Annotated in this window: 209 protein-coding genes, 2 tRNA genes and 4 pseudogenes (2 of these 215 only partly in view); 90 read left to right on the top strand and 125 right to left on the bottom strand. The window is 65.5% G+C overall.

Annotation, left to right across the window (positions count from 1 at the left end; all coding sequences use genetic code 11):
- Window positions 1–784: the 3' end of a molybdopterin-containing oxidoreductase family protein gene (locus tag H9K76_RS02190; protein ID WP_187597968.1), read on the top strand. The gene continues 1352 nt to the left of window position 1, outside the view; 784 of the gene's 2136 nt are visible here — the last part of the coding sequence; its start codon lies off the left edge, out of view; its stop codon occupies window positions 782–784.
- On the opposite strand, the gene H9K76_RS02185 is transcribed toward H9K76_RS02190, so the two are convergent.
- From H9K76_RS02185 to H9K76_RS02175, 3 genes are all read right to left on the bottom strand, one after another.
- Window positions 756–1739 (bottom strand): Bug family tripartite tricarboxylate transporter substrate binding protein, encoded by a 984-nt coding sequence (locus tag H9K76_RS02185; protein WP_187597967.1) that lies wholly within the window; start codon window positions 1737–1739, stop codon window positions 756–758. The two genes, H9K76_RS02190 and H9K76_RS02185, sit on opposite strands and share 29 nt — an antisense overlap.
- Window positions 1740–1842: 103 nt before the next feature.
- Entirely contained in the window at window positions 1843–2919 is a 1077-nt protein-coding gene (locus H9K76_RS02180) for a TraB/GumN family protein (protein WP_187597966.1), read from the bottom strand.
- 64 nt (window positions 2920–2983) lie between these two features.
- Window positions 2984–3973 (bottom strand): fumarylacetoacetate hydrolase family protein, encoded by a 990-nt coding sequence (locus H9K76_RS02175; RefSeq protein WP_187597965.1) that lies wholly within the window; start codon window positions 3971–3973, stop codon window positions 2984–2986.
- A gap of 100 nt (window positions 3974–4073) precedes the next feature.
- Here H9K76_RS02175 and H9K76_RS02170 point away from each other — a divergent pair, with 100 nt between their 5' ends.
- From H9K76_RS02170 to H9K76_RS02155, 4 genes are all read left to right on the top strand, one after another.
- A complete protein-coding gene (locus H9K76_RS02170; protein ID WP_187600413.1) occupies window positions 4074–4895 on the top strand; it encodes an IclR family transcriptional regulator in 822 nt (273 codons plus the stop codon).
- Window positions 4896–4923: 28 nt separating this feature from the next.
- Window positions 4924–6105 (top strand): DUF3108 domain-containing protein, encoded by a 1182-nt coding sequence (locus tag H9K76_RS02165; protein WP_187597964.1) that lies wholly within the window; start codon window positions 4924–4926, stop codon window positions 6103–6105.
- 174 nt (window positions 6106–6279) lie between these two features.
- Window positions 6280–6537 (top strand): BTH_I0359 family protein, encoded by a 258-nt coding sequence (locus H9K76_RS02160; RefSeq protein ID WP_187597963.1) that lies wholly within the window; start codon window positions 6280–6282, stop codon window positions 6535–6537.
- 425 nt (window positions 6538–6962) lie between these two features.
- Window positions 6963–7256 (top strand): BTH_I0359 family protein, encoded by a 294-nt coding sequence (locus H9K76_RS02155; protein WP_187597962.1) that lies wholly within the window; start codon window positions 6963–6965, stop codon window positions 7254–7256.
- A 146-nt stretch (window positions 7257–7402) separates the two neighbouring features.
- On the opposite strand, the gene H9K76_RS02150 is transcribed toward H9K76_RS02155, so the two are convergent.
- The gene (locus H9K76_RS02150; RefSeq protein WP_246475251.1) at window positions 7403–7993 is read right to left on the bottom strand and encodes a helix-turn-helix domain-containing protein; all 591 of its coding nucleotides are present in this window, start codon (window positions 7991–7993) and stop codon (window positions 7403–7405) included.
- A 128-nt stretch (window positions 7994–8121) separates the two neighbouring features.
- Here H9K76_RS02150 and H9K76_RS02145 point away from each other — a divergent pair, with 128 nt between their 5' ends.
- Both H9K76_RS02145 and H9K76_RS02140 read left to right on the top strand, forming a co-directional pair.
- Window positions 8122–9099, top strand: a complete 978-nt coding sequence (locus tag H9K76_RS02145; RefSeq protein WP_187597960.1) for a Bug family tripartite tricarboxylate transporter substrate binding protein — start codon at window positions 8122–8124, stop codon at window positions 9097–9099.
- Window positions 9100–9173: 74 nt separating this feature from the next.
- Window positions 9174–10052 carry a TauD/TfdA dioxygenase family protein gene (locus H9K76_RS02140; protein ID WP_187597959.1) on the top strand — a complete coding sequence of 293 codons (879 nt, stop codon included), beginning with the start codon at window positions 9174–9176 and terminating at the stop codon, window positions 10050–10052.
- Between the two features lie 19 nt (window positions 10053–10071).
- On the opposite strand, the gene H9K76_RS02135 is transcribed toward H9K76_RS02140, so the two are convergent.
- Window positions 10072–10617 carry a hemerythrin domain-containing protein gene (locus H9K76_RS02135; protein ID WP_187597958.1) on the bottom strand — a complete coding sequence of 182 codons (546 nt, stop codon included), beginning with the start codon at window positions 10615–10617 and terminating at the stop codon, window positions 10072–10074.
- Window positions 10618–10697: 80 nt separating this feature from the next.
- Entirely contained in the window at window positions 10698–13160 is a 2463-nt protein-coding gene (locus H9K76_RS02130; RefSeq protein ID WP_187597957.1) for an adenosylcobalamin-dependent ribonucleoside-diphosphate reductase, read from the bottom strand.
- Window positions 13161–13473: 313 nt separating this feature from the next.
- On the opposite strand from H9K76_RS02130, the gene H9K76_RS02125 reads away from it, so the two are divergent.
- From H9K76_RS02125 to H9K76_RS02100, 6 genes are all read left to right on the top strand, one after another.
- Entirely contained in the window at window positions 13474–14373 is a 900-nt protein-coding gene (locus tag H9K76_RS02125) for a ChaN family lipoprotein (RefSeq protein WP_187597956.1), read from the top strand.
- Between the two features lie 87 nt (window positions 14374–14460).
- Window positions 14461–15315: a formyltetrahydrofolate deformylase gene (gene purU / locus H9K76_RS02120; protein ID WP_187597955.1), complete on the top strand. Its 855-nt coding sequence runs from the start codon at window positions 14461–14463 to the stop codon at window positions 15313–15315.
- A 31-nt stretch (window positions 15316–15346) separates the two neighbouring features.
- On the top strand, window positions 15347–16267 hold the full coding sequence (locus H9K76_RS02115; protein WP_425489659.1) for a LysR substrate-binding domain-containing protein: 921 nt from the start codon (window positions 15347–15349) through the stop codon (window positions 16265–16267).
- Window positions 16268–16406: 139 nt separating this feature from the next.
- Complete coding sequence (locus H9K76_RS02110) at window positions 16407–17918, top strand: FAD-linked oxidase C-terminal domain-containing protein (protein WP_187597954.1); 1512 nt, start codon at window positions 16407–16409, stop codon at window positions 17916–17918.
- Between the two features lie 173 nt (window positions 17919–18091).
- Window positions 18092–18502: a hypothetical protein gene (locus tag H9K76_RS02105; RefSeq protein ID WP_187597953.1), complete on the top strand. Its 411-nt coding sequence runs from the start codon at window positions 18092–18094 to the stop codon at window positions 18500–18502.
- Between the two features lie 26 nt (window positions 18503–18528).
- Window positions 18529–19017, top strand: a complete 489-nt coding sequence (locus tag H9K76_RS02100; protein ID WP_246475250.1) for a hypothetical protein — start codon at window positions 18529–18531, stop codon at window positions 19015–19017.
- A gap of 56 nt (window positions 19018–19073) precedes the next feature.
- On the opposite strand, the gene H9K76_RS02095 is transcribed toward H9K76_RS02100, so the two are convergent.
- The 4 genes from H9K76_RS02095 to H9K76_RS02080 all read right to left on the bottom strand — a co-directional run bounded on the left by H9K76_RS02095 (window position 19074) and on the right by H9K76_RS02080 (window position 23006).
- Window positions 19074–20414 carry a DUF445 domain-containing protein gene (locus tag H9K76_RS02095; protein WP_425489657.1) on the bottom strand — a complete coding sequence of 447 codons (1341 nt, stop codon included), beginning with the start codon at window positions 20412–20414 and terminating at the stop codon, window positions 19074–19076.
- Between the two features lie 134 nt (window positions 20415–20548).
- The gene (locus H9K76_RS02090; protein WP_187597952.1) at window positions 20549–20959 is read right to left on the bottom strand and encodes an FKBP-type peptidyl-prolyl cis-trans isomerase; all 411 of its coding nucleotides are present in this window, start codon (window positions 20957–20959) and stop codon (window positions 20549–20551) included.
- Window positions 20960–21023: 64 nt separating this feature from the next.
- The gene (locus H9K76_RS02085) at window positions 21024–22169 is read right to left on the bottom strand and encodes an aminotransferase class V-fold PLP-dependent enzyme (RefSeq protein WP_187597951.1); all 1146 of its coding nucleotides are present in this window, start codon (window positions 22167–22169) and stop codon (window positions 21024–21026) included.
- A gap of 114 nt (window positions 22170–22283) precedes the next feature.
- Window positions 22284–23006 carry a YggS family pyridoxal phosphate-dependent enzyme gene (locus tag H9K76_RS02080; protein ID WP_187597950.1) on the bottom strand — a complete coding sequence of 241 codons (723 nt, stop codon included), beginning with the start codon at window positions 23004–23006 and terminating at the stop codon, window positions 22284–22286.
- A gap of 148 nt (window positions 23007–23154) precedes the next feature.
- On the opposite strand from H9K76_RS02080, the gene H9K76_RS02075 reads away from it, so the two are divergent.
- From H9K76_RS02075 to H9K76_RS02060, 4 genes are all read left to right on the top strand, one after another.
- Window positions 23155–24198: a type IV pilus twitching motility protein PilT gene (locus H9K76_RS02075; protein ID WP_187597949.1), complete on the top strand. Its 1044-nt coding sequence runs from the start codon at window positions 23155–23157 to the stop codon at window positions 24196–24198.
- A 75-nt stretch (window positions 24199–24273) separates the two neighbouring features.
- Complete coding sequence (locus H9K76_RS02070) at window positions 24274–24906, top strand: cyclic nucleotide-binding domain-containing protein (RefSeq protein ID WP_187597948.1); 633 nt, start codon at window positions 24274–24276, stop codon at window positions 24904–24906.
- Between the two features lie 107 nt (window positions 24907–25013).
- The gene (locus H9K76_RS02065) at window positions 25014–26150 is read left to right on the top strand and encodes a PilT/PilU family type 4a pilus ATPase (protein ID WP_187597947.1); all 1137 of its coding nucleotides are present in this window, start codon (window positions 25014–25016) and stop codon (window positions 26148–26150) included.
- Between the two features lie 124 nt (window positions 26151–26274).
- Window positions 26275–27192: an NAD(P)-dependent oxidoreductase gene (locus H9K76_RS02060; RefSeq protein ID WP_187597946.1), complete on the top strand. Its 918-nt coding sequence runs from the start codon at window positions 26275–26277 to the stop codon at window positions 27190–27192.
- A 298-nt stretch (window positions 27193–27490) separates the two neighbouring features.
- On the opposite strand, the pseudogene H9K76_RS02055 reads toward H9K76_RS02060, so the two are convergent.
- The 3 genes and pseudogenes from H9K76_RS02055 to H9K76_RS02045 form a co-directional block, all read right to left on the bottom strand.
- A pseudogene (locus tag H9K76_RS02055) lies at window positions 27491–28132 on the bottom strand (BON domain-containing protein); the annotation flags it as partial.
- Entirely contained in the window at window positions 28132–28725 is a 594-nt protein-coding gene (locus H9K76_RS02050; RefSeq protein ID WP_187597944.1) for an SIS domain-containing protein, read from the bottom strand. The pseudogene H9K76_RS02055 and the gene H9K76_RS02050, both read right to left, overlap by 1 nt.
- Before the next feature lie 124 nt (window positions 28726–28849).
- Window positions 28850–29185, bottom strand: a complete 336-nt coding sequence (locus tag H9K76_RS02045) for a YraN family protein (RefSeq protein WP_246475248.1) — start codon at window positions 29183–29185, stop codon at window positions 28850–28852.
- 89 nt (window positions 29186–29274) lie between these two features.
- Here H9K76_RS02045 and rsmI point away from each other — a divergent pair, with 89 nt between their 5' ends.
- Entirely contained in the window at window positions 29275–30204 is a 930-nt protein-coding gene (gene rsmI / locus H9K76_RS02040) for a 16S rRNA (cytidine(1402)-2'-O)-methyltransferase (protein WP_187597942.1), read from the top strand.
- Here the strand turns inward: rsmI and H9K76_RS02035 are convergent.
- Entirely contained in the window at window positions 30201–30602 is a 402-nt protein-coding gene (locus H9K76_RS02035; protein WP_187597941.1) for an acetate and sugar kinases/Hsc70/actin family protein, read from the bottom strand. The genes rsmI and H9K76_RS02035 overlap by 4 nt on opposite strands.
- A 420-nt stretch (window positions 30603–31022) precedes the next feature.
- Here H9K76_RS02035 and H9K76_RS02030 point away from each other — a divergent pair, with 420 nt between their 5' ends.
- Together H9K76_RS02030 and H9K76_RS02025 are read left to right on the top strand one after the other, a co-directional pair.
- Complete coding sequence (locus tag H9K76_RS02030) at window positions 31023–31688, top strand: glutathione S-transferase family protein (protein ID WP_187597940.1); 666 nt, start codon at window positions 31023–31025, stop codon at window positions 31686–31688.
- A 32-nt stretch (window positions 31689–31720) separates the two neighbouring features.
- Window positions 31721–33346, top strand: coding sequence for an AMP-binding protein (locus H9K76_RS02025; RefSeq protein ID WP_187597939.1), 1626 nt, complete (start codon window positions 31721–31723; stop codon window positions 33344–33346).
- Window positions 33347–33378: 32 nt separating this feature from the next.
- Here the strand turns inward: H9K76_RS02025 and H9K76_RS02020 are convergent, their stop codons facing one another.
- The 6 genes from H9K76_RS02020 to H9K76_RS01995 form a co-directional block, all read right to left on the bottom strand.
- The gene (locus tag H9K76_RS02020; protein ID WP_187597938.1) at window positions 33379–35007 is read right to left on the bottom strand and encodes a GMC family oxidoreductase; all 1629 of its coding nucleotides are present in this window, start codon (window positions 35005–35007) and stop codon (window positions 33379–33381) included.
- On the bottom strand, window positions 35004–35747 hold the full coding sequence (locus tag H9K76_RS02015) for an ABC transporter ATP-binding protein (protein ID WP_187597937.1): 744 nt from the start codon (window positions 35745–35747) through the stop codon (window positions 35004–35006). The genes H9K76_RS02020 and H9K76_RS02015 overlap by 4 nt, the downstream gene beginning before the upstream one ends.
- Complete coding sequence (locus H9K76_RS02010; RefSeq protein WP_187600410.1) at window positions 35740–37602, bottom strand: branched-chain amino acid ABC transporter ATP-binding protein/permease; 1863 nt, start codon at window positions 37600–37602, stop codon at window positions 35740–35742. The genes H9K76_RS02015 and H9K76_RS02010 overlap by 8 nt, the downstream gene beginning before the upstream one ends.
- A gap of 2 nt (window positions 37603–37604) precedes the next feature.
- Window positions 37605–38525, bottom strand: coding sequence for a branched-chain amino acid ABC transporter permease (locus H9K76_RS02005; RefSeq protein ID WP_187597936.1), 921 nt, complete (start codon window positions 38523–38525; stop codon window positions 37605–37607).
- Between the two features lie 94 nt (window positions 38526–38619).
- Entirely contained in the window at window positions 38620–39807 is a 1188-nt protein-coding gene (locus H9K76_RS02000) for an ABC transporter substrate-binding protein (RefSeq protein WP_187597935.1), read from the bottom strand.
- 270 nt (window positions 39808–40077) lie between these two features.
- Window positions 40078–41334 carry an Hsp70 family protein gene (locus tag H9K76_RS01995; RefSeq protein WP_187597934.1) on the bottom strand — a complete coding sequence of 419 codons (1257 nt, stop codon included), beginning with the start codon at window positions 41332–41334 and terminating at the stop codon, window positions 40078–40080.
- Here H9K76_RS01995 and H9K76_RS01990 point away from each other — a divergent pair.
- Entirely contained in the window at window positions 41333–41476 is a 144-nt protein-coding gene (locus H9K76_RS01990) for a hypothetical protein (RefSeq protein WP_187597933.1), read from the top strand. The two genes, H9K76_RS01995 and H9K76_RS01990, sit on opposite strands and share 2 nt — an antisense overlap.
- Window positions 41477–41482: 6 nt before the next feature.
- On the opposite strand, the gene H9K76_RS01985 is transcribed toward H9K76_RS01990, so the two are convergent.
- From H9K76_RS01985 to H9K76_RS01855, 27 genes are all read right to left on the bottom strand, one after another.
- A tRNA-Met gene (locus H9K76_RS01985) sits at window positions 41483–41559 on the bottom strand.
- Between the two features lie 89 nt (window positions 41560–41648).
- On the bottom strand, window positions 41649–43358 hold the full coding sequence (locus tag H9K76_RS01980) for a hypothetical protein (RefSeq protein WP_187597932.1): 1710 nt from the start codon (window positions 43356–43358) through the stop codon (window positions 41649–41651).
- A gap of 151 nt (window positions 43359–43509) precedes the next feature.
- Window positions 43510–43586: transfer RNA gene (locus H9K76_RS01975), tRNA-Met, on the bottom strand.
- Between the two features lie 32 nt (window positions 43587–43618).
- Complete coding sequence (gene rplQ / locus H9K76_RS01970; protein ID WP_187597931.1) at window positions 43619–44011, bottom strand: 50S ribosomal protein L17; 393 nt, start codon at window positions 44009–44011, stop codon at window positions 43619–43621.
- A 119-nt stretch (window positions 44012–44130) separates the two neighbouring features.
- The gene (locus H9K76_RS01965; RefSeq protein WP_187597930.1) at window positions 44131–45123 is read right to left on the bottom strand and encodes a DNA-directed RNA polymerase subunit alpha; all 993 of its coding nucleotides are present in this window, start codon (window positions 45121–45123) and stop codon (window positions 44131–44133) included.
- 115 nt (window positions 45124–45238) lie between these two features.
- Window positions 45239–45862, bottom strand: a complete 624-nt coding sequence (gene rpsD / locus H9K76_RS01960) for a 30S ribosomal protein S4 (protein ID WP_187597929.1) — start codon at window positions 45860–45862, stop codon at window positions 45239–45241.
- 91 nt (window positions 45863–45953) lie between these two features.
- The gene (gene rpsK, locus H9K76_RS01955) at window positions 45954–46358 is read right to left on the bottom strand and encodes a 30S ribosomal protein S11 (protein ID WP_011793799.1); all 405 of its coding nucleotides are present in this window, start codon (window positions 46356–46358) and stop codon (window positions 45954–45956) included.
- 17 nt (window positions 46359–46375) lie between these two features.
- Complete coding sequence (gene rpsM, locus H9K76_RS01950) at window positions 46376–46741, bottom strand: 30S ribosomal protein S13 (protein ID WP_187597928.1); 366 nt, start codon at window positions 46739–46741, stop codon at window positions 46376–46378.
- Window positions 46742–46762: 21 nt separating this feature from the next.
- Entirely contained in the window at window positions 46763–46876 is a 114-nt protein-coding gene (gene rpmJ / locus H9K76_RS01945) for a 50S ribosomal protein L36 (protein WP_019576345.1), read from the bottom strand.
- Between the two features lie 162 nt (window positions 46877–47038).
- The gene (gene secY / locus H9K76_RS01940; RefSeq protein ID WP_187597927.1) at window positions 47039–48352 is read right to left on the bottom strand and encodes a preprotein translocase subunit SecY; all 1314 of its coding nucleotides are present in this window, start codon (window positions 48350–48352) and stop codon (window positions 47039–47041) included.
- A gap of 23 nt (window positions 48353–48375) precedes the next feature.
- Window positions 48376–48807, bottom strand: coding sequence for a 50S ribosomal protein L15 (gene rplO / locus H9K76_RS01935; protein ID WP_187597926.1), 432 nt, complete (start codon window positions 48805–48807; stop codon window positions 48376–48378).
- Between the two features lie 11 nt (window positions 48808–48818).
- A complete protein-coding gene (gene rpmD / locus H9K76_RS01930; RefSeq protein ID WP_187597925.1) occupies window positions 48819–49001 on the bottom strand; it encodes a 50S ribosomal protein L30 in 183 nt (60 codons plus the stop codon).
- A gap of 14 nt (window positions 49002–49015) precedes the next feature.
- Window positions 49016–49537, bottom strand: coding sequence for a 30S ribosomal protein S5 (gene rpsE, locus H9K76_RS01925; protein WP_187597924.1), 522 nt, complete (start codon window positions 49535–49537; stop codon window positions 49016–49018).
- A gap of 15 nt (window positions 49538–49552) precedes the next feature.
- Window positions 49553–49918 (bottom strand): 50S ribosomal protein L18, encoded by a 366-nt coding sequence (gene rplR, locus H9K76_RS01920; RefSeq protein WP_187597923.1) that lies wholly within the window; start codon window positions 49916–49918, stop codon window positions 49553–49555.
- A gap of 11 nt (window positions 49919–49929) precedes the next feature.
- Window positions 49930–50463: a 50S ribosomal protein L6 gene (gene rplF, locus H9K76_RS01915; RefSeq protein ID WP_187597922.1), complete on the bottom strand. Its 534-nt coding sequence runs from the start codon at window positions 50461–50463 to the stop codon at window positions 49930–49932.
- A gap of 26 nt (window positions 50464–50489) precedes the next feature.
- Window positions 50490–50885 (bottom strand): 30S ribosomal protein S8, encoded by a 396-nt coding sequence (gene rpsH, locus H9K76_RS01910; RefSeq protein ID WP_187597921.1) that lies wholly within the window; start codon window positions 50883–50885, stop codon window positions 50490–50492.
- A 20-nt stretch (window positions 50886–50905) separates the two neighbouring features.
- The gene (rpsN, locus tag H9K76_RS01905; protein WP_166067736.1) at window positions 50906–51211 is read right to left on the bottom strand and encodes a 30S ribosomal protein S14; all 306 of its coding nucleotides are present in this window, start codon (window positions 51209–51211) and stop codon (window positions 50906–50908) included.
- 9 nt (window positions 51212–51220) lie between these two features.
- Window positions 51221–51760, bottom strand: coding sequence for a 50S ribosomal protein L5 (gene rplE / locus H9K76_RS01900; protein WP_187597920.1), 540 nt, complete (start codon window positions 51758–51760; stop codon window positions 51221–51223).
- A gap of 9 nt (window positions 51761–51769) precedes the next feature.
- The gene (rplX, locus tag H9K76_RS01895) at window positions 51770–52090 is read right to left on the bottom strand and encodes a 50S ribosomal protein L24 (protein ID WP_187597919.1); all 321 of its coding nucleotides are present in this window, start codon (window positions 52088–52090) and stop codon (window positions 51770–51772) included.
- A gap of 11 nt (window positions 52091–52101) precedes the next feature.
- Window positions 52102–52470, bottom strand: coding sequence for a 50S ribosomal protein L14 (rplN, locus tag H9K76_RS01890; protein WP_187597918.1), 369 nt, complete (start codon window positions 52468–52470; stop codon window positions 52102–52104).
- A gap of 215 nt (window positions 52471–52685) precedes the next feature.
- Entirely contained in the window at window positions 52686–54290 is a 1605-nt protein-coding gene (locus tag H9K76_RS01885; protein WP_187597917.1) for a glycerol-3-phosphate dehydrogenase/oxidase, read from the bottom strand.
- 125 nt (window positions 54291–54415) lie between these two features.
- Window positions 54416–56149: an ABC transporter substrate-binding protein gene (locus H9K76_RS01880; protein WP_187597916.1), complete on the bottom strand. Its 1734-nt coding sequence runs from the start codon at window positions 56147–56149 to the stop codon at window positions 54416–54418.
- A gap of 115 nt (window positions 56150–56264) precedes the next feature.
- Window positions 56265–56573, bottom strand: coding sequence for a DUF2160 domain-containing protein (locus H9K76_RS01875; protein WP_187597915.1), 309 nt, complete (start codon window positions 56571–56573; stop codon window positions 56265–56267).
- Window positions 56574–56586: 13 nt separating this feature from the next.
- Entirely contained in the window at window positions 56587–57399 is an 813-nt protein-coding gene (locus H9K76_RS01870; protein WP_187597914.1) for a carbohydrate ABC transporter permease, read from the bottom strand.
- The gene (locus H9K76_RS01865) at window positions 57392–58300 is read right to left on the bottom strand and encodes a carbohydrate ABC transporter permease (protein WP_187597913.1); all 909 of its coding nucleotides are present in this window, start codon (window positions 58298–58300) and stop codon (window positions 57392–57394) included. Before H9K76_RS01865 ends, H9K76_RS01870 begins: the two co-directional genes overlap by 8 nt.
- Window positions 58297–59370 carry an ABC transporter ATP-binding protein gene (locus H9K76_RS01860; RefSeq protein WP_187597912.1) on the bottom strand — a complete coding sequence of 358 codons (1074 nt, stop codon included), beginning with the start codon at window positions 59368–59370 and terminating at the stop codon, window positions 58297–58299. Before H9K76_RS01860 ends, H9K76_RS01865 begins: the two co-directional genes overlap by 4 nt.
- A 3-nt stretch (window positions 59371–59373) precedes the next feature.
- The gene (locus H9K76_RS01855; protein WP_187597911.1) at window positions 59374–60444 is read right to left on the bottom strand and encodes an ABC transporter ATP-binding protein; all 1071 of its coding nucleotides are present in this window, start codon (window positions 60442–60444) and stop codon (window positions 59374–59376) included.
- 224 nt (window positions 60445–60668) lie between these two features.
- On the opposite strand from H9K76_RS01855, the gene H9K76_RS01850 reads away from it, so the two are divergent.
- Both H9K76_RS01850 and glpK read left to right on the top strand, forming a co-directional pair.
- A complete protein-coding gene (locus H9K76_RS01850) occupies window positions 60669–61439 on the top strand; it encodes a DeoR/GlpR family DNA-binding transcription regulator (protein ID WP_187597910.1) in 771 nt (256 codons plus the stop codon).
- Between the two features lie 32 nt (window positions 61440–61471).
- Window positions 61472–62965, top strand: coding sequence for a glycerol kinase GlpK (gene glpK / locus H9K76_RS01845; protein ID WP_187597909.1), 1494 nt, complete (start codon window positions 61472–61474; stop codon window positions 62963–62965).
- A 74-nt stretch (window positions 62966–63039) separates the two neighbouring features.
- Here the strand turns inward: glpK and aqpZ are convergent, their stop codons facing one another.
- On the bottom strand, window positions 63040–63741 hold the full coding sequence (gene aqpZ / locus H9K76_RS01840; protein WP_187597908.1) for an aquaporin Z: 702 nt from the start codon (window positions 63739–63741) through the stop codon (window positions 63040–63042).
- A 212-nt stretch (window positions 63742–63953) separates the two neighbouring features.
- On the opposite strand from aqpZ, the gene H9K76_RS01835 reads away from it, so the two are divergent.
- The 3 genes from H9K76_RS01835 to H9K76_RS01825 all read left to right on the top strand — a co-directional run bounded on the left by H9K76_RS01835 (window position 63954) and on the right by H9K76_RS01825 (window position 67369).
- The gene (locus tag H9K76_RS01835; RefSeq protein ID WP_187597907.1) at window positions 63954–65138 is read left to right on the top strand and encodes an esterase-like activity of phytase family protein; all 1185 of its coding nucleotides are present in this window, start codon (window positions 63954–63956) and stop codon (window positions 65136–65138) included.
- Window positions 65139–65219: 81 nt separating this feature from the next.
- Window positions 65220–66053, top strand: coding sequence for a pyrroline-5-carboxylate reductase (gene proC / locus H9K76_RS01830; protein ID WP_187597906.1), 834 nt, complete (start codon window positions 65220–65222; stop codon window positions 66051–66053).
- Between the two features lie 92 nt (window positions 66054–66145).
- Window positions 66146–67369: a tetratricopeptide repeat protein gene (locus H9K76_RS01825; protein WP_187597905.1), complete on the top strand. Its 1224-nt coding sequence runs from the start codon at window positions 66146–66148 to the stop codon at window positions 67367–67369.
- 62 nt (window positions 67370–67431) lie between these two features.
- Here the strand turns inward: H9K76_RS01825 and ygiD are convergent, their stop codons facing one another.
- The 4 genes from ygiD to recG form a co-directional block, all read right to left on the bottom strand.
- Window positions 67432–68310: a 4,5-DOPA-extradiol-dioxygenase gene (ygiD, locus tag H9K76_RS01820; protein ID WP_187597904.1), complete on the bottom strand. Its 879-nt coding sequence runs from the start codon at window positions 68308–68310 to the stop codon at window positions 67432–67434.
- Between the two features lie 23 nt (window positions 68311–68333).
- Window positions 68334–69206 carry a 4-hydroxybenzoate octaprenyltransferase gene (gene ubiA, locus H9K76_RS01815; protein WP_187597903.1) on the bottom strand — a complete coding sequence of 291 codons (873 nt, stop codon included), beginning with the start codon at window positions 69204–69206 and terminating at the stop codon, window positions 68334–68336.
- Window positions 69207–69479: 273 nt separating this feature from the next.
- Complete coding sequence (locus tag H9K76_RS01810; RefSeq protein ID WP_187597902.1) at window positions 69480–70445, bottom strand: LysR substrate-binding domain-containing protein; 966 nt, start codon at window positions 70443–70445, stop codon at window positions 69480–69482.
- Between the two features lie 245 nt (window positions 70446–70690).
- Window positions 70691–72802, bottom strand: a complete 2112-nt coding sequence (gene recG, locus H9K76_RS01805) for an ATP-dependent DNA helicase RecG (protein WP_187597901.1) — start codon at window positions 72800–72802, stop codon at window positions 70691–70693.
- A 399-nt stretch (window positions 72803–73201) separates the two neighbouring features.
- On the opposite strand from recG, the gene queA reads away from it, so the two are divergent.
- Window positions 73202–74320, top strand: coding sequence for a tRNA preQ1(34) S-adenosylmethionine ribosyltransferase-isomerase QueA (gene queA, locus H9K76_RS01800; RefSeq protein ID WP_187597900.1), 1119 nt, complete (start codon window positions 73202–73204; stop codon window positions 74318–74320).
- Here the strand turns inward: queA and H9K76_RS01795 are convergent.
- Entirely contained in the window at window positions 74274–74855 is a 582-nt protein-coding gene (locus H9K76_RS01795) for a P-loop NTPase family protein (RefSeq protein ID WP_187597899.1), read from the bottom strand. The genes queA and H9K76_RS01795 overlap by 47 nt on opposite strands.
- A gap of 194 nt (window positions 74856–75049) precedes the next feature.
- Between H9K76_RS01795 and H9K76_RS01790 the strand changes: the two genes are divergently transcribed.
- Window positions 75050–75934: a DMT family transporter gene (locus tag H9K76_RS01790; RefSeq protein ID WP_187600409.1), complete on the top strand. Its 885-nt coding sequence runs from the start codon at window positions 75050–75052 to the stop codon at window positions 75932–75934.
- Window positions 75935–75995: 61 nt separating this feature from the next.
- On the opposite strand, the gene H9K76_RS01785 is transcribed toward H9K76_RS01790, so the two are convergent.
- The 3 genes from H9K76_RS01785 to H9K76_RS01775 form a co-directional block, all read right to left on the bottom strand.
- Window positions 75996–76577 (bottom strand): HdeD family acid-resistance protein, encoded by a 582-nt coding sequence (locus tag H9K76_RS01785; RefSeq protein WP_187597898.1) that lies wholly within the window; start codon window positions 76575–76577, stop codon window positions 75996–75998.
- A 120-nt stretch (window positions 76578–76697) separates the two neighbouring features.
- Window positions 76698–78302: a gamma-glutamyltransferase family protein gene (locus H9K76_RS01780; protein WP_187597897.1), complete on the bottom strand. Its 1605-nt coding sequence runs from the start codon at window positions 78300–78302 to the stop codon at window positions 76698–76700.
- 16 nt (window positions 78303–78318) lie between these two features.
- Window positions 78319–79290 (bottom strand): Bug family tripartite tricarboxylate transporter substrate binding protein, encoded by a 972-nt coding sequence (locus tag H9K76_RS01775; RefSeq protein ID WP_187600408.1) that lies wholly within the window; start codon window positions 79288–79290, stop codon window positions 78319–78321.
- 225 nt (window positions 79291–79515) lie between these two features.
- Here H9K76_RS01775 and H9K76_RS01770 point away from each other — a divergent pair, with 225 nt between their 5' ends.
- Complete coding sequence (locus H9K76_RS01770; RefSeq protein WP_187597896.1) at window positions 79516–80427, top strand: LysR family transcriptional regulator; 912 nt, start codon at window positions 79516–79518, stop codon at window positions 80425–80427.
- 16 nt (window positions 80428–80443) lie between these two features.
- Here the strand turns inward: H9K76_RS01770 and H9K76_RS01765 are convergent, their stop codons facing one another.
- The 8 genes from H9K76_RS01765 to trpE all read right to left on the bottom strand — a co-directional run bounded on the left by H9K76_RS01765 (window position 80444) and on the right by trpE (window position 88227).
- Window positions 80444–81196, bottom strand: a complete 753-nt coding sequence (locus tag H9K76_RS01765; RefSeq protein WP_187597895.1) for a uracil-DNA glycosylase — start codon at window positions 81194–81196, stop codon at window positions 80444–80446.
- A gap of 86 nt (window positions 81197–81282) precedes the next feature.
- On the bottom strand, window positions 81283–82785 hold the full coding sequence (locus H9K76_RS01760) for a fibronectin type III domain-containing protein (RefSeq protein WP_187597894.1): 1503 nt from the start codon (window positions 82783–82785) through the stop codon (window positions 81283–81285).
- 29 nt (window positions 82786–82814) lie between these two features.
- Complete coding sequence (locus tag H9K76_RS01755; RefSeq protein ID WP_223196274.1) at window positions 82815–83579, bottom strand: right-handed parallel beta-helix repeat-containing protein; 765 nt, start codon at window positions 83577–83579, stop codon at window positions 82815–82817.
- 179 nt (window positions 83580–83758) lie between these two features.
- The gene (gene trpC, locus H9K76_RS01750) at window positions 83759–84559 is read right to left on the bottom strand and encodes an indole-3-glycerol phosphate synthase TrpC (protein ID WP_187597893.1); all 801 of its coding nucleotides are present in this window, start codon (window positions 84557–84559) and stop codon (window positions 83759–83761) included.
- Window positions 84560–84584: 25 nt separating this feature from the next.
- Window positions 84585–85616 carry an anthranilate phosphoribosyltransferase gene (gene trpD, locus H9K76_RS01745; RefSeq protein ID WP_187597892.1) on the bottom strand — a complete coding sequence of 344 codons (1032 nt, stop codon included), beginning with the start codon at window positions 85614–85616 and terminating at the stop codon, window positions 84585–84587.
- 165 nt (window positions 85617–85781) lie between these two features.
- On the bottom strand, window positions 85782–86363 hold the full coding sequence (locus tag H9K76_RS01740; protein WP_187600406.1) for an anthranilate synthase component II: 582 nt from the start codon (window positions 86361–86363) through the stop codon (window positions 85782–85784).
- 8 nt (window positions 86364–86371) lie between these two features.
- Complete coding sequence (locus tag H9K76_RS01735) at window positions 86372–86725, bottom strand: chorismate mutase (RefSeq protein WP_187597891.1); 354 nt, start codon at window positions 86723–86725, stop codon at window positions 86372–86374.
- A 2-nt stretch (window positions 86726–86727) separates the two neighbouring features.
- Window positions 86728–88227: an anthranilate synthase component I gene (gene trpE, locus H9K76_RS01730; protein WP_187597890.1), complete on the bottom strand. Its 1500-nt coding sequence runs from the start codon at window positions 88225–88227 to the stop codon at window positions 86728–86730.
- A gap of 430 nt (window positions 88228–88657) precedes the next feature.
- On the opposite strand from trpE, the gene H9K76_RS01725 reads away from it, so the two are divergent.
- The 3 genes from H9K76_RS01725 (at window position 88658) to H9K76_RS01715 (ending at window position 91813) form a co-directional block, all read left to right on the top strand.
- Window positions 88658–89230, top strand: a complete 573-nt coding sequence (locus H9K76_RS01725) for a chalcone isomerase family protein (protein WP_246475600.1) — start codon at window positions 88658–88660, stop codon at window positions 89228–89230.
- Window positions 89231–89504: 274 nt separating this feature from the next.
- Entirely contained in the window at window positions 89505–91259 is a 1755-nt protein-coding gene (locus H9K76_RS01720) for a methyl-accepting chemotaxis protein (RefSeq protein WP_187597888.1), read from the top strand.
- Between the two features lie 38 nt (window positions 91260–91297).
- Window positions 91298–91813, top strand: a complete 516-nt coding sequence (locus H9K76_RS01715; protein ID WP_187597887.1) for a YegJ family protein — start codon at window positions 91298–91300, stop codon at window positions 91811–91813.
- A gap of 18 nt (window positions 91814–91831) precedes the next feature.
- Here the strand turns inward: H9K76_RS01715 and H9K76_RS01710 are convergent, their stop codons facing one another.
- Entirely contained in the window at window positions 91832–92533 is a 702-nt protein-coding gene (locus H9K76_RS01710; RefSeq protein WP_187597886.1) for a phosphoglycolate phosphatase, read from the bottom strand.
- A 209-nt stretch (window positions 92534–92742) separates the two neighbouring features.
- On the opposite strand from H9K76_RS01710, the gene H9K76_RS01705 reads away from it, so the two are divergent.
- Window positions 92743–93105: a hypothetical protein gene (locus H9K76_RS01705; RefSeq protein WP_187597885.1), complete on the top strand. Its 363-nt coding sequence runs from the start codon at window positions 92743–92745 to the stop codon at window positions 93103–93105.
- An 86-nt stretch (window positions 93106–93191) separates the two neighbouring features.
- Here H9K76_RS01705 and rpe read toward each other — a convergent pair whose 3' ends face one another.
- Window positions 93192–93872 (bottom strand): ribulose-phosphate 3-epimerase, encoded by a 681-nt coding sequence (gene rpe / locus H9K76_RS01700; protein ID WP_187597884.1) that lies wholly within the window; start codon window positions 93870–93872, stop codon window positions 93192–93194.
- A 97-nt stretch (window positions 93873–93969) separates the two neighbouring features.
- On the opposite strand from rpe, the gene apaG reads away from it, so the two are divergent.
- The 8 genes from apaG to H9K76_RS01660 all read left to right on the top strand — a co-directional run bounded on the left by apaG (window position 93970) and on the right by H9K76_RS01660 (window position 102973).
- Complete coding sequence (gene apaG / locus H9K76_RS01695) at window positions 93970–94377, top strand: Co2+/Mg2+ efflux protein ApaG (protein WP_187597883.1); 408 nt, start codon at window positions 93970–93972, stop codon at window positions 94375–94377.
- Window positions 94374–96365, top strand: a complete 1992-nt coding sequence (locus tag H9K76_RS01690; protein ID WP_187597882.1) for a site-specific recombinase — start codon at window positions 94374–94376, stop codon at window positions 96363–96365. The genes apaG and H9K76_RS01690 overlap by 4 nt, the downstream gene beginning before the upstream one ends.
- A 230-nt stretch (window positions 96366–96595) precedes the next feature.
- Window positions 96596–97855: a cation:proton antiporter gene (locus tag H9K76_RS01685; protein ID WP_187597881.1), complete on the top strand. Its 1260-nt coding sequence runs from the start codon at window positions 96596–96598 to the stop codon at window positions 97853–97855.
- Window positions 97845–98963: a YbdK family carboxylate-amine ligase gene (locus H9K76_RS01680; protein ID WP_187597880.1), complete on the top strand. Its 1119-nt coding sequence runs from the start codon at window positions 97845–97847 to the stop codon at window positions 98961–98963. The genes H9K76_RS01685 and H9K76_RS01680 overlap by 11 nt, the downstream gene beginning before the upstream one ends.
- 91 nt (window positions 98964–99054) lie before the next feature.
- The gene (thiL, locus tag H9K76_RS01675; RefSeq protein ID WP_187597879.1) at window positions 99055–100020 is read left to right on the top strand and encodes a thiamine-phosphate kinase; all 966 of its coding nucleotides are present in this window, start codon (window positions 99055–99057) and stop codon (window positions 100018–100020) included.
- Window positions 100021–100128: 108 nt separating this feature from the next.
- Window positions 100129–101817, top strand: a complete 1689-nt coding sequence (locus H9K76_RS01670; protein WP_246475246.1) for a DUF4139 domain-containing protein — start codon at window positions 100129–100131, stop codon at window positions 101815–101817.
- 80 nt (window positions 101818–101897) lie between these two features.
- Entirely contained in the window at window positions 101898–102428 is a 531-nt protein-coding gene (locus tag H9K76_RS01665; protein WP_187600404.1) for a phosphatidylglycerophosphatase A family protein, read from the top strand.
- A gap of 125 nt (window positions 102429–102553) precedes the next feature.
- Complete coding sequence (locus H9K76_RS01660; RefSeq protein WP_246475598.1) at window positions 102554–102973, top strand: CinA family protein; 420 nt, start codon at window positions 102554–102556, stop codon at window positions 102971–102973.
- A 12-nt stretch (window positions 102974–102985) separates the two neighbouring features.
- On the opposite strand, the gene rbsD is transcribed toward H9K76_RS01660, so the two are convergent.
- From rbsD to H9K76_RS01630, 6 genes are read right to left on the bottom strand one after another with little or no spacing between them, the layout of a single operon-like run.
- Window positions 102986–103384, bottom strand: coding sequence for a D-ribose pyranase (gene rbsD, locus H9K76_RS01655; protein ID WP_187597877.1), 399 nt, complete (start codon window positions 103382–103384; stop codon window positions 102986–102988).
- Window positions 103381–104352 carry a ribokinase gene (gene rbsK / locus H9K76_RS01650; protein WP_187597876.1) on the bottom strand — a complete coding sequence of 324 codons (972 nt, stop codon included), beginning with the start codon at window positions 104350–104352 and terminating at the stop codon, window positions 103381–103383. Before rbsK ends, rbsD begins: the two co-directional genes overlap by 4 nt.
- A gap of 8 nt (window positions 104353–104360) precedes the next feature.
- Entirely contained in the window at window positions 104361–105413 is a 1053-nt protein-coding gene (locus H9K76_RS01645; protein ID WP_187597875.1) for a LacI family DNA-binding transcriptional regulator, read from the bottom strand.
- Between the two features lie 25 nt (window positions 105414–105438).
- The gene (locus tag H9K76_RS01640) at window positions 105439–106437 is read right to left on the bottom strand and encodes an ABC transporter permease (protein WP_187597874.1); all 999 of its coding nucleotides are present in this window, start codon (window positions 106435–106437) and stop codon (window positions 105439–105441) included.
- Window positions 106434–108020: a sugar ABC transporter ATP-binding protein gene (locus H9K76_RS01635; protein ID WP_246475244.1), complete on the bottom strand. Its 1587-nt coding sequence runs from the start codon at window positions 108018–108020 to the stop codon at window positions 106434–106436. Before H9K76_RS01635 ends, H9K76_RS01640 begins: the two co-directional genes overlap by 4 nt.
- Before the next feature lie 44 nt (window positions 108021–108064).
- Complete coding sequence (locus H9K76_RS01630) at window positions 108065–109015, bottom strand: sugar ABC transporter substrate-binding protein (protein WP_187597873.1); 951 nt, start codon at window positions 109013–109015, stop codon at window positions 108065–108067.
- A gap of 297 nt (window positions 109016–109312) precedes the next feature.
- On the opposite strand from H9K76_RS01630, the gene tet reads away from it, so the two are divergent.
- Window positions 109313–110533, top strand: coding sequence for a Tet(A)/Tet(B)/Tet(C) family tetracycline efflux MFS transporter (gene tet / locus H9K76_RS01625; protein WP_187597872.1), 1221 nt, complete (start codon window positions 109313–109315; stop codon window positions 110531–110533).
- Window positions 110534–110560: 27 nt separating this feature from the next.
- On the opposite strand, the gene H9K76_RS01620 is transcribed toward tet, so the two are convergent.
- The gene (locus H9K76_RS01620; RefSeq protein ID WP_187597871.1) at window positions 110561–111412 is read right to left on the bottom strand and encodes a YecA/YgfB family protein; all 852 of its coding nucleotides are present in this window, start codon (window positions 111410–111412) and stop codon (window positions 110561–110563) included.
- Between the two features lie 286 nt (window positions 111413–111698).
- Here H9K76_RS01620 and H9K76_RS01615 point away from each other — a divergent pair, with 286 nt between their 5' ends.
- The 3 genes from H9K76_RS01615 (at window position 111699) to H9K76_RS01605 (ending at window position 115197) form a co-directional block, all read left to right on the top strand.
- Window positions 111699–113429 carry an FMN-binding glutamate synthase family protein gene (locus H9K76_RS01615; protein ID WP_187597870.1) on the top strand — a complete coding sequence of 577 codons (1731 nt, stop codon included), beginning with the start codon at window positions 111699–111701 and terminating at the stop codon, window positions 113427–113429.
- Between the two features lie 70 nt (window positions 113430–113499).
- The gene (locus tag H9K76_RS01610; RefSeq protein WP_246475242.1) at window positions 113500–114291 is read left to right on the top strand and encodes a BUD32 family EKC/KEOPS complex subunit; all 792 of its coding nucleotides are present in this window, start codon (window positions 113500–113502) and stop codon (window positions 114289–114291) included.
- A gap of 135 nt (window positions 114292–114426) precedes the next feature.
- On the top strand, window positions 114427–115197 hold the full coding sequence (locus H9K76_RS01605) for a crotonase/enoyl-CoA hydratase family protein (RefSeq protein ID WP_187597868.1): 771 nt from the start codon (window positions 114427–114429) through the stop codon (window positions 115195–115197).
- 7 nt (window positions 115198–115204) lie between these two features.
- Here H9K76_RS01605 and H9K76_RS01600 read toward each other — a convergent pair whose 3' ends face one another.
- The 5 genes from H9K76_RS01600 to H9K76_RS01580 form a co-directional block, all read right to left on the bottom strand.
- Window positions 115205–116320, bottom strand: a complete 1116-nt coding sequence (locus H9K76_RS01600; RefSeq protein ID WP_187597867.1) for a CaiB/BaiF CoA transferase family protein — start codon at window positions 116318–116320, stop codon at window positions 115205–115207.
- A 644-nt stretch (window positions 116321–116964) separates the two neighbouring features.
- Entirely contained in the window at window positions 116965–118266 is a 1302-nt protein-coding gene (locus tag H9K76_RS01595) for a UDP-N-acetylglucosamine 1-carboxyvinyltransferase (protein WP_187597866.1), read from the bottom strand.
- Between the two features lie 188 nt (window positions 118267–118454).
- On the bottom strand, window positions 118455–118775 hold the full coding sequence (gene sugE, locus H9K76_RS01590) for a quaternary ammonium compound efflux SMR transporter SugE (RefSeq protein ID WP_187597865.1): 321 nt from the start codon (window positions 118773–118775) through the stop codon (window positions 118455–118457).
- 252 nt (window positions 118776–119027) lie between these two features.
- Complete coding sequence (locus H9K76_RS01585; protein ID WP_187597864.1) at window positions 119028–119564, bottom strand: putative toxin-antitoxin system toxin component, PIN family; 537 nt, start codon at window positions 119562–119564, stop codon at window positions 119028–119030.
- On the bottom strand, window positions 119561–120841 hold the full coding sequence (locus tag H9K76_RS01580; RefSeq protein ID WP_187597863.1) for a THUMP domain-containing class I SAM-dependent RNA methyltransferase: 1281 nt from the start codon (window positions 120839–120841) through the stop codon (window positions 119561–119563). The genes H9K76_RS01585 and H9K76_RS01580 overlap by 4 nt, the downstream gene beginning before the upstream one ends.
- A 125-nt stretch (window positions 120842–120966) precedes the next feature.
- Between H9K76_RS01580 and H9K76_RS01575 the strand changes: the two genes are divergently transcribed.
- Together H9K76_RS01575 and H9K76_RS01570 are read left to right on the top strand one after the other, a co-directional pair.
- Window positions 120967–121305 carry a tRNA-binding protein gene (locus tag H9K76_RS01575; protein WP_187597862.1) on the top strand — a complete coding sequence of 113 codons (339 nt, stop codon included), beginning with the start codon at window positions 120967–120969 and terminating at the stop codon, window positions 121303–121305.
- A gap of 316 nt (window positions 121306–121621) precedes the next feature.
- On the top strand, window positions 121622–122548 hold the full coding sequence (locus H9K76_RS01570) for an aspartyl/asparaginyl beta-hydroxylase domain-containing protein (protein WP_187597861.1): 927 nt from the start codon (window positions 121622–121624) through the stop codon (window positions 122546–122548).
- A 7-nt stretch (window positions 122549–122555) separates the two neighbouring features.
- Here H9K76_RS01570 and H9K76_RS01565 read toward each other — a convergent pair whose 3' ends face one another.
- The 8 genes from H9K76_RS01565 to argS all read right to left on the bottom strand — a co-directional run bounded on the left by H9K76_RS01565 (window position 122556) and on the right by argS (window position 133695).
- On the bottom strand, window positions 122556–126113 hold the full coding sequence (locus H9K76_RS01565) for an IPTL-CTERM sorting domain-containing protein (protein WP_187600402.1): 3558 nt from the start codon (window positions 126111–126113) through the stop codon (window positions 122556–122558).
- Window positions 126114–126370: 257 nt separating this feature from the next.
- Entirely contained in the window at window positions 126371–126811 is a 441-nt protein-coding gene (locus H9K76_RS01560; protein WP_187597860.1) for an acyl-CoA thioesterase, read from the bottom strand.
- A gap of 441 nt (window positions 126812–127252) precedes the next feature.
- The gene (locus tag H9K76_RS01555) at window positions 127253–128833 is read right to left on the bottom strand and encodes an RNA polymerase factor sigma-54 (protein WP_187597859.1); all 1581 of its coding nucleotides are present in this window, start codon (window positions 128831–128833) and stop codon (window positions 127253–127255) included.
- 55 nt (window positions 128834–128888) lie between these two features.
- Window positions 128889–129650 (bottom strand): LPS export ABC transporter ATP-binding protein, encoded by a 762-nt coding sequence (lptB, locus tag H9K76_RS01550; protein WP_187597858.1) that lies wholly within the window; start codon window positions 129648–129650, stop codon window positions 128889–128891.
- A gap of 44 nt (window positions 129651–129694) precedes the next feature.
- Window positions 129695–130360 carry a lipopolysaccharide transport periplasmic protein LptA gene (lptA, locus tag H9K76_RS01545; RefSeq protein WP_187597857.1) on the bottom strand — a complete coding sequence of 222 codons (666 nt, stop codon included), beginning with the start codon at window positions 130358–130360 and terminating at the stop codon, window positions 129695–129697.
- Window positions 130361–130535: 175 nt separating this feature from the next.
- Complete coding sequence (locus H9K76_RS01540; protein WP_187597856.1) at window positions 130536–131186, bottom strand: thiol:disulfide interchange protein DsbA/DsbL; 651 nt, start codon at window positions 131184–131186, stop codon at window positions 130536–130538.
- 68 nt (window positions 131187–131254) lie between these two features.
- On the bottom strand, window positions 131255–131962 hold the full coding sequence (locus H9K76_RS01535) for an SPOR domain-containing protein (protein ID WP_187597855.1): 708 nt from the start codon (window positions 131960–131962) through the stop codon (window positions 131255–131257).
- Window positions 131963–131985: 23 nt separating this feature from the next.
- Window positions 131986–133695: an arginine--tRNA ligase gene (gene argS, locus H9K76_RS01530; RefSeq protein WP_187597854.1), complete on the bottom strand. Its 1710-nt coding sequence runs from the start codon at window positions 133693–133695 to the stop codon at window positions 131986–131988.
- 106 nt (window positions 133696–133801) lie between these two features.
- On the opposite strand from argS, the gene H9K76_RS01525 reads away from it, so the two are divergent.
- The gene (locus H9K76_RS01525; protein ID WP_187597853.1) at window positions 133802–134116 is read left to right on the top strand and encodes a PsiF family protein; all 315 of its coding nucleotides are present in this window, start codon (window positions 133802–133804) and stop codon (window positions 134114–134116) included.
- A 464-nt stretch (window positions 134117–134580) separates the two neighbouring features.
- Here the strand turns inward: H9K76_RS01525 and H9K76_RS01520 are convergent, their stop codons facing one another.
- The 4 genes from H9K76_RS01520 to H9K76_RS01505 all read right to left on the bottom strand — a co-directional run bounded on the left by H9K76_RS01520 (window position 134581) and on the right by H9K76_RS01505 (window position 137627).
- Window positions 134581–135027: a DUF2214 family protein gene (locus tag H9K76_RS01520; protein WP_187597852.1), complete on the bottom strand. Its 447-nt coding sequence runs from the start codon at window positions 135025–135027 to the stop codon at window positions 134581–134583.
- A 57-nt stretch (window positions 135028–135084) separates the two neighbouring features.
- Window positions 135085–135921: a DMP19 family protein gene (locus H9K76_RS01515; protein WP_187597851.1), complete on the bottom strand. Its 837-nt coding sequence runs from the start codon at window positions 135919–135921 to the stop codon at window positions 135085–135087.
- Window positions 135922–136029: 108 nt separating this feature from the next.
- A complete protein-coding gene (locus H9K76_RS01510; RefSeq protein ID WP_187597850.1) occupies window positions 136030–136626 on the bottom strand; it encodes a DUF3016 domain-containing protein in 597 nt (198 codons plus the stop codon).
- 68 nt (window positions 136627–136694) lie between these two features.
- Entirely contained in the window at window positions 136695–137627 is a 933-nt protein-coding gene (locus H9K76_RS01505; protein ID WP_187597849.1) for a LysR family transcriptional regulator, read from the bottom strand.
- Between the two features lie 166 nt (window positions 137628–137793).
- Between H9K76_RS01505 and H9K76_RS01500 the strand changes: the two genes are divergently transcribed.
- Window positions 137794–139032, top strand: a complete 1239-nt coding sequence (locus H9K76_RS01500) for a sensor histidine kinase (RefSeq protein WP_187597848.1) — start codon at window positions 137794–137796, stop codon at window positions 139030–139032.
- A 107-nt stretch (window positions 139033–139139) separates the two neighbouring features.
- Window positions 139140–139826, top strand: coding sequence for a response regulator transcription factor (locus H9K76_RS01495; protein ID WP_187597847.1), 687 nt, complete (start codon window positions 139140–139142; stop codon window positions 139824–139826).
- 87 nt (window positions 139827–139913) lie between these two features.
- Here H9K76_RS01495 and H9K76_RS01490 read toward each other — a convergent pair whose 3' ends face one another.
- Window positions 139914–140273 (bottom strand): hypothetical protein, encoded by a 360-nt coding sequence (locus H9K76_RS01490; protein ID WP_187597846.1) that lies wholly within the window; start codon window positions 140271–140273, stop codon window positions 139914–139916.
- Window positions 140274–140867: 594 nt separating this feature from the next.
- Between H9K76_RS01490 and H9K76_RS01485 the strand changes: the two genes are divergently transcribed.
- The 11 genes and pseudogenes from H9K76_RS01485 to H9K76_RS01435 all read left to right on the top strand — a co-directional run bounded on the left by H9K76_RS01485 (window position 140868) and on the right by H9K76_RS01435 (window position 158064).
- The gene (locus H9K76_RS01485; protein WP_187597845.1) at window positions 140868–143063 is read left to right on the top strand and encodes a malate synthase G; all 2196 of its coding nucleotides are present in this window, start codon (window positions 140868–140870) and stop codon (window positions 143061–143063) included.
- Window positions 143064–143888: 825 nt separating this feature from the next.
- Complete coding sequence (locus H9K76_RS01480; protein WP_187597844.1) at window positions 143889–146138, top strand: hypothetical protein; 2250 nt, start codon at window positions 143889–143891, stop codon at window positions 146136–146138.
- Entirely contained in the window at window positions 146135–147826 is a 1692-nt protein-coding gene (locus tag H9K76_RS01475; RefSeq protein WP_187597843.1) for a glycosyl transferase family protein, read from the top strand. The genes H9K76_RS01480 and H9K76_RS01475 overlap by 4 nt, the downstream gene beginning before the upstream one ends.
- Entirely contained in the window at window positions 147823–150582 is a 2760-nt protein-coding gene (locus H9K76_RS01470) for an NfrA family protein (RefSeq protein ID WP_187597842.1), read from the top strand. The genes H9K76_RS01475 and H9K76_RS01470 overlap by 4 nt, the downstream gene beginning before the upstream one ends.
- A 45-nt stretch (window positions 150583–150627) precedes the next feature.
- On the top strand, window positions 150628–151638 hold the full coding sequence (locus tag H9K76_RS01465) for an alginate O-acetyltransferase AlgX-related protein (RefSeq protein ID WP_187597841.1): 1011 nt from the start codon (window positions 150628–150630) through the stop codon (window positions 151636–151638).
- A gap of 8 nt (window positions 151639–151646) precedes the next feature.
- Window positions 151647–152762: an alginate O-acetyltransferase AlgX-related protein gene (locus H9K76_RS01460; RefSeq protein WP_187597840.1), complete on the top strand. Its 1116-nt coding sequence runs from the start codon at window positions 151647–151649 to the stop codon at window positions 152760–152762.
- A 7-nt stretch (window positions 152763–152769) separates the two neighbouring features.
- A complete protein-coding gene (locus H9K76_RS01455; RefSeq protein ID WP_187597839.1) occupies window positions 152770–154350 on the top strand; it encodes an MBOAT family O-acyltransferase in 1581 nt (526 codons plus the stop codon).
- Between the two features lie 83 nt (window positions 154351–154433).
- Window positions 154434–154619 carry an acyl carrier protein gene (locus H9K76_RS01450; protein ID WP_246475597.1) on the top strand — a complete coding sequence of 62 codons (186 nt, stop codon included), beginning with the start codon at window positions 154434–154436 and terminating at the stop codon, window positions 154617–154619.
- Window positions 154620–154700: 81 nt separating this feature from the next.
- Window positions 154701–156193: pseudogene (locus H9K76_RS01445) on the top strand (AMP-binding protein).
- A gap of 5 nt (window positions 156194–156198) precedes the next feature.
- Window positions 156199–156888 (top strand): alginate O-acetyltransferase AlgF, encoded by a 690-nt coding sequence (locus tag H9K76_RS01440; protein WP_187597838.1) that lies wholly within the window; start codon window positions 156199–156201, stop codon window positions 156886–156888.
- A gap of 48 nt (window positions 156889–156936) precedes the next feature.
- Complete coding sequence (locus H9K76_RS01435; protein ID WP_187597837.1) at window positions 156937–158064, top strand: acyl-CoA dehydrogenase family protein; 1128 nt, start codon at window positions 156937–156939, stop codon at window positions 158062–158064.
- Between the two features lie 6 nt (window positions 158065–158070).
- Here H9K76_RS01435 and H9K76_RS01430 read toward each other — a convergent pair whose 3' ends face one another.
- Both H9K76_RS01430 and H9K76_RS01425 read right to left on the bottom strand, forming a co-directional pair.
- Entirely contained in the window at window positions 158071–159075 is a 1005-nt protein-coding gene (locus tag H9K76_RS01430) for a DUF4434 domain-containing protein (RefSeq protein ID WP_246475241.1), read from the bottom strand.
- Between the two features lie 116 nt (window positions 159076–159191).
- Window positions 159192–160355, bottom strand: a complete 1164-nt coding sequence (locus H9K76_RS01425; RefSeq protein ID WP_187597836.1) for a metallophosphoesterase — start codon at window positions 160353–160355, stop codon at window positions 159192–159194.
- Window positions 160356–160417: 62 nt separating this feature from the next.
- Here H9K76_RS01425 and H9K76_RS01420 point away from each other — a divergent pair, with 62 nt between their 5' ends.
- The 4 genes from H9K76_RS01420 to H9K76_RS01405 all read left to right on the top strand — a co-directional run bounded on the left by H9K76_RS01420 (window position 160418) and on the right by H9K76_RS01405 (window position 163250).
- Window positions 160418–160630 (top strand): cysteine-rich CWC family protein, encoded by a 213-nt coding sequence (locus tag H9K76_RS01420; protein ID WP_187597835.1) that lies wholly within the window; start codon window positions 160418–160420, stop codon window positions 160628–160630.
- 77 nt (window positions 160631–160707) lie between these two features.
- Window positions 160708–160896 (top strand): 4-oxalocrotonate tautomerase, encoded by a 189-nt coding sequence (locus H9K76_RS01415; RefSeq protein WP_187597834.1) that lies wholly within the window; start codon window positions 160708–160710, stop codon window positions 160894–160896.
- The gene (locus tag H9K76_RS01410; protein ID WP_246475239.1) at window positions 160893–162377 is read left to right on the top strand and encodes an MFS transporter; all 1485 of its coding nucleotides are present in this window, start codon (window positions 160893–160895) and stop codon (window positions 162375–162377) included. Before H9K76_RS01415 ends, H9K76_RS01410 begins: the two co-directional genes overlap by 4 nt.
- Window positions 162378–162482: 105 nt before the next feature.
- Window positions 162483–163250 carry a class II glutamine amidotransferase gene (locus H9K76_RS01405; protein WP_187597833.1) on the top strand — a complete coding sequence of 256 codons (768 nt, stop codon included), beginning with the start codon at window positions 162483–162485 and terminating at the stop codon, window positions 163248–163250.
- Between the two features lie 3 nt (window positions 163251–163253).
- Here the strand turns inward: H9K76_RS01405 and H9K76_RS01400 are convergent, their stop codons facing one another.
- Entirely contained in the window at window positions 163254–164045 is a 792-nt protein-coding gene (locus tag H9K76_RS01400) for an SDR family NAD(P)-dependent oxidoreductase (protein WP_187597832.1), read from the bottom strand.
- A 250-nt stretch (window positions 164046–164295) separates the two neighbouring features.
- Between H9K76_RS01400 and H9K76_RS01395 the strand changes: the two genes are divergently transcribed.
- Window positions 164296–165918, top strand: a complete 1623-nt coding sequence (locus H9K76_RS01395; RefSeq protein WP_187597831.1) for a hypothetical protein — start codon at window positions 164296–164298, stop codon at window positions 165916–165918.
- Window positions 165919–165985: 67 nt separating this feature from the next.
- Here the strand turns inward: H9K76_RS01395 and H9K76_RS01390 are convergent, their stop codons facing one another.
- Both H9K76_RS01390 and H9K76_RS01385 read right to left on the bottom strand, forming a co-directional pair.
- Window positions 165986–166222 carry a hypothetical protein gene (locus H9K76_RS01390; protein ID WP_187597830.1) on the bottom strand — a complete coding sequence of 79 codons (237 nt, stop codon included), beginning with the start codon at window positions 166220–166222 and terminating at the stop codon, window positions 165986–165988.
- 237 nt (window positions 166223–166459) lie between these two features.
- On the bottom strand, window positions 166460–167056 hold the full coding sequence (locus H9K76_RS01385; RefSeq protein ID WP_223196273.1) for a lipocalin family protein: 597 nt from the start codon (window positions 167054–167056) through the stop codon (window positions 166460–166462).
- A gap of 451 nt (window positions 167057–167507) precedes the next feature.
- On the opposite strand from H9K76_RS01385, the gene H9K76_RS01380 reads away from it, so the two are divergent.
- The 3 genes from H9K76_RS01380 (at window position 167508) to H9K76_RS01370 (ending at window position 168807) form a co-directional block, all read left to right on the top strand.
- Window positions 167508–168089: a hypothetical protein gene (locus tag H9K76_RS01380; protein ID WP_187597829.1), complete on the top strand. Its 582-nt coding sequence runs from the start codon at window positions 167508–167510 to the stop codon at window positions 168087–168089.
- Between the two features lie 23 nt (window positions 168090–168112).
- The gene (locus H9K76_RS01375) at window positions 168113–168469 is read left to right on the top strand and encodes a PRC-barrel domain-containing protein (RefSeq protein WP_187597828.1); all 357 of its coding nucleotides are present in this window, start codon (window positions 168113–168115) and stop codon (window positions 168467–168469) included.
- Window positions 168470–168561: 92 nt separating this feature from the next.
- The gene (locus tag H9K76_RS01370) at window positions 168562–168807 is read left to right on the top strand and encodes an ElaB/YgaM/YqjD family protein (RefSeq protein ID WP_187597827.1); all 246 of its coding nucleotides are present in this window, start codon (window positions 168562–168564) and stop codon (window positions 168805–168807) included.
- Between the two features lie 141 nt (window positions 168808–168948).
- On the opposite strand, the gene H9K76_RS01365 is transcribed toward H9K76_RS01370, so the two are convergent.
- A complete protein-coding gene (locus tag H9K76_RS01365) occupies window positions 168949–169269 on the bottom strand; it encodes a plasmid stabilization protein (protein ID WP_187597826.1) in 321 nt (106 codons plus the stop codon).
- Between the two features lie 235 nt (window positions 169270–169504).
- Between H9K76_RS01365 and H9K76_RS01360 the strand changes: the two genes are divergently transcribed.
- The 4 genes from H9K76_RS01360 to H9K76_RS01345 all read left to right on the top strand — a co-directional run bounded on the left by H9K76_RS01360 (window position 169505) and on the right by H9K76_RS01345 (window position 174876).
- Window positions 169505–169864: a DUF2946 family protein gene (locus H9K76_RS01360; RefSeq protein ID WP_187597825.1), complete on the top strand. Its 360-nt coding sequence runs from the start codon at window positions 169505–169507 to the stop codon at window positions 169862–169864.
- 88 nt (window positions 169865–169952) lie between these two features.
- Window positions 169953–172151 (top strand): TonB-dependent receptor, encoded by a 2199-nt coding sequence (locus H9K76_RS01355; RefSeq protein ID WP_223196272.1) that lies wholly within the window; start codon window positions 169953–169955, stop codon window positions 172149–172151.
- Window positions 172152–172162: 11 nt separating this feature from the next.
- Window positions 172163–173734, top strand: a complete 1572-nt coding sequence (locus H9K76_RS01350) for a PepSY-associated TM helix domain-containing protein (protein ID WP_187597824.1) — start codon at window positions 172163–172165, stop codon at window positions 173732–173734.
- 176 nt (window positions 173735–173910) lie between these two features.
- Window positions 173911–174876 (top strand): porin, encoded by a 966-nt coding sequence (locus H9K76_RS01345; protein ID WP_187597823.1) that lies wholly within the window; start codon window positions 173911–173913, stop codon window positions 174874–174876.
- A 41-nt stretch (window positions 174877–174917) separates the two neighbouring features.
- Here the strand turns inward: H9K76_RS01345 and H9K76_RS01340 are convergent, their stop codons facing one another.
- From H9K76_RS01340 to H9K76_RS01315, 6 genes are all read right to left on the bottom strand, one after another.
- A complete protein-coding gene (locus H9K76_RS01340; RefSeq protein WP_187597822.1) occupies window positions 174918–175445 on the bottom strand; it encodes a MarR family winged helix-turn-helix transcriptional regulator in 528 nt (175 codons plus the stop codon).
- Between the two features lie 174 nt (window positions 175446–175619).
- Window positions 175620–176666 (bottom strand): ABC transporter ATP-binding protein, encoded by a 1047-nt coding sequence (locus tag H9K76_RS01335; RefSeq protein ID WP_425489717.1) that lies wholly within the window; start codon window positions 176664–176666, stop codon window positions 175620–175622.
- Window positions 176606–177484 carry an ABC transporter ATP-binding protein gene (locus H9K76_RS01330; protein ID WP_187597820.1) on the bottom strand — a complete coding sequence of 293 codons (879 nt, stop codon included), beginning with the start codon at window positions 177482–177484 and terminating at the stop codon, window positions 176606–176608. The genes H9K76_RS01335 and H9K76_RS01330 overlap by 61 nt, the downstream gene beginning before the upstream one ends.
- The gene (locus H9K76_RS01325; protein ID WP_187597819.1) at window positions 177481–178503 is read right to left on the bottom strand and encodes an ABC transporter permease; all 1023 of its coding nucleotides are present in this window, start codon (window positions 178501–178503) and stop codon (window positions 177481–177483) included. Before H9K76_RS01325 ends, H9K76_RS01330 begins: the two co-directional genes overlap by 4 nt.
- The gene (locus H9K76_RS01320; protein WP_187597818.1) at window positions 178500–179474 is read right to left on the bottom strand and encodes an ABC transporter permease; all 975 of its coding nucleotides are present in this window, start codon (window positions 179472–179474) and stop codon (window positions 178500–178502) included. The genes H9K76_RS01325 and H9K76_RS01320 overlap by 4 nt, the downstream gene beginning before the upstream one ends.
- A 3-nt stretch (window positions 179475–179477) precedes the next feature.
- Window positions 179478–181043 carry an ABC transporter substrate-binding protein gene (locus H9K76_RS01315; RefSeq protein ID WP_187597817.1) on the bottom strand — a complete coding sequence of 522 codons (1566 nt, stop codon included), beginning with the start codon at window positions 181041–181043 and terminating at the stop codon, window positions 179478–179480.
- 180 nt (window positions 181044–181223) lie between these two features.
- Between H9K76_RS01315 and H9K76_RS01310 the strand changes: the two genes are divergently transcribed.
- The 3 genes and pseudogenes from H9K76_RS01310 (at window position 181224) to hisC (ending at window position 185448) form a co-directional block, all read left to right on the top strand.
- Complete coding sequence (locus H9K76_RS01310; RefSeq protein WP_223196271.1) at window positions 181224–182891, top strand: thiamine pyrophosphate-dependent enzyme; 1668 nt, start codon at window positions 181224–181226, stop codon at window positions 182889–182891.
- Window positions 182888–184311, top strand: a pseudogene (locus H9K76_RS01305) (aldehyde dehydrogenase family protein). The gene H9K76_RS01310 and the pseudogene H9K76_RS01305 overlap by 4 nt, the downstream one beginning before the upstream one ends.
- A gap of 9 nt (window positions 184312–184320) precedes the next feature.
- Window positions 184321–185448, top strand: coding sequence for a histidinol-phosphate transaminase (gene hisC, locus H9K76_RS01300; protein ID WP_223196270.1), 1128 nt, complete (start codon window positions 184321–184323; stop codon window positions 185446–185448).
- Window positions 185449–185526: 78 nt separating this feature from the next.
- Here the strand turns inward: hisC and H9K76_RS01295 are convergent, their stop codons facing one another.
- A complete protein-coding gene (locus H9K76_RS01295; RefSeq protein ID WP_187597816.1) occupies window positions 185527–186747 on the bottom strand; it encodes an aromatic ring-hydroxylating dioxygenase subunit alpha in 1221 nt (406 codons plus the stop codon).
- A 106-nt stretch (window positions 186748–186853) separates the two neighbouring features.
- On the opposite strand from H9K76_RS01295, the gene H9K76_RS01290 reads away from it, so the two are divergent.
- Together H9K76_RS01290 and H9K76_RS01285 are read left to right on the top strand one after the other, a co-directional pair.
- Window positions 186854–187792: a LysR family transcriptional regulator gene (locus tag H9K76_RS01290; RefSeq protein WP_187597815.1), complete on the top strand. Its 939-nt coding sequence runs from the start codon at window positions 186854–186856 to the stop codon at window positions 187790–187792.
- Window positions 187793–187993: 201 nt separating this feature from the next.
- Window positions 187994–188974: a fumarylacetoacetate hydrolase family protein gene (locus H9K76_RS01285; protein WP_187597814.1), complete on the top strand. Its 981-nt coding sequence runs from the start codon at window positions 187994–187996 to the stop codon at window positions 188972–188974.
- A 411-nt stretch (window positions 188975–189385) separates the two neighbouring features.
- Here H9K76_RS01285 and H9K76_RS01280 read toward each other — a convergent pair whose 3' ends face one another.
- Entirely contained in the window at window positions 189386–190405 is a 1020-nt protein-coding gene (locus H9K76_RS01280) for a DODA-type extradiol aromatic ring-opening family dioxygenase (RefSeq protein ID WP_187597813.1), read from the bottom strand.
- A 14-nt stretch (window positions 190406–190419) separates the two neighbouring features.
- Complete coding sequence (locus H9K76_RS01275; RefSeq protein WP_187597812.1) at window positions 190420–191895, bottom strand: 4-hydroxyphenylacetate 3-hydroxylase family protein; 1476 nt, start codon at window positions 191893–191895, stop codon at window positions 190420–190422.
- Between the two features lie 141 nt (window positions 191896–192036).
- Between H9K76_RS01275 and H9K76_RS01270 the strand changes: the two genes are divergently transcribed.
- The gene (locus H9K76_RS01270; protein WP_187597811.1) at window positions 192037–192777 is read left to right on the top strand and encodes an IclR family transcriptional regulator; all 741 of its coding nucleotides are present in this window, start codon (window positions 192037–192039) and stop codon (window positions 192775–192777) included.
- Between the two features lie 205 nt (window positions 192778–192982).
- On the opposite strand, the gene H9K76_RS01265 is transcribed toward H9K76_RS01270, so the two are convergent.
- Window positions 192983–193768: an IclR family transcriptional regulator gene (locus tag H9K76_RS01265; RefSeq protein WP_187597810.1), complete on the bottom strand. Its 786-nt coding sequence runs from the start codon at window positions 193766–193768 to the stop codon at window positions 192983–192985.
- A 148-nt stretch (window positions 193769–193916) separates the two neighbouring features.
- Between H9K76_RS01265 and H9K76_RS01260 the strand changes: the two genes are divergently transcribed.
- Window positions 193917–194870 carry a fumarylacetoacetate hydrolase family protein gene (locus tag H9K76_RS01260; RefSeq protein WP_187597809.1) on the top strand — a complete coding sequence of 318 codons (954 nt, stop codon included), beginning with the start codon at window positions 193917–193919 and terminating at the stop codon, window positions 194868–194870.
- A 66-nt stretch (window positions 194871–194936) separates the two neighbouring features.
- Window positions 194937–196040 carry a flavin reductase gene (locus tag H9K76_RS01255; protein WP_187597808.1) on the top strand — a complete coding sequence of 368 codons (1104 nt, stop codon included), beginning with the start codon at window positions 194937–194939 and terminating at the stop codon, window positions 196038–196040.
- 103 nt (window positions 196041–196143) lie between these two features.
- On the opposite strand, the gene H9K76_RS01250 is transcribed toward H9K76_RS01255, so the two are convergent.
- From H9K76_RS01250 to H9K76_RS01235, 4 genes are all read right to left on the bottom strand, one after another.
- Entirely contained in the window at window positions 196144–197130 is a 987-nt protein-coding gene (locus H9K76_RS01250) for a tripartite tricarboxylate transporter substrate binding protein (protein WP_246475237.1), read from the bottom strand.
- Between the two features lie 3 nt (window positions 197131–197133).
- A complete protein-coding gene (locus tag H9K76_RS01245; RefSeq protein WP_187597807.1) occupies window positions 197134–198807 on the bottom strand; it encodes an FAD-dependent oxidoreductase in 1674 nt (557 codons plus the stop codon).
- A 142-nt stretch (window positions 198808–198949) separates the two neighbouring features.
- On the bottom strand, window positions 198950–199867 hold the full coding sequence (locus H9K76_RS01240; RefSeq protein ID WP_187597806.1) for a LysR family transcriptional regulator: 918 nt from the start codon (window positions 199865–199867) through the stop codon (window positions 198950–198952).
- A gap of 78 nt (window positions 199868–199945) precedes the next feature.
- A complete protein-coding gene (locus H9K76_RS01235; RefSeq protein ID WP_187597805.1) occupies window positions 199946–200626 on the bottom strand; it encodes a helix-turn-helix domain-containing protein in 681 nt (226 codons plus the stop codon).
- Between the two features lie 198 nt (window positions 200627–200824).
- On the opposite strand from H9K76_RS01235, the gene H9K76_RS01230 reads away from it, so the two are divergent.
- The 8 genes and pseudogenes from H9K76_RS01230 (at window position 200825) to H9K76_RS01200 (ending at window position 212093) form a co-directional block, all read left to right on the top strand.
- Window positions 200825–202345: a serine hydrolase domain-containing protein gene (locus tag H9K76_RS01230; protein WP_187597804.1), complete on the top strand. Its 1521-nt coding sequence runs from the start codon at window positions 200825–200827 to the stop codon at window positions 202343–202345.
- Window positions 202297–202557: a hypothetical protein gene (locus H9K76_RS01225; protein WP_187597803.1), complete on the top strand. Its 261-nt coding sequence runs from the start codon at window positions 202297–202299 to the stop codon at window positions 202555–202557. Before H9K76_RS01230 ends, H9K76_RS01225 begins: the two co-directional genes overlap by 49 nt.
- Before the next feature lie 427 nt (window positions 202558–202984).
- The gene (locus H9K76_RS01220; protein WP_187597802.1) at window positions 202985–205291 is read left to right on the top strand and encodes a TonB-dependent receptor; all 2307 of its coding nucleotides are present in this window, start codon (window positions 202985–202987) and stop codon (window positions 205289–205291) included.
- A gap of 8 nt (window positions 205292–205299) precedes the next feature.
- Window positions 205300–206667 carry an MFS transporter gene (locus tag H9K76_RS01215; protein WP_187597801.1) on the top strand — a complete coding sequence of 456 codons (1368 nt, stop codon included), beginning with the start codon at window positions 205300–205302 and terminating at the stop codon, window positions 206665–206667.
- 157 nt (window positions 206668–206824) lie between these two features.
- Window positions 206825–208531: a serine hydrolase domain-containing protein gene (locus H9K76_RS01210; RefSeq protein WP_187597800.1), complete on the top strand. Its 1707-nt coding sequence runs from the start codon at window positions 206825–206827 to the stop codon at window positions 208529–208531.
- Window positions 208528–209967 (top strand): annotated as a pseudogene (locus H9K76_RS23370) (M81 family metallopeptidase); the annotation flags it as partial. The gene H9K76_RS01210 and the pseudogene H9K76_RS23370, both read left to right, overlap by 4 nt.
- A gap of 36 nt (window positions 209968–210003) precedes the next feature.
- The gene (locus H9K76_RS23365; protein ID WP_343066360.1) at window positions 210004–210915 is read left to right on the top strand and encodes an alpha/beta fold hydrolase; all 912 of its coding nucleotides are present in this window, start codon (window positions 210004–210006) and stop codon (window positions 210913–210915) included.
- Window positions 210912–212093 carry an alanine racemase gene (locus H9K76_RS01200; protein WP_223196269.1) on the top strand — a complete coding sequence of 394 codons (1182 nt, stop codon included), beginning with the start codon at window positions 210912–210914 and terminating at the stop codon, window positions 212091–212093. Before H9K76_RS23365 ends, H9K76_RS01200 begins: the two co-directional genes overlap by 4 nt.
- 34 nt (window positions 212094–212127) lie before the next feature.
- Here the strand turns inward: H9K76_RS01200 and H9K76_RS01195 are convergent, their stop codons facing one another.
- The 9 genes from H9K76_RS01195 to H9K76_RS01155 all read right to left on the bottom strand — a co-directional run bounded on the left by H9K76_RS01195 (window position 212128) and on the right by H9K76_RS01155 (window position 222224).
- Window positions 212128–212787 carry a helix-turn-helix domain-containing protein gene (locus tag H9K76_RS01195; RefSeq protein WP_187597798.1) on the bottom strand — a complete coding sequence of 220 codons (660 nt, stop codon included), beginning with the start codon at window positions 212785–212787 and terminating at the stop codon, window positions 212128–212130.
- A gap of 25 nt (window positions 212788–212812) precedes the next feature.
- Complete coding sequence (locus H9K76_RS01190; protein WP_187597797.1) at window positions 212813–214288, bottom strand: M81 family metallopeptidase; 1476 nt, start codon at window positions 214286–214288, stop codon at window positions 212813–212815.
- A gap of 36 nt (window positions 214289–214324) precedes the next feature.
- On the bottom strand, window positions 214325–215485 hold the full coding sequence (locus H9K76_RS01185) for an NAD(P)/FAD-dependent oxidoreductase (RefSeq protein ID WP_187597796.1): 1161 nt from the start codon (window positions 215483–215485) through the stop codon (window positions 214325–214327).
- Between the two features lie 134 nt (window positions 215486–215619).
- A complete protein-coding gene (locus H9K76_RS23570; protein ID WP_187597795.1) occupies window positions 215620–216294 on the bottom strand; it encodes an energy transducer TonB in 675 nt (224 codons plus the stop codon).
- Window positions 216291–216728, bottom strand: coding sequence for an ExbD/TolR family protein (locus tag H9K76_RS01175; protein ID WP_246475236.1), 438 nt, complete (start codon window positions 216726–216728; stop codon window positions 216291–216293). Before H9K76_RS01175 ends, H9K76_RS23570 begins: the two co-directional genes overlap by 4 nt.
- 12 nt (window positions 216729–216740) lie before the next feature.
- A complete protein-coding gene (locus tag H9K76_RS01170; RefSeq protein ID WP_187597794.1) occupies window positions 216741–217169 on the bottom strand; it encodes an ExbD/TolR family protein in 429 nt (142 codons plus the stop codon).
- A gap of 30 nt (window positions 217170–217199) precedes the next feature.
- The gene (locus H9K76_RS01165; protein ID WP_187597793.1) at window positions 217200–218114 is read right to left on the bottom strand and encodes a MotA/TolQ/ExbB proton channel family protein; all 915 of its coding nucleotides are present in this window, start codon (window positions 218112–218114) and stop codon (window positions 217200–217202) included.
- A 40-nt stretch (window positions 218115–218154) separates the two neighbouring features.
- Window positions 218155–220548, bottom strand: a complete 2394-nt coding sequence (locus H9K76_RS23640) for an alpha/beta fold hydrolase (protein ID WP_187597792.1) — start codon at window positions 220546–220548, stop codon at window positions 218155–218157.
- On the bottom strand, window positions 220545–222224 hold the full coding sequence (locus H9K76_RS01155) for a serine hydrolase domain-containing protein (RefSeq protein ID WP_187597791.1): 1680 nt from the start codon (window positions 222222–222224) through the stop codon (window positions 220545–220547). The genes H9K76_RS23640 and H9K76_RS01155 overlap by 4 nt, the downstream gene beginning before the upstream one ends.
- 306 nt (window positions 222225–222530) lie before the next feature.
- On the opposite strand from H9K76_RS01155, the gene H9K76_RS01150 reads away from it, so the two are divergent.
- Window positions 222531–222758, top strand: coding sequence for a hypothetical protein (locus H9K76_RS01150; RefSeq protein WP_187597790.1), 228 nt, complete (start codon window positions 222531–222533; stop codon window positions 222756–222758).
- A gap of 22 nt (window positions 222759–222780) precedes the next feature.
- Here the strand turns inward: H9K76_RS01150 and H9K76_RS01145 are convergent, their stop codons facing one another.
- From H9K76_RS01145 to H9K76_RS01125, 5 genes are all read right to left on the bottom strand, one after another.
- Entirely contained in the window at window positions 222781–223437 is a 657-nt protein-coding gene (locus tag H9K76_RS01145) for a hypothetical protein (protein WP_187597789.1), read from the bottom strand.
- A gap of 430 nt (window positions 223438–223867) precedes the next feature.
- Window positions 223868–224881, bottom strand: coding sequence for a M14 family metallopeptidase (locus H9K76_RS01140; protein ID WP_187597788.1), 1014 nt, complete (start codon window positions 224879–224881; stop codon window positions 223868–223870).
- An 18-nt stretch (window positions 224882–224899) separates the two neighbouring features.
- Window positions 224900–225877, bottom strand: a complete 978-nt coding sequence (locus H9K76_RS01135) for a Bug family tripartite tricarboxylate transporter substrate binding protein (RefSeq protein ID WP_187597787.1) — start codon at window positions 225875–225877, stop codon at window positions 224900–224902.
- A 66-nt stretch (window positions 225878–225943) separates the two neighbouring features.
- The gene (gene metC, locus H9K76_RS01130) at window positions 225944–227149 is read right to left on the bottom strand and encodes a cystathionine beta-lyase (RefSeq protein WP_187597786.1); all 1206 of its coding nucleotides are present in this window, start codon (window positions 227147–227149) and stop codon (window positions 225944–225946) included.
- A 64-nt stretch (window positions 227150–227213) separates the two neighbouring features.
- Window positions 227214–227611, bottom strand: the final stretch of a protein-coding gene (locus H9K76_RS01125; protein WP_425489716.1) for a Bug family tripartite tricarboxylate transporter substrate binding protein. 556 nt of this gene lie beyond the right edge of the window; only the last 398 of its 954 coding nucleotides appear in the window; its start codon lies off the right edge, out of view — the gene reads right to left on this strand; its stop codon occupies window positions 227214–227216.

The raw sequence follows: 227611 nt of genomic DNA, 5'->3' as shown, positions 1-227611 counted from the left end.
CACCGACGTTCTGCTCAATCGCCCCGCCATCCCCCCCGAGGGCCAGGCACGCAGCAACGCGCAGATCTTCCGCGATCTCGCCGCGCACATGGCGGCGCTCGACCCCAGGTTCTCCGCGCCGTGTTTCCGCGACAGCGATGAAGAGCTGTGCCGCGCGGCCATCGCCGATACCGGCGTTGATTTCGACATGCTGCTGTCCCAGGGGTTCGCCAGCCTGCAGTTGCCCGAGGCACCGTTCGCCGAAGGCCGCTTCCCCACCCCTTCGGGCAAGTGCGAATTCATCAGTGCCTCACTTGGCAAGCTGGGGGTCGACCCGCTTCCCGACTACATCCCCAACTACGAGACGCCGGGCAGCGATGCGCGCTATCCGCTGGCGATGATCTCGCCGCCCGCGCGCAACTTCCTGAATTCCACCTTCGTGAACGTGAAAAGCCTGCGCAACAACGAGGGCGCGCCGCTCGTGGAGATGCACCCCGACGACGCGGCCGAACGCCGCATCGCGGACGGCGACACGGTGCGCGTGCACAACACCCGCGGGGAACACGTCTGCCAGGCCCGCATCAACGGCCGCGCACGCAAGGGCGTGGTCGTGGGACTGGGCGTGTGGTGGCGCAAGGATGGCGAGAACGGCACGAACGTGAACGAACTCACCCACCAGCGACTGACGGACATCGGGCGCGGCCCGTGCTTCTATGACTGCGTGGTGGACGTGGAGCGGCATGCCGCTCCAGCGCGCACCGACGCTCCGGCCTTCATCAATCCAGCTTCACACCCGTCGCCTTGATGATCGGACCCCAGCGCCGGGCCTCGGCCCGTGCCATTGCCCTGAATTGCTCGGGCGTGCCGGCCAGCGACTCCATGCCGTAGTCCTGCATGCGCTTGACCACCTCGGGCGAGGCCAGCGCCTTGTTGAGCTCGGTGTTGAGGCGCTTCGTGATGTCGGCAGGCAACCCGGCCGGCGCCAGCATCCCCTGGAAGGCGTAGACCTCGGTGTCCTGGATGCCGACCTCGGCGAGCGTCGGCACGTCGGGCAGCAGCGGCGCACGCTTGGCCGAGCCGATCGCGAGCGCCTTGACCTTGCCCGACTGGATCACCGACAGCCCGGCGGCCAGGTCGAGGAACATGCACGGCACCTGCCCGCCCATCACGTCCTGCAGCGCCGGCGCCGCGCCGCGATAGGGAATGTGCGTGAGGAAGGTCTTCGTGCGGTACTTGAACATCTCCATCGCCAGATGATGCGGCGAGCCGTTGCCGGGCGAGGCGTAGTTCACCTTGCCGGGATTGGCGCGCACATAGGCCATGAAATCCTTGAACGTCCGGCCCTCGGCAAAGCCCGGATGGACCACGAGCACCAGCGGAAAGCGCGTCAAACCGCCTACGTAGGTGAAGTCCTTTTCGGGATGGAACGGCAGCTTGGTGAACAGGTACTCGTTGTAGGCCAGTACCGCGTTGTCGGCGGAGAGCACCGTATAGCCATCGGGCTTGGACGTGGCCACGATCTGCGCACCGATGTTGGTGGAGGCCCCCGGCCGGTTGTCCACGATGATCTGCGCACCGAGTCCGCCCCGCATGGCCTCGGCCACCGCGCGCGCCAGCACGTCGGTGCCGCCGCCCGCGGGATACGGCACGACCCAGCGGATCGGCTGGTGCGGATAGTTGCCGGACTGTGCGAGCGCCCAGGGTGCGGCGGCGGCCCCGGTGAGGGCGGCGGCGTGTTGGAGCAGGCTTCTGCGTTTCATGTCATGTCTCCTGATGTGCAGTGAGTGAGGGGGTTGTAGTGGTTGTGTTGTGAGGGTGCATTGGTCATGCGGCTGTCATGCGGTGCCTGCCCCATCCCGTCTCTCAATGGGATGCAGGCATGCCGGAGGGATCGTTGCCCGGAAATTCCACGCGCGTGACGTGGAAGCCCTGCTGCTCCAGAAGTTTCGGCAAGGCATCGCGACCGGCCATGTGCAGCGCACCGACGGCGACGAACAGGTTGCGGCCGGAAGCGATCTCCCGGCCGATGGCGCGCGCCATGCCTGGATTACGGCCGACCACCATGCGCTCGTACTCCCGCTTCTCGGCGGCATCCGTCAGGCACCGGCACCATGTGGGATAGCTCTCGAGCAGGTTCATGCGCCCGTCCGCCCAGGCATGGGCCAGCAGGGACAGGGTCGTGCCCGCATCTTCGCGCTCGAGCTGGGCCAGCCCCGTGCGCACGGTTTCCTCCACCTGCTTCGGGTCGTCGGAGATCATCTGGCGAATCTGTGTCTGCACCGACTCCAGGCCGATCACGGGCTTGCGCATGCCCGTGGCCACGCCGCCCAGCGTGAGGTCGATGCCATAGGACGGGTCGAGCCCTTCGCGGCGCGCAATCAGCGTGGCAAGCGAGACGACCTGCGCATCGGGACGCAGGGCATCGATCTGCGTGCCCACGCATTCCCGCTCCTTCAAGGCCTGAAGCCGCTCCTGCAGCGGCTGCGGCAACGGCTTCGCGCCGGGCTGGGTGCGCATGGCGGAGAGCAGTTGCTCCATGACGGCAGGATCAAGCAAATTGAGTTCGAGGGCCAGCGCATCCGCGGAGCGCAGCGCATCCATCACCAAGGGACCCGGCACCATCCAGGCCTGCTCTGCGACGTGAATCGTGCCGTAGAGCCAGCTCGTGCGCCCATCCTTCTCCAGGCGCCAGAGCACGCCGCGATCACGCGCATTCCGCATCAGCGACTGCAACGTGGCCTGGTCGGGCATCTGCGCCGCCGGCGGACAGCCCGCGCCCTCCGCACGCGCTGCGCCCGGCACGATCACCAGGGAGAGCCCTGCCGAGAGCAGCGCGGGAACCACCGCCTGCCGTGCGGCGCGCGCCCAGCGGCGCAATCGCCCAGGGCCATACGCCGGGGCCGGCCGGTCACATCCCTGCAACGCTTTTCCCAAGACCATGAGCGGGCCTCCTGCGGCGCACTTTACGCGAAGCGGACCACAACGAAGAAGCAAACGAAAGGCATCAGGCCGCGTTCGGATCGGCAATGGCCTGCTCGATCGCACCGAACAGGCTCTGGCCGGCCTTGTTCTTCATCTCGATACGGATGGTGTCGCCGAACTTCATGAATTCGGTCTTGGGCTGGCCGTCCTGGATGGTCTCGATGCAGCGCTTTTCCGCGATGCAGGAATAGCCCTTGGACCAGTCCTTGTTGCTCACCGTGCCGCTGCCCACGATGCTGCCCGCGCGCACGTTGCGCGTCTTGCAGATATGCGCAATGAGCTGCCCGAAGTGGAAGGTCATTTCCGGTCCGGCATCGCACATGCCGACGCGGCGGCCGTTCCATGTGGAGGTGAGCGTGAGGTTCACGCGGCCCTTGTCCCAGGCATCGCCAAGCTCGTCGAGCGTGACCGCGACGGGGCTGAACGCCGTGGCCGGCTTGCTCTGGAAGAAGCCGAAGCCCTTGGCCAGTTCCGCGGGGATCAGGTTGCGCAGGCTCACGTCGTTGGCAAGCATCACCAGGCGGACCCCGTCCAGCGCCTGCTCGGGCGATGCGCCCATCTTCACATCGCCTGTGATCACGGCGATCTCTGCCTCGAAGTCGATGCCCATGGCCTCGCTCGGCACCACCACGTCATCGCACGGCCCCAGGAAGTCGTCGCTGCCGCCCTGGTACATCAGCGGGTCGATATAGAAGCTCTCGGGCACTTCGGCATTGCGCGCCTTGCGCACCAGTTCCACGTGGTTGATGTAGGCCGAGCCGTCAGCCCACTGGTAGGCGCGCGGCAGGGGCGCCATGCATTGCGCCGGGTCGAACGGAAAGGGATGCCGGCCGCGGCCGGCATTGAGCTGGTCGTACAGGTCCTGCAACTGGGGCGAGAGGAAATTCCAGTCGTCCAGCACCTGCTGCAGGCGGTCGGCGATGCCGGTCGCATAATGGGCTGTGCTCAGGTCACGCGAGACCACGACGAGCTGGCCGTCGCGCGAGCCGTCTTTGTAGGTGGCAAGTTTCATGGCGGGAATCTCCTGGATCACGACGCTTCATGCCCAGCATGAATTACGATTCGTGAAATTGATTTAACAAAAAAGAATTTCAAAATTCTAGTGCATGCAGATGGAAACAGAACGCGCAGGCATCCAATCCGTGGAAGTGGGCTTTGCCTTGCTCGAAGCCCTCACGCACGCTCGCGGCCCGCTGATGCTCAAGGATCTGGCCGCTGCGGCCGGCATGAGTGCGGCCAAGGCGCACCGTTATCTCGTGAGTTTCCAGCGCCTGCAGCTGGTGGTGCAGGATAGCCGCAGCAGCCGCTATGACCTGGGGCCTGCCGCGCTCAAGCTGGGCCTGGCCTCGCTCTCGCGCATCGATGCCGTGCGCCTTGCGCGCGAGCGCGTGCCGCAGATCATGGAGCAGCTTGGCCACACGGTGGCTCTGGCCGTGTGGGGCAACCGTGGCCCCACCATCGTGCATTGGGAGGAGTCCCCCATGGCCGTCACCGCCAACCTGCGGCTCGGCGACGTGATGCCGCTGCTGTCCTCGGCCACCGGGCGCTGTTTCGGCGCCTGGCTGCCCCGCGCGAAAACCGAAGCCCTGATCGCAGAGGAGCTTGACCGTGCGAAGACCCAGCGGCACGCAGGGCTTCCGGGTTCGACGGCCGAGGTGGAGGCGCTGTACGACGAGGTGCGCCGGCATGGCTGCGCGAGGGTCGCCGATACGCTGCTGCCCGGCATCCATGCGTTCTGCGCCCCGGTGTTCGACTCCAACGGGCACCTGGTGATGGGCATTACCACGCTGGGCTCCTCGGCCACGTTCGATTCCGAATGGGAGGGCGCCATCCACGCCCCGCTGCGCGCGGCCGCCGAGCGGCTGTCGGGCGAGCTGGGCTGGCGCGATCCCCTGCCGCAAGATCGCGCCCCGGCGCGGGACTCCGCCGACTGAACCAGGCCCGGCCCAGCCCATCCAAGTCATGCCCCGCCGCGCCCTTCTGCTGATCGCCCTGGTCGTCCTGGCCCTGCATTGGCTGGTGCTCGGCGGCATGCCGCTGGGTGGAACCGACGAAGACACCGCACAGCGCGCGGCATTCCATACCCGCATGATCGTGCCCCCTCCGCCGGAGCCGGCCACCGAAGAGCCTGCTGCAACGCCTCCTACAACGCCTGCTACTCCCGCACCACAGCCGACACCGCCCAAGCTCAAGCCCAAGCCACGCCCCAAGCCCGCACCTCAGCCGCCCGCAGCCCCGCCAACGGCCCCCGAGCCCCCTGCCGATGCGGGTGCAGCATCCCCGGACTCCCCGACCACAGAGTCGTCCGACACCCTCGGGCCCGACACGTCATCGACCGGCGACGCTCTGGCGGCCATCCCCTCCGCACCCGATGTCCCCGCTTCGGCCGCGAGCGCCCCGGCCCCGCAGGCTTCGGCCCCAGCTGAACGAAGCCCCGAGGATGAACTGAGCGCCGGTGTCGACATCACACCGCCGGGTGCTGCAGGCGCCAGAAGCGACGCCAGCACCGAGCCTCCGCCGATACAGTTGCCTGCGTCCACCACGCTCAAATATGCCGTGGAGGGCGAGGTCAAGAAGATGCGCTACAACGTGAACGGCGAGCTTTCGTGGAGGAACGAAGGCGGCACCTACGAGGCGCGCCAGGAGGTGAGCGCCTTCCTGCTGGGCACGCGCAGCCAGACCAGCACCGGCAGGATCACGCCGCAGGGCCTGGTGCCGACCCGCTTTGGCGACAAGGGCAAGCGCGAAGTAGCCGCGCACCTGGATTTCGACAGCAAGATCGTCACCTTCAGCGCCAATACCACCCGCACACCCATAGGCCAGGGCACCCAGGATCGCGTGAGCGTGCTCATTCAGATCGGCGCCATGATCGCCGCGGCCCCCGACCGCTATCCCCAGGGAACGCAGATCGCCCTCACGACCGTGGGGCCCCGCAATGCGGATCGCTGGATCTTCACCGTCGGGGAGACCCGCACGCTGGACCTGCCCGCCGGCCCCACGCCCGCCATCCGCCTGCAGAAGCAGCCCAGGCACGAGCGTGACCTGCAGGCGGACCTGTGGCTGGGCATCGAGCAGCACTACCTGCCCGTGCGCCTGCGCATCACCCAGTCCAATGGGGACTACGCCGAGCTGTCACTGAAATAGCAATAAAAAGCCCGAAAACAGGTCGGCCGCGGATCGAATTCACCATCTGCCAGCATGGTTCACAGTAGTTCACCAGTTCGCATGCCCCGCCGATGTCGATTCTGAATACCATGTGCCCGAAGGACGACTCCATGCCATAGCGCGTCGCCCCTGGTTATTCGGGAGGTTTTTCGAATGCACAGGCTCTACGATTCCAATTGCTTCGCCGTGACGGAAATGAATGGCGGCGAGAGCATCCATGCTTGCGCGGGATTTGAAATTCTCGACAAGCGTTCAGGCAAGGAGGTATTCCTGAATGGCCCCTGGGCCCAGGTCTTCCAGCAGCATGTAGCCCTTTGGAAGTACAGCATGCCGAGCCCCGACGAAGTGGATGGCACGCTGGACAGCTACACCACACTGGTGTCACCCCATGCTGCGCTCGTGCTGCATTGATCCAATCAAGGCCTTGCCTCATGGCCTTGACGTGGCCGTGGGAATATTCCGGCCACAACCGTTTTTCACGCGAGTTCCCGTTGATTCCCGCGTTGAATCGGGCCCCAAAGAGGTCCATCAACGCGGTTTCTTTTCCTGCACACTCGAAACGAAAATCCCGAACAGGAAATCGGCAGGGAAAATCACGCAATGGCAGCAACATGCCCAATCCATGAATATCGCAGAAATTTCCGCGACTGAAATGGAAATAATGTTTTTTTGTCTGATCCATGCAATTCCCCATGGACGGCGTCAATCCGTGGAATACTGTTCTCCAGATGTCCGCACCCAGGACGGTGGCTGGAGGACGATGCGCAAAGCCGCATGTCCCTTGAAATCCGGTCCCGGGTCGCCATCTATCCCGCAGTGAAAGGAGGAACTTGACCATGCACATGCTCTACGACTCAGATTCTTTTGTTGTCGTCCACATGCAGCCTGACGCCGATCTCAGCGGTGAGGAGAAGTCTGCTGCCCAACCCACGGTTCCTCAACTGCCGCGCCATGGATTCGAGATCGTGGACAAGCGCTCCGGCAAGGAGGTCTACCTCGACGGTTCCTGGGCAGAGATGTTCCAGATGCAGATCCTCGAGTGGCAGCGCAACACGCCCACGCAGGAGGAAGTCGAAGACACGCTGGACGGCTACGTCGGCCTGGCCCAGAACCCGGTTCTGGTGCACTGACGCGCTCGTCCCGATTTCCCGACGCCCTCACCGGCGTGCCTGACTCCCTTCGGCGAGTCCCTCACGCTGTCCACCACGGCCGCACCCGCCAGCCCGATTGAATCGGTGGCAGTGCGGCTTTTTTTCGCCGCACCGCCTCGCCTCCTTCACACGGCAGCAAGTCCCAGGATCCTCCCGACCGAATCCGCCTTGTCCTGCAAGGCACGCACGGCCTCGAGTTCCTGCGCCTCGCTCTCCAGCACGGCGGCGGTGGTGGAGATGCCGATGGACAGCTGCCGGCCCAGCACACCGCGAACAGGCACCGCCAGCGAGACCTGCTGCGTCTCGGGATAGGCGCGGCGCGCATGCTCGCCGGGGCCCAGCGGAAGGGCATCGGCCAGCGCACTGCCGGGCGGCAGGATGCTGCCGACCCGCAGGTTCATCACCACGAGGCGGCGGCGCTCCGCGGCAGTCATGGTCCTGCCGATGATGATCACACCTTCGGGGTGCGCCTCGCCCAGGTTCGAGGTGCCTGAGTACGCATCGGCCAGGGCCTGCAGCTGCTCCTGCACGGCGTCGGCCACCCCGAGTCCCTCCATGGCGGCAAAGCCCAACTCCAGCATGCGCGTGGTCAAGCGCCAGTGGCCGCCGGCATCGCGCGCCACGTAGCCCTCCTCCTCCAGCGTCAGCAGGAAACGCAGCACCGTGGGATGCGGCAACTCCACCGCACGGGACAGCTCCGCAAGCGTCGGGCTCACATTAACCCTGAAGGCGCGAAGGATTGCGAGACATCTCTGTATCGATCGATTATTCTGCATATGTTCACACAACAAACAATACGTTCATCTAGTGAACATACCGTGAATTCACAACGGAGACAAGCCCTATGAAACTCGCCCCTCTCGTCCTGGCTGCTTCGGCCGTCGTGGCATCCGCCATCGCACCGACGATCGCGCATGCAGACAGCCACTGGCCGTCGCGCCCCATCAAGTGGATTGTTCCCTATCCGCCCGGTGGCTCCACCGACATGCTGGCGCGCCTGGTCGGACAAAAGCTCGGCGAGCGGCTCGGCCAGCCCGTGCTGGTGGAGAACAAGCCCGGCGCGGGCGGCAACCTGGGCACGGATTTCGTCGCCAAGCAGCCGGGTGATGGCTACACCATCCTCATGGGCAATATCGGGCCGATCTCGATCAATCCTTCGCTCTACGGCAGCCTGCCCTACAGCCCGCTGCGCGACCTCTCGCCGGTGACGCTGCTCATGGAAGTGCCGAACCTGCTCGTGGTGAACAACGACCTTCCGGTGCACACGGTCAAGGAACTGACGGCGCTTGCGCAATCCAAGGGGCCGCTGAGCTATGCCACGCCCGGCGCGGGAACCTCGCTGCACCTCGCGGGCGAGCTGTATGCCAGCTCGGCGAAGATCAAGCTCACCCATGTTCCCTACAAGGGCAGCGCTCCGGGGCTGTCGGACACCATGGGCGGCCATGTGCCGATGATGTTCGACAACATGCCCTCCGCGCTGCCCATGGTGAAGGCCGGCAAGCTGCGCGCGCTGGCCATCACCAGCAGCAAACGGTCTCCGCAATTGCCCGACGTACCAACGATGGAGGAAGCAGGCGTTCCGAACTATGCGATCACCGGCTGGTTCGGCGTGCTCGTACCGGCATCCACGCCGCAGCCCATCGTGCAGCGTCTGAGCAAGGAATTGGTGGACATCGCCAGGTCGCCTGACATGGAAAAGAAGATCGCCGAGATGGGCGGCATGGTGTCCGCCGACGGCCCTGCCCCATTCAGGAGCTTCATCCAGTCCGAGACCCGGAAGTGGGGCGCGCTGGTGCAGAGCGCCCAGATCTCGCTGCAGTAAGGCCTCCACGTCAATCACGCCAGCCACGCATCCGGCCTGCCACTCATTCAACCCATACCTACAGGAGACCCACCATGTCCGCACAAGCCACCGCTCTCGACATCCGCCCCATCGCCGGAGCGCTGGGCGCAGAAATCCACGGCATCGACCTGTCGCAGCCTTTGTCCGACGCCGATTTCGGGCAGATCGAGCAAGCGCTGCACGATCACCTCGTGATCTTCTTCCGCGACCAGCAGCTCACTCCCGAGCAACACAAGGCATTCAGCCAGCGATTCGGCCATCTGCTCGAAGTGCCCTTCGTTCGCGCGCTGGCCGGACACCCCGAGATCCTTCCCGTCATGAAGGGAAAGACCGAGAAGACCAAGCGCAATTTCGGCGGCCTCTGGCACAGCGACATGAGCTATTCGGAAATTCCGCCGCTGGGCTCCGCGCTCTACGCGCGCGTGATCCCGCCCTATGGGGGCGACACGATGTGGACCAACATGTATGCGGCCTATGAGGGCCTGTCCGACAAGCTCAAGGAAGTGCTGACCGGCCTGCGCGCCATCCACAGCCCCGTGCGCTCCTACGGCGCGGGCGGCGCGGTCGTCAACAATGGCGATCCGGCGCACAAGATGGAGGTGCGCACGGACGAGCGTGCGAGCGCCGAAGTCTCGCACCCCGTGGTGCGCGTGCACCCCGGCACCGGCCGCAAGGCGCTGTATGTGAACAGGACCTACACCGTGCGCTTCGAAGGCATGACCGAAGAGGAAAGCGCGCCGCTGCTCGACTTCCTCTACCAGGAGTCCGTGCGGCCCGAATACACCTGCCGCTTCCGCTGGCAGGCCGGGTCCCTGGCCCTCTGGGACAACCGCTGCACCCAGCATCTTGCGATGAACGACTACAACAATTTCGACCGCGAGTTGCACCGCACGACGATCTCCGGCAGCAAGCCGATCGCGGCGACGCTCTGAGCAGGGCCTCTGCCAACACTCACCCGCGCCGTGCGGCCATTTCCCGGCCCATCCGGGCCTGCTCAGTGGCATCGACCGCAGCGCGGGCCGCGGGGTAGACGCAGCGGTCCTCGTCAGCGAGATGCCGCCGGTAGCGGGCGATGAACTGCTCGAACGCGGCCTCATCGGCCTCAGAGAAGTGGCCGATGAAGTGATCCGCGAGCCCCAGCAAAGGCTCGCGCACCCGGAGCCAGGCGCGGGTCATTTCCCTATGGTCCCGCTCGAGGCGCCGGATGATCTCCATGAGAAGCGCATCGTCCGAGCGCCGTTGCCTCAGGTGCGGGAAGATGTGCAGTTCCTCATCCTGGTGGTGCAACGGGGCGGCAATGTCGAAGTACCGCAGCACGTCGCGTGCCGCCTGGCGAGCCATGTCGTCGCTCGCATGCGTGCGCAGGTACGCGCGCAGGTCATCCAGCAGCTTGAGCGAACGCAGCACGCGCTCGTGGCAGGCGTCGAGCATCTCGAAGGGCTGCTCGAACCCGACACCGGGCGAGCGCATGCCTGGAACGGGAATCCGTGTGTTCATGCGCGGTTCTCGAATGCGGCGGACGGCATGGGAGCGTATCGACGATCCCGGGGCCGCCGTTCGCTGTCAGCGGTCAACGGTCAGCCGCAGCTGCCCAGGGCGCCGCACTGGGTGCAGTAGTCGCATCCATCCTTGCGGATCACCGCATGCGCGCCGCACTCATGGCACTTCTTGCCGGCCATCGCGGGCGGGTTGCCGCCTGCGATCTCGGTATTGGCGGACGGCGTGGGCTCCTCGAGCGGCAGCACCTGTTGCTGCGGCGCGGCACGCAGCGCGAGGATGTTCTGCACCGCATAGGCGATGGCCGCCACCTCGGAGTCATGCCACATGGGCACGCGCGTGCCGTCGTCCTTCACGTGGAAGCCCAGCCGCACCGGGCCCCGATCCCACGCCACCTTGCGCATGTCGCTGAGCGCACGCTCCAGGAAGCCGCCACGCGCCGCAAGCGAGAGCAGGCGCATGCTGGAGGTGATCCATTGCTGCGACTCGCCGCTCTGGCCCACGGGCATGAAGAATTCGATCGCACGCTCGACCGTGCCGCCATGCCCATCGGGCACGGGCAGGAACGAGACGATGAGGTACAGCGCCTTGTGGCCTTCCTGCGTCCAGTATTCGAGCTTTTCGGCCACGGCCGACAGGACGCCCTTGGGTCGGCTTTCGATCACCGCGCGCATCGGATCGTAGGCCGGAACCTGCGGCAACTGCAGTGCAGGGGCTGCGGCGGCTGCAGGCTCTTCCTTCTTGGCCGGAGTGACTTCCAGCACCGCACCCAGAATGCTGTTGGGACGGTACGTGGCCAGGCCCTTGAGGCCCGAATGCCAGGCCTGCAGATACAGGTTCTTGAAGTCGTCGTACGGGTAATCTTCCGGCACGTTGACGGTCTTGGAGATCGCGGTGTCCACGAAGGGCTGCACGGCCTCCATCATCGCCACGTGGTCCGCGGCGGCCATGTCCATGGCGTTGACGAAATAGTCCGGCAGCTGGTTCACATCGCCGCCCAGCGTGCGGTACAGGCGCCACGCATAGTCCTCGACCACGTATTCGCTCTTGCTGCCGTCGGCCTCGCGCTTGCGGCGGGTGTAGGTCCACGAGAACGGAGGCTCGATGCCGTTGGAGGCGTTGTCAGCGAAGGCCAGGCTCACCGTGCCGGTCGGCGCGATCGACAGCAGGTGGCTGTTGCGGATGCCGTGCTTGCGGATCTGCTTCTTGATGTCCTCCGGCAGGCGGCTCACGAACGTGCCGTCCTTGAGGTAGCCGTCGGCCTTGAACTTCGGGAACGCGCCCTTCTCCTTGGCCAGCTCCACCGACGCCGTGTAGGCCGCGTTGCGCATGTGCTCGGCGATCTTCACCGCCATGTCGCGGCCTTCCTTGCGGTCATAGCGCAGCTTGAGCATGGCCAGCGTATTGCCCATGCCGGTGAAGCCCACGCCGATGCGGCGCTTGGCCGCCGACTCTGCGCGCTGTTGCTCGAGCGGCCAGAACGTCAGGTCGAGCACGTTGTCGAGCGCCCGCACCTGCGTGGCAACGGAAGCCTCGAATGCGTCGAAGTCGAATTGCGCCTCGCCGTGGATGCCGAAGGGGTTGCGCACGAAGCGCGTGAGGATGATCGGCCCCAGGTCGCAGCAGCCATAGGGCGGCAGCGGCTGCTCGCCGCAGGGATTGGTGGCCTGGATCGTCTCGACGTAGTGCAGGTTGTTGTCGGTGTTGATCTGGTCGAGGAACAGGATGCCCGGCTCGGCGAAGTCGTAGGCCGACTTCATGATCGTGTCCCACAGCGCGCGGGCGCGCAGCGTGCGGTAGACCCACTGACCATCGGAGCGCTGGTGCGCGCCCTCTTTCTTGAGCTCGGCACCCGGCTCGGCGGCGTGGATCAGCTCCCACTCGCCATCGGCCTCCACGGCATCCATGAAGCCGTCGGGCACGCCCACCGACACGTTGAAATTGTTCCAGCGCCCCGGGGTGCGCTTGGCGGTGATGAAGTCGAGCACATCGGGATGGTCGATGCGCAGCACGCCCATCTGCGCGCCGCGGCGCGCGCCCGCGCTCTCCACCGTGGAGCACGACTGGTCGAACACGTTGATGTAGCTGCAAGGGCCGGACGCCATCGACGCCGTGCCCTTGACCTGGGCACCGCGCGGGCGGATGCGCGAGAAATCGTAGCCCACGCCGCCGCCGCGGCGCATGGTTTCGGCTGCCTCGCGCAGCGCCTCGTAGATGCCGGGGTAGCCCGCGTCGTCCACGCCCTGGATGCAGTCGCCCACGGGCTGCACGAAGCAGTTGATCAGCGTGGCCTGGATGTCGGTGCCGGCCGCGCTCATGATGCGCCCCGCGCCGATCGCGCCCAGGCGCAGGTTGTCGAGGAAGCGCGCCTCGAGCGACTCGCGCAGGTCCTCGCGCTCCACCGACGCGAGCGCACGGGCCACGCGGCGATACAGCTCCTGCACATCCTTCTCATCGTTCTTGAAATACTTCTCGCGCAGGACGTCGAGACTGATGGGTTGCATGGGCAAGGTAGGGGCCAGATCAGCAGATTCGCGTTTCATGGACGTGTTCACTCCGGAGACTGTGAAGAGAGGGGGACAAAAAAAGAGCAGCGCGCGCCTATCGCGGCACGCGTGAGAAAGTCAGACAGTGTTCTACACCTTTTGGCCGAAAAAAGCCTGATCCTGCGTCAAGACTCAGGTCTACGAGAATCGATTTCGATAGCACATACTTCGCACGGCAGTTCGCGCTTTTGGCAAACAAGGTGCATTCCCTGAGAAGGAATTTCTGACATTGATTTACATGATGCACGAATATCAGAAGCCCCATGAGGGATCACGGCTCTGCCACCCCCAAAGCAGCTAGTATTCGAGAATGATTCTCAATAAAACACTCAATCCATCTCCCCCGGCTCTCTCCCGCAGCCTCTCCCTCCGGCTCGCCTGCATCGCCGCCGCAGCCCTGCTTGCGGGATGCACGCTGCCCGCGGGCAAACACTCCACGGATACGCCCGAGATCCACCTCGCCGCCGCCGCATCGTTCAAGCCCTGGCATCGCGCGCTCGACTCCCTGTTGCCGGCCGACGTGCTGCTGCTGGGAGAGCAGCACGATGCCGACGAGCACCATGCCCTGGAGGCCGAGACGGTACGCGAGCTCGCGGCCCGCCGACAGCTGGCCGCCCTGGTGCTGGAGATGGCCGATGCCGGCACGTCCACCCAGGGCCTGCCTGCCGATGCCAGCGAGCCGGACGTGCAGGCGGCGCTGCGCTGGAACGACAAGGGCTGGCCCTGGGCCTCCTATGGCCCGGCGGTGATGCAGGCCGTGCGCGCCGGAGTTCCGGTACTCGGCGGCAACCTGCCGCGCTCCGCCATGCCGGGCGCCATGAAGGACCCACGTTTCGACCGGCGCCTGGACGCGGCCGCAATGCAGTTGCAGGTGGAGGCGATCCGCAAGGGTCACTGCGACCTGCTGCCGGAAACCCAGCTGCAGCCGATGGCCCGCGTCCAACTGGCCCGCGACGAAAGCATGGCCAGAACCATCGCGGAGGCCCTCCAGCCCGGCCGCACCGTGCTTCTCATCGCGGGCAATGGCCATGTGCGCCAGCGCCTGGGCGTGCCGCAGTGGCTCTCGGAGAACGTTCGCGCTCGCAAGGTGATGGCGCAGGCCGGACGGGTGGATGCTGCTATCCAATCCGAAGCAGACCTGTTCATAGTCACGCCCGCACTCGCGCCGAAGGACCACTGCGCGTCGTTGCGCGAGCAGTGGAAACGCTGATCGCCGCCTGAGCCTCGCCCCGCGGAGCACTCGGCCACTGTGCTCCTGCCCGCGCGGGTTGCGCCGTGCTGCGACAATCGGGGCCATATGACCTCGAACTCCTCTTACATCCTGACACTTTCCTGCGCAGACCGTGTCGGTCTGGTCCACGCGGTTTCCGGCTTCCTGGCCGAGCGCAGCGGCAACATCGAAGAAGCCGCACAGTACAACGACAAGGACACCGGCCTGTTCTTCATGCGGGTCCAGTTCGCCTGCGACAGCCTGGAGGGCGCGGCCCTCAAGGCCGATCTGGCCGAGTTCGCGGCCGCGTTCGACATGCGCTGGAGCCTGCACACCACGAGCGAATCCATGAAGGCGGTGATCATGGTCAGCAAGGAAGGCCACTGCCTGAACGACCTGCTGTTCCGCTGGAAGTCCGGCCTGCTGCCGGTGGACATCCGCGCCATCATCAGCAACCACCGCGATTTCTACCAGCTGGCCGCCAGCTACAACATCCCGTTCCACCACATTCCGGTGACCGCCGCGACCAAGGCGCAGGCGGAGGCAAAGCAGTTCGAGATCATCCAGGCCGAAGGCGCCGAACTCGTGGTGCTGGCGCGCTACATGCAGGTGCTGTCCGACGACCTGTGCAAGAAGCTCTCGGGCCGCGCGATCAACATCCACCACAGCTTCCTGCCCAGCTTCAAGGGCGCGAAGCCGTACTATCAGGCCCATGACCGCGGCGTGAAGCTGATCGGTGCCACCGCCCACTATGTGACGGCCGATCTCGACGAAGGCCCGATCATCGAGCAGGACGTGGCCCGCGCCAGCCATTCCGACACGGTCGAGGATCTCACCGCCCGCGGCCGCGACACGGAAAGCCAGGTGCTGGCCCGCGCCGTGAAATGGCATAGCGAGCACCGCGTGCTGATGAACGGCCACAAGACCGTGATCTTCAAGTAACCCGCAGCCGCCAGAGCACAAAGACCACGACATGAGCAGCAGCGCACACACCCCACTCCCGATGAGCGCCGATGCCAGCGCGCTGAGGCGCATTCCGCCCATCCAGTGCCTGCTCACGTTCGAGGCGCTGGCGCGGCTTCGCAGCGTGACGCTCACTGCCGAGGAACTGTGCGTCACGCCCAGCGCCGTGAGCCACCGCGTCAAGCAACTCGAGCAGATCCTGGGCACGCGCCTGTTCGGGCGGGCCGACTTCTCGCTCACCACCGACGGCAGCGCCTATCTCGCCCATGTGCGCGAGGGCCTCGGCGCGCTCCAGCGCTTTCCGGGAGCGGTCAGCGCGCCCGGAAAGCGCCGGCTGAAGCTCGCGGTCACGCCCACATTCGCGCGGTCGGTGCTGATTCCGCGCCTGCGCCAGTTCACCGAGGCCTACCCGGAAATCGACCTGGCGCTGCAGGTCTCGATCCCGCTGCTGGACGTGGTCGCCGAAGATGCGGACCTTGTCGTGCGCTTCGGCCCCGGCCACTATGCCGACATGGAGCATGTCGAGCTGGCCCGCGATATCGTCACGCCGCTGGCCTCCCCTGCCTTCGTGCGCGAGCATGGCCCGTTCGAGCGGCCCGAGGATCTGGAGGGCATTCCCCTCCTGCGCAGCCCGCTCGAGCCCTGGCGAAGCTGGTTCGATGTATGCGGCCTGGACTGGCCCGCGCCCACCGAAGGCTCGCAGTTCAACGACATCGGCCTGATGTGCGACGCCGCATCGGCCGGCATGGGCGTGGCCCTGGTGCGCCTCAAGCTCGGCCGCCCGTGGCTCGACCAGGGCACGCTGGTGCGCCTGTTCGACAACATCGTCGCGCCCAGCCCGCATGCGCACTACCTGTGCTGGAAGACCGGCACGATGGATCGCTGGGAGTGCTCGGCATTTGCCGACTGGCTGAGGAAGACCCTGGCCTGACAGCGGATGGACTGCGGATGGATACCCGGGAGCGCGTTGGCGTTGGTGCTGGAGGTCCCGGCCCGCGCCCCAAACGCGCTCACACACCCGTGCAAATTTGTTCAAGCCGCAATCCCCCGCGGTGCACTACATTCATGGGATGAGCACAGCCTCCTCATCCCCCGATACCCCGACGCCGTCGCAGAGCGAACGTGCCGTCCGCCAGAAAGCCATCGTCGATGCGCTCGGCCGGCATCTGCCCGCGCATGCGCTGCTCTGGAACTCCGAAGACACCACGCCCTATGAATGCGACGGGCTGACCGCCTATCGCCAGCGCCCGCTGGTGGTGGCCCTCCCCGAAACCGAGGAGCAGGTACAGGCCGTGCTGCGCACCTGCCACCGGCTCGACGTGCCCGTCGTCGCACGCGGCGCCGGCACGGGCCTCTCCGGCGGGGCGATGCCGCACGCGCTGGGCGTGACCCTGTCGCTGGCCAAGTTCAACCAGATCCTCAAGGTCGATCCGGTGAGCCGCACCGCGCGCGTGCAATGCGGCGTGCGCAACCTCGCGATCAGCGAGGCCGCCGCGCCGCACAACCTGTACTACGCACCCGACCCCAGCAGCCAGATCGCCTGCACCATCGGCGGCAACGTCGCCGAGAATTCGGGCGGCGTCCATTGCCTGAAATACGGCCTCACCGTGCACAACGTGCTGCGCGTGCGGGGCTTCACCATCGAGGGCGAGCCCGTCACCTTCGGCAGCGAGGCACTCGATGTGCCGGGCTACGACCTGCTGGCCGCCATGATCGGCAGCGAAGGCATGCTGGCCGTGGCGCTGGAAGTGACCGTGAAGCTCATCCCCAAGCCGCAGCTCGCGCGCTGCATCATGGCGAGCTTCGATGATGTGCGCAAGGCCGGCGATGCGGTGGCGGCGGTGATCGCCGCGGGCATCATCCCCGCGGGCCTCGAGATGATGGACAAGCCGATGACCGCGGCCGTCGAGGACTTCGTGCGCGCCGACTACGACCTCACCGCCGAGGCCATCCTCCTGTGCGAGAGCGACGGCACGCCCGAGGAGGTGGAGGAGGAAATCGGTCGAATGAGCGAGGTGCTGCGGCATGCCGGCGCCACCGCCATCACGGTGAGCAACAACGAGGAGGAACGCCTGCGCTTCTGGAGCGGCCGCAAGAACGCCTTCCCCGCCAGCGGCCGCATCAGCCCCGACTACATGTGCATGGACTCGACCATCCCGCGCAAGCGACTGGCCGACATCCTGCTGGCCATTCAGGAGATGGAGAAGAAGTACCAGCTGCGCTGCGCCAACGTGTTCCATGCGGGCGACGGCAATCTGCATCCGCTGATCCTGTTCGATGCGAATGACCCCGATGAACTGCACCGCTGCGAACTCTTCGGCGCCGACATCCTGGAGACCAGCGTCGCGATGGGCGGCACCGTGACCGGCGAGCACGGCGTGGGCGTGGAAAAGCTCAACAGCATGTGCACGCAGTTCACCACCGAGGAAAACCAGCAGATGTTCGCGCTCAAGGCCGCGTTCGACCCCAAGGGACTGCTCAACCCCGGCAAGGTGATTCCCACGCTGAACCGCTGCGCCGAGTACGGCAAGATGCTGGTGCGCGGCGGGCAGATCAAGCATCCGGAGCTGGAGCGGTTCTGACCCGTTTCTGACCGCCCCTTGCTGACTTCCATGCGTGCCGGCGAGACAAGGCAGGGCCTCTCCCTGCGCCCGACGGCACGACGGCGGACGGGCCACGCCTGCAACGGACTACACGCGCTCCGTGCGCTGCGCTCCACAATATTTCCTCTCCCGGACTTCGGAAAGGAACGACCATGTTGCGAACAAGCTCCATGCTTGCCCTGGGCACGGCGCTGACCCTGCTTGGCGTCGGCACGGTACACGCACAGGACGGCAGCATCCCGCCGATGGTGAAGACCCAGGGCGGCGTGCAGTACGCCTGCGGCGGTATTGGCTCCGATGAATCGACCGCCATGCGCGCGGCGATGAAGGACTATCCGCTGTCACTGCTGTTCTCGACCAGGGACGGTGCCTATCTGGCGAGCGTCGATGTCGAGATCGCGGGCTCCGCCGGCAGCGCGCACTTCAAGGCCCAGGGGCCGATCTGCCTGATCAAGCTGCCCGCGGGGCCATATGCGGTCAAGGCCACTGTTCCCGGCCAGGACAGCCAGAGCAGGAATGTGACAGTCGGCGGCGAAGGCAAGATGCTGGACTTCCGCTACTGAGCGGCCTGCCCGGCGACAATACCGGCATGGTCAACGATTCCACCTCCCTTTCTTCCAGCGCCCCTGCCGACGACTATCAGTCGCACCTGCAAGAGGGCAATGCGCTCGTCGCGCAGGCGCAAGGCGTCGCCACCACCGATTTTGCGCAGGCACGCGCACTCTGGCAGGAGGCCGGCAAGCAGTTCTACCTGGCCCACCGTGCCGACCGTGACGAGCCCGAGGCCGCGTTCAAGCTCGCCCAGGCCTGGATGGCGGAAGCTCACGCGCTGCAGAAGGAAGGTTCCGCCAATGCAAAGATCATGTGGGAGAACGCGGCCGCGCAGGCCGAGCTCGCATTCGACCTGACGCCCGAGAACGGCCGCATGGCCATGGCCGTGGCGACCTGCTACCACTTTTCGGGACATGCCGAGGAGGCCGAAGCCTGGCAGCAACTGGCCAGGCACCTGCTGGATGGCGATGCCAAGCTGCCGGGACATGGCGAGGACGCCGCTCCCACCGCTCCCGAAGAGGACTGAGGCACGGGCACCACCTGTTCACCACCTGTTGGGGGCCAGGCAGCACAGCCGGCAATTCAGCTTCGCGCGACCAGTCCCCAGATGATGCTCGCGTGCGATATCACGAACAGCACCAGGCCGATGAGCCCGCCCACGATGGTGCCGTTGATCCGGATGTACTGCAGGTCGCTGCCGATGTGCTGCTCCACCAGCTCGGCCATCTCCTGCGCATCCCAGCGCTGCACGGTCGCGCGGATGTGCTCCGCCACCGACTGCGCCACGTCGGGCGCCCATTGCGCGGCCCACAGTTCGAGGCGAACGTTCAGGCGATGGCGCAGCGCCGCATCGCCCGCCAGCGACATGCCCAGCCACTGGCCCATCTGCGAGACATTGCGCGCGAGGGCCGAGTGCTCGTCCTGCAGGTCCTCGCGCAGCTTGCGCCGCAGCTCCGCCCAGATGTCGTGCACATAGGAGCCCAGGGCCTCGTCGTTCTGCAGGTAGCTGCGGATCTCCTCGCCGCGCCGCTCCCAGTCCGGATCGTTCTGCATGCGCTCGATGAGCCGTGCGATCGCGGTGTCCAGCGTGTCGCGCAACTGGTGGTTCGGGTCCCTGGCCACCTCGACCAGCAGCGTCTCCACCGCATGGGAAATGGCGGACGCCCCCTTGCCGCCGAGCCAGTCGGTGGGCAGCACCTTCTGCTTGAGCGGATGCTCGCGCTTGATCCAGTTGACCAGCGTTCCGGCGATGAAATTGCGGGTGTCCGTGGACTGCAGCAGGCTGCCAAGGCGCACCAGCAGGTCGTCGAGCAGCACCTGGTGGCGCCGCTCATGCGTGAGCGCGCCGAGAGCCGCTGCCATCCCGCGCGAGATATCCAGATGCCCGATCAGCGCGCGCGCAGCCCGGTTGAGCAGCTCCTGGATCTTCTCGTCCTCGATGGTGTCCAGCGCGGTCGAGATCAGCCGCGCCACCTGCTTGCCGAGCAGGCCCGCGTTGGCCGGAGAGGTCAGCCACTGCGCCAGCAGGTCGGCCGGGTCATGCCTGCGGATCATGCCGACAAGCGAGGGCGCATCCAGGAACCGGTCGCGCACGAACACCGACAGGTTCTCGCCGATGCGGTCCTTGTTGCGCGCAATGATGTTGGTGTGCCGAGCGAGATACGGCAGGGGGATGCGCCTGAACAGCGCCGATACGGCGAACCAGTCGGCCAGCGCGCCGATCATCGCGGCCTCGGCCATCGCACGCACGCACTCGACCCAGAGATTCTGGGGAAAGGCATAGGTCAGCGCGAAGACCACCAAGACGGCGATGAACAGGCCTGTCGCCTGCCACTTGGCCCGGGCCAGATGCGCCGCGCGCGCCGCTGCTGCGGCATGCACGCCGGGCGAATCCAGGTGATCCTCCATCGGAAGCATTTGCATGTGCCCGAGAATAGCCGCTCATGGGCCCGTCACGGGCCCTTGTTCACACCTTGGGTTGTAGGAGAAGCGCGCGTCCCCGCACGCGCAGGGTAGTCATTCACCGTCGTTCACAGTCGCGCGCCCGCTCCCTTGCCTCACTTGCCGTTGACCGCCAGCAGCTCCACCTCGAAGTTCAGCGTCGCATTGGGCGGGATCACGCCGCCCGCACCGCGCGCGCCGTAGGCGATGCTGGCCGGGCAGGTCAGCTTGGCCTTGCCGCCCACCTTCATCTTCTGCACGCCTTCGGTCCAGCATGGAATGACGCCATTGAGCGGAAAGTCGATCGGCTGTCCGCGCTTGATCGAGCTGTCGAACTCCTTGCCGGAATCGGGAAACCAGCCGCGGTAGTGCACGCGCACGGTGTCCGTGGCCTTGGGCGAAGCGCCGGAGCCCTCCTTGATGCTTTCATAGACCAGTCCGCTCGGAGTGGTCACGGGATCGGCGGCATGGGCGGCCGTTGCGGTCAGGGCGGCGGAGACAGCCAGCAGGGTCAGGATGTTCTTCATGGATTCCAGGGAAATGGAGAAAAGTAGGGGTTCGGTCTGATTCAGCGGGGGCTCGCGGCGTGCCTCAGCCCTTCGCGGGCGGCACGCCGATCGCGTCGAGCGCCTTGGAGAGATAGCCCACCGTGCGGTCCACGTTGTGCCACTTCTCCAGGCCGAACAGGCCGACACGGAAGGTCTTGAAATCCGGGCCTTCGTCGCACTGCAGCGGCACGCCGGAGGCGGTCTGCAGGCCCACGGCCAGGAACGCCCTGCCCGACTGGATCTCGGGGTCGGTCGTGTAGCTCACCACCACGCCCGGCGCCTTGAAGCCGTCGGCCGCCACGCTCGGGAATCCACGCGATTCGAGCAGCTGGCGCACCTTGGCGCCCAGTTCGATCTGCTCTTCGCGCACCTTCGCAAAGCCGTAGTCGCGGGTCTCCAGCATCACGTCACGCAGCTTGACCAGGGCGTCCGTCGGCATGGTCGTGTGATAGGCATGCTGGCCCTTTTCGTAGCCCTCCGCGATCGTCATCCACTTCTTCAGGTCGCACGAGAAACTGGAGCTCTGCGTGTGTTCGATCGCCTGGCGCGCGCGCTCGGAGAGCATCACCATGGCGCAGCATGGCGTGCTGCTCCAGCCCTTCTGCGGCGCGCTGATCAGCACATCGACGCCCGTCTTCTGCATGTCCACCCACATCGCGCCGGAGGCCACGCAGTCCAGCACCATCAGCGCGCCCACTTCGTGCGCGGCGTCGGAGATGGTCTTGATGTAGTCATCGGTCAGCATGATGCCGCTGGCGGTTTCCACATGCGGCGCGAAGACGACCTTGGGACGCTCGACCCGGATGGTCTCGGCCACGTCGGCGGCCAGGGCCGGCGCCCACGGATCCTGCGCGCCCTCGCCCTGCTTGCGCGCCTTGCAGACCACGGAGCCGCCACCAAGCCCGCCCTCGTCGAAGATCTGCGTCCAGCGGTAGCTGAACCAGCCGTTGCGCACGATCAGCACCTTCTCGCGGTTGGCGAACTGGCGCGCCACGGCCTCCATGCCGAAAGTGCCGCTGCCAGGCACGAGCACCGCCGTGTGCGCGTTGTAGACCTGCTTGAGCACGCCGAGAATGTCCTGCACCACGCCCACGAATCGCCTGGACATGTGGTTGAGTGCGCGATCGGTGTAGACCACCGAGAATTCCAGCAATCCATCGGGATCGACATCAGGCAGCAAGCCGGGCATGGGGTTATCTCCAGTTATATCCCCGCGACCGGTGCTCCGATGGAGCCCTTCGCAGGTAGGTTCAGCAATGAAAAACGGTGTTCCGCTCGATAGAAACACAGCTTAGCACGCGCATCAGCGCGCGGCGGGATAGTGGCGTCGGCCGAAGATGCCGCTGCCCACGCGCACCATGGTGCTGCCCGCCTGCACGGCGGCGGCGAGATCGTCGGTCATGCCCATGGAGAGCGTATCGAAGCGCTCGAGCCCCTTGACCTGCTGCGCCGCAATATCGTCGAACAGCCGCTTTGCGCGCTGGTGCACCTGCAACTGCGACTCGAAGTCCGCCGCCGGCTCGGGAATGCTCATCAGCCCGCGCACGAGGATGCGCGGCAGGCCCGCGGCCTCGCGTGCAAGCTCCAGTGCCTCGTCGGGCGCCACACCGGACTTGTTGGCGCCGCCATCCAGGTTCACCTGGATGCAGACCTGCAGCGGCGGCAGGCTCTCGGGGCGCTGGTCGGACAGGCGCTGCGCGATCCGGAGGCGGTCCACCGTGTGCGCCCAATCGAAATGCTCGGCAACGAGACGCGTCTTGTTGCTCTGGATCGGGCCGATGCAGTGCCACTCCAGCCTGTGCGGCAACTCGAACTCCGCCACGACGGCCATCTTCTCCACGGCTTCCTGGATGTAGTTCTCGCCAAAGCTGCGCTGCCCGGCAAGCGCCGCCGCCTGCACCGCGTCGGGGCCGAAGGTCTTGGAGACGGCCAGCAAATGCACGCTGCCCGCCGGTCGCCCCGCCTGTTCGCAGGCGCCGGCTATCAGGGCGTGAACTCGTTGGAGATTGTTGGAAATCGTCGTCATAATATTCATTGAGAAATCAGTTTCGGCGCTTTTGACTGGCGATGCAGGACGAACCGCCGTAACCTGTCGAATCCGCTCGGAAACAAGGGGAACCTGACTCAGAGTCCCCAGGTTCCAAGCGTATCAAACGAACGACTTGAGGGATCCCGTGGACATTACCCAACTGCTTGCTTTCAGTGTCAAGAACAAAGCATCCGACCTGCACCTCTCGGCCGGCCTGCCGCCCATGATCCGGGTCCACGGCGACGTGCGCCGCATCAACGTGGACGCGCTCGACCACAAGACGGTGCACGCCATGGTGTACGACATCATGAGCGACTCGCAGCGCAAGACCTACGAGGAATTCCTGGAAGTCGACTTCTCCTTCGAGATCGAAGGCCTTGCGCGCTTCCGCGTGAACGCGTTCAATCAGAACCGCGGCGCGGCAGCCGTGTTCCGTACGATTCCCAGCAAGATCCTGACGCTCGAGCAGTTGAATGCGCCCAAGATCTTCGGCGACCTGGCACTCAAGCCGCGCGGCCTGGTGCTGGTGACCGGCCCGACCGGCTCGGGCAAGTCCACCACGCTCGCCGCGATGGTGAACTACCTGAACGAGACCGAGTACGGCCACATCCTGACCGTGGAAGACCCGATCGAATTCGTGCACGAGTCCAAGAAGTGCCTGATCAACCAGCGCGAGGTCGGCCCGATGACGCTGTCGTTCGCGGCGGCATTGAAATCGGCGCTGCGTGAAGACCCGGATGCGATCCTGGTGGGCGAAATGCGCGACCTGGAAACGATCCGCCTTGCGATGACCGCCGCCGAAACCGGCCACCTGGTGTTCGGCACGCTGCACACCTCGAGTGCCGCCAAGACCATCGACCGTATCATCGACGTGTTCCCCGCCGAGGAAAAGGAAATGGTCCGCGCGATGCTCTCCGAATCGCTGCAGGCCGTGATCTCGCAGACGCTGTGCAAGACCAAGGATGGCCAGGGCCGCGTTGCCGCGCATGAGATCATGCTGGGCACCAGCGCCATCCGCAACCTGATCCGCGAGGCCAAGGTGGCGCAGATGTACTCCACCATCCAGACCAGCAACAATGTCGGCATGCAGACCCTGGACCAGAACTTGACCGATCTGGTGCGCCGCAACATCATCAGCCCCGCCGAGGCCCGCGCCAAGGCGAAGATTCCGGAGAATTTCCCGGGCTGACCGGCAGCCCGACCGGTTCACCATCCGCCTCGACCATCCCGACACGCCGGTTGTGTGGGGACAGGGAGATCCAGCATGAAAAGCTTACTCGACCTGCTCAAGACCAAGGGCCCCAGGGACGCCAGGGAGGGTGCTGAATCGAACCTGTTCACGACCGCATTCGCGTCCAAGCTGGCCCAGGGCCAGTCCGCGGTGCCCTGGGAGGCGCGCGCCGTCGAGGTGGCCGCCACACGGCTGCCCAAGAGCCGGGGCACCAGGCTGCTGCAGAGCGTCTGGGCCCAGGACCCGTACATGTCGCACCTGAGCAGCGACCGCGTGGACCGCATGCAGCGCTTCTTCGCTTTCGCCACTATCTCTCCCAACCGCGACCTGATCCGCCAGGACGAATACGGCAGCTTCATGATCGTGCTGCTGTCCGGCACGATCGGCGTGGATCGGCGCCAGCCCTGGGGCGAGCACCTTCGGCTGGCCGAAACCCGGCCCGGGGACATCCTCGGCGAGATGTCGCTGCTCGACTCGGGCATCCGCTTTTCCACCTGCACCACGCTGACCGACTGCGAGGTGGCCGTGCTCAGCGCGGAGGCCATGGACGAAATGATGGAGCATGACGCGCCGCTGGCCGCCAGCCTCGTTGCGCTGCTCGCGCGAAAACTTTCGCTGCGCCTGCGTGTCGTCAGCTCCCGGCTCAGCGACAATCCCCATGGATGACGGCAAGCCATCCGCCAGCCCGCTTCCTGCCGCGCGGCTGGCCCAACCTACAACACACCGTGCCGGCCTGATCCATCCGGGCTGCCAGACCAACCGAGAGGACAACAATGGAACGCGATCAGGCCAGTAAATTCATCAACGATCTGCTTCGTCTGATGGTCAGCCGTGGCGGCAGCGACCTGTTCATCACGGCCGAGTTCCCACCCGCCATCAAGGTGGACGGCGCCGTGACCAAAGTATCGCCCCAGCCGCTGACGCCCGCGCACACGCTGGTTCTGGCCCGCTCGATCATGAGCGACAAGCAGATCGCCGACTTCGAGCGCACCAAGGAGTGCAATTTCGCGATCTCGCCCGCGGGTATCGGCCGCTTCCGGGTGAATGCCTTCGTGCAGCAGGGACGCGTCGGCATGGTGCTGCGGACCATTCCGCTCACGCTGCCCACCATCGACGGCCTGGGCGTGCCGCAGGTGCTCAAGGACGTGACGATGACCAAGCGCGGCCTGTGCATCCTGGTCGGTGCCACGGGCTCGGGCAAGTCCACCACGCTGGCCGCGATGCTCGACTGGCGCAACCTGAACTCCTTCGGGCACATCATCACCGTCGAGGACCCGGTCGAGTTCGTGCACCCCCACAAGAACTGCGTGGTCACGCAGCGCGAGGTAGGCCTCGACACCGAAAGCTGGGAAGCGGCACTCAAGAACACGCTGCGCCAGGCCCCCGACGTCATCCTGATGGGCGAAATCCGCGACCGCGAGACCATGGAGCACGCGGTCGCCTTCGCAGAAACCGGCCACCTGTGCCTGGCCACGCTGCACGCCAACAGCGCCAACCAGGCGCTGGACCGCATCATCAACTTCTTCCCCGAAGAGCGCCGGGCACAGTTGCTGATGGACCTGTCGCTGAACCTGCGCGCGCTCGTCTCGCAGCGCCTGATCCCCAAGCAGGACGGCAAGGGCCGGGCCGCCGCCGTGGAGATCATGCTGAACTCGCCACTGATCGCCGACCTGATCTTCAAGGGCGAGGTCGCCGAGATCAAGGAGATCATGAAGAAGAGCCGCAACCTCGGCATGCAGACTTTCGACCAGGCGCTGTTCGACCTGTTCGAGGCCAACGTCATCACCTATGAGGACGCCCTGCGCAACGCCGACTCGGTGAACGACCTGCGCCTGCAGATCAAGCTGAGCAGCCAGCGCGCGAAGACCACCGACCTGTCGGCTGGCACCGAGCATTTCGCGATCGTCTGATCCGTTTTCCCCTCTCCCCACCGCCAGGCGGGGGGAGGAAACAGAGAGAGAAAGAAAGAGCAAGCGCCCTGCGCCACAAGCGCACCGGCGTCTCACCACCGAACCGACACGGAGTATTTTGAGAATGAGCAGCAGCATCCATCCCCGCCCTTATGAATCCACGCCCGCGCGCAAGGTCGCGTTCCTGGGCCTGGGCGTCATGGGCTATCCGATGGCGGGGCACCTGGCCAAGGCAGGTCACCAGGTGTCGGTCTACAACCGCACGACAGCCAAGGCCGAGGCCTGGGCCCGGGAGTTCGGCGGCAGCTTCGGCGCCACGCCCAAAGAGGCGGTCAAGGATGCCGACATCGTGTTCTGCTGCGTGGGCAACGACGACGACCTGCGATCCGTGGTGCTCGGCGCGGATGGCGCGTTTGCCGGAATGAAGAAGGGCGCGATCTTCGCCGACCACACCACCGCATCGGCACAGGTGGCCCGCGAGCTGTATGCCGAGGCACGCAAGCAGGGCTTCGCATTCATCGATGCACCGGTCTCTGGCGGCCAGGCAGGCGCCCAGAACGGGCAGCTCACGGTGATGTGCGGCGGCGACCAGGCGGACTTCGATGCCGTCCTGCCCGCCGCCATGGCGTTCTCGCGCGCCTTCACCCGCATCGGCGACAGCGGCGCCGGGCAGCTCGCCAAGATGGTCAACCAGATCTGCATCGCCGGCCTGGTGCAGGGCCTGTCGGAAGCCATCGCCTTCGGCCAGCAGGCCGAGCTCGACATGAACATCGTGCTCGACGTCATCAGCAAGGGCGCGGCCCAGAGCTGGCAGATGGAGAACCGCGGCAAGACCATGGTGCAGGGCAAGTTCGACTTCGGCTTCGCTGTCGACTGGATGCGCAAGGACCTCGGGCTCGTGCTCGACGAGGCCAAGCGCAATGGCGCGCGCGTGCCGGTGACGGCCCTGGTCGACCAGTTCTACGGTGACGTGCAGCAGGCGGGCGGCAGCCGCTTCGATACCTCCAGCCTGATCACCCGCCTGCGCAAGCCAGGCGCGTGACGGCATCATCCGGTCCAACAAGAAACCCGGTCGGAACCGCATGTTCCGACCGGGTTTTTTCTGTCCTTGAGGCGTTCAAGCGCTCTCAGGGCATGTCGACTGGGTTCGTTCAGCGCACGGGAGCCGTCTGGATGGGAGGCAGCGGCGTGCCCTGGATGTCCGAGCGGGCCGGCAGCGTGGAAGAGGCCTCTGGGGCAGGTGCGTGAGTCGACGGCGCGGGTGACGCTGCGGCCGGAGCGGGGGCAGATGCGGAACCGGGTGCGGACGCGGGTGCGGCGCTCGACTTCGTGACGGAGCCGGAATCATCAGTCACGGGGGCACCCTGCTGCTTGGTGTAGTTCGCTATTTCCTCTTCGGACACCACCTCGAACACGCGCACCACCTTGCGCACATTGTCGACGCCGCGCGCGATCTCCGCCGAGCGCTTGGCCTCGCGCGGGGTGACGCGGCCCATCAGGTAGACCACATCGCGCTCGGTCACGACCTTGAAGACGTTGGACGAAAGATCCTTCGCATCCACCAGGCTGGCCTTGACCTTCCCGGTGATCAGCGTATCGCGCGAGCGCTGCTGGAAGCCCGAATTCGCCATGATGCCCAGTTCGTTCACCACGGCGCGGACGTTCTCGACCTCCAGGGCGACCTTCTCGGCCTTCTGGCTTTCCTCGGCCGTGGGCACCTCGCCGGTCAATAGCACCTGGCGGTTGTAGCTCGTGACGTTCACATGGCCGCGGCCGGCCAGCGTGTCCTTGATGCGGCCCGATGCCTTGCTCTCGATGGTTTCATCCTCCACCTGCGTGCCGGTGGTACGGCGATCCGTTGCCATCAGCGTGCCCATCACGGCACCGCCGCCCAGCACGACTGGCGCGCAGGCGGTCAGGCCCGCGACCAGAAACGAGGCCGCAAGCACGGTGCATGTGGTACGGGCATGAGGGAATTTCATCAAAGCATCTCCTGTTCACCAAGTAACTGAGTATCCACACCATCGCACAGACAGTGCAGGATGAGGGCGTGCACCTCGCGCACGCGCGCTGCGCGGTCGTGCGGCACACAGATCTGCACATCGGTCTCGCGCATCACGCCGCCCATGGCGCCCGCGTCGCGCGCGCACAGGGCGATCACCGACATGTCCCGCTCATGGGCTGCCAGCACGGCCTCGAGCAGCGCCGGCTCATCGCCGTTGACGCACAGCACCAGCAGGACATCCCCGGCCGCGCCGAGCGCCCTCACCTGGCGGGCGAACGCACCCACCTCGAACGACTGCGCGGCCGCGCCGGACCAGCCCGCATCGGCCGACAGCGCCAGCGCGGCGAGCTCGGGACGCTCCCGCTCGAACCCTGCAACGCACATCATCGCGAACTGCAGCGCCTGCGCCGACGACAGCCCCGAGCCGCAGGCCAGCACCTTGGAGCCATTGGTCACGCAGGCCAGCAAAGCCTGCACAGCCGAGTCGATGGGGTCGCTCAGCGCCTGCGCCGACTGGTACTTGACGTCGGCGCTGTCGATGAAATGTTGTTGGATACGTTGCTCAAGCATGGAGCGCCGATGATACTTTGCCGACACGGGCGGCACGTGACTGAATTTCCATTTCCGTATCGTGATATGTCTCGCCAGCTTCCTCAACGGATAGCCCGGCAGGGGGAAAAGTTCCAGCCGATGCTCAGTCCGCGGCATCGAAGGCGGCCCGAAGCCATTGCAGTTCCGGCTCGAAAAGCACCACGTCGAAGCGGCAGGGCGGCGGGCTCGCGAGCGCGGCAAGGAAATGCCGGGCCGCCAGGACAATGCGCCGACGCTTGGCCAGGCCGATGCTGGCGCCCGCACCGCCATAATCCGTTCTTCCCCGGCTGCGCACCTCGACGAACACCAGGGTTCCGTCGCGCTCGCGCATGACGAGGTCGATTTCACCGCCACCCCGCCCGGGGGTTCGATAATTGCGGGCAACGAGCCGCAGGCCGGCGTGCCGCAGATGGGCCAGCGCCCGGTCTTCGGCCTGCATGCCCCGCTCGCGCGTGGTCGCCTCGCCCCCCGGCGCCGGCGATGCGGCCCGCGTTGCCCGTTCCACTTGCAATCTCCTCAGGAAGTTCCATGAGCACATCTTTCGCCTCTGCCCTGAATGCCGCCCGCGATGCGGCCGGTGCTCAGAATTATCCGCAGGGAGCGCTGTACGTCGTAGCGACACCGATCGGTAATCTCGCAGATATCACGCTGCGGGCACTGCATGTGCTGCAGATGGCCGACAACGTCGCCTGCGAAGACACCCGCCACACCCAGCAGATGCTGCGCGCCTACGGGCTGGACAAGTCCGGCCAGCAGCTGATCGCCCTGCACCAGCACAACGAGGCGGAACGCGCCTCGCAGGTCATCGACCTGCTGCGACAAGGCAAGCGCGTTGTCTATGTGAGCGATGCCGGCACGCCGGGCGTGAGCGATCCCGGGGCGCGGCTGTGCGCCGCCGTGCAGGCCGCCGGCCTGCGCTCCATTCCGCTGCCGGGCGCGAGCAGCGTGACCACGGCGGTGAGCGTGGCGGGCATTGTCTCGCCCGATGCGCAGGGGTTCCTGTTCGCGGGTTTTCTGCCCACCAAATCCGCCGAGCGTGCCGCGGCCATCGACCAACTGGCCACCGAGCCCCGAGCCGTCGTGCTGCTGGAGGCCCCACACCGCATCGAGGAGATGGCCAAGGCGCTCGCCGTGCTGGGCGAGCGCCCGGTGACGCTCGCGCGCGAGATCAGCAAGCAGTTCGAGCAGATCACCACACATGCGGCCCAGGCACTGCCGGATTGGTTCCAGGCCGACAGCCAGCACAGCCGAGGCGAGTTCGTCGTGGTGATCCACCCCGCGCCGCGCAGTGCCGAACATGACCCTCGCGAGCAGCAGATCCTGGAGCTCCTGCTCGCCGAACTGCCCATGAAGACGGCCGTGCGGCTGGCATCGCAGATCACCGGCGGTGCGCGCAACCGGCTCTACGACCTGGCCCTGGCCCTCAGGTCGGGCAGCGATGCGCAAGCGCAAGACTAGGGCGCCTCCAGCGTGATCGGCCTGCGCATCGCCAGTTGCCGCTGTGCCGAACGCAGATCCGCATCGAGCGTGTCGCGCTCATCCTCGAGTGCATCGAGATGCGCCTGCAGCGCCACCACCTGCTTGCCGGAGATGCCCACGAGCAGCGCCTGTTCGATGTCGGCTCTCAGCACCGCATGCGCGGCGATGATCTCCACGCACCGGTCCGCCTGATGCTGCCCGGGCACATCGATGTCGGCATCGAACCCCGTATGCACGCCGGGAACGGATAGAAACTCGGCAGCGATGCGCAGATAGGCCATGCGCAACGCCTCAAGATCCCTGCAGGCCCTGCTCATGTCGTCCTGCATGCGATGGAGTTTGAGCAGATGGGATTTGGCGATCTTGTCAGGCAACATGGAAAACACTCCCTCGAGGTACAAACAACAGGCGCTGCAAATAGCTCCTGGGATAGTGAATTCCATACAGATTCCACCGGCCCCTGAGCATTGAGGCTGGGCATGGCCTCCGAAATGACGCAAATCAAATAGTCGCCGTGGCTGGCACATTTGGCGAGCTCAAACGCTCACCGAGGGCACGCATGTTGAGAAGGCTCGAGCCACGCCGACCGATCTCACCTGAAATTCACGCTCTCTCTGAAAGAACTCGCACGCAAGGCACCGAGACCTCTTCGCGCCAAGCGCACCTCCCGATCACGCCTTGAGGCCCTCTGCACGCAATGGCGGGCGGATCGAATAACATGTTCAACAATCAATGCACCGAACATGGCAGGCAATGGGTTCAGCCTCAAGGATGCAGGATCAGGAGACGGGCAAGCGATGGATTTGTATCACTGCGTTAGTGCGCGTTCGTTCCGCGTGCTATGGATGCTGGAAGAACTGGGACGGCCCTACCGGCTGCACATGCTGCCCTTTCCCCCACGCGCGCGGGCCAGGGAATTCCTCGCGCTCAACCCGCTGGGAACCGTGCCCCTGCTTCTGGACGGCGACCACCGGCTCACCGAATCGGCCGCCATCTGCCACTACCTCGCCGCACTCGCGCCAGCCACCTCCCTGGCGGTCTCGCAGGATGAAGCGGCCTACGCCAGCTATCTCAATTGGTTGCACATGTCGGACGCCACGCTCACCTTTCCGCAGACGCTGGTGCTGCGCTACACCCATTTCGAGCCCCAGGAGCGCCGCCAGCCGCAGGTGGCGGACGATTACGCCCGCTGGTTCCTCGGCCGCCTGAAATCGGTGGAGACCGCGCTCGCGGAACGTGAGTTCCTGTGCGCGGGCCGCTTCACGGCCGCCGATGTGGCCGTGGGCTACGCGCTGATGCTTGCCGACTTCCTGGGCCTCGCGCCACAGTGGGGGCCGGCCACGCAGGCCTATTGGCAACGGCTGCGCACGCGCGCGGCCTTTGTGCGCAGCGTGGAAATCGAACGGCAGGCGGCCCTCGAGCAGGGCGTCGACCCCACGCCCTCGCCGCTTCTGCGACCCTGAGCGATGCACTCCTCTTTTTCAGGCAGTTTCCGATGATCACAGTGAATGACGACACCACGATCGGCCAGGCCCTGCAGGCAGCCGTCGAGCGCTATGGCAGCCACAGCCTGATGGCGGTGCCTCCCAATCCCCAGCGCGCCTATGCGGCAGGCGGCCAGGAGCTCTCCTATGCCGAAGCCGGGCGCCGCATCGCGGAGCTGTCCGCGCTGTACCGCAGCGCCGGATATGGCCTGGGCCACCGCGTGGCCCTGTTCCTGGAGAGCCGTCCCGAGCACATGCTGCACAAGCTGGCGCTCAACGCCCTGGGCATCTGCTGCGTGCCCGTGAACCCGGATTACCGGCGGCGGGAGCTGAACTACCTGATCGACCATTCGAAGGCCGACCTGATCGTGTGCCTCCCGTCACGCCTCGCGGCGGTGCGGGAATCGCTCGAGGATACGCGGCACCAGCCGCCGGTGGCCACCGTCGATGCACAGGGCCTTGCGTCACTGCCGCCCGCGCCGCGCGCGGCACAGGCCGGCGAGGTGACATCGGACACTCCCGCCAGCATTCTCTATACCTCGGGCACCACGGGCCAGCCCAAGGGCTGCGTGCTGTCCCATGCCTACGAGCTGGCGGCGGGCAAGTGGTACGCCAGCCAGCCGGGCTTCGTGTCGATACAGGAAGGCCGCGAGCGGCTGTTCAATCCGCTGCCGCTGTTCCATGTGAACGCATCCATCCTGTCGTTCTACTGCATGCTGCTCACGGGCGGCTGCCAGGTGCAGACCGATCGCTTCCAGCCCTCGCGCTGGTGGGAGGAGGTCGCGACGAGCCGCGCCACCATCGTCCACTACCTGGGCGTGATCATTCCGCTGCTGCTCAAGCAACCGGAGTCCGCGTGGGAGAAGAAGCACAGCGTGCGCTTCGGCTACGGTGCGGGCGTCGAGCCGCAGTTGCATGCCGAGTTCGAGAAACGCTTTGGCTTTCCGCTGATCGAGCTCTGGGGCATGACCGAGATCGTGCGGACGATCTCGGACCATACCTTCGCGCGCCAGGTCGGCACGCGCTCGTTCGGGCGCGGCGAGTATGGCCTCGAGGTGCTGGTGGCCGACGAATTCGGCGAACCTGTGCCGTTCGGCGTGCCCGGAGAGATGCTGGTGCGCCATTCCGCCGAAACGCCGCGCAAGCATTTCTTCAGTGAGTACCTCGACGACCCCGAGGCCACGGAGAAGGCCTGGAAGGGCGGCTGGTTCCATACCGGAGACGTGGTTGTGCAGGACCCGGACGGCCTGCTGCATTTCATGGATCGGCGCAAGAACATCATCCGTCGCTCGGGCGAGAACATCGCGGCCGCCGAGGTCGAGGCGGTGCTGCTCACGCATCCCCAGGTGCAGGGCGTGGCGGTGATGGCCGCGCCGGATGCCATCCGCGAGGAGGAAGTGCTGGCAAGCATCGTGCTGGTGCCGGGAGTGCTGGCGAGCGACGAGCTCTGCGGCGAGCTGTTCGATTTCTGCCGCGAGGAGATGGCCTACTACAAGGTCCCGGGCTGGTGGTGGTTCACCGATCAGATCCCCACCACCGGCACGCAGAAGATCCAGAAGCACCGCATCCTGCAGGCGGGACAGGATGCGGCAACGCTGCCGGGCGTGCGCGACCTGCGGGCCCGGAAAAAGCGCTGAGAACGTGCAGAGAACGCGCCGGGAACGCCAGCTCAGCGAGCGGTGACCCGGATCAGGTCGGCCCCCTTCTCGCCGATCATCATGGTCGCTGCGCAGGTGTTCGCCGACGTGATCTCCGGCATCACCGATGCGTCGACCACGCGCAGCCCCCGGATGCCATGCACGCGCAGTTGCGCATCCACCACCGCCCCCGCATCGCCAGCGGGCCCCATGCGGGCCGTGCCGTTCAGGTGGTAGGACGACACGCCATAGCGGCTGATGAAGTCAAGGATCTCGTCATCCGACTGCACCTGCGCACCGGGCATCGACTCCGTCTCGCGGAACGGCGCCAGCGCCTTCGTGTGCAGCAGCTCTCGCGCGATGCGCACGCCGCGTATCAACGTACGGCGGTCGTCCTCGTCCTCCAGGTAGTTCGGCTGCACGACGGGGTCAACGCCGGGATCTGCCGAAGCCAGTTCCACGCTGCCCTCGCTGCGGGGTCGGTGCTGCCAGACGCCGCAGGTCATGCCTGGAAAGACATCGAGCATGCCGACATAGCCCTCGCGGTAGCTCGCGGGCGAGAAAACGCCCTGCAGGTCGGGCCGATCCAGCCCTGGACGGGACTGCCAGAACCAATGCACCACGGAAGGACTCAGCTCCAGGATGTTCGGCTTGCCGCGCAGCCAGTCGAAGGCCTGCGCCCACAGGCGCGGGACGCGAGCCATCTCGTTGATCGTGACGGCATTCCTCACCTGGGCCACCAGGCGGATCGAGAAGTGGTCCTTCAGATGCCTGCCCACGCCCGGCAGATGCATGCGCGTGGCAATGCCGAGCGCGCGCAGCTTCTCGCCATCGCCGATGCCCGATAGTTGCAGGAGCCGGGGCGTGTTGATCGCACCGGCGCACACGATCACTTCGTGCCGCGCGCGCACGACCCGCGTGGCGCCGCCCTGCGTGTATTCGACGCCCGTGGCCCTTGCGCCCTCGTCGAGCAGCACGCGCAGGGCCCGCGCATTCACCTCGATCTTCAGGTTGCCGCCCGCTGCGGCCGGGTGCAGGAATGCCTTCGAGGTGCTCATGCGCCAGCCGCGATGGATGGTGCGCTGGAAGTAGCCCACGCCCTGCTGGTGCGCGCCGTTGTAATCGGGGTTGCGCGGCATGCCAAGTTCGGCGGCCCCATCGAGAAAGGCCTCGCACACGGGATGCGGCCAGTGCGGCAACGTCACCTTGAGCGGGCCGTTGTGGCCGCGCAGCGCGGGATCGCCGCCATCGACGAAGGCTTCGGTGCGCTGGAAATACGGCAGCACCTCGTCATACGACCAGCCGGGATTGCCGAGCGCCGCCCAGCCGTCGAAATCCTCGCGCTGCCCCCGGTTGTAGACCAGGCCGTTGATCGATGTGGAGCCCCCCAGGGTCTTGCCCTGGGGCAGCGGAATGCGCCGGCCCCCCGTGCGCGCCGTGGGCTCGGAACCGAACTGCCAGGCCAGCTCCGGATTGAAGATCACCTTGATGAACCCCGCCGGCAGCTTGAGGTACGGATGGCCGTCGGCGGGCCCGGCCTCCAGCACGCACACCGAAGCCGATGCATCTTCGCTCAGGCGGGCGGCAACGATCGCACCGGCTGCGCCGCTACCGACGACCACATAGTCGAACTCGCCTGCCTGTGCCGCGCCGCCGCTCATGCGTGCGCCCCGAGATAGGCCGCGCGGATCTTCGGATCACGCCGCAGTTGCGCCGCGCCGCCCTCGAGCGTGAAGCTGCCGGTCTCCAGGACATAGGCCCGGTCGGCCACGGCCAGCGCCTGGTTGGCCATCTGCTCGACGAGCAGGATCGTCACGCCCTGCGCCTTGAGCTGCCGGATGATCGCAAAGATCTCCTTGACGATCAGCGGCGCGAGCCCGAGCGAAGGCTCGTCGAGCAGCAGCAGCTTGGGCCGCGACATCAGCGCGCGGGCAATCGCCAGCATCTGCTGCTCACCACCCGACATGGTTCCCGCCATCTGCTCGCGCCGCTCGCGCAGGCGCGGAAAGGCATGGAACTGCGCCTCGATGTCGGCGGCAATCGCCGCCGCGCCATCGCGCCGGTGGTAGGCCCCCAGCAGCAGGTTGTCGTGCACCGTCTGGTCGGCGAACACCTGGCGGCCCTCGGGCGACTGCGCGATGCCGAGTGGCACGCGCAGATGGCCCGGCATGCGTGTGATGTCCTGTCCCTCGAAGGCGATGCTGCCCGCGGCGGCGGGTTCAAGCCCCGAGATCGCCTTCATCAGCGTGCTTTTGCCCGCGCCATTGCCCCCGATGATCGTGACCACCTCGCCGGCATCGACATGCAGCGACACCCCCTTGAGCGCCTGCACCGCGCCATAGCGCACCTGCAGGGAATCCACGCGCAGCAATGCCTTCCCGGCCGTCCTGTTGTCAGACATGCTGCCCTCCCGCTGCGCCCTGGTGTTGCTGGTCGTCCCCATCGCCCCCATCATTCACGCCGTCATCCTCCTCGTCCTCGCTGCCCAGGTACGCGGCGATCACGCGCGGATTGTTCTGCACCTCGGCGGGCGTTCCCTCCGCGATCTTCTGGCCGTAGTCGAGCACGATCACGTGGTCGGACACCGCCATCACCAGGTCCATGTGGTGCTCGATCAGCAGCACCGTGATGCCGATGTCGCGGATGCGGGCGATCACCTGGATCAGCTCCTGTGTTTCCTGCGGGTTGAGACCCGCTGCGGGCTCGTCGAGCAGGAGCAGCCTGGGGTGCGTCGCGAGCGCGCGCGCCAGCTCCAGCCGCCGCTGCAGGCCATAGGGCAGGTTGCCCGCGATCTCCTGCGCCTTGTCCCGCAGGTGCAGGCGATCAAGGATCTGCAGCGCCTCGTCACGCGCCGCCAGCTCCGCGCGGCGCGCCTTGCCCACGCCGAGCAGGCTGCTGAAGAAGCCCGCGTCGATGTGCGCATGCAGGCCGACCTTCACGTTGTCGAGCACCGACATGTCGCTGAACAGCCGCAGGTTCTGGAACGTGCGCCCCAGTCCCATGCGCGCGATGCGGTTGGTCGAGACGCCGACGATATCGCGCCCGTCGAAGCGGATCGTGCCGCGCTCGGGCACCACGATGCCCGAGAGAATGTTCAGGAGCGTGGTCTTGCCCGCGCCGTTCGGTCCGATCAGCGAATGCACGTGGCCGGGACGGATCCGGATGTCCACCTCGTTGGTCGGCACCACGCCACCATAGGCCTTGTAGAGGCCGCGGCCGTCGAGCAGCGCTTCCCCGCCGGCCGGCGAGGCCTGCCCGGCAAGGCTGCGAGGCTGCCAGGGCGGCAGGTCCTGGGGCAGCACCTCTTGCGGCATCAGGCCAGGAGCGAACCTGCGGGCCAGCCGGCGCACGAAGCCCGCGAGCCCGTTGGGCATGGCGTACAGCGCGAACAGCAGCAACGCGCCGTAGGTGAAGTGCTGTACGTCGGGCCAGCGCGAGAGCAGCGAATCGAGCAGCGTGAGCACCACCGCGCCCAGCAGCGGCCCATAGACGGAATTCCCGCCGAACAGCACGATCAGCAGGAAGAAGATCGACAGGTTGAAGTTGATGAAGTCCGAATTGATGTACTGGTTCTGCTGCGCAATCAGGGCGCCCGCGATGCCGCAGGTGAATGCGCTGATCACGAATGCCAGCACCTTGAACCTGTAGACGCTCACGCCCACGCTTTCCGCAGCCACCTCCGCCGTGTTCACCGCAAGGAAGGCACGGCCGAAACGGCCGTCGAGCAGGTAACGGAACATCACGTGCAGCAGCACGCACAACGCCAGCACGAACCAGACCCAGTGGCGGGTGCCGAACATCTGCCCGCCGATGCCGAGCGGTATCACGCCGTAGATGCCCTGCTGGCCGGCAAACACGTCCTGCCATTCCGAGACGATCTTCTCGACGACGATGCCGAAGCCGATCGTCACCATGGCAAGCGCCGGCCCCTTCACGCGCAGCGCGGGCAGCGCGATCACCACGCCGAACAGCCCCGCAAGCACCCCCGCCATCGCGAATGCGGCCCATGGATTCCAGCCCCAGCGCGCGGTGAGCAGCGCCACCGCGTAGGCCCCCACGGCGAACAGGCCCGCATGGCCGAGCGACTTCTGCCCCGTGTAGTTCACCAGCACGTTCAGGCCCGACGCGGCGATATAGTTCACGCCGATCAGGAAGAGCACGCGCAGGTGGAAGTCATTGCTGGTGGCCAGCGGCACGCAGGCCACCAGCACCGTGATGACGATCAGCCAGCTGTAGTGTTTGAGCTCGCCCTTCATCATCAGACTTTCTCCACGATCTTCTGGCCCATCAGGCCCTGGGGCCGGACCACCAGTACCAGGATGATCAGCACGAAGATGCTGATCTCGCGCAGCTCCGCGTGCCACAGGCCCACCAGCGCCTCGATGATGCCGAGGATGAACCCGCCGACCATGCAGCCGCGCGGACTGGTCAGGCCGCCCAGGATCGCCGAGGAGAATGCCTTGAGCGCGAGCGACATGCCCATGAAGACGGAGGCCGTGGTGATGGGTGCGATCAGCAGCCCGGCAAGCCCCGCGAGGCTGGAGCTGATCACGAACGCCAGCACGATGATCGCCGACACGTTGATGCCCATGAGCGTCGCCGCCGCGCCGTTCTGCGCCACCGCACGCACTGCCTTGCCGATGCGCGTGCGGCGCATCACGAAGTCAAGCGCCAGCAGCACGACCACACTGGCCGCCAGCACCAGGATTTCCTGCGGGAGCACGCCCGCGCCACCCAGTCGGATCACATCGCTGCCCAGGGGCGAGGGCATCACCATCGGCGAGGGTCCCCAGATCGCGAGCGCGGTGTTCTGGATGATGATGCCGAAGCCGATCGTGCTCATCACCCAGGCCATGCCCGCGCGCCCGACGAACGGGCGCACCGCAGCGTAGTAGAGGATGACGCCCAGCACCCCGAGCATGGCCATCGTCGCAAGGAGGCTCAGCACGTAGCGCACCATGGTGACATCGCCGGGCACCAGCGAATCCGTGATGTTCTTGCCCGCCAGCAGCAGGATCACGGAGACCGCGACGAAGGCGCCGGCCACCAGGAACTCGCCCTGCCCGAAGTTCAGGGTCCTGGTGGTGTTGAAGGTGATATTGAAGCCCACGGCCACCAGCGCGTAGATGCTTCCCAAGGCCAGGCCACTGAAGACCGCCTGCAGTATGGAATCGAACATGCTCTCGCCTCATGCACAAACCTGCCGCACGTCCCGAAGGCATGCGGCCCTGAACGCGAGGCCCGCGGCGTGGGTGCCGCAGGCCCGTGCCGGCTTACTTCTTCAGATCGGCGGGCTTGATCGACTTGTAGATGTCATCCTCGAAGCGCACGACACCGCCATCCTTCCAGCGCGCGAGATAGAAGTCGCTCACGCCCAGGCCTTCATGGCTGGCCTTGGAGAACGGCTTGTCGTAGGTCTTGATGACGCCCTCGGTCTTGCCGAGGTTGTCCAGCGCCGCGGCGACCTTCTCGCCGTCGGTGCTGTTGGCCTGCTTCATCGCGGCTGCCAGCAGCATCACCGAGTCATAGGCCTGGGCCGCACAGGGGAAGGTCGTGAGCGTCGGGAAGTTCACGCGCACACGCTGGCCCAGGGCCTTGGTCTTTGCGGACGTATCCTCCGTGGTCGAGGCCGCCATGATCAGGTGCTCGGACAGCTTGGCACCCGCCATCTTCGGGAACAGCGAGCTCAGGTTGCCCCAGGTGCCGAGCGTGATCGGCAGGTAGTTGATCTTCTCCATGCTGCGCAGCACCTGTGCAGCGCCATCGGCAATGCCGTAGATGATGACGGTGTCGGCGCCCGCGGCCTTGATCTTGTTGAGCTGCGACGTCATGTCGGTGTCCTTGGGGCCGTACTTTTCCACGGCCACGGGCTTCACGCCGTGCAACGCGAGAATCTCGGTCGCGTCCTTGATGCCGCCCTGGCCGTATCCGGTCGAGTCGGCAAGAATCGCGATCTTCTTGTCCTTGGATGCCTTGACCGCGTAGGCGCCCAGCAGCGAGACCTGTTCGCGGTCCACCATGGAGATGCGGTACAGGTAGTTCTGCGACTCCTTGGCGTAGCGCGTGGTGATCTCGGTGGCCGTTCCGATCGGCACGACGACGGGCACCTTCTTCTGCTGCGGGATATGCAGCCATGCCAGCGCATTGCCGGAGTTCGCAGGGCCCACGATGCCGCTGACCTTCTCGCTGTCGATCAGTTCCTGCACCGTCTGAATGGCCTTGGGCGGCGTGCCCTGGTCGTCGCGGACCACGCCGACCACCTTGCGGCCCATGATGCCGCCCGCCTTGTTGATGTCCTCGATGGCCGCCTCGAAGCCCCACCGTCCGGCAATGCCCAGTTCGGCCACGCCGCTCGCGGACTGGTCGGCCGTGTAGCCGATCTTGATGTCCTGAGCATGAACTGCCGTCGCGCCCCATGCGCTCAGCACGCAAACTGCCAATTGGCACACTGCCTTCTTCATCGGTGACTCCTCAAACGCAATCCGTGGCTGGAAAAGCCGCGAGGGCCATGCGCAGGGAGTGCTCATGAAGCCGCTCGATGAGTCAATGTAGCGACTATCCCTGGAACGCGGTTTCGGGTTTATCCGGGTGAAACCACAGGCTGTCTCAAATGGGAACCTGGGCGGCAGGGAAAGTGTTCACCGCAGATTTACCAAAACTTTGTTCCGATATTTGAAACAACAGCCTCGGTGCGGGCCCAACGGCCGGCGTCGCCGGCAAAGCCCCGGCATTCAGGCGTAGGCCAGCCCCGTGGCGACACCGCCGAACAGGTCTCCCTCGACCTGGTCGGTATGTGGAAACTCGACGCGCAACGCATCGCGCAAGGCTGTCAGCGCGGAGGAGCCGCCCGTAAGGTAGATGGCATCCGGCTGCGCCACGCCCGCCATGCGCACGCAGTCGCGCGCACAGGCCACGACCTGGGACAGCAGCGTGGACAACTGGGCCTCGAGATCGGAGGGGGCGATCTGGGCGCTCAGCTCGCGATCCAGCCAGCCGAGCTCGATCGCCGCGGCAGCATGGTGGCTCGACGCCCCGATCTTGGCCCGCTCGACTGCGTCCGCGAGCCGGTGGCCTTCCTTTTCCTCGAGCACATGCATGAGACGCTGGTGCAGCCGCTGGTCGCTGTAGTCGGTGCGCAGGTCGCGCGCCGCGGCAATGGCCTTGGGGACATACAACCATTGGATCAGATGCCAGGTCGAGAGATCGAAGAACACGCTGCTCGGTACCTCACGGCCGCTCGGCCCGGTGTGGCGATAGCCCAGCAGCGGCATCACCTGGCTGACGTTCAGGCGATGGTCGAAATCAGTCCCGCCGATATGCACGCCGGTGGTCGCCAGGATGTCCTCCGTGCGATCGCGCTTGTGCGCAAGCTCCGGACCGAGGCGCACCACGGTGAAGTCCGACGTACCACCGCCGATGTCGACCACCAGCACCACGGTTTCGCGTGTCAGGCGCTGCTCGTAGTCGAGCGCTGCGGCGATGGGTTCGAGCTGGAAGCTCACCTCACCCAGCCCTGCGTCCCTGGCCGCCGCCGCCAGTGCGTTCTGCGCATCGCGGTCGCGCTCGGGATGCTCGTCGACGAAGTGCACGGGCCGGCCCAGCACCACGCGCTCGGGCAGCCTGCCGTCCAGCGAGGCCCGCGCCTGATGCGCCACACGGCGCAGGAACAGCGAGATGATGTCCTGGTAGCTCACAAGCTTGCCGTGCAGCGCCGTCTTCTCCTGCAGCAGGGCACTGCCGAGCAGGCTCTTCAGAGAGCGCATCAGGCGCCCCGTTTCGCCCTCCAGATACTGCTTCATCGCATCGCGCCCGAAATGCGTGCTGTGCTCCTCGAAGTTGAAGAACAGCGCGGTCGGCATGCCCGTGGCCGCATCCTCGAGTGCCAGCAACTTCGCCTGTTCTCCGGGGGCACGCCACGCGGCGGCGGAGTTGGAGGTGCCGAAGTCAATGCCCAGCGTGCCGGGAACGGTGGAGGAGAAAGCAGTCATGTCGATACAACAAAGGAGATTGGCAGGCGGACGACAGCAGGACGGCAGGCAGCTCAACAACACCCCTGAACCGCGGAGCCTACCAATGCCCGAAGCGGGCACGGAAAACAAAAAGCCCGCTTTGTTTAAAGCGGGCTTTTGATTGAATTGGTTGCGCGAGAAGGATTTGAACCTCCGACCTTTGGGTTATGAGCCCAACGAGCTACCAGACTGCTCCATCGCGCGGCAAGTCTGAAATTATAGCACTTTTATGACTCGATGCAATCGCCCAGCGCCCGGATTTATTTCAGGACAGGGTCTGGGTGCACGCCGAATCACGGTGAGGCGGGGATGGCCAATCCTGTCAAGCTCACCGCGCCCAGTCCCAGCCAATGACCGTGGGCATCGCGTGTGCGGCGAAAGAACGATGGATATCTTGATGCATTGGTGCGTGCAAAGGGGCCGATCCGTATCTCGGCACTGCCGAGCCAATTCTGCTGAAGATTGGGCGTAGGCAGCAATGCGCAGAACATGCGGTAGGCTTGGGTGCGTGGGAGGTCCTGATAGCACTGCACGGTGCCATCGGCATTCATGGCAAAACGGCCTTCGACGCGGCTCAATCGAACCCAACCAGGCCTGGTGACACCCACACCTGCACTCCAGCGAATGAAATACTCGCCGAGCATGTGCTCAATGCCATCCGAGACGGGTTCAAGCTGCAGCCGTCTCATCGACTGCGTGGATTCCCCCGGCAGGGTCAGCACACCCGTAGTGATCTCGATATTGTCTCCCCCACCCCCATAGAGATCCGTCTTCAGCGCAAAGGCCATCTGGAATTCTCCGGCATTCGCCACTTCACGCGCCGTTCGGGCAGGGCCGCCGAAGGTGCGTCCGCCCGCATAGCGCAGCAGATCCATGCTCGCCTTCGTTTCTCCATACAGCGTATCGGACGAGCGCAAGGTACTGGCCCCCATGTGAAATGCCGGCGAGCCGTCGGCCAGGTAGTCCGAGGTCTGAACGATGATGGTGTTGTCCTGGACATCCAAAAAGACACCGCGACCGGGTTTTCCGGTGGCTTCATCATCGATGATCCAGGCTCCGCTCGAAGGCAGCAGCGTGACGTGGTCATAGCCGCTGCAGGAACCCGTGATGCAATCACCGCCCAAGTTGTTGGAGTTCACGTGGACGCGAGCGCTGCGCTTGTCAGGTCCATTGCACCACTCTGCGTTGCAGCTGAAGCTGCCTTCATCCCAGCCGTTCAGCATGAGGCGTCGGGTCGCATCCCCCATGGGTTGGATTTCCCCCACGACGTCGCCGCCGACGATGCGAAACCGCAGTCGCCGCACGTCCAGCAGTTCCCTACTACCTGCCAAGGGCACGCAGTCAAACACTTGGGTGCTTGATTCGAACTGACAAGTCAGATCCTGGAAAGCCACATCCCATTGCGACCTGGAGGTGAGGTACAGCACGAGCCCGGCGTCCTCCTTCATGCGAAGCGATGCCTCCCACAGATCATGTCCACCGGCTCTTGTATTGACCACCCAATGCATTTCCTGCAGCCCCTCCTTGCCCGAAGGTGGGTTCGTGGACAGCTGAGTCCACCAAGGCTGAGTCTGCCGGTTCACCAGCAGGCGCGCGATGGGCTGCTCCGCCTCGCCCGGAAAGCGCACCGTGCCGTTGAGCCCATCCGTGAATTTCACCGTGACGTCGCCTGCCGTACCATCCGCCACGGCATCCTGCGGCGCGCCACCCATGGAACGACCACCCTTGAAACGCAAGAGAGGCACCGTCATCGAAGCAGCATCATCGAGCTGACCGACCGCGGTATGGAAAGTGGCCTCGCCCTTGTCCGTGTAGTTGAAGATCTGGAGAAATGCCGTGTTGCCCTGGACATCAAGGGAAAAGCCTCGGCCCGGCTGTCCGTTCGTTTCTGAAGGAATGCTCCACAGGCCCGCCTGGGGCGTGAATTCGCGTGCCGCTGCCGCTTGGCCCCACAGCGTGCACATGGCAACGACCCACGCGCCCATCCAGATCGCTCTTCCCATCAGGCTCCTCACAATCAATCAATAGAACAGGGCCCAGCATTGGCGAGGGAGTCCATGATGTCAAGTGTGCCCATCGTCAGACCATGCAAGAAGAAGCACTCGGAGAAAACAAAAAAGCCCGTATCTTTCGATACGGGCTTTTCCTGTAACTTGGTTGCGCGAGAAGGATTTGAACCTCCGACCTTTGGGTTATGAGCCCAACGAGCTACCAGACTGCTCCATCGCGCGGCAAGCGTTTATTCTATCCCAAAACGGCTGTATTAAGCAGCAGTTTCGTTGTTTTCAGCAGCTTCAGGTGCACGATCCACCAGCTCGACGTAGGCCATGGGAGCGTTGTCGCCCACACGGTAACCCATCTTCAGGATACGTGTGTAGCCGCCTGGACGAGCGTTGAAACGTGGGCCGAGTTCGTTGAACAGCTTGGTCACGCTGTCACGGTCGCGCAGGCGGTTGAATGCCAGGCGGCGGTTGGCAACGGTGTCCACCTTGGCCAGGGTGATCATGGGCTCGATCACGCGGCGCAGTTCCTTGGCCTTGGGAACGGTAGTCTTGATGGCCTCGTGCTCGATGAGCGAGTTCATCATGTTCTTCAGCATCGCGAGGCGGTGCGAGCTGGTGCGATTCAGTTTGCGAAGGCCGAGACCGTGGCGCATGGTAATTTCCTTTTTAAATTTAAAGCGGCTAGCCGTATCAGGTACTAGCCGCTGCGCGGTTTGCAGTGCTCTCTCGATCCATCAAAGATCGGAAGAGCCTGCGATTATAGCGTTTTGGATCAACGCTTGTCGAGACCAGCCGGCGGCCAGTTCTCGAGCTTCATGCCGAGCGTGAGGCCACGCGAGGCAAGAACTTCCTTGATTTCGTTGAGCGACTTGCGACCCAGGTTAGGCGTCTTGAGCAGCTCGTTCTCGGTGCGCTGGATAAGATCACCGATGTAGTAGATGTTCTCTGCCTTGAGGCAGTTGGCGGAACGCACGGTGAGTTCCAGCTCGTCCACGGGACGCAGCAGGATCGGATCGAACGTAGCGTTGGAACGCGAGCCGGCAGGTGCATCGAATGCAGCCAGTTCGCCGCCTTCGAGCTGAGCAAACACGGCGAGCTGTTCCACCAGGATCTTGGCGGATGCGCGCACGGCGTCTTCAGCGGTGATGGCACCATTGGTCTCGATCTCGACGACCAGCTTGTCCAGGTCGGTACGCTGCTCGACACGGGCGCTTTCCACGGTGTAGCTCACGCGCTTGACCGGGGAGAACGATGCGTCCAGCACGATGCGGCCGATGGACTTGGTCGATTCGTCGTTGTAGCGACGCAGGTTGCCTGGCACGTAGCCGCGGCCCTTTTCCACCTTGATCTGCATGTCCAGCTTGCCGCCGGCCGACAGATGGGCGATCACATGATCCGGATTGACGATTTCAACGTCGTGCGGTGTCTGGATGTCCTGTGCCGTGACAACGCCTTCGCCGTCCTTGCGCAGGCTCAGCGTGACTTCGTCGCGATTGTGGAGCTTGAACACCACGCCCTTGAGGTTCAACAGAATGTTGACCACGTCTTCCTGAACGCCATCGATGGAGGAGTACTCGTGGAGCACGCCGGCAATGGTCACTTCGGTGGCAGCGTAACCAACCATGGAGGAGAGCAGCACGCGACGGATGGCATTGCCCAATGTATGGCCATAGCCCCGCTCAAACGGCTCCAACTCGACCTTGGCACGATTGTGGCCAAGCTGCTCAACGTTAATTGCTTTGGGCTTCAGCAAATTGGTTTGCATGCGAACTTCCTCTTAATACCCCCAGCTCGTTACACCGGTAAGGCTAGTGAAGCGCCTAAACCGCGATGCCTCGCGGTTCAGGAACAGTTTCTCGAAAACTTGAGCAAGCAGCGAATTAGCGCGAGTACAACTCAACGATCAGCGATTCGTTGATGTCTGCACCGAATTCGTCGCGGTCAGGAGACTTCTTGAAGACGCCTTCGACCTTGTCAGCATTGACTTCGACCCAAGCAGGCATGCCCACTTGCTGAGCCAGTTGCAGGGCTTCGACAATACGAGCCTGCTTCTTGGACTTCTCACGCACGGCAACCACGTCACCAGCCTTCACCAGGAAGGAAGCGATGTTCACGGACTGGCCGTTCACGGTGATGGCCTTGTGGGACACCAGCTGACGTGCTTCAGCACGTGTGGAGCCGAAGCCCATGCGGTACACGACATTGTCCAGACGCGATTCGAGCACGGTCAGCAGGTTGGCGCCGGTGTTGCCCTTCTTGCGATCAGCCATTTCGAAGTAGCGACGGAATTGCTTTTCCAGCACGCCGTACATGCGCTTTACTTTTTGCTTTTCGCGCAGTTGCAGGCCGTAGTCGGAAGTACGAGCACCCGAAGTGCGGCCGTGCTGGCCTGGCTTGGTGTCGAACTTCGCCTTGTCGGCGATCGAGCGGCGTGCGCTCTTCAGGAACAGGTCGGTGCCTTCACGGCGGGAGAGTTTGGCCTTGGGGCCGAGATAACGTGCCACTTGAGCTTCCTTGTTTTGTCATCTTCCGTGCCCGGAAGGCACGGGAGCCACCAGCGCATGAAGCGATGGTGGCGGTGGGCTTACTGAAAAATCAGATACGACGACGCTTTTGAGGGCGGCAGCCGTTGTGGGGAACCGGCGTCACATCGGAGATCGAAGTGATGCGGATACCCAGTGCGCCGAGAGCGCGCACCGACGACTCGCGACCTGGGCCCGGGCCCTTGATCTCGACGTCGAGGTTCTTGATACCTTGTTCAATGGCAGCGCGACCGGCCACTTCCGAAGCCACCTGAGCAGCGAACGGAGTCGACTTGCGCGAACCCTTGAAACCCTGGCCGCCGGACGAAGCCCACGACAGGGCGTTGCCTTGGCGATCAGTGATGGTGATGATCGTGTTGTTGAACGATGCGTGCACGTGAGCGATGCCGTCCGAAACGTTCTTGCGAACCTTCTTGCGAACACGCTGTGCAGCATTGTTGGCGGGAGATTTAGCCATAGTGCTCTACCTAGTCTTTACTTCTTGAGTGCCGCTGCGCCCTTGCGCGGACCCTTGCGAGTGCGGGCGTTGGTGCGCGTACGCTGGCCACGCATTGGCAGGCCTCGGCGATGGCGGAAGCCGCGATAGCAACCGATGTCCATCAAACGCTTGATGTTCATGGTGGTTTCGCGACGCAGGTCACCTTCGATGGTGAACTGGGCGATTTCGTCGCGGATCTTTTCCAGATCAGCGTCGGTGAAGTCCTTGACCTTCTTGGCGTAGTCGATTCCGCAGGCTTCGCAGATCTTGCGAGCGCGTGTACGACCGATGCCGAAAATGGAAGTCAGGCCAATCTCCGCGTGCTTGTGCGGAGGGATGTTGATACCAGCGATACGTGCCATTTGCGTCCTCTAATGTCTCAATCAGCCTTGGCGCTGCTTGTGGCGGGCATCTGTACAGATGACACGCACAACGCCCTTGCGGCGGATGATTTTGCAGTTGCGGCAAATCTTCTTGACCGAAGCCGAAACTCTCATTGCATTCTCCTAAATTTCCAATCGTCCCGGCTGCCTGCAGCGGAACACAAAGTCTCATCAAAAGTCTTGTGCCCGCGATACATCGAAGGGCATCAATTTACCGTTGCTATCAGGCGAACCCAGCATTATGCCGTATCCGCCCGATTCTTGCTTGACTCAGCGTCAGAGCGTTGTTTTAAAGTTAGCCTTCTTCAACAACGACTCGTACTGCTGCGACATCATGTAGTTCTGAACCTGGGCCATGAAGTCCATGGTCACGACCACGATGATCATGAGTGAGGTGCCGCCGAAATAGAACGGCACGTTGTACTTCAGGATCAGGAACTCCGGCAACAGGCAGACGAATGTGATGTACACAGCGCCCACAAGTGTCAGTCGCACCAGGATCTTGTCGATATAGCGTGCTGTGTTCTCGCCAGGACGGATGCCCGGAATGAACGCACCACTCTTCTTCAAGTTGTCCGCTGTCTCACGGCTGTTGAACACCAGCGCCGTGTAGAAGAAGCAGAAGAAAATGATTGCAGCAGCGTAGAGCAGCACATAGATTGGCTGACCCGGGGTAAGCGTACCCGCGATGTCCTTCAACCAGCGCATGGACTCACCGGCACTGAACCAGTTCACCACAGTAGCAGGCAACAAGATGATGGACGAAGCGAAGATCGGAGGGATCACACCCGCCATGTTGAGCTTCAGAGGCAGATGGGAGGATTGACCGCCATACACCTTGTTGCCCACCTGTCGGCGTGCGTAATTGACCAGAATCTTGCGCTGACCGCGCTCCACGAACACGACGAAATAGGTCACCAGGGCAATGATCACGACGATCAGAATTGCCGCCAGCGGGCCCATGGCGCCGGTACGAACAAGCTCCAGCATGCCACCGACAGCACTCGGCAGGCCTGCAGCAATACCACCGAAGATCAGGATGGAAATACCATTGCCCAATCCACGCTCGGTGATCTGCTCACCCAGCCACATGAGGAACATGGTGCCAGCGGTGAGGCTGACAACGGCCGTCATGCGGAAGCCGAACCCGGGGTTCAGCACCAGGCCGGCGGAGCTCTCCAGAGCGACAGCAATACCAAGCGACTGGAAGATGGCCAGGCCAAGCGTACCGTAACGCGTGTACTGGGTGATCTTCCTGCGGCCGGCTTCGCCTTCCTTCTTCAACTGCTCAAATGTCGGGACCACATAGGTCATGAGCTGCATGATGATCGATGCCGAGATGTACGGCATGATCCCCAGTGCGAACACCGTGAAGCGCGAAAGCGCCCCACCCGAGAACATGTTGAACAGGTTCAGAATGCCACCTTGTTGGCCACTGAACAGCTGCTGGAGCTGCGCTGGGTCGATACCAGGCACCGGGATATGCGCCCCGATGCGGTAGACGACCAACGCCAGCAACAAAAACACCAGCCGGCGACGAAGATCGCCGAACTTGCCCGTTTTCGCGATTTGAGCTGCGTTAGTAGCCACGGATGCCTTTCTTGTTAGCCCAATCAGGCCACGGAGCCGCCGGCTGCTTCGATGGCAGCCTTAGCGCCTGCTGTAGCGCCAATGCCGTTCAGCTTCACAGCCTTGGTGAGTTCACCAGACTTGATCACCTTCACGACCTTGGCCAGCTGGCCCACCAGACCGGCATTCTTCAATGCAGCCACGTCCACTTCGGCCAGGCCGAGCTGGTTCAGAGCCGTCAGAGTCACTTCAGCGTTGAACTTCAGTGCTGCAGACTTGAAACCGCGCTTGGGCAGACGACGTTGCAGAGGCATCTGACCGCCTTCGAAGCCTACCTTGTGGTAGCCACCCGAACGCGACTTCTGACCCTTGTGACCGCGGCCGGCGGTCTTGCCGAGGCCGGAGCCGATACCACGGCCCACGCGACGCTTGGCGTGCTTTGCACCGTCTGCAGGCTTGATGCTATTGAGTTCCATCATCAATCCTTTCAGAGGACTTTGACCAGATAGCTGATCTTGTTGATCATGCCGCGCACTTCAGGCGTGTCCTTGAGTTCGCTCACGCTGTTGAGCTTGCGAAGACCCAGGCCACGCACGGTGGCGCGGTGCGATTCCTTGGTGCCGATAGGGCTGCGCACCAGTTGAATCTTGACTGTTTGTTGCGTTGTCATTGCTTGCCTCTCAATCAGGCTGCGAACAGGTCTTCAACGCTCTTGCCGCGCTTGGCTGCCACTTCTGCGGGAGTCGTGGAGTTAGCCAGTGCGTCGAATGTTGCACGAACCATGTTGTAGGGATTGGACGAGCCGTGGCTCTTCGCAACGATGTCGGTGATACCCATCACCTCGAACACTGCGCGCATCGGGCCGCCCGCGATGATGCCGGTACCCTTGGGGGCCGGAGCAACCATCACGTGTGCAGCGCCATGGTGGCCGTTCACGGTATGGTGCAGGGTGCCGTCCTTCAGGGACACCTTCACCATGTTGCGACGGGCTTCTTCCATAGCCTTCTGCACGGCAGCAGGCACTTCCTTGGACTTGCCCTTGCCCATGCCAACGCGGCCATCGCCGTCGCCAACCACGGTCAGTGCAGCGAAGCCGAGAATACGACCACCCTTCACAACCTTGGTGACGCGGTTCACCGCGATCATTTTTTCGCGCAGACCGTCGTCACGACCTTCGTCTTGCACCTTGGGGGAAAACTTTGCCATTTTTATCCGCTCCGCTTAGAACTGCAGACCCGCTTCGCGGGCAGCTTCAGCCAAAGCCTTCACGCGGCCGTGGTATGCGAAACCAGCGCGATCGAAAGCCACTTTTTCAACGCCAGCAGCCTTTGCCTTTTCAGCAATGCGCTTGCCGATGGCTTGTGCAGCCGAGACGTTGCCGCCCTTGCCTGCACCGCCGAGCGACTTGCGCACGTCGGCTTCTGCAGTGGAGGCCGAAGCCAGCACCTTGGAGCCGTCGCCGGAAATCAGCGTCGCGTAGATATGGAGGTTCGTACGATTGACGGTCAGGCGTGCGATGCCTTGCTGGGCAATACGAATGCGCGTCTGACGGGCACGACGAAGACGCTGCTCTTTCTTTGTCAACATGTTGCAGCTCCTTACTTCTTCTTGGTCTCTTTGATGACGACCTTCTCATCCGCATAACGGATGCCCTTGCCCTTGTAAGGCTCGGGAGGACGCACAGCGCGGATTTCTGCAGCCAGCTGGCCAACGCGCTGACGGTCTGCACCCTTCAGGATGATTTCCGTCGGCGTGGGAGTCGCCACAGTGATGCCCGCAGGCATCTCGAAGTTCACGGGGTGCGAGAAGCCCACGGCCAGGTTCAGCTTGGAACCCGAAGCAGCAGCCTTGAAGCCCACGCCGATCAGCGTCAGCTTCTTCTCGAAACCCTTGCTCACGCCCAAGACCATGTTGTTCACCAGCTGACGCATGGTGCCGCTCATGGCATTGGCTTCGCGGGACTCATTGACAGGGGCAAACGTCAGCTTGCCGTCTTCCAGAGCCACCTTCACCAGGGCGCTGGGGGTCAGGGACAGAGTGCCGCCTGCGCCCTTGACGCTGATCTGGTTGTTGTTCATCGACACGTCCACGCCTTGTGGGACGGTCACTGGGGATTTGCCTACACGGGACATTTCAGTTTTCTCCTCAATGCCAGTGATTAAGCGACGTAGCAAAGCACTTCGCCACCCACACCGGTAGCACGTGCCTTGCGGTCAGTCATCACGCCCTTGGGAGTGGTGACGATTGCCACGCCCAGACCGTTCTGCACGGTAGGAATGGAATCACGACCCTTGTAGACACGCAGGCCGGGGCGGCTCACGCGCTCGATACGCTCGATCACTGGACGACCGGCGTAGTACTTCAATGCGATTTCGAGTTCGGACTTGCCGTCTTCCGTCTTGACTTGGAAGCCGTCAATGTAACCCTCGTCCTTCAGCACTTGGGCAATGGCAACCTTCACCTTGGAAGATGGCACCGAAACGGATGCCTTGGAAACCATTTGCGCATTGCGAATGCGGGTCAGCAAGTCAGCGATGGGATCACTCATGCTCATGTTGTATCTCTCCTGCCTGCTTACCAGCTGGCCTTGGTGACACCGGGGATGTCGCCAGCAAAAGCCAGTTCACGGATCTTTGCGCGACCCAGACCGAACTGGCGGAACGTGCCACGTGGGCGGCCAGTGATTTCGCAGCGGTTGCGCTGACGGGTCGGGTTGGCGTTGCGTGGGAGCTTCTGCAGACCCAGACGGGCTGCATCACGCTCTTCATCGCTACGCTTGGCATCGCCAGCAATTGCCTTCAGTTCTGCGTACTTGGCAGCGTACTTGGCGGCCAGTTTTTCGCGCTTGAGTTCGCGCTGGATCAAAGCTACTTTAGCCATACGCTGCCTTTAGTTCTTGAACGGGAAACGGAAGCCCTGCAGAAGCGCCTTGGCTTCGTCGTCGGTCTTGGCCGTTGTGGTGATGCTGATATTGAGACCGCGCAGTGCGTCGACCTTGTCGTACTCAATTTCAGGGAAGATGATCTGTTCTTTGACGCCGATGTTGTAGTTGCCACGGCCGTCGAAAGCGCGACCGGAGATACCACGGAAGTCACGGACGCGGGGCAGAGCCACGGTCACGAAACGGTCCAGGAATTCGTACATCTGAACGCCACGCAGGGTCACCATGCAGCCAATGGCTTGGCCTTCACGGATCTTGAAACCGGCGATAGGCTTCTTGGCCTTGGTCACCACAGGCTTCTGACCAGCAATCTTGGTCAGGTCGCCCACAGCGTGGTCCATCACCTTCTTGTCAGCCACGGCTTCGCTCACACCCATGTTCAGGGTGATCTTGGTCAGACGCGGGACTTCCATAGGAGACTTGTAGCCGAACTTCTCTGTGAGTTCAGCAACAATCTTTTCGCGATAGTATTTTTGCAGTCGTGCCATGTTGACTCCTTAGGCTGCCTTGATTTCGGCGCCGTTGGACTTGAACACGCGAACGCGCGAACCGTCAGCTTGCACCTTGATACCAACGCGGTCAGCCTTGCCCGTAGCAGCATTGAAGATTGCCACGTTGGACTGGTGGATAGGCATGGCCTTTTCCACGATGCCGCCAGTCGTACCCTTCATGGGGTTCGGCTTGACGTGCTTCTTGACCAGATTGATGCCTTCCACGATTACGTGGGAGTCATCCTTGCGCAGCGACACTGTGCCGCGCTTACCCTTGTCGCGCCCTGTGAGCACGATGACTTCATCGCCCTTGCGAATCTTGTTCATGACTCGTGTCCTTAGAGAACTTCAGGCGCCAACGACACGATCTTCATGAACTTTTCAGTACGCAGTTCACGTGTCACGGGGCCAAAAATGCGGGTGCCGATAGGCTCCAGCTTGGAGTTCAGCAACACTGCTGCGTTGCCATCGAATTTGACGAGCGAACCGTCGCCACGGCGGATGCCCTTGGCTGTACGAACCACCACTGCGCTGAGGACGTCGCCTTTCTTGACGCGGCCGCGCGGTGCTGCTTCCTTGACGCTCACCTTGATGATGTCGCCGACGCTTGCATAGCGGCGCTTGGAACCACCCAGCACCTTGATGCAGAGGACGGACTTCGCGCCGGTGTTATCGGCGACGTCTAACCGAGATTCTGTCTGGATCATTTCAATATTCCCAACTTGCACCGGAAGCCCACACGAATGAGAGCTACCAGTCAGTCTTGGGCCCGTCGTCAGAGCTGCAAACCATTCACAGCTCATCCGCTGGGCAGAAACTTTCGCGCATAGATTTACGCGAAGCCTTGTATTGTCGCAAAGAAAAATCCGCCCGTCAAGCGAAGCGGATTCCTGAATGCAACAGTGCAGCCTTGAACGGGGGTTCAGGGCTGCGGAACGGTGGCGTATTGTTGCGCAATCGCCAAAAAATCGTCCAGTTGCGGGTCAATACCCAACTCTTCGCGAAGGATTTCCGCCACGCGCGGGGCGATCGAAGCCGCCAGCTTCGCATCCAGGAACAACAGGCGCACGCGGCGCGCCAGCACGTCCTCCACGGTTCGCGCGTACTCGTGGCGAGCGGCAAAGCGCACCATGGCCTCGCTGAAGCCCGGCGCCAACGCGACCTGCGCTCCTTCGAGCGAGGCGACGAATCCAGCCTCGCTGCCATAGGAGTGCAGGCCCTGCGGATCGTTCATGCCCTCGCGCATCGGCTTGCCGACCGTCGCACCGACCACGGGCAGCCTGACCGTGACGCCGCCCGGGCGGCGCGGCAGCAGGTCGGCGTCCATGCACTGCTGCAGCACGTCCTCGGCCATCGCGCGGTAGGTCGTCCACTTGCCGCCCGTCACCGTGACCAGGCCGCTCTTGCTGACCAGCACCGTGTGCTCGCGGCTGATCTTCTTGGTGTTGCCGGCGTCGTCGTCCTGGTGCTTGACCAGGGGACGCAGCCCCGCCCAGATGCTGCGCACGTCCGAGATCTTGGGCGCGCGGCGCAGGTAGCGCGCCGACTCGCCCAGGATGAAGGCCACCTCGTTCTTCATGGCCTCGGGTTCGTAGTCGAGCTGTTTCTTCGGGCTATCGGTGGTGCCCAGGATCACCTTGCCCAGCCAGGGCACGGCGAACAGCACGCGGCCGTCCGTGGTCTTGGGGACCATCAAGGCGTGGTCGGTCGGCAGGAATTCGCGGTCCACCACGATGTGCACGCCCTGGCTGGGCGCCACCATCGGCTTGACCGGCTTGCCCTGCGCCACGCCGTCCTTCTCGCGCAGCGCGTCGACCCAGACGCCAGCCGCGTTGATCACGCAGCGTGCCTTGATCTCGAAGCGCTGCTTCGACCGCACGTCCTCGCAGACCAGCCCGTTGACCTTGCCGTCGGCATAGGTGAGTTCGGTCACGGCGCAGTAGTTCACCAGCAGCGCGCCCTTGAGCGCAGCCGTGCGCGCCAGCGCGAGCGCGAGACGAGCGTCGTCGAACTGGCCGTCCCAGTACTTGACGCCCCCCTTGAGACCGTCACCCTGCACGGTCGGCAGCAGGCGCATGGTGTCCATGCGCCCGAGGAATTCTGTCGCTCCCAGGCCGGCGGAACCTGCCAGGCCGTCGTACATCTTGAGCCCCACGCCGTAGAACGGGGTTTCCCAGAGCTTGTAGGACGGCATCACAAAGGCCAGCGGGCGGGCCAGGTGCGGCGCGTTGTGAAGCAGTGTCGTGCGCTCATGCAAAGCCTCGCGCACCAGCGAGATGTTGCCCTGCGCCAGGTAGCGCACGCCGCCGTGCACCAGCTTGGTCGCACGCGAGGACGTGCCCTTGGCGAAATCGTGGGACTCGAGCAGCACCACCTTGAGGCCCCGGGCGGCGGCGTCAAGCGCCGTGCCTAGGCCGGTCGCACCTCCGCCCACCACGGCCAGATCGTATTCCTGCGGCTGGGCAAGCCGGGCCAGCAGCTCGGCCCGATCCGTCTTCTGTGGGCTGATGGAATCGTTAGTAGTCATGGCTCCGATTGTCCGCTTTTGGACAACCTCTTTCAGGGTAAACCCGATAATTCTCGATGAACCGGAGGGGGCGGAAAGGGCGAGCGCCCCGAGGAAGCGCCCGCCTTGAGGTCGCGCTAACAACCTCAGCGCACCTTTCCGTCCTTCCAAGCCTGCAGCAGCTTGTCATAGGCGATGGTCTCGCCCTTCGGCTTCTCGTTGGCCAGCTTGGCCCACGGTGCGCCCTTGTCGGACAGCCACTTGTTCGGGTCGCCCTTCTTGTTGAGCTTGGGCGCGCAATGCGCCATGCCCGCACGCTCGAGGCGCGCCATCACCTGGTCCATCTCCTCGGCCAGGTTGTCCATGGCGGACTGCGGCGTCTTCTCGCCGGTCACGGCCTGCGCCACGTTCTTCCACCAGAGCTGCGCCAGCTTCGGATAGTCGGGCACGTTGGTGCCGGTGGGTGTCCAGGCCACGCGTGCCGGGCTCTGGTAGAACTCGACCAGGCCGCCGTACTTGTTGGCGTTCTTGGTGAAGTACTCGCTGCGGATGTCCGAGTCGCGGATGAAGGTCAGGCCCTGGATCGACTTCTTCAGCGACGTGGTCTTGGCAGTCACGAACTGTGCGTACAGCCAGGCAGCGGCGGTCTTGTTGGCGTCGTGGCCCTTGAAGAAGGTCCAGCTGCCCACGTCCTGGTAGCCGTTCTGCATGCCGTCCTTCCAGTACGGGCCGTGGGGGCCGGGGGCCATGCGCCACTTCGGCGTGCCGTCGGCATTCACGACGGGCAAGCCGGCCTTGGTCATGTCGGCCGTGAACGCCGTGTACCAGAAGATCTGCTGCGCGATGTGGCCCTGCGCCGGCACCGGGCCGGACTCGCCGAAGGTCATGCCCGTGGCCTCCTTGGGCGCGTACTTCTTCATCCAGTCCACGTACTTGGTGAGCGCGTAGACGGCCGCCGGAGAATTGGTGGCGCCGCCGCGCGAGACCGAGGCGCCCACCGGCGTGCACTTGTCATCCGCCACGCGGATGCCCCATTCGTCCACAGGCATGCCGTTCGGGATGCCCTTGTCGGCGGAGCCGGCCATCGAGAGCCATGCATCGGTGAAGCGCCAGCCAAGCGACGGATCCTTCTTGCCGTAGTCCATGTGGCCGTAGATCGGCTTGCCGTCGATCTGCTTGACGTCGTTGGTGAAGAACTCGGCGATGTCCTCGTAGGCGCTCCAGTTCTGCGGCACGCCCAGGTCATAGCCATATTTGGCCTTGAACTTCTCCTGCAGGTCCTTGCGTGCGAACAGGTCGGCGCGGAACCAGTACAGGTTGGCGAACTGCTGGTCGGGCAGCTGGTACAGCTTGCCGTCCGGCGCGGTGGTGAAGCTCGTGCCGATGAAGTCCTTGAGGTCGAGCCCGGGGTTGGTCCATTCCTTGCCATCGCCCGCCATGTAGTCGGACAGATTCATGATCTTGCCGTAGCGGTAGTGCGTGCCGATCAGGTCGGAGTCGGAGATCCAGCCGTCGTAGATCGACTTGCCCGACTGCATCGAGGTCTGCAGCTTCTCGACCACGTCGCCTTCCTGGATCAGGTCATGCTTGACCTGGATGCCCGTGATCTCGCTGAAAGCCTTGGCCAGTACCTTGCTTTCGTATTCGTGCGTGGTGATCGTCTCCGACACCACGGCAATCTCCTTCACACCCTTGGCCTGCAGCTTCTTCGCGGCATCGATGAACCACTTCATCTCGGCCATCTGCTGGTCCTTGCTGAGCGTGGAAGGCTGGAACTCGCTGTCGACCCACTTCTTGGCCTCCGGCTCGCCCGCCCAGGCCCCGTGCCCCAGGCTCAAAGCCACGGCGGCGAACGCGATCGCCTTGAACTGCAACTTCATGACTCATCTCCTTGCATTGGAACTCCCCATGTTTGAAATGGGTACGGCTGCGGGGAGATGCAGTCCGTCCCTTCTACTTTCACCTCGAAAACCACCCTGCCGGCTCACGGCCTGCTCACCCCTTGCGCAGCACCAGCGCCAGCACCAGCATCGACACCACGAAGCTGATCCACACCGACGGTTCGCTCTCCAGCGAGAACCACTGCGTCATCTTCTCGCCCAGGCCCACCCAGATCAGGTTGATGAAGGCGGCGGTGAGCAAGCCGATGAACAGGCGGTCGCCGCGCGTCGTCGTGATCGGCAGAAATCCCTTGCGCATGACGGTCGGAGACTTGATCTCCCAGATCGTCATGCCGACCAGCATCAGCACGATGCAGGTGAAGAACACCGCCACGGGTGTCGTCCATGCCATCCATTCCCACATGTCGCAAGCTCCTTCAGACGCGGCCCATCGCGAAGCCCTTCGCGATGTAGTGGCGCACAAACCAGATCACGATCGCGCCCGGCACGATGGTCAGCACGCCTGCGGCGGCGAGCGTTGCCCAGTCCATGCCCGAGGCCGAGACCGTGCGCGTCATCGTCGCCACGATGGGCTTGGCGTTCACGCTGGTGAGCGTGCGCGCCAGCAGCAGTTCCACCCAGCTGAACATGAAGCAGAAGAACGCCGCCACGCCCACGCCCGCCTTGATGAGCGGAAGAAAGATCGTGAGGAAGAAGCGCGGGAACGAGTAGCCGTCGATGTAGGCCGTCTCGTCGATCTCGCGCGGAATGCCGCTCATGAAGCCTTCGAGAATCCACACCGCCAGCGGCACGTTGAACAGCAGATGCGCGAGCGCCACCGCGAGGTGCGTGTCCATCAACCCCACCGTCGTATAGAGCTGGAAGAACGGCAGCAGGAACACCGCGGGCGGCGTCATGCGGTTCGTGAGCAGCCAGAAGAAGACATGCTTGTCGCCCAGGAACTGGTAGCGCGAGAACGCATAGGCCGCGGGCAGCGCGACCAGCAGCGAGATCACCGTGTTGATGGCCACGTAGATCAGGCTGTTGATGTAGCCCGAGTACCAGGACGCGTCGGTGAAGATCGTCCTGTAGTTGTCCCAGGTGAAATGCTGCGGCCACAGCGAGAAGCTCGAGAGGATCTCCTCGTTGGTCTTGAAGCTCATGTTGACCATCCAGTAGATGGGCAGCAATGCGAACACCAGGTACAGGATCAGGAACAGCGTGCGTTTCTGAAAGCGTTGCTCACTCATGACCGGCCCCTTCCTTGTCGGCTGTACCCACTCGCTGCATCCAGTTGTAGAGGATGAAGCACAGCAGCAGGATGATGAGGAAATAGATCAGCGAGAACGCAGCGGCAGGCCCGAGGTCGAACTGTCCCACGGCCTTCTGCGTGAGGTACTGGCTGAGGAAGGTGGTGGCATTGCCGGGCCCGCCACCCGTCAGCACGAAGGGTTCGGTGTAGATCATGAAGCTGTCCATGAAGCGCAGCAGCACCGCGATCATCAGCACGCCGCGCATCTTGGGCAGCTGGATGTAGCGGAACACCGCGAACTTGCTTGCGCCGTCGATGCGCGCCGCCTGGTAGTACGCATCGGGAATCGAGCGCAGCCCCGCGTAGCACAGCAGCGCGACCAGCGGCGTCCAGTGCCATACGTCCATCGCCAGCACCGTGAGCCAGGCCTGGGTGGCATTGCCCGTGTAGCTGTAGTCAAAGCCCATCGAATCGAGCGCACGGCCCAGCAGCCCGATGTCGGGACGGCCGAAGATCTGCCAGATCGTGCCCACCACATTCCATGGGATCAGGAGCGACAGCGCCACGATCACCAGCACGGCGGAAGACTTCCAGCCCTGCGCGGGCATGGACAGCGCCAGCAGGATGCCCAGCGGGATCTCCACCAGCAGCACCGACAGCGAGAACGTGAGCTGGCGCAGCAGCGCGCTGTGCAACTCCTCGTCGCGCATCACCTGCGCGAACCATTCGGTGCCGACGAACACCCGCCGCTCGGGCGAGATGATGTCCTGCACCGAATAGTTCACCACCGTCATCAGCGGCAGGATGGCGGAAAACGCCACGCACAGGATCACCGGCAGGATCAGGAACCAGGCCTTCTGGTTGACCGGTTTGGTATTGACCGCATTCTCGGTGCTCATGGCAGCAGCTCCTCGTTCTTGTCATAGAAGCAGGTGTGGTCGCCCAGCAGCCGCAGCCAGATGGCGGAGCCGGCGCCCGGCAGGACCTGTTCGGGGGTGCAGCGCACCTTCAGCAGCTGGCCGTCGATGCGGGCCGTGAGCAGCTGGTGCGTGCCCACGTCCTGTACGCGCACGACCTCGCACGGCAGCGCGCCGGGCGCCTCGGCCGCGGCGACGGTCAGGTACTCGGGCCGCACGCCCAGCCGCAGCTCGCCTTCGGGCAGCGGACGGGGAATCGGCAGCATGTGCCCTGCCACCACCAGCGAGTCACTGAACACGCGGGCATCGAGGAAATTCATGCCCGGAGAGCCGATGAAATGCCCGACGAAGGCATGCCGCGGCTGCTCGAACAGCTCGCCCGGCGTTCCCACCTGCACGGCACGGCCGCGCGTCATCACCACGACCTTGTCGGCAAAGGTCAGCGCCTCGATCTGGTCGTGCGTCACGTAGATCAGCGTGAGCTTGAGTTCGTGGTGGATCTGCTTGAGCTTGCGCCTGAGCTGCCATTTCAGGTGCGGATCGATCACCGTGAGCGGTTCGTCGAACAGCACGGCGGCCACATCCTCGCGCACCAGGCCGCGACCGAGCGAGATCTTCTGCTTGGCATCGGCCGACAGGCCCGCCGCGCGCTGGTTGAGCTGGCCGCTCATCTCCAGCATCTCGGCGATCTGGCCCACGCGCTGGCGGATGCGATCCTCGGGCACCTTGCGGTTGCGCAGCGGAAACGCGAGGTTGTCCGCCACCGTCATGGTGTCGTAGATCACCGGGAACTGGAACACCTGTGCGATGTTGCGCTCCTGCGGCGTGGCGCGCGTGACGTCGCGGCCATCGAACAGCACCTTGCCATGCGAGGGCACGAGCAGGCCGGACATGATGTTGAGCATCGTTGTCTTGCCGCAGCCCGAGGGCCCGAGCAAGGCATAGGCGCCACCATCGTCGAAGGTCATCTTCAGCGGCAGCAGCGCATAGTCGCTGTCCTGCTGCGGATCGCTCTTGTAGGAATGTGCGAGATCCAGTTCGATGCGGGCCATCTCTCACGCACCTTTCTTGCGGACGGGCGCGGCAAGCAGCTTGCCATCGGCGCCAAAGACGAACAGATGATCGGGGCTGAAATGCAGCGTCACCCGATTGCCAATGTCGAGATGGATCACCCCGGTGATCTGCGCCACGAACGGCCCCCAGGCAGAGGTCACGTGCACGAAGGTGTCGGAGCCGGAAATCTCGGCCAGCTCCACCACGCCGGCCAGGGCCAGGTCGCCATCGCGTGCGTCGAAGCGCAGGCTGCTCGCGCGCAGCCCGAGCGTGAGCGCCTCGCCGGAAAGCGCCATGTCCTTCTCGAGCAGCGAGCCATCGGGCATGCGCAGGCCGCCCTGCACGGGCGCGGCGGCGATGAAGTTCATCGGCGGATCGCTGAAGGCACGCGCCACGTCGATGGAATTGGGTTCGTGGAACACCTCGGCCGTCGGGCCGTACTGCAGCAGCCGGCCTTCCTTGAGCACGGCCGTGTAGCCGCCCAGCAGCAGCGCCTCACCCGGCTCCGTGGTGGCGTAGACGACGGTGGAATCGCTGGCGGAGAACAGCTGCGACAGCTCCTCCCGCAGTTCCTCGCGCAACTTGTAGTCCAGATTCACGAGCGGCTCGTCGAGCAGCAGCAGCGGCGCGTTCTTGGCAAGCGCGCGCGCCAGTGCCACACGCTGCTGCTGGCCGCCCGAGAGCTCGGAAGGAAGGCGCGTCAGGAACATCTCGATGTGCAGCCGCTCGGCGAGCTCCTGCACGCGAGCGTCGATGTTCTTCTCCCCGCGCAGCCGCAGCGGCGAGGCAATGTTCTGCGCCACGGTCAGCGACGGATAATTGATGAATTGCTGATAGACCATGGCCACGTTGCGTTCGCGCACCGGCACGCCGGTCACGTCCTGGCCATCCACCAGCACGCGGCCGTGGGTCGGTGCGTCCAGCCCCGCCATGATCCGCATGAGGCTGGTCTTGCCCGCCTGCGTCGCGCCCAGCAACACGGTGACCGCGCCGCTGTGCAGTTCCATGCCCATGTCATGAAGCCACCACTGCGCTCCCATCCGCTTGCTGATCCCATCCAGAACCAACTGCATCGCAACCTTTCCTCGGGCCCCACGGGGCCAACAACGACCTGAGCACGCAGAGGCTCTCCGTGCATCATTTTTCGATTTGGTTCATTTTTGTTCTTTTTTGATCGTTTCGAATTCAGGTTTACCCTTGATGTTTTCTTTTTGCTTCGTTTTAAAGTAAAGCAACTTTCCAGGCTTCGTGCCTCTTTGGCTCCCCTTTTGACCCCCTTGACCCTCATCCGACCGTTTTGACCAACACCAACCCACGACAACTTCAACTGCTGGAACAGGTGCGGCTGCGCAAGAGCGCAAGCGTCGAGCAGCTCGCCGAGACGCTGGGCGTGACGCTGCAGACCGTGCGCCGGGACATCCAGCACCTGGCCGAACGCGGCCTCGTCAAGCGCTTCCATGGCGGCGTGCGCGTGCCCGGCACCACCACCGAGAACCTGGCGCACACCGAGCGCACGGCACTCCATGCCGAAGGCAAGGCACGCATTGCCCGCGCCGTCGCGGCACAGGTGCCCAACGACTGCTCGCTGATCCTGAACATCGGCACGACGACCGAGGCCATCGCGCGCGAGCTCATGCGCCATCGCGGCCTGCGCGTGATCACGAACAACCTGAACGTGGCGGCCATCCTCTCCAACAATGCGGATTGCGAGGTCATCGTGGCTGGCGGCGTGGTGCGCGCCCGCGATCACGGCATCGTGGGCGAGACGGCGGTGGATTTCATCCGGCAGTTCCGCGTGGACATCGGCCTGATCGGCATCTCGGGCATCGAGCAGGACGGCACCCTGCGTGACTTCGATCTGCGCGAGGTGAAGGTGGCGCAAAGCATCATCGCGCAGTCGCGCGAGGTGTGGCTCGCCGCCGATCACAGCAAATTCGACCGCAGCGCGATGATCGAGCTCGCACGGCTCGACCAGATTGATATGCTCTTCACCGACAAGACCCCGCCCCTGCCCTACGCCTCGCTGCTCGAGGACGCGGGCGTCCAGTGCGTGGTCGCGGCGCCGTGAGGGACGCGGCGCGGCAGAACCGGAATGCAACCATGACCTACATCCTCGCCCTCGACCAGGGCACCTCCAGCTCCCGCAGCATCGTCTTCGATGCGCAGGGTCAGATCGTCGCGCTGGCCCAGCGCGAACTCCCGCAGATCTACCCGCGGCCGGGCTGGGTCGAACACAGCCCTGTCGAAATCTGGAACTCCCAGCTCGCCACCGCGCAGGAAGCGCTGAAGAAGGCTGGCGTCACTGCCGGGGACATCGCAGCCATCGGCATCACCAACCAGCGCGAGACCACCGTGCTGTGGAATCGCAAGACCGGCGCGCCGGTCCACAACGCGCTCGTCTGGCAGGATCGTCGTGCCGAGCCGATCTGCGCGCAGTTGCGCGAGCAAGGGCTTGCCGACACCATCCAGCAGAAGACCGGCCTGTTGATCGATGCCTATTTTTCGGGCACCAAGCTGCAATGGCTGCTCGACAACGTGCCCGGCGCACGCGAACAGGCGGAGCGCGGCGAACTCGCGTTCGGCACGGTCGACACCTGGCTTATCTGGCAGCTCACCCAGGGCCGACGCCATGTCACCGACGTGAGCAACGCATCGCGCACCATGCTGTTCAACGTGCACACCAATGCCTGGGACGACGAACTGCTCGCGCACCTGAACATTCCGCGCTCGCTCATGCCCGAGGTGCTGCCCTCCAGTGCGGAGTTCGGCAGCACGGCCGAGGCACTGCTGGGCTCGCCCATCATGATCGGCGGCGTGGCCGGCGACCAGCAGAGCGCCCTCTTCGGACAGGCCTGCTTCAGCGCGGGCATGGCCAAGAACACCTATGGCACGGGCTGCTTCATGCTGATGCACACGGGCCACCAGTTCCAGACCTCGAAGAACGGCCTGCTCACCACGAGTGCGGCGCAGCCCCGCTCGCGCGCCGAGTTCGCCATGGAGGGCAGCGTGTTCGTCGGCGGCGCCGTGGTGCAGTGGCTGCGCGACGGCCTGCGCGCGATCGAGAACAGCGGCGAGGTGCAGTCGCTCGCCGAGAGCGTTCCAGATTCCGGCGGCGTGATGCTCGTGCCGGCCTTCACCGGCCTTGGCGCGCCCTACTGGAAGCCCGATGCGCGCGGCACCATCACCGGCCTCACGCGCGGCACCACGCTCGCGCACATCGCGCGCGCCGCGCTCGAATCGATCGCCTACCAGAGCGCCGCGCTGCTGCAGGCCATGAGCCGCGACGCGGTAGCTGCCGGCGGGGCTCCCGTCACGGAGCTGCGTGTGGACGGCGGCGCGAGCGTCAACAATCTGCTGATGCAGTTCCAGGCCGACCTGCTCGGCATTCCGGTGGTGCGTCCTGCCTGCGTGGAAACCACCGCGCTCGGTGCCGCCTACCTGGCCGGCCTGTCGTGCGGGCTGTTCAAGAGCACGGAGGAACTGTCGGCCTTGTGGAAGGCAGAGCGCCGTTTCATGCCGACAATGCACCGCTCGCGCGCCACGGAGCTGATGGCCCACTGGGAACATGCGGTGCGCCAGACCACCGCGGACTGATCAATGAAAAAAAGACGGCAGCCGTTCGGCTGCCGTCTTGTCTTTCAGCGCATAGAGCCTGTGCGTGTCCGTGATTACTCGTTGTCGTCCGCCAGCAGCGCCTTGTAGATAACGGCGCCGATGATCGCGCCGACGATCGGCATGACCCAGAAGAACCACAGCTGCGACATCGCGATCGACGGACCGAACACCGCCACCCCCGTGCTGCGTGCAGGGTTGACCGATGTGTTGGTGACGGGAATCGAGATCAGGTGGATCAGCGTGAGGCACAGGCCGATGGCGAGGCCGCCGAAGCCGCCGGCCGCACGCTTGGCGGTGGCACCGAGGATGACGATCACGAAGATGGCGGTGAGGACCACCTCGGCCACCAGGGCGGCCGTCATCGAATAACCGCCGGGCGAGTGCTCGCCGAAGCCGTTGGTCGCGAAGCCGCCAATGTCCGCGCCGGGCTTGCCCGTTGCGATCACGTACAGCACGGCACCGGCCACGATGGCGCCCAGCACCTGCGCGATGATGTAGCCGGGCAGCTCGGAGAACTTGAAGCGTCCCCCCATGGCCAGACCCACCGATACCGCAGGATTGAAGTGGCCGCCGGAGATCGGGCCGAGCGCGTAGGCACCCGTCAGCACGGTCAGGCCGAATGCGAACGAAACGCCCAGCAGGCCGATGCCCACGTTGGGAAATGCAGCCGCCAGCACGGCGCTTCCGCAACCGCCGAAGGTCAGCCAGAACGTGCCGATGAACTCAGCGGACCATTTCTTGATGTTGGATGCCATATCCGTTTCCTTTCATTGAAAAACTTCTCTTTTCCAGCCCGTACAGGCCGCACGGCATGCGTCTGAGTTCAGGCTGGATCACCCCGGCAAAATGGTACCCAGCGCACATGACGCGCGATACCGAACAATGTGAACAATTCACTGTACGCAGGACGAATGCGTTTCAAAATGGAACAGATCAGCATTTCACCGCAGCCCATGGGGCTTGCTGCATGAATCGACCGCGGCTCACGAGCACGCGCGCGCTCTCGCTGCTCGCGGCCTGCCTGCTGTGTGCGTGCTCCACTCCGGTGGTGCCCCCCGAAGGTCCCCGTGAGTGCAATGCATCCGCCATGGCCGATGTACCCCGCTTTCGGCTGCTCGGCGAGGTGCGCTGGAACGTGGATACCCCGTACGGCGGCGTGCCCGTGGGCGGCCTCTCCTCCATCGACTGGGATGCGGCGCGCGGCGAATACCTGCTGATCAGCGACGACCGTGCGGTCTTCGGCCCCGCACGCTACTACTCCGCGCGCATGGTCTATGACGACAGCGGACTGCACGATGCCTGGCTGACGGACATGCATGCATTGCGGGGCCCCGGGCAGCACCTCTATGGCGACGCCCGTACCGCGCACGCCGGCATGCCCGTTCCCGACGCCGAGGCGCTGCGCGTGATGCCGGGCAGCGGCGATCTGCTGTGGTCCAGCGAGGGGGATTTCGCGCGCGGCTTCGGACCGGAACTCCAGGTCATCGACCACGACGGCCACTGGCTCTCGACCTGGGCCCTGCCTGCCAGCCTGAGCCAGCCGGACGATGCCTATGGACCGCGTGCGAGCTTCACGATCGAGGGCCTGGGCTTCAGCGAAGATGGCGCCACACTGTGGGCCTCGATGGAAGGCGCGCTCAAGCAGGACGGCCCCATGCCGGCTCCGGGCAGCCCGGGTGCGCCGGTGCGCATCACGCAATTCGACGCCACGAGCCGCGCGCCCCTGCGGCAGATCGCCTACCAGCCCGATGCCCTGCCGGCCGGCATTTGGGCACTGCCGCAGCGCGCGGTGAATGGCGTGAGCGACATCCTGGCCGACGGTCCCGAGCACCTGCTGGTGCTCGAGCGTTCGTTCTCGGTGGACTTCGGATGGGGCGCGCGCCTGTACCGCATCGACCTGCGCTCCGCCACCGACACCCTGGACATGGCGCGCCTTGACCCCGCCCGCTTCCAGCCGGCCACCAAACGGCTGGTGCAGGACTTCGCGCAACTGGGCCTGCGCAGCGTGGACAACCTCGAAGGCATGACCTGGGGTCCGCGCCTTGCCGGCGGCGAGCGTGTGCTGCTGCTGGTGAGCGACAACAACTTCAACCCGGCGCAGGTCACGCAATTCATCGCCCTGGCGGAGCTTCCCCGCTGCAATTCCGAATAATTCACCATGGGCGCGGCGGTATAGTCGTTACATCACCCCTCTTCCTTCTTCACTCTTCAGACAGCGAGACGGTCTCCTCCCATGTCCTCCACTACACCTGCATCCTTTCCCACCATGGCCTTCATTGGCGGCGGCAATATGGCGAGCGCCATCATCGGCGGCCTGATCGCCCAGGGCGTCCCGGCTTCGCAGATCCTGGTGGTGGAACCATGGGATGAAGCCCGCGTCGCGCTCAAGCGCAACTTCGGCATCGATGCACTGGCCGCCGCCGATGCCTCGCTGGCCGCCGCCGGACTCGTGGTGTGGGCCGTGAAGCCCCAGACCTTCAAGGACGCTGCCGCAGCGGCCGCAGCCCACACCGGCCACGCCCTGCATCTGAGCGTGGCGGCCGGCATCACCTCTGACAGCATCGCCGCCTGGCTGGGCAGCGAGCGCATCGTGCGCGCCATGCCCAACACGCCCGCACTGGTCGGCAAAGGCATCACCGGCCTGTTTGCACGCCCCGCCGCGACCGCGGACGACAGGGTGCTGATCGAGCGTGTGGTCAGCACCACCGGCCAGTTCGTATGGGTCAACGAGGAATCGCAACTCGACGCCGTCACCGCGCTGTCCGGCTCGGGCCCGGCCTATGTGTTCCTGTTCCTCGAAGCCATGACGCAGGCCGGCAAGGAAATGGGCCTCTCCGCCGAGCAGGCCTACCGCCTTGGCGTGGCCACTTTCCAGGGGGCCTCCGAGCTGGCGGCACGTTCCAGCGAGCCCGCCGAGGTGCTGCGCCAGCGCGTGACCAGCAAGGGCGGAACGACCCATGCGGCCATCGTGCACATGCAGGAACAGCAGGTGCCGGAGCACTTCGTCGCCGCCATGAAGGCCGCAGAAAAGCGGGCCAGGGAGCTGGCTGCGGAATTCGGCAAATGAGTGCCATTTCGTAGGTTCTGAAGATCACCTGCATGGCACTGCGGACGCAGTGCCGGGAAACCGAACCGTTGCCACACAACCAGGAAAGACACATGCAGTCATTGATTGACCAGTTCATCGAAGCCGACAACTACGAGGATTGGGGCAGCGCGATGCAAATCGCTGAGCAGGCGGTGTTCCAGTATCCGAACGATGCCGGTGCGTGGGCCCTGCGCGCGCGGGCACACTGGCGCCTGGGAGATACGCAGGCGGCGGATGCCGACGTGTCCCGTGCGCTGTCGATCGACCCGCAATGCGGACTTGCCATTGCCACGCAGGCGGGGCGCGTGTTTGACGAGGGGGATGCGCGTACATCCGCCAGGATGCTGGACGATGCGATCAAGCGTGTTCCGCCCCACGCCAATTTGCACATCGCGCGCGGCTTCCAGCGCATGCAGACGGGCGATCACCGGGGCGCGATACAAGACTTCAAGCGCGCCATCGAGCTGGCGCCCAACTACCAGCGCAGCTATGTCAACACGGCCAGCCTGCTGACGGAGACGGGCCACGCTGACGAAGCCCTGGAGTTCTGGGACCAGGCAGCAAGGACTGCCCCCGGCAACGGCCAGCTGGCCTACAACGCGGGCACGGCACACTTTCAAGCCGAGCACTATGACCGCGCCTTGGCGCACCTGGATCGCGCGCGCCAGCTCCTGGGCGAGCGCAACGACGTGCAGATGAACCGCGCCAGTGCCCTGCAAAGGCTGGGCAGGCATCAGGAGGCCATCGACGAATGGCTCAGCCTGTACCAGCGTGAGCCTGACTGGGACTGGGTGCTGCGAGGCCTTGCCGAGAGCTACTACCGCCTGGGCGACCTGGAGAACGCGCGCCGCTACAGCACGGAACTGGATCGCGTGGATGGCCGCAGGGCCGGCGCCGTGAAGCTGGGCTGGCTCCTGTTCCATGACAAGCGCAGCGAAGAACTGATCGCGCATGTGCAGCCGCTGCTCACCACCGAGCCGATGCACCCCGAGTTCGGGCAGATGATGGGCATGTCCCTGCGCAGACTGGAGCGCCATGACGAGGCACTCGACTGGATGGAGCGCAACGTGGCGCAGAACCCGCAATACCACTATGCAAGAGGCGATCTCGCCAAGCTCCTCTCCGAAATCTACGCACGCCACGACGAGGCACTCGCCCACATACAGACCGCCATGTCGCTCGGGCCCGACAGCAGCTTCTACTCGGATGTTCACGCGGAGATCCTGGAGCGCATCAATGGCCCGAAGAAATCCGCCTCCAAGGGCGGATTCTTCAGGCGCCTGTTCGGCGGCTGAGCACCCTCGGCAGGACGGAACTGCGTTCCGCACGAACGCAGGTGCGGTGTTCGGTGGTGACGCTATGCGCCCCAGATCACCGAGCGCATCGAAATCGAGGCCATCTGGAAATCGGCGTTGAAGAAACGCGGCGTTTCACCGTCATGCACGGCCCCCGCCGCGTGCAGCAATGGCAGGAAATGATCATGCGTGGGGTGCGCCATCTGGGCCACCCGGCCCAGATCCTGAAAGCGCGCGAGCGCGCCGAGATCGCCCTGTTCGATCTGCCTGGTGACGAAATCGTCGAACTCCTGCGACCAGTCATAGGTCTGCAGCGGCGATTCGGTATTCGCCAGCGCGCGCAGGTTGTGCACGATGTTGCCGCTCCCCACGATGAGCACGCCGCGCTCGCGCAGGGTGCGCAGTTGCTGCCCGAACGCGAAATGCTCTTGCGGCGAGCGGCGGTAGACCAGGCTGAGCTGCATCACCGGAATGTCGGCGTCGGGAAACATCGGCTTGAGCACGCCCCATGTGCCGTGATCGAGCCCCCATTCGAGGGCGTCCACCAGCACCGGCCTGTCGGCCTGCGGCGCGTTGAGCCACTGCGCCAGTTCGAGCGCCGCCGCCGGTGCACCGGGTGCCGGGTATTGTTGCGCGAACAGCTCCGGCGGGAAGCCTCCGAAGTCATGGATGGTGCGTGGGAACTCCATTCCCGTGAGCTGCCAGTCGTCCCGCGTGAGCCAGTGGGCGGAAACACACAGCACGAGCTGGGGCTTGCCGTACTGGGCTATGAGCGATTGTCCGAGCTGCTGCCAGCTGCGGTGATAGGCGTTGTCCTCGATCGCGTTCATCGGACTGCCGTGGCCAAGGAACAGCACCGGCATGCGCGGCGAGGGCGCAAGCGAGGCAAGCCCTGCGGACGCGGCCAATGAATCAGCGGAGTGAAGCAATGATGTGGTCATGATCTGCTGGATATGCGGGCGGTTCAGCGCAATGCAAATCCCGACACTACGCCGGCAAAGATCGCCACGCCCATCCAATGGGCTTTGCTGAACGCGACAAAGCACCCCTCGCGCGTGCGCTGGCGGATGAGGGTGTAGTGCCACGCCATCTGTGCGGCCGCGATGCCCATGCCCAGCCAGAAAGGCCAGCCGAGTCCCCGGGGGGCGATGGCCGCCGCGGTGAGCGCCCAGCACAGCACGAAGAACAGCATGATGCCCGCCACGTCGAAACGGCCCAGCGTGATCGCCGAGGTCTTCATGCCGATCTTGAGGTCATCGTCACGATCCACCATCGCATACTCGGTGTCGTAGGCCAGCACCATGAACATGTTGGCCGTCCACAGCAGCCATGCCGTACCGGGCACCTCGCCGGTCACCGCAGCGAACGCGATCACGATGCCGAAATTGAACGCAATGCCCAGGAAGGCCTGCGGCATGGCAAAAAACCGCTTGGTGAACGGATAGAGGATGGTGAACAGCACGGCCGGCACCGACCAGGCCACCGCCTCCCAGCGCGTGGTGAGCACCAGAGCCAGCGACGCGAGCGCCAGCACCACGCCCACCATGGCGGCCTCGAACACCGAGATCTGACCGCTCGTGATCGGTCGCTGGGTGGTGCGCTTGACGTGCCGGTCGAAGTCCCGGTCGGCAATGTCGTTGATGCAGCAGCCGGCACTGCGCATCAGCACGGTGCCCAGCACAAAGACGGTCAGCAGATGCCATCCCGGAAACCCGTCGGCAGCCACCCAGAGCGCCACCAGCGTGGGCCACACCAGAACCAGCCAACCCGCCGGGCGGTTCCAGCGGATCAGGTCGAGATACAGGGACAGGCGCGAGCGCTTTGCGGGGACAGACATTCCAGGGGGCCAGACAAAGAGGAGGGACAGAGCGGAAGAAGCGAAATTGCCAGCAATGGCGTCCCTTCGTTTATACGCCATGCGGAGACGTAGTACGGATTGCGGTGCCGGCAGCGGCCCGGCGATGAAAATGGCCCCCACGCTCCCCTGCTTCGCATGGTCCGCTGCCCCCCACGGGGGCGCTTTTCATCTTGGGGCGGCCCGGCGATGAAAAAAGGCGCTGTCCGCAACGAACAGCGCCTTTGAACAGGCCCGAGATGGAGACGGTCACGCTCAGGAGAGGCGGGTCACTCCAGGCAGCTCGCATGCGAACACGGCATTGCGCAGCGCGGCGATGGCCTCGTAGCGTGTGAAGCTGCGGCGCCATGCCAGCACGACGCGGCGCATCGGTGGGCCGCTGCCGTCCTCTTCCTTGATCGGCAGGTAGCGGATGTGTGCGTCGTCGCTCTTGCGGCGGCGCGATGTGGTGATGAGCGCATCGCGGGGCACCGACAGGCGCGGAACCAGGGTCACGCCCATGCCCGCCGACACCATGTGCTTGATGGTTTCGAGCGACGAGCCTTCGAACGTGCGGCGAATGCCTTCGGAATTGCTCGCATAGCGGGCGAACTCGGGGCAGACTTCCAGCACATGGTCGCGGAAGCAATGGCCCGCGCCCAGCAGCAGCATGGTTTCGTTCTTGAGTTCGGAGGCGGACACATAGGGCTTTTCGGCCAGGGGATGGCTTGCAGGCACGGCGGCCATGAAGGGCTCGTCGTACAGCGGCGCCAAGGCCAGCCCCGTGTCGGGGAAGGGCTCTGCCATGATCGCGCAGTCGATTTCACCGGTACGCAGCATTTCCAACAGCTTGGCGGTGAAGTTTTCCTGCAGCATCAGCGGCATCTGGGGTGTGCGGGCGATCGCGTGGCGCACCAGTTCGGGAAGCAGGTAGGGACCGACGGTATAGATCACGCCGAGGGTCAGGGCACCGGCGAGCGGGTCCTTGCCACGCTTGGCGATTTCCTTGATGGCGGCGGCCTGTTCCAGCACGCTTTGCGCCTGACGGACGATCTGTTCACCCAGGGGGGTGACGGAGACATCGCCGGCGCTGCGCTCGAACAGCTTGATTTCCAGTTCGTCTTCGAGTTTCTTGACTGCGACGGACAGGGTGGGCTGGGAGACATAGCAAGCGTCGGCCGCACGACCAAAGTGCTTCTCCCGGGCGACTGCGACGATATATTTGAGTTCTGTGAGGGTCATGTGATTTCCTGCAAGGCCTTACAACATTTTGCACTGCGGCGCTGCCGACAGTATCGTGTGCGCGAATTCCATGCAAACCGCAAAAACAATTGAGTGAATACTAACAATTGAAATCAGCGGGATTTTGCATCTATCGCTGCAAAATCCACGTGCAAAGACAGCTATTTAAAAAAAGACTGGCGACGCTCCTCGAAAATATCGCTCATCCAGAAACTCCACCGCTAAAAATCTGACAGGCATGCACTCTACGCCTTCAAAAAATCAGATTTGCTCCCTAACCAGCGCGCCACGTGCTGCTTGGCCAACATCGGATATTGATCCAGCATTTTGGGCGCAACCGACCTAGCCCAGTCCAACAAATCTGAATCCAACGCTAAATCAGCAAATCGTAACAAAGAGTCACCAGATTGGCGTGCGCCCAACAGTTCGCCCGGTCCGCGTATATCCAGGTCCCGTCTCGCGATCTCGAAACCATCATTGGTTTCGGCCATCGCCTTGAGACGCTCGCGCGCAGTTTCGGCCAAACGACCGCTTTCACCTGTTGAATAAAGTAACACACACGCCGACGCAGCTGCTCCACGTCCCACGCGTCCCCTCAGTTGATGCAGTTGGGAAAGCCCGAATCGCTCCGCGTGCTCGATCACCATCAACGACGCATTGGGCACGTCCACGCCCACCTCGATCACCGTGGTGCTGACGAGCACACCCATACTACCCTCCTTGAACTGTTGCATGACAGCTTTCTTCTCTGCCGACGGCATGCGCGAGTGCAGCAGCCCCACGGTGACCCCCGGCAGGGCTTCGCTGAGATCCAGGTGGGTGGCCGTCGCATTGGAGAGGTCGAGCGCCTCGCTCTCCTCGATCAACGGACAGACCCAGTAGACCTGGCGGCCTTCGGCCACCTGTGCGGCAATGCGCTCGATCACCTGGTCCTTGCGGCTGTCGGATATCACCTTGGTGACGATCGGCGTACGGCCCGGCGGCAGCTCGTCGATGGTCGAGACATCAAGGTCAGCAAAGTAGCTCATCGCCAGCGTCCTTGGAATAGGAGTTGCACTCATCATCAGCATGTGCGGCTCCAGCCCCCGGTCCTTGAGCTTCTGCCGCAAGGCCAGCCGCTGCGCCACGCCGAACCGGTGCTGTTCGTCGATCACGGCAAGCGCCAGGTTGCGGAAGCGCACCTGCTCCTGAATGACCGCATGTGTACCAACAACCAGGGCGGCTTCGCCACTCTCGATCATTGCGAGCATCTGAGTGCGTTCTTTCTTCTTCTGCCCGCCGGCAAGCCACGCCACGCGCCTGCCGCGAGATGCCAGCAGGGGCTCGATCCAGCCGATGAGCTTGGCGAAGTGCTGCTCGGCGAGGATTTCCGTCGGCGCCATCAGCGCGCACTGCCAGCCCGCATCCATGCAGACGGCCGCAGCCATGGCCGCAACCACGGTCTTGCCCGAACCAACGTCGCCCTGGAGCAGCCTGTGCATGGGAATGCTGCGCGCCAGGTCACCAAAGATCTCGGCACAGACGCGGCGCTGTGCGGCGGTCAGGTCGAAGGGCAGCACGGCCAGCAGCTGCTCATGCAGCGCGCTCGAATCCGGCGTGGGCTTGAGTTCGGGCGAGCGCAAACGCGCGCGCTCTCTTTTGGCTTCGAGCTGCGAGATCTGCTGCGCCAGCAATTCCTCGGCCTTCAACCGCTGCCACGCCGGGTGGGTGTGGTCCTCCAGCGTGACCAGCGCCACATCGGGCGTGGGGTGATGCAGGAAGAACAGTGCATCGCGCAGGCTCCACAGCGGCTCGAAGCCCTTGCCGCCGCGCAGGGCCACTGGCGGACGATCAAGTGCCTCGCCCAGTGTCTCCGTCAGGTCCACGCGCCGCAGGGCGCTGGCCACCGCGCGGCGCAGGTAGGCCTGGGGTAGTTGCGCGACAGTGGGATAGACCGGCGTGAGCGCGGCGGGCAACTCGCCCTCGGCCTTGCGGAACACCGGGTGCAGCATCTGCCGCCCCCAGAAGCCGCCCTTCACGTCACCGCGCGCGCGTATGCGCTGCCCCACGGCCAGCGTCTTCTGGTGCGAGGGGTAGAAGCTGAAGAATCGCAGCTCGCACTCCCCGGTGCCGTCATCCAGGCGCACCACGAGCTGCCTGCGCGGGCGCATCTGGATCTCGCTCGCGACCACCGTGCCCTCGATCTGCACCGACTCGCCGTCGCGCGCGTTGCGGATCGGCGTGATGCGGGTCTCATCCTCGTAGCGATGGGGCAGGTGCAGTGCCAGGTCGATGTCACGAATGAGCCCGAGCTTGTGCATCGCCTTTTGCGGCACGCTCAATTCAGCAGTACGGGGGCCGGATCGGGGCTCTGGCATGGTCACGGTGCTGCGCAGCCGGGGCGGCGCTGGACGAGTGAGGAAGTTGGGGCGCGAAGTGAAGGCAAGTGGCGAAGGCTAGCACGTCTGCTGCATGAAAATCAAAAACAAGAGCAACACAGATAGAGATCTGCAAGCATAGGCCCGCTTCCGAGCCACGTTCTTGATGCGGGCAACTGTTTTGGCAACAGCATGTGTCGCCCGCCGCAGACCACCCGAGGCGTGTCCGCGCGCCCGTGTGGAGATCGTGAACACCCTCTAAAATAGCGGCCTTCGTTCAACCCTTCTTCCGACGTCATCCGGACACGTTGCCTGGGCCCGCCCCGCTGTACCTGTCCGGCTCCATTCAGAGGCGCCCGCATGCCCATGCCGTAGCAGCCCGGATGGCACACGCTTTCCATGCCACATATTTCCCAATCCGATCAGCCCGAAGGCGACCGCGCGTTCACGCTCAGCGACTTCGACTTCGAACTCCCCGAATCCCTGATCGCCCAGCACCCCACCGCCGTGCGCAGCGCTTCACGGCTGCTGGATGGCCGCAGCCAGCCACCGGTCGATCGCATCTTCCGCGAACTGCCCGATCTGCTCGAGCCCGGTGATCTGCTGGTGTTCAACGACACGCGCGTCCTCAGGGCGCGCATCTTCGGCGAGAAGGAAAGCGGCGGCAAGCTGGAGATTCTGGTCGAGCGTGTGCTGGAGAACAACCAGGTGGTCGCCCACATGCGCGTGAGCAAGAAGCCCCTGGTCGGCGGACGCATGCACCTGTGCGGCGGCCTGAAGAACGGCGGCTTCGATGCCGTGCTGCTGGGCCGCTGGCCCGACGAGAACGGCGCGCTGTTCCACCTCGCGTTCACCGGTCCGCAGGGAGAGACGCCGTATGAGCTGATGGAGAAGTTCGGCCATCTGCCGCTGCCGCCCTACATCGAGCGCCAGCAGAACACGGACGACGACCCCGACGAAGCCGAGGACAGCGAGCGCTACCAGACCGTGTTCGCCGCCCAGCCCGGCGCCGTTGCCGCGCCAACCGCCGCGCTGCACTTCGACGAAGAGGTGCTCGCACGCCTGGCCGCGCGCGGCATCGAGCGCGCCAGCGTCACGCTGCATGTGGGGGCGGGAACCTTCCAGCCCGTGAAGACGGAGAACCTCGCGGAGCACACCATGCACAGCGAGTGGTACAGCATTCCCCTGCAGACACTCGCCGCCCTCGAGCGCTGCCGCCAGCGCGGCGGCCGCGTCATCGCCGTGGGCACCACCACGGTTCGCACGCTCGAGTCATGGGCCAGGAGCGGCCAGCTTTCGGGCGACACCAACATCTTCATCACACCCGGCTTCAAGTACCAGGTGGTGGACCTGCTGATCACCAACTTCCACCTGCCCAAGAGCACGTTGATGATGCTGGTGAGCGCGTTTGCCGGCTACGAGCGCGTCATGTCGCTGTACCGGCATGCGATCGACAGCCAGTACCGCTTCTTCAGCTACGGCGACTCGATGCTGCTGGAGCGCGCAGGAAGTCGATAACGGACTCCACGAGCTGCGGCACCGGATCGCTGGTGCCCAGCTCCAGCACGGGGCAATGCAGTTCCTCGTCGGCCCAGCGCCTGTGCCGCTGCAGGCTGCGATGGCTGTCCGTGCCCTTCTCGTAGCCCGCGGCCCACTCGAAGAACGCCTCGCTCACCTGCCTGCGCACGGGATCGTTGACGAGCGCATCGCCGAATCGCTCGCGCTCCCGCTCTCTCAGGCGGGCCATGCGCAGCGCATCATCGAGACGCAGGAACACTGCGTGCGTGAACAGCGGGATCACATCCCGCGCCCAGGTGTAGAGCGAGCCACCACTGACGATCCAGTTCTCGTGCCCCTTCAGCGCGCGCAGCATGTTGGGGGCCCGCTCGGCCTCCGGGACTTTCTCGGTGAAGGGCTGCGGCGTAGGCTTCCAGAAGAAATCGTCCGACTCCAGCTGCAGCCATCCCAGCCGCTGCGACAGTGCCTTGCCCAGCGTGCTGGTTCCGCTGCCTGAAGCGCCAAAGATATGCAGATGAACAGGTGCAGGAAACATCGGCAAAAGTGTAGACCAGCGCGCGACTGCGCGTTATGGAAAGCTGATCGAATGCCGCACGGCGAGCGCGCACGACAGCGCACCTCTTTTTATAATCAGCGTCTCCCGACGCCAGGCCCGTCCTGGCGCGCACCTTCAAAGAGCCCTTTCTCGCCGTGCCCCAACCCACTGCCCGTGACTCCACACCCGTCGGCATCGGTGGCGCGGCCTTGCGTCCGGGCTCCGCACTGACGGGAATTCTGCTGACCGTCTGCGCCTGTGCAGCATTTTCCGTGCTGGATGCCGGCTCGAAGTACGTGGGGGCACTCGTCCCCATCTTCATGGCGCTGTGGCTGCGCTACAGCCTGCAAACCGTGATCACCATCGGCATTGGCGTAGCCCGCCACGGGACGCAGGTGTTCGGCACCCGCCACTGGCGCTTTCAGATCATGCGCGCATTCCTCTTCTGCGCAAGCAACGGCTGCGCCATGATGAGCCTGCGCTACCTGCCGCTCGCGGAATTCACCGCCATCGTGGCGATGACACCGATCGCCATGACGCTCGTCGCGGCGCTCTGGCTGCGACAGAACGTGAGCCCGTTGCGCTGGGTCCTGGTCGTCGTGGGTTTCATGGGAACGCTCATCATCATCCGTCCCGGCGGCGATACGTTCTCGTTCGGCGCGCTGCTCTGGCCCATGCTGCAACTGCTGGCCAACACCACCTACCAGATCGTGAGCAGCCAGATGGCCGGCAAGGAACGCCCGCTCACCACGCAGATCTATACCAGCCTCGTCGCACTGACCCTCACCACCGCCATCCTGCCGTGGGTCTGGACGGGACAGATGTCCACCGCGCTGTGGATCGGCGCGATCGCCATGGGCGTGGGCAGCTCCATCGGCCACCTGCTCCTGCTGCAGGCGTACGAGCACGCCAAGCCGGCAACCATCACACCCTTTCTCTACAGCCAGATTCCCTTTGCGCTCTTTGCCGGCTGGGTGCTGTACGGCCACATACCCGACCACTGGGCCGTGATCGGCATGATCACGATTGCCATCGGCGGCATGCTGAGCGTGTGGCTTTCCGTGCGCGAAAGCAGATAGCGTCGCCGACCGCAGGGTGGGCCGGCTGACGCCCTCGGGACTCAGAACAGGTGCTCTGCCTTCATGAGGCACCCAGCTTGCGTACCTTGAACGCGGCCCAGATCTGCAGCACGCCATAGATGAGTGCGCCCGCACCGATCCAGATGGCCCCGACCAGCACGCCTGCAATCGGCGCCATCATGAGCAGCACCCCCAGGACAATACCCAGCACACCGCCCAGGATCAGCATCCACTCGTTGTCGATCTCCTTGCGTACCCGGATCGCCCAGATGATGCGCATGACACCCGAGACGATGAACCATGCCCCTGTCACTGCGGCGATGCTGGCCGCCATCGACAGCGGGTTCGCCACGGCCAGCAGGCCGAAGACGATGGAGATCACCGCGTAGAGGATCATCCAGCCACGCGAGACACCGGCATTCTTCCCAAAGGCACCGATCAGTCCGGCGATGCCTTCCGCCAGCGCCAGCAGGCCGATGGCCCATGTGAGGCCCGCCCCTGCCGCCAGCGGGTTCACCAGCGCCATGATCCCGAACAGCAGCGAGAAGACACCGAAGAGCAGGATCAGCCACCAGCTGCGGCCTACCGTGTCACGAATCTGGCGCGCGGTCACGCCCGTGCCCGGTTGCTGCGGAGTATCCATGTTCGCACCCTCATTCCATCTGTTGAGATGTTGCGATTATGAAAACCCCGCTTCCATTCCCCGTGTCAGTCAATGCCGCCAGAAGCGGGCAACGGTGTCCGTACCGCCATGGGTGCAGCGTCAGAACGCGACTGCTTGACCGTCCTTGCGTGGATCCGAGCCTGCGACATAGTGATCGCCGTCGCGCAGGATCAACTGGGCACCGCCAAAGGCGAAGACGCCATTGCCTTCCTCCACGGTGATTGCATGGCCGCGTGCGCGCAGCTCCGCCAGCACCCCGGCATCGAACGCGGGCTCGACGGCCACGCCCTTGGCTCCCGTCACGCGCCAGCGCGGCGCGTCGGCCGCCGCCTGCGGGTTCTGGCCGTAGCGCAGCACGCGCACCGCCATCTGCAGGTGGCCTTGCGACTGCATGGGACCGCCCATCACGCCAAAGGCCATCTGCGGCGTGCCGTCTGCGTTCATGGCGAACGCCGGAATGATGGTGTGCGACGGGCGCTTGCGCGGTCCCACCTCGTTCGCATGACCGCTTTGCGTCGTGAAGCCGCAGCCGCGGTTCTGCAGGCTGATGCCCGTGCCGGGAACCACCACGCCCGAGCCGAAGCCCATGTAGTTGGACTGGATGAACGACACCATCATGCCGCTGGCGTCGGCCGCCGCGAGGTACACCGTACCGCCGCGCTGCGGGGCGCCATAGGTCGGATTGCCGGCGTGGCGGATGTCGATGAGCTTCGCGCGCTCGCGCAGGTAGTCCCGGCTGAGCAGTTCCTCCTGCGGCTTCACGCGCATGTGGTCCATGTCGGCGTTGTACTCGTGCAGGTCGGCCAGTGCGAGCTTCATCGCCTCGATCTGCAGGTGCACCGTGTCCGCGCTGTCGAGCGGCTGGCCTCCGATGCCCAGTTCATCAAGCATGCCCAACGCCATCAGGGCTGCGATGCCCTGGCCATTCGGCGGGATCTCGTGGATCACCGAATCGCCGAACGGCTGCGACACCGTACCGACCCAGTCGGCCTTGTGTGCCGCCAGGTCCTCGACCGTCATCGCACCGCCGTTGGCCTGCGAGTGAGCCGCCATCTTCTGCGCCAGCTCGCCCCGATAGAACGCCTCGCCCTTCGTTTGCGCAATCAGTTCGAGCGTGCGCGCGTGGGCCTCGCTTTTGAAGATCTCGCCGGCACGCATCGCGCGACCCTGCGGCATGAAGCATTCCGCAAACCCGGGCTGCGTGCCCAGCTTCTGCGCACCGAGCTCCCACAGCGTGGCGATCACCGGCGACACCGGGAAGCCATTGCGCGCAAGGTCGATCGCCGGCTGCGCCACCTGTTCGAGGGGCAGCTTGCCGAAGCGCCGCGACAGCTCCACCCAGGCGGACACCGCGCCGGGCACCGTCACCGCGTTCCAGCCCTTTTCGGGAATGCCGCCAAGCTGCTTGAAATACTCGGGCGTCCACGCGGCCGGGGAACGGCCCGACGCATTCAGGCCATGCAGTTCCTTGCCGTCCCAGAGGATGGCGAAGGCGTCGCTACCGATGCCGCAGCCCGAAGGCTCGACCACGGTGAGCGCCATGGCCGCTGCGACCGCGGCGTCCACCGCGTTGCCGCCAGCCAGCAGCATACGCAGGCCGGCCTGCGCGGCCAGAGGCTGCGACGTGCTCACCACATTGCGGCCGAGCACGGAAGAGCGATGGGAAGCGTAGGGCAGCGCCCAATCCTGGATGGTGGGAGACATGGGCTCTTCTTCCTTTTTAGTCGAGAGTGATGTTGTTGTCCTTGATGACCTTGGCCCAGCGGGCGCTGTCGGCCTTCACCATGGAATGGAACTGCGCGGGGGTCTCCGGCCTCGCGGGCTCGGCTCCCAGCTTGGCGAGCGCGGCCGCGACATCCGGGCTCTGGATTGCCTTGTTGAATGCGGCATTGACGCGCTGGACCAGCTCGGGCTTCATGCCCGCCGGGCCATAGACGCCGAACCAGGTGACCGACGAGTAGCCGGGCAGCGTCTCCGCGATCGTCGGAAGCTCGGGCGCCAGCGTGCTGCGGTGCTCGCTGGTGACCGCCAGCGCACGCAGGCGTCCGCTGGTGACATGCGGCATGCCGGTGGGAATGGAATCGAACAGGACATGCACCTGGCCCGCCACCAGATCGGTGATCGACTGTGCCGTCCCCTTGTAGGGCACGTGCGTGAGCTTGACGCCCGCACGCGCCGAGAATTCCAGCGCGTTCAGATGCACGATCGTGCCATTGCCGCTGGTCGCGTAGTTGAGCTTTCCGGGGTTGGCCTTGGCGTAGGCAATCAGCTCCTGCACGTTCTTGACGGGCAGCGAGGGGGTCACCAGCAGCACGCTGGCGGCATCCGCCACGTGGGCGATCGGCGTGAAATCCTGCTCCACCTTGTACGCAAGGCGCGGCATCAGGTGCGGGGAGATCGCGTGCGTGCTGCTGGTGGTGAACAGCAGCGTGTAGCCGTCGGCGGCCGCCTTGGCAGCCTCGGCGGCACCGATCGTGCCGCCCGCGCCGGGCTTGTTGTCGATGACGAACTGCTGGCCGAGATCCTGCGACACGCGCTGCGCGATCACGCGCGAGATCAGATCGGTGGCACCGCTCGACGGAAACGGAACGATCACCCGGACCGGTTTGCCCGGCCATGCCGCCTCTGCAGGCTGCTGCGCCCATGCGCCAGCGCCGGTCCCCATGCCTGCCGCCAGCACGCCCGCCGCCATCGAATGGATGAGCAGCGTGCGCCGATTCAGTGCAGCCACAGCGGGCACGGCGTGCGGTTTTGCGGCAGAAGATGGGTTCATGGCTCGCCCTCGATCGTGAAAAAGGAGCGTCTATCTTATGCACCGGAGCTGCTTGCAACCATCAGAAATTCAGCAAATCGGATTTGCCGGAACGGCAATGCTTCACAATCAGCGCAATCACATCCGGCAAACCATTGAAATCGCATGTCAGCCATCCACCAGTTGCAGGACACTGCCCTGCGCTACTTCCTGGAAGTGGTGCAATGCGGCTCGGTCAGCCTGGCCTCCGAACGCCTGCATGTGGCCACTTCGGCCATCAGCCGCCAGATCGCCAGCCTGGAGTCGCAACTCGATACCGCGCTCTTCGAGCGCCATGCACGCGGCATGGTGCCCACGGCCGCAGGCGAGATTCTTGCGCAGCACGCGCGGCGCATCGGCCAGGAAGCCGAGCAGGCCGTCGAAGCCATCCATGCCCTGGCCCACCTCCAGAGCGGCGCCGTACGCATCGCCACCTCCGACGCATTCGCCAACGAACTCGTACCGCATGTGTGCGCCCAGTTCCGGCAGGACTACCCCGGCGTGCGCTTCGAGGTGCTGGTCAGCGCCACCGCGCAGGTCCCCCGCAACATCCTCATGGGCGACGCCGACATCGGCCTGTGCTTCAGCCTTGCGCCAATGAAGGACATCCGCGTCGTGCATCGGCAATCGGCGCCTGTCGTGGCGATCCTGCCGCCCGGGCATCCGCTCGCCCGCAAGCGGAGCGTCACCCTGGCCGAGCTCACGCGCTATCCGCTGGCGCTGCCTCCCGCCGAGCTCGCCGTGCGCAAGGTGATCGACATGGCCTGCGCACGCCAGGAACTCGCGCTCGACCCCATGCTGGTCAGCAACCATGCCAAGACCCTGCTCAAGTTCGTGCAGTACAGCGGCGGCGTCAGCGTCTCCAGCGAGGTCAGCGTGCGCCACCTGGTGGCACGCGGCGAGCTGATCGTGAAGCCTCTGTCGGATGAAGGCATGGGCCTGCGCGATATCGAGGTGCAGACCCTCGCGGGCCGCGCGCTGCAGCCCGCGATGCGGGAGTTCCTGGAGTTGCTGATCAGCCGCCTGCAAGCCGATTGAACAGGGCGCCGATGGATTACAGCCCGTTCGCCTCGCGGAACGCGCGCGCCTGGCTGAAATGACCGTTGCCGATGAACGGCACAGGCGGGCGCAATGCGGACAGCGGCGAGGGATGGTTGCTCGTCAGCACCAGATGCCCGCGATCCTGCGGGATGAACGCGCGCTTGGACTGCGCGTGGCTGCCCCAGAGCATGAACACCACGGGCCTCTCGCCCTCCGCGATGTGGCGGATCACCGCGTCGGTCAGCAGCTCCCAGCCCTTGCCCGAATGGCTTGCGGCCTGTCCCTCTTCCACCGTGAGGCAGGTGTTGAGCAGCAGCACGCCATGCGTGGCCCACTTCACCAGGCTGCCTCCCGGCTGGGGAAACGGCGGAAACGCCACGCCCAGGTCGCGCTGCATCTCCTTGAAGATGTTCTGCAGCGAAGGCGGCAGGCGCACACCAGGGGCCACAGAAAATGCCAGGCCTTCCGCCTGCCCGCGCCCGTGGTACGGATCCTGGCCCAGGATCACGACCCGCACGTCCTCGGGCGGCGTGAGCCTCAAGGCGCGCAGGGGTTCGGGCGGGAAGATCACCGCACCGGCCTCCAGCCGCGACTGGAGGAACGCCAGCAGCGACTGCCCCCTGGGGCTCGCGAAGAATTCATCCACCAGGGGCTGCCAGCCCGCGGCGACGGGCCAGTCGGCCGGTTGGGCGCTGGTGAGCTGGGTAGATGCTGGCAAGGCGGCGGAGGCACCGCCAGCGGGAGAGAAGGTGTCAGAAGGGCTCATGCGGTCGGGTGGCTGAAGCGTTGGGCTCAGCGGTGCCCCGAGGATAACGGATGCATCGCCGATGCATCCGTTTCCCGCGTTCCGATTCAGCGCCTCACGACTGCGGCGCGGCGATTCCAGCTGAACATCGCTCCCAGCAGCGCGAGCGAAGCAAGCAGCCATCCCGCCGTGCTCCACACGGGAACCGCCGTCGCAGCCGACGATGAAGCGTTGGGAACCATGATGCCGCCGGGATCGACGATCACACCGTTCTTGAGCAGGTCGTCGTCCCCGTCTTCGCCGTCGGTGAGCGTGAGCGTCAGGCGATTTCCGGACAGGCTCGCAGACCCCGCGAACGGATACCAGTGCGCACCGGGCTTCTGCTGGGTGGGGCCATATTTCCAGTACTGTGCGTTCTGCGGGATGGCGCCCGGCAGGTCCACCTGCAACTGCACCTGCGCACCGGCAGCCACACCGCTCACGCGCACCGCGATCAACCCGAACGGGAAGGTGGCATCGCTCGTGGGCAAGGTCGGCGTGGTGGCTGCAACCGGCTCGATCACCACCGATTCGAGCACGCCTGAGGTCGCACCGCCGCCGGGCCCCGCAAGCTGCACCGCGGCGATCCCGCCGCCCGGCGTGCTCACCGCGGCGCCCGTGACAGGTTGCGTGTAGTGAACCGGCGGCGAGAACGTGCCGGTGGCCGAGCCGCTTTGAGCAGCGACCTGGCAGCTGTAGGCCACGCCCGCCGTCAGGCCGCTGAGCGCGATGCTGGTGCCGCTCGACGTCCCCGTCACCACGGCTCCGCCCCCCTGCGGCGTGCATTGGGCGACATAGCCCGTGATCGTCGTGCCTGGCGCGGGGGTCACGGGCGTCACTTCAAGCGTGGCCGTGGAGCCCTGGGCAAAGAGCTGTGTGCCGGTCGGCGCCGGCAGGGCCCCTGGCGCAACGGCAACGACACTGACTGCATCGACGCCGAAGAACAGGCTCTGGCGGTTGTCCACTTCCGCAATGCGAAGGCGCACCGTCTGTCCCGCATAGGCAGTGAGGTCAAGGGATACGTCCTGGTAGCCGCTGCTCCCCACCGGGTGGCCGGGCGCACCGGAGGCGGGCCACTGGAACACATTGGCCCGCACGCCCGAACCCACATCGTCGAGTGCAGCCGACGGCTGCATCACATCGATGCGCGCCTGCTGGTTGGGAGCCGAGCCGCTGAAATCGAGCGATGCCGGAGCGGCAGCCAGCGGCGCCGCATTCCGGACGAACACGCGCGCGTTCAGCATGACCTGCTGCTGCCCCGAGGGAATGGCGATATCCTGGTACAGCACATGGCTGCCCGGCCCGGGCTGATCGCTCATGGCCGCATAGCTGCCCTCGATGGGAGAGGGAACCGCCACCGGCGTGAGTGCGCCCTTGGTTCCTTGCTGCGCGAAGAATCCGCCTTGGGATCCAGGTTGGGAGGCACTGGTCCACCCGGTGAAGCCTTGCGAGCCCGCTCCACCGTTCTGCTCGAACCCGCCGTTGACGACCAGTTCGGCCGCACGGGCCGGGCCCAGCGATGCACATGCCAGCACGACCAACGCAGCGCTGGATGACCTGAGACTGTTCATGGCTTGTGACCCTGAGTGAGTGCTGCAGATCAGCGTTCGTAGACCACGTCGGTGGGCGTGCTCGGCTGCGAATTGCCTTCCGTGCGATTGTTGTTGAAGGAAATGATCTTGCCGCCCGACAGCGTCGTCCCGTTCGCGGACGTGCTGAACGCCTTGTAGTTGCCGAAGATCGTGGTGTTGGAGACATACACGGTGCTGGCGGCATCCAGGACCTGGATGGCCGCACCATCCGCGCCGGACGCGGGAGCGCCGCTCACATCGACCAGCGATGACCGGTCCACGAACACGGTCGCCTGTGCGCCGCTATCTACCAGGATGCCGGCATTCGAGGCCGTGCTCATGCGCACGTTCTCGATGAACACCTTGCCCGCCTTCAGGATCCTGATGCCGTTGAATCCACGCGTCGTGCCCGCCCCATTGAGCTCGATGTTGCGCAGCACCACCGTGCCGGTTCCCGCGTTGATGTTGATGCCGTTGGTGGACGAAAACACGATGCTGCCGACGGCACCTTTATTGCCATCAATGGTGATGTCCTTGGTGATCGTGACCGTACCGAACCCGCCCGGATCCAGCACGCTGATTTCTCCCCCAGCCGCTGTCTTGCTGATACTGCCTGCAAACGTCTTGCATGGTGCAGTCCGGCTGCAGGGGTTGACGTCGTCACCCACGCCCGAAACCCAGGTGCGGGTGGCCTGGGCGTGCACCGCGGTGGAGGCGAGCAGCAGGGCCGCGCACGCGAGTTGCACATGGAGCCGGACACGGGAAAGGCCGCGCGAATTCGATTGCATATGCATGTCCCCATCTCTTGTTGATTGCTATTGATGGTCGTAGTATGTTGCAAAAAGTAATGGCGCGGCGGAGCCCGTTTTAAAATTTTTAACTATCAAAACCAAAAATAAAATAGCCTGCAAACCCGCTGCGGCGGGCCCTTGCAGGCTATGGGAGTCGGGAGAAAGCAGGCCCGCGCAGTGCCTCAGCCAAACAGCTTGGCCAGCGCCTCGCCCGGCTCGTCCGCGCGCATGAAGGCCTCGCCGACGAGGAAGGCGTTCACGCCCGCATCGCGCATGGTTTTCACATCCTCCGGTGTCAGGATGCCGGACTCGGTCACCAGCAGCTTGTCGGCCGAGACGCGCTTTTGCAGGTCGAGCGTGGTCTGCAGGCTCACCTCGAATGTGCGCAGGTTGCGGTTGTTGATGCCCAGGAGCGGCGTCTTGAGTTGGAGCGCGCGGTCAAGCTCCTCGGCGTCGTGCACTTCCACCAGCACGGCCATGTCGAGCGAACGCGCGATGTTTTCCATCTCCACCATCTGCGCATCGTCGAGGCAGGCTGCGATCAGCAGGACCGCGTCCGCGCCCATCGCGCGCGACTCGTAGATCTGGTAGGGGTCGACCATGAAATCCTTGCGCAGCACGGGCAACAGGCAGCTGGCGCGCGCCTGTTTCAGGTAGTCGGGCTGGCCCTGGAAGAACTGGCGATCGGTCAGCACAGAGAGGCAGGCCGCGTTCACCTTGCCGTCCCCCTCGGCATAGCTCTGCGCGATGTCGGCGGGAATGAAGTCGGCGCGGATCACGCCCTTGCTCGGACTGGCCTTCTTCACCTCGGCGATCACCGCGGCCTGGTTCTTTGCGATCTTGGCCTTGAGCGCACCGACGAAGTCGCGTGTGAGCACGCGGCTCTCGGCGTCGCGGCGCATGTCCTCGAAGGACATGCGCTTCTTGGCCGCGGCGACCTCCTCGACCTTGACTTCGCAGATTTTTTTCAGAATGTCGGACATGAAATGAGATCCTTTGCTACCGCGTTCAGGCCGCGAATTTCTGTGTGAACGCCACCAGCTCTTCGAGCTTCCTGAGCGCCGCGCCGCTATCGAGCGCCGCCTGCGCCCGCGCGAGGCCGTCCTCGAGAGAGGAGGCCACGTTCGCCGCATACAGCGCCGCCCCGGCATTCAGGCACACGATATCGCGCGCCGGGCCTTGGTCGCCCTTGAGCACGCCCATCAGCATGGCCCTGGATTCCTCGGGCGTCTCCACGCGGAAGGCGCGGGTGCCGACCATGCGCAGGCCGAAGTCTTCGGGGTGAACCTCGTACTCACGCACCACGCCGTCCTTGAGCTCGCCCACCAACGTGCCCGCCCCAAGGCTGATCTCGTCCAGCCCGTCGCGGCCGTACACGACGATGGCATGCTCGGCGCCCAGGCGCTGCAGTGCGCGCACCTGGATGCCGACCAGGTCTTCGTGGAACACGCCCATCAGGATGTTGGGCGCGCTCGCGGGATTGGTCAGCGGGCCGAGGATGTTGAAGATGGTGCGCACACCGAGCTCCTTGCGCACCGGCGCCACGTTCTTCATCGCGGGATGGTGATTGGGGGCGAACATGAAGCCGATGCCCACATCGGCAATGCTCTGCGCGATCTGTTCGGGCTTGAGGTTGATGTTCACGCCCAGCGCCTCCATGACGTCCGCGCTGCCCGACTTGCTGCTCACGCTGCGCCCGCCGTGCTTGCTGACCTTGCCGCCGGCCGCCGCGATCACGAAGGTGGAGCAGGTGGAGATGTTGAACGTGTTCGCGCCGTCGCCACCGGTGCCGACGATGTCGACCAAATGCTTCTTGCTCGCCACGTTGACCTTGTTGGAGAACTCGCGCATCACCTCGGCCGCAGCCGAGATCTCGCCGATGGTTTCCTTCTTGACGCGCAGGCCGGTGACGATGGCCGCCGTCATGACCGGCGACATCTCGCCGCTCATGATCATGCGCATCAGATGCAGCATCTCGTCGTGGAAGATCTCGCGGTGTTCGATGGTGCGCTGCAGCGCTTCCTGCGGGGTGATGGACATGCTGGCGTCTCTTTCTATGTTCGTGTGCTTTCAGATTTCAATGGCGCAACGCCTGAACCCGGCGCGGCCCGTGCGCGGGCAGCCCCGCAGCGAGGCTGCGTCCCCCTCCCGTAGCGCGCGGCGCGAAGAGAGAGGGGGAAGGCGCGAAGCGCCTCAGGGGGTGTTTCATCTCTGTTCGAGGAAGTTGCGCAGCATGGCATGGCCGTGCTCCGTGAGGATGCTCTCCGGGTGGAATTGCACGCCCTCCACGGCCAGCGTGCGATGGCGCACGCCCTGGATCTCGCCGTCCTCGCTGGTCGCGGTGACCTCGAGCACGTCGGGGCAGGTCTTGCGGTCGATCACCAGCGAGTGATAGCGGTTCACCGTGAACTCCTTGGGCAGGTCCGCGAAGACGCCCTTCTGGTCGGTTGCGATCACGCTGGTCTTGCCATGCATCTGCTGGCCTGCGCGGATGATGTCGCCGCCGAACGCCGCGCCAATGGCCTGGTGCCCAAGGCACACGCCCAGCACCGGCAGCTTGCCCGCATAGTGCTTGATGGTCTCGACGGAAATGCCCGCCTCGTTCGGCGAGCACGGACCGGGCGAGATCACGATGCGGGTGATGCCTTCGCGCTCGACGAGCGCCTTCACCTCGTCCAGCGTGGCTTCGTCGTTGCGCACCACGTGCACCTGCGCGCCCAGTTCGGCGAGGTATTGCACGATGTTGTAGGTGAAGCTGTCGTAGTTGTCCACCATCAGAAGTTGGATCTTCGAGCTCATGATGCATTGCTCCCCGATGCGGTACGGGGCTTCAGCCCCGCGGCGCGCATGCGCGCCAGTTCCTCATGTTCGTAGTCGATGTAGCAGGTGATCATCGCGCGGTAGAGGCGCTCGATGAGGTCGGCGTTGCCGCCTTCGCGTTCGGCCTGGGGCCGCACGCGTTCGATGATGGCGTCGATGCGGTCCTGGTCATAGACGAGGTTCTCGTCGTTCTTCACCTTGGCCGCCTGCGTCATGTAGCCGCCACGCTCCACGAGCAGCGGCACCAGGATGTCGTCCAGCGCATTCACGCCGGCCCGTACCTCGGTCATCGTTTCGCAGTTCTTCACCTTGTCAATTGCGCGGGCCATGTTCACTCGAGTCCTTCTTCCACCAGCTCCGATGCACGCACGAGCGCACGCGCCTTGTGCTCGGTTTCCTTCCATTCCAATTCCGGCACCGAGTCCGCCACCACGCCGGCCGCGGCCTGCACGTAGAGCATGCCGTCCTTGACGATGGCGGTGCGGATCGCGATCGCCAGGTCCATGTCGCCCGCGTAGCTCAGGTAGCCGCAGGCGCCGCCGTAGATGCCGCGCTTCGTGGGCTCGAGCCGGTCGATGATCTCCATCGCATGCACCTTGGGCGCACCCGTGAGCGTGCCCGCGGGGAACGTGGCCTTGAGCACGTCCATGTTGGTCATGCCGTCGTTCAGGATGCCCTCGACGTTGCTCACGATGTGCATCACGTGGCTGTATCGCTCCACCGCAAAGGCCTCCGTCACCTTCACGGTGCCGGTCTTGGCGATGCGGCCGATGTCGTTGCGCGCCAGGTCGATGAGCATCACGTGCTCCGCGCGCTCCTTGGGATCGTTGATCAGTTCCTGCTCGGTGGCCTTGTCCTTCTCTGGCGTCGCGCCGCGCGGGCGTGTGCCTGCGAGCGGGCGGATCGTGACCTTGTGGCCCTCGGGCACGGCCTCGTGGCGCACGAGGATCTCGGGGCTTGCACCCACCACCTGGAAGTCGCCGAAGTTGTAGTAGTACATGTACGGCGACGGGTTCAGGGAACGCAGCGCGCGGTACAGGCTCAACGGGCTCTCGGTGTAGCGCTTGTGGATGCGCTGGCCCACCTGCACCTGCATGAAGTCGCCCGCGGCGATCAGTTCCTTGGCTTCCGCCACGGCCTTCAGGTAGTCGTCCTTGGCGAAGCTGCGTTCGGCGGGATGGTGCTCGGTGGCTCGCACGACGGGCGCGCTCACCGAATACTTCAGTTGCTCCTTCAGCTCGCGCAGGCGTTTCTTGCCCCTGGAATAGGCCTCGGGCTGCGCGGGATCCGCGTAGACGATGAGATAGAGCTTGCCCGACAGGTTGTCGATGACGGCGACCTCCTCGCACTGCAGCAGCAGGATGTCGGGGCAGCCCAGCGCATCGGGCGGGCAGCTGTTCTCCAGCTTCTTCTCGATGTAGCGCACCGCGTCATAGCCAAAGTAGCCCGCGAGGCCCCCGCAGAAGCGCGGCAGGCCTGCGCTCAGGGCCACCTTGAAGCGCTTCTGGTAGTCGGCGATGAAGTCGAGCGGGTTGCCCCCTGCCGCCTCCACCACCTTGCCGTCGGTGACGACCTCGGTCCTTGCGGCACTGCCGAAGCCGCTGGCGCGCAGCAGCGTGCGCGCGGGCAGGCCGATGAAGCTGTAGCGCCCGAAGCGCTCTCCGCCCACCACGGATTCGAGCAGAAAGCTGTTCGTGCCGTCGCCGCGTGCGTGCGACAGCTTGAGGTACAGCGAGAGAGGGGTTTCGAGATCCGCAAAGGCTTCCGCGATCAGCGGGATGCGGTTGTAGCCGTCGGCGGCCAGGCTTTTGAATTCAAGTTCTGTGATCACAGGAGAGTTCCCAGCTCTGCAACACAGGTGATCCGCGCTCTGTACATGGCGGTGTGGGGATGTGTTGCGGGTTCATTCATTTTTCCGCTTCCTCGGGGGAAGCGACGGGCGCACGCCGGGGGTGCCCCAGGTGCTGTCACGACATCGATGGCGCAGGCTTACGCCAGGGCCAAGCTCCCCGGTCTCCAGAACCTGCAATCGAAATGCGATGAATGAACATATGAGCATCAGTGTAGCAAGTCTCGATGACATTTCGTGGCGCATGCACTGAATAGGGAGGGTGGAACACGGAATCCCGGGGAAAAACGGCCTCGGACCGCGAGAAAACCCTGTGGATGCACCTCTCATTTTGTTTCACACTGTTAATACAAAAGCACGACCGTTCTTTTTCATCACGGAGACAATGATGACCTCCTCCATCCGTCGCGCCATGGTGCTGAGCCCCCTGGCCTGGTCGATTTCGCCGTGGGCCGGCGCAGCCGACTCCATTGAAGTGGCCGGCGTCAAGTTCCCGTCCACGCTGCAGGTGCAACAGACCCCACTGGAACTCAACGGCGCCGGCATCCGCTACAAGGCCGTCTTCAAGGTCTATGCGGCCGCGCTCTACCTCGAAAAGGCAGCGCACGCCCCGGCCGAGGTGTTCGCCCAATCAGGCAAGAAGCGGCTGGTGGTCCACATGCTGCGTGACATCGATTCCGCCGAGCTGGGCAAGCTGTTCTCGCGCGGCATGGAGGACAACATGGACAAGGCCGCCTTCTCCAAGCTGGTTCCCGGCGTGCTGCGCATGAGCCAGATCTTCTCCGAGCACAAGAAGCTGCTCGCGGGGGACCAGTTCATGGTGGACTGGCTGCCCGGCACCGGCACGGTGATCACCGTGCGCGACCAGAAGCAGGGCGAGCCGTTCAAGGAGCCGGAATTCTTCAACGCGCTCCTGGGCATCTGGCTGGGACCGCAGCCCGCCGACTGGAAACTGAAGGACGCCCTGCTCGGCAAACCCGCTTGACATGGCAGGACTGGCAGGCAATGACATAAATTGACAAATAATCGCCAATTGAATTGCACGATGAGCGTATTGGAGCGAATTCAGCAGTAAAACTGCGCACGGCACGTACGGCCGTCGTCGGCAGCCAGGGAGACATGCTCCGTCACGGCGGGCCATGTCTCCAAAAAGCCTCAGATTCGCACCGTCGCGCGTTTTTCAATTTGCGTTTATTGTTAGAAACTATTGCCAAATCGGGGGCTTCCCGCCCTCGACGTCTGCCCGGAGGAACTGCTTGATGAAATTTGCCAACGCCAAGGTAGGTGTGCGCCTGGGCTTTGCCTTCAGCCTGATTCTCTTGATTACGCTGGTGATTGCCGGCATGGGTGTGTGGCGACTGCAGGAGCTTGCCGACACCACGCGCCAGCTCACCACGGTGGACAACGACCGCCTTCGCGCGGCCATCAAGTGGCATGACGCCGTAGAACAGAATTGGCTGCGCACGCAAACCGCGCTGCTCGACTCGGATATCGGGAACCTTCCGAGCTGGAAGGAAGACATCCGCAAGACCGTCGAAGCCACCGACATCGCCCGCAAGACCCTGGTGGACCTGGTTTCCGGCGAAGGAGCGGAACTGCTCAAGCAGGTCGACACGGCACGTGAGGCCTATCGCAAGGTACGCGAGACACTGCTCAGCCAGCACAGCGCTGGCCAGGATGTCTCGGACCCAGTAGAGCGCGAGCTCCGGCCGCTGGCCGAGGCCTACATCGGCGCCATCGACCGCATGGAGGAAAGGCAGCTGATGCTCTACGAACGCACCCGAGACGAGGCCGAGCAGAAGGCCACGCAAGGGCGCCGGATCGTCATCGCCGCCACCATCGTGGCACTGCTGCTGGGCATTGTGCTGTCCTACCTGCTCACACGCTCCATCACCGGCCCCCTGCAGCTCGCCGCACAGCGTGCGGGACAGATTGCGGAGGGCGATCTCACGCAGCCCATTGACGCCGATGGCAAGGACGAGGCCGCGCGCCTGCTGCAGGCGCTGCAGCACATGCAGAGCAACCTCTCGCAACTGGTATCCGGTGTGCGCGCCAACGCGGAAAGCGTGGCCATCGCCAGCACGGAAATCTCGGAGGGCAACAACAACCTCTCCGTGCGCACCGAACAGCAGGCCAGCGCACTCGAGGAGACCGCGGCATCCATGGAGGAGCTCGGGTCCACGGTACGCCAGAACGCCGACAACGCGCGCCAGGCCAACCACCTCGCCATGAACGCCAGTTCCGTGGCGGTCGAAGGCGGCCAGGTCGTGGCCGAGGTCGTGGACACCATGAAGGGCATCAACGATTCGAGCCGCAAGATCGCCGACATCATCGGTGTGATCGACGGAATAGCCTTCCAGACCAACATCCTGGCGCTGAATGCCGCCGTGGAGGCCGCACGCGCGGGCGAACAGGGCCGGGGCTTCGCCGTGGTTGCCGGCGAGGTGCGAAGCCTTGCACAGCGCAGCGCGGAAGCCGCCAAGGAGATCAAGGCGCTGATCACGGCCAGCGTGGAGCGCGTCGAGCAAGGCACGCTCCTCGTGGACAAGGCCGGCGCGACGATGACCGAAGTGGTCACGGCCATCCGCCGCGTCACCGACATCATGGGCGAGATCAGCGCGGCCAGCAGCGAGCAGAGCGCCGGCGTGAGCCAGGTCGGCGAGGCCATCACGCAGATGGACCACGCGACGCAGCAGAATGCAGCGCTGGTCGAGGAAAGCGCCGCGGCAGCCGACAGCCTGAAGACCCAGGCCGCTCAGCTGGTGCAGGCTGTCGCCGTGTTCCGGATCTCGCAGGAACATGAACAGCGCTCGCAGGCGCTGCCTCTGCGCAAGCCAGCTTCGCTCGCTGCGGAGAGCCACCGAGCCCCGCCCGCAAGAACCGCCCCGGCATCGCTCACGCAGCGGAACAGCCAGGGAACTGCGGTTCCGGTGTCCCCGGTGATGGCATCCGTGCAGCGCAACAAGGACCGCAATGCTGCAGCCGACGCCCATGACCACTGGGAGAGCTTCTGAGAGCGCGAACACGCACCACCCGAGGGCAAGGAATGACAATGAAGAAGCACCCATGGATCCTGTGCGCCGCGGCAGCGCTGGCGCTCGCCGCGCCGCTCGTGCAGGCCAAGGACCTCTCCGAGAAGGCCGCGCGCGACGAGATCGTCACCATGAAGGACGAGGACCCGGCCATGCAGAAGGCCTTCGACAAGGCGCGCAAGACCCTCTCCGAATTCCTGAAGAAGGCCGCCAACCCGGCCGACGGCACGGACAACTACGCGCTCAAGGTGGGCCTGTCCGACGGGAGAAACACCGAGTACTTCTGGGTGACCGATTTCGAGCAGGAGGGCGACCGCTTCACCGCCACGCTCGGCAATACGCCCCGGCTGGTGCGCAAGTACTCGGCGGGCGATGAAGTCAGCTTCGCACGCACGCAGATCGTCGACTGGCTGTACATGGACGAGGCCAAGGGCCGGATGATGGGCAACTTCACCGCCTGCGCCCTGCTGACCAGGGAATCCGCCAGCAGCGCGGCCGCCTTCAAGAAGCAATACGGCCTGTCCTGCGACGACTGAGCATCATTCCGGGCCGACTCAGGCCAGTTCCGCAAGCGAGTCCACAAAGCCGTCCGCATCGACGCCGCGGATCGGCTCGCCGTGGTTGTAGCCGTAGGTCACCAGCACCACCTTGCAGCCCGCCGCGTGCGCTGCTCGCGCATCATTGCTGGAGTCCCCGACCATCAAGGTCTGCGCAGGCGTCGTTCCGAGCGCCTCGCAGGTCTTGAGAAGCGGCATGGGATCGGGCTTCTTGCGCTCGAACGCGTCACCGCCAAACACGCAGCTGAAATACGTCCGCAGCCCCTTGGCGGCCAGCAGCTCGATCGCGAATGCCGTCGGCTTGTTGGTCAGACACGCGAGCTTCAGCCCCCGGGCCTGCAGCGCCTCCAGCCCCTCGACCACGCCCGGATACGCACGCGAGTACTGTCCGTTGATCCGCTCGTAGTGCCTTTGGTAGCTTTCAAGCGCCTGCGGCAGGAGGGCTTCGGCCTGTGCGGCCGCGTCTTCCTGCCCTCTCTCGCCCAGCACGCAGGTGAGCACCGAGACCAGCAGATGCTCCGACCCCTTCCCCACCATGTTCTCGATGCGCGCGGCATCGATGGCCGGCAGCCTCAGATCCTGGAGCATGGCATCCACCGCCTTGGCGAAGTCGCCGATGGTGTCCACCATGGTGCCATCCAGATCGATCATGGCGGCTGTGCTTTGCTGTACCAATTGCGGCACGGAAACCAGGGTCATACCTCTTACCTTTCTGCTTGTCCGTTGTGCTTGTTCATAGGAAACGTGAATCGGGATGGGAAATCCCCTCGAACCGCCAATTGTCCGTCCTGTCCGACACGGCGAACACAATCGAGCGGACAAGATTGCGCGGATACCCGCCGTAAGCTTCGATCTCTAGAACAGATGGTCCATTGGAGATCCAATGGAATAACTTTTCAGGAGGTTCCATGATGCGTTTCACATCCCGAGTTACCAGCACCTTGCGCACGGTTCCGGCCATTCTGCTGCTGTGCGCGGCCGGCACCACGTTCGCGCAAGGCGCGGGTGACAAGTGCCCGGCCAATGGCCCCGTCGACCGCCAGGCCTGCCTGCGCGAAATGGCCGCCGCAAAACAGGCCGCCCGCTCCGGCGCCCTGACCACCGCGGACGACGCCACCCTGCAGCGCAATGCGCTCGCACGCTGCGGCGTGTTCAAGACGCCCGATGACCGCCGAGCCTGCGAGGAACGTGTGCGCGGTACGCCCGCTGCGGGCTCCGTGGAGGGTGGCGGCCTGCTGCTGCGCGCGGAGACCACCGTCACACCCAACTGAACGGGCTTGATCGCCCTCGCGGTTGAATGCAACAGGAGGCGCCCGGGGCGCCTCCTGTTGCATTCATGCGGTTTGCGCCGTCCCCGTCAGGCCAGCTGTTCGCGCATCTGCCGCACCACCGCGGCGTAGTCGCTCTTGCCGAAGATCGCGCTGCCGGCCACGAAGGTGTCGGCGCCGGCGTCGGCCACGCGGCGGATGTTGTCGACCTTCACGCCGCCATCCACTTCAAGGCGGATGTCCTTGCCGCTCGCGTCGATGCGCTTGCGCGCATCCTCGATCTTGCGCAGGGCGGAGTCGATGAAGCTCTGGCCGCCAAAGCCCGGGTTCACGCTCATGATCAGGATGAGGTCGATCTCCTCGATCATCCAGTCCAGCACGTCGAGCGATGCTGCCGGGTTGAACACCAGGCCGGCCTTCACGCCCTTGGACTTGATGGCCTGCACGCTGCGGTGCACGTGGGCCGAGGCATCCGGATGGAAGCTGATGTAGTCGGCACCGGCATCGGCAAACGCCGCCGCGAGCGCGTCGACCGGCTCGATCATCAGGTGCACATCCACCGGCACGGCCACGCCGGCAGCGGTCTTCGCATGGGGCTTGAGCGCCTGGCAGACCATGGGGCCGAACGTCAGGTTGGGCACGTAATGGTTGTCCATCACGTCGAAGTGGATCCAGTCGGCGCCGGCGGCGATCACGTCGCGCACTTCCTCGCCCAGACGGGCGAAGTCAGCGGAGAGAATGGAGGGGGCGATGCGGAATTGGGAGCTCATGCCGCCATTGTCGCAGCAGCGTCCCGACCTTGCCCCGCACCGCCGGAATCTCGGCTGTCCTACGAGGACAAAATCGTAATTTCGATACCATACCGCCATGCCCAAATACCAATTCGCGGTCGAGGTTTTCCCCGAATACCTGCCAGACCAATCCGATCCGGACAACGAAGTTTTCGGCTTCGCCTACACCATCACCGTGACCAACACGGGGGACGTGCCCGCGCAGCTGATCTCGCGCCACTGGATCATCAACGACGCACGCGGCCACACCGAGGAGGTGAAGGGGCTGGGCGTCGTCGGCCAGCAACCCCTGTTGCGCCCGGGCGAGGCCTTCCAGTACACCAGCGGCTGCCGGCTGCGCACCACGTCCGGCACCATGCACGGCAGCTATTTCTGCGTGGCCGAGGACGGCGAGCAGTTCACCTGCCCCATTCCCCTGTTCGTGCTGGAGGCCCTGCGCGGCGGCAGCACCGACACCTCACTGAACAACCGAGTGCTCCATTGAAAAACAGCACAGAGAACAAGTCCCTTTCCCAGCTCCTCGCACCGGTCGATCCCAAAGCCTCCCTCGCACAGCGCAATCTGCAGTTGATTGCGCTGCTCGACTGGGTCCGCGGTGACGGCCAATCCGTCGAGGCAGCAGCCGGCCGGGTGGCCGAACTCGTGGGCCTGGCGGAGCAGTCGCCAGTGCTGCGCGAGCGCCTGCAGGCCTGGTGGCAAGCCATCATGCAGTCGGTGGACATCACCATGCTGCTGGCCGATTTCGGCTTCGCGCAGCGCACATCGATGGTCAGCGAGCTGGCGGAGCGCCTGCGCTACAAGCTCCTGCCGACCAACCCCGACACGATCGATGCATCCGAGCTGTTCATGTCGGCCCTGCACAGCGAGTTCGACGCACGCTGGCTCAATGCGCTCGATGAAGACCTGCTCAACCGCCTGAGTGCGGTGTTCACGCCCGAGCATGAGCAGACCGAGGGCGCCACGCGCTGGCACCATGCGCTGGCCGATGCCATCACCTATTGCGCGGGCAACATCCTCGCCACGGGCTTTGCGCCCGAGCTGCGCCTGCGCATGACCGACGAGATGCGTGAGGCGCAGCCGTTCCACGAACTCCTGAGCGATGCGGAGAGCCTGCGCGTCGAGGTGCTGCATCCGCTTCGCACCAGCAATCGCCTGGACGCCACCGTGGCGCGCCTGCGCGAGCGCCTCGATGCCTGCCGCAATGCGGCCAACTCGGTCTACACCCATTTCGAGGACAACGGCATTTCCGTCGGCCTCGTGTTCCGCATCCGCCAGCTGCGCGCCCGCATCCTGCGGGTGCGTGAACTGCTCGAATGTCTGCTCTCGCCCAAGCCGGCCGTGGCCACCACGCGCCTGATGGCACGGCTGGTGGGTGTGGGCCTCGAGCGCCGCAGCCTGCGGGCGCTGCTCACGGCCAACTCCTCGCTGCTCGCCGCCAAGATGGCCGAGCGCAATGCCGAGACCGGCTCGCACTACATCACGCGCACGCCCTCGGAATACGTCTCGATGGTGAAGAAGGCGGCCGGAGGCGGCCTGGTGATGGCATTCACCACGCTCATCAAGTTCTGGCTCTACACGTTCGCGTTTTCCGCGTTCTGGGGCGGCTTCTGGGCCGGGGTGAACTACGCGGTCAGCTTCGTGCTGGTGCAGCTGCTGCACTTCACCGTGGCGACCAAGCAGCCCGCGATGACGGCGCCCGCCATGGCCGCCAAGCTCAAGAATATCGGTGACGAAGGCGGCGAGCAGGCCTTCGTCGACGAGGTGACGCATCTCGTTCGCTCGCAGGTGGCGGCGGTGCTAGGCAACGTGCTGATCGTGTTTCCCGCCGTGCTCGGCATCACGCTGCTGCTGGCCAGGATGTTCGGTCACCCGGCCATCACCGAGAAGGAAGCGCTGCATGTGATCGACACACTCAAGCCCTGGGGCGGCTCGCTGCTGTTCGCGGCGTTCACCGGCGTGCTGCTGTTCTCCTCGAGCATCTTTGCGGGCTGGGTCGAGAACTGGTTCGTGCTCCACCGCCTAGACGCTGCGATCCACTACAACCCGCGCATCACGCGTTCGATCGGCGCGCAGCGGGCGATGCGCATCGCCCGCTTCCTGCGCAACAACCTGTCGGGGCTCGCGGCCAACATCTCGCTGGGTTTCATGCTCGGCCTGGTGCCCGTGATCGCTGCGTTCTTCGGTCTCGGCCTCGATGTGCGGCACGTCACGCTGTCCTCGGGCCAGATGGCTGCGGCGGCCTCGGCTCTCGGCCCCGACGTGATGCACATGTCCGCATTCTGGTGGTCCATGGCCACGCTGCCGTTCATCGGCGCGCTCAATGTGCTCGTGAGCTTCTACCTCGCCTTCCGCCTCGCACTGCGCGCGCAGAACGTGACGGGCGTCGAGCGCTCTCGCATCTATCGCGCGCTGCGTCAACGCCTATTCCATTCGCCACTCAGTTTTTTTGCTCCGTCACGCGCCAACGTCTGATATGGTGCACGGACACGCCGCGAACACTTGCGCAACGCATGCGCGGGTTCGCTGCGGCAAATGGCTGCGGCCCTTCTCGCCTGACGTCCGAGCACGCAGGGCCGCTCTCTGTGCCATGGCAACGACACGGCGGCTTGCCCGGCAAGCCATCCGGGATGGCTTCTTCGCACCCCGCTCGACTCAGGTGCGGATAGCGCGCCCCTGAGGCAATCGACACAAGGACAGCGAACATGAATGAGCTGATGAGTTTCTGGGGACAATGGCTGCGCCCCTCGGCGGGACTGCCGACGGTGCAGTGGTCACTGCTGCTGGCCGTGGCATCCACCTGCGGCTATCTCGTGTACCGGCATACGGGGCTGCCGAAGGTGGTGGGTTATTCCATCGTCGGCATGGTGGCCGGACTGCTCGGCTTCAGCGGCGCCGTCTGGCCGCTGCAGGGCATTGGCCTGTTCCTGATCGAACTGGGCATCTCCATCGTGCTGTTCGATGCCGGCGGACGCATTCCATGGCGCTGGTTCCGGCACAACCCGATGGTGCTCGTGCAGAGCATCGCCGAATCCGCGCTCACCTACTTCGCCGTGTACTTCACCATGCTGTGGCTGAACGTGCCGAGGGAGGCCGCCGGCCCGATCGCGCTCGTGGCCATGGCGGCGTCACCTGCCGTCGTCACGCGCGTGGTGGCCGATACGCGCGCGGCCGGCCCCGTCACCGACAGGGCGATCGTGCTGGCGACGCTGTCCACGCTCTACGCGCTGACGTTCGGCGGCGCGCACGCCGAGATGCTCAGCCGCCCCGGCAGCAGCTTCTTCGAGGCGGTTCCACCGGTGATGGTGATGTTCGGTGTGTCGATCGTCGTGGGCGCGCTGCTCTCCGGCCTGATCCGACTTGCGCTGCGCTACATGAGCCCGTCGAGCGAGAACACCTCCATCATGGTGCTCGCGCTGATCGCGGCGAGCACGGCGGTCGCGGCACACCTCGGAGGCTCTGCGCCGCTGGCCGCCCTGCTGGGGGGCATGCTGATCAAGCAGTTGCATCCCCGACCCTGGGCCCTGCCCAGGCAGCTCGGTACGGCGTCGTCGGTGATCACCATGCTGATGTTCGTGCTGGTGTCCACCGTGGCCGCGCAGGCGGACTGGAGCGCCGCCATCGCGGGCACCGTGCTGGCATTGATTGCGGTTCGCCTTGTTGCCAAGGCACTGGGCGTCGGCATCGGCAATGTCGGCAGCGGCGCCAGCTGGCGCCAGGCCGTGTGGGTGGGCGCGGCGATGATGCCGATGTCGTCCATCGCGCTGCTCATCGCATCGCAGTTCATGGCGGCCTCCGCATCCACCGGCGAAGCCATCTCGCGCATCGCGCTGCCGACCATCCTGCTCATGGAAGTGTTCGGCGCTGTGATCGCCACCGTCGCGCTGTACCGCGCGGGCGAAACCCACAAGCCCTGGGCCGAGCTGCCCACGGGCACCGCACGGGAGGAACAACGTGAGTCTTGAAGCCTTTCACCACTCCGAACCGCTCACGCTGGGCGTGGAGCTCGAGCTGCAGCTCGTGAACACGCACGACTATGACCTCGCGCCCTACGCCGAGGACATGCTGCGCCTCATGCACAAGAACACGCTGCCCGGCAGCGTGGTGCCCGAGATGACGAACAGCATGATCGAGATCTCGACCGACGTATGCCATTCGTGCAGCGAGGTCATCAGCCAGCTCACACCGATCCGCGATGCGCTGGTCAAGAGCGCGGACAAGCTCAACATCGCCGTCGTGGGCGGCGGCACGCACCCGTTCCAGCAATGGCACGAGCGGCGCATCTACGACAAGCCGCGCTTTCACGAGCTCTCTGCACTCTACGGCTACCTGACCAAGCAGTTCACCATCTTCGGGCAGCATGTGCACATCGGCTGCCCCGATGCCGATGCCGCGCTGCTCATGCTGCACCGCATGTCGCGCTACATCCCCCACTGCATCGCGTTGTCGGCATCGAGCCCCTACGTGCAGGGGCAGGACACGCAATTCGACTCCGCGCGCCTGAATTCGGTATTCGCATTCCCGCTGTCCGGCCGCGCGCCCTGCGTGCTGCGCTGGAGCGAGTTCGAGTCCTACTTCGACAAGATGACGCACACCGGCGTGGTCAAGAGCATGAAGGACTTCTACTGGGACATCCGCCCCAAGCCCGAGTACGGCACCATCGAGATCCGCGTGTTCGACACGCCGCTCACCATCGAGCGCGCCGCCGCACTCGCGGGCTACGTGCAGTCGCTCGGCGCCTGGTTCCTTGAGGAGCAGCCGTTCACGCCCGAGGAGGACGACTATCTCGTCTACACCTACAACCGCTTCCAGGCCTGTCGCTTCGGCCTCGATGCCGTCTACGTCGATCCGCCCACGGGCACGCACATGCAGCTGCGCGACCACATCCTCGAGACCATGGACCGCATCGCACCCTACGCCGAGGCACGCGGCGCCACGGGCGCGTTGCAGTTGCTGCGCAAGGACGTGGAGGCCGGCCAGAACGATGCACGCTGGCTGCGCGACCGCCAGCGCGAGGAGCAGATGCTGGCCGAGGTGAGCCGCCAGGCGTCGCTGCGCTTTCGCGGAGCATGACCCATGCGGTGGCCACGCGGGCCGTCCCCTGGAAGGATGACGACGTTATTTTCAGCAAGGTTTTCTGCACGAAAGGCAATACCGGCAGGCCATGGGTGAATTCGATCTGATCGCACGCTATTTCACGCGCCCTGTGCGGCGTGCTGCCCTGGGCGTGGGCGATGACTGCGCGCTGCTGCGCGTCGAGGCGGGCATGCAGCTGGCAGTGTCCAGCGACATGCTGGTCGCGGGAAGGCATTTCTTCGAGGACGTCGATCCCCGGCATCTCGGCCACAAGTCTCTGGCCGTGAACCTGAGCGACCTGGCGGCCAGCGGCGCAAAGCCCCTGGCATTCACGCTCGCCCTGTCGCTGCCGAGTGTCGACGAGCATTGGCTCCAGGGCTTCTCGCAGGGACTGCTCGCGCTGGCGGACCAGCATGGCTGCGAGCTCGTGGGTGGCGACACCACGCAAGGCCCGCTCAACATCTGCATCACCATCTTCGGCGAGGTGCCCCCGGGGCAGGCGCTGCTGCGCAGCGGTGCCAGGGTGGGCGATGACATCTGGGTGAGCGGCACGCTCGGCGATGCGCGGCTGGCGCTCGATGCCATGCTCGGCAAGGTGCACCTCCCGCCCGATCTGTTCAAGGTGGCCCGCCAGCGCCTCGAGTGCCCCACCCCGCGCGTGGCGCTGGGGCTGGCCCTGCGCGGCATTGCCAGCAGCGCGCTGGACGTGAGCGACGGCCTGCTGGGCGATCTTTCCCACATCCTCAAGCAGTCGCTCGCGGGTGCGGAAATCGACGCGGAAGCGGTGCTGCAGACCATGCAGGCCCGCCAGTCCGGGCTCTCGCTGCCCGATGACCTGTGGTGCCAGTGCGTGCTGGCCGGCGGCGACGACTACGAACTGGCCTTCACCGCCCCCGCAGGCGCGCGCGAACATGTGCTCGCAGCGGCGCACTCGGCGCAGACGCGGGTCACGCGCATCGGGCGCGTCACCGAGGGACAGGGCATCCGCCTCGTCGACGCCAGGGGCCAGCCGCTCGCCCGCCAGCGCTGGAACTCCTTTGACCATTTTGCGTGAAGCGGCGCTGCAGGAGCCACGAGCAGGTGCCCTGCGCGCTCCCTGCGCGCTCCCTTCGCACTGTTAGCATGTGCGCTGCCGGTCTTCCGGCCCAACGAACGAGGTTGTATGCCCATCAGAATGCCTTCGCAGCTGTCCTCCCTTCCCGCCCGTCCCCTCAAGGCGCCGCTGCTGCCCGCCGCCATGCTGCTGGCATGCAGCGGTGTGCTGGCCGCCCCCACCTCCGTATCCGCTGTCTCGGCCGACGGCGGCTCGCGCATCACGCAGGTGAAGGTCTATCCGGGCAGTGCCACCGTGGAGCGCACGGCACGTGTGCCCGCTGGCGCGCGCAGCCTCACCATCCGCTGCCTCTCGCCCCAGCTCGACGTGCAGAGCCTGCAGGTGCAGGCCGACGCCCATGTGCGCATCGGCGAGAGCAGCGTCAAGGTGCAGGATCGCGACCTCGACAAGGAATGCGCCACGCCGCTCGACGATCAGGTGCGCGATGCCGAGGACCGGGTGGCTTCCGCGAAGGCAGAAACCGATTCGCTCGAACTGGCCACCAGCTATCTCAGGACCGTTGCCACCGTGCCGCCCTCGGAGCCCCACAGCGGGCCGGGAACGCCGGGGTCCGCATCGATCAACGGCACCACGGACACGCTGCGGCGCTCGTCGCAGGACCTGCTGCTCAAGCTGCACCAGTCCAAGCGCCGCCAGGAGGCCGCGGAGCTCGCGCTCAAGGAGCTCACGGAGGAGCGCAACCGGATCGCCGGCCCCAAGGCGCGCACGTCCACCGTGACGATCACCCTTGCTAGCGATCGTGAAGGCGAGCTGCGGCTGTCCTATCAGTTGCGCGGCCCCGGATGGTCGCCCAGCTACCGCGCCGCGCTGGACAGCACCAGCGGCGTGGTGAAGTTCGAGCGCCTGGCGCTCGTCGCGCAGAACACGGGCGAGGACTGGCGCAACGTGCAGCTGGCGCTGTCCACGGGCCAGCCCACACGCTCGACCGCCGGACGGCTGCCCGGCCCCTGGACGATCAACGTGGCGCCTGCGGAGCAGTTCACGACGGAAATTCGCGCCATGCCCGCCCCGGCACCCGTGGCCGCATCCAAGGTCACTCTCATGTCCATGGGAGATAGGGGTGCGGAAACCACGCCCGCGATGCCGAACTTCGACGTGCAGGTGAGCGACGACGCCTATGCCACGGAGTTCACCGTGCCCCAGCGCATCACCGTGCCCTCGGGCGGGCAGCGCATCACGCTGTCGCTGGGCTCGCTCGATGCACGCGCGCAACTGGTCTCGCGCACCTCGCCGGGCGTGGAGCCCGCCGCCTACCTGATCGCACAACTCTCCGCACTGCCCGGTGTATGGCCCGCCGCCCCGGTCGCCCTGTACCGCGACGGCGCCTATGTGGGGCAGGGCCGGCTCGACAACAACAGCGACGAGCTCTCGCGCACCGGCCTGTCCTTCGGCCGCGACGAACGCGTCGTCGTCACGGCCGAGCCGCAACAGCAGAACTCCGGCAGCGCAGGGTTCACGGGCGCGAATGTCGAGCGCAAGGTGCAGCACGCCTACCGTGTCGAGAGCCGCCATCAGCGCCCGATTGCGCTGCAGGTGCTGGACGCCGCCCCCGTGTCGCAGAACGAGCAGATCGACGTGGTGTCGCAATACGACCCCTTGCCCGCCGACAAGGCATGGAACCGTCGCCCCGGCCTGATTCTCTGGAGCGAAACCCTTGCCCCCGGCTCTTCCCTGCGATTCACTGCTGCGCATACACTCCGTTACCCGAAGGATGCGCGCCTGCAGGAGTCGAAGTGACGGCCTGAAGGACGCATGCTCGTCCTCTGAACGCCTCCATGCAAGATTTCCCAGCCTCTCCTGGATCAACGCCCGCACCGATGCCCGAGCCGCAGCCTCATGCGCCGCCGCCCCCGCCGCGCTACTCGCTGCGGCGCTTCATGCTGTCCCACCCCCTGCACCTGGTGGCGCTCGGCTTCGGCAGCGGCCTTTCGCGCTTCGCCCCGGGCACTGTCGGCACGGCCTGGGGCTGGCTGGCCTATCTGGTGATGCAGATGTGGCTCACACAGGCACAACTGGGCCTCGTGATCGCCGGCTCGCTCGTGCTGGGCTGGATCGCCTGCACCATCACGGCCCGCCACATGGGCGTGTCCGACCCCGGCAGCATCGTCTGGGATGAGGTGGTTGCCATCTGGATCGTTCTCTGGCTTGCCATGCCCATGGGATTCTGGGGCCAGCTCATCGCGTTCGGATTGTTCCGCTTCTTCGACGCGGCCAAGCCCGGCCCGGTGAAATGGGCCGACCAGCTGTTCAAGGGCTTCGGCTGGCGCGGCGGCTTCGGCATCATGTTCGATGACCTGGTGGCTGCCTTCTGCACCCTCCTCGTGATCGCCTTCTGGAGATGGATCTGATGCTCGAGCAAGACAACCCGCAGGGCGTTTCGCAATCGGCCGGCAAGGAGCTTTTCGGCCTGCCCAGCGAGCAGCTGGAGCCGCATCTGCGCCAGCTCGCGGACACCCTGAGGTCGCGCAAGCTGATGCTGGCCACCGCCGAGAGCTGCACCGGCGGCATGATCGCCGCGGCCTGCACCGACCTGGCGGGTTCCAGCGACTGGTTCGAGCGCGGCTTCGTGAGCTACAGCAACGCCGCCAAGACCGACCTGCTGGGCGTTCCCAGCATGCTGGTGCTGCTGCATGGCGCCGTGAGCGAGCCCGTGGTGCGTGCCATGGCAAGCGGCGCGGTGCTGCGCTCCCAGGCCCAGGTCAGCATGGCCGTGACGGGCGTGGCGGGACCCGGCGGCGGCACGGCGGCCAAGCCCGTCGGCACGGTCTGGTTCGGCTGGCAGGTTGATGGCGTGCTGCACAGCGAGGTGCGGCAGCTCGCGGGCGACCGCGCCACCGTGCGCTCGGAGACGGTGCGGCACGCGATCGTGCGGCTCAACGAACTGATGGCCTGACGCGCGCGGGAATCAGAACACCACGCCCGAGATCAGCGCGATGTTCGCGTAGGGTGTGAACTCCCCCGTGCGCACCACGGCCACGGCGCGCTGGCTCAGTTGCTTGAAATCCTCGTGCGACACGGTCTGCGCCTGAGGCAGATGCGCGGCATTGTCCGCATACCAGGAGGGCATGTCACCGCCACTTCCGAGTGCTTCGCGCGCGATCACGGCGCGCTCCACCTGCAGCTCGGTCAGCACGACCTCCAGCACCGTGGATACGGCCGGCACGCCCGCACACAGCGCCAGGTCGACGCGCCGCACGCCCGGAGGAACGGGCAGGCCCGCGTCGCCGATCACCAGCACATCGCCATGCCCCATGCCGGCAATCAGCTGCGAGAGTTCCGCATTCAGCAACGGTGTGCGTTTCATATCCGGCTCCAGCGCGTGGCGCTCGTCAGTTGTTCGACCTCGGCCGCATGCGGAATCGAGGGCTGGGCGCCCGCGCGCGTCACGCAGATGGCGGCCGCGCGCATGGCCCATTGCGTGGCATCGTCGAGCGGTGCCCCCTGTGCCAGCCGCACGGTGAGCGCCCCCAGAAAGGTGTCGCCCGCCGCCGTACTGTCCACGGCCTGTACCTGCACGGCCTCGTGCCAGCGCGTGCCGTCCGCGTCGCAGACCACGGCGCCGTTCGCGCCCAGCGTGACCACGACCCGCGCGATGCCGTTGGCCAGGAGCTGCCGCGCCGCCACGGCCGCCTGCTGCGGAGTGCCCACGGCCAGCCGGCTCAAGGCACTGGCTTCGGTCTCGTTCACCACCAGGACATCGATGCCGCTCCACCACGCCTGCGGGAATGCCTGCATCGGCGACGGATTGAGCGCCACCCTGCATCCCACCTTGCGCGCGATGCGCAGCGTCTTCTCCACTTCGGCAAGAGGCGTCTCGAACTGCAGCACGACGAACTGCGCATCGCGCAGCAGGGACTCCAGCAGGTCCTCGGGCACGCTCAGCCACTGGTTCGCGCCGGCCAGCACCACGATCTGGTTCTGCCCGGCGTCGTCCACCGAGATCACGGCCACGCCGGTGGCCGCATCGCTCGCCTGCATGACATGCGACACGTCGATGCCGTCGCCCTGCAGCGAAGCCAGCAACTGCTCACCATAGGCATCCCTGCCCACGCAGGACAGCAGGCACACCTGCGCGCCCTGGCGCGCACAGCTCACGGCCTGGTTGCCGCCCTTGCCGCCCGGCACATGGCGCAGGTCGCGGCCGAGCAGCGTCTCTCCCGCCACCGGCATATGCGGCACGCGCAGCACCATGTCCATGTTCAGGCTGCCCAGCACCACGATGCGCGGGCGGGAGTCCCGGGCACGTGTCTTGTCATCGGTCGAATCAGTCATCGGATCGTTCATCCCCTTGCCGTATCCCGGGGCCGGCCGCTGCTGGCACGCACCACCAGTGACGGTGCCAGCAATTGAATGGAGGAAGTGCTCCCCGCCTCCGCCACCGGAGCGGGCTTCGGGGTGCGCTTGCCCGCCGCCATCAGCGCGAGCAGGCGGGCCAGCGCCTCGCCCGCCATGCGCTGCACGGGCTGCGCCACCGTGGTGAGCGCAGGCTGCGTGTAGCTCGCCAGCTCGATATCGTCATAGCCCACCACCGCCATGTCCTGCGGCACGCCCAGCGCCTGCTCATGCATGGCCCGCAGCGCCCCCATGGCCATCAGGTCGTTGCAGGCGAATACCGCGCTCGGGCGCGCCGCCGCGTCGCGGTCCAGCAGTTCGCGCATCGCGAGATAGCCGCCGTTGACAGAGAAGTCCGCATAGACCAGCAGATTGACGTCACGCCCCGCGCGCTGCAGCTGCTCCCGCCACCCCTGCACACGCGATTCGCTCGAATGCAGCCGTGCAGGTCCCGCGATGCATGCGATGCGCTCATGGCCCAGCTGCAGCAGATGCTCCGCGGCCAGCGCACCTCCCTGCACGTGGTCCGTCTGCACGCACGGGCAGTCCAGCCCGTCGATGTCGCGGTCGATGAGCACCATCGGCATGCGGGTCTCCGCCAGGTGGCGCGACATGCGCTCGTCGTCGGTCGTCGATGCGACGATCACGCCGTCCACGCGCTTCTTGGCCAGCACGTCGAGGTAGACACGCTGGCGATCCGCGTTGTCGTCGGTGTTGCACAGCAGCAGCGCATAGCCCGCCTCGAAGCAGGCGTCCTCCACGGCGCGCACCAGCTCGGCGAAGTAGGGATTGGAGTTGTTGGGCACCAGCATGCCGATGGTATGCGTGGCATTCATCTTGAGGCTGCGCGCCACGGCGCTCGGCACATAGTCCAGCGTGCGCACGGCCTCCAGCACGCGTGCCTGCGTGTCCACGTGCACCGCGCGCGTCTTGTTGAGCACGTGCGAAACCGTGGTCACCGAGACCCCGGCCAGCCGGGCCACATCCTTTATGCTGGTCATCGCCGAATGCTCTTCACGCTTCGCGTCACGCGGCCACGCGCTTCTGGCGCAGGGTGTCGATGATTACCGCGACGACGATCACCACGCCGGTGATGATGCGCTTTTGCGGCTCGCTCGCCCCCACCTGCGCAAGGCCGGCCTCGAGCACGGCGATGATGAGGACGCCAAAGAACGTGGCGATCACCGAACCGCGGCCGCCCATCAGGCTGGTGCCGCCGATCACCACGGCGGCGATCACCTGCAGCTCCATGCCGACGCCCGTGTTCGGATCGGCAGCCTCCAGGCGCGCGGACTGCATCAGCCCCGCGAGCGCCGCCAGCAGGCCCATCACCGCAAACACCGTGATGCGGATCGGGCGCGGATCGATGCCCGCAAGGCGCATTGCCTCCTCGTTGGTGCCGATGCCGATGACGTACCGCCCGAACACCGTGCGCGTGAGGACGACATGCCCGATGATGACAATCGCCAGCGCAATCAGGAACGCCGACGAGACACCCTCCATGATGGGCGCAGCAAGGCCCGATATCGCATCGCCCACATACTGTGTGCGCGAGTCGGTCACTACATAGGCCGCTCCGCGCAGCGCCTCCAGCATGCCCAGCGACACGATGAAGGTCGGAAGCCGCCAGACCACCGACACCGCGCCGGTCACCGCGCCGCACAGCAATCCGGTGAGCAACCCGAGCGCGCCGGCCAGCCACACATTCATTCCCCAGATCAGGATCGCCTGCGCCGCCACTGCCGCCGACAGGGCCAGCACCGAGCCCACCGACAGGTCGATGCCCGCGATGATCAGCACGAAGGTCATGCCCACCGCCATCACGGCCAGTGCCGGAATCTCATTGGCGATGGTGACGAAGGTCTCCTTGCTCCAGAAGTATTCGGAGAGCGCGCTGAACAGCGCCACCATGCCCAGCAGCACGACCAGCAGGCCCAGATACGTGCCCCATGAGCCGCGCAGCGCCTGGCTCCATGGCGAGGCGGCCTTAGTGTCCTTGGACGTGCTCGTACTCGTGCTGTTCATGGGGAGGGTGCTTTCTTTCTCTTGTGTTCTTCCAGGGTGTTGCCGAATGCGGCGGCGAGCAATTGCTGCTCCGTCCACTCGCCGCGCTCGAACACCGCCACCAGGCTGCCGCCGTGCATCACGCCGATGCGGTCGCACATGGCCATCAGCTCACGCAGGTCGCTGGACACCATGAGCACCGCCTTGCGCTCGGCCACCATGCGGTCCATCTCGTTGTACAGGTCGGCGCGCGCGCCCACGTCCACGCCGCGCGTGGGCTCGTCGAGCAGCAGCACGTCGCAGGGCTGGTGCAGCCAGCGTGCGAACACCACCTTCTGCTGATTGCCACCACTCAAGGTGGACACCGCCTGCTCCGCGCTGCGGGAGCGGATGCGCAGCCGCGTGATCCAGCTGCGCGCGACATCGCCTTCGCGCCCCTTCTGCAGCCAGCCCGCGCTCGCCACCTTCCCCACGCCCGCGAGCGTGGTGTTCACGCGGATCGACTGCGGCAGCAGCAGGCCTTGCGACTTGCGGTCCTCCGTGACCAGCCCCACGCCCGCCTCGATGGCATGCACCGGGCTGCGCCAGTTGGGTGAGGCATCCGAACGCGGCTTGCCGTGCTCGTCGAAGATGCTGATCTCGCCCGCTTCGGCGCGATCCGCACCGAACAGCAGGCGCACGAGCTCGGTTCTTCCCGAACCCACCAGGCCGGCCAGCCCCATGATCTCCCCCGCATACAGGTCGAGGCTCACGTCACGCACCCATGCGCCCCGGCGCAGGCCGCGCGCCGACAGCCGCCGCTCGCCGCGGCTGCGCCGTGCACGGCCTTCGTTGTCCTGCACCACATGGCCGACCATGCGCTCGACCAGCTCGTGCTCCTGCACGCCCTGCATGGCGCGCACGTCCACCAGCCGCCCGTCGCGCAGCACGGCCACGCGGTCCGCGATGCGCTGCAGCTCCTCCAGCCTGTGCGACACGTAGACGATCGCCACGCCGCGCGCCTTCATCAGCGCGATCTGCTCGAACAGATGCTCGATCTCGGCGGGCGTGAGCATGGCGGTGGGCTCGTCGAGCACCAGCACGCGCGTGCCGTCCTGCAGGTTGCGGGCGATCTCCACCATCTGCTGCTGGCCGATGCCCAGGCGCGCCACCGGCGTGTCGGGATCGATGCCGGTCAGGCCAATCTTCGCGAGCTGCTCGCGCGCGAGGCTGCGAATGCGCTCGTTGTCCAGCCAGCCCATGCGGTTCGGCAACCGGTCGAGCAGCAGGTTCTCGGCCACGGTGAGCGTGGGAATCAGGCCCAGCTCCTGCATGACCATGCGCACCCCGTGCGCCTCGGCGTCGCGGCGCGAACGTGGCACGAAGGCCGCACCGTCCAGTTCGAGCGCCCCATCGAAATCCTGCACCAGGCCGCACAGGATCTTCGACAGCGTGCTCTTGCCGGCTCCGTTCTCGCCGGTGAGCGCCAGCACCTCGCCCGCGTGCAGCTCAAGCGCCACCCCTTGCAGCACCACGGTGCCCGCATAGGACTTGCCCACGCCCCGCATCGCCACGCGCACCACAGGTGCGGGGATGTTGGCGGGGTCTCCTTCCGGTGGCGCCATCACTGCCATATCACGGCCATGTCGGTTTGCAACGCAGCCGACGCTTACTTGCTGTCCTTGGTGACCAGGACCACGTCGGTCTTCACCTCGGCGGGCAGGTCAGCCTGCTTCTTGCCTTCGGCGATCGCCTTCAGTGCGATGTCGATGCCGAACACCGCCTGCTTGGCGGCGAACTGATCGGCCGTGGCCAGCACGCGGCCGTCCTTGAGCATCGGCTTGAGCGCGGCGATGTTGTCGTAGCCGACCACGTCCACCTTGCCCGTGCGGCCCGCGGCCTTGACGGCAGCCACCACACCCAGCGCCATGCTGTCGTTGCCCGCCAGGATGGCCTTGAGGTCCGGATGCTCGCGCAGCATGCCGGCGGCCACCGTGTTGCCCTTATCGATTTCCCACTGGCCGGACTGCACGCTCACCACGTTCGCGCCCACGGCCTTCATCGCATCCTGATAGCCCAGCGTGCGCTGCTGGCCGTTGAACGACGTGGACACGCCCTCGACGATGCCCACCTTGTCGCCCGAGGCCAGCTTCTTGGCGAGGAAATCGCCCACCAGCTTGGCGCCGGTGCGGTTGTCCGGGCCCACGAACGGCACCTTCAGGTCCTTGCTCGCGAGCGCGTCGGCGTCGAGCTTGTTGTCGATGTTGATGATCAGCACGCCCTTGTCGGCCGCGGCCTTGAGCGCAGGAACCAGCGCCTTGGAATCGGCCGGTGCGATGACGATGGCGTTCACGCGCTGCGCCACCATCTGCTCGACCATCTTGATCTGCGCGGCCGTGTCGGTCTCGTCCTTGATGCCGTTGGCCACCAGCGTGAACTTGCCGGCGTTCTGCTTCTGGTAGGCCTTCGCGCCATCCTCCATCGTGCGGAAGAACTCATTGGCCAGCGACTTCATCACCAGGGCCACCTTGGGCTTGTCGGCGGCAGAGGCGTTGTGGGCAAAGCCGGCTACCGATGCCAGGGCCAGCGCAGCAGCCAGGGTACGACGGGTAAAACGCATGGGTGTCTCCAGAGAGAGTGATGATGAGGATTCCTGCCTTTGCCGGACCAATGTGGCAAAAGAGCGAGGATGCGGATTTTTGCACTCACGCAAACGTTTGCTATTCAGGGAATACCCTCAAATCGCGTTCGACGCAGATCCTCCTGGTAAGCGGCTGCATCCTCCCGGACGAACCGTTGCCAGCCCTCGACGGTGAGCGGATGGTCGCTGGCGGGCGGCGCGTTGGGCAGGGTGATTTAATCCATTCAATTTCTGTCACCGATAGAGAAAGCTATTCCACACAGGCGCCTTTCATCCATGCGCAATCCTCTCTATGTCCTGCTCTCGGTGGTGCTGATCGACGCGATCGGCATCGCGCTGATCATGCCCGTGCTCCCCAGCCTGCTCCATGTGCTGGTCGGCAGCGGCGGCGACAACAGCTTCCACCTGGGCGCGCTGATGGCCGTCTATGCATTGATGCAGTTCCTGTTTGCACCCATCCTCGGCTCGCTGAGCGACCGCTGGGGACGCCGGCCGGTGCTGCTGCTCTCACTCGCGGGCGCGGCCGTCGATTACCTGCTCATGGCATGGGCACCCCATCTCGCCTGGCTCTATGCCGGACGCCTGATCGCCGGGCTGCTCGGCGCCAACATGGCCGTCGCGTCGGCCTACATCACCGACATCACGCCCGAGGAGCAACGCGCCGCGCGCTTCGGCCAGATGGGGGCCATGATGGGGATCGGCTTCATCGCCGGGCCGGTACTGGGCGGCCTGCTGGGCGAATGGTCTCTGCGCGCGCCATTCCTGTTCGCCGCGGTGCTCAACGGCCTCAATTTCCTGGTCGGCTGGAGGGTGCTGCCCGACTCGCGCGAGCGCCCTGCCGGGCAGCACCCGGCTTCCACGCCCCTTCAACTGAATGCATTCGCCAGCCTGCACCGCCTCCACGGCACGCCAGGGCTCCTGCTGCTCGTGGGCGTGTTCGGGGTCGTCGCACTGGCCGGGCAACTTCCGGGCACGATCTGGATTCTCTACGGCCAGGACCACTTCGGCTGGAGCACCTGGATCGCCGGGCTGTCCCTGGCCACGTATGGCCTGTGCCACGCGCTGGCCCAGGCCTTCGCCATCGGGCCGCTGGTGCAGCGCCTCGGGGAACTGCGGGCGCTGCTCGTGGGGCTGTTCTGCGACGCGCTCGGCATGCTGCTGCTTGCCTTTGCCACGCAGGGCTGGATGCCTTTCGCGCTGCTGCCCCTGTTCGCGGCCGGTGGGCTCTCGCAACCGGCGCTGCAGTCCATGATCACGCGCCATGTGGACGATGCGCACCAGGGCGAACTGCAGGGCACGCTGGCCAGCATCATGAGCCTGATCGGCGTGGGCGGCCCGCTCGTCGCCACCGCGCTGTTTTCCTTCAGCCGCCAGCACTGGGGCGGCATGGTCTGGGCGATGGGGGCCGCGGTGTACCTGCTGGCGCTGCCGTTGCTGCAGCGGTACCGGCGAAGCGCTGCGGCAGGGCGCGGCGCGGGCACCCTGGGCGACTTCTAGCCGCGCCTCCTGCTCAGCGAGCGTCGATCACGCTCCGTGGCACTTCTTGTATTTCTTGCCGCTGCCGCAGGGGCATGGATCGTTGCGACCCGGCTCGGCTTCCTTGCGGATGGTCTCCACGCGTGGCCCGAAGCTCTTCCAGATCTGGCGCAGGTCGTAGCACGCCCAGATCGCCTCGCCCACCTGCTCCACGCGCTCCTGGCTGGTGCTGGCGGGACCTGCGTCGTCGTACATGTTGACGGCGGGCTTGCCCGTGTCGTCCTCGGTGATCGCCACGATCTTCTCGAGCGAATCGTCGATCCACTTGGCCGCATCCTTGTCGCGCGGCGCGGTCCATTCGTCGGGCCAGTTCTCCACGGCGAACATGAAGCCCAGCGCCCAGACCTGCGCGAACGAGGGGATGTCCTGATCGGCCATCTCGGCGCGCTCTTCCTCGGGCAGCATCGAGATCGCGCCACGCATGTCCATGCACTCGGGCTGGAAGGCGTCATCGGCGTCGAGCGAGTCGGTTTCGATGTCCAGTTGCGATGCCACTTCGTGCAGGCGCAGCCCGCACAGCTCCAGGAAGCGCGCCTGCTGGGCCTCGTCCTGGAAGATGTCGGCCTGCAGCGGCAGCGGCTGGCCCTCCTGCTGCACGCCCTCGATCTCGGCGCCGTCGCCCAGCAGCATCGGCAGCCATTCGGTCACGGGAACGGGCCGGCGCGTGCAGACCAGCGCGGTCAGGTAACCGTCGCAGAATTCCCATTGCGGCGTTTCCTCGTTGCGGCTGCGCACGTCGTCCAGGATGGCGTCGAGTTCGTCAAGCGCATCGTTGCTCAGCGCTGGATTGAATTCGTCTGTGGAAGGGGTCGCGTCGAGCGTGGGGTCTTGTGCTGCCATGGGAGTCCGGTGTGAGAGGCATGCCACCGGCAGGCGGCCGGAAAGCCGCATGGGATGTGCATGCAAAAGGGCTCGATTTTACGACGCCCCTGTGAAAGGGGCGTTTCGCGTCCCCGTTCCCGACCAGGCTTCCACCGGCGCCCTTCCGACATCCAAAGGGTATTTCCCCGACGCCGGGCAGCCGCCTGCCGGGTGCAATACGCTTGGGTCGGTACGATACCCCAGCGCAGTTCCAGCCACCCGTTGTGATCTGCAGAGTCCATCCACCCAAGCTACAGCCTGACCGATGAGCACCACACTCGCACCCCGCCGCCTTCCCGCATGGGTTCCCCTTCGCTACACCACGTTCTGCATCGCGCTGCTCGGCACCGGCCTGTTCTTCGCCGCCGCGCGCCTGTGGGGCGGCGGCTGGTGGTGGACGGGCTATGGTGTCTGCCTTGCGCTGTCGGTGCTCGGCGTATGGGACATGCTGCAGACGCGCCATGCCATCCTGCGCAACTATCCGATCATCGGGCACTTCCGCTTCATGCTGGAGTACATCCGGCCCGAGATCCGCCAGTACTTCATCGAGTCCGATCAGGAGGCGCTGCCCTTCTCGCGCGCGCAACGCTCACTGGTCTACCAGCGCGCCAAGGGCGAACCCGACAGCCGGCCGCTCGGCACGCTGCTCAACGTGTCCGCACAGGGCTACGAATGGGTGAACCACTCGATGCAGCCGACGAAGCTCGATTCGCACGATTTCCGCATCTGGATCGGCGGCGAACCGGGCCAGCCGCGCGAAGGCGCATCGCCCTGCACGCAGCCCTACCACGCCAGCATCTTCAACATCTCGGCGATGAGCTTCGGCGCGCTCTCGGCCAACGCGATCCTCGCGCTCAACAAGGGCGCGAAGGCCGGCGGCTTCGCGCACGACACCGGCGAGGGATCGATCAGCCAGCATCATCGCGTGCATGGCGGCGATCTGATCTGGGAAATCGGGTCGGGCTATTTCGGCTGCCGCAATGACGACGGCACCTTCAACGAGGAAAAGTACGTCGCGAATGCCACCGACCCGCAGGTCAAGATGATCGAGCTCAAGCTCAGCCAGGGTGCCAAGCCGGGCCATGGCGGCATGCTGCTCGGCCCCAAGGTCACGCCGGAAATCGCGGCCGCGCGCGGCGTTCCCGCAGGCGTGGACTGCATCAGCCCGCCCGCGCACAGCGCGTTCAAGACGCCGGTCGAGATGATGCATTTCATTGCCCGCCTGCGCGAGAAATCCGGCGGCAAGCCCACCGGCTTCAAGTTCTGCGTGGGCCACCCCTGGGAGTGGTTCGCCATCGTGAAGGCCATGCTGGAAACCAATATCACGCCGGACTTCATCGTCGTGGACGGGGCGGAGGGCGGCACGGGCGCGGCTCCCGTGGAGTTCGTCGACCACGTCGGCGTGCCGCTGCAGGAAGGGCTCACGCTGGTGCACAACACGCTCATCGGAGCGGGCCTGCGGCATCGCATCCGGATCGGAGCGGCGGGCAAGGTGATCACCGCGTTCGACATCGCGCGCATGATGGCCCTCGGTGCCGACTGGTGCAACGCCGGGCGCGGCTTCATGATGGCGCTGGGCTGCATCCAGGCCCAGAGCTGCCACACAGGCCACTGCCCGACAGGCGTCGCCACGCAGGACCCGGGCCGCCAGAAGGCACTGGTCGTGCCCGACAAGGCCACGCGCGTCGCCAACTTCCACAGGAGCACGCTGCACGCCCTGCAGGAGATGGTGCAGGCCGCCGGCCTCGAACACCCTTGCGACATCACGGCGCACCACATCGTGCGCCGCATCTCCGACACCGAGGTGCGCCAGCTCGCCCATCTGGTGATGCGCGTGGAGCCCGGTGCGCTGCTCGGCGACCTGGAGGGCCAGCACAACGTGTTCAAGCAATACTGGCCGGGAGCCAGTGCGCGCACGTTCCAGTTTTCCCCGCCGCCGCTTGCGCCCAGCGCCAAGGAAACGCAGGGGAAAGCGCAGGCGGTGGCCGCATCCTGATACCCTTGTGGCCTCTTTTCGTTGTCCCGCCCCCTTTTCCCTGTTTGCCCTGCCGCCGATCGACCCACCCATGGACTTTGATGCCTTCCTCGAGGAACACCTGCACACCCAGTCCAAGAACATCCAGCGCTACGAGGTGGACGGCCAATGGTTCTGGATCAAGCGCACCGGCCCGCTGATTCCTGCGTGGCGCTACCGCATCCTGCGGGTGCTGCGTGCGCTGCTGAACGAACCCGTGCTCGGTCCCGTGGTCAACCATGGGGGGCGCGAGGCCATTGCCACCGAGGTGCGGCGCCTGAAGGACCTTGCCGCGCGCGGCATCCGCGTTCCTGCCCTGCTGGCCTCGCAGGACGACGGCTTCATCATGAGCCACCTGGGCGTGGCGGGCCATGACGTTCCCTCGCTGGGCAACAAGATCCGCGCCATGGTGCCCGAAGGCGCGCCCGGTGTCATGCCGCTGTGGCGACAGGGGCTCGCCATGATCGACCAGGTGCACCGCTCGGGCACCGCGCTCAGCCAGGCTTTCGCGCGCAACATGGTCGTGTGCCCCGACGGTGAACTGGCCTGCGTCGATTTCGAGGACGACCCGCTGGCCGTGCTGCCGCTGGCCGTCTGCCAGGTGCGCGACGCGCTGTGCTACGCGCATTCCACCGCCATCTACCTGAGCCACGCGGGTGCGCAGGCCGAGGCGCGCGCGGCATGGCGGCAGTGGCTTGCGCAGCCGGAGCGCAGCCCGGAATTCCACACGGTGCTCGCCAACACACTGGCACGCATGCGCTGGCTGCGTTTTCTGCCCGCCAACCGCAAGCTCGGCCGCGATACGGAACGCCTGCGCGCGATGTGGGACCTGATGCAGGCCTGATGGAGGCCTGATTGCAGGCCCGATGCCGCGGGCTGGAACCCGGCGCCAAAGTCAGGCCCAGGCACGTGCGTACGCCATGCACATGGCACAGAATGATCCTGTCACTGAATTCCCATCACACAGGAGACCCCCTTCATGTCCGATCAACAGCCTCTGCTCGTCGAAATCCGCGACAACATCCAGATCATGACGCTGAACCGGCCCGAGGCGCGCAATGCCGTCACGCTGGAAATGGCCGAGGCGATGGTGTCCGCGCTGGATGCGTTCGACGCCAATCCATCGCTGAGCGTGGGCATCATCGTCGGTGCCGGGGGCACGTTCTGCGCCGGCATGGACCTCAAGGGGTTCCTGCAGGGCAAGCGCCCGACCATTCCCGGACGCGGGTTCTGCGGCATCACCATCCAGCCGCCCCGCAAGCCCATCATCGCCGCCGTCGAAGGCTACGCGCTGGCGGGAGGCCTCGAGGTGGTGCTGGCCTGCGACCTGATCGTTGCATCGCGCGAGGCCCGGTTCGGGTTGCCCGAAGTGAAGCGCGGGCTGGCGGCTGCGGGCGGCGGGCTGCTGCGCCTGCCGCACCGCCTGCCCTATCACGTGGCGATGGAGTGCATCCTCACCGGAGACATGCTGGGCGCCGAGCGCGCACAGAGCCATGGCCTGGTCAACCGGCTGACGGAGCCCGGCGGCGCACTCGATGCCGCCATCGAGCTGGCCCGGGCGGTGGCGGCGAACGGACCGCTGTCGCTGGTGGCGAGCAAGCGCGTGGTCAATGAGTCGGTGGACTGGGGCCGCGAGGAGCTGTTCGAGCGCCAGGCAGCCATCACCAATCCGGTGTTCGCCTCGCAGGACGCGCGCGAGGGCGCGGCCGCCTTCGCGGAAAAGCGCAAGCCCGTCTGGAAAGCGCTGTAACCGGCCCTCAGCGCCAGGCGCTGGCGCCCTGGCCGAGCGCCGCCAGCACCTCCTGCGTATGGGCTCCGGGCTCGCAGGTCCTTGGCGTCTCGTAGGGCTTTCCGTCGAAGCGCGGCGCGGGGGCGGCCTGCAGCACGCCGCCCTGCTCGTTGTATACGCCGCGCGCCTTCATGTGGGGATGCTGCGAGGCCTCCAGCGGGCTGAGCACCGCGCCGAAGCAGACGTCGGTCGGCTCGAGCAGGCTTTGCCAGTGTTCGCGCGGATGCTGCAGGAAGATGCGCTGCAGCCGCGCACGCCGCCGGGGCCAGGCCGCCCGGTCGTACTGCGGCGTGGCGAAATCCGGGTCATCGGCAAGGCCCAGCACCTCCAGCAACAGCGCATGGAATTGCGGCTCGATCGCGCCGATCGTGATGTGGTGGCCATCGGCGCAGACATAGGTCTCGTAGAAGGGCGCGCTGTCGTACATGCTCTCACCGCGCACGTCGGCCACCATGCCGCGTTCGCGCGCGCTGAGCGCCAGATTGAGCATGTGCGCCGAGCCATCGACGATGGCCGCGTCCACCACCGTGCCCCTGCCCGTGCGGCGGGCCTGCACGATGCCCGCGAGCAGGCCTGTCATCAGGTACAACGCACCTCCGCCGATGTCGCCCACCATCGCGAACGAGGAGACCGGCCGGGCGTCCGCCGGACTGCAACCCCAGAGCGCCCCCGCCACCGAAGCATAGTTGTTGTCATGGCCCGCGCGGGCACTGAGCGGGCCGTCCTGGCCCCAGCCGGTCATGCGGCCGTAGACCAGGCGGGGATTGGCGCGCAGGCACTCCTCGGGACCCAGCCCCAGCCGCTCCATCACGCCGGGGCGCATGCCCTCGATCAGCACATCGGCCTCTGCCAGGAGCGACAACACCAACTGCCTGCCCGCGTCGCTCTTGAGATCCGCAAACACCGAGCGCTTGCCTCGGCTGAGCAGCGTCCCCGTGGGCCCATTGTTCGGTGCATCGCGCACCACCGAAATCACGTCCGCACCCAGATCCGCCAGATGCATGGCACAGAACGGTCCGGGCCCGAGCCCCCCGATTTCCAGCACGCGAACGCTCTCCAGAACCTTGCCTGTCATTCCGCTCATTCCTTGTGTCTCCTTGATGTTCATTGCCCGATGGCTCGAATCAATTTAACAGCAGAACCCGCGATCAAGCGCAATGCCTTCCAAACGGCAGCCTGCGCAGCGCGCGCCCGCCTTGAACTGTTCACCCCAATGCTGAGATGGCCCCTCAGACGCGACGCAAAGGCGCTGACAGTACTTCTGTACGGCAAGCCTTTGCAACAAAGTATGAGGGGCCATATCAGCACCTCCACACGAAGACTCTCACCGTAAGCGCCGCCCGTTCATTCGTCACTCAAACCCATTCACCCCGGTATTCCTCAAACACAAAACCCCAAAAGAAAAGCTCCAGCGCCTGATAGCGGTGGAGCCTGACTCTGCAATGATCTGCGCGAGCGCGCAGCGGCACGCGAATTACTGGTTGGCGACTTCCAGATGGGCTTCGCGGGCTTCCTGGATGAATGCGATCAAGGATTCGATAACGTAACGCATGGTGAACTTTCCCATGAGATGCCTTTGGGGCAACCGGCGCCGTGCATCTCGGACGGCACAGTTGCTAGGGCAACCATATCAGCGTTAACCCTATGATCGTAAGTATAAACCGATATAGGGTTAACACCAACCTCGCGGGCAACAATGGCGTTCGGACACCAGGGTTACTACCTACATCACTCCTCCTCGGTCCACTCCACCTGGGCTCCCAGGCTGCGCAGGTTTTCCACGAAGCGCGGATGGGCGCGGCGGATGGGCGTGGCGTTGCGGATCTCCGAGCGGCCATGGATGCTGGCCGCCACCATGAACAGGGCAATCGCCACACGGATGATGTAGGGGCTCTCCACCGTCGCCGGCGCCAGCTTGCCGCCACCGAAGGTGATGATGCGGTGTGGATCGGACGAGAACACGTGAGCGCCGAACTTGGAGAGTTCGCCCGTCCAACCGAGCGCGCCGTCGTACACCTTGTTCCAGAACATGGCGTTGCCCTCTGCCGACACGCCCAGCGCAATGAAGATCGGCAGCAGGTCGACCGGGAAATAGGGCCAAGGCGCGGCCTCCACCTTGGTCAGCGTGTTCGGCGTGAAGGGCGTCTGCACCTTCAGGGTGCCGTCGCGCCAGGCACGGGACCAGCCATCCTTGTGCTCGACATGCACGCCGAATTTGGCGAACGTACGGTCGATCAGCGGGAAATTGTCGGGTGCCGAGTTCTTGACCACCACGTCGCCGCCGGTGATGGCACCCAGCGCGAGGAAGGTGGTGATCTCGTGGAAATCCTCGTCGAAGCGGAACTCGCCCCCACCCAGCTTCGCGCCCCCGGTCACGGTGATGCGTGAGGTGCCGATGCCCTTGATATGCGCTCCCAGCATCTGCATGAACTGGCAGAACTCCTGCACATGCGGCTCGGAGGCGGCGTTGTTCAGCGTCGACGTGCCTTCGGCAGCCACGGCGCAGAGCACGAAGTTCTCCGTGGTCGTGACCGAGGCGTAGTCCAGCCAGTGCCTGACGGCCTTGAGCGGCCCTTCGCGGTGGATCAGCAGCGAGCCCAGCGAACGCTCGACCTTGCCGCCGAAATTGCGGAACACCTCCACGTGCGGATCGATCTCGCGCACGCCCAGCGTACAGCCCTTGACGTTGTCCTCAAGCCGCGCCACGCCGAAGCGCGCGAGCAAGGGCGGCACCAGCATGATCGATGAACGCATCTCCTCGGGCAGGTGATGCTTCGCGGGGTCGAAATGCGTGTCCTTGTGGTGCAGGCTCAGCGTGGCGTTGTCGCGGTCCCAGTCCACCGCGCTGCCGAGCTCGCGGAAGATGTCGAGGATCTTGCGCACGTCGGTGATGTCGGGCACGCCGATGAGCTTGAGCGGCTCCGAGGTGAGCAGCGTGGAGCACAGGATGGGGAGCACGGCATTCTTGTTGGCGGACGGCGTGATGCGCCCGCGCAGTGGCATGCCTCCATGCACGATCAGATTGGACATGGCAGTGAGTACGGTTGGCAGGAATTGAGAGAAACAGGGTGAACGACATCCGCCCCACGGCCTGCCCGGGGCAGGAGATGTGGCGGATTGCCTTGGATTCCCGAACTGTACGCTGTGTGAACCGGCCTTGCTCGCCACCGGCCCGAAGACATGGACCAAGTTGTGTCAACAAGTATTCACAAACACCGTCAGGCGTTCGACGAGAGCTTCATCAGCACCAGGCCGCTCACGATCAGCACGGCCGCCAGAATCCGCATGGGCGTGACCTGCTCGCCCAGAAAGGCAATGCCCAGCACGAACGCACCCACCGCCCCGATGCCGGTCCAGATGGTGTAGGCGGTTCCCAGGGGCAGTGAGCGCATGGCCGCTGCCAGCAGGCCGAAGCTCGCGATCATCGCGACGATGGTGATGGTGCTTGGAACCAGCCGCGTGAACCCGTGCGACTGCTTCATGGAATAGGCCCAGACGACTTCGAGGGCACCCGCGAGCAGAAGATACAGCCATGCCATGACAAACCTCACTTTGGAAAATGCAAGTGAACCGGGTCGTCCCAGGAAAGGCGAAAACGGCAGAGCGATGCTGCGTGCGGGGTCGTCCCCCATCCTGCCTGTGGCCGGAAGGCCGTGCGGATGTCCGTTTTCGATGAACTGGCGCTATCGTAAATCAGGCGCACGCGAAGTGCATGCCCCGGCGTCCCGACCCGCCGCCCCATGGGTGGTTGCGGCACAACACTCCCGTGCAGGCCGCCGGGCCGTTGCGCCTCAGACTGCTTCGTGCAGCGCAGCCTCCCGGACCTGCGTCGGCTCCGTATCCAGATCCGGGGCCGCAGGCGCGTATTCGACGATGTTGCCCACGGTCGCGCCGTAGTACTGCGCCACTCGCTTGCGCAGCTTGAGCACGGCCTTGTCCTTGCTCACCAGAACCGCCTTGTGGGCGCTCGCGAGATCGAGAAAGTGCTGGTCGTCCGGGTCGGTGCAGGTGAAGCGAATCTTCGGTGCGCCGGGCACGTAGTCCACCGCCTCGTCGAATGCCGCGAGCACGCCCGCCACCGTCTTGCCGTAGTAGGCCACGCGCGGCGCGATCTGGCTGTATTCGAGCACGCGCTCCAGCTCAATGCGCTGCGCCTGGTCGGCAATCCAGCGCAGCTCGCCTGCGGCAATGAGCTCGCGGATCGGCGGCACGTGCGGATCGTCAAAGATCAGCATGTCCAGCACCACATTGGTGTCAAGCACGAGCGGCCGGGGCGCCACGCCCTCGTAGCCTTCGTTGCATTGCGGCCAGCGCAGAACGATTCTCACGCCGTGCCGCCCTGCTCGTCCGCCGCCGGCTTGCGCGGCTTGACGGCCCCCTTGATCATGTCGAAGCGGAACAGGCGGCACTCGATGGGGCCGTTCCACATCGGCGTGCGACGCGACTCCTTGAGGCGCATCTTCGAGGGAAGCTTCAGGTCGGGCGTGAGCATGAAAGCGCTCCAACCGCTGTAGTTCTTCTTCCAGTGCGATGCCAGCTGGCTGAAGAACTCCACCCCATCCTCGGTCTGCGCGGTTTCGCGCCCCGCCCGCAGGGACACATCCATGCGCTCCTGCGCATTGCGGCCCGCCGAACCGGCTGCGGCGATACGCTCACCGTAGGGAGGGTTGAGCAGAAGGACACCCGGCGTCTCGTCCGGCGGCATGCGCTGCAGCGCGTCGCCGCCACGCAGTTGCACCGTGTCGGCGACGCCCGCGCGCCCGGCGTTGTTCTGCGCGAAGTCGACCATGCGGAACGAGATGTCCGATCCGTAGATGCCCACCGGGCTCTCGGGCAGGATGCGCGCCTCGGCCTCGTCAAGCATCGCCTCCCAGACATGCCTCTGGAAGGGCACCAGCTTCTCGAATGCAAAGCGGCGCAGGATGCCCGGCGGGATGCGGCGGGCGATCTGCGCGGCCTCGATCACCACCGTGCCCGAGCCGCAGCAGGGGTCATACAGGGGTTGCAGATGCTCGCCGTGCGGATCCCAGCCCGAGGCGGCAATCATCGCCGCGGCGAGGGTTTCCTTGAGGGGCGCATCGCCCTTGTCCTCGCGCCAGCCACGCTTGAACAGCGCCTCGCCCGAGGTATCGATGTAGATCGTCGCCTCGTCGGTCGTCAGGTGCACATGCACGCGCACGTCGGGATGGCGCGTCTCCACGCTCGGGCGCTGGTCGTTCTTCTTGGCGCGAAAGCGATCTGCGATCGCGTCCTTCACGCGCAGCGCGGCAAAGTTCAGGCTGGTCAGCGGGCTGTGCTGGGCCGTCATCTCGATCTTGAAGGTCTCGCGCGTGGAGAACCAGATCTCCCACGCCACCTCGCTCGCCGCGCGATACAGGTCGTTCTCGCTGCGGTACAGGGTCTGCGACAGCTGCACCAGCACGCGCTGCGCCAGGCGGCTGTGCAGGTTCAGCAGCATGGCATCGCGCCAGGAGCCGCGCACCATCACGCCGCCGCGGCCGACCATCAGGTCGTGGCCGCTGTAGCCGGTGATGGCATGCACCTCATCGGCCAAAAAGCCCTCGACGCCGGCGGCGCAGGGCAAAAACAAATGCAAAGGATTCATATCTGGGGCCCAAGGATACGCGTTTGCGCTTTTCCCGGCTCATTGCCGGAAGAAAGTTCAAGCGTTGCTCTACAAAAGGGAGCACGAGCAGGGCGCATCATCGGCAGCCAAAGGAGCCAATTGCAATGAATGAGATTGCCTGGGACGACTTCATGAAAGTCGAGTTGCGCGTCGGCCGCGTGGTCGCCGCGGAGGTCTTCAAGGAAGCCCGCAAGCCGGCCTACAGGCTGCAGGTCGACTTTGGCGAGGAACTGGGCATGCGCAAATCCAGCGCCCAGATCACGGCGCTGTACCAGCCGGACGAATTGATCGGCCGCCTCGTCGTTGCCGTGGTCAACTTTCCGAAGAAGCAGATCGGCCCGCTGATGAGCGAATGCCTGGTGACGGGCTTTCACAACGCAGCGGGCGAGGTGGCGCTGTGCGTTCCCGACCGGGAGGTGCCGCTGGGCACGCGGCTGCTGTAACAGGCAGAGGAGCTCTGCAAAACCCTCGCCAATCGGTTGGGCACGGATCGGAATGAGCCGCAAGGCGTCTTTTGAAGGCGAGCCGTAGCTGTTGACGAAAAAGACAACGCCGCGGATCGCCCGAGGCCGCGCTAGCATGCGTCGATCTGAATCGTGCAGAGGGTCCCTAGTGCGCACCGGAGGATGGGCAAACCGCTAAACTCGGGGGTATGGAGGCTTCCGGCTCTCCGGTGGCGCCCGTCCGATCGACCCATCGATCCGCGCCACCACTACAGCTTGCGGGCCGGTGCCCGTCGGACATCCAAGCGGTGCGCACATGGCCCTGAAAATCATCCTCCTCGTCATCATCCTCATCTTCCCGCTGTGCGGGCTGTACATGCACCTGCGCGGCAAGGTGCGGCACAAGGCGATGCGGCAGCTGTTCGATCACTCGACCTTCACCGCGCCGTTCAATGTGTTCATGCTGGCCTTCTCCCGGGTGCCGCGCACGCCCTACCTGCCCGTGAGCACCTTTCCCGAGCTCGCTCCGCTGCAGGACAACTGGCAGGCGATCCGCGAGGAGGCCGTCAATCTGCACCGCAACATGCAGATCAAGGCCGCGGCGAACAATGACGACGCGGGCTTCAACTCGTTTTTCAAGACCGGCTGGAAGCGCTTCTACCTGAAGTGGTACGGCGACGCCCACCCCTCCGCCATGGAGCTGTGCCCGCTCACCACCTCGCTGGTCGCCAGGATCCCCACGGTGAAGGCGGCCATGTTCGCCGAGCTGCCTCCCGGCGCCAAGCTCAACCTGCATCGTGACCCCTATGCGGGCTCCCTGCGCTATCACCTGGGGCTGGTGTCGCCCAACGACGACCGCTGCATGATCTCGGTGGATGGCGAGCCCTACAGCTGGCGCGAGGGCCAGGGCGTGATCTTCGACGAGACCTACATGCATTGGGCGCAGAACGCCACCGAAGGCAATCGCATCGTGCTGTTCTGCGATGTGGAGCGCCCCATGACCAATCGTTTTGCACAGTGGCTCAACCGCTGGCTGGGCAAGAACGTGGTGGCCGCCGCCAGCTCGCCCAACAACGACGGCGATCCGCGCGGGCTGATCAGCCGGCTGTTCAAGGTGTCCTTCTACGCGGGCCAGTACCGCCGCCGTTTCAAGGCCTGGAACAAGACGGCCTACAAGCTCACCAAGTTCGGCCTGATGCTGGCGGCGCTGGCCGCCATCATCGCCATCTTCGTGAAGCTCTGAACACGACTCAGGCCTGCCTGCGCAGCCCCCACGCCCCCAACAGACCCAGCAACGAAGCAAGCGCCACCAGCCCCCACTGCGAGAGCGTGGGAATGGCCTGGGGCCTGAAAACGCCGCCCTCCTGCGCGTTGTAGGTGCTGGCGGCAGGGGCTGCAAGCGCCACGACTCCGGACGGAATGGCCGCCGGGCTGCGCTCGGCAATGCCCGAATCCCACTGCCTGACCGGCTGCGCCGCCATGGCATTGCTCGCTTCCGCCAGCGATGCCGCGCGCCCATCTTCGGCGCCCGGTGCGTCCCCATCCACTTCGGCGATCAACGCCGGCCCCACGCACGTTTTGGCGTTGGCCTCGATGGTGGCAAACGGCTTGTCGAGCAGGCCGGCGAAGCGAACGTTGTCGACCTTCCAGTATTGCGACCCCACGCCCTCCGCCCTGTCGGAAGTGCCCATGCGCCAGCCTATGCGTACGGTGCGGCCCGCGTACTGGCGCCCCAGATCGACCGTCACGTTGCGGCGCCAGTCGCCGCTGCGGCGCACGAAGGCCGGCTGGCCGCCCAGTGGATTCGCATTGGGCACGTTGTCACGCGACAGCCAGATCGTGCCGGTGTACGGGACGACGTCCCCCGCGAGCGCGACCTCCGTCTTCTGCGCCTCGGCGATCGTCAACTGGCCGCCGTTGCTGTCGTCCAGGCCAAAGTCGTACTGCTGGTCGAAGGTGAGCACGAAATCCGACTGCGGATCGACATTCAGCCATGGAGAGTACAGCGCAGCCGTGCCCGGCGCGGCAGGCACGCGGACCTGGTACCACCGCCCGGTGGCGTCGGAGGCCACCGCCCAGGCGGGGTTGCCAGGCTCCATGCCGGAACCCGCGAAATCGGCGGTATCCAGGAAGGTGCCGTGCGGATGGATGTCCGCATTCAGCCAGACCTGCAGCGACCGGCCGAGGCCGGCGCCCTGATCCCCATCGGGCGCGACCGGCATGGCGATGCCGACACCGAGCGTGCTGCGGGCATGGCCGGCCAGGCCCGCGAGGGACACGGGAACCGACAGGTCGCGGCCCTGCCCCGGCTGCAGCGCACCATCGATGGCTTGCTCCGTTCCCGCGGGAAACAGCACATGCGGATCATCGGCCTGCAGGCGAAGCGCCGCACCGCTCACGGCCACGTTGCCGCGGTTCACCACCCGCACGAGCAGCCGCGCGGTCTCGCCGTTGTCGAGGATGGCATCGCCGTCGCATGAACTCGCGGCCGGATCGCCCATTGACAACTCGAGCGTCTCGACCGCCAGCATCGGGCCTGCGTCAAAGCTCTCCACCACGCCCCGGTTGTCGATGGAATAGGTGTCGGGCCCTTGCGCGCCCAGTCCCGCCCCGCGCCGTGCAAAGCCGGTCAGGCAGGCGGCATAGTCCTGCGGGTCGTTGGCGGCCATCACCGCCAGCAGCGCATCGCGCGCGTTCAGCAGCGTGGGGTTGATGGGCGTGAGCTTCATGCCCGCCACCAGATACGACTTCATGCGCTGCTGCGCTTGCGCGAACGGGTGTGTGTTGAGCATGCCGGCGTAGCATTCCCACAGCATGCTGGCCCAGACTTCACCCGCGTTGTGAAGCTCCGAGTTGGGCGCGCCATTGCCTGCGAGGGCCGGGTTGATGGGGACGGTGCCGGTCAACGGCGCGCCATCCTGGATGTGCCGCAAGCTCAGCGGGTTGCGGCCCATGTCGGTCGAATAGGGATAGCGGCGGCTGCCGAAATACGAGGTGTTGCCCCCATCCACGGCGGGTGGCATCACGGCACCGTTTGCGTAGGCCCCGTGGGCGTAGGCGCCCTGGAAGCGGTCGTTGCCGGGCCTGAGCCGGTCCTCGCCCGTGACGGTGACAAGCTGCGCCACGAAATCGCTCCAGCCCTCGCCCAGGGCGGCGGCCTGCCGGGTCGACAGGCCCGTTCCGTTGCCGATCAGTCGATTGCTCAGGTAATGCGCCCATTCATGGATGACGATGGTGTTGTCCAGTGCCCCGCTGCGCATGGGCGCCGAGCGGTTGTACAGGTAGCTGCGCAGGATGGGGGGCGCACCATCGGCCGGCGTGCTCATCGCCGAGTTGTTGAAGCCGATGTAGTTGAGCGCGCGCGCGGAGATCGCATCGTTCTCGAGGCCCCCACGCCCGAAGTTGCGGGCTTGCGCGTTGCCAGATGCCTCGTCGAAGCCGGCATCGTAGAACCAGTCGTGCAGCCAGTTGAGCACATAGAAGATGTTCGCCAGGGAGCTTGACGCCTGGCCCAGGTTGGCCAGGGGGCTCGCGGAGAAGTCGTAGCCATAGGCGAACGAACGGCTGGCGGTGCAGGCATGGAAATCGGCCTCCACGCGCGACGCATTCGGCTCGCAGAACACCCTGCCGGCGAGCGGCGACCCGCTGTCTCCGTCCGGCCGCACCACATCGGCAAAGGCACGCACATTGTTGCCCGCGGTGAAGCCGAGCTGTGTGTTGATACCCGAATCCACCCACGGATCAGCGCGCGAGAAGGCGGCGCTGGCCAGCGTGATCTTCGCGGGTGCCACCATCGCAGGCGCAAAACCGCTGGGGCCCCCGCCCGGATAGGGACTCAGCCCCATGCCCTGGGGTCCGCGCAGCGGCACGCCGGTCTGCGGATCGGCCCACACGCCATAGGTGTAGGCGGCAGCCCCCGCGTCGTGGGCCACCATGCTGCTGCGGAACAGCAGGGCGCCGCTGCTGCTGTCGATCACATAGGCGTAGGCACTGTGCACACCGCCCTCCAGCACGCGCAGCTCCAGGTAGTAGGCGGCCAGCAGGCCCTGCGGCATGCGAAACCAGGTGGGACGATAGCGGATCGCATCCTCCAGCACGGCTCCCCCAGCCCCCTTGACCGTCGATGGCAGTTCGAGCCAGCGGTAGCCGCCCGCATCGGCCGCCTGCGCGCGCTCGGTAAGCTGCGCATGAGCATCGGCCGCGAAATCGAAGTCGCTCAAGGCCTTCTGCGCCGCCGCCGCGGGGGACAGGGCAGACGACGCGGCTGACTTGCTCGCGCCGCCGGCAAGCTGGGTGCTGCCAATGGAGCCGCCCACGCTCAGTGCCTGCTGCCGCGCATCGAGCAGCACCGTGGCCTGCTCGCGGAATACCGGGATTCCTTCACGCTGGCTCGTGAGGCGCACCAGGCGGGCACCGCTTGCGAGCGCCTCGCGCTGCACCTGCACGGAAGCGGCATCGATGTCGGATGCACTCACCCCATAGAGAGGCGCCAGGCGCTTGAACACGTCGCGTGCGGCACGCGTCGCATCGATGGCAGGGGCCTGCTTGCCATCACCAACGGTGGAAACACCCTGCGGCACGAGTTTCACGAACACGGGCGATCCCAGCCTACTGTCGCGCGTGATCTGCTGCACCTCCGCAGGCAGGGCCACACCGTCCTTGCCAAGGGAACTTGCCCGCGGGGGCGCCGCCATCAGCGCGTCGACGGAAACCAGTTCACGTGCCGCTGCACCACTGCCTGGTGCAAGGCATGCGGCGAGCGCCGCATAGAGACAGTGCTTGCACGAGTGCTCGAACGCCTTCTGCATGTGTCGCCTCCCGCACGCGGCGACCACAGGCGACACGTTGCTTCCAGGAAGACGGGCGCGTCACCCGCTGGCCGCAGCCGCAAAAGATGATGCGGAAATCGGCCCCATCCTGCGAGGCCGCACTCTGTCGGTTCGGCACATGTTAGGAGGAAACATGTAAGGATTCTGTTTCCTTTTGTTTTTCTTATTATGAAATTTGAATGCCGGAACTATGCCAGAAGCGGCCTGCCATCGATTTTCATACGCAAGAAAACGTTTCAGCCGATCTGCTGCATGGCCTGCAGCCGCTCCAGGACGGCGCCGGGAACCGGCACCACCTTGCGGTCCGTCCGGCTCACGAAGACGATGCCGGTCTTGCCGCGCGCAACCTCGCGGCCCTGGGATTTCTCGGTGACGCTGAACACCAGGTCAAAGCCGTAGCGGTTGAAATCCGCAGGCGTCATCCGGATGCACATCACCTCGCCGTGAAAGCCTTCCGACTTGTATTGCGCGACGATGTCGCCCACCACGATGGTGGTGTCCGGGTCATCCTCCGCGGGAAACCCGATGGCCTGGAAGAAGCGCAGGCGCGCCTCCGACACCAGGCTCAACAGCTGTGCATTGTCGAGATGACCACCCTGGTTCACATGGCTGATGTAGATCTGCACCTCGGTGCTGAAGGCGAAATGCGCTGGAAGTTCGAAGACGATGCGTGCCATGGGCGAGTGAAGGGGGTTCGGAAGAGAGTTCGGAAGGGCGTTCAAGAAGAGAACTCGAAAGCGCTGCATTCTGACATTGCGCGGCAGCGACGCCCGCCTGGCACATGTGTCCATGTCCTGCACCGCTGCGTGCAGGGCTGAGGGCCCACATGTGCCGGCGTCGTCTTGGCGGCCTTTTTCCTTGCACCAGGCACCGCCGACGAGGACATCCATCGTCCGGGCCGGTGCGGCCGCTGCGCTTCCCCTTTGCACTCCACCGGAATGCCCCTCGAGATGTGCTGCACCGCCAGCCGGAAGCGGGGTGCAGTTCGCAATGCACCAATGGTCACGATTTCGGCCGGTGCTGGCAATACCTCATTCGGGTGAAATTGAAAGCAGAGCAGACAAAAAACGACGTTTCTTACCCATGAAAACCCTTGGCGCGTTCATGGGCCGCTGCCCTCACACCGCCTTGCGCAGATTGGCCGGGGGAATCTTCAGCGCCTCGCGGTACTTGGCCACGGTGCGGCGGGCGCACTCGATGCCCTGCTCCGCCAGCATGTCCGCGATCTTGCTGTCCGACAGCGGCTTCTTCGGGTTTTCGGAGCTCAGCAGCTGCTTGATCAACGCCTTCACGGCCGTGCTCGACGCGCTGCCGCCCGTCTCGGTTCCCAGGCCCGATCCGAAGAAGTACTTGAGCTCGAAGGTCCCCTGGGGCGTGGACATGTACTTGGCCGTCGTCACGCGGCTGATGGTGGACTCATGCAGGCCCAGCTCGTCCGCGATGTCGCGCAGCACCAGTGGACGCATGGCCAGTTCGCCGTGCACGAAGAAATTCTTCTGGCGCTCGACGATGGCCGTGGACACGCGCAGGATGGTGTCGAAGCGCTGCTGCACGTTCTTGATGAACCAGCGCGCCTCCTGCAGCCGCTGCTGCAGGCCCGCATGGGCCTCGTTGCCGCGCTGGCCGCGCAGGGCGTTGGCGTAGACGTCATGCACGCGCAGGCGCGGCATCACATCCGCGTTGAGCTGCACCGTGAACCGCATCTGCGCGCCGCGCCCCACGTTCTTGACGATCACGTCGGGCACGATGATCTGGCGCTGGACATCGGCAAAGCGCCGCCCCGGGCGAGGTTCCAGGCGCGCAATCAGGTTCATGGCCGCGCGCGTGTTCTCCTCACCGGCGCCACAGGCCTGCGTGAGGCGCTTGACGTCGCGGCGCGCCAGCAGGTCCAGCGAATCGCGGCAGATGTCGAGCGCCACGGCGATGATCGCCGGATCGCCCTCCTCGTCCTGGTTCATGCCGTGCAACTGCAGCGTGAGGCATTCACCCAGGTTGCGCGCGCCGACGCCCGCTGGCTCGAGGCTCTGCAGCAGGCGCAGCGCCACGGTGAAGCGATGCACGAGCTCTTCGAGCTCCTCGGTGGGCGCATCGTTGCCTGCCAGGGCAATCGCCAGTTCGGCAAGCGATTCCTCCAGGTAGCCATCGTCGTTCAGCGATTCAATTAGGAAGCGCACGGCGGCACTGTCGATCTCCGACAGATGCAGCGAGAGTGCCTGCCGGTGCAGGTGGTCGGTGAGCGACTCATGTGCACGCGCAAGATCGATGGCGTCCACTTCATCCTCGCCGGACCCGCTCGTATGGGTGCGCGCGGGAGCATCGCCCCCCCACTCGCCATCATCCGGCTGGACATCGACCGTGCCGTCGCCATCCCAGTCGACGCTCTCGGTCTGGGCCGCCGGCGGGTCTGCATCGGCTGCGGAACCTGGCTCGTCGGCGCCTGCCGAGGCCGTGGTGGAGCCTGCGGCATGCAGGGAGAACTCCGCCTCTTCGCCGCTTGCCGGCGTGTCCGCGCTGTCGAGCCCGAACTCCTCGCGGGTGGCGGTATCGGTTTCGCGCTCCAGGAACGGGTTGTCATCCAGCATCTGCTCGACCTCCTGGTCGAGCTCCAGCGTGGAGAGCTGCAGCAGCTTGATCGACTGCTGCAGTTGCGGCGTGAGCGCCAGATGTTGCGATACGCGGAGCGACAGTCCCGGTTTCATTGCCCGCAGTCCTGTCTCGCGATGAAGCGTCCCCTCAGGTCGTCACCCATGGCACTCACATGCGGAAATGTTCGCCGAGGTAGACCCGGCGCACATCGGCGTTGTCCACGATCTCCGAGGGCGTGCCCTGGGCAAGCACATGGCCGTCGCTGATGATGAATGCGTGATCGCAGATACCCAGCGTCTCGCGCACGTTGTGGTCGGTGATGAGCACCCCGATGCCGCGCGCCTTCAGGAATCCGATGATGCGCTGGATCTCGATCACCGCGATCGGGTCGATACCCGCAAAGGGCTCGTCGAGCAGGATGAAGCGCGGCTGTGTCGCGAGGGCGCGGGCGATCTCGACGCGGCGGCGCTCACCGCCCGAGAGCGCCAGCGCAGGCGATTCGCGCAGGTGGTCCACACGCAGCTCCTGCAGCAGCATGGTCAGGCGCTCCTCGATCACCGCCCGCGAGAGCGCGTGGCCGTTCTCATCCTTCTGGAGCTCGAGCACGGCACGCACGTTGTCTTCGACGTTGAGCTTGCGAAAGATCGATGCCTCCTGCGGCAGATAGGACAGCCCCAGGCGCGAGCGCTTGTGGATCGGCAGGTCCTGCACGGACTGGCCATCGATGTAGATCTCGCCGGCGTCGGAGCGCACGAGACCCACGATCATGTAGAACGACGTGGTCTTGCCGGCGCCGTTGGGGCCCAGCAGACCCACGACCTCGCCCTTGCGTACCGACAGGGACACGTCCTTCACCACCTTGCGGCTGCCGTAGGATTTCTCGAGATGCAGGGCCTCGAGGCGGCTGTGCGCATCCACGCTGCTCGTCATGGGCGCTGCTGCGGAATCAGGGTTCAACACGTCGACACCACTACTCACTTGCTGCCGCCCGTGCTCAGTTCGGGGCTCGAGCGCAACGCGGGCGCTTCTCCCGTGCGTGCAGGCCTTGCGGGCTGGGACGCCGCGCCTTCCGCCGGTTTCTCCTTGGGCGTGAGCGTCATGCGCACGCGCCCGGAAGGCGTGCCACCCTGTGCATTGCCCGGCGTGGTGCTCTTGACGCCATCCACCGTGAACACGTCGGTGATGTTGTTGTAGACGATCAGTGCGCCATTGACCTGGTCGGTCAGCGTGGTGTCGCGGTAGCGGCGCAGCTCGGCACGGCGGATGAACTTGACGATGTCGGCCTTGCCGTCGTATTCGATGACTTCGCCCTCGCCCTCGACGAACTCGTCCGGCGCACCGGGAGCGGAATCACGCTTTTGTCGGAAGAATGCGCGCTTGCCGGCGGCAGCGGTCACCGTGCCGAACTGGAAGCCATCGGGGTCCTGCCGCACCTCCAGCTGCGCACCGCGCAGCACGATGGTGCCCTTGGTCATGACCACATTGCCCGTGAACACGCTGATCTGCTTGAGCTCGTCATGGCGCAGTGCATCGGCCTCGATGTTCATCGGCTTGTCACGGTCGGCTTTTTCAGCATGGGAGGCCACCGAGCCGAGGGCCAGCAGGCAGCCAAGAAATAACGGGATGAGTCTGTTTTTCATAGGGCATGAATCTTGCTCGGCCATTGTACTGAAGCCCGGGCAAGAAGGTATGGAAACGACCCCGCCACGATAGGCGGACAAGGTAAAGATCGTGCACCCCGACACGCCGGACCAAAAAAAACGCGCCCCAGGGGACGCGTTCTTCAGCCGTGGCGAGACGAGGAGTTCGATCCGATCAGGCCTTGAGCGATCCCAGGTACTCGACGACCTGCAGCACGCTCTGCATGTTGCCTGCCATGGTGCCGTCGGTGTAGTACTTGCCCGCCACGCCCATCGATGGCACGCCTTCGACCTGGTAGGCCTCCTGCAGTGCGGCCGCCTTGCGCAGCAGGTTGGCGGTGTTGAACGAGTTGTAGGCTTCCTTGAACTTCGCCACGTCCACGCCCTGCTTGCCGATCCACTCGAAAATGGCATCGTCCTTGTTCAGGGGCAGGCGCTCCACGTGCACCGCATGGAACACCTTGGTGTGCAGTTGCGGCAGGAGGTTCATGGCTTCCAGCGCGAAATACAGCTTCTGCTGGGGCACGAAGCTCGCGTTGAAGGCCACCGGCACGCGGCGGATCGCCATGTTGGCAGGAGCGCTCTTCGCCCAGGCCTCGAAAGCCGGCTCGAAGGCATTGCAGTGCGGGCAGCTGTACCAGAAGAACTCGATGACTTCGACCTTGCCTGCGGGCGCATCGGTCGCCACGGGCTTCTTGAGCTTGACGAAGTCCTTGCCCTCCTTGAAAGCGCGGGCCTGGGCCTGTGCGTTCATCGACAGGGGCAGTGTCAGGGCGGAAGCGGCGACCGCCGAGGCGGTGGACAGGGAAAACTCGCGGCGTTTCATGAGATGAACATTCCTCTTCAGTTTTTTTGTAGCAACTTGGGATTGTGAGCGAAGGACGGCAAAAAAGTTCAGCGCTGCACGCGAACCAGTGCCGTTTCGATCCCGGCCCCATCCAGCTTGCCCTTGAGCGAATCGGCATCGTCACGCTTGCTGAACGGACCGATTCGCACCCGGAACACGGTACGGCCATTCTGCTCGCGCTCGCTCACGCGGGCCTCCCAGCCCAGCATCGCCAGCTTGGCGCGCTGCGCATCTGCATCGGCCTGTGAACGGAAGGCGCCGGCCTGCACGAAGTAGTCGAACGGATCGTTGGTCGTGGGCACGGGCGCCGGTGCAGGGGCCGCAGCGGCGCGTGCGCGCGCCAGATCACCCAGCGGGTCGCTGCTGGTGGGCTTGGGCTGCTGCGATGCGGTGGTCGACGACGCCGTGCCACGCGGAGCGGAGGCCGTCGTGGTGGAGGGTGCCGGCGCCGACGCGACCGGCGCGGGGGCCGGGGTCACCGTGCCCGTCACCGCCGGCGGCGACGTGGTCGCATCCTGCGGCGTGGAGCCGGGCTTGGCCGGATTGCGGCCATAGAGGCTGGAGTTGGGGTCCCAGTTCTTGTTGCGCTGCGCTTCCGCCTCGTCCTGGTCGGCGCCCCGCGACGCGTTCTTGTTCAGGAACGGCACGGGCACCTTTGTCACATAGACGGCAACGGCCAGGGCCGCGGCCAGACCGATGAGCACGCCCAGAATAAGGCCCAGGATGAGGCCGCCGCGTTGCTTGTGAAGATTCATAGATCCGTTGGAGTCACTCGAAGTTACATACGCTCGGGAGCCGAGACCCCCAGAACGGCGAGGCCATTGTGCAATACCTGCGCGGTCGCTGCGACCAGCGCGAGGCGTGCGAGCTTGACCTTCTCGTCATCCACGAGGATACGCTCTGCGTCGTAGTAGGAGTGATAGGCGGACGCCAGATCGCGCAGGTAAAAGGTAACGTCATGTGGCGCGTTGCCGGTGGCGGCGGCCGTGAGCATTTCCGGATACTTCGCGAGCAGCAGCATCAGCGCCTGGGCCTGCGGTCCCTCGAGAGCCGCGAGATCCACGTCACTGAGCGCTGGAACGCCCGCACCGCCCTGCTCTGCCCAGGCGCGCAGCACCGAGCAGATGCGCGCATGGGCGTACTGCACGTAGTACACCGGGTTGTCGTTATTCTGCGCCACGGCCAGATCCACGTCGAACGTGTACTCGGTGTCGGGTTTGCGCGACAGCAGGAAGAAGCGCACGGCGTCCTTGCTGGTCCATTCGATCAGGTCGCGCAGCGTCACGTACGAGCCGGCGCGCTTGCTGATCTTCACTTCCTCGCCGTTGCGCACCACGCGCACCATGGTGTGCAGCACGTAGTCGGGATAGCCCTGGGGAATACCCACGTCGGCCGCCTGCAGGCCGGCGCGCACGCGCGCGATCGTGCCGTGGTGGTCGGTGCCCTGGATGTTCACGACCTTGCCGTAGCCACGCTTGAACTTCTGGATGTGGTAGGCCACATCGGGCAGGAAATAGGTGTACGTGCCGTCGGACTTGCGCATCACGCGGTCCTTGTCGTCGCCGTAGTCCGTGGACTTGAGCCACAGCGCGCCGTCCTGCTCGTAGGTATGGCCGCTGGCGATCAAGCGCTTGACGGTGTCTTCCACATAGCCGTTCTTGTACAGGCTCGATTCGAGGTAGTACTCGTCGAACTGGAGGTTGAAGGCCTGCAGGTCCTTGTCCTGCTCGTTGCGCAGGTAGGCGACGGCGAAGTTGCGGATGTTGTCGTAGTCCTCGACATCCCCGTTCGCGGTGAATTCACGGTCGTCGGCCTTGACGGTTTCCTTGTTCAGGAAGGCCTGGGCGATGTCGGCGATGTAGTCGCCGTTGTAGAAATTCTTGGCCAGCGGGTTCTCGGCATCGGTGGGCCAGCACTCGTCGCCCGGCTTGAAGCCCTTGGCGCGCAGCTGCGTGCTCTTGGTGAGGGTGTCGATCTGCACGCCCGCGTCGTTGTAGTAGAACTCGCGGTGCACCTTCCAGCCCTGGGTGGAGTACAGGTTGCTGATGGCGTCGCCGATCGCGGCCTGGCGGCCGTGGCCCACGTGCAGCGGCCCCGTGGGATTGGCTGAGACGAATTCGACCAGGACATTCTCGCCACGCTGCGGCTGGAAGCCGAACCGGTCGCCCTGCGTGAGCACCTCGCGCACCACTTCCTGCTTGGCGGCGGGCTTGAGGCGGATGTTCAGAAAGCCCGGGCCGGCGATCTCGATGGCGTCCACCCACTTCTGGAAGGCCGGGCTCGCCTCCAGCGCGGTTTTCAATTGTTCACCAAGCGCTCGCGGATTGGCCTTCAGCGGCTTGGCGAGCTGCATCGCAGCCGTGCAGGCGAAATCGCCATGCGCGGCCACCTTGGGGTTTTCGAATGCCGCGCGCGCGCCTGCGCCGGGCGAAAGTGTTTCGAGCTCGGCAGCCAGGGCGGCGAGCAAATCCTGTTTGACGGAAAGCATCCGGCAATTTTACGTGCCCGTGTCATCTGACGTATGTCAACTGGCGTTATGCTGAGTGGCCCGCCCTTTTTTCGGGCATTTCTGTGGTTTTTTGCAGGAGATCAACATGAAGAAACTGCTTTCCGCTCTCGCCTCCGTCAGCTTCGCCCTCTCCGTGGGCATGATCGCCGCCACGCCTGCCTCCGCCAAGGAGCCCACGGCGCAGCAGCAGAAGATGGCCACCTGCAATGCAGATGCCGGCTCCAAGGAACTGAAAGGTGACGAACGCAAGGCATTCATGAAGTCGTGCCTGTCGAACAAGCCCGCCAAGCCGGCAACCCAGCAGGAGAAGATGAAGACCTGCAACGCGGACGCCGGCACCAAGAGCCTCAAGGGTGACGAGCGCAAGGCGTTCATGAAGGAATGTCTGAGTAATAAGTGATCCCCCCTGAGTCGCTTCGCGCCTTCCCCCCAAGGGGGACGACGCCTTCGCCGCGAGGCGGCTCTTGCTCGGCGTCTGCTTGCTTGGCCTGCTCCGCGGCCTTTTGAATCTTTGGGGTTGGAGGCCTGCTGGCGGTGGGCTGGTTAAGCGCCCCCTGAGTCGCTTCGCGCCTTCCCCCCAAGGGGGACGACGCCTTCGCCGCGAGGCAGCTCTTGCTCGGCGTCTGCTTGCTTGGCCTGCTCCGCGGCCTTCTGGATCTTTAGATTTTGGGGGCCTGCCGGCGGTGGGCTGGTTAAACGCCCCCTGAGTCGCTTCGCGCCTTCCCCCCAGGGGGGACGACGCCTTCGCCGCGAGGCGGCTCTTACTCGGCGTCTGCTTGCTTGGCCTGCTCCGCGGCCTTCTGGATCTTTAGATTTTGGAGGCCTGCCGGCGATGGGTACCCTGGGTGGCACGCCGTGGGTCAATCAACCGCCGCGCGCCAGAAATACCGCCAGCAGCGGAATCAGCGCCAGCAGGTGCGCCTCGATCATCACCAGGCGGCGCGTATTGCGGATCTCGGTCTCGGAGGGCAGTGTGCCCGAGGCGCGCAGTTGACGCCGCCAGCGCAGAAAGCGCACGGTCGGGCCGATCGATATCAGCCCGATCACCACGAAGAGCGTCACCTTCGCATGCAGCAGCGGCTGGCCCCAGTACCAGCCCGTGCCCTTCATGCCCCACCATGTGCGCGCCACGCCGGTGAGCAGCACGGCGATCGCGGAGATTCCGTAGATCATGTCCACGCGCGCCAGCCGCTCCACGACGGCGGCGTTCATCCACTCCTTGCGGCACAGCGCGGCCTCGCTCGCGAGAAAGACCGTCATCGTGAGAATGGCCAGGAAATGCGCGTAGGCCAGCAGGGCTTCTGTGGTCATGGAGTGGAATCCTTCATCAAGTGAGGGAGGTGGATGGAGTGCGGCCCACGGGCAGAATCACTCGTCATCGTCCTCATCGGGCGGCAGGTGGGACACGTCCACCTCCGTCACCTGGTTCTCGCTGTCGCCAGCAAACATGATCGCCCTGTCGCCCAGATCGATCATGTAGAAATGTCCCTGGTCGGTAAGAAAGTGCCACGCCAGCACCGACTGTCCCTGGTAGTTGTGCGCGGGATCACCGGCAGTGATGCGCTCGAGTTCCTGCCCCGTGGCCTCGCACAGCGCCGCGATCACCTTCACGTAGCGTGGCTCATTCTCCCGCGCCGCCTGTTCGCGCGCCTCGATGTCGGGAATCTTGTCCGCAATCCCGTCGAGCACGTCTTCCAGGTCCTCCTCATCCACCACCTGCAGTTGCGGGTGCTGCCGCAGCCAGCGGCTGTTGGCCTCCACCAGGCTTTCCTCCTCGTCCAGCGCATAGAAGTCGCTGCTGTGCGCATTGAGCAGGTCGCGCTCGGCGTTGTCGCCGAAGAACTCGCTGTCAAGGAAACGATCCAGCGCCTCCTCGCTCATGTCCTCGATGCTCGCCAGGCTCCTGTCGAGCAGCGCCGCATGGCGTTCGGCCCGCATGTCGGCCAGGCCCTGCTGCACGAACTCGATGATCTCGCCGTCGCAGCCGATGTTGTAGATGAACTGCGCAAAGCCGCCGTTCTTCACCTGCGCGAGGTAGTAGTCCACGTAGTAGCTCTTGAGCGCCTCGGGCGAGATTTCCTCGTACTCGAGCAGGCGGCCGATCAGCTCGTTGACGCTGTCGATGTTGGACTCGACGAGCGCATAGCTGTCATCGCTCTGCAGGCTTTCGGATGTCACCAGGATGGAAGGGGAAAGCAGCGTCATCAGGCAGGTCTCCAAAGTTGCATGGACGAAAAAGGGGAAGGTCTCAGCGTGCGGGCGAAGTGCGACGGCGTGATGTCAGGGCGCGTTCATGCTCCCCCGGGCAGCCGCTTATTTGCGCGGCGCTCCGAACTCCTTGCCCACCCAGTCGTCCACCATGGCCATCTCGTAGCCGAGCGGCTGGCCGGCATAGCGCCGCCCCTTCAGCTGCAGCGATGTGTCCTGCAGCGTGCGCGAGGCCGACTGCATGACCTTCCCCTTGGGCGACAGGCGCTTGAAACTCAGCGCGATGCGCGGGGGGACGATTTCCTGCGCGCTGCCACCGGCGGGCATCGCCACGGCGCGGCGAATGTCGGAGATGTTCACCTCGGCGCGCTCGCCCTCGGGCAGCGCTGCGGCAATGCGGTCGGCCATGTGCTCGCACAGCTTCTCGACCCACTCCCTGCGGGCGGCCTTGGTCTCCCGCACCGGAGAAGGAACCGGGGTGAAGGCATCCGGGTTGGAGGTGGTCACGCTCACCGTGCCCGCCAGGATCTCGCGGGGTTGCGACTCATCCTTGCTGAAGGTGCCGCAGCCGGTGGCCAGCAGCAGGACGGCCGCACTCGCCAGGATCGCAGCGCCCACACGCCTGCCGCATCGCACACCATGTTGCGCGCCGCGATGCGGGGCCGGGGGCAGGCCTGCGCCGGAAACCATCTCCAAAGGCATCGCACTCTCCTCTCTCGCTTCAACCCTCGTTCGCTCGCGGGCCCCGGGCCCACGGCGGCAGACAGGCGTCAGCCGTGAATGTCGCGGAGCCAGAACGCCGGGTCCGCATATTGCTGTTTCAGATACTCGATCCACAGGCGCACCCGCAGGGGCATGTGCTTGCGCTGCGGGAACACCACGAAGATTCCATTGGGCGGCGCGGCGAAATCCTCCAGCACGGGCAAGAGCCTGCCGGCCTCGATCTCGGCCTCGACCTCCCACGTGCTGCGCCAGGCAATGCCCCAGCCACCCAGGCACCAATCATGCAGCACCTGGCCGTCGGAGCAATCCAAAGGCCCCCCGGGCTTGAAGTGAACTACTTCGGACGAGCCGTCCTCATGCGGTATGCGAAAGGCCCAGCCGCGCGTCTGCGATGCCTCGCTCGACAGCGTCAGGCAATCGTGCTGCACCAGCTCGGAAGGGTGCTGGGGCGTGCCGCGCCGACGCAGGTATTCGGGCGTCGCCACGCACAGCCGGCGGTTGTCCGCCACACGCACGCTGACCAACGACGAATCGGGCAGGTCGCCGACGCGCACGGCGCAGTCATAGCCCTCGCCCGTGAGATCGACGACGCGGTCGCTCAGGTTCAGCGAAATCGTGACGTCCGGGTGCATCTCGCGATAGCGCGGCAGCAGCGGCGCCACATGGCGCCGCCCGAATCCGGCCGGTGCCGTGATGCGCAGGTGGCCCGTGGCCTTCACGCCGCCCGCGCTCACGCTGGCCTCGACGCTGGCCAGATCCGACAACAGGCGCTGGCAGTCCTCCAGGAATGCGATGCCCTCGTGCGTGAGCGACAGCTTGCGCGTGGTGCGCACCAGCAGTTTCACGCCCAGGCGCTCTTCCAGCGCATCCAGGCGCCGCCCCATGATGGCGGGCGCCACGCCCTCCACCTTGGCCGCTGCCGTGAGACTTCCGCGCGTGGCTATCGCAACAAATGATTCAAGCTGTTTGAGACGATCCATGGACGAAGAAGAACAAGTTTTTTTCTGGCTGCGGCGCATGCCGCGGGAAAGCCGTGGAATGGCGTCATCCAACCCGCTCGCCCAGTTCCATTCCGACCTATTATCAACGGTGTCAACACACTTTGAGCAAATGCAGCGAAGCCCGTCGAACCCGCCACCCCTCCCCATGGCAGAGTCCTGGTACGCCCCCGGCCAGCTGGCGCGGCTGTTTGGGCAAACTCCCGTGCTCCTGGCGTTCTGGGGCCGGGACCAACGCCTGCGCATGGCCACGCCCGGCTGGTGTGAATGGTTCGGCCTCGATCCCGCGAACGTGATCGGCAGGACGCTGCCCGAGCTGCTGCCCCCCGCCTATCTGCAGGCATGGCGGCCGCAGCTAGCGGCCGCGGCGGCAGGCCAGAACGTGCGCTACACCGAGTCGAGGCCGGACCGTGCCGGCACACCGGCGTGGCGGCATGTGCATCTCTCGCCTCAGGTGCCGCATTTCCCCGAGCCGCAAGGCCATGGAGCGCCGCCCGTGGAGGGGATGCTCATGGTGATGACGGATGCCACACCAGAACATGCGCACGAGCAGGTCATCGAGCGCCAGCGCGAACAGATCCGGCAACTGGAGGAGGAACTGCAGGGCCGGGAGCCCCGGCAGGCTCCGCAGGGCGACAGCGCGGAGGTCGACAGGCTGCGCGCGCTTCTCGACTGGCGCACAGCCATGCTCACCGAGCACAACGAGATGCTGCAGTTGCTCTCGCACGAGATCCGCCAGCCGCTGAACAACGCGTCGGCCGCCATGCAGGCCACGATGAAGGCCATCGACGACCTGCACCTGAAGGACACCGACCCGGCCACCAAGGCGCTCACGCGCGCGGAACACGTGCTGCAGCAGGTCATCGGCACGCTGGACAACACGCTCGCGGCCGGCACCATCCTGGCGGTGGGCGGCAAGGCAAGCTCCTCGAGCGACACCGACCTGCCCACGCTGATCCGCCTCGTGATGCATGACATCGCCGCCGACCAGCGCCCCCGCATCGACACGCAATGGCATACCGACACCCGCACCGTGCAATTGCACCCGGGCCTGATGCGCCTGACCATCCGCAACCTGCTGAACAACGCACTGGCCTATGCGCCCGAGAACTCCCAGGTGGCCTTGCGCATCTCGGAATCCGACGATCCGCTCGCGCTCATCGTCGAGGTGCTGGACAGCGGCCCGGGCATTTCCGAGGAACTGCGCCCGCGCCTGTTCGAGAAGGGGTCGCGCGGCAGCGACACGCGCAACCGATCGGGCGCCGGCCTGGGCCTGTTCATCGTCCGCTCGGTCGTGCAGCTGCATCACGGTACAGTAGAGGCATTGCCCAACGAGCCCCAGGGAACGATCATGAGACTGGTCCTGCCCCAGGGCCTTGATGACTGAGGCCGCCGACACCCTCTGAAACCGGGGCACCGATCCGGCGCTCGTGCGGCTTTTTCCGTTCCGTCCCATAGTCCCCGGCGCCCTGGCGCCCCCCTGCCCAACCTGCCATGCTGCCCGTCACTCTTGCCCTGGTCGATGACGATACCGAATACTGCGAATTCCTCGCGGAGCACCTGCGCGCGCAGGGCGTGGAGGTGCAGGCCTATACCGACAGCTCCGACCTGCTGGCCGACATCGCGCCCTACCGCTTCGACTTCTATGTGCTCGACCTGATGCTGCCCGGGGTGGACGGCTCGGAGCTGGTGCGCATCCTGAGAAAGCGCACCCAGGCCGGCGTGCTGATCGTCTCGGGAAGGCTCGGCCCCGAGGTCTTTGCCGAAGTGATCAATGCCGGCGCCGACATGTACCTGACCAAGCCCGTCACCTTCGAGCAGGTCGAACTGGCAATCCGCGCCGTGCATCGCCGCATCATGACCACGGCCAAGACCGCCACCGCCTGGAAGCTGGACAAGCGCCGCAGCATGCTCACCGCACCCGACGGCCAGACCGTGGAGCTCAGCCCCACCGACCTGGTCCTGATGGAGTGCTTCCTCAAGGCCCAGGGTGCCGTCGTCACCCGCGAGCAGATCCGCGAGTTGCTCGAGGGCACCAGCGCCGCGGAGTCGGACAACAATCTGCATGCCACCATCTACCGGCTGCGACGGCGCATCGAACGCGTCACGCCGCTGGCCGTGCCCCTGCAGTCGCAGCAGAAGGTCGGATACCAGTTCCGCGCGCCGCTGATCGCGGGCTGAGACCAGGAAAGCGCGGCAACGCCGCGAGAGCAGGCAAAGAAAAACGGGCACAGGGCCCGTTCTTCGAGGAAGTCAGCCGACAGGCCCTTACATGGTCATCTTGGATTCGACATCGTTGATCTTGCGACGTGCGAGCGCCAGATTGGCACGGCCGCTGTCCAGCACGTAGTAGATGAAGATGCCAGCCAGCTTGGCCGAGGGGCGAATGATGTGGTACTGGCGACCCAGCGTGATCAGGATGTCCTCGATCGCGTCGTTCAGGCCCAGCGCCTTCATCGTCTTCATCTTGGCGCGCACCACTTCGGTATTGCCCGCAGCGGCGAGTTCCATGTCCACGCCGGAGCCGATGTTGCCCAGCATCATGCCGCTGTTGTAATCCACGACGGCGGCGCAGATCGCGCCTTCCATTGTCATCAGGTCCTGCAGGCTTTCATTCAGATTGGCCATGTTGCGTATCTCCCATCAGTTGATTGGTTGATTGATCGCTACTTGTTTCAAGTAGTGCGGAAATGATTCTATTTGCTCAGTTCTGATTTGGCTCAACACATTCGAATTCATCCTTGTTTGAATTGTTATCAATTGTGAACAATCCAACAAAAGGATTCTAATCACACAAAACAATAGCAACAAATGGCTTGTTTGCTAGTTTTTCTTGTTACACCATGCAAACAACCAGCAAGCAAGCCTCTTTGCAACACCGTCCCTGCCTGGCAGGCAGAACCGGGCAAAGGGTCTCACGCTGTCTTACACATTGAAATCAGAACTGATCGATATCATTGCATTGATGATCGACTTTGTCTAATCGATAGATTTTTTCTTGATCAATTCGACGTCTATTCGCCACGCTTTGCTCATGAAAGCCAAGCCCGCCCATTAATTACATCCATAAAAGTCACAAATAAAAAGCATTTCTCGTAATTGATCTATGAAACGGTTCGCAATACAGTGTCGTATCACGATGCCGGTCTTCCCTGCTGTGGGGATCGGGCCAGTGGCATCACCGTTTTCCAAATTGAAGCGTTGAAAAAGGTAGACATCACCATGACCGACCGTATTGCCGTTCACGGCCTGCAAGTGGCTCCCGAGCTGTACAACTTCGTGGAAAAAGACGTCCTGCCGGGCACCGGCGTGGACAGCGCCGCATTCTGGAAGGGCTTCGATGCGCTGGTCGCCGACCTCGCGCCCAAGAATGCCGCCCTGCTGGCCGAGCGCGACCGCCTGCAGAAGGAACTGGACACCTGGCACAAGGCCAACCCCGGCCCGATCGCCAACATGGCCGCCTACAAGGACTTCCTGACGAAGATCGGCTACCTCGTCGAGCCGCCCAAGGGCGCCAAGGCCACCACCGAGAACGTGGACGCCGAGCTCGCCAAGATCGCCGGCCCACAGCTCGTGGTGCCCATTCTCAACGCACGCTACGCACTGAACGCCGCCAACGCCCGCTGGGGCTCGCTGTATGACGCGCTGTATGGCACCGACGCCATCAGCGAAGAAGGCGGCGCCGAGAAGGGCAAGGGCTACAACCCCGTGCGCGGCGCGAAGGTCATCGAGTTCGCACGCAACTTCCTCGACCAGGCCGTGCCGCTGGCAGCCGGCTCGCACAAGGACGCGACCGCCTACAGGATCGTGGACGGCAAGCTTGAAGTCACGCTGAAGGACGGCTCCAGGACCGGCCTGAAGGATGCCGACAAATTCATCGGCTACCAGGGCGACGCTGCCGCACCGTCCTCCGTTCTGCTCAAGAACCATGGCCTGCACATCGACATCCGCATCGACAACACCACCGCCATCGGCAAGACCGATGCAGCCGGTGTGGCCGACGTGGTGGTGGAAGCCGCCGTCTCCACGATTCTCGACCTGGAAGACTCCGTGGCCGCGGTCGATGCCGAGGACAAGGTGCTGGGCTACAGCAACTGGCTGGGCATCCTCAAGGGCACGCTGACCGAATCGTTCGACAAGGGCGGCAAGACCGTCACGCGCGGCCTCAATGCCGACCGCCAATACACCGGCGCCGATGGCCAGCCGCTGAAGCTGCACGGCCGCTCGCTGATGTTCCTGCGCAACGTGGGCCACCTGATGACCAATCCGGCCATCCTGTGGGGTGCGGACAAGAAGGAAATCCCCGAAGGCATCATGGACGCCGTGGTCACCACCGCGATCGCCATCCACGACCTGAAGGGACATGGCGCCAACGGCCTGCGCAACAGCCGCACGGGCAGCGTCTACATCGTGAAGCCCAAGATGCACGGCCCGGCGGAAGTCGGCTTTGCCAACGAACTGTTCGGCCGCGTCGAAAAGCTGCTCGGCCTGCCCGAGAACACCGTCAAGCTCGGCATCATGGACGAGGAGCGCCGCACCAGCGTGAACCTGAAGGCCTCGATCGCCGCGGCCCCCGCACGCGTGGCCTTCATCAACACCGGCTTCCTCGACCGCACCGGCGATGAAATGCACACCGCCATGCAGGCCGGCCCGATGGTTCGCAAGGGCGACATGAAGTCCAGCGCCTGGCTGGCCGCCTACGAGAAGAACAACGTGCTCGTCGGCCTGACCATGGGCCTGCGCGGCCGCGCCCAGATCGGCAAGGGCATGTGGGCCATGCCCGACCTGATGAAGGCCATGCTGGAGCAGAAGATCGCCCATCCGAAGGCCGGTGCCAACACCGCCTGGGTGCCTTCGCCCACCGGTGCCACGCTGCACGCGCTCCACTACCACCAGGTCAGCGTGGAAGACGTGCAGAAGGAGCTGGAGAAGACCAGCGCCGACACCGAGCGCGACAACATCCTCGCCGACCTGCTGCAGGTTCCCGTGGCCAAGGACCCGAAGTGGACCGACGCCGAGAAGCAGCAGGAACTCGACAACAACGTGCAGGGCATCCTCGGCTACGTGGTGCGCTGGGTCGATGCGGGCGTGGGCTGCTCCAAGGTGCCCGACATCCACAACGTCGGCCTGATGGAAGACCGCGCCACGCTGCGCATCTCCAGCCAGCACATCGCCAACTGGCTGCTGCACGGCATCGTCACCGAACAGCAGGTGCGCGACACCTTCGCACGCATGGCCAAGGTGGTCGATGGGCAGAACGCCGGTGACGCCTCCTACATCAGCCTGGAGAAGAACCCGCAAGGCGCCGCCTACCAGGCAGCCCTCGACCTCGTGTTCAAGGGCATCGACCAGCCCTCGGGCTACACCGAGCCCCTGCTGCATGCCTGGCGCCTGAAGGTGAAGGCCGGCGCAAGGTAATCTCCACCAGGCCGCCATTGGGTCCCAGGACCCGGTAACGAAGCATCACGCCGCGTGCCCCCTTTCGGGGACACGCGGCGTTTTTCTTTGTTTGTTCTGCAAGATTCTGCTGAGGAAAACCTGCCCGGATGGCCAAACCGGGTCCTTCACAGATACATCTAAATGTAAATATCTGCACACTGATCGTACGCGGCGTTACCGGATGCGAAAGCAAAAAGTTCTTGATTTTTGGGTAGAACAGGCTACCCCGTTGTCATGACATCAAAGACAGGTGGCAACGGCCCTGCTTCCCCAAAGCCACCTCCGCATCTACCCCGTTTTTCCTCATCAAATTCGAAAGCGAATACCCACATCTAATCAGTGACGCGCAATTGCATCTAAAAATCTATAACGAAACAATAAGTACAAATTTTTCAGAAAAGTCAGAAAAAACACCTATTCAAAGATAACAAAAGCGACAAAACAAAAACAATTCAACTTGGCCATTCCATTGCGGTTCTTAAAAATCCGTAAACAATCAAAACTATCGATTAAGTCAATTTAATAGTTTTGTAAAGATGAACGGGCTTCCTGCCTGGCGACCGCCCCACGGTTCGCACGGCACGGCACCTTCCATCTGGAGGGATTGCACTGCAATCACAGGCCGCGATGAAAACACTTTCTGTCTTTGGTACATGCCCCCGGGCAAACAGGCCAGCGCCGCTGGTGCCAGCGCATGCGCGCGAGCTCGATCATGCGTCTCGGAGCGGCGGCAACGCGGAGCACACCGCCGTGGCCCGGCCCCGCCAGCCATTCGGCGCGAGCCGCTGAGGACCGAGGTGCGACATGCCCGCCCGCCCCCCCATCACTGCCCTGTTCCGTCCCGCGTTGCCGCTCGCCATGCTGGCGTGCGTTCTCGGCGCTCATGCCAGCCCGATCAGCGACAGCCTGGAACAGCTCACCCAGGGGCAGCGCTTCGAGCGGCGTATCTCCCTCTCCACCCTGGGTCTGCTCGGGCCGAGCATCAACGTGCCGCCGGGCTCCCTGCAGGAGTTCTATTTCCCCGCACATGGCAGTGACGACGCGCGTGCGCTGCTGGTGAGCGTCCCGCGCAATCAGCCCGGCGCATCATTCGCCGTGAACGGCGTACCCGTGTCCCCATCGACCGTCGCCACGAAGGGCGGCACGAACCACGATGCACATGGCAGTTCGCCCACCACTGCCAGCAGGTTCCCTCTGAACGGCCAGGCCACCGAGACGCGCCTGGGCATGCAGGCCGGCGCCATGCCGCAAGACGGCTGTACCGCCGTTGCGGACAGCGGGGTTGCACTCAACCCCGACAGCCACCTCTCCTACTACCCGTCGGCCCAATCCACCGCGGCAGCCAGGATGCGGGGGGCCGCCGCGCTGCCGGACAGGCCGTTCCTGCTTGTTGCCGCCCCGCCGCTGAGTTCGCAGACATTCGACACCGCCTGGCGCGTCGGCGTGGCCATGTCCCAGCAGGGCCGGCCGGCCATCGTCCACACGCTGCCCGCGGTAGGTGATACGGTCGATACGCGCACACTTTCCATCCCGCCAGGACTCGCGTCGATTCCCGCCTTTGCCGCACTGGGCGACGCCAAGGAGCGCCATGCCATCTCGAACGCCGCCGAGATCGGCGCACTGCTGATGCTGGATGCACCCGGCCTGCTTGCCGACGTGGTGGTGGTGGACCCCGCGCTGCAAGGCCAGGTCGGGGATGCGCTCGATGCGCTGGGCGCGCAGATCACGGACCCCGACGCCCGCAGCCTGTTCACCCAATGGCGCGACAGCAGCATGCCGCTCGCGCGCAAGGGCCTGGCTGCCACATCGGGCACCACCATCATCCGGTCGCGGTTGGGCGCCCACCCCGTATGGGCCGTGCCCGCCACGGGAGCGGCCGGGCCGGATCTGCCGGGCGGAGGTGCCGGCTGGCAGCGCCTGAGCGCAACCGCCAACGGCGCCGCACGCACGGCGGACCACCAGGCCAGCCATCCCATCGTCCGCTGGTCGGGCGACACCGCGCGCGAGCAATACATCGTGGAGGCACCGCAAAGCTGGTCCGCCACCTTTGCCATGCTGCCGCCCACCGCATCGAGCCACACCCCTTCCCGCATCGAGGTGGGCTTCACGCTGCCCGCCGGCTCGGCCGTCCGCCAGCCGGTCGGCGTGCTGCACTGGAACGGCGTCCTGCTCGCCGCACGGCAGCTGAAGGCAACGGATGGACGGCGCCAGGTCCTCGCGGCAGACATTCCGGTCTACGCGCTGAGTGCATTGAATCTGCTGCAGGTCTCGCTCGAGCAGGACGCTCCTGCGGGCGACTGCCGGACTATGCAGCCCGCGCCGTCCGGGCCCGCCACCACGCTCGACCTCGACGTCCGCTTCCGCGCCGCTGCGCCGAAGGAACTCCCGCGCAACGCCACCTTCGCGGACCTGATCCCCGCCCTGGGCTTCGACGCTGAAATGGCCGTCCCGCAGGCCTTCCTCGGCAGCCCCCGCGAGGGCCTTTCGACGGCCATCCACCTGGCCGCGGCAGCCAACCTCTCGCCCGGAGCAGCGCGCCTGGTGCTGGTGCAGGACGGCACGTCCTATGTGCCCACGCGACCCTTCATTGCCGCAGGCGTGGCGATGCAGGATGCCAGAGCGCAGGTCACGCTCGCGGACCAGGAGATCCGCTTTCGCGACCACCCGATCGCCGGCCTTCCCTGGGAGGCCCCGGAGCGCCGCCAGGTGAGCGTGATGCAGGTGGTGCGCACCGCAGGGCAGACGGGATTGCAGTGGTATCCGCTGGGCAACGATGCCTGGCCCGGAGCGACCGGCCTGCTCGTCAACCACGCATCGCTGGCACTTCTCGGGCCCGGTGCCGAGGTGGCGTGGATCAGCGGCTCCGGAGCGCTCGTGCATGCCTCGGACGCCAACCATGCCGGGCCGATGTATGAGTGGCGCAGCCTCTTCTCGTGGGGCGTGCCGGTCACCCTGGGGCTGCTGGCCCTGTTCATTGCGCTGCTCGTGGCGTCAGTGATCGCCACGCGCATCGCGGAGCGCCGCAAATCGGCTGCAAGCGAGGGAACGCCATGATCTCCTCCCACTACTGGCCCTATCTTTTGGCCGACTACTACCGCTGGCTCGAGATCTTCGGCGTCGTGGTCGCGGTGGTCATCTTCGTATCCAGCGTCGACGACCTGTTCGTCGATGCCTGGTTCTGGCTGCGCAAGATCCAGCGCCGCTTCTTCATGCGACGCTACGAACCGCTGAGCACCGCGGCCATCCGGTCGGTCGACGAGCAGCCGATCGCCATCATGGTGCCCGCATGGCTCGAGTACGACGTCATCGCGATGATGCTCGAGAGCATGGTCAGCACGCTCGAATACAAGAACTACATGATCTTCGTGGGCACCTACCGCAACGATGATCGCACCAAGAATGAGGTGGAGCGCATGCGACGGCGCTACCGCCAGCTGGTGCGCGTCGAGGTGCCGCACGACGGCCCCACCTGCAAGGCCGATTGCCTGAACTGGCTCGTGCAGGCCATCTTCCGCCAGAACACCCTGCAGAGCGTGCCGTTCGCGGGCATCGTGCTGCACGACAGCGAAGACCTGCTGCATCCGCTGGAGCTCAAGTACTACAACTACCTGCTGCCGCGCGTCGACTTCATCCAGCTGCCCGTGACATCGATCGAGCGCCACTGGTACGAGCTGGTGGCGGGCACCTACATGGACGAGTTCGCCGAGTGGCACACCAAGGACCTGGTCGTGCGCGAGAGCATGTCGCGCATGGTGCCGTCCGCGGGCGTCGGGACCTGCTTCTCGCGCAAGGCGCTCGAGCATCTCGCAGCGCAGACCGACAACCAGCCCTTCAACACCGATACGCTCACCGAGGACTACGACATCGGCGCACGCCTGGCCCGCATGGGCATGAAGCAGATCTTCGGCCGCTTCCCGGTGGACCACACCACGCACCGCAAGCCCTGGTTCGGCCTGGGCAAGGAGCGCGAGGAAACCAGGGTTCTGCCGCTGGACATCCGCGAGTACTTCCCCAACACCTTCCGCACGGCCTACCGGCAGAAGGCGCGCTGGACGCTGGGCATCGGCCTGCAGGGCTGGTCGCAGGTGGGATGGAAGGGATCGCTTGCGGTCAAGTACCTGCTGTTCCGCGACCGCAAGGGCCTGGTGACGGCGTTCGTCGCCATGGGCGGCTACTTCCTCATGCTGAACTTCCTGGTCTTCTGGCTGGCCAACCGCATGGGCTGGTGGCAGACCTACTACCCCTCGGTGTTCTCGCCGAGCGGCTGGGTGGGCACGCTCATCGCCATGAATGCCATCGCGCTGCTGCTGCGCGCGGTGCAGCGCGCGTTCTTCGTGCAGCGGCTGTATGGCTGGGAGCACGCCCTCCTGTCCGCGCCGCGCATGGTCGTCGGCAACTTCATCAATGCCATGGCGGCGGCGCGCGCGTGGCGGCTGTTCCTCGTGCACCTCGTCACCGGCAAACGCCTGGTGTGGGACAAGACCATGCACGACTTTCCGTCGGCGGACCAGCTCGTGCAGCAGCGCCAGCGCCTGGGACAGTTGCTCGTGAGCTGGCGCGTGATCACCGAGGAACAGCTGGCGCGTGCGCTCGACAGACAGCAGGACGCGGGCCTGCCGCTCGGAGAAATCCTGGTGCAGGAACACCTGCTCGACCAGGACACGCTGCAGGAGGCGATCTCCTACCAGCAATACGTGAAGGATGTCTCCCGCCCTGCCCCACAGCCTTCGGAGGCCACATGACCACCGCACGATTGACCGGCGTGGCTTTCGCCGTGGCACTGCTGGCCTGCACGGGTGCGCACGCCGCACCGTTGCAGCCCGCAGAAAAGCAGACCGCATCCCCCACCGGGGAGCGGCCGTTGAAGGGACAGGCATGGCGCCTCGCCCATCAGGGCTTCGCGAGCTTCGATGCCGGCCGCTACGCCGAATCGGAGCGGTTCGCACGGCGCGCCTTGGCCTTGCGTCCCGACGTGCTGCGCCTGCACATGCTGCTCATCTATGCGCTGCAGAAGCAGGGCCGCATCGAGGAAGCGCTCGCCGCCGTGGCGCAGGCCGAATCTGCCGGACTGGACGCCAGCGAACTGGCCCGCGCCCGCAGCAACCTGGCCTCGGGGGGCGACGCCAGCGGCAGCGAAGCCTTCCGCAAGGGCTTCCCGATCGCCACACAGGCCTTCCAGGACTACAACGACCAGCGGTACGAAGCCGCCGCGCAGGGAGCAGAGGAGGCCTTCCGCACCGACACGTCCCAAGGCAACTGGGCGATGCTGTGGATCGCATCACTGGAGGCCCAGGGCCGGCTGCAGGCGGCCATCGACGCCACCGACACGGCCATGGAACTGGGCGCTCCCAACAGAAGCGATTTGATCGCACGCCGGCAGACGCTGTTCAAGGCCCTGTCCACCGAACCCGCCATCTCCGCCTACCAGGCGCTGAACGACAACAACACGCAACGCGCCGTGGCGATGGCCCGCGAAGCCGTGCGGCTGGCGCCCGACACCCAGAGCCACCGCCTGCTGCTGCTCACCGCCCTGCTCCTGAACGGCAGGATCGCGGAAGGCGAGGCGGCCGCGACCGACGCACTGAGGCAGGACAGCGAGGACACCTCCACGCTCGTGCTGCGCGGCTACTTCAGGCAGCGGCTGCAACGGACCGAGCAGGCCGCGCGCGATTTCGACGAGGCGATCGCGCAGGACTGGCTGGACGACGAACAGCGCGCCAACCTGCGCCTGATCGCGGCCGACGCGGCGCTCGCCAGCGGGGACTTCGCGCGGGTGAAGGCGCTCATGGCGCCGCTCGACGCAGGCGACAAGGCGGTGGCGCTGCGCCTGCGGCAGGCGGACGAAGCGGCCACCCCGCCCAAGGTGCTCACCAGCCTCAACTACCCGCCACCGTTCCAGGACTGCCATGACACGCCCTACGGCACCGCCTGCGAGATGAAGCCCGCCGACGCCGCCGGCGCGGCCAGCGCCAGCACGCGCGCCTATGCGGCCTATGGCCGGCAGGACTACCAGGAGGCGATCGCCCAGGCGCGCCAGGCGGTGGAGCAGGCACCCGACAACGCGACGATGCAGCGCCTGCTCACCATCACGCTGGCAGCGGGCAACGATGCGCAGCAGCAGGAGGCGCTCGCGCGGCTCGACGAGGATCTGGCGAAATCCCCGCAGGAAGCCTCCCTGCTGATGCAGCGCGCCTACCTCTGGCAGCGCAGGCAGGCGCCCGACAAGGCACTGCAGGACTTCCGGGCGGCCAGGGCCACTGGCAATGCACCGCCGATCGTGATCCTCGACGAGGCCTATGCGCTGGCCGCCACGGGTGACAAGACACAGGCCATCCGCACCTTCAAGCAGGCCATCGACGACAACGACAGCGGCGAGCTCGAACTCACGCCCGACCAGCGCTACTTCACGCGCGGGGCGATCGCGGGCCTCTCGCGGGAATGGGGCGCATCGGTGTCGACCAGCTATCGCGGCGCACGCCCCGCGGGGTCGGGCCTGAACGGCACGCCCGTCACCACCGCGTCGGACTCGGTCTTCGCCATGGCCGACGTGTACTGGCGCCCGCCGATGTTCCTGAACAGTGGCAAACAGGTCTTCGAGGTCTATGGGCGCATTGCCAACACGCTGTCCGGCGGCTCGTCCACGGTGCGTGACCAGCGTGTCGTCGATCCCTGCACCGGCTTGCCCGTGGATGTCACCGCCAGCCGGTTCAAGGCCGCCTCCGGCCTGCCCACCACGATCGGCTCGGTCGGCGTGCGGTTCACGCCATCGACCGACTACGCGCTCACATTCGGCCTGGAGCGCCGCTTCCTGCTCGGCTCCGCCACGCAGAGCGGCAGCGTGACGCCGGGCTCGGACGCGCTGCGCTGCCAGCTCAGCGGCCGCGACCCATCGCGCCCGGGCGCACCGGTCGTCGGCAACCCGCAATCCATCCAGTTCGACACCGGGGCAAGCAGCGGCGGCTGGCTGGGCTATGTCACCTGGGGCTTCTACCGCGGCACCGGCCTGCGCTTCGATGTGCCGAGCTGGTTCACGATGGAGGGCTACCTGCAGGGCGGCTACTACCGCGAGGACCTGTCGGCCGATTTCTGGACGCGCGACCAGGTCACGGGCGCCACCAGCGAACGCAGGCGGGGCAAGTACCGGCGCGACCAGTGGTTCGCCAACGCCGAGCTGCGCGTGGGCCGGAGCTTCCGCATGGACTCGATCAGCGACCACCTGGTCATCTTCCCCCACATCGTGGCCGCGGCCGACTTCCAGCGCCAGAACTACCGCGCAAGGGTGCCCGGCTTCGCAGGTGACATGGCGGTGCTCGGCAATGGCTCGACCTGGTCGTCCGGCGTCGGCGCGGGCGTGAGCCTGCGCTATGCGTTCCGCGAGGACCACTACAACGCCGCGCGCTCCTACGTGGACTGGACCGTGCAGTACCGCAAGAACGTCGGCGGCGGACAGGCCGATCGCGCCAAGGGCTGGTTCATGAGCCTCTCCATCTGGTATTGAGCCGCGCCTTCTCCACCGCAACGACATCGACAGAAAGAAAGACACATGACAACGACAGGACTCCAGCACCCCACCCCGCCGCGACGCGCATTCGCCAGGGCGCGCGGACTTGCGGCGGCGGCGCTGTTCGTGCTCGCCGGCTGCGCCGCGGCGCAGGACAAGTCCGCCATGGTCATCAAGGGGCAGGATGGCTGGCTCTTCGGCGGCTGGGGCAGCCTCACCCAGGTGAACGAGGCCGGCATCGACCGGTCGGTGCAATTGGTGGCACAGGCACGGGATCTGCTTGCCGCGCGCAACATCCGGCTCGAAGTGCTGCTGCTGCCCGACAAGGTGCACTTCTATGCCGACAAGCTGCCTGCCGGACGCAGCATGAGCCCTGCCGTGCAGCAGCGCTATGCGCTCATCCTCGGCAAGCTGCAGAAGGCCGGCGTATCCACCTTCGACGACCTGGCGGTGCTCAAGGCCGTCGAGGACAGCGGCAGGAATGTGTTCTATCGCACCGACCAGCATTGGACGCAGGACGCGGCCGATGCGACGGCACAGGCCACGGCCGACCTGATCGGCAAGAGTGTGCCGCAGCTCGAAGGACAGCCCGGCAGCGGCACGCCGCTGGGCGCGCTCACCAAGGAACGCCGCTACGGCGACCTGGCCGAACTGTTCCTCACCCCGGACGAGAAGAAGCAGATCGGCCGCGAGGTCTACACCGTGCGCCGCCAGGCCGAAAGCCAGGGCCTGATCGATGATGCACCGGCGCCGGTGCACGTGACGGGCCACAGCATGGTGCAGCCCTATTTCGGTTTTCCGCAGAAGCTGTCGAACCTGCTCGACCGGCCCGTCTCGCTCAACTGGAAACCCGGCAACATCGGCCCCTGGGTGATGCTGCTCGAGTACCTCGAATCCCCGGCCTTCCGTCAGAAGCCCCCGCAGGTGCTGGTGTGGCAGATGTTCGAGCCCAACTTCGAGCAGGGACCGGACGCCGCCGGCCTGTGGGACAACGCGTCCGTGATGCCGTCCGACACCTGGACGCAGCGCGTTCGCAGCGCGCTCGCCAAGTGAGGCCCGCGATGAGCGATCCTGACGTCCTCCCCGATTCCGCGCACCGCATGACCGCCGCCGTGTGGATGGTGCTGCTCGCGGTCGGACTGGCCGTCGGCATCGGCGCACTTGGCAAGGTCGAGCTCGCCCCCCCGTTGCGGGGCCTCGATGCATGGCTCGACGGCCGCACGGAAACCGCGCTGAACCAGGCGATCAAGCTGCCGGGCCAGGAGCGCATAGAGACCGCGAATGCCGCCGTGCGCTACCGCATGCTGGGCGATCTCGGCACGCAGGTCGCGCTCGGCTGTCCGCAATGGATGTTCTACCAGGACGGGCTGCGTGCACAACCCGGCACGCAGCCGCAGGTGCAGGGCGAGCGCCTGCGCCTGCTGAAGAGCTGGAGCGAACAACTCGCCGCACGCCAGGTGCGCCTGCTGGTGGTCGCGGTGCCCGACAAGGCGCGCATCGAAGCCGGACACCTTTGCGGGCGCGCGATGGCGCCGGGGCTGCAGGCCCAGTACGACACGCTGGCGCGGGCGCTGGATGACAGCGGCATCGCCTTCGCCGACCTGCGCGCGGTGCTGGGCCATCGCAACGAGGACATGTTCTTCCGTACTGACGTGCACATGAACCCCGCAGGCGCCCGGCTCGCGGCGCAGGCCGTGGCCCGGGCCGCGCTGCCGCTGCTCGGCGGCGCGAAGGGCGAGCAGGCATTCGAGGTGTCGCCGCCCGGGACGCCGCAGCCGCGCATGGGCGATCTGCTGGTGCTGTCGGGCCTGAAGAGTGCGCCCCCAGGCTGGCGGCCCGACATCGAGACGGTGGCGGAACAGGCCGTGGCACCCATGCGCGGTGGCGGGCTGCTGGACGACACACCGCCCGTGCAGGTGCTGCTGGCTGGCAGCTCCAACGGCCTGCGCAGCCACTTCGCCGAATGGCTGGGCATGGATCTGGGACGCGAGGTGTGGAACCTCAGCATGGACGGCGGCCAGTTCTCCGGAGCGATGCTGAAGGCGCTCGGGCAATCCGGCCAGTGGCCGCAGACGCTGCGCCTCGTGATCTGGGAGTTCTCGGAAAACACGCTCTCGCTGCCGCTCACCGACGACGAGAAAAAGGCGCTGGCACAGCTGCCCGCCGCCCGCAACTGACCACGCCATGCTGTTCAACTCCTACCTCTTCCTGCTGCTGTTCCTGCCCATCGCGCTGATGGGCTACTACGGGGCGGCCCGCGTCAGCCTGCGCCTTGCGGCGCTCTGGCTGTGCCTGGCCTCGTTCGTCTTCTACGGCTGGTGGAATCCGCAGTTCGTCGCGCTGCTCGCGGTCTCGATCCTCTTCAACTACGTCGTGGGCCTGCTGGTCCTGCAGGCTGCCGGTGCGCCGCGCAGGCAGTTGCTGATCACGAGCGCGGGCGTGATCGCCGACCTTGCCGTGCTGGTGCACTACAAGTACTTTGCGGCACTGTTCAACTTCCTTGGCGAGTGGGGCCTCACGCATGGCGCGATGGACACGCTGATCCTGCCGCTGGGCATCTCGTTCTTCACCTTCACGCAGATCGGCTTCCTGCTCGATTGCCGCTCGGGACTGGTCAAGGAAAAGGGATTCCTGAGCTACGTGCTGTTCGTGACCTTCTTCCCGCACCTGATTGCCGGCCCGATCCTGCACCACAAGGAGATGATCCCGCAGTTCGCAGACCCCGCGAACTACCGCTTCAAGGCAGAAAACCTGTCGATCGGCGGCATGCTGTTCGTGATCGGACTGGCGAAGAAGGTGCTGCTGGCCGACGGCATTGCGCCCTATGCGGACGCCGGCTTCGCAGCGCCCTCGGGCCTGGATTTCTGGGGTGCCTGGGCGACGAGCGTGAGCTATGCGCTGCAGATCTACTTCGACTTCTCGGGCTACTCCGACATGGCGCTGGGTCTCGCGAAAATGTTCGGCATCCGCTTTCCGCTCAATTTCAATTCGCCGTACAAGGCCGCGAGCATCGTCGACTTCTGGGCGCGCTGGCACATCACGCTCACGCGCTATCTCACCTCGTACCTGTACTACCCGGTGGCCATGGCCGTCTCGCGTGCCCGCGAGCGGCGCGGCATGGCCGTAGGCTCCCTCGCCGCCAGAACGCCGGGAGGATTTGCCGCCACCATCATCGTTCCCACGCTGTTCACCATGGGACTGGCGGGCATCTGGCATGGTGCGGGTCTGCAGTTCCTCGTGTTCGGCATCTGGCATGGGCTGTGCCTGTCGATCAACCATGGCTGGCGCATCTTCGTCGTCGGCAGGAAGCCGCCATCGGAGCGCCACAGCGGCCCCGCAGCCAAGGCGCTCTGTGTGCTGATCACCTTCGTGGCCGTGTTGATCGGACAGGCGTTCTTCCGCGCCGACGGCATGCACAGCGCCTGGCAACTGCTGGCGGGCATGATGGGACTGCATGGCTTCGGAGGCCTCGAATCGCTGTCGCATGCGGCAGGCCTCCCGTTCGGCGATGCGTGGCGCCTCGTGATCGGCCACCACCTGCAGGCGGTCTACATCGTGCTGCTGCTCGGCATCGCCTGGTTCACGCCCAACGCGCATCAGATCCTCGGCGTCCACTCGCCCGCGATCTTCAAGACCCTGCCCAACCCGAACCGCCTGCTGCGCTGGCGCCCCAGCCCCGGCTGGCTCATCGCAGCGCTGTTCCTTCTCGCACTGTGCCTGGCCACGCTGCACAAGGAAACGCGTTTCCTGTACTTCCAATTCTGACCCATCTGCAAAGGAGTTGCACCATGAACATGACCATTACCGACATCCAGGCCCGGGCGGCATCGCTCATCGGCGACATCATCATGACGCACGTCGACACCGATGCGCAGCTGATCGACTCGGGCCTGGTCGACTCGCTCTCCGCCGTCGACGTGGCACTGGCCGTCGAGCGCGAATTCGGCGTGAAGATTCCGCCTTCGGAGATCGACGTGCACCTGCAATCCGTGCACACACTGGCCGACTACATAGCGGCCAACCGCAAGGTCTGAGCCGCCCCATGCGCCTTTCGCGCCTTGTGCGCCCCGACCGCATCGATCATGTAGACCGGACTGTCCGAACTGGAGGACACCATGCCATTTGACTTCGACCGCTTCGATTTCGTCGACGCACAGGAACACGCCGGCGCCCCTGCCATCCACGATGCGCAAGGCACCATGGGCTGGCGCGACCTGCATGCCGCCGTGGAGGACTGGGTTTCCCAGGCCCGGGCCGCGGGCCTGCAGACCGATGTACCCCTGGTGATACGCGGACACAAGGAGGCAGCCTTCGTCGTTGCCATGCTCGGCTGCCTGCGCCTTGGCGTGCCCTTCGTGCCCGTCGATGTGATCAATCCCGAAGAGCGCATCCGCCGCATCACCGAGCTGGTGCACGCGCCCATGGTCTTCGACTCCCAGTCGCTGCAATTTCTGCCGACGGGCCACGCGCCCCAGGCGCTCGAGCAGAAGGGCCTGGCCTACATCATGTTCACCTCGGGCAGCACGGGCGACCCCAAGGGCGTGCAGATCGGGCGCGAGAGCGTGGGCCTGTTCGCACGCTGGATACGCGACTGCCTGCAGCTGGGGCCGCGCCCGTGTTCATGGACCAGATGCTGTTCAGCTTCGACTTCTCCCTCTTCAACTGGGTGGGTGCGCTCGCCTGCGGCGGCGCCGTGGCGCTGTGCGCGCGCGAGACCATCGAGGATCGCGATGCGTTCACACGCTATCTCTCCGAGGCGCGCGTCTCGGTCTGGGCATCGACGCCCTCGTTCGTTCGCCAGCAGCTGCTCGACGCCAGCTTCACCGCCGAACAGCTGCCCGACCTGCAGGTGTTCGTGTTCGGCGCGGAATCGCTCACCCCCACCATGGCCGAGGCCGTGTGGGAACGCTTTCCCCAGGTGCGCATCATCAACTCCTACGGACCGACCGAGGCCACCTGCTCGACCACATGGGTGGAAATCGATGCCGCCCTGCGCAAGGCCGCGCCGCTACCCTTCCCCATCGGGCGTGCCAAGCCCTATGCGCATGTGTTCATCGACAACGGCGAGATCTGCATGGCGGGCGACCACGTAATGCGCGGCTACCTGAACCGCCCCGACCTGAACGAGACACGCATGTTCATGTTCAACGGCAAGCGTGGCTACCGCTCGGGCGACCTCGGCGACATGGACGAGTGCGGCCTGGTCACCTTTCGTGGCCGCCGCGACGACCAGATCAAGATGCACGGCTACCGCATCGAGCTGGCAGAGGTCGACGCCGCACTGGCACTCCTGCCCGGCGTGCGCGCGGGTGCGGCGATCGCGCTCAGGCGGCCCGACGGCGTGATCGTGCGCATGGTCGGGTTCGTCGACCCCGACCGCCCCGGCCCCGCGGGCCTGCATGCGCCGGACAGCGCCCTCGCCGACTGGAAGGCCGTGCTCGCGCGCCGTGTGCCCTCGTACATGATTCCCTCGGAACTGCTGGTCTGCCACGGGTTTCCGACGACGCAGACCGACAAGGTCGATCGCAAGCGGCTGGAACAGCTGTACCGCGAGTCGCGAACACCCCGGCAGGCCACTGCTGCTGCCTCGGCGGCCGTCACAGGATGAACGACATGACACTCATTGGTCACCTCCAGGTTGCACGCTGCGCGGCGCTGGCCCTCCTCGCCGCCGCGGTGGCACCCGCACTTCACGCGGAAGGCGCATTCTCCCAGCTCTACGCGGCGCGGCCGCCCGCCGGCTCGTCCTTCGTGCGCGTGCTCAACCCCGGCAGCGCACCTCTGCAGGTGAAGATCGGCCAGGGCCCCGTGCAGACGATCTCCGGCGACGCCGTCGCCTCCAGCTATGCCATCGTCAAGGGGAACACCGAGTTCGCCGTCGTCCTCGACGGCAAGGCCGGTGCCCCGATGAAAGTGGCGCCCGACAGCTTCACCTCCCTGGTGCCCACATCCGGAAGCGCCGCCGCGCTCAGGGCTCTCGACGATTCCGCGGGAGCGACGCAGGATGCGCTCAAGGCCGAGCTGCGCTTCTACAACCTGATCGACGGCTGCGCTCAGGGCAAGGTGGGCATCGCGCCGGCTGGCACGCCGCTGTTCGCCGCCCTTGCCGGTGGAGGCTCCGCCGCCCGTGCCATCAATCCCGTGAAGGCGACGCTCGTCGGCAGTTGTGGAGAGGTTTCGACGGCTCCCCTCGCACTGCCGGCCCTGCAACCCGGCGACCACTACAGCCTGTTCCTCACCGGCACCCCGGCCCGCCCCATCCTGCGCGGGCAGCGCAGCACCACCGACAGCTACCGGCCGTGACCCCTCGCATGACACCCATGGCCTTTCACGCCCAGAAAGAAGAGCACGATGCGCACCGTATTCCGTGATGATCATTGGATGCTGCAGACGCAGGTCGCGCGGTTCGTGGAGCAGGAAATCCTGCCCTACTACGCGCAGTGGGAAGACCTGGGCGTCACCCCCCGGTCGCTGTGGCGCAAGGCCGGAGCCAACGGACTGCTCAATTGCGCCATTCCCGCGCCCTGGGGCCATGGCGGTGACTTCGGCCATGCCGCCGTCGTGATCGAGGAGATCGCGCGGGCCAACTGCCTGGGCATCGGCTTCTCGATCCATTCCGACATGGTGGCCCCCTACATCCTGCGCCTGGGCACGCAGGAGCAGAAGAACCGCTGGCTGCCGCGCATGACCGAGGGCGAATGCATAGGCGCCATCGCGATGACCGAGCCCGACGCGGGAAGCGACCTCAAGTCCATCCGCACGCGCGCGAAACGATCCGGACGGCACTATGTGCTGAGCGGCCAGAAGACCTTCGTGACCAACGGCTCCCATGCCGACCTCGTGCTGGTGCTGGCGAGCACCGCGCCCGAACTGGGGGCGCGCGGGCTCTCACTGTTCGCGGTGGAGCGCGGCATGCCCGGATTCCGGCAGGGCCAGCCGCTGCGCAAGATCGGCCAGCATGCGCAGGACACCTGCGAGCTGTTCTTCGACGACGTGCAGATTCCGGCCAGCCACCGGCTCGGGGACGAGAACGCCGGATTCGAATACGTCACGTCGGAACTCGCGCAGGAACGCCTGGCCATCGCGCTGCGCGCCGCGGCGCACCTGGAGGGCATGATCGAGTCGACCTGCGACTATGTGAAGCAGCGCAAGGCCTTCGGACGGCGCGTGATGGACTTCCAGAACACGCGCTTCACACTGTCCCGGGCCATGTCCCAATCCTCCATGCTGCGCGTCTTCCTGGATGACTGCCTGGCGCGCCACATGCGCGGCGAGCTGGATGCGGTGACCGCCGCCATGGCCAAGCTGAACGCCACCGAGATGCAGAATGCGCTGCTCGACGACATGCTTCAGTTGTTCGGCGGATATGGCTACATGGCCGATGTCGGCATCGGACGGGCCTGGGCCGATGCGCGCGCACTGCGCATCTTCGGCGGCACCAGCGAGATCATGAACGAGATCATCGGCAGGAGCCTGTAGTCACCCTTACGGTTGCGGCATGGCGGCGCGCCACGCGCTGCGCAGCCGCGCGCTCTCCTCCGATGCCCCCGTCACCCAGGGGTCCAGCGCATAGGCGACGATGCGGCGCGCGCCGTATTCCCTGGCAATGCCCCACTGTGCCTGGAGGCGCTCGAAGCTGGCAGGCCGCGCGCGGAACTCGCCGGGCATGTTGGCTGCGTCGGGCAGGCGCTCGAACACCTCGACGATCAGGTCAAAGCCCGTGCCGCGCCGCAGCAGCATGCGGTGTAACGGCTCGAGCCGCTCGTAGTTGGCGATGCCGTGCACGCCGACGCCGTCCTGCAGCATGGGCCGCACCACGACATGATCGAGCAGCACGCTCCACACCTGTGCCAGCAGTTCCCCGGACTCCATCTCGCTGCTGTACGTGGACACGCTGGGCTCCCGGCCCGACGTGGCAATGGCCGCATCCGACAGCCCCTTGAGCCACGGCACCAGCATCGCGATGCGTGCGGCCGAGCCCCAGTGGTACTGCTCCAGCTCATAGGGGATGTACCAGCCGCGGAATGCGGCGTGTCCCGGCCAGCTCACCGATTGCATGTAGCTTGTCCCATGTGCACCCGTCGCGCGCAGGAAGTCCGCGAGGCGATCAAGGTCAGGCTGGTGGATCACCTTCCACCATGCTTCGTTGTAGGGCAGGCCGAGGTGCACGCCCATGCCCTGTTCCGCAGCCTGGTCCAGCAGCATCTGAACCATGGGAGCGCGCGCGTCCCAGGCGGGCTGCGGCTCGCCTTCGAGGCCGACCCACTGAAGAAAGACCTCTTCGCAGCCCAACTCGCGCATGCCCGACAGGCTCTGCCCCCAGCGTTCGCGCGACCAGCCGAGATGTTCGTCCCACGGCTGCAGGAACGAGCCGCCGACGGCCATCGTGCCATCGCACCCCAGGAGTGCCAGCGTGGAGCCCATTGCCGAGGCACGCAGCAACTGGCGACGCGTAAGGCCAGGACGGATGCGGATGGGCAGGGGCTGCATCGCGCCACTGTATCGGGCGGCCCGGCAGGGGGCAAGCGCCCGGCACCCGCCGCATCAAATTCGCACAACGGTTACCGGCGTGCGCTCTCGTGCGCTCTCACAGCGTGCCCGCGCCCTCATGTCGGGGCACGCCGCAGCACCAGCATGTCGATTCGCGAAGGAACGCCAAGGCGCACAGCGAAACCGGCCCAGAGTCCCGCGCCGCTGCTCACGAAGAGCTTCATGCGGTCCACGTCGTAGGCGCCGCGCACGAAACCGTTGTTGACGGGGGCGACGAGCCAGCGATCCATTCCCAGGACATGGCCGCCGTGCGTGTGCCCGGAAACCTGCAGGTGCACGCCCTGCGCGGCGTTCTCGCGCGCGAGCCTGGGCTGGTGGGCGAGCAGCAGGTGGAAGTCCGCGCCCCGGGCCTGCCGGGCGACGGCCTCGATGTCGGGCGGCAGCCCCTCGGCGACGGCGGGATCGGCATTCTGCCGCGACAGCCGGCCATAGGCCGGATCGCCCACGCCGGAGACCGCGAGCGTGCGCCCGCGGATCTTCACGCGCTGCGTCTGGTTCTCAAGGTAGGTCAGCCGCAGCGAACGGAACACCCGGGCCCAGGCGTCATAGCCGCTGTAGTACTCGTGGTTGCCTGGCGCCGCGAACACACCGTACTTCGCCGACAGCATCGCAAGCGGAGCGATGTTGGCCGCCTGGGTCGGCACGTCCCCATCCACCATGTCGCCCGGCAGCACGATGAGATCGGGCTGTGCGGCCAGCGTGCGATCGACGATGCCCTGCACGTAGCGCGCGTTGTTGACCGGGCTGGCGTGGATGTCGGCGATCACCGCCACCCGCAGGCCGTCGAACTCGGCCGGCAGCGAGGGCAGCACGATCTCCTGCTCGTGCACATCGGGAATCCTCAGCGCCTGCATCACGCCGAACCCCGACACCAGAAGCGCCACCGCGACGCCGAGAACGGCAGTCGCGATCCGCGTGCGCGGCTGCATCCCGTTGCCCACGAGGCGCTGCAGCAGGCCTAGCAGATCGCGCAGCAGCGCCAGGATGAAGGCCAGCGCCAGAGCCGCCAGGATCCAGCCGCTGGCCACCTGCAGGTGTGCAATCACGTCATAGCTCAGCGTGGTGTTGCGCATCGCCCAGATCAGCGCGGCCGGAAGCGCGCCGAGCACCGACGTGACAACGACAGCCCACCAGAAGGCGCCACGCCGCTCGCGCAGGAGCAGCGGCCACCACAGCCACACTGCCATCGGCAGCACGGCCAGACTCGCATAGAAGATCATTGAAAGAAATCCACAGAAATCCGCCCAGCGCCGCCTTTACACTGTGCGTGACGGAGTACCCCATGAGCACCGCAGAAAACGACGCCCCCGAGACCAGCCGCTGTCCGCTGTGCGGCCAGGCCAATCAGTGCGCGATTGTCGCAGGCCTTGCGCCCGAGAGCTGCTGGTGCATGAAAGAACCCGTCTCGCGCGAGGCACTCGCGCGCGTGCCGGAGCAGGAGCGTGGCAAGGCATGCATCTGTCCGCATTGCGCCCGGCCCGTCGAAGCCTCCTGAAGCGCCCCGCGCCTGCAGACAGTCCGTTCAGCCGATATGATTCGCGCTCGATTTCTTATCTGCAAAAGGAGCTTTGAATGCCAACGTACCACATCGAGATGATGGAAGGCCGCACCGTCGAACAGAAGCGCAAGCTGGTCGAGGAAATCACCCGCGTGAGCGTGGAAGTGCTGGGCGGCTCGCCCGAGTCCGTGGACATCCTGATCACCGACGTCAAGCGCGAGAACTGGTCCACCGGCGGCAAGCTCTGGCTGGACCGCCAGTGAGAGGTTTCCTGCAGGCCACGTTCAGCGGCTCTGCATCCGCCAGCGCGCTGCGCGAACGCTACGGCGCGCGCTACCGCTGGCTTCTCCTTCTCTCCGTGCTGGCAGGGACGATCGCATCGCTCATTCCCTCGACCAGCGTGAACGTGGCCATCCCGGCCATGAGCGCCTATTTCGAGCTCGGCCAGGCCCGCGCCCAATGGATCACCTCGGGCTTCATGGTGGCATCCACCATCGCCATGCTCACCACCCCCTGGCTGCTCACCCGATTCGGATACCGCGCCACCTACGTGGGCGCGATACTGCTGCTCATGGGCGGCGCAATCGTCGGCGGCTTCGCGGCACATTTCCCGCTGGTGCTCGCCTCGCGCGTCGCCGAGGGGCTGGCCGCGGGCATCATCCAGCCCATTCCGGCCGTCATCATCCTGCATGCCTTCCAGCCGCACGAGCAGGGGCGCGCGGGCGGCCTGTTCGGCATGGGCGTGGTGCTTGCACCGGCCATTGCCCCGGCGCTGGGCGGCGTGCTCACCGACCTGCTCGGCTGGCGCAGTACCTTCTTCATGGTGGTTCCGGTCACGCTGGCCGCGCTGTGGCTGGGCTTCAAGTTCGTTCCGCACTCGTCCCCCGGCGGCAGTGCCGTCGGCGAGAACAGCGCCGGGCTCGACTGGATCGGCCTCACGCTCGGCGCGGGCGGCACGCTGTGCCTGCTCAACGGCATGACACAGCTGCACAACGAGCCGCGCGGCCCCGCCTTCATGCTGATCGCGCTGGCGCTGCTGTTGCTGGCCGGCTTCGTGGTCTGGCAGAAGAGGATGCTGGCACGCGGCCGCCGGCCGCTGATGGACCTGCGCCTGTTCCGCTGCCGCCCGTTCGTGATGGGCTGCATCGTCTCCGCGGTCTATGGTACGGCGATGTTCGGATCGACCTACCTGCTGCCCCTGTTCATGCAGATGGGCATCGGCCTGTCCGCCAGTTATGCCGGCAACCTGCTGCTGCCCGCCGGCCTGGTGCTGGCGCTGACGTTTCCCGTGGTCGGCCGGCTGGCCGACCGGCAGCCCACGCACTGGCTCGTCGGGATCGGCCTCGGGCTGCTCGCCCTGTCGTTCGTCCTGATGATCCTGGTGGGCAGCTCGACGGCGCTGTGGCTGCTGGCGGCGTTCATCATCGTGGGACGCATCGGCCTGGGCTTCATCCTGCCGAGCCTGAACCTCGGCGCGATGCGGCCGCTCGACAAGAGCCTGATCGCCCAGGGTGCCGGCACCATCAGCTTCATCCGCATGCTGGGCGGCGCGGCCGGCGTGAGCCTGATTGGTATCGTGCTGCAATGGCGCCAGGCGGTGCACGCGGCGGATGCCGCGCTGGACGCCAAGGCCGGCCAGCTGATGGCCTTTCACGAGTGCTTCGCCCTGCTGACCGCCCTGTGCCTGGTCGCACTCGCAGCCGCCACCCAGCTGCGCGAGCAGCCGGTGCCCAAGGCCGAGTGAGATCGTCAACACCTGGGCCCCCTGCGATCCGTTTTGTACTAATCTATGGCGGTTTCCAGCCGGAGCACCCCGCTTCGGCCCTCCCACCGCGAAAGCATTCATTGCATGTGCCAGCTTCTAGGAATGAACTGCAACACCCCGACTGACGTGCGCTTCAGTTTCTCGGGGTTCACCCAGCGCGCAGGCAAGACCGGCGACCATACCGACGGATGGGGCATCGCGTTCTTCGAGGACAAGGGCTTGCGCCATTTCGTCGATCACGAGCGCGCGATCGATTCGCCGGTCGCCAAGCTGATCCGCGAGTATCCGATCCGCAGCAAGAACGTCATTGCCCATATCCGCAAGGCCACGCAGGGCGTGGTGAGCCTCGAGAACTGCCACCCGTTCGTGCGCGAGCTCTGGGGCCATTACTGGGTGTTCGCGCACAACGGCGACCTGAAGAACTTCAGCCCCAAGCTGCACAGCCATTTCCAGCCCGTGGGCAGCACCGACAGCGAGCAGGCCTTCTGCTGGCTGATGCAGGAGCTGTCCAAGTCCCATGCGCGCATGCCGAGCATCGACGAACTCACCATCACGTTGCGCGAGCTCGCTCCCGGCATCGCCAAGCACGGTACGTTCAACTTCCTGCTCTCCAACGGCCAGGCACTGTGGGCGCATGCGTCGACACACCTCTACTACATCGAGCGCAAGCATCCGTTCATGCAGGCACAGCTGTGCGACGAGGACCTCAAGGTGAACTTCGCCTCGGAGACCACGCCCGACGACAAGGTGGCGGTCGTGGTCACCGCGCCGCTCACCTCGAACGAGGAATGGACCGCGTTCCAGAGCGGCGAACTGAAGGTGTTCGTGAACGGGCAGGCGCGCGAAAGCTGAAAATCACGCGTCGATGCCCGCCGTGGTACCGATGCCCGCCGCGAGATAGCCGCCATCGATGGGCAGCGTGACGCCATTCACATAGGCCGCGCCATCGCCGCACAGGAAGACCACCGCATCGGCGATCTCGTCCACGCCGCCCATGCGCTTGGCGGGAATCATGGCCTCGAAGGCCCTGCGCGTCTGAGGGGTGTAGTTCTGCTCGGTCATGGGTGTCAGCACCGGACCCGGCGCCACCGCGTTCACGGTGATGCCATGCGCCCCGAGCTCCATCGCGAACTGCCGCGTGAGTCCGCAGATGGCCGTCTTTGACGTTCCATAGGCCACGCGCCCCACGCCCGCACGCTCCGAGCTGATCGAGGCCAGGTTCACGATGCGGCCGTACCTTTGGCCGATCATGCCCCGCGCCGCACGCTGCGAGCACAGGAACGTGCCGCCCACGTTCACGTCCATCACGCGCCGGAAGTCGTCCACGGAGCACTCCATCACCGGCGCCACGTGCATGATGCCCGCGCTGTTGACCAGCACGTCGACGCACCGGCCCCACTGCTCCACCGCCGTGAACGCCTCATGCACCGAGAGCTCGCTGCGCACGTCGAGCGCCACGGCCAGCGCCGCACCGGGCTGCTGCGCATTCAATGCGTCGGCGACCGCCCTGGCATGGTCGATCTGGATGTCCATCACCGCCACACGAAAGCCTGCGCGCACGAGGCGCCCGGCCACCGCCGCGCCAATGCCCGAACCTCCGCCCGTCACCGCGGCCACCTTGCCGGATGTGCCTTCGGTACCCTGCATCAGTGCACCCCGCCTGTCATCGTCCGCTGCATCCGTCTGTCTCCTTGCATGCCTGTCTCCTTTCATTCCATGGGCAAGGGCCCATGAGCCCTATTCTGCGCCCGTGGTGACCGATCGCAGTCCAAAGGCCTCACATCGCACGGCGTCCACCGTCAACCCCATTGACCGAAATGCGGGTTAGCCTGTGCTTGAACCGCGCTGCCGCGGCGGGGATACTGCATGTAAGCAAACATTTCATGCGGAGTGAGGAATGACAACAACCCTTCAACGATGGGCGCGCCTTGCCGGCGCGCTGCTGTGCACGGCCATGCTGGGCACCGGCCTGCCCGCGCAGGCGCAGTCCGTATCGCCGTCACCATCGCCATCCATCGCCAAGCTGGCCGAGCCCTATGTGGAGCCCGTCACCGGCTGGTACTGGAACGCCCGCGAGAGCGGACGCGGCTTTGCGATCGAGCGGCAGGGCGACCGGCTGTTCCTCGCCGGCTTCATGTACGAGGAAAGCGGCGAGGCCGTCTGGTACACCTCCACGCTCGCCCGGCAGCCCAACGGCGCCTATGCGGGGCAACTCGACCGCTTCCAGAACGGGCAGTCGCTGCTCGGCACCTACCGCGTGCCCACCTCCTCCAACGTAGGCTCCGCCACGCTGGCGTTCGACGCGGACATGCATGCGGAAATGCAGGTCGCTCCCAACGGGAAGGCTCCGTCCACCATCCTGCTCGAGCGCTTTCCCATTTCCGTCCCCGCGTTCCAGCCGTCCAATGCGCCCTTCCGCAACGGCTGGTACTGGAGCAAGAATGAAAGCGGCCGCGGCTACTTCATCGAGGTCCAGGGTTCCACCGCGTTCATCGCCTCGTTCATGTACAAGGACGACGGCAGGCCCACCTGGTACACGATGACCGCGACGCTCACCCAGACGCTGGCGCTGACGGCTCCGCTGGTGCAGTTCAGCCACGGCCAGCCGCTGCAGGGCGCCTATCGCGAGCCCGTGCAGGTGCCCGGCCACTCGGGCAAGGCCACTTTCAGCCTGTCCGACAGCGGCGACGGCGTGCTGCTGCTGCCCAACGGCAAGGACGTGAGCGTGGAGGCGTTCGACTTCAACGGCGGCCAGCCCAGCCCGCGCGACCATGCCGGCCAATGCCCCGAAGGCGAGTACTGGGCCCAGGGCAAATGCGTGGCCCCCAGCAGCGGCGTGCGCGTGGCTCCGATGGGTGTCATGCTGCGGATCGGCATCGTTCCGCAGATGGGCCAGACCTACCAGTTCAACTACTGCTTCGACTTGTACAGCTGCACGCCGCTGCACGCGGAGAAATTCGTCAGCTACGAAGACCTGCAGGACGAGGAAACGCCCCAGATCGTCGCCTATGTGTATGAGGTGATGCGCGAGTTCAACAAGATGCTGCAGTGGTTCAACAAGAACGACAAATCGCCTCCGACCAACGTGATCACCTCGGTGCTGGGCAATGCGGTCGTCAAGGCCATCGCCAACGAAACACCCACCGCCGTGCAGGACGCGCGTGCCGACTTCGCCAGCCGGGGCTATCCCCTGCCGGGTGACACCGCCACTCCGCCCGAGACCGCCACATGCACGCCCGATGGCGGCTCGCCCCGAGGTTCGGGCACCGGCCCCGCGCTGACGACCAAGCCGCCGGAGGCCTGCTACAAGGGTCGCCTCTACACCTTTGGCTGGCTGGACATGGGCGTGGATGGCACCGTGCAGGATGCCTGCCGCATGGCCCAGAAGCGCGACCTCAATGGCGACCTGGAGATGTACAACGCGCAGAAGGTCTCTGCCTGCTACTGCGCTGAAAACGGCAAGGTCAACGGCAGTCCCGTGAAGTACCTGTGCAACGTCTTCTTCGACGCGGGAAATTGACAGCACCCACCCCCGCCGCCGCCGGCCCGCGGCGCGTCGTCCGGCCGCGTCTGCGGCCATGCGCCGATCAGGCGGGCCTGGCCGGGGCGTCCGAGGGGCGCCACGTGCCGAGGTAACCCACCACCTCAAGCTCCGCGCCGGTATCGTCCGCGATCAGCTTGCCGTCCGACGTGGTGCTCACGCGGCGGTTGTTGACGAGCAGTTCCTCGGCGCCATCGGCGCCGCAGGTGCAGGTCAGGGTCGCTCGCGAACCGTCTTCGAGCTGGACGATGGCCACGTCGGTGATTCGGGAAGCTTGCGTCATGGTTTGACTCCCTTGCTCTCGAACGCTCCATCCAGGAAGCGCCGCGATCGCATCAACGGCCCGGGCGGCTCCTCCACCGGCGGGTGAGGCTGCGGCGGATCAATGGGCTCGGGTGGTGCGGGGGGTGGTTGCACGGGCGGAGCAACGGGCGGGATGGGCTGAGGCGAATGCAGGCGCACGGCACAGTTCTTCCGCAGCACGGCTGCCTGCAACAGGGATGGCATGCACATCATGAGCTCACTCCTGCTCCGCATGCGCCGGTTGGGCGAAGGAGGCGCCTTGCGGAATCCGGACGACCTTCTCCGTCTGGACCCCGTTACGCCTTGCGATCTCCAACAACTCTTCATACCGGCGCTCGCCAACGTCCGGTGAGCGGGCAAGAATCCAGAAGTACTGCGTGCCATCACCCACGACCACTGCGGTCTCGTAGTCGTCGTCCACGTGCACTACGTTGTAGCCGCCATAGAACGGCCGGAAAAACGACACCTTCAATGCTCCGACCGTCGGATCACCAGCCATGCGCGCCACGGCGCGCGCTTCCTCCCAAGAACCCGTCTCCGGGTTGTAGCCCCGGTTGACCACCTGGACGGTTCCGTCATCCTGCAAGGTGTAGTCCGCCGAGGTCGAAGTGAGGCCCCGCTCGAATCGCTGCTCCAGCCGCGCAATCTCGTACCAATGTCCCATGTACCGGACGATATCGAAATCGCGCTGCGGAGTGACGCCTGCCGGCACCTTCACGCGTTCACCGAAGAACCACAGCGCGGCGCTGCCGGCAGCCGCCATGGCCAGTGATCTGGAGGCCAATGGAAACAATCGTCTTGCAATCAAGTTCATGCTGAATCCTCTGCTGATTCCCTCCAATGGAAGAGAGGGGTCTTGTTATTCACCGGACCACATTCCCTCATCTTCCTGAAATGAATTCAATGAAATCACACGGGCCTCGCATATCCCATGCGCATTCCGATAAATGAACATAGGGGTATATGACCCGACGTTTCCCGATGATTTTCATCGCCTATATGAGATACCAAGCGATTAATCACCTCAATACCCTCTCGTTTCATGCTAACCCTTGCCGCGCCTCAGCTCAGTAGGACACCTCCCCCAAAACATCGACCTTTCCATTGAATGGTCTTTAAATGTTCACCCAGGTATCAAATTACAAGCCGTTTTAAATAATGCAAACCCTATAAGCTCGATCCTACACACCATATTCTTCATGGATGGCAGACGATGAATATCCCCTGATCTACGATAAAGGCTCCTAATGTCAATGGAGAAAAAAATGAATATCAGCATGAAAATCACCAGCGCTGTCGCGGCCTCTCTGTTTTCCCTTTCCGGGTTTGCGCTGACCGGTGACGAAGTCAAGGCTGAGAAAAACAATATCGACGCGCAGTACAAATCCGCCATGGCCCAGTGCAAGACCCAGAACGGGAACGCCAAGGACGTGTGCGAGAAACAGGCCAAGGGCAATGAAAAGGTGGCACGAGCCGAACTGGAAGCGCGCGCCGATCCGACGGAAAGCCGCCAGTACAAGGCGCGCCTGGCCCGCGCGGACGCCGACTACGAAGTGGCCAAGGAACGCTGCGATGACCAGAGCGGCAATGCCAAGGATGTCTGCAAGAAGGACGCCCAGGCAGCCCACGTGAAGGCCAAGGAAGCGGCCAAGGTCATGCGAGCCGAGGCCGACCCGGCAGGCGCCACACCGCAGCGCCGTGCGGCCGATGTCTCCGAAGTCCGCAAGGAAGCCGCGGAGGAAACGCGCGACGCGCAATACAAGGCGGCCAAGGAGCGCTGCGACGCCCTGTCGGGTGCGGCCAAGGACACCTGCGTGAACGACGCCAAGACACGTTTTGCCCAGTGAGGCACAAGGAAAGGAACAAACTTATGACTACCCCCAATACAGCATCCAGCGTGATCTCGTCCGACAAGGTGAATGGCACCACGGTCTATAACCCTGCGGGCGAGAAGCTCGGCTCCATCGACTCGCTCATGATCGACAAGCTTTCGGGCCGCGTGCGCTACGCGGTCATGGAGTTCGGCGGGTTCCTCGGCATCGGCACCGACCGCTATCCCCTGCCTTGGGAAATGCTGAAGTACGACCCGATGCAGGGTGGCTACGTTGTCTCGTTGGCCAAGGAGCAACTGGAGGGCGCACCCCGCTACGCGCAGGACACGACCCCCGAGTACACGGACGAATACGGCCGCAGGGTCTACGACTACTACGGCCTGCCCTATCTTTGAGGTGGGCAGCCCGCCAGGCGGCCTGCCGCCCGGGGCGGGCACCAGCCCCGTGATCATTCACCACACACACGAACACACAGGAGCGATGCACCATGAAACTGTCATCCCACTCGTCATCCAGCTCGCTGGAGCAGCTGCTGGGCGACCTGAACACCCTGCTGTCATCGACCCGGGACAGCGCGCGCGACACCATCGTCGGCGCTTCCGACGAGGCTGTGAGCCGGGCCAGGGATGCCGCACACACCACCAACCAGTATGCGCACGATGAACCCTGGCGCATCGCCGGCGGTGCGCTGGTGGTCGGCGCGCTGCTCGGCTACTGCCTGGGCCGCAGGTGATCCGCATCGGGCCGCCTGCACTCTCGATGAAAATCCCGCAAGGCCGATCCTGGCCTTGCGGGATTTTTTCTGCCTGTCCCTCGGCACGTCCCCTCGAGACCGGATGAGGGTCACCCGGTCAGCGAGGACGCTGCCCGCACGCTAGCGGGCTGAAGCAGCCGCTGCCGCATTGCGCTTGCGCGTTGCGGCCGCCTTCTTCGCCGAGGCAGATCGTTCGGCAGCGGATCGCTGCGCGGAGGCCTTGCCCCCCAGCCGTCCGCCCTTGCGCGCGGACACATGGGTATCGGGCACGCCCCTGCCCGACCCGGACAGATTGCCCCCACCCGATTGCTTGTTCACCGTGGCCCAGGCACGCGCCTCGGCCACATCGTGCTTGACCCCGCGCGATTCGTAGCTCTCCTCGATATGCTCGGCCTGGCGCTTCTGCTTGTCGGTGTATGCGGATTTATCCCCTCGTGGCATGTTCGACTCCTTTCGTTCATCGATCCGGCGCAAGGCGTTCTCCATGCACCGGAACTCCATGCTCCGCCCCAGGGGAGGCGGGGTCTGTCAGCAAGGCACGGATTCGACCGGCAGGAATGTCTTGCGCGCTGTCGGCAGGGATGCATCCGATATGCATTTTTCGAAGGCCTATCGACGAAAAATAAAACCGGCCGTGGTGCCCCCATTTGAAGCCACACACCTACAATCGCCGGTCATGCAAATGCTGCGCAACTCCCGGTTCCTGGCCCGCCTCGTGATGGCGTGGTTCATGCTGACCCTGGGCATTGCCGTGGCTTCGCCCATCGTGCACCCCCAGGCCATGGAAGTGGTCTGCACGAGCAGCGGCAGCATGCAGGTGATCATGCTGGACGAAGACGGGCAGGCCGTTCCCGGCCCCCATCATTCGCTGGACTGCCCGCTGTGCTTGGCGATCATCACGCCGCCGGCCCATCCCACCCTGCATTTCGAGCAGTTGCAGCCGCTGGGGCTTGCACTGCACCCCGTGGTCTCGGCGCGCATTGCCGCGCTGGTCGGCGCACCTCTTCCGCCCCGGGGCCCTCCCGTCCTCATGTAAGCCCGCACAGCCGGCAGGAACGCCGGTTGCGCAACGTCGCCGCCGGGCCCTGCTCTGCCCGGCCGATTCACTTGCATGCAGAACCACCATGACCCGTCCCCTTCTTGAAGCGACGCTGGAAAGCGCCGCCCGTCCTTTGGCGTCCGCGCCCACCGGAAACGCCCAACCTTCATCGGCCAGAGTCCGGCTGCCCTGGTGGCTGGCGCTCCCGCTCCTTTCCTACGCAGGTACAGGCACCAGTACAGCCCAAACCGTGCCCACGCTGGAAGCCGTGACCGTGCACTCGGCCGGAGACTCGGCGCTGGAACGCCCGACCGGCACCGGCAGCCGCCTCGATCTGAGCCTGCGCGACACGCCCGCCAGCGTGGAGGTCACCACGCGCGAACAGCTGGAGGCCAGGGGGGACGCCTCGCTGACCGATGCCATCACGCGGTCCACCGGCATCACCAGCCTGGGGCATCCGGGCAACAGCGGCAGCGCCCTGTCGGCGCGGGGATTCACTGACGCCACATCGGTGATGCGCCTCTATGACGGCACGCGCCAATACGGCGGGGTGGGCATCAGCTTCCCCTTCGATACCTGGTCCATCGACCGCATCGAGGTGCTGCGTGGCCCGGCCTCCGTGATCTATGGCGACGGTGCCATCGGCGGCGTGGTCAACGTGGTCCCCAAGAAACCCACGCGCGAAGCGATACGCAGCGAGGTCCAGGCCACGGCGGGAACCCGTGGCAAGCGCGCGCTGGCCTTTGGCAGCGGCGGTGCGATCAATGAGCAATGGTCGTACCGGCTCGACGCCAGCGGCGAGCAGTCCGATGGCTGGGTGGATCGCGGCGACTCCAGCAACCGCTCGTTCTCCGGCGCCCTGCGCTGGGATGCGACGCGCGACCTCAGCCTCCAGCTGTCGCATGCAGAGGGGCGCCAGAGCCCCATGCGCTATTTCGGCACGCCGCTCATCAACGGCGTGCAGGACCCCGCCCTCCGCGAGCGCAACTACAACGTCGCGGACAGCCGCATCCGGTTCAAGGACCAGTGGACCGAGCTGCTCGCCCAATGGGCGCCCGGCGACCATGTCATGGTGCGCAGCAAGCTCTATCACATCCGCAGCGACCGCTACTGGCGCAACGCCGAGGCGTATGCGTACAACGCCGCCACCGGCCTGATCGACCGCTCGGGCAACACCGAGATCGGCCACGACCAGACCCAGACCGGCAACACCACGGACATCACGTTCAGCGGCAGCCTGTGGGGCCGGCCGAACCAGGCTTCCATCGGGTTCGATGTCAATCGAGCATCGTTCCAGCACACCAACAATACGTACACCGGCAGCTCCGGCTCGGTGGATCCCTACCACCCCGACCCGGGCTACTTCGCCAGCCCCGAGCCGTTCATTCCGCGCTACCGCAACAAGGCGGAACAATACGCTCTGTTCGCGGAAAACCGGCTGGAGCTGACCGAGCGCTGGTCCCTCGTGGCCGGCGCACGCTTCGACCATGCCGATCTCTCCCGCCAGGACCTCGTCGCAGGCACGCAGGCATTCACGCGCAGCTATGCCAACACCGGCTGGCGCCTGGGCACGGTCTACAAGCTGACGTCCGACACCTCCCTCTATGCCCAGGCATCGAAGGCGGCGGATCCGGTGAGCGGACTGCTCATGCTGACGGCGGCCAACTCCGCCTTCGATGTCTCCACGGGCAAGCAGTTCGAGGTCGGCATCAAGCAGTCGTTCGCCGATGGCAAGGGCGACTGGACCCTCGCGGCGTATTCCATCACCAAGAACAACCTGCTCACACGCGACCCATCGAACCCCGCACTGCGCATCCAGGTCGGCGAACGCTCATCCCGAGGCATCGAGGGCACGCTGTCGGTGCAGGCCGCACGGTCGGTGCAGATCGATGCCAACGTCGCCCTGCTCAAGGCACGGTACGACGACTTCAGCGAGACGGTCGGCGGAAAAGTCGTCTCGCGCAACGGCAACGTGCCCACCGATGTGCCCGAGCGCGTGGCCAACCTCTGGGTGGGATGGAAGTTCATGCCCCACTGGACCCTGTCGGGAGGCCTGCGCCACGTCGGCAAGCGCTATGCGGACAACGCCAATACCCTGAAGCTCCCGGCCTACACCACGGCCGACCTGGCGCTGCAGTGGAAGGCCGGCGCGGACACCACACTGACGCTGCGGGGCTTCAACGTCTTCGACAAGCGCTACTTCACAACGGCCTACTACACCAACAGCCAGTGGTTCGTCGGCGAAGGCCGGCGATACGAGGTCACCCTGAACCACCGCTTCTGAGCGAGGCCGCCATGGTGTCCGTTGCCCATGCCAAACGGCTGGTGTTCCTGGTCCATCGCTGGACAGGGGTGGCCGCCTGCGTGCTGATGGCCCTGTGGGTCGTGAGCGGAGCGGTGATGCTCTTTGTGGGATACCCCAAGCTGCTGCCCGCGCAACGCCTCGGGGCCTTGCCCCCGCTGGCGGCCGCACGGTGCTGCCTGCCCGTGGAGGCCGCGTTGCTGCACAGCCGAGCTCCCGAGGCCGTGCAGCAGATCACGCTCACCAGCGTTGCTGGGCATCCCCGCTACCGTCTCAAGGAGGGAGACGGTACGCTGCGGATGGTCGATGCGGTCACGGGTGCGGTGCTGCCGCGCGCTGACGAGGCCGCCGGATTGCGCAGCGCCCATGCGTTCCTGCCCGGCTCGGAGGGCACCGTGCAAGGCTGGACGCAGGACGACCGCTGGACTCACTCGGGCCAGCTCGATCCGCACCGGCCGCTGATCCAGGTGCAGATGCAGGACCCTGCCGCGAACCTGCTGTACATCTCGTCCGCCACCGGCGAGGTGGTCATGGCCGTGCCGCGCATGCAACGCTACTGGAACTACGTGGGCGCATGGCTGCATTGGGTCTATGCGTTCCGCGACGGCGCGAGGGATCCGGTGTGGAGCTGGATCGTCATCGGGCTGTCGGCCGTCGGAACCCTCTCCGCCCTCGCGGGAGCCCTGGTCGGCATCTGGCGCTGGCGGTTCGCGGGACGCTACAAGTCGGGCTCCAGGACCCCGTACCGTGAATTCCAGATGCGCTGGCATCACATCACGGGCCTGGTGTTCGGCACCGTGATGATCCTGTGGATCTTCAGCGGCCTGATGTCCATGAACCCGCTGGGCATCTTCAGCCCCGCCGGAGCACGTCCCGACCTGCGCGCCTACCAACAGGGAAGTCCCGGCACGACCCGTCCCGCCCTCGGCGCGCACGACGCCCTCACCATGCTGCAGGCCGCAGGCTTCGATACCCGCGAGATCGACTGGAAGGTGCTGGGCGGGCAGCCCTATCTGCTGGCCTCCGATGGCACGGGCGCCACGCGCGTGCTGGTCTCCGCGAGCGACGGACTCATCCAGCTGCGCGAGGAACTGGAGCCCGCGGCGCTGGAACGCGCCGCGCGCACGCTGCTGCCATTCGACCTGCGCTCGGCCACCTGGATGCAGTCCTTCGATGCCTACTACTACCGTCGGGACGAGGCGTCCATGTATGGCTCCGCGTCACGCGGCCTGCCCGTGCTGCGGGTGCAGTTCGGCGATCCCGGCGCCACCATGGCCTATATCAGCCCCGCTTCCGGCGATGTGGTGCTCAGCGTGGATCGCGCCCAGCGCACCGGCCGCTGGCTCTTCAACTTCCTGCATAGCTGGGACCTGTCGTGGATGCTGCGCAATGCCTGGCCACGCCAGCTCGTACTGGTTCTATTGAGCATGGGCGCATTCGCGCTGGCAGCCACGGGCGTGATCCTCGGATACCGGCGGCTCGTCCTGTCCGTGGGCCGCAGGGTGCGCACCCGCAACCAGCGATCAGCCACCGCAGAAAAGGGGGTTGCGCACAGCCGCGGATGACCGCGCGGATCCTTCACAGCCCCGGTCCGATGTTCACGCCAGCGAAATGAATCGAGCCATTCGGGAGGGGGAATTTCCGAGTCTAAATAGTTGATTCTGTTAATTAAACTGCCACTCAAGCCAACGTACCTTGAGCGACAAGACTTTCATTAACTTTATCAACCTGTGAGGGATCCATGCGAAACCGGTTTGTCCATGCCAGCGTCCTGCTGGCTGCAATTTCAGCGCCTGCCGCCTATGCCCAGAGTACGTCGTCCCTGACGATCTACGGACGCGTCAACACCACTGTCGAATCACAGAAAACGGGTGACCAGTCCCGCGTGAACGTGCTTCAGAACAATGCATCTCGCTGGGGCCTGCGCGGCACGGAAGACCTGGGCGGCGGGTTGAGCGCCTTCTTCCGGCTGGAGCAGGGTTTCGACTCCAGCACCGGTGTGACCGCCAATGGCTTCGACCGCGATGCCTACATGGGCCTCAAGGGCAAGTTCGGCCAGTTCAGGATGGGGCACATCACCAACATCACCTACCTGACCAGCGCCGACTGGGTCAGCCTGCACAACCACGACACGGGAACCTCGTCGGACACACTGTATGGCTTCGGCGTCGCATTCGGCGCGCGCAGCAACACGGTCGCCTACTCCACGCCCGTCTACAACGGTTTTCGCGGCGAGTTCTCGTACTCGTTCAAGGAAGCGCGCCCAGCCGATGCACGCAACGCCACGCTGGAATACAACATGGGTGGCTGGGAGCTGTCCGCAGGCTATTCGAGCAGCGGCAACAACAAGCTCGGCGTGCTGCGCGCGCTCTACTCCGTCGGCCCGTTCAAGGTGGGCGGCTACTACGAGCGTGACGACTTCAACGGTGCCAAGCGCAACAATGCGCGCCTCATGGGCATGTATGCCTTCGGCGCGTCCGAACTGCACCTGAACGTGGGTCGCGCCGGCAAGCGCGGCGATGTCGCCGACAGCGGCGCCACGCAGGCGACCATCGGCTACAACTACAACCTGTCCAAGCGCACGAAGCTGTACGCCTTCTACACGATGGTGGACAACGACAAGGCCGCTACCTACTCGGCATTCGGCAGCGTGCAGCCGGGCCAGGACCAGAACTCCCTGGCCATCGGTGTACGGCACGCATTCTGACGCCTGGTTTGTGGAACGCGGCTGGGGTTAACAGAGGGGTCTCAGCCGCGTTCGTTTTCTTCCGCGAGAAGTTCCTGTCCCACCACGGCGAGCTTCTCCAGCGCCTGCAGCAGAATGTCCTGCTCGGAAGGCGTCAGGCTCTCCATCAGGCGGTTGTGGTAACGCACGGCTTCGGCCAGCAGCTTGCGGTACAGCGCCTTTCCTTTCGGCGTCAGGGACAGGCTGACCCGCCGGCCATCCTCCTCATCGGTCTGGCCGATGACCAACTCCCGCTTCACCAGGCTTGCGATCGTCCGGCTGGCCTGCGCCAGCTGCGTGTCGACTTCTTCCGCAAGGCGCACCAGCGACATGCTTCCATCGGAATAGAGGTTGCCCAGCAGGCGCCACTCCACGGGCGTGATCTCGTACTCGTGGGCATAGAAAAGATACGCCCCCTTGGTGGCAAAGTAGGTTGCCTTCTGCAGGCGATAGGACACCAGGTCTCGAATGCCGATGGCCGCCTTTCCATCGGAAGAGCGTGTGGCACGGCTCCTCGGCTTGGCGGGTTCTGTTGGCTCTGTATCTGGCATGTTGGACTTTTTCTTGCGCACTCTTACCCCCTTCAATGCGACATCAATGGTTGCCGTGGTCGGTCATGCGTGAACCGCACTCTCTCCCGGCATGGTACGGGCAGGGCCTCGCCAGCGGATTGCGCCAAGGATGCATTTGCACTCGCCGGCGCCGCCGTGTAGGCCCTGCCATTGCTACGAAAACAGATGGCATGCAGCCATGTGCTGCGGTGCGACCTCCTTCAACTCGGGTGCCTCCTGCCTGCAACGCTCGCTGGCATGCGGACAACGCGGATGGAAGTGGCAGCCCGACGGCGGTGACAGCGGCGACGGGATTTCGCCCTGCAGCGGAATGAAGGCGCGCTTGCGGGACTCCAGCCGGGGCACGCTGGCCAGCAGGGCCTGCGTGTAGGGATGTGCCGGCTTGTCGTAGAGCTCTTGCGTGGGACAGGACTCGACGATGCGCCCGAGATACATCACCACCACCCGGTCGGCAATATGATGCACCACTCCCAGGTCGTGGCTGATGAACAGATACGTCAGGTTGCGTTGCTGGCGCAGGTCCATGAACAGATTCAGGACCTGTGCCTGCATCGATACATCGAGTGCCGCAACGGATTCGTCGCACACCAGCAGCCTGGGCTGCACCGACAAGGCCCGTGCGATGCCCACGCGGGCGCGCTGGCCTCCCGAGAACTGGTGCGGGAAGCGGCTGACCCAGTCGGCCTCGAGCCCCACCTGCTCGAACAGTTCCTTGACGCGCGCACGCGCCTCGCTGCGTGGCACCATGCCGTGCAGCACTGCGGCCTCGCCCACCGCGCGCCCCACAGGAATGCGCGGGTTCAGCGACGCATACGGGTCCTGGAACACCATCTGGATGTTCAGGGCGCTGCGCAGATGTTCGTCACCCTGCAGGCGATCGATCTCCTTGCCGTCGAAGAAACGATGGCCCGTGTCCGACCGGTGCAGTCCGGCCACGATCCGCCCGAGGGTGGACTTGCCGCAGCCCGACTCGCCGACCAGGCCGACCACCTCCCCCTGCTTCAATTCCAGATCGGTCCTGTGCAGCGCCTGCACCGGTGCTGACGGCGCGCGGCCCAGCAACCTGGATCCCAGGCGGGACACGATGCCCTGCGGACGGGAGAACGATTTGGAAACACCTTGCAGTTGCAGCAACGCAGTCATAGTGAAGCGGCCGGGAGTTCGGCGTCTTGATGGTTGGATAGGGTGAGCAGCTTCGATCCGCGCGGACTGTTCCCGGGGATGGCTCTCATCAGCGCCTGGGTATAGGGGTGCTGGGGACGCTCGATCACATCGTCGGTCAGCCCGACCTCGACCAGCCGGCCCTTCTTCATCACGCCGATGCGGTCCGCGAGTGCGGCCACCACGGCAAGGTCGTGCGTGATCCAGATGAGCGAGGTCCCGGTCTCGCGAACCAGCTTCTGCATCTCGAACAGGATCTGGCTCTGGATCGTCACGTCGAGCGCCGTCGTCGGCTCGTCGGCAATGAACAGGTCCGGCTTGTTCAGAAGGGAGATGGCGATGACCACGCGCTGGCGCATCCCGCCGGACAGTTCATGCGGGTAGCACTTGAGGCGCTGCCCCGGCGACGGGATGCCCACCTTGACCAGCGCGTCATGCGCCTCCTGCAAGGCCTGCTCCTTGCTCACCTTGCGATGCGCCAGGATGGCCTCGGTCATCTGGGTTCCGATGCGCAGAACGGGGTTCAGCGTCATCATCGGATCCTGGAAGATCATCGCGATGCGCCGCCCGCGAATGCTGCGCCAGCCGGCGTGAGGCAGGTTCACCAGTTCCTGGCCGTTCAGCTTGATGCTGCCGCTCGCGATCCGGCCGGGAGGATCGATCAGGCCCATGATGGAGTAGCCGGTCTGCGACTTGCCCGAGCCGGACTCGCCGACCAGACCGAAGATCTCACCCCTCTGCAGGGTGAAGCTCACGCCGTCCACCGCCCGCACGATGCCGTCCTGGGTTGCAAACTGCGTGTGCAGGTCGCGGACTTCGAGCAGGGGCGTGTTGTCTTGATGGGAGATCTGCCTCATTTCTTGAACCTCGGATTCAGGATGTCCCCCAGCTGGTCGGCCACGGTGTTGAGGCTCAATACCGCCACCAGCAGCGCCAGTCCGGGAAAGAAGCTCATCCAGTAGTAGCCGGACAGCAGGTAGGCATAGCCGTTGGACACCAGCAGGCCGAGCGATGGCTCGGTGATCGGAAGCCCCAGGCCCAGGAAGGACAGCGTGGCCTCGAGTCCGATGGAGATGGCCACCTGCACCGTGGCCACGACGATCAGCGGCGACATGCAGTTGGGCAGCACATGCTGGAACATCACGCGTGCGTGCGAGATCTGCAGCCCGCGCGCGGCCTCCACGTATTCGCGCTTGAGCTCGACGATCGCCGAGCTACGCACGGTGCGCGCGTAGAAGGTCCATTGCACCAGCACCAGCGCATAGATGATCTTGTCCACGCCCTTGCCGAAGAGCGCCAGGAAGATCAGCGCGATGAGGATCGACGGGAACGACAGCTGCGCATCGGCCAGGCGCATGATGAAGCTGTCGACCACGCCGCCGGTGTATGCCGCGATCAACCCGAGGATGGTGCCGACCACGAAGGCGATCAGCGTGCAGACCACGCCCACGAACATGCTGATGCGCAGCCCGTAGATGATGGCCGACAGCATGTCCCGCCCCTGCTCGTCGCTTCCCAGCCAGTAGGTGATCTTTCCGTCGAAGGCCGGCGAGCCGGGCGGCAGCCGGGCGTCCATCACGGACAGCTGCTGCAGGTCGTAGGGGTTCTGCGGCGTGATCCAGGGCGCCAGGATGGCGATGACGGCCAGCAGCACGAACACCGCCAGGCCGATGCATGCGATGCGACTCTTCTTGAATTCGCGCCACAGCGCCCATCCGGGCGAGCGCTTGCCGCCTTTCGAGGTCAGGGCGCTGGTTCGCTTGTCGCTTGCCGGGGAGGGCTCCAGCTGGTCGCTGGTGGAGGCGGGATGGATGTTGCGGACGCGCAGGACCTGTTCTGCCACGGCATCTGCATGAGAGGTGGATATCTCGCTCATTGGGAGTCTCCCAGCACGATGCGGGGGTCAAGCACGGAGTAAAGAATGTCGACGATCAGGTTGATCACCAGATACATCACGACAACGAACATCAGGTAACCCAGCACCACGGGGCGGTCCAGGGCGTTGATGGAGTCGATGAGCAGCTTGCCCATGCCGGGCCATCCGAAGATGGTTTCGGTGACCACGGAGAACGCGATGATGCCGCCGAAGTTGATGCCGATGACCGTGATGATCGGGATCAGGATGTTCTTGAGCACATGCACGCACACCACGCGGCGCTCGCTCAGGCCCTTGGCCCTCGCGAACTTCACGTAGTCCAGCAGCATCGCCTCGCGCGTGGAGGAACGCGTGAGGCGGATGATCATCGCCGCGTTGAAGATGGCCAGGTTGAGCGCGGGCAGCAGCAGGTACTTCAGTCCGTCCCAGCTCAGGAAGCTCACCTGCAGGCCCAGGAAGCTCGAGGTCGGGCCGCGCCCGTTGGAGGGCAGCCAGCCGAGCAGCACGGCGAACACCATGATCAGCATGAGGCCCACCCAGAAGGTGGGCAGGCTGAACCCGATGGACGACAGCGTGGTGATCACGCGGCCCGGCAGGCGCTCCGGATAGAGGCCCGCCAACAGACCGAGCGGGAGGCCGACCACGATCGCAATGATCATGGCCGTGACGGCCAGCTCCATCGTCGCGGTCAGGCGGCTGCCGATGAGCTCGGCCACCGGCAGGCCGGTGGCGAACGAGCGTCCCAGGCTGCCCTGCAGCAGCTGGAGGACGAAGTCCCAGTACTGGTGCAGGGGCGAGCGGTCGAGGCCCAGCGCGGCCACCATCTGCGCACGCATTTCCGGTGTCACGCTGTCCGGGATCATCATGGCCGTCGGATCCCCGACGATGAAGATCCCGGCAAACACGACGACGGACATCAGCCACAGGACGACCACGCTTTGGGCGAGCCGTCGAAAGATGAATCCGATCACAAATTACTCGCTTGCTTCAAATGCGTACAGGCGCTCGTCGAAGCGCGGAGTGATGCGCACGCCCTTGCGCGCCGCCCAGGCACCCACGAGCAGCGTGGTGGGCAGGACGCCGGCCTCGTCGTGCAGCACCTTGCTGACCTGCCGGTACAGCTCGGCGCGCTTGGTGTCGTCCACCGACTCCAGGCCTTCGCGCAGCGGCTTCCAGAAGTTGGGCGAGTCGTAGGTCTGGATGTTGATCTTGCGGAACGGATTGTTGGTCGGGTTGCTGAACATGTACTCCAGCGACACGCCCATGTCACCGCCATCGTTGCCGGCGGACATCAGCATCATGCCCAGCTCGAGCTTGTTGGCACGGGTGAACAGCACGCTCGTCGGAATGGATTCGACCTTCACCTTGCAGCCCAGGCGCGACAGCATCTGTCCCACGGCCTGCGCCTGGATGGGCTCTGTCGGATGGTTGTCGTTGCGGGCGTAGAGGGACAGACCGAAGCAGTTCGGATAGCCCGCTTCGGCCATCAGCTTCTTGGCGCCCTCGAGGTCCGGACGCTCTGGCTTGAGATCGGGGTTGTAGCCGAACATGGCGCTGGGAATGGTGTTCTGCGTGGCGACCCCCAGGCCTTCCATGGCGCGGGTGGCGATCGCCTCGCGGTCGATGGCCTTGGAGAAGGCCAGGCGCACGCGCACGTCCTTCATCGGGTTGACGGCAAGCGGCTTGCCCGCCAGGTCGGTGCCCTCCGGCAGGGCATCGGAATACTGGTTCATCACCCAGAACGTCACGCGCGCCGTGGGCTTCTTGTACACGGTCAGGTTCTGGTTGTTCTGGATGCGGGGCAGGTCTGCAGCAGGCGCAGCCGTGATCGCATCCACCTCGCCCGAGAGCAGTGCGGCCGTGCGCGCGGGCGCATTGGGCATGATGCGCAGCGTCGCCTTGTCGAAGCTCGGCTTCTTGCCCCAGTACTTGTCGTTGCGCACCAGTTCCAGGCGGTCGCCGCGCAGGAAGCGCACGAACTTGTAGGGCCCCGTGCCGACCATGCCGCGGCCGGTCTCGAAATCTTCGGGCTTCAGGCCTTCGGTCACCTTCTTGGACACGATGGGTACCGCCGCCAGGTAGTTGGGCAGCACGGCAAGAGAGGTCGTCGTGGTCAGGCGCACGACACCGCTCTGCGGAACCTCTGCCTTGCTGATGTCCTTCAGGAAGCCATTGAGCGTCGCCGGTGAGCTGGTCAGCGTGGCGGGGCGCGCGAGCGAATAGACGACATCCTCGGCCGTCAGCGGGGAACCATCCTGGAAGACCACGCCCTTGCGCAGGCGGAACTCCCAGGTGCGCGCGTCCACACGGCTCCACGACTCCGCCAGCGACGGCTGCAGGCGTCCCTCCGGATCGAGCTCGGTCAACGAATCGAACATGTGCTTGGCGGCCGTCAGGTTGCCCGGGAGATTGGCGAACTGCGGGTCCATGGAAGTGATGTCCGTCGCCTGCGCGATCTTGATCTCGGCGGCATGGGCGGGCGTCATTCCGATGAGGGTGGTGCTGACGATGCCAGCAAGGATGGTCGGGATTCGTTTCATGGCAAAAGTCTCCGTATGGTTCGAGTTGAAAGGGCCAAAAATCCGTGAATTCGCTGTCGAAAATTTACTTGACATAATCAATTACAGTCAACAGAATTCTATGGAATCGAATGACAAAGTCAATTAATTCGAATTGGTGTAAACGCGAATATCAAACCTCAAATTCAAGGAGATGAAACAATGGAAATGACCGGCGGACAGGCCCTGGCGCGACAGCTGGTGGCGGAAGGCGTGAGCGATCTTTTTGGCATTCCGGGCGTGCAGCTCGACTGGGCGACCGATGCGCTGCTCGACGTCGAGAAGGACCTGCGCTATGTGACCCCTCGCCATGAGCAGGCCACCTCGTACATGGCCGACGGCTATGCACGCACGAGCGGCAAGGAGGGCGTGTGCATGGTGGTGCCCGGCCCCGGCCTGCTCAACGCCATGGCCGGCCTCTCCACGGCCTATGCATGCAACTCCCCGGTGCTGTGCATCACCGGCCAGATCCCTTCACACCAGATCGGCCAGGGCCTCGGCATGCTGCATGAGGTGCCCGGACAGTCGCAGCTGCTGAACTCGGTGACCAAGTGGAATCGCCTGGCCCGCACGCCGCAGGAGATTCCGTCCCTGGTCCACCAGGCCTTCGAGCAGCTGCGCTCCGGCCGTCCCCAGCCGGTGGCGCTGGAGATCCCGCCCGACGTGCTGCAGGCACGCGCCGATGTGCAGCTGCTGGGTGCGGCGGCCGCCAGCCCGGCCGCCATAGAAGACAAGAAGGGCATCGAGAAGGCAGCCGAGCTGCTGCGCAAGGCCCGCTTCCCGGTGATCTACGCGGGTGGCGGTGTCCTGGCCGCGCGTGCGGCGGATGCGCTGCGCCAACTGGCGGAAACGCTGCAGGCCCCGGTGGTCATGAGCGACAACGCGCGCGGCGCGCTGTCCAGCCGCCATCCGCTGGCACTTCCGCACCTGGGCGGCCGCTGTGTGTTCCCCCATGCGGACGTGGTGCTGGTGATCGGCAGCCGCTTTGTCGACGGCATCGGGCGCCCCACCCACGCGTCGGACAAGACCCAGTTCATCTACCTGAACGTGGAGGCCCGCGACATGACGACGCCACGTGCGAGCGGCTTGGCGATCGAGGGTGACGCCCGCCTCGGCTGCCTGGCCCTGCTGGAGCGGGTCGAAGGCCTCAAGGCCCCCTCCCGCTCCACCGAAGTCTCCCAGGTGAAGGCCTGGTGCGACGAGCAGATCGCCTTCATCCAGCCCCAGCTGTCCTACGTGCAGGCGCTGCGCGATGCGATCCCGGAGGACGGCATCCTGGTGAACGAGCTGACGCAGATCGGCTACGCCTCGACGTTCTCCTACCCGGTGTACTCGCCGCGCACGTTCATCACGCCCGGCTACCAGGGCACGCTGGGCTATGGCTTCGCCACGGGCCTTGGCGTGGCGCTCGGCAACCCGGACAAGGCGGTCGTGTCCATCAACGGAGACGGCGGCTTCGGCTGGAACCTGCAGGAACTCGCCACCGCGGCCAAGTACCGCGCCAACCTGGTCACCGTGGTGTTCGCGGATGGAGCCTTCGGCAACGTCAAGCGCATCCAGAGCAATGTGTTCAAGCGCGAGATCGGCACCAACCTGCACAACCCCGACTTCCTCAAGCTCGCCGACGCATTCGGCCTGAATGGCGTGCGCGTGGATTCCCCGGACGGCCTGGGCAGCGCGGTGAAATCCGCGCTCAAGGCCGGCGGCCCGACGCTGATCGAGGTACAGGTGCAGGCCATGCCCGGCCCGTGGCACCTGATCCATACCTTCTCGAAGGCCCCGCGCGTGGCCCCCCGAACCCGCTGGGCGAAGTCTGAAGGACGGCCATGAAACAGCAAGACGCGATTTATGTCGACGGTGAATGGATTCGCTCCTCCGGAACCGAATTCATTCCCGTCGTGAATCCGGCCTCGGAAGAGGTGATCGGCCACGCCCCCGCGGGCAGTCCCGCGGATGTGGACCGTGCGGTGGCGGCAGCCCGGCGCGCCTTCGCGGGCTGGGCCGCGACCCCGGTGGCCGAGCGCATCGCGGCGGTGGACCGCGTACGTGAAGGCGTGCTGCGCCGCTCCGAGGAGCTGGCGCTGCTGGTGACGTCGCAGATGGGATCGCCACTCGCGTTCTCCCGCCTTGCGCAACTGGGCCTGCCCGTCAAGAACCTCAACATCGCGGCCCGCGCAATGGAAACGCTCGCGCTCGAGGAGGTCATTGGCGACACGCTGGTGGTCAGGGAGCCCGTGGGCGTGGTCAGTGCGATCACACCCTGGAACTTCCCTCTGCATCAGATCACTGCCAAGGTCGCGCCGGCCCTGGTGGCCGGCTGCACCGTCGTGCTCAAGCCCAGCGAGATCACGCCCCTTGACGCCTGCGTGTTCGCGGAAATCGTCCATGAAGCAGGCCTGCCCGCCGGTGTCTTCAACCTGGTGCTGGGAACCGGCCTGAACGTGGGCGAGGCCATGGTCCGGCATCCCGATGTGGACATGGTCAGCTTCACGGGCTCCACGCGCGCCGGGCAGCGGGTGGCGGAAGCCGCCGCCGCGACGCTCAAGAAGGTGGCGCTGGAGCTCGGCGGCAAGTCGGCCAACATCGTGCTGGATGACGTCGACCTGGGCAGCATCGTCGCCACCGTGGTCAAGCAGGGCTATGCGAACTCCGGCCAGGCCTGCGCCTGCCTGTCGCGCGTGCTCGTCCCCCGCTCCCGCCAGGGCGAGATGGAGCAGCAGATCGCCCTGGCCGCACAGGCCTGGACGGTCGGCGATCCGCACGACCCGGCCACGAAGCTCGGGCCCGTGGCATCCCTGCTGCAGCAGCAGCGGGTGCGCGGTTTCATCGAGTCCGGCGTGCAACAGGGTGCACGGCTGCTTCTGGGAGGTTCAGGGCAGCCCGAGGGCATGGCGCGCGGTGCCTACGTGCGGCCCACGGTCTTCACCGATGTGCGGCCCGAGATGCTCATCGCGCGCGAGGAAATCTTCGGCCCGGTGCTGTCCATCATTCCGTACGACGACGTGGACGACGCGGTGCGCATCGCCAACGACAGCGACTACGGCCTGTCGGGCGGCGTCTGGTCCGCCGATCGCGCACGGGCGCAGGCCACGGCGCGTCGCATCCGCACGGGCCAGGTGGTGATCAACGGCGCGCCGTTGAACCTCGAGGCCCCGTTCGGGGCTACAAGATGTCCGGCCTGGGCCGAGAATACGGCCGCTACGGACTGGAAGAATTTTTCGAAGTGAAGTCGCTCCAGGGCGCTATGTGAGGTATTGCTATGAGTACAGTCAGCACGAATTTGACCCCCGCCGATGTCGCACCCGAGTACATCCGCGGACTGCCCCCCTATGTGCCGGGAAAGCCTTCGTCGGAGGTGCGGCGCGAACAGGGCGTTGACAGCATCACGAAACTGGCCTCCAACGAGAACCCGCTGGGCGCAAGCCCCAAGGCCATCGCGGCCGTCAGCGCCGTCATGCAGGGGATGGCCATCTACCCGGACCCCACGGGCTATGACCTGAAGATGGCGCTGTGCAACCGGTACGGCGTGCAGCCCGAGCAGATCGTGCTGGGCAACGGCTCCAGCGAACTGCTGGATCTGTGCGCACGCGCGTTCCTGGTGAATGGCAGCGAAGCCGTCTATTCACAGTATTCGTTCATCGCCTACCCCGTGGCGGTGAAGTGCGTGGGCGCCACGGGCGTCAGCGTTCCCGCCATGGACTACGGCCACGACCTGGACCGGATGGCCGCGGCCATCACGGAGCGCACACGCCTGGTGTTCGTCGCCAACCCCAACAACCCCACGGGCACGTTGCTCACCGAAGCGCAGATCCGCGGCTTCATGACCCAGGTTCCCCAGCACGTGCTCGTGATCCTGGACGAGGCCTACACCGAGTATCTGCCCCCTGAAAAGCGCATGGATTCCATGGCGCTGCAGCACGAGTTCCCGAACATGGTGGTGCTGCGTACCTTCTCCAAGGCCTATGGCCTCGCGGGCGTGCGCGTGGGCTTTGCCGTCGCGCATCCTTCCGTGGCCGACCTGCTCAACCGCACGCGCCTGGTGTTCAACGTGAATGCACTGGCACAGGCTGCCGCAGTAGCCGCCCTCGGCGACGACGAGTTCGTCGCCCGGACCTACGAGACCAACCGCGCGGGACAGCAGCAGCTGACGGCGGCTTTCGAGCGCATGGGCCTGCCCTATGTGCCTTCGTATGCCAACTTCGTGCTGGTCGATTTCAGCGGGGCCAACCTGCCTGCCGGCGAGATCAACAAGCAGCTGCTGTCGCGCGGGATCATCGTGCGCCCGGTCGCGCCCTACGGGCTGGCACAGCATCTGCGCATGACGGTGGGCCTGCCCGAGGAAAACGACATCCTGATCTCGGCCCTGGAAGAGATCCTGAAGAAGTGAAGCACGGTTAACTCCGTGAAAGACCAAGGCTCGGGCCGGCCGCCGCATGGCGTGCCAGCCTGACGCCTTGGCGGGATATCACGCGGCGGATGGCGGGTCTTCGAGGAAGTTGCCGGCATCGAAGAACACCGGCGCCGCATCGGGATCGAAGTCGGTGCCCGCCGGATTCTCTCCCCGTTCCATCGCCTCCAGCTGCCTGCGCAGATAACGGCGCAGCATGGCGACGCCACGGTCGCTGCTCGCCAGATGCTCTTCCGAATGATGGGCGATCCTGCCCTGGCTGACCATGGCCTCGTAGTCGCCCGGCGACTGCCGGTGTTCCTCCTCGGTGAGTTCCTCCCACAGCTTGCCGTTCTGGCGCGAGCGCATCTGCGCCAGTTCCCCCGGTGCCTTCACGCGACCCACCACATAGATGCGAAAGTGATGATCGTCGATCGGCAGGATCCAGCCCAGCGATTCCACGCGGCCGTACTTGCCCACGCGCGGACTGGGAATCACGCGCAGGGTGGGCACCGCCGCCTGGCTGACGCGCCGGAAGATCCTGCCGTCCGGCATTTCCCGGATGGAAACGGCCTTCACGCCGAGCTCCGTCGTCTCCCAGGTCACCTGGGGCATGAGCGCCATGGCGTCCACGAACTGCGTTCCGCTGAAGGTCGAGTGCAGGACGATCACATGGAACTGGTCGACAAGATTCTCGTAGTGCTGCAGCCAGTTGCAGTCGATGATCTGCGGCCCGCCGCCTCCGATGCTGCGGTCGTTGCACTCCAGCATTTCGCCGGCGTCGAGGGATTCGAGGCATTCATAGCGCGACAGCACCGGCTTCCTGTCCGGCGGTCCCATGTAGGCCCAGATCAGTCCGTAGAGCTCCTGCACCGGATACCACGGTTGGCGGATGCGTTCGCGCGCGTGGCCGCCGCCCCCGGGCTCGCAGGGCTGCTCAAGGCAATGGCCCTGCACGTCGAACAGCCAGCCGTGATAGCAGCAACGGATGCCGCGCTCCTCCACCTTGCCGTAGTACAGCGACGCACCGCGATGCGCGCAGTGCGGATGCAGCAGTCCCGCGCGGCCCGCCTGGTCGCGAAACAGGATCAGGTCCTCCCCCAGCACGCGCACCTTGCGAGGGGTACCGGTGGCATCGGACGCGAGGCCGACCGGATGCCAGTAGCGCCGCAGCAACTCGCCCATGGGCGTGCCGGCGCCCACCTCCGTCAGTTCCTTGCGATAGGTCGGCACCGGCCTTCCATAGGCCGTTCCGGTGTCCGGACTTGCGGCAGCGATGGGGATGGTACGCATGGTCATGGGGTCTCCTGTCTTCTATCCTTCGATGGCACGACGGCATGCCGTGCATGCACCGAGAATAGAAGCGGCCCATGCCGATCGCCAGCCGAACGTTTCAATATCAGATATGCCTCCCACCGATATCCGTCACCTGGACATCGGCATGCTGCGCACGTTCGATGCGCTGCTTGCCGAGCGCAGCGTGTCCCGCGCCGCGGAGCGGCTGTTCCTGAGCCAGTCGGCGGTGAGCTCGACGCTCAGGCGCCTGCGCGATGCATTCGGCGATCCCTTGTTCACGCGCATGGCCCATGGGGTCGAGCCGACGGCCCGGGCCCACGCGCTGGCTCCGCATGTCAGGGCCGCCCTGTCGGAGATCGGCAAGCTGCTGACGGCGGGGCGCGATTTCGATCCCGCACAGTCCGACCGCATCTTCCGCATCCACGGCAGCGACAACATGGGCGCTCGCGTGTTGCCCCTGTTGTGCAAGGAGCTCGCGGCCATGCAGTCGGGCATCCGCATCCTGTGGGAGCCCGCTGATCACCGCACCTGCGACGCGCTGCTGCGCGGAGATGCGGATATGGGCCTCCTGCCGCGCTTCACGCCGCCCGAGGGCCTGCTAACCGAAGTGCTGCATGAGGGCCGCCACGTGCTGGTGGCGCGTCCGGGCCTGTTGAGCGGACCGGTGACCCTGAATCAGTTTTGCGCGGCGCCCCAGGTCGTCCTCGGATACGGGCGCTCAACGATCGAAGACCTTGTGGACCAGGTCGTCGCACGCGCACGGCTGCGGCGCTACCCGCAGGTCGCGCTCACGAGCTTCGCGCAGATCGCGGCCCTGCTGGAGCAGAGCGACCACATCGCCATCTTTCCCGAAGGCGTCGCGAGGGCCTACGCCGCCCGGCTGGCCGTCCATGCGCTGCCGTTCGAGCTGCCGCGCTACCAGCTGCATCTGTGCTCCAGCCTGCGCTCGGAGGCAGACCCGGCCCTGCAGTGGCTGCGTTCGCAATGCAGGCAGGTGCTGCGGTGCCCCGGGGATGCGGATCCGCTGGAGCTGCCGGGCCGCAGTTGAATTTCGCCAGTCGCAACAAAGGGCCTGTCCGCCTGCCGGGCTCGCCCTATGGCTCCTTCGGCCCGCGCCCCGTATCGTTGCGGCCAGCATCCACAATCCGGAGAGCCCGGGCTGCGGAAACCACGAAGGCCCTGTTTCCTTGCACGAAACATTCCAGCGAAAGCGGCCTTCCTACCCCTTGGCAGGCAGATAGGTACATACATGAAATTGCTGACGTTTGTGTCCCCGCGCGGAGAGCGCCTGGGCGCTTTGACCGCTGCGGGACACGTAGTGGATATTCAGGACCTGGCGCAGGCCGCAGGTGCAGCGCATGCAGCGGACATGGGCTCCATGCTGCAGTTGCTGCGAGGCGGTCAGGCGGCACTTGATGAGGTGCGCGCCCTGATCGGCAACGCACCCGCCGACGCGGGCGAGCCTCTTTCCCAAGTCCGGTTGATGGCCCCGCTGCCGCTGCCCGAGCAGATCAGGGACTTCGCCAACTATGAGCTGCACGTCAAGCAGGCGCTGCGCTCGTCCATGCGCATGCGCGCATCGGCAGCGGCGGACCCTGCGAAGGAAGAGGAAAAACTGCAGGCCAGCGGCATCTTCACCATTCCACCGGTCTGGTACGAGCGCCCGCTGTACTACAAGGCCAACCGTTTCAGCGTGGTGGGCCACGATGCAGACGTGATCTGGCCGCACTTCTCCAACCGCATGGACTACGAGATGGAGCTGGCCGTCATCATCGGCAAGAAGGTCAAGAACGCCACGGTCGAGGAGGCCATGGATGCCGTGTTCGGCTACACCATCTTCAACGACTTCAGCGCGCGCGACACGCAATCCCAGGAGGTGTCGTTCCGCATGGGCCCGGCCAAGGGCAAGGATTTCGACACCGGCAATGCCCTGGGTCCGTGGATCGTCACACGCGATGAAATTGCAGACCCCTACAGCCTCGGCATGCGCGTGCGCGTCAACGGCGAGGAGCGCAGCCGCTCGGTCTCGGGCGGCATGCAGCACGACATCGCGCGCAGCATCAGCTTTCTCTCGCAGTCCGAGACCCTCTATCCGGGCGAGGTGCTGGCGATGGGCACCGTGGGCAATGGCTGCGGCTACGAATCGCTCACCTTCCTCAACGCAGGCGACGTCGTCGAGATCGAGGTGGATGGCATAGGCACGCTGCGCAACCGCCTGGTCAGGCACTGACTACACGGCTCCTTCCCACCCAAACAAAAGGCCATGCCCCGGGGCATGGCCTTTTGCGTGGGTTCTTCGCGGAATACCGGGTTCTATAGGTCGTGTGACGAATGGGCACACCGTGCTCGCGGTGAGAGTCTTCGTATGAAGGTGCTGAGATGGCCCCTCATACTTTGTTGCAAAGGCTTGCCGTACGCTTGTACTGTCAGCGCCTTTGCGTCGCGTCTGAGGGGCCGTCTCAGCATTGTGGCGAACAGTTCATACAGGGCGCGCGCTGCGCAGGCTGTCGTTTGGAAAGCCTCGCGCTCATACCGACAATGCGTGATGAACCTTTTGTTTGGGTGAGATACCCGGATCTGCGGATCAGCGGATCACGGGCACCTGCACCCGGCCGTCATTCCTGGTGCGATTCGGAGAGGGTTACGACCAGAGCACGAAACCCGCGCCGGTTCCCGTGCCGCCTTCGGAGCGGTAGCAGGGCACATAGTCCACCACGCGCGCCTTCAATCCCGATCCTTCGAGCGCGCCCGCCGCGGCGATCCAGTTCTTGCATTCGGACGTACCGGCCTGGAACCAGCTTTCCGGATGGTTCACCGTGGCCTCGTGGTCGCCCCGGACCAGGGCATCCATGAAGGCGTGGTCGAACTGTTCGTCGATCACGAAGTGGCTGAGGCCGCCCGAGCCGATCACGGCCACGCGCAGGTCCTTGTCCCAGCTCTGGATCGCCTTGCCGACCGAGCGCCCCAACGCAAGGCAGCGCGCCGCCGTCGGCTGGTTGGGCGCGTAGAAGGTGTTGATGATGACGGGTACGTGCGGCGGCACGCGGTCCTTCATCACGTTGCGGTAGACAAAGCCATAGGCGTGCGGCATGCCGGTGCTGAAGCTGATGCGCTGGTCCGCTTCGCGCAGCCACTGGGATTGGGCCACGTCGAAGCCGTCGACCATGGTCTGCTCGATCATGTGCCGCCCGAGTTCGGGGCATCCGGGGTGCGTGAGCAGTTGCGGTGGCGCATGGCCGTGGTGCGCGACGTGAATGCCCGGCGGCTTGCGCGCGGCCTGGTCGTCGCGCGAGGGCATGTTCTGCACTTCCTTGCCCCAGAAGATGGTGAAGGCCGGCATGACGTCCTCGACGAACAGCTCATGCTGGTCGTTGCCCATGATCACCGCCACATCGGGGCGTGCCTTCTCCCATGCCTCGGCCAGCACCTCCACCGCGGCGTTGGCGCGTGCGTGGCGGCGCTCGCGCTCCTCGGGCTCGGCCTGCACGGCGAGGTTTTCACCTGCGCGCTCCGCGCACAGTGCGTCCCATTTGTAGGACTTTCCCCGGAACCACAGCGCCGGGTTCTTGCGATCCGCCTCGATGCGCGTCTGCCACTGCTCGGGCGGAGTGTGCATCTGCGGCGTGTGGGCCAGGCCCATGCCAAGGACAATGCGTGCCATGTCTGTGACTCCTGTTACTTGAGGTTGGCCTTGGCGAACGAGCGGCCCAGCATCGCGTCGACGCGACCGAACAGCTCTTCCTTGGGGTACTCCATGTAGTAGCCGATGGCGCGGCGCACCGGGTCGCCCTGGTAGTAGCGCTCATACAGTACCTGGCGGCCCGCGAAAGCGGAGATCGATGCGTCGGCGGCCAGTCGCATCAGCTGGATGCGTTCCTTGGAGGTCTGCCCCGCGCTGGCGAAGTACTGCTCGACCAGCTCACCGATCTCGCCCTGTGTTTCGCCATACGAGGGCACACCGACCAGGCCGCCCGCCGACACGGTGCGCACCACGTCGATCATGCGGGCATAGCGCTCATGGAAGTTCAGCTGCGCGCTGTGCAGCGGCCAGCGATTGGGAGCCCAGGTGCCGAACGGCGTCTCGGTGGCGGTGGCTTCGGCCCGATCCACGAAGGCCTGCTGCATCTCCAGGAAGATCAGCAGTTCGGCGAGCATGCCCTGCACGTTGGGGAAGATGTCGACCTTGATGCTGCGCGCCACATAGGCGGCCAGGCCGGCCATGAACTCGGCCTTGGCAATCGTGCGCGACATCGTCTGGTGCGTGTAGTGCTCGCCCAGGTAGGTGAGCTTGTAGATCTTGTTGCACAGGTCCGGGTCACGGTACACGAAGGTCCGCTCCCATGGCACGAAGACGTTCTCGAAGATCAGCACCGCATCGCCTTCGTCGAACTGCTGCGACAGCGGATTGTCCAGGTAGTGGCCGGCCCCATAGGGCACCACGGAGGGACGGCTCACCATCTTGAGGCCGGGCGTGGCCATGGGTAGAGCGAACGCGAACGCGTAGTCCTCCCCCTTGCTGTCGTTGGTGATGACGACCGAGGGCATCACCACCACTTCATCGGAAATCTGCGCGAGCGTGCCCACCCAGCGGCTGCCGCTGACATAGAAGCCGGCATCGGTTTCCTTGACCACCTTGAGCGCGATGTCGTGCTTTTGCTCGAACACCTGCTTGGAGCGGTCCACCTGCGGATTGACCTGCACATGGGTCATGGTCAGGTCGTTGCGCATGACGTGCTGGTGGTAGGCCGTGATGTTCGCGCCGAAGCTCCGGCCGCCGGGACTGGCGTCGAACACGGGCCGCGCCGCGGCCAGCGCGGCGATGCCGACGTTCATGAAGTCGGGAGTGCGCGCCAGCAGGCCGCAGGTGTGCTGCGCGGTGCGGCGCAGCGCACGGCCGCGGGTCACCAGGGCCTCCTTGCTCGTGGGCAGCACGTGCGAGCGTGCGACCCGCTCACCGGTGGCCGCATCCACCTGCGTCAGCACGTCCTGCGTGTCCGCGGCGTGCTGCAGGTCGTACAGCTCTGCAATGGTCTGCGCCGCGCCGCGGAATGCGGGGTCGGAAGTGACGTCCTTGACGCGCCTGCCGTCGATGTAAACCTCGCGCTCGTCGCGGAGGCCTTCCAGGAACTGTTTGCCGGTACGGATACCCATGGATGAATCCTTTTCGTAAGAACTAGGGAATAGGCGTTGTCACGTATTGCGCGCCTGTGTTTCGCTCCATGATACTTTTCATGAGCAAAAACTGGCTCATAAAAAGAATCCCGATAGGGAAAGTCATACGGAGACAAAAGCATGAATTTCGCGCACCGAAACAAAGAGGAAGAAAGCCCCGCGAACGATGCCGGCGTGCGCAGCGTGGAGACCGCCGTGCGGATCCTCGAACTGCTCGCGCACCATGTGGGGCCGGCGCGCGTGACGGACATCGCCCTCCGGCTGTCGCTGGGCAAGCCCCGCGTGTGCAGGCACCTGTCCACCCTGGAGTCCATGGGCCTGGCGCGCAAGGTGGGACGGCAGGGGTATGTGTTCGGCGAACGGCTTACGCACATGGCCCACCATGTGCTGCGCGAAAGAACGCTGGGCGAAATCGTCCGGCCCGCGCTCGAGGCCCTGTGCGAGGAAACCGGCCAGACCGTCACCTGGTCCGTGCCGTCACAGGAGGGGGCGGTCGTGCTCCAGTGCTTCGAGAGCAGCCGCGCCTCCATGAGCATCAGCGTCAAGGCAGGCACCGCCCTGCGCTATCCGCATTCGCCCGCCGCGCGTCTCGCAAGAAGCTTTCAAGCCGCGGCTCGGGGCGACGAGGACGTGACCCGGCAGTCCTGGAGCCGCTACCATGAACTGGGCGTGGACTATGAGATCGACACCCAGCGCACCGGCCTGGGCGGCATTGCCGCACCGGTGCTCTCGGGCGACTCCGTGCTGGGCCTGGTGTCGCTGGTCATGTCGTCGCGCCTGCTGATGCCGAAACCGTCATCGCAATTGATCGGCGCGCTGCGGCGCTGTGTGGCGGTGATCCAGGAGAGTGTGGACCAGTAACCTGCTGCCCTCCGGCCAGGGTAGCCGAGCAAGGGTCGCCCCACAGCGCCTCAGAGGGTTGTCATCACGGAAGCAATGAGCACGCTCCATGAAACTGGCAGGGCCCCTGCCAGAGCAGCCGAGCAAGGGCCGCCCCTCAGCGAAGGCTGCGTCCCCTTCCCGAACTGCGCAGCAGCTCGAGAGAAGGGGGAAGGCGCGCAGCGCCTCAGGGGGTTGTCCCTATGTACTCAGCCTTGATGCCCGCAGTGCACCGGGCAAGCGCCGCGACCAGGGAGGCTGCGGGCTTGGGGCGCAGTGCGGTGGACGGCGCCACGATGGAGATGGCCGCGACCATGTTGTTGCGGTCGTCCAGCACGGGGGCGGCGACGCCGCCGAAGCCCCGGCCGGTATCCAGTTCATATTCCGCACCGAACCCCGGCCAGTGCTTGAGCGGGCTCTTCGCGGGCCTGCCGAGGCCCGGTTGATAGGCCAGCGACAGGCGGCCGGCGGGCGACGCCGGTGGCACGAGCATGCTGGCGATGCGCACCGTGACCGGGGTGATGTCCAGGCTTTCCACGCACGCCAGCACCACCGAGCCGTTGGCGGCGGGCACGCTGAGGATCACGGTCTGGTTCACCTCGTCGCGCAAACGCACCATGTGCGGCTTGGCGACATCGACCAGGGTGCTGTCCTGCAGCGCGGCACGCCCCAGTTGCAGCAGTTTCCAGCCGAAGGTGTAGCCCTCGTGCGGGCTGCGCGCCACCAGCCCCAGGTTGAGCAGCGTCTGCATGTGGCGCGACACGCGGGCCTTGGTCATGCCCAGCTGGCGCGCCAGCTCGTTCACGCGCACGAGGCCGTTGTTGTCGGCAATGCCGTCCAGCACCTGCACGGCCACCTCCACGCTTTGCACGGTGGGGGACTTGCCGGCTTCCGGCTCGGCGGAACCCGACTCGATGCTCGGCAACTCTGTTTCGTCAGGCGGCACGACCTGGGCGGTTTTTCTGGGGCTCATGAATGGATTGTCGGTGTTGGTGGAGTGATTTTGTTCTTCTCTGCGAAATAACTTCGAAGTCTTTCCGTGGGACTGCCCCAATTGGTGAGCCACCCCTTCTGTCTTAAATTATGAGACACCATCTTGCTTTATGTGACTGGAGTTTAGAGTGAAACTTGGAACCATCCGCCTCAATGGCACCCCCACTGTGATCGCACGCGTGGAGGGCAATATCGCCGTCGCCGTTGACATGCCCGACATGGAGGCACTGATCATCTCCGGCAACGAAGGCCTGGAAAAGGCCAACAATGCCATCAACGCGGCCCGCGCAGGCACTGCCGCCACGATCGATGTGTCCGCTGCCGACTGGATGGCGCCGAATCCCCGTGCCTCCAAGATTCTGGGCTGCGCCGTCAACAACAAGAACCTGAACCAGCACGCGTTCAAGCCGATGAAGTCGCCCATGTTCTTCACCAAGGGCCGCTCCGCGCTGACCGGACACAACAAGCCCATCGTGCTGCTCGAGCGCCACGGCCGCTGCATTCCCGAGCCGGAGCCGGTCGCCGTGTTCGGCAAGCTCGCCAAGGACGTGCCGCAGGAAAAGATCCTCGACCACATCTTCGGCTGGACCATGACCAACGACGTGACCGCCAGCGGCATCAAGTTCGGCGAAGACTCCATCGCCCTGAACATGGATCCGAAGTTCACGGCGCCTCACCATTTCGCCTGGCGCGAGAAGTTCGGCGACCAGGACAACTACGTGTACTTCGTCTACCACGCACGCTCCAAGGCCGCGGATACCTTTGCGTCCATGGGCCCGTGGATCACGACCAAGGACGAGGTGCCCAATCCCAACAACCTGGCCATCCGCGGCTATGTCGATGGCGACATGTACTGCGAGGACAGCACGGCGAACTACTTCTTCCCGGTGGAGCGCGTGCTTCATGAAGCCAACATCTGGTTCACCATGGAGCCCGGCGACTGCGTGCACTGCGGCACCGCATCGAAGGGAACGCCGAACCACCCCAAGGGCAACATCGGCACGTTCCTGTCCCAGTACAAGAACACCGAGGTCGAGATCGAGTCGCTGGGCCGACTGCTGAACACCATCGAGCAGCGCTGACCCGCCGGGGCACCCGGCAGGGGATGCATGGCGGTGCCCCGCCCACTTGCAACGAGATCCATGACCATGACGCACACCTCAGACCTTCCACTGGCGATCGACCCGCGCGAGCTGCGCAAGGTGCTGTCCAGCTTCGTGACCGGAGTGACCGTCGTCACGGCGGTGGATGCGCAGGGCAACTACCACGGCGTGACGGCGAACTCCTTCAACTCGGTCTCGCTCGATCCGCCCCTGGTGCTGTGGAGCCAGGCACTGCGCGCATTCAGCCATCCGGTGTACCGCGATGCCAGGCACTTTGCGATCAACATTCTCTCCAGCGACCAGATCGACGTCTCCAACCGTTTCGCCAAGTCCGGCGAGGACAAGTTCTCGGGCATTGCGATCCGCAAGGGCTTGAACGGCGTGCCGCTGATCGAGGGGTGCCTTGCCTATCTGGAATGCAGCCGGCATGCCGCGCACGAGGCCGGCGATCACATGATCTTCATCGGCAGGATCGACCGGATGGAGTGCAACGGCAGCCGGCCCCTGGTGTTCGGCAGCGGCCGGTACCTGGTTGCGGAGACGCACGACCATGCGCGCCTGTCCAAGGCCGATGCACAGAACAACCGCGCGCGCCTGCACGCCATTCGCCTCGCCACGCATGCGGCGGTGGATCTCTCCTCCCGCCTGGATGTCACGGTCGGCGTGGCCGTGTGGGGAACACACGGCCCGACGATCGTGCACTGGGAGCCATCGAGCCAGCCGGTGAGCATGAACCTGCGGACGGGTGCTGTGCTGCCGGTGAGCGAATCGGCCACCGGGCGCGTATTCGCCGCGTGGCTCGACCAGGGCGCCGTAGAGCCCGTACTGAGCGCCGAGGCCCTGGCCCAGGGCGCATCGAGCGACAGCCTGCTGCAGGCGCTGGAAGAAGACCTGCAGGCAGTGCGCGCGAGCGGCAATGCGCTGGTGAGCGGTGTCTCCAGCTTCGTGGATCGCGAGAATGTGTCCGTCACCTCGGCGAGCGTTCCCGTCTTTCACACCGACGGCAGCCTGCTCGCGGCACTCACGATTCTGGGTGAGGCCGGCCAGATGGACCTGGGATCGGACTCCGAAGCGCTGCGTGCGCTGAAGGCCACGGCCAGCGAGTTGACCAGGCGCTTCCAGCCTGCCGAGGCCATGGCAGCAGGCTGATCTGCTTGAGGAAAAGAAAAAACGGCAGGGAGCTCCATGCTTCCTGCCGTTTCTTTTGTGAGGAACCGGGATGCGCGCGCGAACCGGCGAACAAGCGTGCCGATCAATCCACCGTGGCGCCCGAAAACCGCACGACAGCGGCCCAGCGCGCCGTCTCGGAGCGGATGTACTCGGCCAGTTGCTCCGGCGCGATGCTGCCAGGTTCCAGCCCGTCGCGCGCGAGCTGGGCGCGGACCGACGCCTCGGACATGACCTTCGAGAGCGCAGCCGCCATCTTGCCGACAAGCTCCCGGGACGTCCCCGCCGGGGCGACCAGGCTTTGCCAGGCGACCGCGTCAAAATCGGCCGTTCCCTTGATGCCCGACTCGGCCACGGCCGGCACGTCGGGCATGGAGGCCTGCCGCCGCGGCGACGTCACGGCCAGGGCGCGCAGCCGCCCGCTCTTCACATGCTGCAGCACCGGCGCGATGTCGCTGAACATCACGTCGATCTGCTGGCCCAGCAGGTCCGTCACGGCCAGGGCGCTGCCCTTGTAGGGCACGTGGTTGAGCCTGGCGCCCGTGGCGGCCTTGAGCATTTCCGCCGCCAGGTGCTGCGGGCTTCCATTGCCGGCCGAGCCGTAGGACAGGCCTTCCCGCCTGGACCTGGAAAGCGCCACCAGTTCCTCCAGGGTCCGGGCCGGCACGGAGGCATGCGTCACCACGGCCAGCGGCACGGCGCCGATCATTCCGACCGGCACGAAGTCCCTGGCCGGATCGTAGGGGAGCTTCCTGTAGAGGGACGGGTTGATGGCCAGCGTGGTGCTGGTCGCCACCAGCAGCACGCTGCCATCCGCGGGAGCCTTGGCGACGTAAGCCGCGCCAATCGCGCTGCCCGCGCCGGGCTTGTTGTCGACGATGATGGTGCGCCTGAGCAGCGGTGCCAGTTCCTTGGCGAGCAGGCGCCCCAGCATGTCGGTGGTGCCTCCGGCAGCGTAGGGCACGACGATGGTGACGGGCTTGCCTTCATTGGCCATCGCGGCCATCGGGGTTGTCGCAAGAGCGGCGGGAAGCGCCGCGAGGGACAGTGTCCATTGACGTCGGTTCATCATGACTCAGGCTCCCACGCCGGCACCGGCATCCTGGCGCGCACCGCGCAACTGGTCGATCAGCCCCAGGGAGTCCTCGGGGCATCGGATGCCGCGCCAGGCCACATGCTGGTCGGGACGCGAGAGCACCAGCGCATGCCGGTACAGGCCACGGGCCTCCGTGGACTGCACATCCATCACCTTCAGCGGCACGCCTCTGGCGGCGGCTGCCTCCTCCAATGGCGCGGTGGAGACGGCCGGATCGGTGCGCAGCAGCGTGTAGCCGGCGCCCATGGCGTCGTACAGCGAACGGCCGTCGTCGAGCCACACGTGCGGCGTGCGGCAGCCCGGCACGGTCGACGGCGTGAACTGGTCCATGGTGTAGCCGGGCTGGGGAGTCCCGTCGTACGCGATGATGGGCGACTGGTCGTAGAAGTAGCCGAAGTTGAGGCCGCCGCAGCAGTACTGCTTGACGTTCAGGTCGTACAGCGATTGCCCCACCTCCCGGCGCGTGGCTTCGCCGCAGCTGTCGTCGTCCTCGAGATGGGCGGGCACGCCTTCGCGTTTGGCCTGCAGGGCGATCGCGTGCTTCATGGCGAAGTTCGACACCTGCTCGGTGATGGGCAGGCGCTCGGCCTCGTAGGCCGAAAGAATCGCCTCGGTGCCCCAGCCCTGCAGGCGCGCCGCCAGCAGCCAGGACAGGTTCATGGCGTCGGCAATGCCCGCATTCATGCCATAGCCCGCCATCGGGATCCAGAGGTGGGCCGCGTCGCCGCAGATGAACACGCGGCGGTCACGGAACTTGTCGGCCACCAGCCGGCGGCCGACCCAGTCCTCCTTGCTCAGGATCTCGTACTGGAAGTCGGCTCCGACGCCCAGGATCTCCCGGATGGCCCAGTCGCGGTCGACCGAATCGAAATCCGTCTCGTCGGACTTCAGGTAGTTGTGCAGCAGGAACGTCTCGCGCCCGTCGATGGCATACACGTTGCCCGAGCGGCGCGGGTTGATGGAGAAGGTGGCCCATGCGCGCTGGTTGCCGGTCCGCTGGTACAGGTCCGGTGCGCGGAAATAGGTGGACTGCACGCGGCCGACGACGGCGGTTCCCGACAGCTTGGCGCCGATCGCCTTGCGCACGGCGGACTTGCCGCCATCGCAGCCGATCATGTACTGGCTGCGGACGGTGAAGCGCCTGTCCGATTCCAGGTCCACCGCCTGCGCGGTGACGCCCTGCTCGTCCTGGACGAACTCGTCGATCCGCGTGCGGTTGAGAATGCGCAGGTTCGGCTGGGCGAGCGCATGTTCGAAGAGAACGGGCTCCAGGAAGATCTGGTTGATGCGGTGCGGAGGCTCGGGCGTGGGCCACCAGGTATCGGGCCCGCCGGTGGCCGAGTAGCGCACGTCGCGCGCGGGAATCGGGATCCGCGAGAGCTCGGTGCCCGTGAACGTGGTGCGGTAGGCCACGTCGTTGGGGTAGTCCGCGGGCAATCCGGCGTTGCGCAGGGCCTCGGCCACGCCCAGGCGGCGGAACACCTCCATGGAACGCGCCGACGTGTGATTGCACTTGACGCTGGGCGGCTCGCCGCGCTCCCGGGTCTCCGCCAGCAGCACGTCGATGCCGCGCTGCGCCAGGTCCATCGCCAGCGTGAGGCCCACCGGGCCGCCACCAACAATCAGGACCTGGGCCGTCAATTCTTCCTTCATCTCATCGCTCCAAAGTTCGTACCGGTGATCCAGGGCGCTGCAAAACGCCACAGGGGGTTGCTTCATTTCAGCGTGGCATTGAAACGAAAGATCGCGGACGAGTGAAATGAAGGAATTGCGATGATCAATAAGGAAAGGTTATTTATCCCTTCAAGCGCTTCAGCAGCAGCTCCTGCAGGCTTGCCGCGGTGGGCGGCAGCGTGCGCTCCCGCTTGTAGATGAACGCGGTGTTGCGTTCCACCAGCGGACGCAGGATCCGGCGCGTGACCAGCCCCTCGCTGCTGGCCGCGCCAACAATCGAGCCCGGCACCACGGCCACGCCGAGGCCTCCGCTCGCCAGCGCCAGGGCGGTGGTGAGCAGGGACACCTCGTGCTCGACGCGCAGCGCCACGCACGCCTCGGATGCCGCGCGCTCGATGCGCCGCCGCACGCCGTATCCGGCCTTCACCGTGATGATCGGAAAGGCGCCAAGCTGCTTCCATGTCAACGGCCTGTCGGAGGCGAAGAACCTGGCCTGCGCCACCGCGACCAGCGGATCGTGGCGGAACACCTGCTCCTCCAGTCCGGGGATGGGGGTTTCCAGCGTGCCGATGCCGCAATCGACGCGCTCGCTCATGATCCGCTCGACAAATTCTCCCGGCGCGCAGTCGTCGATGAGCAAATGAACGTCGGGGTGCAGCGCGGTGTATTCCCTGAGGATCGAGGGCAGCAGCGTCTGCGCCACGGTCGATGTGGCCGCGATGCGGAGCCGACCCTTCCTGCCCGCGGAGAAATCGACCATGCTCCTCCCCAGGGACTCGAGCTCGGCGAGCGTGCGCATGGCATGGCCGTAGGCCTCGGCAGCGGCCTCGGTCCGCCGCAACGCGCGCGTGGACCGGTCGAACAGCCGCACGCCCAGGCGCTCCTCCATTTCCCGCAGCAGCACGGTAACGGCGGGCTGGGTCACGGACAGCATGTCCGCCGCCGCCGAGATGTGGCCGCTCTGGTAGACCGCGACGAAGGCGCGCAGTTGCCGCACCGAAGGCAATCCTCGCAGCGATGGAAGCTTGTTCTCAGTCATCCGGCTATTCTCGGCGCATTCCCTGCCCGCCGGGTCACCGCGAAGCCCGCTCGAGGCACGGGTGGGGGTGCGGGGGCGTCAGTCCGCGCTCGGGCGCGCTTCGTGTGCATCCGCCTTGCCCGGATGATCCGAGCCAGCGGACTCGCAGACCGTCAGCAGCCGGCTGGGCACGTCGCCCACGGCGAGGTAGGCATGGCCCATGTTTCCATCGAAGTAGATCGAGTCGCCTGCATTGAGCACCACCGGGGCATAGAGCTCGGTATGGAATTCCACCTGGCCCTCGATCACGTAGCTGAATTCTTCACCGGGGTGACGGACGAAATCGCCGAACTCCTTGAGGAATTCCTCGATGCTTCGCGCCTGGATGGTGGTGATCATGGGAATGAGCCGCTTGTTCAGCAGCTCGGTGGCCAGATACGTCGTCCCGTAGTTGGGATTGCCCAGCGGCAGCCCCTCGCCGCTGCGCTGGATGGTGCGGCGCCCGGTTGCGCGGGTGTGGGGAGATGCGGCACTTGCCGAATGATTGCCCGCCGGGGCGATGACCTGCGACATGTCCACATTCAGGCCACGCGCAATCAGGTGCAGCTTCTCGTAGGAAAGCGACGCATGGCCCTTTTCGAGCTTGGACAGCGTGGACACGCTCATCCCCGTCCGCTTGCTGACCTCGCCCAAGGTGAGTCCGAGGCGTTTGCGCAGGGCGCGAATCGCCTCTCCCGGAGGTTGGCGAGGGGTGATGGGGGCTGGTGACGCGTCAAGCATGAAGGGTGAAGTGGTTGACTCTGCGGTCAATGCAAGTGGCGATAACGGAATTTATACCCGGTGAGAACTTTTGTCTAATTCTATCCGCTTTATCGAATTGGAGAAAAATTATCCAAATTGGAAAAAACATTGTAGGATTCATTCCACCGCGTGCGACGTACCTCTTCAAACTCATACCGCACGACGCGAGGACAACCCATGAGCGAACTAGGCAAGACGGAGACAAAACCCTCAACAGCCCGCCTCGACGCGGCCCAACCTACCGCGGAGGCCACGGCAATGACGGCCGCGCTGGACGAAGTATTCGCATTTGCCAATCGCAGCGATGCGCCCGGGATGGTGGTGGGCGTGGCCCAACGCGGCCGCATCGTCTACCGCCGCGGCTTCGGCCTGGCGAACGTGGCCCTAGGGGTGGCGAACACACCCGCGACGCTGATGCGCATCGGTTCGAGCAGCAAGCACTTCACCTGCCTGGCGGCACTTCTGCTCGCCGAGGAGGGCCGCCTGGACGTGGATGCCCCGGTCCGCACCTATCTTCCCGAACTGCCGCAGCGCACGGTCGACCCTAGCCTGCGCCAGTTGATGACGCACACCAGCGGCTATCGCTGCCATGTGGACCTGAGCTCCCTGTCGGATGGCCTGGCCGTCCAGCCCAGGGGAGCCGGACTGGCGACGATGGTGCGCCAGTCCGAATCGAACTTCGAGCCCGGCGAAAGCCAGCTCTACTGCAATGGCGGCTACCACCTGCTGTCCCTGGCGATCGAGCGCGCGAGCGGCATGCGTTTCGAGCAATTCATGCAGGAGCGTATCTTCGGACCGATGGGCATGGTCGATACCGCGTCGGTGCCCTGCGACTTCCGTATCCACCGCGGCCTTGCCACGCTGCATGTGCCGCAGCCCGCCGAACTGGGCGGCGGCTGGCGGCTGGGCGTCTTTCCCTCCGAGGAAATCCTTGGCGAGGGAGCCATGGTGTCGACGGTCGACGACATGCTGCGCTGGCTCGCGCACCTGCGTGGCCCGAAGACGGTCGGCAGCGCGGAGAGCTGGCGGCAGATGCTGTCGACGGCGACACTGAACAATGGCCTGCAGTCCGTCTACAGCCTGGGCCTGATGCAGCACCTGTACCGAGGGGTCAAGGTCATCCACCACGCCGGCGCGGTGGTGGGCGGCAGTTGCCAGATGCTGACCGTTCCGGACCATGAACTGGACGTCGTGCTGATGGCCAATGGACTCGAGGCCAGCATGCCAAGCCTGGCGAACAAGGTGGTCGACGCCGTGCTCGGCGATGCAGCGCTTGCCGCCGCCGAGGCCCGGGTGGCAGGCGCGCGCTTCCAGCCCATGCTCGGCTCGTGCTACCGGGATCCCTGCTCCGGCATGGTGGTCGGGTTCGCCGAAACGCCCGAAGGCCAGCTGGGGCTGAGCCTGTTCCGCCGTCCGCCTGTCGCATTGCGCGATGAAGGTGACCTGCTGCGTATCGGGTTCGAGGACCTGGCGGCGGGGCCCTTCGTCGTCGAAACCTCCTCGTTGGCAACGGAGGGAGCCCCCCGGGGCACCTGCGGTTCAGCGAGGCGGGTTGCGCCAGCCAGCTCGAACTCATCACCGGAGCGCCCCCCGGCGTGGAAGAGGCCGCGCCCGCACTGGTCGGCCGCTACCACGCGGCCGACCTCGGGGTGGATGCATGCCTCACGCTGGAGACGGAGGCAGGCCGCCAATTTCTGAAGCTGCAGACATTCGGCTCGATCGCCACGCCATCCGTGGAGCTCCTGCCGCTGTCCCCCGACATCTTTGCGCTGCAGGGCGACCTGTCTCCCGGCGCCAAGGCGCACGGCGTGCTGTGCCTCGTGCGCGAGAGCGACGGCCGCATCACGGGCTTTCACGTGAGCAGCCTGCGCTCCCGGCACGTTCTCTTCAGGCGCCTGGCCGAGGCCTGAACACGCGGCCACACACCAGACGCTACAGCGTTCCCTGTTCCGCGCATCCGGCTGACCGGCCGCGCGCGGAGTGAAGCGGCGGGGGCCTGCCCCCGCCTTTCAGACCAGGCGCCTCCACGCGAGGGAGGCGACCTGGTCTTTTTTTTCCAATTTCGACAATGTGGAAATTTCATGCCATCCCCATGCATGGCGTGGCTGCGGCATGCCTTTTCGTCGGATCTGCGGTTTCGAATGGCACGCCAGAGGGGAAAGCCGCTCCGGAATACAGGGTCTGTACGGATTGCGGCACGAGGATTTGTATGCCGCAAATTATCAATTTCTGAAATTTTTATACAAATTAGAAAATTAATTGCCAATACGTATATTTATTTGTAGCATCGCGACTGAATCGACCCCACTCAAAAAACTTTCTGGAGACATCAGCACCATGAGTCGTTCTGCCAAAGCCCGGCCTGGCCGGTTTTCCCCATCCGCCGCACCCCGCGCCAGGCAGCTTGCACTGCTGGTCGCCTCGGCCGCCGCATTGATGAGCCAGGCCACACAGGCCCAGGCACAGGAGACCCCGGCATCCGAATCGCCCGCCGCCGCCTCGACGGAAACCACCGACGCCAAGGCCCAGACCCCTCCCACGCTGGACGCCATCACCATCACCGCCACGCGCCGTCGCGAGCCCGTGCGCGAGGTGCCGATGCAGGTCAACCTGATGAAGGGCGAGGAACTGGAGCGCTCCGGCGCCAAGGGGCTGCCCGACTATCTCGCCGAGCAGCCCGGCGTGAACCTCACGAGCAGCGGCACCGTGGGCGGCGTGCTCAGCATGCGCGGGCTGACCACCGGCCCCTCGCAGACCGTGGCCACCGTCGGCGTGTACGTGGACGATGTCGCCACGGGCCTGAGCTCATCGGCGGCGCTGGGCGGCTTCACACCGCTGGACATGGGCCTGCTCGACCTGAACCACATCGAGGTGCTGCGCGGTCCGCAGGGCACCCTGTATGGCGCCGGCGCCATGGGCGGCGTGCTCAAGTACGTGACCAACCAGCCCGACACCACGGAGTTCTCCGGCTCCATGAAGCTGGGCGCCTCGGCCACCCAGGGGGGCGGCCCGGGCATGACGCTGAGCGGCGTGGTCAACATTCCGCTGAAGGAAGACGTCGCAGGCCTGCGCATCGCCGGCTTCACCGATCGCGTCGGCGGCAGCTACGATGCCGTGGGGCCCGCTGCCATGTCGAACGTCAATCGCGGCCATACCGAAGGCGGCCGGCTTTCGCTGCTGCTCACGCCGACACGCGAGCTGACGGTGCGCCTGACGGGCACGGTGCAGGACATCAAGCGCAAGGGCCTGGGCTACGAGGATCTGGACATGCGCACGCTGCGCCCGGTGATCGGCGAGCGCCAGCGCTTTCTCTCGGTACGCGAGCCCTACGCCAACCGCACGGCCATCATCGGCGCGGATGTGGAGTACGACTTCGGGTGGGCACGCCTGAACTCGATCACGTCGGCACAGGACACCGAGATCCGCAGCAACACGGACATGACCGGTCTCTATGGGCCCGCGCTGCGGGCCGCGGGCCTGCCGGTGAGCACCGTGCCCCTGTTCAGCAACGTGGACCAGAACCGGGTCAGCCAGGAGTTCCGCCTGACCTCGCGGTCGGGCATCGAGTTCGAATGGCTTGCAGGCCTGTACCTGAACCGCGAGCGCGGCGCCGTCAACGGCGGCATCAACGCCAACGTGACCGGCAGCCCGAACATGGTCAACCTGCTCACGTCCTCGACACCGAGCCGCTACCGCGAGACCGCCGCCTACGGCGACGTGACGTGGAACGCGACACCGTCGCTGTCGATCACCGGCGGCGTGCGCATTTCCCACAACAGCCAGTCCTATACCAACTCCGGCGACGGGCTGCTGGTGGGCGGCAAGCCCATCCAGGGCGGCGAGTCGGCATCGGACAACGCCACGACCTACCTGGGCACGATCAAGTATGCGCTGGACAAGACCAGCAACGTGTACTTCCGCGCGGCCAGCGGCTACCGCCCCGGCGGACCGAACGCGCTCAAGCCGGACACCGACCGCAACATCGTCAAGCCGATGTACACCTCCGACACGCTCTGGAGCTACGAGCTGGGCTACAAGGCCGACCTGCTGGATCGCACACTCTCCATCGAAGGTGCGCTCTACGACATCGAATGGTCCGACATCCAGCAGCCCATCAAGAGCGGCAACTTCACCTTCGTCACCAACGCGGGCAAGGCGCGCGTGCGTGGCGCTGAGCTGGCACTGAACTGGCGGCCCAACTCCGCCTGGAACGTGAACGCGTCCACCTCGCTCATCAACGGCAAGCTGCTCGACGATGCGCAGGGCCTGGGCGCCAAGGCCGGCGACCGGATGCCCGACACCGCACGCTTCTCCGGTGTCCTGGGTGTCACGCACTTCTTCAAGCTCGCGGACCACAACTCCTACGTGGGTGCATCGGTGCGCTACACGGGCCAGCGCAACTCCGGCTATCCGGGCAGTGTGCTGGTGAACAACGTGAGGATGCCGGCCTTCTCCATCGTCGACCTGCAGGCCGGCATGGACTTCAAGTCGTTCAGCCTCGCCGCCTACGTGCGCAACGCCACCAACAAGCGCGGCATCGTGTCGGTCGATCCAGGCCTCGCTCCCGCATCGAACCCGTACCAGACCGAGGCGGCACTGACCCTGCCACGCACCATCGGCGTGAACATGACCGTACCGTTCTGACCATGACCATGTCGGCCTTCAAGCAGGAGGCGGCTCCGGTCGCCCTTTCAACGAACGGGAAGGCGCCCATCAGCGCCTGGTATGCACTCGCCGTGCTGATCATGTCGACGGTGCTGGGCGGGGTGGACAAGCTCATCCTCAACCTCCAGCTGGAGCCGATACGCATCTCGCTCTCGCTGACGGACACGCAGATCGGACTGCTGCAGGGCGCCGGCCTGGCCCTCTTTGCCGGGCTGGCGACCCTGCCGCTGGGCTGGCTGAGCGACCGCTATGACCGGCGCGTCGTCCTGGCCGCCTGCGTGGTGCTCTGGAGCGCGGCCACCGGACTGCGCGGAACGGCCGAGACCTATGGCGTGCTGTTCATCGCATCGATCGGCCTCGGGGTCGGCGAGGCGGGCCTCACACCGATCACCAACAGCCTGATTCCCGACCTGTTCTCGCGCGCCCAGCGCGTGCTGGCCAATACGGTCTATGCCCTCTCCACGATCTTCGGGGCCGCGCTGGGATCGATCCTGGCCGGCTCCATCGTCAAGATGATGGATGACCTGCGGCCCGTGCTGCCGGTCTCGATGCAGACGCTCGAGTCGTGGCGGCTGACGTTCTTCTTCATGGGACTCGTGGGCATTCCCGCGACCCTGCTGGTGCTGTCGATCCGCTCGACCCAGCGCACCAGCAAGGCCGAGCAGGCCGTGCGCGCAGTCGCGAAGGTCGAACCGGACGAGAACCTGGTCACCTTCCGCGAACACATGCTCGCGCACTGGCGCACCTTCATCGGACTGATCCTGGGCACCGGGCTGGCGGGCATCGGCCTCAGTTCGCTCGGGGGCTGGATCCCGGTGCTTGCCGTGCGCACCTTCGGCTCCACGCCCGCGGAGGTGGGACAGGGCATCGGCATCGCCATCCTCTGCGGCACGATCGTGGGCGGCGCCGTGGGCTTCTTCGCCGTGCGCTATGCGCAGCGCGTCGTCGGCCCCGCCGCCGCGGTGCGCGTGGTCATGGTGGGCAATGTCATCGCAGCGCTGCTGTCGATGCTGCTGCTGCTCGTGACCACCTCCACGCAGGCGTTCATGCTTCTCGGCCTGTTGGTCACGCCGCTGATCGGTGGAGCCGTCGCGGTGCCCAACGTCCTGCAGGACGCGGCGCCGCCCCACCTGCGCTCGCGCACCATCGCCGTGCTCACGATCCTGGGCCTGCCCTTCGGCGTGATCGGTCCGTTGATGGTCGGCGTGCTGTCCGATGCGTTCAAGCATCTGGACAACGGCCTCGCGCTGGCCATCGTCTGCACGACCGTGGTCGGCGGTCTGGTGGGTGCGGTGGTGCTCTATGTGACCGAGCGACCCTTCGTGCGGCTGATGCGCGAGGCGCACATCACCTGACCGGGCGCTCGTTCCGCTCGCAACCGGCGGCAGCCCGAGAGCTGCCGCCCAGGCGCCGGAGGCCCGACCCGGCACCGACGAATGCCATGGCCTTGCGGCCAGGCCTTCCCTTCCGCGCACCCCTCTTCTTCTTTCCTGACCCAACCCTCTGTCTTCCATGTCTGAAACTACTGCTCCTCCCCAAACCGCATCCCCTGCCCCGTCCGGCATGCAGGCATCCCAGCCACTGGCCCTGCTGGACACCGTCCTCGAGCCGTTCAACCATCCGGACTCTCCGGGCGTGGTGGTCGCCGTGGCACAGCACGGCAAGCTGCTGTACCGCCGCGCGGTCGGCATGGCAAGCATCGAGATGGGCGTGGCCAACCGGCCCAGGACGCGCATCCGCATCGCATCCACGAGCAAGCATTTCACGGCGATGGGCATCATGCTGCTGGTCGAGGATGGGCTGGTGGGGCTGGACGACAAGGTCCAGAAGCACCTGCCCGAAATGCCCGACCTCGGGCCTCAGGGTGTCACGGTGCGTCACCTGCTCACCCACACCAGCGGCTGGCGCGGCCACGATGAGCTCTGGGCGCTGGCACACGGCCTGACCTTCACCCACCCCGGCCCCGGCATGCCCGCGATGGCCCGCCAGACCGAGCTGAATTTCGTTCCCGGAACGCAGATGATGTACAGCAATGGCGGCTACCACATGCTCGCCAGGATCATCGAACGCGTGAGCGGCAAGAGCTACAACGACTTCCTGAAGGAACGCTTCTTCGTTCCGCTGGACATGCCCGACACCGAGTCCATCACCACCGACCTCGATGTGTCCCCAGGCCTCGCCCAGCCCTACATGCCCAAGCCGGGCGGTGGCTGGACCCGCGGCCTGTACCCCTGCGAACTCGACGGCGGCGGCTCGCTCGCCTCCACCGTTGACGACATGCTGCGCTGGGTGGCGCATCTTCGCAGCGACGACAAGAAGGTCGGCAAGGCGGAAAGCTGGAGTCTCCTGTCCGCCCCCACCACGCTCGCCTCGGGCGACAAGGTGGAATACGGATTCGGTCTGGCCCGGCATCTGTATCGCGGCGTGGAGATCGTGCACCACGCGGGCGCCGCGCTTGGCACCACGTCGCAGATGCTCACGGTGCCGGCACATGGACTCGACATCGTCATCCTGGCCAACGGTGCACCCGTCAATCCCGCCGGCCTGGCCATCGGAGTGGTCGAGGCGCTGCTCGCGGAACACCTCAAGGAGCGTGCGCCGCGCGCCCAGTCCACGGATTTCCCCTCCCTCATCGGCCAGCGCTACTACGCACGCGAAACGGGCAGCCTGCTGGGCTTTGCCGACGTCGACATGGCGGGCCGGCACATGCTCGGCATGTCGCTGGAAGGCTCGATGGCCATTCCCATGAATCATGTGGGCGACCGCCTCTGGCTGGGTCTCCAGGAGATATCGGCCAGCGACACCGCGCTGGATGCTGCACTCATCGACCCGAAGAGCGCGCCGGATGTGCTGGCCGTGACCGAGGGCGGACAGCCGCGCCGCTTCGAGCGCATCGCCGGGCCTGCCCCCGAGGTGTCCGGCTTCGCGCCCCAGGTGTCGGGCACGTTCTTCAGCGCCGCGATGGATGCCAGCGCCACCATCGAGACACGCAACGAACAGCTGGTCATGCGCGTGCAGGGCCGCTACGGCTTCGTCGAGAGCGTGCTCACCCTGGTGTCGGAGGACGTGGCCCTCCTCACCTCGACCGATCCCGTGCTCGCCAAGCTGGGCAAGATGGTGCTCAGCTTCGACCGCGAAGCAGGCCGCGTCGTCGGCCTGCGCATGAACACGGCGCGTTCGCGCAATCTGCGCTTCGTGCGCCAGGAGTCCAACGCATGAAGTTCTTCACCTGCCTGCTGGCCACCGAAACCAACACCTTCGTGACGGCCCCGACCGGATGGGGCTCCTTCAACGAGTACGGCATCTTCCGCGGCGATGCGGGCACGCGCGACGCCACGGGCTACGGCATGTACGCGGCGGCCATGCGCAAGCGGCTGGCCGAGGAAGGCCATGAACTGGCCGAGAGCCTCCTGGCCTTCGCCCAGCCCTTCGGCCGCACCGTGCGCGAAGTCTACGAAACGCTGCGCGACGAGATCCTGGCGGACCTCGCCAAGGCCGGCCCGGTGGACGGGGTCTTCCTGATCCTGCACGGCGCGATGGTGGCCGATGGTTACGACGACTGCGAGGGCGACCTGATCACCCGCGTGCGCTCTCTCGTGGGGCCTGGCGTGCCGATCGGCGTGGAGCTGGACCTGCACTGCCATTTCACGCACCGGATGATGAGCCAGTCCGACGTGATCATCGCGTACAAGGAGTATCCGCACACCGACGCCCTCGATCGCATGTACGAGCTCATGCGCATCGTCGTCGATGCCGCGGCCGGACGCGTGCGCCCCACCACGGCCGTGCATGACTGCCGCATGGTCGGCCTCTGGCACACCACGCGCGAGCCCATGGCCGGCTTCGTGCGCCGCATGCAGGAATGCGAGCAGCTGCCTGGTGTGCTCTCCGTGTCGCTTGGCCACGGCTTTCCGTGGTCGGACGTGCCGGAGTCGGGCGCGAAGCTGTGGGTGGTGACGGACAACGATCTCGCCCTGGCGGAATCGCTGGCCGACGAGCTGGGCCGCGAGTTCTGGGAGTTGCGCCACGCGACCCGCAACAGCACACCGGAGATCGGCGAAGCGCTGGAGCAGGCGCTGGCCGTGGAAGGCGGCCCCGTGGTGATCGCAGACGTCTCGGACAATCCCGGCGGCGGCGGCCCCGGCGACAGCACGTTCATCCTGCGGGCGGTGCTCGATCGCGGCATCCACGACGTTGCGCTCGGAGGCTTCCACGACCTGGGCGCCGTGCGCCTCTGCCGCGATGCGGGCGTCGGCGCCAGCTTCGAGCTGCGTCTTGGCGGAAAGTGCGGACCGAGCTCCGGTGATCCGATCGACCTGCGCGTCACGGTGAAGGCCGTGGTCGATGAGCACACGCAGACCGGGCTCACACCGGGCACGCGCTCGGCGCTGGGCACGAGCGTGTGGGTACAGGCCGCCAACGGCGTCGACCTGGTGCTCACCAGTGCGCGATCACAGGTGATGGCCACCGACATGTTCACGGGCCTCGGCATCGACCTGCTTGGCAAGAAGATCATCGTCGTGAAGTCGGCGCAGCACTTCTACGGACAGTTCGCGCCCATCGCCAGTCAGGTGCTGTATGCATCCACGCCCGGCGCCCTGAGCGTCGACTTCGCCAACCTGCCATACCGCGTGCGCGATCTGGACTATTGGCCGCGCGTGGAGGAGCCGCAGCGCCCCTCGCGCGCGGTGATGAACGCGCGCTTTCTGCCCGCACCGGGCGAGCTGCACCTGATCGACGGACGCATGATGCACCTGCACAGAAGCGGTCCCAAGGACGTCGATCCCGCCCTGCCCACCGTGGTGATCGAGGCGGGCGGCGGTGCGGCTTCGCCGATCTATGCGCGGCTGCAGCAGGCGCTTGCGGCGAAGTACCAGGTCTGCACCTACGACCGCGCCGGCATGGGCTGGAGCGAGGTGGACGACGCGCCATTCGACGGCGAGCGCAATGCGCGAAGGCTGCACGCCCTGCTCGCCGCCGCCGGCGTGAACGGCCCGATCGTCCTGCTCGGCCACTCGCTCGGCGGGTTGCTGATCCGCGTCTACGCGGGCCTGTACCCCGAGCAGGTGGTCGGCCTGATGATGCTCGACGCCAGCCATCCCGACCAGTTCGCGATCTACGATGATGTTCCCGTCGAGCACATCGCCGCCGAGCGCGAGAACCGGCTCAAGTTCCGCGCCGGAGGCCCCCCACCGGCAGGCCTTCAGCAGATGGAAGCCCTGTTCGCCGACATGCCGCACGTGGTCGAGCAGATGATCGCCACGTACCGCCCGGAATCGGTCGATGCGTCCGTGGCCGAACTTCGGGGCCTGAGCCACGTGGCCCGCCAGGCGGCCGCATCGCCCGATCTCGGGGACCGGCCGCTCTCCGTGCTCTGGGCGCAGCCCCAGCCCGTGCCGTTGCCTCCCGGCATGGAGGGCGTCGCCGAGGTGCAGAAGCGCTGGCCCGGCTATCAGAAGGCCCATGCCGCGCTGTCGACCCGGGGACGGGAGATGCTGGTCGAGGGCTCGGCCCACATGACGCTGGTGTTCATGCCGCCGTTCGTGAGCCAGGTCGCGCATGAGGTCGACCGTTTGATGGAGCAGATAGGAGGCCTGCAGTGAACCTGGCATTGGAAAGCACGGAGCTGACGCTGGCCGACGTGGCCACGCCCGCGCTGGTTCTGGACAGCGCGGTGCTGGAGCGCAACTGCGAGGCCATGGCCCAGCGCGCCGCGCGCCATGGCGTGGCCCTGCGCCCGCACCTGAAGACCTCCAAGTCGGCCGGCGTGGCGCGGCTCGCGACACGCGGCCAGCCCGGCGGCGTCACGGTGTCCACCGTGGCGGAGCTGGACTATTTCGCGTCACAGGGGTTTCTGGATCTCACCTATGCCGTCGGCATCAGCGCCGGCAAGATCGAGGCGCTGGACCGCATCCAGCGCCGGTACGGAGCGCAGATCACGCTGCTCGCCGACCAGGTCGAGGCCGTGCGTGCGGCCGCGGCCCGTGCGGACGCATTGGGCGCACGCTTTGCAATGCTGATCGAAATCGACACCGGCGGCGGCCGCGGCGGCGTCGCGCCCAGCGACCCGGAGTTGCTCACCATCGCCCGCGCAATCCAGCAGAGCGATGCGTTCACTCTGCTGGGGGTGCTGACCCATGCGGGCCACAGCTATCACGCCCCCGGCCTGGAGGCCATTCAACGGATCGCGGAAGACGAGCGCGCCGGCGCGGTGCGCGCGGCGGAGCGCCTGCGCGGCCAGGGCATGGAGGTGAGCGTGGTCAGCGTGGGGTCGACGCCCACGGCGGTCTACGCCACCCGGCTCGATGGCGTCACGGAGATGCGTCCCGGCGTGTACACGTTCTTCGACCTGGACCAGCAGGCCCGAGGTGTCTGCCGCATGGAAGACATCGCCCTGTCGGTGCTGGCCACCGTGATCGGCCACAACCCCCGCTCGGGACGCGTGCTGATCGACGCGGGGGCACTGGCCCTGTCCAAGGACCGCTCCGGCGATGAATTTCGCGACGACCTCGGCTTCGGCCTGGTCTGCCCCATCACGGGCGGTGCGCCGTGGCCCGGGCTGCGCGTGGCCGACGTGCACCAGGAACACGGCCTGCTCGCCACCGATGGCGCGCCGCAGGCCCTGTTCGATGCACTACCCATCGGCAGCCGCGTGCGCATCCTGCCGCATCACGCGTGCATGACGGCCGCCCCCTATGACCGGTACCACGTCGTGCGTGGAACCGATCAACGGGTGAACGCCGTCTGGGGTAAGGCCCGGGGGTGGGTGGAGGGTGCGTGAGATCCGCCTTGAAACCGATCTCGAGCGGCCCACGTCAGGTGCAGATCGACACCACCTGCGCGGGCTGCTTGCTGAGGCTCAGGTAGACATGCCCCACCCCGCTGTCGAAATAGGCGGCCTCATGCTTGTTGAGGTCCACGACCTCGCCGCTTTCGAAAAGAAGGCGCACCTTGCCCGAGAGCACCATCACGAACTCCTGCCCTTCGTGCCGGATGGGCTCCGAGAATTCGTCCATTTCGCGGGCGTTGATCATCGCCACCAGCGGCTGCATCTTCTTGTCGGGAAAGGCACCGCAGAGCACGCTGTACTCATACTGCTCGGTCTCGTAGCGCTGCACGTCGTCAAAGCGGTCCTTCACCACGGTGGGCCGCGCGGCCTTCGGGTCGTCCACCGGGTCGCCCGACATGAACAGGCGGGTCATGTCGATGTCGAGCGCACTGCCCAGTTGCAGCACCTTCTCGTAGCTCAGGGCAATCTGGCCGCGCTCTGCCTTGGAAATGGTCGATACCGCCAGGCCGCTGCGCGCCGCCACCTGCTGCAGCGTGAGATCCCGCTCCTTGCGGGCCTTGCGGATCTTGGCCCCCACCTCGTGCTTGCCGGCATGGGGGCCGCCGACGGCTGAACCACCCGCCGTTCCGGAAAGCACCTGCGCAAAGACTTTATTGACCGTGGTCTTGACAATGGGTTTGGACATGAAGCCCATTTTATTCTGCCGCCAGTCAGGCGCTCGCGTCGCCGTGCCGTGAAACGGGCTGCACCAGCGGCCACCTGGGCCAGCGTATCCGCTGGTAGCTGAGCGTTCCCAGGTCCAGCGTCACCACCCCCGGGGCGCTCACGTAGATGACGTGCGCCGCGACCTTGCTGAACGAGGCATAGAAATGCTGCGAGGACTTCACCACCACGATCTTCCTCTCGCGGAGATCGCAGCCAAGCTGGGTGAAGAGGTCCGTTCCCATGGCCTGCTTGCGGCTGGTCGCCAGCACGATGTCGATGCCGCCCGCGGAGACCAGCGCGCAGTCGCCCATGAAGTCGGGCGTGTTGGACAGGCCGCTCATGACAAGCCCCTCCTTGAGGCACTTCACCTCGCAGTCGAGGTCGAGCGGATCGCCCGAGAGCGGACCGATCTTGCCGCCGATGCGCAGTTTCAACCGGGCGCCCTCGCCGGCATCGAATGCGATGCGCACGGCGATCGGATCCCAGATCGGGCCGATGGCCGCATTGCCGATGCCGCGCTCCAGCATGCGCCGGAGGATGAAGGTCGAATCGCTGGCCGCGCCGCCGCCGGGGTTGTCCGCGCCATCGGAGAGCACGACAGGGCCGCCCTCGAAACCAAGCGCTGCGTCCAGCGCGGCGTCGATGCCCGGCGCGGGCACCGCCAGTTGCTCGCGCATCGCGAAGAGCTCGTCCGCCAGCCCGCGCGCAAGCGACCGCGCCCTCTCCGGCTGGCCGTCGGTGTAGACCAGGACCTTGGTTCCCATGTCCGGCACGTCCCCCCATGCAAAGCCGTGCGCGATCGAGATGGACAGCACGCCCTCCTTGCCCTCCAGCCGCTGGATGCGGTCGACGAAGCTCCGGGCAGGTTCGCGCGTGGTGTGGATCGTGGTGATCATCTCGCAGTCCACCAGCGAGGCGGCCGGACGGATCTTTCCTTCCACCATCTGCGCGCAGAGATCGACCAGCTCCAGGCCGCGCTCCAGGATGTCGTCGTGCGGATACTCCTTGAACGCAACGATCATGTCGGCCTTCTCCACCATGGCGGGCGAGAGGTGGCAATGCGGGTCGATCTCGACACCGATCACCACGTCCTTGCCGACCAGCCTGCGGACATGCTCCAGCACGTCGCCCTCGCAGTCGTCGTAGCCATCGGCCACCATCGCACCATGCAGCCCGAGCAGCACCATGTCCAGGGGCAGGGCCTGGCGCAGGTCCTCCAGCAGCTCGGCGCGCAGTGCCTCGTAGGCCTGCCGCGTGACGATGCCATTGGGCTGCGCACCCGCGACGACCCCCTCGAAGAGCTGCCAGTTCCTTTCCGCACCGCGCAGGCGCGCGGCCCAGAGCGGGCCCGCGTAGATCGTCATGTGGTCGGGATGGGTGCCCGCCGGGTAGTAGCCGAAGTCCCTGAACGAAGCCAGGCCCGTGGGCATGGGTGCGAAGGTGTTGATCTCGGCGGCGAGTGTGGCGGTGAATACGCGCATGTCGATGGATCCCTGGTTGCGATGGTCGGGCGAGGCTCAGCGTCTTGCCAGAGACGCCCTGCCGGGCGACAGCATGTCGGCCGTGAGGCCGAAGCCGGCGATCCGCTCGGGCACGCCCAGCCCCCGGACCAGCGACGCACAGGTCTCGCCCATCGCCGCGGAGGTCTGTATGCCGTACCCGCCCTGCGCGACGAGCCAGAAGAAGCCCGGCGCGGCCGCATCGAACCCGCCCACCAGGTCCCCGTCGGAGACGAAGGAGCGCAGGCCGGCCCAGGTGCGGTCCGGACGGCGGATGGTCAGCGTCGTGGCCTCCTCGATGCGGTGGATGGCAAGGGCGATATCGAATTCCTCCGGCTGCACATCATGCGCGCTGGTCGGATCGGCATTCGCGGGAGAGCCCAGCAACATGCCGGCGTCGGGCTTGATGTACCAGCTTTCGTCGATGGCGTTCACCATCGGCCAATGGGTGGCATTCATGCCCTGCGGCGGCGCGAACACCATGGCCGAGCGGCGGCAGGGCTCCAGCCCCAGTGGCGCCACGCCGGCCAGCGAGGCGATGTGATCGCCCCAGGCACCGGCGGCATTGACGACCACCCGTGCCGAGTAGTTCCGGCCGCCCGCCGTGACCTGCCACACACCGGCCCCGTCGCGGGCCATGCCCGTGACCTCGGCGTCGCAGACCAGCACCCCGCCCGTGCGGCGCATGCTGCGCAGAAAGCCCTGGTGGATGGCATGCACGTCCATGTCGGCCGCGCCGGGCTCGTAGACGGCCGCCGCCACATGCTCCTCGCGCAGGACGGGAATCATCTCGCGCGCCTGTTCGCCCGTGAGCTGCACCACGTCGGTGCCGAGCGGGCACAGCTCCTCCCAGTGCGCCTGAAGCTGTGGAAGGTTTTCCTGGCTGCTGATCGTCATCGCTCCGCGTGGCGTGAGCAATGGGTAGTCCGAAAAGCCCTCGGGCGGGTGGTCGAAGAACTGGCGGCTTGCACGCGTCAGCACACGGACCTGCTCGGTGCCGTAGCTCTCCATGTACAGGGCGGCCGAGCGGCCCGTGGAGTGGTACCCGGGCATCGACTCGCGCTCGAGCATGACCACCTTCCCGTGCGGTGCAAGCCAGTGCGCGAGCGACGCGCCCGCAATGCCGGCGCCGATGATCAGAAAGTCTGCTTCCATTTCAGAGGAGGCATTTGGTGTCATGGTATGTGGTTTTTCTAAAGTCATTTTTTTAAGAAAGAGGGGGACACCTTGCCGCGCAGGTCGAGAGGAGCGGCAAGGCATCCCGCCAATTGTCGCGGCGGGCCGGCCTGCCCGCCGCTCATTCATTCACTCATTCATTCAATCCGGAAGTTGAACTCCTGCCTCGCCACCACTTCCACTTCCGCGGACGTGTTGCACTCATAGCGCATCACGGCGTTTCGCACCGACGAGTAGTAGACCTTGGGCCCGGATACGAAATTGACATCCGAGACCCGCCCGCCCTTGATGTGAATCTGGGCTACGACGATGCCGCTGATGCCATCGTTCAGCGCCTTGCGCGGAATCTCCGGACGCACCTGCCGCGGGCACACCACCGCAATGTCGTCACGCGCCACGGCGGGCGGCGCAGGCGGTGCCGGTGGTGCGGGGGGAGCCGGCGGCGCCGGGGGCGCACGCACGGGCTCCACGCTCTGCACCGCGGTGATGGCCGGGGCCTCGCTCGCCGGTGCAGGCACGGCCGGTGGCGGTACATAGGACTGCTTGGGCGGCGGCGCTGCCACCTTCTGCTCCACGCGCACGATCTTCTTCGGCGGTGGGGGCGGAGGCGGAGGTGGTGGCGGCGGCGGCGGTGGGGTCTTCACCTCGGCGATGATGGTCGCATCCATCGTCTTGGGCTGTGCCTTCTCGGACTTGCGTGCCAGCCCGGCGACGAGCGCCCAGCCCACCAGCAGATGGAAGACCACCATCACGGCAATGCCCACGGGGCCGAAGCGTGACTTGGGTTTGAAGTCGTTTGTCAGGTGATTCATGGTACGAACTGCTCCGAGCCGACGATGCCGAGCTTGGTGAGCCCCGCGCGTTGCACAGACGTCAGCAGGCCGGCCACGACCGCGTACTGGGCCTTGGCATCGGGGCGCAGGTGCACCTCGGGCTGCTCTGCCTGCGCGGCCACCTGCGCGAGGCGCCGCTCCAGGTCTGCCGGGTTGTCCACCACTTCGCTGTTCCACAGCACATGGCTGCGCTCATCCACCTCGAGGCGCAGCACCTCGGGCTTGATCTCGCTGGGCGGAGGGTTTCCGACGGGCATGTTGATCTTCACCGCGTCGAGCTGGATCGGGATCGTGATGATCAGCATGATGAGCAACACCAGCATCACGTCGATGAGCGGCGTGGTGTTGATGTCCATCATGGGCTCCTCGGCCGCCATGCTTTCGCGGCGGCCTGCTTTCTTCCTGGTACGCATGGCTGTACTTCCTCAGTTGCGCGCGGGGGGCTCGGTGATGAAACCCACCTTCGCAATGCCCGCGGACTGGCACGCATAGATGATCTTCCCGACCGGCTCGTACTCGGAGCGCCAGTCACCGCGGATGTGCACCTCTGGCTGGGGCTTCATGGCCGCCACCCTGGTGAGCTTCTGCACCAGCGCGGGAACGTCCTTGACCGGGGTGTCGTACCAATAGAGCTTTCCTCGTGCATCGACGGAAATCACCACGGTCTCCGGTTTGCTTTCGCGCCGTTCGCTGCGCTCCTTTGGAACGTCGACCGGCACGGAGTAGTTCACCACCGGAATGGTGATCAGGAAGATGATGAGCAGCACCAGCATCACGTCGACCAGCGGCGTGGTGTTGATGGCCGATATCGCCTGTTCCTCGTCTCCGCCGGCCGATGCAATGTTCATTCCCATGATTCACCTCCCGTCAAGCGCGGCAGCGCGTTATCGCTTGGCACTGCTGGAGAGGATCAGGGAGTGCAGTTCGCCGCTGAACTCGCGCACGCTGTCCATCACGCCGACGTTGCGGCGCAGCAGCCAGTTGTAGCCCAGCACGGCGGGCACGGCCACGGCGAGACCGATGGCGGTCATGATCAGCGCCTCGCCCACCGGGCCCGCCACCTTGTCGATCGAGGCCTGGCCGGCCGCACCGATCGCCGTCAACGCGTGGTAGATCCCCCAGACCGTGCCGAACAGGCCCACGAACGGCGATGTGGAACCCACGGTGGCCAGCAGGGACATGCCGTTGGAGAGGCGACGGTTCACGCGCTCGGTGGCACGGTGCATGTTCAGGTCCACGAAGTCCGCAAAATCCACCTGGCCGCGCAGGCCGTCATGCTTCTTCGTGGCGTTGAGCGCCGACTCGGCGACAAAGCGGAACGGACTGCCCTCCGCGAGTTGCGCGGCGCCTGCGCTCACGCTGCCGGCCTCCCAGAACGAACCATCGACCGCGCGTGCCTGGCGGCGCATGCGCGACTGCTCGGCGAGCTTGACCACGATGACGTACCAGCTGCTCATGGACATCAGCACCAGGATGGCGAGCACGGCCTTGGCCACCAGATCGCTCTGGTTCCACAGCGACACCACGCCATACGGGCTGTCCGCATGCGACGCCCCGGCGGGTGCAGCAGCCACTGCGGCCGCCGTTGCCGATGCGGCCGTAGCCGCCGCCACCGGCTCGCCCGGCGTGCCATCGGCAGCCGCGGCAGCCGCGGTGGTTGCGGTGGATGCGGTGGCGGCAGCCGGCGCGGCCGAGGTCTGCGCCGTTGCCGCGACGGGAGCGCCGGACAGGCAGGCCGCCAACACGAGGACCAGGGGGGATACACCGGCGAGAAGCCGCTTGGTGAGTTGTGCAAACATGAAAAGGTCTCCTAATTAATCATTCATTCGATGGCAGGCTTCATGCAGCCGCGACGGATCGGTCGAGCATGGCGTCCAGCACGGAGACGATCCTCGCGACGAACTGGGGCATCACTACGATGCTCATGTGCGTGGCCTCGGGGATCTGCTCGATATGCGAACGGCTCGACAGCGCGGCCAGGTCCTTCTGGAACCCAGGCCACTTTTCCTGCGTTTCCCGCAGAGCGTCGGGAGCGCCCGCGGGAACCGGCGTCGCCACCCACAGCACCGCCATCGGGCGATCACCCAGGGCGGGCGAGGCCGCGGTCTGCCTTGCCACGTTCCCGAGGCCCCGGAGTTCATCCAGCACGGCATCGATGACCTCTGGCCTGTAGGTCGCAACCATCTGTTCGATCACCTGGGGCAGGTCCCCGAACATCGCCTGGATCATGGCCAGCTCCGCCGGCGTGGTGCCCTGCGTCTGGAACTGGATGCGCTTCTGCCGCTCGGCCTCCAGCAGCGCCTGCGTCGATGCGACCAGCTCCCAGGACTGATCGGGGTGGCTGGAATCCAGCATCATCACGCCCGCCACCTGGTCGGGATACAGGCCCGCGTAGACGCGGGACAGCATGCCGCCGAGTGAGTGCCCCACCAGGACAATCGGCCCGGTGATACCGGCTGCTTCGAGCAGGGCATGCAGCCTTCTGGCGTTTCTGACGGCGTCGATCGGACCGGCGCTGTCGCGCTCGCTCCATCCAAGGCCGGGACGGTCATAACTCACCACGCTGTATTTCCTGGCAAGCTCATGCTGCAGGCGGCCATAGAGCGCCTGACCCGTGCCCGCGCCCGCCTCGATCACGACGGTGGGCAGGCCCGTGGTGCCCGCCATGGGACCACTGCGCTGAAGATGCAGCCTGATTCCATCAATGGTGTGGAACTCACCCGCTGCACGGGTAGGTGTGTGGGTCATCGCGGGACCTCCTTCCGTGAAATCCGGCGCCTCGAGGCGAGGCCAGTAGTTGAGGTCTCGGGCGCGATAGGGCAGGTTCGCAAAGTCGTAGCTCTTGGCTCCGGGAATGGAGACGTAGAGCACCTTCTTCGATATCGGCGCGAAGGCGGCATGGAAATGCTGCGCTGACTTCACGACGATCAGCTGCTTCGATGCAAGATCGATGCCGAGCCCCGTGAACAGGTCCGGGGAGAAGGTCTGGCTGCGGCGGCTGATGATGACGATGTCCACGCCGTTGGCCGCACGCACCCATGCACTCGTGCCCAGCGGCGTGCGGACTCCGCCCTCCGATTCGAGGCCGGACTGCGTGTAGTCGTGCCGCACACCCATGACCGTGACGGTCAGGTCCACCGGGTCGCCCGAGGCCGGGCCGCACTTGCCGCCAAGGCGCAGTTCGAACGTCGCGCCCACGCCCGCATCGCTGCACAGTTGCACCGCCCCCAGGTCCCAGAACGCGCCGATGGCGACACTCCCGATGCCCTTGTCGATCAGGTTGCGCAGGATGTAGGTGTTGTCGCTGGTGGCACCGCCGCCGGCGTTATCGGCGACATCGGCCAGGGTGACCGGACCGCCCTGCACCTGCGATGCTTGGGCAAGCGCCTGCTCGAGCGCCATGACCGGGGCACCGATCGCCTCGCGCAGGGCCCAGAACTCCTTGCCGAGCTGCTGCGCAACGGTGGCCGCCAGCGCGGGGTTGTTGTCGGTCACCACCCAGAGCTTGGCGCCCGCCTCCGGCACGTCGCCCCATGGAAAGCCGTGGCCCAGCGATACCGACAGCACGCCCGGGATCTTCTCGGCCTCGATCATGCGGCGCACGAATCCCGCCATCGGCTCGCGTGTGGTGTGCCACAGGCCCACCATGCGGCAGTCGTGGACGGCCATCACCGGCTTCACGCTGCCCTCCGCCGCATCGACCACGATGCGCGCCAGCTCCATCATGCGCGCCATGGAGTCGGTATGCGGATACTCCTTGTAGGCGACGATCACGTCGCTGCTCTCGTGCATGAGCCGCGTGTAGTGGCAGTGCAGATCCAGCTCCACGCCGATGGGCACCTCGGGGCCCACGATGGCGCGCACCCTGGAGATCAGGTCGCCCTCGCAATCATCGTAGCCGTCGGCCACCATCGCGCCGTGCAGCGCGAGGATCACGCCGTCGATCTTGCCCGCCCTGCGCAGGTCGTCCAGGATCTCGTCGCGGAGTTCCTCATAGACGCTGCGCACGGTACGGCCCAGCGGCTGGGCGAACGCAAGAAGGCTCTCGACCATCTGATGGCCCTCGGCCGCCAGCATCTCGCGCAGGCGCAGCGGAAACACGCCGTAGCCCCTGGCCGCCCTGGTGCTCGCATCGCCATGGTAGATGCCGTACTCCTCGAAGCTGCCCCGGCCCGTGGGAACGGACACGAAGGTATTCGTCTCGGTCGCCAGGAATGCCGTGAAGAACTTCATTTCCGTTCTCCGATGCGGTGCATGCACACGTTGCGCGAGCGCGCCGTCGACAGGCGCAATCCCGTGGCTGCGCCGGTGGCATCGTCACAGTCCACAAACACCGTGACCCGGCCCAGGCGCGACAGCAGCGCATCGCTCGATACGAGACTCAGGACCCTGTCCGAGAGAATCTCCAGCGTGCCCTCGACGCTGCCATAACGACCGCGCACGGCGGCCTGCAACCGGCCATCGGCCAAGGTGATCTCCGCGGTCGCATCCAGGTCCGCGCCATGGTATGAACCGACCAGCCGGGGCGCCAGTTCTGCTGCGGTGGGTGGTGTCTCAGGCAACAGTTCGTAGCTCACCGCCACACCGGCCTCCTTCACCTCCAGCACGTGCGGCGCCTGCGCCTTCTGCACCGCGGATGCGCTGAACTCCATGTCGCTGATGGCGATCTCCTGCACGCCGACCCAGACCCGGTCCCCCGCGTGGTGCATGGGAACGCCCGGGGCGCTTTGCCAGGAGAGCGTGATCTTTTCCTCGGCCTCGCCGAAGCGGATCAGCCCCCCTTCCTCCTGCGCTGCATAGTTCCTGCCCACGATGGCGGGGAAGGCACTGGCAGACGGGCGGACTTCATGCCTCTCGGGCAGCGCATCCCCCAGCACCAGGTCGACGATCTTCAGCGCGAGAGCGCCGGGATGCAGCGGCGCACCATTCACGAGAATGACGATGTCGAGCCCATGGCTGGGCACGGTGAGCATCTGCGACGTAGCGCCCAGAACAGCCCCCGAGTGATGGATGATGTCCACGCCACGGTAGGGATGGCGCGACAGGCCGAAGCCATAGGCCACCTGCGCACCGGAATCGAGTGTCGTGGGCGCATGCAGCGAAGCCCAGGTCCCGGGCCTGCCCACGATCTTCCTGTCACCACGCAGGTGTGCCAGCCAGCGCAGCATGTCATCCACGGTGGACACCAGCGAGCCACCTCCCTCCAGCTCGCATGGATACACGCCATGCCTCCAGCCTCCACCCACCTTGGGGATGTACCGGTCGGCAAGCCCCCGGACCACGTCATGGTCGGTGGGGACCGACTGCGTATCCGGCATGTCCAGCGGAACGAACAGGCGCCGGGTCAGGAACTCGTTGTAGCCCATACCGCTCACGCGCTCGATGATCTTCGCCAGCATGTGGTAGCCCCCGTTGCTGTAGGCCATGCGCGTGCCCGGCTCGAAGTTCAGCGCGCTCTGGCGCTGCATGGCCGGCATTCCAGTGCCCGGTTCATGGAACACCAGGCCGTTGCTCATCGACCAGAGCTCGTCATACGAGCGCCAGCCCCCCGTGTGCGTCAGCAAGTGCGCGATCGTCGGCCCCTTGTCGCTCAGCATCGGAAACTCCGGCAGGTGCTTCTGCAACGGATCGTCCAGACGCACCAGTCCATCCTCCACGAGCAGCAAGATGCCCATGGCGGTGAAATGCTTGCTGGTCGAGGAGATCCGCACACGCGTGGCCGGCGTGTTCGCCACGCCATGTTCCAGGCTGGCCATGCCGACGGCCTTGCGGTAGATGACCCGGCCATGAAGCGCAACAGCGACGATCGCACCGGGACTGTCTGTGCGGTCGCAGGGCTCGAGCAAGGCGTCCAGCGCTTTCAGGTGCGCGCTGGCCATCGCGGATATTTCTGCCTGGGAGTGGTTCATGGCGTTCAAGACCTTCTGAGATTTCAAGGAGAAAGGGGTGGGTTCACATTGACGTCAGCGACCGAAACACCTTTCAGGAACCCGCGCTCACGGGCCACGGCTTGCGCCGCCACACCATCGGACATCGCTACTGCCAGTCAAATTTATCCAATACGAAAATTATCTCATTGGAAAATTTTGCACCACTCATGGTTTCTACCGATCCCTGCTGGGACGCGGGCGCCTGACTGACGGGTGACGCAGTACCTGCAGGGAAAGCGCCTTGTCAGAAGATGACGTTGGGCTCCGAAGGGGAACTGCGATGAAATGACAACGGGCAGCGAAGCCGAACTTGATTCAGCCGAGCCGATCACCACGCACGGCGTTGCAAGGAATGTGGCTTGTCTTGCCGGGAGCGGCAATGCGAAGTGGGAACTCGCGAGCGCACTTTCGATGATATTGGCCTGTATCGCTGAAGCTCGCGATACTCCGGCCGAATCGCGAAGCAGCTTCTTGATGTGGCCGCTCAGGGTGCCCGGCCGGCTCGATCAGTGATGCAGCGAGGACCGTGCGTCTCTCAACGCTTACCGTCGAGAGAGGAAGGCTCTTCTCTATAGACAGGACCTGCTAGGGCAACGGGCGCCCTCGCCTCCTGGAAATAGAACATGTCCATATCAAACCCTGCCTTCGTCAACATGACTCTCGCCTTGTCGACATCGCCAGGATTGACACGCACAGCGATCATGTTTTTCTGGTACGTCACCGAAGCGGAGGTGACGCGGACCGGCGCAGGTGAATCCACCATGTATTCATACAACAGCCGCTCATATACAGCCATCATTTCTTTCAAGCTGTATCTCACGCGAAGCACTCCTATCGTGGGATCGTCCTGGAGGGTCTTGCTGTGTACCACATCAGCAGCAACGGCAACCATCTGATGCGCGGAATTGTGTTCGTCATACTCGATCCACGTGCCCGCATAGTGTTCGCCCAGCTCCTCGATCAGGGCTGGCGTATTGTCCCCCGCCTTGGAACGCACCTGATCGTTTTCCGGAGTCAGATACTTGAGCAGTCCCGCTTTCTCCATGGCCTCCTCGATCGTTCGATAGCCTACAGTACCTGCCGTTATGTGGGCCTTCGAAACCTCCCCTGGATCAGCTGCGCATGCCAGCGAGACAGCACACATGCCGCTGACGGCTGCGATCAACTGAAATCTGGAAACGGCTTTCCTCATGTCGACCTCCGCGCTTCATCATGCTTAGAAGGAGAACTTGCCCGTGCGCTTTTCGCACCTGCAATTTCCGATCCAGCCGGATTGTCGGCCACGATGACGAAGTTCGCAAACCTGGCTCAAAAAGAAAAAGGTCCATCACGCCTTGTCGGAGTGGGCACGAGGCTTTCCAAACGACAGCCCGAGCAGCGCGCGCCCGCCTTGAACTGTCCACCCCAATGCTGAGATGGCCCCTCAGACGCGACGCAAAGGCGAAGACAGTACTCATGTACGGCAAGCCTTTGCAACAAAGTATGAGGGGCCATATCAGCACCTCCACACGAAGACTTTCACCGCAAGCGCCACCCGTTCATTCGCCACGCAAACCTATCCTCCCCGGTATTCCGCGAAAAAAGCGGGCATGCCCGCTTTTCCCGTGTGCCTCTGGCGAACCTCAGAACACCACTTCATCCCATTGCTGCGCGACAAAGGCCGCCCGCTCGCCGGTATGCACTACCGGGTCACGTCGCAGGCCAATGATGATGCCGTCGTGCGCCAGTTGCATCGTCTCCTGCGGATTGCCGTACAGATCGATGGAATGGCCCAATACCGTCGATGCAGCCAGCGTGGACCCCGCCTCCACCTCGGGAACGAACAGCCCTCCTTTTGCGAACGTGAGCCAGCCGCGCTTGGTCACGCGGCGCACGCTCGGCGGCGGCGTGTCGCCCGCTTGCGCGGGCAGTATTCCCAGTTGCGCCGCAAGCCGTGCAAAGCCCTTCTCGGCCTGCGCCACGTTGTGCGCTTCATAGCGGCTGCCGCCGCCCAGTTCCAGCATGAAGGCGGGAATGCCCAATGCAAGGCATTGGTAGTCCAGCGCCCCCGCGATGTTGCCGGGCAGCTCGCCCTTGCCGCCCACATCCATGCGACAGGCCACGTTAGGCTCGAACAGGCTGATCAGGCGCAGCATCTGCGCTTCTGGCAGCGGGCTGTCGGGGTGTACCTTGTAGACCGCATAGACACGCGAATCGAACAGTGCATTCATCGTGTGCAGATTGACCAGAAGGTCTGCCGTGCCCTGGATCTCCTGCATCAGCGCATGGGCCAGCCGCTCCGATATCAGGCCGTGGGCATTGCCCGGATAGGTCTGGTCGAGATCGAGGTCGTCATACGGATTGCGCTTGCGGCGGATGTCGAGCGCATGGGGATTTCCGGTCGGCGTGACGACCACGTTGCCGGTCATGGCCGACGGATCGAGGCTGCGCGCGAAGCGCAGGGCCGCCAGCATGCCGTTGATTTCATCGCCATGCACCTGGCCGTGCAGCCACAGCGTCTTGCCCGGCTTGGCGCCGCGAATCGCCAGGTAAGGCAGCGAGATCTGCATGCCGGAAGACATGCTGCCCACCGGGATGTCGCCCTGGCCGATGGCCGGCGCGGACGGGTCGGAGAGAAAGTCCTTGATGATTCCCATGTCAGTGCCTTCCTGCAATCAGTCGAGTTTCAGGTTCATCGACTTGATGAGCTGTGTCCACTTGGCGGTGTCCTCTTCCACGAACTTGCCGAACGCGGCGCTGTCCATGGCGGGAGGAACCTCCACCATCTGCGTCTTGAACTTCTCGGCCAGGGCCGGGTTGGCCTGGGCCGCCTTCAGCTTGCCGTAGAGCCAGTTCACCGCTTCCGCCGGCGTATCGGCGGGCGCGAAGAATCCATACCAGTTGAGCGCCTCGTAACCGGGAACGCCCGCCTCGGCGATGGTGGGCGTGTCAGGGAGAAGCGAGGAGCGCTTGGCGCTGGTGACCGCCAGCAGCTTGATCTTTCCGGCCTTCACGTTGGGGATGACGGAGGTGTCGAGGAATGCGATGTCGACGCGGCCGCCCATCAGGTCGGTGAGCGCTGGCGAAGACCCCTTGTAGGGAATGTGCCGCGCGTCGATGGCCGCCTTCTGCGCGAACATGGCACCGGAGAGATGCTGGGAGGTTCCCGTTCCGCCGGAGCCATAGGTCAGGTCGCCGGGGTGCTCCTTGCCGTAGCGCACCAGTTCCGCCACCGAATGGAAAGGCGCGTCGGGACGCGTCACCAGCAGCAGCGGCATCTGGACGCCCATCGCCACGGGCTTCAGGTCCTTGGACGGGTTGTACGCAAGCGACTTGTAGGCGCTTGGCGCAATGCTGATGTTGCCGGGACTGCCCATCACGAACTGGTAGCCGTCGGGCTTGGCACGCGCCACCGCGCCCACCCCGATGATGCCGCCCGAGCCGGCCTTGTTGTCGATGATGATGTTGGCACCGCCGTTCTGCGTGATGTCCTGGGCATACAGGCGACCGACCACGTCGACGCCACCGCCCGCAGGAAATGGCACCGTGATGGTGATCGGCCGCTCGGGATAGGCCGCCTGAGCGGCCTGCATGACGCCCGCGCCCAGCACGCTTGCGCTCAACAGAATGGTCTTGATGGAAAGCTTCAACATGAGTTACCCCGCTGCCAGTATGGAATGAAGAAAGGATGGATGCGAGGAGCGAACACGCTCCCCGGATCATTCAGCAAGTTGCGCGCCAGCAAAGGCCTGCGCGAGATCGGCGATGAGATCGTTCGGGTCTTCCAGCCCGATATGCAGGCGAATCACGGGGCCGCGCGCGCTCCAATCCGTCACGCTGCGCGCCTGCGTCATCGCGGCGGGCGTCACCAGGCTTTCATAACCGCCCCATGAGGCACCCAGTCCGAACAGCTGCAACGAATCGATCAGCAGGTCCACCTTGTCTGCCGGCGTATTCACCGGCAGCTCGAAGGAGACCAGGCCGTTGGTGCCATCGCAGTCGCGCAGCCAGATGTGGTAGCCGGGGTGCGTGGGCAATGCGGGGCAGAACACCGTGCGCACCGACGGTTGCTTTCCCAGCCATTCGGCCACCTCGAGCGCGTGCTGTTCATGCACCTTGAGCCGTGCGGACAGCGTGCGCAGGCCACGCAGCACCAGCCATGCATCGTCGGGGCTCACGGTCATGCCGAAGGCATCGCAGCGCTCCGCGAGCGGCTCCCACATCGCCTCGGTCGTGGCCACGGTTCCCATCATCACGTCCGAGTGCCCGGAGAGATACTTGGTGGCGGCCATCACCGATACGTCCGCCCCCAGTGCGAGCGGCCGGTACTGCACGCCGGAGCCCCAGGTGTTGTCGACCGCCACCATCGCACCACGCGCGTGCGCCATCGCACAAAGTGCGGGCAGGTCGCACATCTCGTAGACGAGCGAGCCGGGGCACTCCGCGTAGACCATGCGGGTGTTGGGCTGCATCCTGGCCTCGGCATCGCTGCCGTCGGCGGCGAAGAAGCTGAATTCGATGCCATAGGGGCGCAGAAACTGTTCGGTGATGTGGCGCACCGGCTGATAGGCGCTGTCCGACAGCAGCACGTGGTCGCCGGGCTTGAGGTAGCTGAGCAGCGTCATTCCGATGGCCGCGAGCCCCGTGGGAAGCAGGCGCGTGCGATACGCGCCCTCCAGCTCGCTCACCGCATCCTCCAGCGCAAAGCTGGTGGGCGTGCCGCGCGCACCGTAGCTGAAGATGCGCTCCTTGCCCCGCCGCGCACGCATGTCGCGCTGGTGCGCCGTGTCGTCGAACACCACGGTGCTGGCACGCACGATGGGAGGATTGACCGCGGAGCCGCCCGCGAATGCGGGCGACTTGCCCATGTGCGACAGCCGCGTGGGCAACGCGGTGGCGATCGGCTTGTCGTTCTCTTGTTTCATGATCTCTCTTTCCTGCCGGTGGCTGCATGCATGTCGTTCTCCGATGCCGCAGCCACCCGCAACATCAATCGAGCTTGGCGCCCGACAGCTTCACGACGTCGCTCCAGCGCTTGATGTCCTGCTTGAGCTGCTCGGTGAATTCCGCCGACGTATTGGCCACCACCTGGCTGCCTCCGTCAACGACGAGCTTGGTGACTTCCGGCGTCTTCAGGGTACGCACGATGGATTCGTTCAGATAGGCCACGCGCTCGGGCGGTGTGCCGGCGGGAGCAAAGAAGCCGTACCAGTCCTCGAACGTGGTGTTGGGCATGCCCATTTCCTCCAGCGTCGGCACCTTGCTGAACACGCCCGTGCGCCGGGGACTTGTCACGGCCAGCGCCCGCAACTGGCCGCTGTGGATCATTCCCGCGACCGACGATGTCGAGGTGATGAGCACGTCCACCTGCCGGCCCATCAGATCGT

It is taken from the genome of Diaphorobacter ruginosibacter, from assembly GCF_014395975.1.
Taxonomy (GTDB): Bacteria; Pseudomonadota; Gammaproteobacteria; order Burkholderiales; family Burkholderiaceae_C; genus Diaphorobacter_A; species Diaphorobacter_A ruginosibacter.
This window is presented reverse-complemented; position numbering and strand designations above follow the sequence as displayed.

Bases quoted from the DNA above. Each gene is read 5' to 3' on its own strand.
- H9K76_RS02185 (WP_187597967.1), bottom strand. From the start codon at position 1,739: ATGAAACGCAGAAGCCTGCTCCAACACGCCGCCGCCCTCACCGGGGCC.
- H9K76_RS02180 (WP_187597966.1), bottom strand. From the start codon at position 2,919: ATGGTCTTGGGAAAAGCGTTGCAGGGATGTGACCGGCCGGCCCCGGCG.
- H9K76_RS02175 (WP_187597965.1), bottom strand. From the start codon at position 3,973: ATGAAACTTGCCACCTACAAAGACGGCTCGCGCGACGGCCAGCTCGTC.
- H9K76_RS02170 (WP_187600413.1), top strand. From the start codon at position 4,074: ATGGAAACAGAACGCGCAGGCATCCAATCCGTGGAAGTGGGCTTTGCC.
- H9K76_RS02165 (WP_187597964.1), top strand. From the start codon at position 4,924: ATGCCCCGCCGCGCCCTTCTGCTGATCGCCCTGGTCGTCCTGGCCCTG.
- H9K76_RS02160 (WP_187597963.1), top strand. From the start codon at position 6,280: ATGCACAGGCTCTACGATTCCAATTGCTTCGCCGTGACGGAAATGAAT.
- H9K76_RS02155 (WP_187597962.1), top strand. From the start codon at position 6,963: ATGCACATGCTCTACGACTCAGATTCTTTTGTTGTCGTCCACATGCAG.
- H9K76_RS02145 (WP_187597960.1), top strand. From the start codon at position 8,122: ATGAAACTCGCCCCTCTCGTCCTGGCTGCTTCGGCCGTCGTGGCATCC.
- H9K76_RS02140 (WP_187597959.1), top strand. From the start codon at position 9,174: ATGTCCGCACAAGCCACCGCTCTCGACATCCGCCCCATCGCCGGAGCG.
- H9K76_RS02135 (WP_187597958.1), bottom strand. From the start codon at position 10,617: ATGAACACACGGATTCCCGTTCCAGGCATGCGCTCGCCCGGTGTCGGG.
- H9K76_RS02130 (WP_187597957.1), bottom strand. From the start codon at position 13,160: ATGAAACGCGAATCTGCTGATCTGGCCCCTACCTTGCCCATGCAACCC.
- H9K76_RS02125 (WP_187597956.1), top strand. From the start codon at position 13,474: ATGATTCTCAATAAAACACTCAATCCATCTCCCCCGGCTCTCTCCCGC.
- purU (WP_187597955.1), top strand. From the start codon at position 14,461: ATGACCTCGAACTCCTCTTACATCCTGACACTTTCCTGCGCAGACCGT.
- H9K76_RS02115 (WP_425489659.1), top strand. From the start codon at position 15,347: ATGAGCAGCAGCGCACACACCCCACTCCCGATGAGCGCCGATGCCAGC.
- H9K76_RS02110 (WP_187597954.1), top strand. From the start codon at position 16,407: ATGAGCACAGCCTCCTCATCCCCCGATACCCCGACGCCGTCGCAGAGC.
- H9K76_RS02105 (WP_187597953.1), top strand. From the start codon at position 18,092: ATGTTGCGAACAAGCTCCATGCTTGCCCTGGGCACGGCGCTGACCCTG.
- H9K76_RS02100 (WP_246475250.1), top strand. From the start codon at position 18,529: ATGGTCAACGATTCCACCTCCCTTTCTTCCAGCGCCCCTGCCGACGAC.
- H9K76_RS02095 (WP_425489657.1), bottom strand. From the start codon at position 20,414: ATGCAAATGCTTCCGATGGAGGATCACCTGGATTCGCCCGGCGTGCAT.
- H9K76_RS02090 (WP_187597952.1), bottom strand. From the start codon at position 20,959: ATGAAGAACATCCTGACCCTGCTGGCTGTCTCCGCCGCCCTGACCGCA.
- H9K76_RS02085 (WP_187597951.1), bottom strand. From the start codon at position 22,169: ATGCCCGGCTTGCTGCCTGATGTCGATCCCGATGGATTGCTGGAATTC.
- H9K76_RS02080 (WP_187597950.1), bottom strand. From the start codon at position 23,006: ATGACGACGATTTCCAACAATCTCCAACGAGTTCACGCCCTGATAGCC.
- H9K76_RS02070 (WP_187597948.1), top strand. From the start codon at position 24,274: ATGAAAAGCTTACTCGACCTGCTCAAGACCAAGGGCCCCAGGGACGCC.
- H9K76_RS02065 (WP_187597947.1), top strand. From the start codon at position 25,014: ATGGAACGCGATCAGGCCAGTAAATTCATCAACGATCTGCTTCGTCTG.
- H9K76_RS02060 (WP_187597946.1), top strand. From the start codon at position 26,275: ATGAGCAGCAGCATCCATCCCCGCCCTTATGAATCCACGCCCGCGCGC.
- H9K76_RS02050 (WP_187597944.1), bottom strand. From the start codon at position 28,725: ATGCTTGAGCAACGTATCCAACAACATTTCATCGACAGCGCCGACGTC.
- H9K76_RS02045 (WP_246475248.1), bottom strand. From the start codon at position 29,185: ATGCAGGCCGAAGACCGGGCGCTGGCCCATCTGCGGCACGCCGGCCTG.
- rsmI (WP_187597942.1), top strand. From the start codon at position 29,275: ATGAGCACATCTTTCGCCTCTGCCCTGAATGCCGCCCGCGATGCGGCC.
- H9K76_RS02035 (WP_187597941.1), bottom strand. From the start codon at position 30,602: ATGTTGCCTGACAAGATCGCCAAATCCCATCTGCTCAAACTCCATCGC.
- H9K76_RS02030 (WP_187597940.1), top strand. From the start codon at position 31,023: ATGGATTTGTATCACTGCGTTAGTGCGCGTTCGTTCCGCGTGCTATGG.
- H9K76_RS02025 (WP_187597939.1), top strand. From the start codon at position 31,721: ATGATCACAGTGAATGACGACACCACGATCGGCCAGGCCCTGCAGGCA.
- H9K76_RS02020 (WP_187597938.1), bottom strand. From the start codon at position 35,007: ATGAGCGGCGGCGCGGCACAGGCAGGCGAGTTCGACTATGTGGTCGTC.
- H9K76_RS02015 (WP_187597937.1), bottom strand. From the start codon at position 35,747: ATGTCTGACAACAGGACGGCCGGGAAGGCATTGCTGCGCGTGGATTCC.
- H9K76_RS02010 (WP_187600410.1), bottom strand. From the start codon at position 37,602: ATGAAGGGCGAGCTCAAACACTACAGCTGGCTGATCGTCATCACGGTG.
- H9K76_RS02005 (WP_187597936.1), bottom strand. From the start codon at position 38,525: ATGTTCGATTCCATACTGCAGGCGGTCTTCAGTGGCCTGGCCTTGGGA.
- H9K76_RS02000 (WP_187597935.1), bottom strand. From the start codon at position 39,807: ATGAAGAAGGCAGTGTGCCAATTGGCAGTTTGCGTGCTGAGCGCATGG.
- H9K76_RS01990 (WP_187597933.1), top strand. From the start codon at position 41,333: ATGTCGATACAACAAAGGAGATTGGCAGGCGGACGACAGCAGGACGGC.
- H9K76_RS01995 (WP_187597934.1), bottom strand. From the start codon at position 41,334: ATGACTGCTTTCTCCTCCACCGTTCCCGGCACGCTGGGCATTGACTTC.
- H9K76_RS01980 (WP_187597932.1), bottom strand. From the start codon at position 43,358: ATGGGAAGAGCGATCTGGATGGGCGCGTGGGTCGTTGCCATGTGCACG.
- rplQ (WP_187597931.1), bottom strand. From the start codon at position 44,011: ATGCGCCACGGTCTCGGCCTTCGCAAACTGAATCGCACCAGCTCGCAC.
- H9K76_RS01965 (WP_187597930.1), bottom strand. From the start codon at position 45,123: ATGCAAACCAATTTGCTGAAGCCCAAAGCAATTAACGTTGAGCAGCTT.
- rpsK (WP_011793799.1), bottom strand. From the start codon at position 46,358: ATGGCTAAATCTCCCGCCAACAATGCTGCACAGCGTGTTCGCAAGAAG.
- rpsM (WP_187597928.1), bottom strand. From the start codon at position 46,741: ATGGCACGTATCGCTGGTATCAACATCCCTCCGCACAAGCACGCGGAG.
- rpmJ (WP_019576345.1), bottom strand. From the start codon at position 46,876: ATGAGAGTTTCGGCTTCGGTCAAGAAGATTTGCCGCAACTGCAAAATC.
- rplO (WP_187597926.1), bottom strand. From the start codon at position 48,807: ATGGAACTCAATAGCATCAAGCCTGCAGACGGTGCAAAGCACGCCAAG.
- rpmD (WP_187597925.1), bottom strand. From the start codon at position 49,001: ATGACAACGCAACAAACAGTCAAGATTCAACTGGTGCGCAGCCCTATC.
- rpsE (WP_187597924.1), bottom strand. From the start codon at position 49,537: ATGGCAAAGTTTTCCCCCAAGGTGCAAGACGAAGGTCGTGACGACGGT.
- rplR (WP_187597923.1), bottom strand. From the start codon at position 49,918: ATGTTGACAAAGAAAGAGCAGCGTCTTCGTCGTGCCCGTCAGACGCGC.
- rplF (WP_187597922.1), bottom strand. From the start codon at position 50,463: ATGTCCCGTGTAGGCAAATCCCCAGTGACCGTCCCACAAGGCGTGGAC.
- rpsH (WP_187597921.1), bottom strand. From the start codon at position 50,885: ATGAGCATGAGTGATCCCATCGCTGACTTGCTGACCCGCATTCGCAAT.
- rpsN (WP_166067736.1), bottom strand. From the start codon at position 51,211: ATGGCTAAAGTAGCTTTGATCCAGCGCGAACTCAAGCGCGAAAAACTG.
- rplE (WP_187597920.1), bottom strand. From the start codon at position 51,760: ATGGCACGACTGCAAAAATACTATCGCGAAAAGATTGTTGCTGAACTC.
- rplX (WP_187597919.1), bottom strand. From the start codon at position 52,090: ATGAACAAGATTCGCAAGGGCGATGAAGTCATCGTGCTCACAGGGCGC.
- rplN (WP_187597918.1), bottom strand. From the start codon at position 52,470: ATGATCCAGACAGAATCTCGGTTAGACGTCGCCGATAACACCGGCGCG.
- H9K76_RS01885 (WP_187597917.1), bottom strand. From the start codon at position 54,290: ATGACTACTAACGATTCCATCAGCCCACAGAAGACGGATCGGGCCGAG.
- H9K76_RS01880 (WP_187597916.1), bottom strand. From the start codon at position 56,149: ATGAAGTTGCAGTTCAAGGCGATCGCGTTCGCCGCCGTGGCTTTGAGC.
- H9K76_RS01875 (WP_187597915.1), bottom strand. From the start codon at position 56,573: ATGTGGGAATGGATGGCATGGACGACACCCGTGGCGGTGTTCTTCACC.
- H9K76_RS01870 (WP_187597914.1), bottom strand. From the start codon at position 57,399: ATGAGTGAGCAACGCTTTCAGAAACGCACGCTGTTCCTGATCCTGTAC.
- H9K76_RS01865 (WP_187597913.1), bottom strand. From the start codon at position 58,300: ATGAGCACCGAGAATGCGGTCAATACCAAACCGGTCAACCAGAAGGCC.
- H9K76_RS01860 (WP_187597912.1), bottom strand. From the start codon at position 59,370: ATGGCCCGCATCGAACTGGATCTCGCACATTCCTACAAGAGCGATCCG.
- H9K76_RS01855 (WP_187597911.1), bottom strand. From the start codon at position 60,444: ATGCAGTTGGTTCTGGATGGGATCAGCAAGCGGATGGGAGCGCAGTGG.
- glpK (WP_187597909.1), top strand. From the start codon at position 61,472: ATGACCTACATCCTCGCCCTCGACCAGGGCACCTCCAGCTCCCGCAGC.
- aqpZ (WP_187597908.1), bottom strand. From the start codon at position 63,741: ATGGCATCCAACATCAAGAAATGGTCCGCTGAGTTCATCGGCACGTTC.
- H9K76_RS01835 (WP_187597907.1), top strand. From the start codon at position 63,954: ATGAATCGACCGCGGCTCACGAGCACGCGCGCGCTCTCGCTGCTCGCG.
- proC (WP_187597906.1), top strand. From the start codon at position 65,220: ATGTCCTCCACTACACCTGCATCCTTTCCCACCATGGCCTTCATTGGC.
- H9K76_RS01825 (WP_187597905.1), top strand. From the start codon at position 66,146: ATGCAGTCATTGATTGACCAGTTCATCGAAGCCGACAACTACGAGGAT.
- ygiD (WP_187597904.1), bottom strand. From the start codon at position 68,310: ATGACCACATCATTGCTTCACTCCGCTGATTCATTGGCCGCGTCCGCA.
- ubiA (WP_187597903.1), bottom strand. From the start codon at position 69,206: ATGTCTGTCCCCGCAAAGCGCTCGCGCCTGTCCCTGTATCTCGACCTG.
- H9K76_RS01810 (WP_187597902.1), bottom strand. From the start codon at position 70,445: ATGACCCTCACAGAACTCAAATATATCGTCGCAGTCGCCCGGGAGAAG.
- recG (WP_187597901.1), bottom strand. From the start codon at position 72,802: ATGCCAGAGCCCCGATCCGGCCCCCGTACTGCTGAATTGAGCGTGCCG.
- queA (WP_187597900.1), top strand. From the start codon at position 73,202: ATGCCACATATTTCCCAATCCGATCAGCCCGAAGGCGACCGCGCGTTC.
- H9K76_RS01795 (WP_187597899.1), bottom strand. From the start codon at position 74,855: ATGTTTCCTGCACCTGTTCATCTGCATATCTTTGGCGCTTCAGGCAGC.
- H9K76_RS01785 (WP_187597898.1), bottom strand. From the start codon at position 76,577: ATGGATACTCCGCAGCAACCGGGCACGGGCGTGACCGCGCGCCAGATT.
- H9K76_RS01780 (WP_187597897.1), bottom strand. From the start codon at position 78,302: ATGTCTCCCACCATCCAGGATTGGGCGCTGCCCTACGCTTCCCATCGC.
- H9K76_RS01775 (WP_187600408.1), bottom strand. From the start codon at position 79,290: ATGGCGGCGGGCGTGCTGGCGGCAGGCATGGGGACCGGCGCTGGCGCA.
- H9K76_RS01770 (WP_187597896.1), top strand. From the start codon at position 79,516: ATGTCAGCCATCCACCAGTTGCAGGACACTGCCCTGCGCTACTTCCTG.
- H9K76_RS01765 (WP_187597895.1), bottom strand. From the start codon at position 81,196: ATGAGCCCTTCTGACACCTTCTCTCCCGCTGGCGGTGCCTCCGCCGCC.
- H9K76_RS01760 (WP_187597894.1), bottom strand. From the start codon at position 82,785: ATGAACAGTCTCAGGTCATCCAGCGCTGCGTTGGTCGTGCTGGCATGT.
- H9K76_RS01755 (WP_223196274.1), bottom strand. From the start codon at position 83,579: ATGCATATGCAATCGAATTCGCGCGGCCTTTCCCGTGTCCGGCTCCAT.
- trpC (WP_187597893.1), bottom strand. From the start codon at position 84,559: ATGTCCGACATTCTGAAAAAAATCTGCGAAGTCAAGGTCGAGGAGGTC.
- trpD (WP_187597892.1), bottom strand. From the start codon at position 85,616: ATGTCCATCACCCCGCAGGAAGCGCTGCAGCGCACCATCGAACACCGC.
- H9K76_RS01735 (WP_187597891.1), bottom strand. From the start codon at position 86,725: ATGGCCCGCGCAATTGACAAGGTGAAGAACTGCGAAACGATGACCGAG.
- H9K76_RS01725 (WP_246475600.1), top strand. From the start codon at position 88,658: ATGGTGCTGAGCCCCCTGGCCTGGTCGATTTCGCCGTGGGCCGGCGCA.
- H9K76_RS01720 (WP_187597888.1), top strand. From the start codon at position 89,505: ATGAAATTTGCCAACGCCAAGGTAGGTGTGCGCCTGGGCTTTGCCTTC.
- H9K76_RS01715 (WP_187597887.1), top strand. From the start codon at position 91,298: ATGAAGAAGCACCCATGGATCCTGTGCGCCGCGGCAGCGCTGGCGCTC.
- H9K76_RS01710 (WP_187597886.1), bottom strand. From the start codon at position 92,533: ATGACCCTGGTTTCCGTGCCGCAATTGGTACAGCAAAGCACAGCCGCC.
- H9K76_RS01705 (WP_187597885.1), top strand. From the start codon at position 92,743: ATGATGCGTTTCACATCCCGAGTTACCAGCACCTTGCGCACGGTTCCG.
- rpe (WP_187597884.1), bottom strand. From the start codon at position 93,872: ATGAGCTCCCAATTCCGCATCGCCCCCTCCATTCTCTCCGCTGACTTC.
- apaG (WP_187597883.1), top strand. From the start codon at position 93,970: ATGCCCAAATACCAATTCGCGGTCGAGGTTTTCCCCGAATACCTGCCA.
- H9K76_RS01685 (WP_187597881.1), top strand. From the start codon at position 96,596: ATGAATGAGCTGATGAGTTTCTGGGGACAATGGCTGCGCCCCTCGGCG.
- thiL (WP_187597879.1), top strand. From the start codon at position 99,055: ATGGGTGAATTCGATCTGATCGCACGCTATTTCACGCGCCCTGTGCGG.
- H9K76_RS01670 (WP_246475246.1), top strand. From the start codon at position 100,129: ATGCCCATCAGAATGCCTTCGCAGCTGTCCTCCCTTCCCGCCCGTCCC.
- H9K76_RS01665 (WP_187600404.1), top strand. From the start codon at position 101,898: ATGCCCGAGCCGCAGCCTCATGCGCCGCCGCCCCCGCCGCGCTACTCG.
- H9K76_RS01660 (WP_246475598.1), top strand. From the start codon at position 102,554: ATGCTGGCCACCGCCGAGAGCTGCACCGGCGGCATGATCGCCGCGGCC.
- rbsD (WP_187597877.1), bottom strand. From the start codon at position 103,384: ATGAAACGCACACCGTTGCTGAATGCGGAACTCTCGCAGCTGATTGCC.
- rbsK (WP_187597876.1), bottom strand. From the start codon at position 104,352: ATGACTGATTCGACCGATGACAAGACACGTGCCCGGGACTCCCGCCCG.
- H9K76_RS01645 (WP_187597875.1), bottom strand. From the start codon at position 105,413: ATGACCAGCATAAAGGATGTGGCCCGGCTGGCCGGGGTCTCGGTGACC.
- H9K76_RS01640 (WP_187597874.1), bottom strand. From the start codon at position 106,437: ATGAACAGCACGAGTACGAGCACGTCCAAGGACACTAAGGCCGCCTCG.
- H9K76_RS01635 (WP_246475244.1), bottom strand. From the start codon at position 108,020: ATGGCGCCACCGGAAGGAGACCCCGCCAACATCCCCGCACCTGTGGTG.
- H9K76_RS01630 (WP_187597873.1), bottom strand. From the start codon at position 109,015: ATGCGTTTTACCCGTCGTACCCTGGCTGCTGCGCTGGCCCTGGCATCG.
- tet (WP_187597872.1), top strand. From the start codon at position 109,313: ATGCGCAATCCTCTCTATGTCCTGCTCTCGGTGGTGCTGATCGACGCG.
- H9K76_RS01620 (WP_187597871.1), bottom strand. From the start codon at position 111,412: ATGGCAGCACAAGACCCCACGCTCGACGCGACCCCTTCCACAGACGAA.
- H9K76_RS01615 (WP_187597870.1), top strand. From the start codon at position 111,699: ATGAGCACCACACTCGCACCCCGCCGCCTTCCCGCATGGGTTCCCCTT.
- H9K76_RS01610 (WP_246475242.1), top strand. From the start codon at position 113,500: ATGGACTTTGATGCCTTCCTCGAGGAACACCTGCACACCCAGTCCAAG.
- H9K76_RS01605 (WP_187597868.1), top strand. From the start codon at position 114,427: ATGTCCGATCAACAGCCTCTGCTCGTCGAAATCCGCGACAACATCCAG.
- H9K76_RS01600 (WP_187597867.1), bottom strand. From the start codon at position 116,320: ATGAGCGGAATGACAGGCAAGGTTCTGGAGAGCGTTCGCGTGCTGGAA.
- H9K76_RS01595 (WP_187597866.1), bottom strand. From the start codon at position 118,266: ATGTCCAATCTGATCGTGCATGGAGGCATGCCACTGCGCGGGCGCATC.
- sugE (WP_187597865.1), bottom strand. From the start codon at position 118,775: ATGGCATGGCTGTATCTTCTGCTCGCGGGTGCCCTCGAAGTCGTCTGG.
- H9K76_RS01580 (WP_187597863.1), bottom strand. From the start codon at position 120,841: ATGAATCCTTTGCATTTGTTTTTGCCCTGCGCCGCCGGCGTCGAGGGC.
- H9K76_RS01575 (WP_187597862.1), top strand. From the start codon at position 120,967: ATGAATGAGATTGCCTGGGACGACTTCATGAAAGTCGAGTTGCGCGTC.
- H9K76_RS01570 (WP_187597861.1), top strand. From the start codon at position 121,622: ATGGCCCTGAAAATCATCCTCCTCGTCATCATCCTCATCTTCCCGCTG.
- H9K76_RS01565 (WP_187600402.1), bottom strand. From the start codon at position 126,113: ATGCAGAAGGCGTTCGAGCACTCGTGCAAGCACTGTCTCTATGCGGCG.
- H9K76_RS01560 (WP_187597860.1), bottom strand. From the start codon at position 126,811: ATGGCACGCATCGTCTTCGAACTTCCAGCGCATTTCGCCTTCAGCACC.
- H9K76_RS01555 (WP_187597859.1), bottom strand. From the start codon at position 128,833: ATGAAACCGGGACTGTCGCTCCGCGTATCGCAACATCTGGCGCTCACG.
- lptB (WP_187597858.1), bottom strand. From the start codon at position 129,650: ATGACGAGCAGCGTGGATGCGCACAGCCGCCTCGAGGCCCTGCATCTC.
- lptA (WP_187597857.1), bottom strand. From the start codon at position 130,360: ATGAAAAACAGACTCATCCCGTTATTTCTTGGCTGCCTGCTGGCCCTC.
- H9K76_RS01540 (WP_187597856.1), bottom strand. From the start codon at position 131,186: ATGAAACGCCGCGAGTTTTCCCTGTCCACCGCCTCGGCGGTCGCCGCT.
- H9K76_RS01535 (WP_187597855.1), bottom strand. From the start codon at position 131,962: ATGAATCTTCACAAGCAACGCGGCGGCCTCATCCTGGGCCTTATTCTG.
- argS (WP_187597854.1), bottom strand. From the start codon at position 133,695: ATGCTTTCCGTCAAACAGGATTTGCTCGCCGCCCTGGCTGCCGAGCTC.
- H9K76_RS01525 (WP_187597853.1), top strand. From the start codon at position 133,802: ATGAAGAAACTGCTTTCCGCTCTCGCCTCCGTCAGCTTCGCCCTCTCC.
- H9K76_RS01520 (WP_187597852.1), bottom strand. From the start codon at position 135,027: ATGACCACAGAAGCCCTGCTGGCCTACGCGCATTTCCTGGCCATTCTC.
- H9K76_RS01515 (WP_187597851.1), bottom strand. From the start codon at position 135,921: ATGACGCTGCTTTCCCCTTCCATCCTGGTGACATCCGAAAGCCTGCAG.
- H9K76_RS01510 (WP_187597850.1), bottom strand. From the start codon at position 136,626: ATGCCTTTGGAGATGGTTTCCGGCGCAGGCCTGCCCCCGGCCCCGCAT.
- H9K76_RS01505 (WP_187597849.1), bottom strand. From the start codon at position 137,627: ATGGATCGTCTCAAACAGCTTGAATCATTTGTTGCGATAGCCACGCGC.
- H9K76_RS01500 (WP_187597848.1), top strand. From the start codon at position 137,794: ATGGCAGAGTCCTGGTACGCCCCCGGCCAGCTGGCGCGGCTGTTTGGG.
- H9K76_RS01495 (WP_187597847.1), top strand. From the start codon at position 139,140: ATGCTGCCCGTCACTCTTGCCCTGGTCGATGACGATACCGAATACTGC.
- H9K76_RS01490 (WP_187597846.1), bottom strand. From the start codon at position 140,273: ATGGCCAATCTGAATGAAAGCCTGCAGGACCTGATGACAATGGAAGGC.
- H9K76_RS01485 (WP_187597845.1), top strand. From the start codon at position 140,868: ATGACCGACCGTATTGCCGTTCACGGCCTGCAAGTGGCTCCCGAGCTG.
- H9K76_RS01480 (WP_187597844.1), top strand. From the start codon at position 143,889: ATGCCCGCCCGCCCCCCCATCACTGCCCTGTTCCGTCCCGCGTTGCCG.
- H9K76_RS01475 (WP_187597843.1), top strand. From the start codon at position 146,135: ATGATCTCCTCCCACTACTGGCCCTATCTTTTGGCCGACTACTACCGC.
- H9K76_RS01470 (WP_187597842.1), top strand. From the start codon at position 147,823: ATGACCACCGCACGATTGACCGGCGTGGCTTTCGCCGTGGCACTGCTG.
- H9K76_RS01465 (WP_187597841.1), top strand. From the start codon at position 150,628: ATGACAACGACAGGACTCCAGCACCCCACCCCGCCGCGACGCGCATTC.
- H9K76_RS01460 (WP_187597840.1), top strand. From the start codon at position 151,647: ATGAGCGATCCTGACGTCCTCCCCGATTCCGCGCACCGCATGACCGCC.
- H9K76_RS01455 (WP_187597839.1), top strand. From the start codon at position 152,770: ATGCTGTTCAACTCCTACCTCTTCCTGCTGCTGTTCCTGCCCATCGCG.
- H9K76_RS01450 (WP_246475597.1), top strand. From the start codon at position 154,434: ATGACGCACGTCGACACCGATGCGCAGCTGATCGACTCGGGCCTGGTC.
- H9K76_RS01440 (WP_187597838.1), top strand. From the start codon at position 156,199: ATGACACTCATTGGTCACCTCCAGGTTGCACGCTGCGCGGCGCTGGCC.
- H9K76_RS01435 (WP_187597837.1), top strand. From the start codon at position 156,937: ATGCGCACCGTATTCCGTGATGATCATTGGATGCTGCAGACGCAGGTC.
- H9K76_RS01430 (WP_246475241.1), bottom strand. From the start codon at position 159,075: ATGCAGCCCCTGCCCATCCGCATCCGTCCTGGCCTTACGCGTCGCCAG.
- H9K76_RS01425 (WP_187597836.1), bottom strand. From the start codon at position 160,355: ATGATCTTCTATGCGAGTCTGGCCGTGCTGCCGATGGCAGTGTGGCTG.
- H9K76_RS01420 (WP_187597835.1), top strand. From the start codon at position 160,418: ATGAGCACCGCAGAAAACGACGCCCCCGAGACCAGCCGCTGTCCGCTG.
- H9K76_RS01415 (WP_187597834.1), top strand. From the start codon at position 160,708: ATGCCAACGTACCACATCGAGATGATGGAAGGCCGCACCGTCGAACAG.
- H9K76_RS01405 (WP_187597833.1), top strand. From the start codon at position 162,483: ATGTGCCAGCTTCTAGGAATGAACTGCAACACCCCGACTGACGTGCGC.
- H9K76_RS01400 (WP_187597832.1), bottom strand. From the start codon at position 164,045: ATGCAGGGTACCGAAGGCACATCCGGCAAGGTGGCCGCGGTGACGGGC.
- H9K76_RS01395 (WP_187597831.1), top strand. From the start codon at position 164,296: ATGACAACAACCCTTCAACGATGGGCGCGCCTTGCCGGCGCGCTGCTG.
- H9K76_RS01390 (WP_187597830.1), bottom strand. From the start codon at position 166,222: ATGACGCAAGCTTCCCGAATCACCGACGTGGCCATCGTCCAGCTCGAA.
- H9K76_RS01385 (WP_223196273.1), bottom strand. From the start codon at position 167,056: ATGAACTTGATTGCAAGACGATTGTTTCCATTGGCCTCCAGATCACTG.
- H9K76_RS01380 (WP_187597829.1), top strand. From the start codon at position 167,508: ATGAATATCAGCATGAAAATCACCAGCGCTGTCGCGGCCTCTCTGTTT.
- H9K76_RS01375 (WP_187597828.1), top strand. From the start codon at position 168,113: ATGACTACCCCCAATACAGCATCCAGCGTGATCTCGTCCGACAAGGTG.
- H9K76_RS01370 (WP_187597827.1), top strand. From the start codon at position 168,562: ATGAAACTGTCATCCCACTCGTCATCCAGCTCGCTGGAGCAGCTGCTG.
- H9K76_RS01365 (WP_187597826.1), bottom strand. From the start codon at position 169,269: ATGCCACGAGGGGATAAATCCGCATACACCGACAAGCAGAAGCGCCAG.
- H9K76_RS01360 (WP_187597825.1), top strand. From the start codon at position 169,505: ATGCAAATGCTGCGCAACTCCCGGTTCCTGGCCCGCCTCGTGATGGCG.
- H9K76_RS01355 (WP_223196272.1), top strand. From the start codon at position 169,953: ATGACCCGTCCCCTTCTTGAAGCGACGCTGGAAAGCGCCGCCCGTCCT.
- H9K76_RS01350 (WP_187597824.1), top strand. From the start codon at position 172,163: ATGGTGTCCGTTGCCCATGCCAAACGGCTGGTGTTCCTGGTCCATCGC.
- H9K76_RS01345 (WP_187597823.1), top strand. From the start codon at position 173,911: ATGCGAAACCGGTTTGTCCATGCCAGCGTCCTGCTGGCTGCAATTTCA.
- H9K76_RS01340 (WP_187597822.1), bottom strand. From the start codon at position 175,445: ATGCCAGATACAGAGCCAACAGAACCCGCCAAGCCGAGGAGCCGTGCC.
- H9K76_RS01330 (WP_187597820.1), bottom strand. From the start codon at position 177,484: ATGAGGCAGATCTCCCATCAAGACAACACGCCCCTGCTCGAAGTCCGC.
- H9K76_RS01325 (WP_187597819.1), bottom strand. From the start codon at position 178,503: ATGAGCGAGATATCCACCTCTCATGCAGATGCCGTGGCAGAACAGGTC.
- H9K76_RS01315 (WP_187597817.1), bottom strand. From the start codon at position 181,043: ATGAAACGAATCCCGACCATCCTTGCTGGCATCGTCAGCACCACCCTC.
- H9K76_RS01310 (WP_223196271.1), top strand. From the start codon at position 181,224: ATGGAAATGACCGGCGGACAGGCCCTGGCGCGACAGCTGGTGGCGGAA.
- hisC (WP_223196270.1), top strand. From the start codon at position 184,321: ATGAGTACAGTCAGCACGAATTTGACCCCCGCCGATGTCGCACCCGAG.
- H9K76_RS01295 (WP_187597816.1), bottom strand. From the start codon at position 186,747: ATGACCATGCGTACCATCCCCATCGCTGCCGCAAGTCCGGACACCGGA.
- H9K76_RS01290 (WP_187597815.1), top strand. From the start codon at position 186,854: ATGCCTCCCACCGATATCCGTCACCTGGACATCGGCATGCTGCGCACG.
- H9K76_RS01285 (WP_187597814.1), top strand. From the start codon at position 187,994: ATGAAATTGCTGACGTTTGTGTCCCCGCGCGGAGAGCGCCTGGGCGCT.
- H9K76_RS01280 (WP_187597813.1), bottom strand. From the start codon at position 190,405: ATGGCACGCATTGTCCTTGGCATGGGCCTGGCCCACACGCCGCAGATG.
- H9K76_RS01275 (WP_187597812.1), bottom strand. From the start codon at position 191,895: ATGGGTATCCGTACCGGCAAACAGTTCCTGGAAGGCCTCCGCGACGAG.
- H9K76_RS01270 (WP_187597811.1), top strand. From the start codon at position 192,037: ATGAATTTCGCGCACCGAAACAAAGAGGAAGAAAGCCCCGCGAACGAT.
- H9K76_RS01265 (WP_187597810.1), bottom strand. From the start codon at position 193,768: ATGAGCCCCAGAAAAACCGCCCAGGTCGTGCCGCCTGACGAAACAGAG.
- H9K76_RS01255 (WP_187597808.1), top strand. From the start codon at position 194,937: ATGACGCACACCTCAGACCTTCCACTGGCGATCGACCCGCGCGAGCTG.
- H9K76_RS01250 (WP_246475237.1), bottom strand. From the start codon at position 197,130: ATGATGAACCGACGTCAATGGACACTGTCCCTCGCGGCGCTTCCCGCC.
- H9K76_RS01245 (WP_187597807.1), bottom strand. From the start codon at position 198,807: ATGAAGGAAGAATTGACGGCCCAGGTCCTGATTGTTGGTGGCGGCCCG.
- H9K76_RS01240 (WP_187597806.1), bottom strand. From the start codon at position 199,867: ATGACTGAGAACAAGCTTCCATCGCTGCGAGGATTGCCTTCGGTGCGG.
- H9K76_RS01235 (WP_187597805.1), bottom strand. From the start codon at position 200,626: ATGCTTGACGCGTCACCAGCCCCCATCACCCCTCGCCAACCTCCGGGA.
- H9K76_RS01230 (WP_187597804.1), top strand. From the start codon at position 200,825: ATGAGCGAACTAGGCAAGACGGAGACAAAACCCTCAACAGCCCGCCTC.
- H9K76_RS01220 (WP_187597802.1), top strand. From the start codon at position 202,985: ATGAGTCGTTCTGCCAAAGCCCGGCCTGGCCGGTTTTCCCCATCCGCC.
- H9K76_RS01215 (WP_187597801.1), top strand. From the start codon at position 205,300: ATGTCGGCCTTCAAGCAGGAGGCGGCTCCGGTCGCCCTTTCAACGAAC.
- H9K76_RS01210 (WP_187597800.1), top strand. From the start codon at position 206,825: ATGTCTGAAACTACTGCTCCTCCCCAAACCGCATCCCCTGCCCCGTCC.
- H9K76_RS23365 (WP_343066360.1), top strand. From the start codon at position 210,004: ATGAACGCGCGCTTTCTGCCCGCACCGGGCGAGCTGCACCTGATCGAC.
- H9K76_RS01195 (WP_187597798.1), bottom strand. From the start codon at position 212,787: ATGTCCAAACCCATTGTCAAGACCACGGTCAATAAAGTCTTTGCGCAG.
- H9K76_RS01190 (WP_187597797.1), bottom strand. From the start codon at position 214,288: ATGCGCGTATTCACCGCCACACTCGCCGCCGAGATCAACACCTTCGCA.
- H9K76_RS01185 (WP_187597796.1), bottom strand. From the start codon at position 215,485: ATGACACCAAATGCCTCCTCTGAAATGGAAGCAGACTTTCTGATCATC.
- H9K76_RS23570 (WP_187597795.1), bottom strand. From the start codon at position 216,294: ATGAATCACCTGACAAACGACTTCAAACCCAAGTCACGCTTCGGCCCC.
- H9K76_RS01175 (WP_246475236.1), bottom strand. From the start codon at position 216,728: ATGCGTACCAGGAAGAAAGCAGGCCGCCGCGAAAGCATGGCGGCCGAG.
- H9K76_RS01170 (WP_187597794.1), bottom strand. From the start codon at position 217,169: ATGGGAATGAACATTGCATCGGCCGGCGGAGACGAGGAACAGGCGATA.
- H9K76_RS01165 (WP_187597793.1), bottom strand. From the start codon at position 218,114: ATGTTTGCACAACTCACCAAGCGGCTTCTCGCCGGTGTATCCCCCCTG.
- H9K76_RS23640 (WP_187597792.1), bottom strand. From the start codon at position 220,548: ATGAAGTTCTTCACGGCATTCCTGGCGACCGAGACGAATACCTTCGTG.
- H9K76_RS01155 (WP_187597791.1), bottom strand. From the start codon at position 222,224: ATGAACCACTCCCAGGCAGAAATATCCGCGATGGCCAGCGCGCACCTG.
- H9K76_RS01150 (WP_187597790.1), top strand. From the start codon at position 222,531: ATGACAACGGGCAGCGAAGCCGAACTTGATTCAGCCGAGCCGATCACC.
- H9K76_RS01145 (WP_187597789.1), bottom strand. From the start codon at position 223,437: ATGAGGAAAGCCGTTTCCAGATTTCAGTTGATCGCAGCCGTCAGCGGC.
- H9K76_RS01140 (WP_187597788.1), bottom strand. From the start codon at position 224,881: ATGGGAATCATCAAGGACTTTCTCTCCGACCCGTCCGCGCCGGCCATC.
- H9K76_RS01135 (WP_187597787.1), bottom strand. From the start codon at position 225,877: ATGTTGAAGCTTTCCATCAAGACCATTCTGTTGAGCGCAAGCGTGCTG.
- metC (WP_187597786.1), bottom strand. From the start codon at position 227,149: ATGAAACAAGAGAACGACAAGCCGATCGCCACCGCGTTGCCCACGCGG.